This is a genomic window from Acinetobacter sp. YH12155 (assembly GCF_013418255.1).
In the GTDB taxonomy this organism is placed as follows: domain Bacteria; phylum Pseudomonadota; class Gammaproteobacteria; order Pseudomonadales; family Moraxellaceae; genus Acinetobacter; species Acinetobacter indicus.
This window is the reverse complement of record NZ_VPCK01000005.1, coordinates 1-230,686: the sequence shown is the minus strand read 5'-3', so window position 1 is coordinate 230,686 and position 230,686 is coordinate 1. Positions and strand designations below refer to the sequence as shown.

Below are 230,686 nucleotides of genomic sequence, written 5' to 3'. Positions count from 1 at the left end.
TTGACCTGTGGCCGAAGGATTTAACCCCCTCGACGGAACTGCGTAAATGGTTCCATGAAGATATTGAGCAGCACTGGCCGGAGTTTCAGCAACGTTATTGGCAAGAGTTGCAGCAGCATTTGGATGCGGTGGAGGAAATCCGGCAACTGGCGCAGAAGGGCCCAATTACCCTGTTAACCGCAGCCGAAAACGAACAGCATAATCATCTGCAGGTGTTTAAACAGCTGCTGGAACACCAAGGTAAATAACGCAAATACTGTTATTAATCCCTAAACCGGTTAGGGAATTTAACGTGATGAAAAATATAAATGTTATAGTAGACCTTTATATTTTTTATTTTGCTCGTTTCGAGGTTTTTATGTCTTTACCGAATTGCCCAAAATGCCAGTCCGAATATACCTATCAAGATGGTGACTTGCTGATTTGTCCTGAATGCGCACATGAATGGAAAGAAGGGGAGCAGGTAGAAGCTGAGGCCGGTACCATCATTAAAGATGCCAATGGTAATGTACTGGCTGATGGCGATACCGTGACTGTGATTAAAGACCTGAAAATTAAAGGGTCATCTTCTGTGGTGAAAGTGGGGACTAAGGTTAAAAATATCCGCCTATTGCCAGAAGCATCAGATGGTCATGATATTGACTGTAAAGTGGATGGTATTGGCGCAATTAAACTGAAATCGGAATATGTGAAAAAAGCATAATCGCACTGTTTCTCTTGGGTTTTATCTTGCTTTGAAGCAGGGTAAAACCCTGAATTTTTAAGATCACATCTGCACCATATCGGGAGAAGGCTGATGCCACATATCCATCTTGAATATTCAGATCACCTGCACGCGCTTGAAATGAAGCCTTTGCTCAGTCGTATCAACCGGACGCTGGTCGAGAATGGCCTGTTTGGTAATGCCTCTGATATTAAAAGTCGCGCCATCTGCCAGCAGGACTATGTGATTGGACTGGATGAAAGCGCACAGGCCTATGTGCATGCCAAAATCTCGATTTTAAAAGGCCGTAGTACCGCCCTAAAGCAGGAAATTTCCCGGACCGTGCTGGAGGTGTTGCAGGATTATCTGCCGACACAGAATGAATTGACGTTGCAACTGTGTGTCGAAATTCTGGAAATGGACCCGGATATTTACAGCAAAGCCATCATTCATCCTTAATATTTTCCCCTTGCAATGGCACAGTTGTGTATGTGGCATTTTGCTGCTTTCAATACTTTCCCATCTTCATCTTCTGTGCTGTTTCTTGCTGAAATTAGGCGTTTTTTTTACAGGAATCTATTTGAAATAAATAACCGAAGCTCGTACATAATAAATAAAGAGCAACAGGATGTGCCCAGCCATGCGAAAACAGAACAATAAACCGGGTCTGCTCCAGCCAGAAGCGCAGCCGCCGCGTCCCCATCACTGGAAGCCGGAAAAATCTGCCGCCAGTTGGGTCAAGCGGGATATTGAAACCCAGAATATTGTCCGGGTGATGGCCGGTTTTGTGATTAGCGCGGTGATTATTGCGGCGCTGTATTTCGGTCAGGATGTGCTGATTCCGCTGGCACTGGCTATTTTGCTGGCATTTTTGCTGGAACCGCTGGTGTCACAGCTAAAAAAATGGGGACTGCCACAGCTGCCGTCGATTGCCATTGTCATGATTTTCACCATTAGTGTGCTGGCTGGACTGGGCAGTTATCTGGGTTTTCAGCTCAAAGATTTAAGTCAAGAATTACCGCAATATCAGGACACCATTCAGCAAAAACTGAATACGGTGAAATCGCTAACCTCTGGCCCTAGTGCCTGGGATGGGGCCAAAACCACTTTCGATACGGTGGAAAGCTCGTTTGAAGGCATCAATCAGGTCGAGCAGGAAAAGGGTGTGCAGAATGTCAAGGTGGTCGGACTGGAGCAAAGTCCTTCCGATGCCGCCATGGAGTGGGGCAGCAAGATTTTAAGCCCGATTGCCACCATTGGTATCGTATTTTTATTTGTGGTGCTGATTTTAATTAGCCGTAAAGATCTGCATGACCGCTTGTTGCGTCTGCTTGGCGGTAATTTGAATATTGGTACCGATGTGCTGGATGAAGCCGGCCAGCGCATTGGTACCTATTTGCGCATGCAATTGCTGGTCAATGTCACCTATGGCATTCCGATGGCAGCCGGACTGTGGTTTATTGGCGTGCCTGCGGCCATCATGTGGGGCATGCTGGCGGTGGTGCTGCGCTTTGTGCCTTATGTCGGCCCGATCATTTCTGCGGCGTTCCCGTTAACGCTGGCTTTTGCGGTGGATCCAGGCTGGAATATGTTCCTCTGGACGCTGGGCCTGATTCTGCTGCTGGAGCTGATCAGTAATAACATCATTGAGCCGTGGTTATATGGCGAAAGTACCGGCCTGACTACCTTGTCAATTATTCTGGCTGCCACCTTCTGGACCTTAATCTGGGGACCAATTGGTCTGATTTTATCAACACCGTTAACGGCCTGTTTGCTGGTGCTGTCGCACTATATTCCGGCGTTGGGCTTTGTCAAAGTATTAATTGGCAGTGCCCCGGTACTGTCACCGCCCGAACGTTTTTATCAGCGTTTGGTGGCCGATGAAGTACATGATGCGCTGGATGTGGCTAATGCATATATCCAGCAGGAGCTGCCGAAAAAAACGAATGAAGAAGCGCTGGTCCGGAAAATCAATAATTTCTATGATGAAGTGGCGATTCCTGCGATTTGCCTGTTTTCGCAGGTCCATAATACCGAGGCCAGCGCCGAACACCGTTTGCGCATGCATCAGGGTTTAAAACGGTTTAATCATGAATTTCAGCAGCAATATCCGCTACAGACCGAACTGAACAACCCCAAAGTCATGTGTCTGGGGGCACGTTGGGAGGTGGATGTGCTGGCCTCTGCCATGCTGGCCCATGGCCTGAACCTGAAAAAGATTGCTGCCTGTAGCCATGCCGATGCCTTGATTCAATCGCGCTCGGATGTGTTGAGTGCCGTGCCGGAATCGACCGACATCATCTGTATCACTATTTTCCATCAGCAACCGATGGCGCAAATCCGCCTGTTGAATCACCGGATACGTACACTAAAACCGCAGATCAAACTGGTGTTTGCTTTGCTGGGCAATCAGTCGACGCATTTGCGTGATGAGATTGAGCGTCTGTTTCAGCCTGAAGCTGTGGTGAATAGTGTGAATGAACTGATGCTGAATATGGATATGCTGCTGATGGCACAAGGGGAAAACCCGGCGGCGGCACTGATGCATGACAATGAGGCTGAACGTTTACAAGCTTTGCATGAACTGGATTTATTGCAGTCGGAATTGCTGCCAATTTACAGCCAGTATATTGAAGAAGCGCGGCAGGCCTTTGATGTGAAATATGCCCAGATTTCGCTGGTCGATGCCGGGCAGGTGCATACTCCGGCCAGTCCGCTGGCAGAAGCGGTAGAGTCGCCGATCCACGCAGCGCAGCGCCGTGAGGAATCGATTTGCACCCATCTGGTTTATCAGAATGAAGCGCTGGTTATTGAAGATATTCAGCGTGATCCACGCTTCCGGCAGTATTCTCATCTGGCCAGACAGAAAATCCGTTTTTATGCCGGGGTGCCAATTCAAAGTAAACAGGGCTTGGCCATAGGCAGCTTATGTATTCTGGACAAGCAGGTGCGGCAGATGTCTGAAGAAGATCTGGATTTGCTGAAAGCACTGGCGCTGGATTTACAGGAGACCTTAAGCAGTGAGCGATTACGCAAACAGAAGCTGGAGGAAATCCAGCGTTTGGGCCAGGCCGATTTAAGTCAGGCCGTGGTGACAGATTCCTAATGATTGCATCCTTGTCCACATACGGCTGTTTGCATCTGGCCGTTAGGTTATCGTTTAAAACTAGGGGAGAGCAGTTCGTTGGCCTTTCATGATTTTTATCGCTTAAGTTCGCATGCGGTAATTTGTAATGCCCAGCAGCAGGTGCTGTTACTTAAAGCTACCTATGCCGATCAGGCCTGGGGCTTACCGGGTGGCGCGCTGGATATGGGGGAAACCATCCACGAGGCCTTAATTCGGGAATGTCAGGAAGAAATTGGCTGTCAGGTGCAGGTGGGGTATTTGTCGGGTGTGTATTTTCATGCAGCGGTGCAATCCCATGCTTTTATTTTTCGCTGTCATGTACCGGAAGATGCACAGATTCAGCTAAGCGATGAACATGCCGAATATCGCTGGTTTGATCTGGCGCAACTGGCGCCGGTTCAGCGGACTCGGGTAGAAGATTGTCTGAATTTTCAGGGCAATGTCATCAGCCGGAGTTTTTAAACTGCGGCTTGCAAGATGATTACACAAAAGTGATCAAACAGTTGTTAGACAAGCCCTGTAAACAGCCGCGACAATGTTTGGTTTAGAGTGCTGTGTGTTGCGAGGCTTGCAGGGTGGCAATAATTTCATCCAGCTTTTTGATGCGTTTAACCTCATCCCACAGCGCTTTGGCTTCCGGATAATGCTTTGACATCATGCCCAGCCATTGTTTATAACGCCCCAGCATACCAATTTCGGTTTTGGCCGGACCGTGAATAAAGCGGATTTGCAAATCAAGCAGATCTTGCCAGCTCAGTAAGGGTGCATCAGAGTTCTGGCGGATACATTGGGTGAGGTCAGGGGTGGTGACGGCACCACGACCAATCATTAAATCTTCACAGCCCGATTCTAACTGGCATTGTTTGGCATCGGCATTGGTCCAGATTTCCCCATTGGCAATCACATTAATCTTCAAGGCTTCACGAATCGGGGCCAGCTGATCCCAAAAGGCTGGTGGGGTATAACCATCGGCTTTGGTGCGCGCATGGACCGTGACCCAGGAGGCGCCTGCATCTTCAATGGCATGGGCATTGTCCAGCATGAAGTTGCGATCCATATAGCCTAAGCGCATTTTGGCAGAAACCGGAATATGTGCCGGCACGGCATCGCGCACGGCTTTGACCAGTTCATGTACCACTTCCGGTTCATCTAGCAGAACCGAACCGCCACGATGACGGTTTACGGTTTTGGCCGGACAACCAAAGTTCAGGTCAATCGCTGGTGCGCCCATGGCTGCAACTTTGACCGCATTGGCGGCCAGCATGTCCGGATTGTTGCCCAGAAACTGCACATGTACCGGAGTGCCAGCCACAGTTTTACCGCCGTGCAATAATTCCGGGCAATAGCTGTGATAGATATGATCGGGCAGGATTGAGTCGGTGACCCGAATAAACTCAGTCACACACCAGTCGAAGCTGCCGACAGACGTGAGGACATCACGCATGATCGGATCGGTTAAGCCTTCCATGGGTGCAAGCACAAGTTTCAACGCGTTCACCTGTTAATTTGAAAAACGGTGTTATACGTTTTTTTTACTAAGATGTCTAGGAAAAGGTCTTTGAAGTATTGTGGAGTGAGATAAAGCTTAGCCTTTATTGTTATATTGCGTATAAGAGATTTTATGTTAAAGAAAATATTAAATAATATAATAAATAAGTTATTGAATTTAATTAATTTTTAAAGAAAAAATATAGATTTTATAAGAAAAATTAATATTTATATCAAAAAAACTTGATTATTTTTATTTTTACTGTATATTTAACTTAACTAGAAAAAAGTCTTGTTTCGGTAAATCTTCCTTAAGTATCGCAGTTTTAGTCATAATCCTTCGTTTTTTAGATTTTAAGTCTCATTCTTTATTATTTTCAAAGTTATTAATCAGTCAATAAAATGACTAAAAAATTATTAAAAATTAGTAGGATATATTATGTCAAACTCAAATGTTGTTAAAGGTACTGTTAAGTGGTTTAACGAAACTAAAGGTTTTGGTTTCATTCAACAAGAATCAGGTCCAGACGTTTTTGCTCATTTCAGCGAAATCGCGAGTTCAGGTTTCAAGACCTTATTTGAAGGCCAGCAAGTTGAATTCAGTGTAGCTCAAGGTCAAAAAGGACCGAATGCTGTAAATATTGTTGCTATCTAAGTAATAATAAGCAGTAATAAAAAGCACTCATAAGTGCTTTTTTTATGCTTTAAAATGTTTTCAAAATTGAAAAAATCTCTAAAAAATAGGATATAAGTTGTTAAAAGTAAATGATTTAATTGCAAAATCTAAAAATGGTACTGAAATTATTGTTTCATTAATTCCTCTACATAAAATGCAAAATACACGTCAAGGTTTAAAACAAGTCGAAGTAGGTAAAAGAGTTCTACTGGAATCTGGAATAGAAGTTGATTTAAATTTGGATGGCCGTACATTTTACACTTCTCTAAATCAGCTATTTAAATTAAATCATAAAGTTGCTTAGCGATAAATTTTTAAACATCAATAATTTATGTGGGATTTCCACTGCAATTTTTTTAAGGAAATATATATGTTTAAACAGACTCTCAGCGTAAAAGACCAGTTTGGCGTTAAACACGCTATTCAAGCCACAGTGGATCATGAGTCTGCCAACACGCAATCTGATTTGAATATAAAACATATCACCGTTGATGGTGAAGATATTCGACCTAGTTTTGAAATGCTTTTTCAAAGTACCTTAAGTGGAAAAATATTTAAAATCATCTAGAAATATAGTTTTTATAAAATCTATAGTCTGAATGAAATATCAGGACCTACTCGCTATCATGCGGGTTTTTTATACCTAATATTTATATTTGTAAGCCTTTGCTTATGCGAAACGAGAGTTCACAGCTCTCGTTTTTTTATTCTAAAACTGCTAAAATTCTTATACGCCATTGACGTACTTAAACCTATGTTATTCATTGAAACCAGTATTTTTACTAAGCAAATCAAAGAGCTTGTGAGTGATGAAGAGTATCGTCAGCTCCAGCAAGATCTCTTGGTGCAGCCTGATAAGGGCGACTTAATCAAGAATGGTGGTGGAATTCGTAAAGTACGTTGTGCTTAGGGCAATAAAGGCAAAAGTGGCGGTATCCGTGTGATCTATTATTGGGTTACAGAAGATGATCAGATCTTTTTCCTGGTGGCTTATCCAAAGTCTGTGAAAGATAATCTGACAGACAAAGAAACCTCGATTCTACGTCAATTAGTAAAGGAGCAATTTCATGGATAACAACTTATTTGATGACCTGGTTGCTTCAATCAAAGAAGCTGGTGCCATAAAACGCAATGAAATAAAAGCAAGCCGAGTCACAGCGCTTGAATTACCAGATATTAAAGAAGTACGTGAGAAAACAGGCTTAACCCAGGCTGAATTTGCTGCACGTTTGCATATCAGCGCGAGAACCCTGCAAAACTGGGAACAAGGCCGTCGCTATCCGACTGGTCCTGCAGCGACTTTAATTCGTATTTTAGATGCTCATCCAACTTTAATTTAAGAAGTTTAGATAATAAAAAACCCCGGCATCCTGCCGGGGTTTTTCATCGTTGCTGATTGTGTTGTTGTACCCTCTGGTCCATGTGCAATAACTTATAATTTTTGTTTTATGTTATGGAACATCCTGTTCCTGATGACTTGATCATAGGAAAATTCCACTGTTCCAGGTAGTAGCAAAGGGCCGAGATTAATGTGCGCCAAAGCGTACAAAATAGCCTAAATTTCATCCACAGTAATTGGGGATAGTTTTCGCCCTGGAAGAGCTGAGAACATTGGGAAAATGCCAAAATTGATTACTTTTTAAACAAGATTATTGGCAAGAACTATCAAAAACGATCATAAAAAAGCCGACTTGTTTCAAAATCGGCTTTTCGGTCATTTTTAGATTTTTCTGGTTTTATTAAGTGTTTGATAATTATATTAATATACAAGTGTACTTCGTATAATCGCCATTATGTTAAATAGAGATAAGACATACTCTAATTTTAGAGTTTTCTTTTAGGTATGATATAAAAATATACAAGCCTAACAGTTTAGTTTAAAGGTTAAAAATTGAATAAATTAACAAATATTTTTATGGCTTTAGGAGTTTGCCTTTCAATGGAAACATTTGCAGAACCTGTTTTTTCTAATGATTTATTAGCGAAAGCAGAAAATGGAGATACTTCTGCTCAGTTGGAATTAGCCGAGATTTATCTATATGGTCATGGTGTTGATTCAGATGAAAATCAAGCTGAAGTTTGGGCTCTTAAATCAGCAGAAAATGGAAATGTAGCAGCAATGTTTTGGTTAGCTGATGGATATGTTACCTATGCTAGATTAATGGAAGATGATGACAAAAACGATTCTTTAGAACATTTCCAAAAAGCTTTTAAGTGGTTTCAGAAAGCCTCAGAAAATGGCCATTCTGAATCAATGGTTGAGTTAGCTGATCTATATACTCGTGCAGATAGCGGAATAGAAGTTAATATTAATAAAGCTTTTGAACTTCGTGAAAAGGCTGCAAAGTTAGGTAATAAGAAAGCAATGCGAAGTCTTTCCGTTATGTATCGTGATGGTATAGGTATTCCTAAAAATACTGATTTAGCTCAAAGTTGGTGGGATAAGTCTGAAAATTAGTTTTAATATTTCCTAAAATTAACATAATACACCTTATACGAAATACTATTTTTTATTCCATATAAATCATAATCTTATCGTGTGGTGAAAAGCTCAGGTACGGCTACTTGGGCTTTTTTAATAATTTATCATGTTCCACGCTTATTATTTAATCACTGTTCCACGCTTTTAATGTGGCAAACTGAACAAAAGCATCTTACTTGCCCAAAATCATCTGTAACACAAACTTGGAACCAATAAAGCCAAGCGCCAGCAAGAAGAAGCCAATAATGGTAAAGCGAATGGCTTTCTGGCCACGCCAGCCAAATTTATAACGGCCCAACAGCAGCGCGCCATAGATAAACCAGGAAATAATACTAAAGGCAGTCTTATGCGCTAAGTGCTGGGCAAAGAAGTTATCAATGGTTAGGAAACCAAAACCCAATGCCAGCGTCAGCAGGATAAAGCCGGCAATCAGCATATCAAACAGCAGCTCTTCCATGGCTTGAAACGGTGGCAGCAAATTCACCCAAATCCGGCGTTTCTGTTTGTTTTTCAGCTCCCGGTTCTGAAACCAGAGCAAGACCGCATGAATGGTGGCCATCAGCAAGACCGCATAGGCCGATAACGACAGTAGGATATGAATATCCAGACCTAAAGAATTGTTTTCGACAAACAGGTTTAAACCGCTAAAGGAATGCCCCAGAATCAGGCCGGTTGCGGCCACTGGAATCCCAATCAGGTTTAGCGCAATCACCGGCCGGTAAGTACTAAACAGCACACTTAATAACAGCATTAAGCCTGAGGTAAAGGACATCAGGTTAAACACGTTATAGTTAATGCCCATCGGCAGCAGCATGTCGTTATACAGCACAGCGGCGTGCAAACATAAACCCAAGCCCAGCACAATACCAATAAACCAATGGTTTGGAGCACGCTTGGACATTAAATGCATAAATAAATACCAGAACGAAGTGGTATAAGCGATTAATGCCAGAATCGTGTAAACCAAGGGGAGACTGCTCATGTCAAACCTTTTTCAGGATGATGAATATTCATTTATATAAATTCGATGCGAACTACAGTATCCTATAGCATCTTATGCATAAATTTTCTATTTTAAGAAACATTTTTTTGCTGATGGCTATTTTAAGCGGATTTTGCAATGTTTGATACCTTAACAGAACGACTCACGCAGAGTTTAAGAAATGTTACTGGCTCAGGGCAGCTAACCGAAGACAATATTAAAGATACGTTACGTGAAGTACGTATGGCACTTCTTGAAGCCGATGTGGCGTTACCTGTAACTCGTGAATTCATCGCGAAAGTTAAGGAAGAGGCATTAGGTCAGGAAGTGATGACACAGTTATCACCGGGTCAGGCATTCGTTAAAATCGTTTATGACGAATTAACCAAAATGATGGGCGAGGCCAACGAGAGCCTTGACCTTGCAGCAAAACCACCAGTAGTGGTGCTTCTGGCCGGTTTGCAGGGTGCGGGTAAAACCACCACGGCAGCCAAGCTGGCACGTTTCTTACAGGAACGTCAAAAGAAAAAAGTCGCCATGGTGTCTGCCGACGTTTATCGTCCAGCGGCAATTAAACAGCTGCAAACAGTGGCCGGGGATGTCGGTGCGATTTTCCTGGAATCGAATGCCAATGAACGCCCGATTGATATTGCCAATCGTGCCATTGAGCAGGCAAAAATCCAGTTTGCCGATGTGTTAATTGTCGATACCGCCGGTCGTCTGCATGTCGATGATGACATGATGGACGAAATTAAAGCGCTGCATGCAGCGATTAACCCGACTGAAACCCTGTTCGTGGTTGATGCCATGACCGGTCAGGATGCGGCCAATACTGCCAAAGCCTTTAATGATGCCTTGCCATTAACCGGTGTCATTCTCACCAAAACGGATGGTGATGCGCGTGGTGGTGCGGCGCTGTCGGTGCGTGCCATTACTGGCAAGCCAATCAAATTCCTGGGGATGGGTGAAAAACTCGATGCCCTCGAGCCATTCCATCCGGAACGTGTGGCACAGCGTATTCTGGGCATGGGTGATGTGCTTTCTCTGGTCGAAGAAGTTGAACGCAAAATCGACAAAGAAAAAGCCGAAAAAATGGCGAAAAAACTGCAAAAAGGCGGCAGCTTCAACTTTGAAGACATGCTGATGCAGTTTGAGCAAATGAATAAAATGGGCGGTATGATGGGCTTCCTGGACAAGCTGCCGGGCATGAGTAACTCTGGTATTCAGGATGCGATTGCACAGGCGAACCCAGAGAAGCAGGTGAAAAAGATGGAGGCCATCATCCAGTCGATGACCGTCAAAGAACGCCGTAATCCGGACCTGATGAACCCAAGCCGTAAAAAACGTATTGCGGCCGGTTGTGGTATGGATGTGTCTGAGGTGAATAAACTGATTAAACAGCATGCGCAAATGGCCAAAATGATGAAGAAATTTGCCAATCCATCGGGTATGGCAAAAATGATGAAATCATTGGGCAATCTGCAAAAGCAGTTTGGTGGTGGCGGCGGTATGGGCCCGCTGTTCGGTGGTAAAGAACCGAAAAAATAAGGGATTCAAAACAACAAGGCGCCGGGTGCGCCTTTTTGTTGCTCTCCATTTTTAAGCGATTCAAGCGAACGTGCTGCGGTGATCTTTAAGAAAACCCAACAGACGCTTACCCGAAAGCCGCGCTGTTTCGGGCACACTGATGTGCATCAGGAACGAACAGCGAGCACAACAATGGCACAAATTTATGTGGTACATGGTTATACCGCCAGTCCGGATGAAAACTGGTTTCCCTGGATTCAGGAATATGCCGACCAGCAAAAAGCCAGTCTGAAAGTGTTAAGACTCGATCCATCGCCAACGCCAACTCTGGAAGTGTGGAAGCGGCAAATGGATGAGCAGATCGATGAGATTGACGAAAATACCATTTTCATTGCCCATAGTCTGGGCTGTATTGCCACTTTGCACTTTCTGACCAAGAAACTGAAAACCCAGAAAATTAAACAGGTGGTGCTGGTGGCCGGCTTTAATGGCCGTTTGGGCCGGCTGGACGAGGTCAATCCTTTTATTGATGCCTGTAAAATTGATTTTGACTTGCTAAAACGCCAGATTGCGCATCGGGTGGTGATTTACTCAGCTGGCGATGACCGGGTGCTGCCAAAATTTAGTCTGGAGCAGGCGCGCAGTCTGGATGCCAAAGCCATTGAGGCACAGCATCAAGGCCATTTTATTGACTCTCAAGGCTGTACCGAACTGGTGGAAGTCTGGCAGGCGATACTGCCTCATATTATTGTGGAATAAGCGGTGTGGACTCATTGGCCGTGGAATAATGCTGGATATAGCGCTGCAAACCTTTCAGCAATAAGTCCTGCTCCACTAGTGGTTGGTAATTTTGCAGGAATTTGGCAAACAGCGGCGCATCACCCCCAGTCAGCACCAGTTGCCGCGGGGATTGCTGCATGACATATTCAATACTGCTGAGCAGTCCCAGTAAAATACCATGATGCACAGCATCCAAGGTATTGGTGCCGGGGCTTAGGTCATCAAAGGCCGCTTCTGGAATCCGGATGCCTTTGGTGTGCTGGATTAAAGAATCACGCTGCAAATATAGGTTGGGCAGAATATAACCCCCCAGATGCTGATGGCCTTGAGTCAGATCAATGGTCAGCGCGGTGCCGCAGCTAATCACACATAAATCTTTGTCGGCTTCAGCCACGGCCAGCACCTGCAACCAGCGGTCAATCCCCAGCTGCTGAATATCATAGCCGCAGCTCAGACCGGCATATTCGGCCTGTACCCGCGCAAAAATCACGGGAATATTCAGGAATTTTAAAATCTGCTGAATCCGTTCATTGTTTTTCTGGTCCTGTACCGAAGATACCCCGACATGGGTCAGGTTCAGGCTTTTAAAATGCTGGATCAGGCCCAGCAGTAAATCGGCCGGAGATTGCAGATGCAGTTCAGCGGCATGTTCTACAATCTGCTGATGTTCGGTAATCCAGTATTTGAGCCGGGTATTGCCAATATCTAACCATAAATTTTTCATGTGCTGCGCTCACTGTCCCGGCATCTGCGGGCGTAAACGGCCCTGATAAAACACTTCAACGCCAGAGGCGGTTTCAATCTGAATCGCACCATCATCCTGAATGCCTAAAAACAGCCCCTGGGCCACTCCGCCATGATGTTCAAATTCTACCGGCTGTTGCTGAAAAGCGGCATGATGATTAAAACGTGAGGCCAGTTGATAGCTGTTATGGTTAAACCATTCTTGCGCCTGCTGAATGGCCAGATACAGCTCGGCAATCAGCTGAATTCGGGAAATATCATTTAGGCCCAATTCGGCCAGGGAAGTGGCGTGCTGATCAATCTGCTCGGCCGGAATTGGCGCCAGATTAATCCCCACCCCGACAATGACCTGCTGGGTCGACAGGGGCTCAATCAGAATACCGCCCCATTTGCCTTGCGGGCTATATAAATCATTCGGCCACTTCACCTGCAGGTTCAGCTGGCGCAGGCTTGGCATCTGCAAAATATTTAAGGCAATTTCCAGGGCTAAACGGCCATCTACGGGTGTTCGTAAATTTAGCAATGTGCTTAAATAGACGTTTCCTTCTGGGGACACCCATTGCCGTTGGCGTTGTCCTCTGCCTTGTGTTTGTCGGGCGCTACAGACCAGAACGCTCTGTATTCCTTTTTGAGCAATCTCGCGTACATCATCATTGGTTGATGTAGTCACAGGTTTTAAAATGAGGACTTCAGGAAGCTGTCCGGCTTCGCTGAGCTGTTGTTGTAACTGTCGAGTCTCTACATCCATATGAATCTGAGAATAGTGGAATATAATTTATGGAGTTAATCATATATTTACTGATTGGCGCAATTGCCGGATTTGCTGCAGGTCTGTTCGGGGTGGGCGGTGGCTTAATTATTGTGCCAATTTTGTACATTGTATTTACCCAGCTGAATTATGATCCTAGCGTGATTATGCATATGGCGGTCGGGACTTCACTGGCGACCATTATCGTAACTTCCATCAGTTCGGTCATGGCGCACCATAAAAAAGGTGCGGTGATGTGGAATGTGTTTCGCAATTTGGCACCCGGCCTAATTCTGGGTGCATTTTTTGGCGCCGGGATTGCCGATTTAATGTCGGGGCAGGGCTTGCAGCTGGTAATCGGGTTCTTTGCGGTGTGGGTGGCCTATCGCATGTTCCGCGGTTCAAATACCCCGGTTGATCCTTCACGTCAGTTGCCTTCAACCGGTGCGCAAATGCTGGCCGGTGGCGGAATTGGGATTGCCTCGGCCATTTTCGGGATTGGCGGCGGCAGCTTAACCGTACCGTTCCTGAACCGTTGTGGTGTGGTGATGCAAAAAGCAGTTGCCACTTCGGCGGCCTGCGGTTTGCCGATTGCTATTGCTGGTGCATTAGGTTTTGTCTGGTTTGGCCAGCAGTCTGAGGTGAGCGTGCCGAATACCTGGGGCTATGTACATTTATATGCCTTTATTGGCATTAGCGTGATGAGCTTTATTACCGCCAAGCTTGGCGCAAAAGTTGCACATATTTTGTCACCGGCCATGCTAAAAAAATGTTTTTCAGGTTTGTTGACCACCGTCGGTCTGTATTTTATTTACCAGGGCTTTAGCGCTTATTTTTAAGCGCTTGATGGTGTGGTTGAAAATTGGCTATAGCGACAGAAAATTGTCGGACAATGTCATGGAAATTTGGTCGCTAAGCCAGTAAAAAAGACAATAAGAAAGACCCGCTGCAACTGCGCGCATGGTATAAAAATAACACAGGAACAGTATGCAACAACAAGAAACAGACAGTCTATCTGAACAGATTGCAAAACATATCGGCGAGCAGATTATTAGTGGCGAGCTGGTAGAGGGCGAGCGCATTCAGGAACTGCGTATTGCCAAAGAGCTGGATGTCAGTCGCGGTTCGGTGCGTGAGGCACTGCTGCTGTTGGAACGCACCCATCTGATTGAAATTTTTCCGCGGCGCGGCGCGATTGTGTCGGAAATGTCGGCCCAGCAGGTGCGTGCCCTGTTTGATACCTGCAGTCTGCTGCTGGGGCAGATTGTACAGCGCATTGCGGAAACCTGGCGTCATCATGAAATTGAACAGCTGCAAAAGCTGATGGAGCAGATTGAGGCCGAATACCGGCAGGGCCATACCGAAAAATTTTATGACCTGATTTTCCAGACTCTGGCCCGGCAGCAGGATATGGTGGCCAATCTGTATCTGATGAAATTTTATCAAGAGTTGCTGCCGTCGTTACGGCGCAGCTATTTTTTAACCCTGAATACGTCACGTCGGGAGTTACAGGAATCGTTTGATCTATTTAAACTGGTAATTGATGCAATTTTAATCCGAAAATCACAACAAGCCTCTTTATTTATGGATGATTTTTGTCGACACTTGCGCAATCTGGTGTTGGAATCTCTGACCCGTATGAAACAAATTGAACTGGCCTGGGCACGCCGCTCACGCCGTTGATCGGGACATTATGCGTTTAAGCAGCTTAAAACTTTCCGGCTTTAAATCTTTTGCCGATAGTACCACCTTACATTTTAAAGCCAACCGGACGGCCGTGGTCGGCCCCAATGGCTGTGGCAAGTCCAATGTGATTGATGCCATTCGCTGGGTCATGGGTGAATCCAGCGCGCGTCAGCTGCGTGGCGGCAGCATGCAGGATGTGATTTTTACCGGGACCGCCAAACGTAAACCGGTGGGCATGGCCAGTGTCGAACTGCGCTTTGACAATACCTATGGCAAGCTGGGTGGCGCGTATAACGCCTATACCGAACTGGCGGTGCGTCGTCAGGTCAACCGCGATGGCAAGTCGGAATATTTTTTAAATGGCACCAAATGCCGGCGCCGTGATATTACCGATATTTTCCTTGGCACCGGTCTGGGGCCGCGCTCCTATGCCATTATCGAACAGGGCATGATTAACCGTCTGGTCGATGCCAAACCGGAAGAGATGCGGGTATTTATTGAAGAAGCGGCCGGCGTGTCACGTTATCAGGCCCGTCGCCGTGAAACCATGCTGCATCTGGACCATACCAGCCAGAATTTATCGCGGCTGGAAGATATTGCCAGTGAACTGAAAGGCCAGCTCAAAACCCTAAAACGCCAGTCGGAAACTGCGCTGCAGTATAAGACTTTAGAAAGCCAGATTCGCAGCATCAAAATTGAAATTTTATCGTTCCAGTGCGAGCAGAGCAGCCGTTTGCAGCAGGAATATACTGTGCAGATGACCGAACTGGGCGAACAGTTCAAGCTGACCCGTTCCGAGCTAAGCACGCTGGAACATGATTTGGGCAATACCAGTGAGCTGTTCCAGCGTCTGATTCAGCAGTCGACACCATTACAGAATGAATGGCAGCAGGCTGAAAAGAAACTGGCTGAGCTGAAAATGACTCTGGAGCAGAAACAGTCGCTGGTCCAGCAAAACAGCAGTACGCTGGCTCAGTTGCAGGAACAGAAAGCCCAGACCAAAGAACGTCTGCAGCTGATTGATCTGCAGCTAGAAACAGTACTCAGCCAGCAGGAACAGTATACCGAGCAGCTGCAACAGGCCGAGCAAAGCACGCAAGAGCAGGCACAGGCTGTGCAGCAGCTCAAAGCCCAGCAGCAACAGGTGCAGCAGCAGTTTGAGCAGATTAAGGCGCAGGTGGAAAAACAGCAGCAGCAAAAACTGCAAATGCTGGCCCAGAGCGAACAGTTGCTAAAAAATATCAGCCGGATTGAACAGCAAAAAGACACCTTGCAGCAGCAGAGCAGCTCGCTGCAAAGTCAGGCCCAGCAAGATGAAGTCGAGCAGCTGAACCAGGACAAAGCCCAGTTAAGCCAGCAGCTGGCCGAACTGGAGCAGCAGATTCAGGTGCAACAACAGCAGTTGCAACAGGCGCACAGCCTGCTGAATCAGCATAAAAATAGCAGTACTGAGCTGAAATCGGAAATTCAGGTGCTCCAGGCCGAGCAGAAAAACCTGAATCAGCTACTGATTAAAAACAGCCCCAAACAGCAGTTACAGCACACCGCCTTAATGCAGGTGCTAACCCTGAACGATGCTGCCAAACCGCATGCGGCATTAATTGAGAAGTTTCTGGCCAAATGGCTGAATGCGCAAATGCTTGATGCAGATGACAACTTTCAGGACAGTCTGGCACGCCAGTTAAAACCTGCTGCCCAGCACGCACCGATTCAGCTGGCAAATTTAAGCTGTCTGGCGGACTGGATTGAATCGCCATCTTCTTCTTTATGGCAACAGGTGGCACTGGCTGAGGATTTGGCGCAGGCATTGCAATTACAGCCCAAGTTACAGGCCGGGCAGAGCATTCTAACCCTAGATGGCTATCAGGTCGGGCCGGACTGGGTCATTGGTTTACTGTTTGATGAAGCCTCACAATCGGCGCAAGGCGCTTTAAGCCATCGCATCCGTCTGGAAGAGATTGATGGGCTACTGAGCCAGAAACAGGCCGAGTTACAGCAGGCCGAACAGGACTTTAACATCAGCCAACAGCAGTGCCAGCAGCTGCAGCAACAGCTTCATGAACAACAGGCGCAGCTGAAACAGCAGCAGCAGGCATTGCAGGCACTGGATCTGCAGATTGCCAAAATCCAGAGCGCCGCGCAGGCCTTTGCCGTGCAGAAGCAGCAATTACAGCATCAGCTGCAGCAACTGGAGGAGCAGCTGGAAGAAGATGCCATGCAAAAAGATGATCTGGAAATTGATCTGCATGCGCTGAGTCTCAAGTTGGAACAGGCGCTGCCAAACTATAAAACCCTGCAATTCCAGCTGGAAGAATTAACGGCACAACTGGAGCAGGCGCAGCAGCTATATCAGCAACAGCAACAGGAACTGGAACTGTTAAGACGCCAGTCGGTGCAGGCCACACAGCAGCTGGAATTGCTGGAAAAAGATGGTGGTTTTTTAAAGACCCAGCATCAGCAGATTGCAGCACAAATGGAGCAGGCGAAAAAGTTTGTCGATCCGGTGCAGCTGGAATTGCCGGCACTAGCCAGCCAGTTTGCCGAGCAGCAGCAGCAGACGGAAAAACTGCAACAGACCTGGAATGAATGGCAGCTGGAACTGAACCAGATTCAGAGCAAACAGCAGCAGCTGACCGAGCAGCGCCATCAACAGCAGCAGCAGGATGAAAAACTGCGTAGCCAGCTGGAAGAAAAACGTCTGGCTTGGCAAGCGGCCAAATCTGACTTGCAGCATTATTCCGAACAGCTGAAAGCCTTAAACAGCGAGCTGATTCCGGGGCTGAACATTGATGTAACGGCCCATCAGCAGCAGCTAGAAAAAGCCCAGGCGCAGTTTGATAAATTGGGTGCGGTGAATCTGGCGGCTTCAGAAGAATATGAAGAAGTTTCAGCCCGTTATGCCGAACTGAGCCATCAGATTGAAGATCTGGAAAAAACCGTGGCCCAGTTACAGGCGGCCATGAAAAGTATTGATCAGGAAACGCGCAAGCTGTTTATGACCACCTTTGACCAGATTAATACCGAACTGCAGGCGCTGTTTCCCAAAGTGTTTAATGGTGGTGAAGCCAGTTTAAGTCTTGAAGATGACTGGCAATCGGGTGTAAAACTAATGGCAAGACCACCGGGTAAACGCAACAGCTCACTGGCGCTGTTGTCGGGTGGAGAAAAAGCACTGACCGCACTGGCACTGGTCTTTGCCATTTTCCGTTTAAATCCGGCACCGTTTTGTGTGCTGGATGAAGTCGATGCACCGCTGGATGATGCCAATGTCGGACGTTTCTGTAACCTGGTCCAGGAACTGTCCGAACAGGTGCAATTTATATATATCACACATAACAAGCTGGCAATGACGATGGCAACCGATTTATTAGGTGTTACTATGCCTGAACCGGGAACATCAAAATTAGTCAGCGTAAATCTAGAAGATGCTACAGAATACGGTCTAGTCGCGGAGGCATAACATGGAAATCACCACAATCATTGGGATTATTATCGCGCTCATTATTATGGGTTTCGGTTTAAGAATGATCCTGAAAAAACCGGCCGATGCAGCACCTTCGCTGGACTCCGAGCTGCAGGTCAATGCCGATAGCCAGCAGCCGATCATTCCGCGTCATGTCCGTCATCAGTTGCAGACTGAACCGGCCCAGCGCGTAGAACCGACTTTGGGCGATGCTGATCTTGCTGCCGCCGAGCCAAACAGCAAAATTGAGCCACAGGCCATGACTGAAACGCAGCTGACTGAGCCGAGCGAAACAGCGCAGGTGAAAACCGAAGCACAGGCCGCGACATCTGTAGATGCTGAACCTGCAGCCAAGACTGAGGTAGAAGCAAAGGCAGAAAATCTGGCAGAACAGGCCTCAACCGAAACTGCCCAAACTGAATCCGCTGCAGCTGCCGCGACTGCTGTAGCCCATGCTGCTGAATCTGCACCTGAATCAGCATTGACTGAACAGACTCAAGCTGTGGTAGATACCGAAAAAGCGGAAACTGTGCCAGCTGAATTTAGCCTCAACAGCCAGATTGAAAAAGCCGATATTCGTGAATTTGAAGAAGAAAGCAGTATTCTGGATGCGCATCTGCATGAACAGCAACTGGTAGATGATGAAAGCGCTTTGGCCACTGCAGAATCATTTATTGCCCTGAATATTTTCCCGGAACGCCGGATTTTATCAGGGGAGAAAACCCTGAAAGTGCTGCTTAAATATGGTCTGCGCTTTGGTGAAATGTCCTGCTTCCACCGTTATAACGAAGATGGTTCCAAACTGCTGTTCTCAGTGCTGCAAATTACCGACAACGGCGCCGACGGTTTTGATCTGGAAACCCTGTCGAATGAACAGGTCAAAGGTCTGGCCTTTTTCTTGGCCCTGCCACATAGCGATGTGCAAAATGCCTTTGATACCATGATCAGCATTTCCGGTCTGATTGCCCGTGAAATTGATGGCACCGTGTATGACCAGAACCATCTGGAATTAACCCCGCAATTACGCGAACACTGGCGTCATCAGGCGATTGATTATCGCGCAGGTCAGGCTTCGCTGGCATAACTGAATTGAAACCACAGCCTCCGGTTTCTATAATACGGCCAAGCGACAAAATTTTTTAAGGGCGGGATCACCGCCCTTTTTTATGGTGAACGTATGACTCAACATGCAGATGTGGTGGCGCAAATGCGCCAATTGATCCAGATTTTAGCCCAGCATAATCATGCCTATTATGTCTTGGATCAGCCTGTTATTGCAGACAGTGAGTATGATCAGCTGTTTCATCAACTTAAAGCCTTAGAACAACAATATCCCGATCTGATTCAGGCCGATACCCCAACCAATAAAGTCGGTGGACAGCCTTTAAGCAAATTTGAAAGCGTCACCCATGCGGTACCAATGCTGTCTCTGGGCAACGTATTTAACCAGGATGAACTGTTTGCCTTTGCCCGCCGCGCCGAAGAGCGTTTACCCAACCAGACCATTCAATATGATGTCGAGCTGAAATTTGATGGGCTGGCGATTTCCTTGTGGTATGCCAATGGCGTGCTGGTGCGCGGCGTGACCCGCGGCGATGGCGAAACCGGTGAAGATATTACTCACAATGTTAAAACCATTCGCAACCTGCCGAAAATCTTATCTTCAGCGGAGTACAGTATTCCGGAGTTTCTGGAAGTGCGCGGTGAAGTGCTGATGCCCAAATCGGGTTTTGAAAAACTCAATGCCGCTAATCTGGCCAAAGGCGAAAAGACCTTTGCCAATCCGCGTAATGCTGCGGCCGGCAGCTTGCGCCAGCTGGATCCGAAAATTGCGGCCTCACGTCCACTGGCGTTTTATGCCTATGGCATTGCCCAGTGCGTGCCGCATCATGGCCTGAACACCATGTCCGAAAGCCTGGACTGGTTACATCAGCTTGGTTTTGCTGTGGGTGAGCGTCATTTTGTTTGTGACAGCATTCAGGCCGTGCAAGAAGTCTATGAGCAGATCAATCAGGAACGCTCGCAGCTGAGTGTTGAAATTGACGGCATGGTAATTAAAGTCAATGACCTGAAACAGCAGCAGCAGCTTGGCTTTTTAAGCCGCGAACCGCGCTGGGCCACTGCTTATAAATTCCCGGCAGTCGCCGCGCTGACAACAGTTGAAAATATTCATTGGCAGGTGGGCCGTACCGGTACTTTGACCCCGGTGGCACGCCTGAATCCGGTGGCAGTGGGTGGGGTGACGGTATCTAATGTCACCTTGCACAATATTGGTGAAATCCATCGTCTAGATGTGCGGATTGGCGATACGGTCAGTGTCTATCGCAGCGGTGATGTGATTCCGAAAGTTGAAAAAGTCTGGCCGGAATTTCGTCCGGCGGAGGCTGAAACCGTACAGCTACCTGCCTGCTGTCCGGTGTGTGATTCGCCGGTGGTGATGCCGGAAGGCGAAGCGTTGGCACGCTGTTCCGGTGGTCTGTACTGTGCAGCGCAGCGGATTGAGGCCATCCGTCACTTTGTTTCGCGTAAGGCCATGGATATTGAAGGTCTGGGTGATCGCTGGGTAGAATCATTACTGCATCTGAATCTGCTCAAGGATGTTTCGGACATTTACCATCTGCATGAACATCGTGAGGCCTTGCTCAAGATTGAAAAAATGGGCGAAAAGTCGGTACAAAACCTGCTCGATGCAATTGAACGCAGTAAAAAAACCACGCTGGGCGCTTTTATTTATGCCTTGGGGATTCGTGGTGTCGGCGAAACCACCGCGCGGATGCTGGCCAATACCTTCCAGACGCTGGATGCCTTACGTGTTGCCAATCTGGAGGCACTCAAGAAAACTCCAGATGTTGGTGATATTACCGCAGAATGGATTCTGGACTTTTTCCAGGCACCGCATAACCTGGAAGTGCTGGACCGTTTACTGGCGGCCGGTATTCACTGGGATGCACCGCTGGCGCCGACCCGTCAGCCGTTAAATGGTGAAAGCTGGGTCATTACCGGTACTTTAAGCAAAATGGGCCGTGATGAAGCCACTCAAATGCTACAGGCGCTCGGCGCCCGGGTAAGTGGCAGTGTCTCCAGTAAAACCAAGTGTCTGGTGGCGGGTGAAAAAGCCGGTTCCAAACTGGAGAAGGCGGAGAAACTTGGTATTCCGGTCATGAATGAAGATCAGTTTCTGAGCCTGATGGCTGAATATGGCCAGACCCAGGGCTAACAGAACAGCAGGCAACCGCTCTCTAGATTGAGTGGTTGCTGCCTGAATCTGGTGATAGGTCAAAACAGAGAAAGCACAGCAGTAAAATCGTAAAAACCGCAGAAATAAGAACCGTTTTTGATAGTTACAAAATTCTAAATTTGCCGCTTTGTGTGTTTGGGTTGCAGAAAAATCAGACAAATGTGCGCAAGCAATTCTTTTTTATGTGGAAAAGTTTGAATCCAGAACTGTAAATGCACATGCTTCTCATTTTAATTATATAAAAATCATATATTTACACAAATTATCTTTTGCAACTTGGCTTGGCTTTCGCCATAATGAGCGTATTCGTAAGGGAGTAATGAAAATGCGTGGCAATCCAGAAGTCGTAGACTATTTAAATATGTTGATCGGTGGCGAACTGGCTGCTCGTGATCAATACCTGATTCACTCGCGTATGTATGAAGATTGGGGCCTGAGCAAGATTTATGAACGCATCGACCATGAGATGCAGGAAGAATCACAACATGCCGATGCCTTGATTCGCCGGGTTCTGTTCCTTGAAGGCACTCCGAATATGCAACGTGATGATATTGACGTTGGTACCGACGTGCTGTCCTGCTTAAAAGCCGATTTAAAGCTAGAGTATGAGGTACGTGAAAAACTGGCCCAAGGTGTTAAGCTGGCAGAAGACAAGGGCGATTACATCACCCGTGACATGCTGCGTCAGCAAATGTCAGATACCGAAGAAGACCATACTTACTGGCTGGAAAAACAGTTGCGTTTAATTGAACTCATTGGTTTGCAGAACTACATTCAATCGCAAATGTAAGCCCAACCCAACATTGACCCGGCACTGGCCGGGTTTTTTTATGGCCAAGATTTGGCGATTTTGATGCAGTGCAGGCGTCGCTATTTTTACTATACTGCGACTAGATGGAAACAAGGACAGCACAATGCAGCAGCGTATACTTTTGATCACCGGATGGGGCGGAGGAACCGGCCTGTTACAGCCTGTACAACATAGCCTAATGCAACACGGCATTCAGGTCGATGTCCTGAACATTTTTAATGCGGCGGATCCGGTACAGTTCCAGCAGCAGCTGGAACGGGCCAAAGGCTATAGCGTGCTGATGGGCTGGTCTCTGGGTGGGCAGCTGGCAACCTTACTGGCCGATGCACTGGCGCAATCCGGACAGGCGCCGCAAGCGCTCATTACTTTGGCTTCGAATCCGTGTTTTGTTGCGCAAGACGCGTGGCCCCACGGGATGGTTCCCGAGACTTTTCAGCAGTTTAAACAGGGCTTTGCCAAAGATGCGGCCGCGACCTTAAAACGTTTTGGTTATCTGGTCTGTCAGGGTAGTGCCCAGAGCCGGCAGGATTTACAGAAATTACAAAGTTTAATCCAGCCGCAATCTCTAACCTTGTTAAAACAGGGATTAGCTTTGCTGGAACAGCTTAATCTGGTGACCATCTTAAAAAATTATCCGGCTCCACAATATCATTTGCTGGCACATGAAGATCAGCTGGTTCCTTGCCAAGTTGCAGAAGATTTACAGAATTTAGCTGCAACAAATCTTCAGGTGGAAGTGATTTCTGGCTCGCATGGCATCCCGTTGTTTGAAACAGATGTGGTTACACAGAAAATTATTGACTATTTAAAGCAACTCTCCTGACCCTTCAGCGGAAATGATAATTCCCGCAATTTCTTTTTCTGTGTGGCGGGAGTAAGATCGAGCTCATGTAGATTTTAAACCAGACAGGGAGTCCGGGATGACCGATTTATTTGACCAGCAACATCTTTGGCATCCTTATACTTCCATGACCCAGCCGCTGCCGACCTTCAAGGTAAAGCGGGCTTATGGTGCGACCATTGAACTCGCAGATGGCCGCTGTCTGATTGATGGCATGTCATCGTGGTGGTGTGCTATTCATGGCTATAACCATCCTGAACTGAATCAGGCCGTGACCGACCAGTTACAGCAGATGTCGCATATCATGTTTGGCGGTCTGACCCATGATCCGGCCATTGAGCTGGGCAAATTACTGCTGCAAATTACTCCGCCGAGTCTGGATAAGATTTTCTATGCCGATTCCGGTTCCGTGGCGGTTGAAGTCGCGTTAAAAATGGCGGTGCAGTACTGGACTGCGCAAGGCCAGCCACAAAAAACCAATTTTATTACTCCACGTTCCGGCTACCATGGCGATACCTGGAATGCGATGTCGGTCTGCGATCCGGTCACTGGCATGCATCAGATTTTTGGTTCAAGTCTGCCGAATCGCTTATTTGTACAGGCACCACAAACCCGCTTTGATGAAGACTGGAACCCAGATGATATTGCCGATCTGGAGCAGGCTTTGGCCCAGCATCAGCATACACTGGCCGCACTGATTCTAGAGCCGATTGTACAGGGCGCGGGCGGTATGCGCTTTTATCATCCTGAATATTTGCGTCAGGCCAAGCGTTTATGCGAGCAGTATGGTCTGCTGCTGATTTTTGATGAAATTGCCACCGGCTTTGGTCGTACCGGCAAGTTATTTGCTTGGGAACATGCCGGAGTCGAGCCGGATATCATGTGTATTGGCAAAGGACTGACGGGTGGTTATATGACCCTGTCGGCAACTTTAACCAGCAAGCAGGTGGCAGACACCATCAGTCAGGGGGAAGCTGGCGTGTTTATGCATGGCCCAACTTTTATGGCCAATCCGCTGGCTTGTGCGGTGGCACTGAAAAGTACTCAAGTCTTGCTGGCACAGGACTGGCAGGCCAAGATTCAGCAGATTGAACAGCAATTGAAACAGGCTTTAACGCCACTGGCTCAGCTGAGCCATGTACAGGATGTGCGGGTGCTGGGCGCAATTGGGGTGGTTGAACTGACTACGCCAGTCGATATGCAAAGCCTGCAGCAGCAGTTTGTACAGCGGGGCATTTGGGTGAGGCCATTTGGCAAACTGGTTTATGTGATGCCGCCGTATGTGATTTCAGCAGATGAACTGCACTACTTGCTGACCCAGTTGACCGAGGTGGTCCGCCAGATGCAGGAGAATGCCGCATGAGTTTGCTCGACCATTATGCCCAGCAGCTGGAGCAGTTAAAAAGCACTGCCAATTTGCGTCAGTTTCAGTCCAATCTGCAACATGGCCGCACGATTCAGATTCACGGGCAGCGCATGCTGAATCTGTCCAGTAATGATTATCTGGGGCTGGCCAGCGATGTCAGCTTGCGTGAAGAATTTTTTGACTTAACCCCCGCAGCCGAGCGCCGTATGAGCGCCTCATCGTCGCGTTTGCTGACCGGGAACTTCCGGGAATATGAGCAGCTGGAAACGAGTCTGAGTCAGGCCTTTGGCCGTGCCGCCTTGCTGTTTAACAGTGGCTACCATATGAATATCGGGATTTTACCGGCACTGGCCGACAGTAAAACCCTGATTCTGGCCGACAAGCTGGTCCATGCTAGCATGATTGATGGTATCCGTTTATCTTCTGCCAAGGCGGTGCGCTACCGGCATAATGATCTGGCGCATCTGGCCCGGCTGCTGGAACAGTATCATGACGATGCGCAAATTGAACGGATTATAGTCGTGACCGAATCCATTTTTAGTATGGATGGTGATGAAACCGATCTGGCGGCACTGGTGCAGTTAAAGCAGCGTTATCCGAAAGTGATGCTGTATGTTGATGAAGCACATGCTATTGGTGTACGTGGAGAGCAGGGACTGGGCTGTGCGGAGCAGTATGCGGTGCTGGAGCAGGTTGATTTTCTGGTGGGGACCTTTGGTAAGGCCTTGGCCTCGGTCGGTGGATATCTGATTAGCCATCCGCTAATCCGTGACTATTTAATTAACCGCATGCGCCCGTTGATTTTCAGTACCGCGCAGCCACCGCTGAATATGGCCTGGACCCGGTTTATGTTCCAGAAGATGTTGCAGATGCAAGCTCAGCGCCAGCATTTACAGCAGATCAGCCAGGAATTAAAAGCGCAGGTTGAAGCCAAAGGCTATGCCTGTCCATCGACCTCGCAGATTGTGCCGGTAATTCTGGGCGAATCGGAAAAAGCCGTACAAAAGGCACAGCAGCTACAGCAGGCTGGGTTTTATATCATGCCGGTACGTCCGCCGACCGTACCGCAAAACAGTTCACGGCTGCGGATTTGCCTGACCGCGCAGATTCAGTCCAGTGAGCTGGCGCAATGCGTGGCGCTGTTATGATGGACAAGTCAGCGATGTCTGTAAATAAATCACAAGTGGCACGGCGTTTTGCCCAGGCGCATCACAGCTATTTGCAGCATGCGGTGATTCAGCAGCAGATTTGCCAGCAACTGGTTCGGCTGATGCAGTCACATCTAACCAGTCGAAAACTGGGACGGGTGTTTGAAATTGGCTGTGGTACGGGGGCTTTAACCCGTGCGCTGGAGCAGCACTTTCAGGTGCAGCAGTTGCTGCTCAATGATCTGTATCCGGAAGTCCAGCAGCAACTGTTTTCTACTTCCCGAACCGAATGGTGGATTGGCGATGCCGAGCAGATCGCTTTTCCAGAACAGCTGGATGTGCTGATCTCGAGTTCAGCCTTGCAATGGATGCAGAATCTGCAGCAGCTGTTTGCCAAAATCGCCCATGCTTTAAAGCCTTCGGGTTATTTATGTTTTTCTAGTTTTGGTCCGGACAATCTCAAGGAAATTAAAGCCCTGACCGGGCAGGGGCTGGATTATTTCAGCCTGCCGGAACTGCGCCGCTGTCTGGAGTCACAAGGCTTCGAAATTGTGTATTTGTCTGAAACTGTCAAAACCCTGGCTTTTGAACATCCTCGCCAGGTGTTGCAGCATTTAAAAGCCACCGGGGTCACGGGTACCGCTTCCGGGCACCGCTGGACCAAACACAGTTTGCAGCAGTTTTATCAGGCCTATCGGCAGTTTTCCCGGCTGAATGTGGCCGGCCAGCAGGAATATCTGCTCAGTTATCATCCGATTTATTGTATTGCACGGAGCACAGGCTAATGGCACAGATCTATTTTGTCAGTGGAATTGATACCGGAATTGGCAAAACCTATACCACCGGTTATCTGGCCAAGGTCTGGAGTGCTGAAGGACAGCGAACCATCACCCAAAAGCTGATTCAGACTGGCAATACTGATATTTCGGAAGATATCCAGCAACATCGGGAGATGATGGGCTGTGGCTGGTTGCCTGAAGATGACAGCAAACTGACCATGCCCGAAATTTTCACTTATCCGGCATCGCCGCATCTGGCCACCAAAATTGATGGCCGTGAGATTGATTTCAATAACATCCGCCAGGCGACAGAGCAACTGGCAGCGCGTTTTGATGTGGTACTACTGGAAGGCGCTGGTGGCCTGATGGTGCCGCTCACCACGGAAATGTTAACGATTGATTATATTGCCGAGCAGCACTATCCGGTGATTCTGGTCAGTTCAGGACGTCTGGGTAGCATTAACCATACCTTATTAAGTCTGGAAGCGTTGAAGGCACGAGGGCTATCGCTGTATGCGCTGGCCTATAACCTGCAAGATGAATCACAAGATCCGCTGATTTCTAAAGATACTGCTGAGTATTTAAAAACCTATTTGGCCCGGCATTTTCCAGAGGCAAAATGGATTGAGATTCCGGTTCTAGATTAAAACCGTGATAAAAAAAGCCACTCAATTGAGTGGCTTTTTGCTGGGCAGCTTAAAACTTTCTAAAGCTTTTGTTGCCAAATGGTTTGCGTGGCGCATGTTCATCACGCTCTTGACGGCCAAAGCTGTTGCCATTTGGGTTATCACGACGGGCAAAGTGTGTGCCATTCTGGTTTTCACGACGTTCGCGATTACCAAAGTTATCATCACGCGGGCCGCGGGTTGAAGACGTTGGCGCTGCTTCATTGTCACGGCGCTGCTGACGCAAGAAACCACCGCGACGTGCTGCCATCGGTTTTTCCTGCATACGTTCATTACGGCGTTTAGCCATACCGTACAGACCGGTTCCCTGACGTGGTTTCAGCTCAACCGCTTTGGTCAGGTTGTCGATGTCGTTCTTGTCCAGTTCCATCCAGCGGCCGGTACGCAGTTCACGTGGCAGAATTACGGTGCCATAACGGGTACGTAGCAGGCGGCTAACTTTTAAGCCCTGAGATTCGAAAATACGACGTACTTCGCGGTTACGACCTTCTTTTACCACCACCTGATACCAGCGGTTGATACCATCACCACCAATTTCAGAGAAGGATTCAAATTTGGCCGGGCCATCATCCAGTACCACGCCACGTAGCATGTTGTTACGGATTTGTGGTGTGACTTCACCCATTACACGGACCGCATATTCACGCTCAATTTCATTGGATGGGTGCATCAGGCGGTTTGCCAGTTCGCCATCATTGGTGAACAGTAACAGACCGGTCGAGTTGATATCCAGACGGCCGACCATCACCCAGCGATCATTGGCGATTGATGGTAAATGATCAAACACGGTCGGGCGTTGTTCCGGATCGTTACGTGAACAGATTTCACCTTCCGGTTTGTAGTAAATCAGCACACGGCGACGGATTTCATCTTCAATCTGGAAGCTGACTTTACGACCATCGATACGAAGCTCATCGCCTGGTTCAATACGCTCACCCACCTGGGCCACTTGGCCATTGACACTTACACGACCAGCGGCAATGACTTCTTCCATATAACGGCGAGAACCCAAACCAACGCGTGCCAGTACCTTTTGCAATTTTTCACTCATGACAGCATAACCTTAGAAATTATCATCAACAGTTCACCTATTCACGATCTCGGTGCCTGGGCATCGAGGTGCATGAAAGCTTCCTTGGCATCCTGCAGGGGAGGCAATTGACCGACAGAGGTCAGGCCAAATGCATTTAAAAATTGTGGCGTTGTGACTAACAACGCGGGTCTTCCAGGGAGTTCCCGGAAACCGGATTCCTTAATCCAGTTCCAGTCAAACAACGTTCTGAGAATCTGACTGTTGTTTGATACTCCGCGAATCTGTTCAATATCTGCTCGGGTCACCGGTTGATGGTAAGCAATCACAGCCAGTGTTTCGAGTAAAGACGGGGATAAACGGGTTGGTCGCTCCGGCCAGGCCTGTGCAATCAGGGGACGATATTTGGCCCGTACCTGAAAACGGAAACCTTGCGCAGTTTCAACCAGTTCAATAGACCGGCCATGTTGCAGCATGGCCAGTTGTTGTAAAAAGACTTTTAATTCTGCCTTGCTATAACGTGCCTGAAATGCTTCTTTCAGACGTGCCAGCGATACCGGTGCATCACTGGCAAAAATAATGGCTTCTAGCTGCATCAGCACTTCATGATGCTGTTCATCACTGGACATGTTAAGGGTTTGCTCTGACATTAGGCCTGTGCTCCCTGAATGGCCAGCGGTGCTTCGACACCACTGGCAACAATTGCCACTTTTTGCTGACGGGTCAGTTCCAGAATCGCCATAAAGGTCACGACCATGCCCATACGGCCCTGGCTCGGCTTGAGCAGCTCGGCAAACGCTAGCACTTCACCGCTTTGCAGCTTTGCTTCAATATAGGCAATCCGTTCTTCCAGTAACACCGGTTCCTGCTGAATCTGGTGAATCACCGGTTCAGGGCGATTAAATACACAAAATAGCGCATCACGTAACAGGCTGGCCTCATGGCCCTCATTACTATACGCCACTTGGCCCAGGCTGACATGGGTATTAAAGGTATCACGCTCTAACACCGGCATTTGCCCCAGACGTTCAGCCGCCTGTTTAATACGTAAATAATTTTCCAGCCGGTCAATCAGTTCCTGCTTCGGATCTTTTTCCAGCTCGCTGATGGCTTTGGGTTTCGGCAGCAGCAAACGCGATTTTAAATCGGCCAGCAGGGCAGCCATCACCATATAATCTGCGGTCAGCTCAATATTCAGGGATTTCATCGCATCCATATAAGCCAAATACTGAGAGGCAATCGGTGCGATATCAACCTGTAGCAGGTCAAAGCCGTTTTTTTGAATCAGGTAAATCAGAAAGTCGAGCGGGCCTTCGAAATGCTCTAACAGAATTTCAAATGCTGCAGGAGGAATATATAAATCCTCAGGAATCGTCTCTTGCCACTCATCCAAAACGCGGATGTGCGGGACTTGGTCCATAGCAGGATGCACAGATTGATTCATTACAGTTTTAGGCCACGCGAATTTTCAAAGGCATGAAAAGAGCTTTACATTCGATCTCACATCGAAAAGAAAGCATGGGGTTAATTGCGCGTAGTTTAATGGAAATTGACCATGAAATAAATTACCCAAATGACTAAAAGCGAAAAAAAGCAAAAGTAGATGGCAATTCTGCAGCGAAAAAGCAGGAAAAATCACGTTCAATACAGTAGAAGATATGGCCTAAAAGCGCATACAGATAAGGGTTTTAGCAAGAAAAACTCACCTCAGATCAAACACGTGATAAAGCGGACTGCTCAAGCTGTTCCAGCAGTTGCTGACACATTTCACGGCTGCACAGGTTCTGGTGGCCTAATCTTAAGGACAGGATATAGGCCTCTTCAACACTCGACAGCAGATGATACACCTGCTGTCCGATAGAGAGCACGGCAGCCGGGTTGGGTATTGCATCCAGCAGTAGAACCTCAGCTTCCAGAGACCAGGGCTGAGTCGCATAGATTAGCTGGCTTTTTGGAAACTCGCGCAGATTCAGCAACAGATAAAATAAATCCATACCGTTTCCTCCTGAGGTGGCGCTGAGCGCCGTTATTCAAACGAACTCACATCACCAATACCACGACGGATAATTTCCGGCTGATCACCAGATAAATCGACAATACTGGTGGTGGTTAAAGTCCCCAGGCCACTATCAATAAATACATCAATACGTTTACCAAGCTGCATTTCAATATCATAAGGATCATCCAGTGGATCATCCTGCCCCGGTAAAATCAGGGTGGAGGTCAAGAGCGGTTCATCCAGCTCTTTCAGTAACATTTGGCAAACCGGATTGCTCGGAATACGCAGGCCAATGGTTTTCTTTTTCGGGTGCATCAGACGGCGCGGCACTTCACTGGTGGCCGGTAAAATAAAAGTGGTTACTGCCGGGGTATTGTTTTTTAGCAGGCGATACATGGCATTATCGACCTTGGCATAAGTGGCAATATCGGACAGGTCACAACATAAAATTGCATATTGATGTTTAGGGCTAAGACCACGAATCTGGGCAATCCGTTCCATGGCTGCTTTATTCCCGATCTGGCAGCCAATGGCATAGGCTGCATCGGTAGGATAGACCACCACATCGCCGGCACGAATCCGTTCTACTGCCTGGCTAATTAAACGGGGCTGAGGATTTTCAGGATGAACTCTTAAATGCAGCATATTCTTTTCTCCTGATCTGATGATGATTCGCTTTTCAGACCATTGTACAAAGCTCTGTGTATCCAGAGCGTTGATTTATGTAATTTAATCAAGCATTTCTCTTGCAAATTCATCGCTATGTAAGCTTTTGCCATGCCGGGTACATAAACAGATACAGTCAATAAAGCGTTTGGCATCGCGTGGCAGTTTGGCTTCACCACGAAAATAACGCTGCACCTGGGCATAGACATTGTCTTTAAAGCAGGCACCATCGCCGCCTTCACCGGTCAGGTTATCTAAAGAAACCTGGAATTTGCGTCCAAATGCAGTGGCAAACATCCATTCAATGGCTTGCGGCTTGATTTCGACCTGCTCAAACAGGGCCTGCTGCTCAGCCGTGCGACCATCCGGGGCATACCAGTAGCCTAAATCGGGCTGTTTACGGCGTTCCTCACCGGCAATGGTCCAGTGACTGATTTCATGCAGGGCACTGTTAAAGAAACCATGCGCAAACTGGATGCGGGCAGGGGTGTCTGCGGTGGCGGGAAAATACTCCGGTTCAAAATCACCACGCACCAGGTTGACATTGTGGTGGGAAAACCAGTGATTAAAGTGTAAGATGAGCCAATCGACGTATTCTGATTCTGTCGATAATTTCAACCAGTCCGAGAGTTGCACTTGGTCAGGTGAAATGTCAGAATCGAGCGTTGAAAGTGTGCTAACGAGTGATGAAACATTCACTTCTGTTTGCGGCTGCAACAGATGCATGACTTAATTTACCCAATTGGTCTGTCTAAATAAGTACAAAATTGTATCTTAATCTTTGACAGAGTACTGATGAATTTGTAGAATTGCCGCCTTAATTATGTCAGCAAATACCTTTCCGGCACAGATTGAGCCGTTTAAATGGGCTGAACAGGGCTTTACATGGTCAGGTACCCTGCCATTGTCTCGCTTTGCTCGTATTGCTCGTGAAGCTGTTGGATCAATTGATGATCAATTGATTAACATAGACTGTAAGCTATCAATGGATGCCTATCATCGCATTGCATGGCTAGATGGTCACGTTGAAACACAAGTTCCAATGGAATGCCAGCGCTGTCTGGATACCGTGGAAATTGACCTTGTTTTAGACTTCCATTTAGCGCTTGTAGATGATGAGTCACTGATAGAGCGCTTGGATGAGGATGCTGATTTCATTGTTCTGGGTGAAAGTGAAGCAACTAGCAAAGGTGATTATGATTCACCGGCGACGGCTGATTTACTCGCACTTATAGAAGATGAACTGTTATTGTTGCTGCCTTTGTCGCCTAAGCATGACGCTTGCGAACACAAGCATCAACCTGCCGTTCAGAACGATGTCGAAGAAAAACGGGATAATCCGTTTGATGTTTTGGCAAGTTTGAAGGGTAAACTTAACTAAAAATTATGTTATAATTTTGCGTTAAGACAACTGAATTTGTTCTGATCCATTTTTTCGATCTTTGTAAGGAGCCATCATGGCCGTTCAGCAAAACCGTAAAAGTCGCTCTCGCCGTGACATGCGCCGTTCACATGACGCTTTAACCGAGAATGCATTAACTGTAGACCAAGCTACTGGTGAAACTCATCGTCGTCACCACGTATCTAAAGATGGTATCTACCGTGGTCGTCAATTATTCGCTAAAGCAGCTGATGCTGAATAATTGTTGACAAGCATTAAGCGTCAAGCTTAGTGGAAAAAATGGGAGCGTAAGCTCCCTTTTTTTGTTGTTTTTCGCAATTACTTCACCCGAAAAATAGTGTTAAATTTTCGCACCAACGATCAGCTTACATAAAAAAGAACTGTTGAAGGGGCGTACCCTGTTTAAAACAGCTCTACACGAAAGGATTTTTATATGTCTGCTACACGATTCGAGCAAGCGACAAAAACTGCATTTGTGTTTCCTGGACAAGGTTCACAAAAAGTCGGCATGCTGGCAGAACTTGCAGAACAGTTTGCTGGTGTGCGTGAAACTTTTGCGGAAGCATCGGCCGCAATCGGTTTTGATTTATGGCACATTGCGCAAAGTGGTGAGGGTTTAGATCAAACAGAATTTACCCAGCCGGTTTTATTAACCGCCAGTATTGCATTATGGCGTGTCTGGCTGGAGCTGGGTGGTGTAGCACCCAAATATCTGGCAGGCCACTCTCTGGGCGAATACAGCGCGCTGGTGGCGGCTGGTGCGTTATCACTGGGTGATGCCGTGAAGCTGGTGAATTTGCGTGGCAAACTCATGCAGTCAGCTGTGCCACAAGGCCAGGGCGCTATGGCGGCCATTTTGGGTCTGGAAGATGCCAAAGTGATTGAACTGTGTGCGCAAGCTACCGCACAAGGCACCGGTTCTGTTGAAGCAGCCAACTACAATGCCCAAGGTCAGGTGGTAGTTGCTGGTGATAAAGCAGCGGTAGATGCAGTCATCGCACTCGCCAAAGAAAATTCAGCCAAAGCTATTGCGCTTCCGGTGTCAGTGCCATCGCACTGTTCACTGATGAAACCGGCTGCAGAACAGTTCGCACAAGCTTTGGAACAAACTGCCATTGAGCTACCAAGCATTCCTGTAATACAAAATGTGGGCGCAGCTGTAGCAACTGATGTTGCTCAATTGCGTCAGGCTTTGACTGCTCAATTGTATCAGTCTGTGCAATGGACAAACACTATGCAGTACCTGCAAGACCAGGGCATTCAGTACATTGTTGAATGTGGTCCAGGGAATGTATTGGCGAACCTTGCAAAACGCTTACCTCACATAGAAAAAGCATTCCCGATTGACAGTAACAGTCGTCTGGAGGATGCCTTAAATGCCATTTTAGTGGCTGAAGGGAAAATTGCATGACACAAGAACGCAAAGTCGCATTGGTGACAGGTGCAAGCCGAGGGATTGGTGCAGCCATCGCTCAGCAGCTTATTCAAGACGGTTATTTTGTGGTTGGGACAGCAACTTCTGAAGCAGGTGCAGAAAAACTAAGCACAGGCTTTGGTGAACAGGGTGCGGGTAAAGTCCTGGATGTTCGTAATGGCGAGGCAATTGATGCGCTCATTTCGGACATCGAACAAAACTATGGTCCGGTATTGGTCTTGGTGAACAACGCTGGTATTACCAAAGATAATTTGTTACTGCGTATGTCTGAAGATGACTGGGATGATATCCTCAACATTCATCTGAAAGCCGTTTACCGTTTGTCTAAACGTGTACTGAAAGGCATGACCAAAGCGCGTTTCGGTCGCATTATTAATATTAGTTCAGTGGTGGCACACTTTGCCAATCCGGGACAGGCCAACTACTCTGCGGCCAAAGCAGGGATTGAGGCATTTAGCCGCAGCCTGGCCAAGGAAATGGGCAGCCGTCAAATTACGGTTAACTCTGTTGCACCCGGTTTTATTGCAACAGAAATGACCGAACAGTTAAGTGAAGAAATTCGCAAAAAAATGAGTGAGCAAGTGGCATTAAACCGTTTAGGTGATCCACAAGATATCGCCAATGCAGTGAGTTTCTTGGCTTCTGACAAAGCAAGTTACATCACTGGTACAGTGTTACATGTAAATGGTGGTTTATACATGAATTAAGCTCATGTATAAACTTTCAAAAACTTATAGATTCAATTAAACTAACGGCATTAAAAACGCCACAAGCAATGAGGAGAATTCCTGTGAGCGATATCGAACAACGCGTTAAACAAGCGGTTGCTGAACAACTTGGTCTTAAAGCTGAAGAGATTAAAAACGAAGCATCTTTCATGGATGACTTAGGTGCAGACTCTCTGGACCTGGTTGAACTTGTAATGTCTTTCGAAAATGATTTCGACATCACAATTCCTGATGAAGATTCAAACGAAATTACAACTGTTCAATCTGCAATTGACTATGTGACTAAAAAACTTGGTTAATTAAAGATTTTTAGCAGATGCTAAGAAAAGCCACCCTTTTGGGTGGTTTTTTTATGGCCGGCCGAAATTACATAAGCTTACTTTTATCTAACCAAGCGCAACGCTCTCCTGTGTATTTTTTCGTTATAAAAAGAAAGCACGCAATTCCAAATGATTGATAAAAATCAATTGTATCAAATAAAAGCTGGAGAATAACAATGGGACTTTTTGATTTTGTAAAAGGTATTGGTAAGAAAAACACTGCCCCGGCAGAGCAACAACCGGCTGCACCAGCAGCCCCAGCAGAACCGTCTGCACAGGAAATGGCCAATAAATTATTAGGACATATTAAATCTTTAGGCTTACCAATTACGGGCCTTTCTGTGAACTACAATGGCAAGACCGATTTAGCCACGATTAAAGGGCAGGTACAAAGCCAGGCTGATCGTGAAAAAATTGTACTGGCGGTGGGAAATATTGATCATGTCGCGCAAGTGGATGATCAGATGACTGTGGCAACGCCAGAACCAGAAAGTAAATTCTATACAGTTAAATCAGGCGATACCCTGTCTAAAATCTCAAAAGAATTTTATGGTGATGCCAATCAGTACAATAAAATCTTTGAAGCCAACCGTCCTTTGTTAAAAGATGCGGATGATATTTTCCCTGGACAGGTGTTACGTATTCCGGCTTAAAGATCCAGCATTTTTATAAAAAGACGCGTATCGCGTCTTTTTTGTATTCAAGAGGGTGCGAATTTATATTTTTTATTCGCAGATGAATTCAGCTTATTTATAGTGCTGAAAAAATTAAACCCTCTTCGGAGGGTTTAATCATAAACTTTTACCAGCTCAACGCGCCGCCCGTCTGATAATCCGTCACACGCGTCTCGAAGAAATTCTTCTCTTTACGCAGATCCATCATCTCAGACATCCAGGCAAACGGGTTGGTCACACCGCTAAACTGCTCAGGTAAGCCCAACTGGCTTAAACGGCGGTTACAGATGAACTTCAGATATTCTTCCATCATGCCAGCATTCATGCCCAATACGCCACGTGGCATGGTGTCACGCGCATATTCAATCTCAAGCATGGTGCCTTCAAGAATCATTTGAATCACTTCTTGCTGGAACTCAGCGGTCCACAAGTGCGGGTTCTCGATCTTGATCTGGTTGATCATGTCGATACCGAAGTTCAAGTGCATTGATTCATCACGCAGGATGTACTGGAACTGTTCCGCCACACCATTCATCTTGTTACGACGGCCCATTGACAGGATTTGCGTGAAACCGCAGTAGAAGAAGATGCCTTCAAGTACGCAGTAGAATGCAATCAGGTTACGCAGCAAAATCTGGTCGTTTTCAGGGGTACCGGTTTTGAAAGTCGGGTCGCTTAAAGATTGGGTGTATTTCAGGCCCCAAGCTGCTTTACGTGCGACTGATGGTACTTCACGGTACATGTTGAAGACTTCGCCTTCATCCATGCCTAAAGATTCGATACAGTACTGATAAGCATGCGTGTGAATCGCTTCTTCAAACGATTGACGCAAGATGTACTGACGGCATTCCGGGTTAGTGATGTGACGGTAGATCGCCAGAACCAGGTTATTGGCCACCAGTGAGTCAGCAGTTGAGAAGAAGCCCAGTGAACGCATCACGATGGTACGTTCATCTTCAGTCAAGCCATTTTCAGACTTCCACAACGCGATGTCGTGGTTCATGTTGATTTCTTGTGGCATCCAGTGGTTGGCACAACCATCCAGATATTTTTGCCAAGCCCATTCGTATTTGAACGGCACCAGCTGGTTTAAGTCAGCGCGGCAGTTGATCATACGTTTGTCATCAACCTGTACACGTCCTGCACCCATTTCCAGCTCTTCCAGGCCAGGCGCCACGTCAAGCTGTTCTAGGGAAGCAGATGCTCTTGCCAGCGAATCGGTTGAATTTGCTGATCCGCTTCGAGGGGTTGCAGCGGGTTGTGCAGCTGCCACATGCGTCTGTGGTTGCTCTGCAGCAGGTACCACTTGCGGATTAGCCGCTTTTTGCGGTTCGACGGGCGTAGGCTGGTGTTCAGGAGCAGCCGGTTTTTGCGAATCATCTTCGAAATCGTCCCAACTTAGGATAGACATATCAATTCTCTCTTCGTTGCTTTATATCTTTTATTGGACATCTCACGACGAAGGGGAGATGTCTTACTATACGCTTAATTTGTGAAAGCAAAATTAAGTTTTGCCGATGCTTGTTCTAAAAATGTACGTAGAACACGATCCTCAAGACTTATTTTGCTTTCGCTTCTGTTTGCGAATGGCCAAAAAGGCATAGACCATCGGCGTGTAAAAGAAAATAAAGGAAAAGACCAGAACCGCGAGTCCTAACATATAGTTATGAGTCATATGAGGCATGGTCTTTTCCTGTGTTATTTTCAAATACTTTGGAATCCGCCCCAAACCCCTCCTTTAATAAAGAACGGGCTTCCCGCATATCGAATCTGATTTTGGGAAGTCCCCCTTTGGAAAAGGGGGATTTAGGGGGACTTTTATCAAGCGAAGCTTACTGACAAGCCTCACAATCCGGGTTGTCAATTGAACATGCCATTGGCACGGGTGCCGCCTGTTCAAAACCTTCTTCCGCTGCTGGAGCTGCCGCAGGTGCAGTTTCCTGTGCCACTGCTGCAACCGGCGCCGCAACTGTGGTTGGTTTTACTGCATTCAGTGCGCCCGTGTTAATGGTTGATTTCTCAGCCGATGTTGCACCCAAAGCACGTAGATAATACGTCGTTTTCAGACCACGTAACCAAGCCATCTTATAAGTGATGTCCAGTTTCTTACCATTTGCACCAGAGATGTAAAGGTTCAGTGATTGTGCCTGATCAATCCATTTCTGACGACGTGACGCAGCATCCACAATCCAGCGTGGCTCAACTTCAAACGCAGTCGCGAAGATCGCTTTCAGCTCTTCAGGAATACGCGAAATCTTTTGTACTGAACCTTCGAAGTGTTTCAGGTCGTTGACCATTACCGCATCCCATAGGCCGCGTTCTTTCAAGGCACGTACCAGGTAAGGGTTGATCACAGTGAACTCACCAGACAGGTTCGATTTCACATACAGGTTCTGGAAGGTTGGCTCAATCGATTGAGACACGCCACAGATGTTAGAAATAGTTGCTGTTGGTGCAATGGCCATCACGTTCGAGTTACGCATACCGTCTTTTTGAACTTTGGCACGTAAAGTGTCCCAGTCCAGACGTTGGGTACGATCAACTTCAAACATGCGCTCAGGACGGGTTTTCGCTACCAGCTCTAAAGAGTCGATTGGTAAAATACCCTGATCCCATAATGAACCTTTGAAGGTTTCATAGGTACCACGTTCAACCGCCAGATCACTTGAGGTTTGAATTGCGTAGTAAGAAATCACTTCCATTGATTCATCAGCAAAATCAACTGCTGCATCAGAACCGTAGGCGATGCCCATTTCGTACAGTGCATCCTGGAAGCCCATGATCCCCATACCTACCGGACGGTGACGCAGGTTCGAGTTTTTCGCCTGTGGTACCGCGTAGTAGTTGATGTCGATCACGTTGTCGAGCATACGTACCGCAGTTTTGATGGTACGTGCCAGTTTTTCATGATCCAGCTTGCCACCTTGAACGTGCTGTACCAGGTTAATTGAACCCAGGTTACAGACCGCGATTTCATCTTTGCTGGTGTTCAGGGTGATTTCTGTACACAGGTTAGATGAGTGCACCACGCCCACGTGTTGTTGTGGTGAACGCAGGTTACATACGTCTTTGAATGTAATCCACGGGTGGCCGGTTTCGAACAGCATCGACAGCATTTTGCGCCATAAGTCTTTGGCACGTACTTTCTTGTGCAGCAGGTTCTGTTCTTTCGCTACCGCTTCGTAATGCGTATAGCGCTCAGTGAAGGCCTGTCCAGTCAGATCATGCAGGTCTGGTGTTTCAGATGGCGTGAACAGGGTCCATTCTGCATCTTCAAACACACGTTGCATGAATAAGTCAGGGACCCAGTTCGCTGTGTTCATGTCATGGGTACGACGACGGTCATCACCGGTGTTCTTACGCAGTTCCAGGAATTCTTCAATGTCTAAGTGCCAGGTTTCAAGATAGGCACAGACCGCACCTTTACGCTTACCACCCTGGTTCACCGCAACCGCAGTATCGTTCGCGACTTTCAGGAACGGTACCACACCTTGTGATTTACCGTTGGTCCCTTTGATGTAAGAGTTCAGGGCACGAACTGGAGTCCAGTCATTACCTAAACCGCCTGCCCATTTAGACAGCATTGCGTTATCACGCATTGCGCCATAAATATCGTACAGGTCATCACCAATGGTGGTGAGGTAACAGCTAGATAACTGCGGACGTAGCGTACCTGAGTTAAACAGGGTAGGCGTAGAAGCCATGTAGTCGAAGCTCGACAACAAGTTATAGAACTCAATTGCACGTTCTTCTTTGTTGTCTTCGTTCAGCGCCAGACCCATAGAAACGCGCATGAAGAACAATTGTGGCAATTCGAAACGGATACCATCTTTATGGATGAAGTAACGGTCGAATAACGTCTGTAAACCAAGATACGTAAACTGGTTAGAACGTTCTGGCTGAATGGCAGCGGCCAGTTTTGCCAGATCGAAGTTCAGCAGGTCTTCTGACAGCAGCTCCAGCTCGATACCTTTTTTCAGGAAGGTTTCCAGAGCTTCACCTTCAGGGGTTTCTACTGGTAGACCCAGGAACTCCAGGCCTGTTGCCACTAAGTCATTACACAGCAGGCGTGCAGTAACATAAGTATAGTTTGGTTCCTGTTCAATACGGGTACGCGTCGCCATCATCATGGTGGTTGAGATGTCTGACTCTTTTACGCCGTTGTACAGGTTTTTCACGGTTTCATCGACAATGGCCTGAACATCAATCCCTTCAAGACCTTCAGCTGCAGTGGTGACGGTTGCTGTCAATGCACTTAAATCCAGTGGCTTTAACTGGCCCTGGCTGTCAGTGATCTGTAAGGTCGGGTGATGGTTGGCACCCATCTGCTTACGTGCTTCAGAACGTTGTTCGCGATAGATGACATAAGCACGAGCAACTTTCTGTTCGCCTGTACGCATAAGCGCAAGCTCAACCTGGTCCTGAATTTCTTCAATGTGAATGGTGCCGCCTGATGGTAAACGACGCTTAAACGTGTTCAGAACCATTTCAGTCAGTTGTTCGATACGGTCATGAATACGGCTGGAATCGGCGCTTTGCTGACCTTCAACCGCCAGGAAAGCTTTACCAATCGCTACAGAGATTTTTTCTGCATCGAAAGGGGCCACTTCACCGGTGCGTTTAATCACCTGAAGTTGACCGGGTGTGGATGTGATTACGCTCATGTCAGCATAGCTCCATTGTCATCTATTGTTATGTTTATAGACCATTGAACCGGGCAAAAAATAGGCCACAGTGTTTGAGGAATAAACACAAGACTTAGTGGTTTAAAATTGAATTGAACACAAGATACGGGAAATTTTAGGGTAGATCAATATTGACTTTTCTTTAAATTTTTTGGCGTTTTTTGGATAAAATCTTTTGCAAAAAAATCCCCGATTTGTCCATTCGGCTATAAGCCTTATCGGACACGGGCATAGCATAACAAAGCCGGCATAATCTGCTTATAGATAAACTTGTGGATAACTAAAAATCTCTTTGAACAGTCAGTCACATTCTGATCAATGGCCAAAAGCTGCAAAAAAATTGTACATTTTAAAAAGATTTATGTTGTTGAATTCATGGAATTCAGTTAAAAAGAGAAAAGTATAAGGAATTCAATAATTAATAAAAATATAACAAAAAGCTACTTTGATGTATCAGTTTAGTGAATAGCATCTTGTTTACAATGTAAACGTGTGTATATTGCAGAATATATTTCGACGTATCTACCGGATTTTAAAAGGATAGAATACGTTTAATCAAATAAAGGGGCAGTTCATGAGCCAAGAAGAAAAGTTACCAAAAATTTTAATTGTTGAAGATGATGAGCGTCTGGCACGTTTAACCCAGGAATACCTGATCCGTAACGGACTGGAAGTGGGTGTTGAGCCAGATGGGAACCGTGCCATCCGCCGTATTATCGCGGAGCAGCCAGATTTAGTGGTGCTGGATGTAATGCTGCCGGGTGCAGACGGTTTGACCATTTGCCGCGAGGTTCGTCCACATTATCATCAACCGATTCTGATGCTCACTGCACGTACCGAAGATATGGACCAGGTTCTGGGTCTGGAAATGGGTGCAGATGACTATGTCGCCAAGCCGGTTCAGCCACGTGTTCTGCTGGCGCGTATTCGTGCCTTGCTGCGCCGTACTGACAAAGCCCCTGAAGATGAAGTGGCACAGCGTATCGAATTTGATGACCTGGTCATCGACAATGGTGGCCGCTCGGTAACCTTGAATGGTGAACTGGTCGATTTCACCAGCGCAGAATATGACCTGCTCTGGTTACTGGCTTCGAATGCTGGCCGTATCCTGTCGCGTGAAGATATTTTCGAGCGCCTGCGCGGGATTGAATATGACGGTCAGGACCGTTCAATTGACGTACGTATTTCGCGCATCCGTCCAAAAATTGGCGATGACCCGGAAAATCCAAAGCGTATTAAAACTGTACGCAGCAAAGGATACTTATTTGTCAAAGAAACGAATGGTATATAATCGTCGCGCGTATCTGAGATAGGACGGTTTTTCGTGTTCAAACACAGCATATTCTTGCGGATTTATGCAGGATTGGTGATTCTGGTGGCATTGGTGGCCGTGTTTGGCTATCTGCTGGTTCAGATCATTAACTATCAGCGCGCGCAAGAATATCGTGAATCCCTGACCGATGGTATGGCTTATATCATTAGTGAAGGGGTGGCGCGACAACCCAATGAGCAGCAAAAGCAGGACTGGATTTCAGATGCCTCAGATTTGCTGGAACTGCCTATCTATTATATTGCTGCCGATAAGGTCGAGCTGTCACGGGCCGAACTGAAACGGATTAAAGAGCGCAAGGCTGCGGTACGTTACGATGCAGAAACGACCACAGCCTATATTATTATGGGCCTGAAAAATGACCCGGAACATTATCTGTATATCAAGGCCGATGAAATTACCGAACGGCAAATGAAGGCATTGCCGATCTTTATTCTGGATTATCTGGTCTATTTCCCGGGACAGGAAAAAGAATATCTGGCCCGTATCCAGGATCAGTTCTCTTATCCTATCGACATTCAGAACATTGCCGATTTACCGCTCGACTCCGAGCAAATTGGCCGTTTAAGGCTGGACCACAGCATTATCCTGTATCGGGATAATGCCAGCGTACGTGGCACCACCATCTCCATTATTTCGCCAATGCCGAACTCACCGTCCGAGGTGCTGGTACTTGGTCCGGTACCGCTGTTTAACTGGATGCCATTCCAGCTGGCGGCCGGGATTACCTTGCTAAGTCTGTTTATTCTGAGTCTGGGCATTTATGGCCTGATTCTGCCGATGCAGCGCAAAATCCGTGAAGTAAATTTCGCCCTGAACCGCATGAAAACCGGCGATTTAAACCTGCGTTTACCCATTGACGGTTCAGATGAAATGGCCAGTCTGGCCTCCAGCTATAACAGCATGTCCGATCATATCCAGCGTCTGATTGAAGCCCAGCGCGAGCTGATGCGCGCGGTATCGCATGAACTGCGTACCCCGGTAGCGCGGATTCGTTTTGGGATGGAAATGCTGGCCGAAGAAGATGATTACGAATACCGGATTCAGCAGCTGGACATGATTGATAAAGACATTGAAGCACTGAATACCCTGATTGACGAGATCATGACCTATGCCAAACTGGAGCAGGGCATGCCATCCTTGGAAATTGAAAAAGTGGTGCTGTTTGATGTGCTGGATCAGGTGGTCAATGAAACCGATGCACTGAAAACCGGTAAGGACATTCAGCTGCAAACCATGTCGACCAGTCTGGAAGTCGATGCCGAGCGCCGTTATTTACACCGCGTGGTGCAGAACTTGGTCGGGAATGCGGTGCGTTATTGTGACCACAAGGTACTGGTCAGTGGTGGCGTGACTGCACAAGGCGTGGCTTATGTCTGTGTGGAAGATGATGGGCCGGGCATTCCTGAAGAAGACCGGAGCCGCGTATTTGAAGCCTTTGCCCGTTTAGATGACAGCCGGACCCGTGCCTCTGGGGGGTATGGTCTGGGCCTGTCGATTGTTAGCCGGATTGCCTACTGGTTTGGCGGCAAGATTGAGGTGGATCAGAGCACCACTTTGGGCGGTGCGCGTTTTATTATGTCTTGGCCGGCACAGCGCTTTAGCAAGTCGCGTAAGAAGCAGGGCAATAAAGAAGGACTGGAATCTTAAACAGTGCTTAAAAGATTCAGCTAAAGCGCAGCACACAAGGGTCGTTTGCTGTTCTTTGGTGGGAGAGTTGGGACGGAGGTTATCAGTCATCGTCACCATCCAAAACGAGCAGCGTACTCCCTTCCTGTTCAACCTTTGAGTTGATCAATTAAGTTGCTAAAAAAATAGCCAGTGATGTCACTGGCTATGTTGTTTTTGTATGGAGCAATTATTGAGTCTGTTCTTTGTACAAGCGGTCTGCTTCATCAAAACGCTCAGTAATGCTGCTGCTTGGCGCTTTGCCCAGCAAGCTCACCACAATAATGGCAATAAACGAGCAGACAAAGCCCGGAATAATTTCATAGATACCGGTATCGCCCCAGACATTTTTCCAGAGAATCACCATCACCGCACCCACGATCATGCCGGCGAGTGCGCCATTTAAAGTCATGCGTTTCCAGAATAAAGACAAAATAATCAGTGGACCAAAAGCGGCACCAAAACCAGCCCATGCATAAGCCACCAGGCCCAGCACTTTCGACTCAGGATTACCGGCCATCCAGATTGCCAGCAGGGCAATCAGTAATACCATTAAACGGCCAACCCAGACCAGCTCTTTTTGTGAGGCAGATTTTCGCAGGAACGATTTATAAAAGTCTTCAGTCAGAGTACTTGAACACACCAGCAGCTGACAGCTTAGGGTACTCATCACCGCAGCCAGAATTGCCGCCAGTACAATACCAGCCACCCACGGGTTAAACAGGATTTTGGTCAGTTCCATAAATACGGTTTCAGGGTTGGCATTCACCACCCCGGCCAGTTCCGGATGTTGCTGGAAGTAGGCAATACCAAAGAAACCGGCCGCCACCGCACCACCTAAACACAGGATCATCCAGGTCATGCCAATACGGCGTGCATTTGGAATCGACTTCACCGAATCTGCCGCCATGAAGCGCACCAGAATGTGGGGTTGACCAAAATAACCCAGACCCCAGGCCAGTAACGAGATAATCGCGACAATACTTAAATCACCGACCAGATTCATGGCTTGCGGACGCGCAGCTTCCAGTGCCAGCGTCACTTGAGATAAATCAGAAAAGGTCAGCAGGGTGACAATAGGCGTCAGGATTAAGGCAAAGATCATCAGGCCAGCCTGAATGGTGTCTGTCCAGGACACAGCCAAGAAGCCGCCAATAAAAACATAGCTGATGGTGGCAATGGCACTGATCCATAAGGCCGTGCTATACGACATTTCAAACATACTTTCGAACAAGCGCGCACCGGCCACCATGCCAGAGGCACAGTAAATCGCAAAGAAAATCAGAATCACAAAGGCCGATACAATACGCAGCACTTTTTTCTGGTCATTAAAGCGATTGGAGAAATAATCCGGTAAGGTCAGGGCATTGTGCTGCACTTCGGTATGTACCCGTAAGCGGCCCGCAACCAGTAACCAGTTCAGCCAGGCACCAATAATCAGACCAATGGCAATCCACACCTCAGATAAACCGGACAGATAAATTGCCCCCGGTAAACCCATCAATAACCAGCCACTCATATCCGATGCGCCAGCAGACAGGGCCGTGACAAAGCTGCCTAAACGGCGGCCACCCAGAATATAGTCTGAAAAGTTGGTGGTTGCGCGATAGGCCATCAGACCAATCGCGATCATGGCGACAATATAAAACAGAAAGGTGATTAAGGTCGGATTTAGGGAGCTCATACGGTATCCATATAGTATGTTGGACAGTAAAGGACTTATGGCCTCAATGCGTTCCATGCAAATTCTTGATGGATACTCACAAGTCCTGAAAGATTCAAAAAATGAAGGCGAAATTTAACCATAATTTTGCATGAAATACTGATTTTTCTTTCAGGCAATAAAAATAGACAGCATCCAGGCTGTCTATTTTTGGCTAAAAAGGTGCTTAGTTTTGTCGGCCCATGACCCCACGAATGGTATTCAGAATATCGGCCGGTAATACCACCGTCTTGGCATTTGGCGACTTCGACATATCCTGCATGGCTTTCACATATTGTTCACCAAGCAGATAGGCCACCGGAATTTCTTTATCGCCGACTGCTGTCGTGACCATTTCAATAGCACGTTGCGAAGCTTCGGCCAGCACCACTTGTGCTTCGGCATCACGGCGTGAAGCTTCAAGACGGCCTTCGGCTTCCAGAATGGCTGCCTGTTTTTCACCATCGGCTTTGGTTACGGTGGCACGACGCTGACGTTCTGCTGCCGCCTGTTCTTCCATTGCTGACTGCATTGTGTTGGATGGTTTAATATCTTGAATTTCAACGGTTTTAAGGGTACACACAACACCAAAAAAATAGAATTATTTTTATATCTATATGATAAATAATATTTTTAATACATTTTTTTAAATTCTATATGAAATTCTATATTTTTTTAGATATAAGTTATGAAATTCTATATTTTTAAATGATTCATTTTTCCCATACATTATCTTGAAGTGGGGGAAGTCGGTGGAGTAATTCTGAATAAAAATTTATCCCTTTAATAAAAATGTCCATGAAAAAATTTTCATGGACATAGTAATTGCTAGAAGCGTACTAACGGTTATGAATTTTCAATTACTCTAATTTCTTCTGAATTTAGCCCATAAAGCTCATAGACCATAGAATTGATTATTTGATTTACTTCCTCAATTCTTGCGTATAGTTCCTGAGCTTTTGTTTGTTCAGTCAAGAAGTAATCTTCCCATTCAGATTCTTCGGATAAGGAAAGCTTAACCTTCTTTTTGCGAAGCTGATCAATAAACTCATTAAACGTAAGAGAGTGCCAACTCTGCAAGTCTTTAGAAAAGTCAGTTAGGCTAAACTTTCTTTCTATTACTCGTAAGAATTTTAAGACCAAATCTTGTGCTTTTTTGTTCAACTCAAGGATTAGCTCTGTTTTTTCAATAAATGCCTGAGAGCTTGAAGGTGTTTCAGGCAAAGGAAATGGCTTAAGGTAATTTGTTTTAAAACGGAAAAAACCTCCACTGAGTTCAGTGCTCGTATTTTTTATGAAGAACCACATTAGTTCAGAGTTCAAAATTGCTAGATAGAATTTATCACTAACTGGAAACTTCTTATTTTTAATAAATGAGTAGATCGTTGTAGAGTGATAAAATTCGCCATTCGTGTCGTATGTCATGTTACAACCGAATGAAATTTCTTGAGTCATGATTTTTGGATGTTCGACATTTGAGATGCCTTGATTTCGACTGAATAAAAACCATTCTTTGTCGTTGTTAAACCGTCCTTTTTCTCTCCCTCGTAAGAACCCCTCATTTTCAATAAAATACTGAGCAGCTAGAGGATATACAGATTGAATCCTATCAAAGCTCATAGGCACAGCTTTTCCATTTTCTATATTGTATGGAAATAAGATGTAGTTAGTCACAATAAAAGGTTGATACTTTGCAATTTGATTACCCTTAATTAAAGGCTTCATGAAGGAAAATTCTAATTCAACTTCCTTTTCGAGCATATCTGAAAAAAATAGTCCTACTTCCTTACTAATAGGTTTTATTAGTTTGAGAACAAAGAATTTATCTCCACCACTTGCAATTCCTTGGAAGATTTTATCAAATACATCAGCAACAGTATAAGGTTGTGATTTTAACTTTTGCATTACTTTATAAACGCTTTCGGATTGCAAATCCCAATTATCTTGGCTCAATAGACTATAATCCATTTGATCAAAATCAAAGGGTTCAGAAATTTTGAGGGGGTTAATCTTTTTAAAATAAATTTTTTCTTTTGGTTTTTTGTCTAAATTGATAATACAAGTATAGGTCGATGCATCTTCAAATACCAACTCAGAACCAAAGTGTAAAAGGCTTTCTACCGCTCTATTTTCAGCAAAAAATTTGCGGATACCAACACCAAACTCTGCAATTAAAAATTTATGTGGCAAGATGAACGATACAATACCGTTATTTTTAATTAGTTCTAGTGATTTCTCCATAAATAGGACATAAATATCATAGCTTGAAGTGGCTGAAACGTATTGTTTATTATAATACTCAACCATGTGAGGGTAAGAGTTTTGTAACCCTTGCATTCTGACATAAGGTGGGTTTCCAATAACTACATCGAATCCACCATTAGCAAAAACTTTTGGAAAACTCTCTTCCCAATTAAAAGCTAATTCACCTGCAACATCCTTATTACTAATTAAAGAGTTCCCTTTAAGGATGTTGCTACTAAGATTATTTAGTTTACGTTTAGGTTTGGCGGTTCTAAGCCAAAGTGAAAGCCTAGCTATTTCAACTGCCTCTTCATTAATGTCAACGCCAAATAAGTTGTTTTCTAGAATACTATTTTCAATATCGGGGAATATGAAACTAGAATTAGACATTCGGCTAGTTAATTCATCAATATATTCATGTTCTGCGATTAGAAAGTTTAATGCTTCATTTAGAAATGCACCTGAGCCACATGCAGGGTCGCAGATAGTAATTGATAGCAGCCAAGCTCTATATGATTCTAGGGCTTTAAGTCGTTGAGACTGTTGCTCAAATATTTTGCTATAGTTTTTGGATGATTTGGCAGGTATTTTTACATAGTTGTAATTTTCTTCAACTATGCCCATTTCATTCTTTTTATCCCGACATAACTTTCCAATTGTGTTGTTAATAATATATTTAGTAATGTAGGGTGGTGTATAAAATACTCCATCCTTTTTTCTTTTTGTGGTGGTTTTATCTAATTTTTCACCATTTAACTTAGCTCTAATTTCTTCAATTTCATTTAAAGAGTTCTCAAATATATTGCCTAAGATATTAACATCAATCTCGCTTGCGAAATCATAATCTGAAATCTTCTTGATGTGTTTGCTAAGAACAGTATCATTTATGATTAAGTTGTCTAATAATGTGTCAGCTCTAAATAGCCCCCCATTATATGCAAATATCTCAGTGTTTTCGTCAATATAGCCTTTATCTAAGAAGTTAAAATATTGTTTGAACTTATCGTAGAGGGGCATAAAGATTTTTAATTTTTTTGCTTCTGACCATTCATTTAAAATGTTTATTGAGAAGTTTGGTGGTAGTAATCCACGATCTTCCGCAAAAAATATAAATAAGAATCTATCTAGAAGCTTTTGTGATTTTTGGAAAAGTTCTAGTTCATCTATATTAGTATTGTTGTTAATTAAATCATAAAATAATTCTTTTTTAAATAAACTATAGTCTTTATATAATTGTTTAGAAATAGCTTCTTCTTGGCTTAAAGACTCATTTTTTATTTTAATAGGTAAGTCCGCTATAATTGAATTATGATTCAATAGCAAATATAAATATGAGAACTCACTTTTAGTAAGCGTGAATAAATTAAACTCTACGAAATCTACAGCATTATCAATATAAAATCTTAACTTCTCAAAAGTAGAGGTGATTACATATCTACAATACGGTTGATTATTTTTATAATTAAAAGCCTGCTCAGTGATTTTATTCAAATCTTTTAATTTTGAACTTTTTAACTCAATTACACCAATGGCATGACCATTCTTTAAAATAGCCCCATCAGCTTTTTTTGAACCAATTTGGTTTTTAAACTCTGTTGTAAGGTTATAGTCTGATTGAGGGTTTAAAGTAAATCCAAAAACATTTACAAATAAGTCTTGTAAGAATCCATATTGATAGTTCTCTTCTTTGTTGCTTTTAATATTCTCTTGAATAGTTGGGTCTTGGAAGTGTTTTTTGAAATTATCCCAACTCATGTTAAGACTACGATCATCTAACGATTTTAGATATTTCTTTAGGATGATTGGTTGGTATAATGACATCTTCATTGCCCCGAATGATAACTATATTGTTAATTCAAAATTGAAAAATATTGCTTAAAATTATATATGTAATTTATAATTTGCTGAATTTAATTACATAAGCATTTAAAGCTTGTTTAGCTTCGTTCAATTGCTGTTGCAACAAATGGTTATGATAGATCAGAGAATTATTCTCTTGTAATTTAATCATATATAGATTTTCCAAAGTGGCAAGTTCCGCCTTTAACACTTGGATTTTCTCTTTTTCAGTCTTTTTTAGCACTTTTTTATTTGCACCAATCTCCTTTGCAGTAGCTTTGCCAGTACGAATTTGCTCTGCTTCTTTGATTTTGATAAGAAGACTAGCTAATTCAGGGCGTTGTTTATTTACAGAACCTCTTTTAAGTCCTGCTTCTAATGCTACAGCATCATTATTTATTCTATAAGGCGGTTGCACTATCAAGGTCTTACCATCTATAAGCCTTTGCAGTGCTGCTTCGAGTTTTTCAACTGCTTTAGACATTTTTTGTGACCTCAATCAATGTAATTCGTTTCTCTAGAACTTTATCTATAGATTCAATTTCTATCCGCAACTGATCATGGAAGTAGTTTCCTGACTCGTATTTAGATAGTTGTTTTGCTAAAGCATTTTTTACGATCTCAAGTTTTTTAACTGAGGAGTGATCAAATACAGCATTGTCACACGTTACACATGCTGTTGTATAAGCGAAACCTAGACGATCACAATTAGTATCGAGAGTGCATCCTCCAAGCGGAGTTTCTTTGTAGTGTAACTGACCTGCTTTAATTAATTTTTCAGTATTTTTTCTATCTGAATATAGATTCCTTAATTTGCCTTTTTGAGTTTCTAAACTTGTTCCTCTAATCCCAAATAAAACATCATCCTGTTCTAGAATATTTAAAAACAGATCAGTGGTGTGCTCTAATCTTTCGTTATTAAACTCATTAATTAAATCAGGCTCGAAGATATAATTGGTGCTATCAACCGCATTATTTCCATAATGTAGAGTCATGTCATAACTGATGTGTTGAAGTTGTTTCTTCAAGGTTGGTACTTTCACTAATCCACTCCTAATAGAATAGACTGTTAGCGTTCTTCTAAACTGGTGAGTTTTAAAACGCCATGATTTCCCAATTTGTAAATCCTCATAGTCATCCCAATCTTCTAAAGGATTAAATGCATATAATTCATCTAAGTCTTCCTGAGTAAATGGTTTTGGATTTAGTAGGCGCTCAACCCAATTATTCATTGCTTGATATACTTCTGATACAGGTATCCCATATCTAGGCTGTTCTTTGCCAGCAAATGAGAACGAGGGGAATAGTGGATAGTTTTCAAGTTCTAAAATATTAAGGTCTGGTCGTCTAAGTTTTGATGGAGCAATAAATTTTTTGTATTCATAGTAGCTTTTATGAATTTCACAAATTACACGTAAGCATTCAACAGCTTTCCCAATAGCACTACTTGTAATCCATGTTGTAGTTCTAAGTCCTGAAACTGTCTTTTTGCTTGTAAGCCCGTTTAGAACATGAATCTCTTGACCATTATAAGTGGTGGTTGTGTAAGCATTTATTGGAAGGTTCTGCATTTCACTGATACGCATACCACTGAAACACATAATCATCATCCCCGCTATGCACTGGAAATGTGAATACAGGGATTTAAAAAGAAATTGCTTTTCTATTCCAAGAGTCTTAAAAAGCTTTTCTAATTTATAACGTGATACTAGATTTTTGAATCCATCCGCATCAAATTCACCTTGAAAATACTCTAGGCTAAATTGTTTAATTTGTTCTATTTGAGAATGATATTGATCAATATAATCTAAGCTTTTGGTAATAATATCAGCATAGATTCTTGTTGGAATTAAAATGGTTTGTTTAGAGTCTGAATCTAAGTCATTCACTATTTTCTCTATTTTCTTAAGGTCTTTATCAGCAAGACCAAAGTTTTCAATTTTGTACTTGAGCTTCGTGTCATTGATTTTATGAAGCTCTTTCAGGTACGTCACTGCTGATCTTTTATTTAGAGCACAGAGATATGTAATCAACTCTTCTACGGCTTCTTTGCACAACCGCATATTGCTAAAATTACATTCATGTTTAAGACAGATATTGGCTATCTTTTTGAGTCTTTGACCTAATTTAATTAATACATTGATTAGTCGTGCAGAACTCCTTTGTTGTGCATCCATCATAACTGAGTAAAGTACCAGTTTAATCTGTTCGATTAAGATTTTTGCAGTTTCAGAATTATTATCTAGCTTAAATATAACTCTTGAGGATGATTGTTTTTTATAGGCATATCCCATTAAATCCCACTCACTGTCCTTATATCTAGACAATGGATTACCTTCATTATCAAATGAAATGATAAAGTCAGGCTGAGGAAGCGAGTTAAAATCACAGTCATTAACAACAGTTAAAAGATGATTTTCAAATTGCTGTTCAATCATGAGTAATCCATTAATTCAGTTATCAAGTCTATTTGTTCTTGCCAATATTCAGCATAATTACCGTCATCAATATCTTTCTGTGCAGATTTAATGATCTCGGCTGTTTCAGGGTATTTATCTACTGTTTGTTCTAAGATTTCATCAATTCTGTATCTGATATAAAGAACTTCATCTTCCTTATTTCTATTGATGGATAAGAAAGTCATTTCTTTAAGAGAAAGTAGCTTTTGAATATCAATATAATCTGCATGAAGAGTATATTTGTCACAGAAAAGGCATGATGTAGGATTGCTACAAGTTGGTTGACTGATATTCTTAAATCCAGTATCTAACTGAGGTTTCTGAACACTACTACATTGCCCTATAGGAGTCGCCTGAGTACCTTCTACTTCCTTAATACTGATCTTTACAGGTACAGGTTTGTTAGTAACCCTTATTCTTTGATAAGAAGCTTTATAGACCGCATTGAAGTATTCGTCCATTTGGTTGTAAAACTGCTCAGGAGTAGCTTCTGTATAAGCATGTTCCGTTGTTTTTGGGAGATTTCCTAGCTTTTCAGCAGTTACTACAGAGCTATTAGAATTTTCATTAAAGTAGTTAGATATAGATGCTCTTGTAGTTGATGCGGATAAAAATCTTATACTTGGGAACTTTGCTTTAAACCAAGTCTGATATGCACATCTGTAATGCTCAACTTTGTATGGAGAAACAAATCTAGTAACTTGATCTTCTGACTTTCTTTCCTGCTCGCTAATTGAAAATAACAGCAATGATGGTTCAAATTCAGAATCAGTAGGCAAGTTATTTAAAACCCATTCTCTAAACTCAAGAAATTCTTTGTTAATAGATTTAAAAGTCAGAGTAAAACTTACAGGGATTGGGTCGCCTTTCGCTGATCTAGGTTTAATTAAATATGTACGTTGTGTCTTGTTTGTTGCTATAGGGTTGTTGAAACTATCTGTTCTCAATTGAGAAACTAAAGTTGGATTTATAGAGCTATCGCAGAATATACAACCTGCAAAGGCATTTACTGCCTTATTAATTAACCTAATTCTAAAAAGGTTAAAGGCTTTATTTCTGTCCTCATAGACTGCTTTATATTTCTCATAGATTGGTATGAGTCTTTCATCTCTGAGAGGTTTTTTGATTACTACATATCTAGCTTTGGCTTGCTCATAATCAAGAAATTTACCATTTTCATCTACAAACATATCGTAGTAATCACTATTTCTATTAGTGTGTGATTCTACGCAACGAATACCTAATTTCTTATCTTCAATGATTAATGGGAAGACCTTGTTTTCCATTAGAAAGGCTTTAATCTTTCTAAAAGCTAAGAGGTTAGCCCTTGAGAAGTTTTTAAGATCATTTTTGCCTACTGGCGGTCTGTGATTATTCTTTTGAAGAGGTACTTGCCAAGCAAGTTTTCTAATTTTGGTCTTATCAATGTCTAGATTAAAACCAATTAGATCGGCAAGTAGAGATTGATTTGTATAAAAAACATTTGTTGTATTCTCATTCTTTAATTCGTGTTGGAAATCTAAATATAACTTCTCTGAATATTTTTTATATAGTTCAAGTTGTGATTGTTCATCACTCCAATTCTGCTCAATATTTAAACCATCTAGTTCTTTATATAATTTGACTAATTGGAATAAAACGCCCTTGATTGTTGAGTGAGTAGCACCTCCAACTAAACGGTATTTTATATAGCGTTGAGTTAAATCAAGATTAGACCTATCTCTTAATGTACTACTTAGAGGTGATACAATGTGCCTAGTACGATTATAGCCTTTTATCCCTTTGCTTTGATATTCTTTGTAGCTAAGTTTGGCACAGTCAAATTTCATGGTTTGATTGGAAATATTGAGCACCAATATAATATTTTGAAAGGGTACAGTTTTATTATCAAAAAACTCATTGAGAGTCATATATACCAACTCTCGTTTTTCATTAAACGCAACGATATTATTCAATTTCATCCCCCTCCTCATTATTGAGGTCTATATCTCCATACAGCATATTTTCAAACTTTTGGTTGGTACTTAGGCTCAGCTCTTCATAACCTGCAAACTGCATATATATGTGAGTGGTTTCAATATTCTTATGACCCATACGTTGTTTGAGATAGAGCATCGCTTGATCAGGTGGACAATTCTGTTTGAGTAATTTACGAAGTAGGTTTAAGCCAAATGTTGCCCTAAAATCATGGAATGAGAAATGTCGAATATCCTCATTATTGACCTTCATTTCATTTTGGAGCTTTCTTAATAATTCACGTACAGCACCACCTATTTGCAGAGAATATTTCTTATCCAAAGAGTGATCTTGTTTCCTTAGAATTTTCTCTACTCTAGAGGTATAGAAAGGATTTCCATATCTAGTTAGAAATACATAATTTTCATCCGATACCCCATAAAAACTCAATTCGGCTCTTTGCATCCACTCTTCTGAATGAACGTAATTCCATAAGCTTTCAACCATAGGCACAGGTATTCGTAATGAATATACAGCCCCATCTTTAGTGTCAATTGTTTTACCAACTTTTATGGAATAGGTGTTGTCGTTTGAATTGATTTTGCCGTTTCTTTTAAGGTCTAAGATATGGTGTTTTTTAATCGTGCATACTGTTTGTAGTCTAGCGCCAGTATGAAGAGCAAAAGCACACATCAAGTAAAGTTCCACTGGAGCTTTCTTTAAATATTTATCAAGAATCTTTTGTTCAGAAACAGCCAAGGGATGAAGGCGACCACCATCAATAATTTCATCAGAAGTAACGGTTCTACTTTTTACTTTAATAGCTAAATCTGTGGTTTCAACTTCTTTAGTATGTCGATCTCCAAATTGACTCTTTTGTGTAATACGTGTCAGTAAGGTTTTATAGGCACGATCTTTTATGTGGTCGCCAAATAACTTGTGATCAATGCAGAATTTATAAAGTTTAATAACATTTCTCATTGATTCACTGGCATAAGAACTTGAGTAAGCACCACTATCAATTTGCTCATGCAGATATTTAAAGTACAAATATGTAGGACGTTTTTCTTGTTCAAATGGAAAGACATCAAAAGGTAATGAGTTTTCTTCTAAAAATCGTAAGTAGTTTTTAAGGTGGTTTGCACGATTAACGATAGTTTCTGAATCTTTATTTTGGGTAATAAGTAGGTCTTGAAAGTAGATTGATGCTATCTGCCATGTTTCCCCATTGCTTTTAATAATTATTGGAAATCTATCAGCTTTGAAGTCATCTACAGTATAGAAGGATGCTGTTTTGTGATCATAGCGTTGAGGTCGGAAGTCTTTAATTAATTTAACTTCTGCTGTTGAAGTTTGAAAGCTAGATTGCATTGTACTTTCGACCCATTTAACCACATAAGTCTATTATACATTTCTATTCTATAAATTCTATATTTTGTTCTATATTTTTTGGTGTTGTGTGGATTTCTATATTATTGGTGTTGTGTGAGGGTAATACCCCAGTCCGCAATATCATCTGAAATCGAGGCTTTTAAACGTGCCTTAATATGGTCACGTGAGGACAGCGCATCATCCAGATCCATTTCACCGACAATAGAACGCAACGAGGTTTGTACCAGGTTCTGAATGGCCCAAGAATAGTTTTCAATCCCGTACACCGCTTTTTCTGGCGTGGTCAGGTTAATGTAGGCCACCGCGTTCATCAGCAGGACGGCGTTATCGCGGCTGATGACTTCCTGAGATGGAATGTCCAGCACAATGTCTTTGGTGGTGACTTTATAGGCCACTTCATCGACATAGGGAATTACGAAGTTCAGACCCGGACTTAGGGTGGTGTGGTATTTACCCAAACGTTGCACAATCCATTTATAGCCTTGTGGAACAATACGCACCCCTTTAAAAATGGTGATGGCCACAAAGGCCAGCAGGGCTAAAACAATAATGGAGCCAGCATTCATTTTATATTACTCACTGTTTTTCGTTGTCATTCTGCAGGCTATGCAACTGCACAACCAGATCATTGCCAAGAATATCGACCACACGCACACGATCACCGACCTGCACCGGACTTAGAGTGCGGCAGTTCCATTCATCAGAACCGAGCACCGGCATCGGAAAACGGACTTTGACTTCGTCATGCTCCAGATTGGTCTGGATGACCATACCAATCTGGCCGATGGTGGCTTCCCGTGACAGGCCGGCTTTGGTTTTATCAATCGACAGTGGTTTAATAAATTTAAACCAGAGCAGGGTACACAGCACCGATAAAATGATCCACATCACCAGCTGCGTGGTGGTGCCCATCATCGGGAACAGCAGATATAAAACGCCCACCATCAGCGCGCCCACGCCAAACCAGAGCGCAGCAAAAGCCGGCAGCAGCAGCTCGGAAAGAATCAGCAAAATGCCTAAAACAAACCAGTGCCAAGGTTCAAGAACAAATTCCATACATCGACTCGTCGCGAATGATTGTAAAAAGAATCATTGATATAGATCAATCTGTATGCTGTTCAATGTAGCAGATGAGAACCGACTTGGATATGAAAAAATCCCCGATGTTAAAATTTGGCTTTGGGTGGTGGTGCCAAAGCGGCCGGAGATTTTTTAAAATCGCTGATGGCTTTTTCAATGGCGCGGATTTTCAGCTGGGCAGCTTTTTCACCTTCTAAAATGGTCTGGTTGCTGGCTTTTAAATCCAGTGTACCAATATGACCAACTTTAGGCTGAATCACCACATTGGCCTGGCGCAGTTCTTCATGAATACTCTGCTGGCCCATAATGTTGATGGTCTGATCGAGCAGGCCCCACATATTCATAGGCGTATTGCCGGTTGGACGCGCGGAAATATCCACTGCAATGACCAGATCGGCGCCCATATCTTTGGCGGTTTTGACCGGAATCGGGCTGACCAGACCGCCATCGACATATTTGGTGCCGCCAATAGTCGCCGGCACAAACACATTCGGAATACTGCAGGAGGCACGTACCGCCTGACCGGCATTGCCTTTAATAAAGTCGGCTTTACGGCCATTGTCCAGACGGGTGGCGACCGCAGCAAAGCGGATCGGGAACTGCTGGATGGCTTTGTTACCGACCTGCTGATTGACATAGTCCTGTAGTTTCTGGCCCAGTACAAAGCCCTGACGGTTCAGGGTTAAATCGCGAATATCGGATTCTTTAAAGTTCAGGGCCAGTTGCTGTAACTGATACGGTGATTTACCGCTGGCATACAGACTGCCGACAAAACTGCCGGCACTGGTGCCGGTTACAATTTTCGGTTTAATGCCGTGTGATTCTAAAACTTTCAGTACGCCAATATGGGCAAAACCTTTGGCACCACCACCCCCTAAGGCAATGGCCACCACCGGTTCACGCGCCTGAATGGGCGTCGGAGTCACTGGGGTTTGTACCGCCCGATCACAGCCGGAAAGTGCCAGCAATAACAGGCCGGCGGTCGAAAATTGCAGTAATTTCATGATTCGATAGGAGATTAATTCAACAAAATATGCGCACATCTCAGCAAAAAAATACGGTTTTGGCTAGTCTTTGGGCCAGCGTTTTTGTAACGGCTTGGCCAGCCAGTGCGGATTTTTGGCAGAAAACTTGCCTTCATAATGCTGATAAATCGCGTCTAAATCCTGTTCATAATGCCCAGTCGGATGAAACACACCAAGAATATGAATGGTCTTATGCGCATAATCAAAAGAGAACATCACAATCGGAATTTGTGCGCCATAGGCAATATGATAAAAACCGCTGCGAATCTGCTCGGCCTGTTTGCGCGTGCCTTCCGGCGCCATCCCGACCCAGATCTGTTCACGTTGCCGGATAATTTCAATAATCTGCTGGGTATGGCCCTGCGGCGCATGGCGAATTACCGGCACCACCCCAATCCACTCCAGCAGCGGTTTTAACGGTGTATTAAACAGGGTATGTTTGCCAAAAATAGTGACTTTTAGCCCCAGTCCGAGCAAAGCAGCGAAGCCATGCCAGGCATCAATATTGGAGGTATGCGGGGATATAATTGCCACCGCTTTGGGAAGGTTGGGAAATTCGCCTTTCAGCTGCCAGCCTTGGGCCAAAAAGAGCGATTTAAAAAAGCCTCGACTCAGGGCGCTGCCGCGGCCAGGCACCTGATCAGGTAAAATAGGAAATTGCTTGGTCATTGTTTTTATGTATTATCCTACTGAAACTCAGCCAAGTTTTACAAAATATTGCGACTTTATTCAATGAGGAAGCAGAGCAAAAATACGCTTTTGTTTGAGCAGTTTTGCCTGGAGCCATCCGCTTGGCCTGAAATAAAAAGGAATGTCCGCTGCTATGCTGAATCTTTATCTGTTGCTGTTTTCCCTGTATTGGGCGCAAGGTCTGCCGGTGGGCTTTATGACCCATGCCTTGCCGGTGATCTTACGGGCGCAAGGGGTATCGCTGGCGCATATTGGCGGTTTTGGCCTGTTAATGTTGCCCTGGTCGATTAAAATTTTCTGGGCGCCGTGGGTGGATCGCTTTGGCCGCAGCGCTCAGGGCCATTACCGTTCCTGGATTATTCCGACTCAGTTGCTGAGTGTCGTGGTGTTAATCGGGCTGTCATTTATCCCGATTCAGGCCCTGAATGAACCGCTGTATTTGTTTGGCTTTTTTGTCGGGCTGTTGCTGATGAATCTGGTTGGGGCCACGCAGGATATCGCCACCGATGGACTGGCGGTGAATATTTTAACTGGCCAGCAGCAGCACTGGGGCAATACCTTTCAGGTGATTGGTTCACGGCTGGGCTTTATTGTTGGTGGGGGCGCCATGCTCTGGGCTTTGGACTGGCTGCACTGGCAGGCCACGTTTCTGATGCTGGCACTGCTGGTATTTTTAAATACCTTGCCAATTTTACTGTATCGAGAACCGCAACATGCAGCCAAAACAGCGCAGAAGACCACGCCTTTTTCCTGGCAGGTCGTGCGCCAGTATCTGGGTTATTTTCGCCAGAGCCGCAGCTTGGCACTGTGGTTATGGGTGCTGCTCAGTTTTAAAATTGCCGATGGTCTGTCTGGCCCATTACTCAAACCGTTAATGGTCGATTTGGGCCTGAGCTTTTCCCAGATTGGTATTTATGTGACCATGCTGGGGGCGTTTGCCGCGTTACTGGGTGCAGGTGTGGCCGGCTTATTGCTCAGGGTGATGTCACGTGCTCAGGCTTTAGTGCTGTTTTCAGTGTTGAAAGTACTGGCTTTAGCCGCCTATAGCTGGCTGGCCTATCAGTATGAACAGCAGCAGGCGGTAGCACTGTGGCTGATTTATCTGATTAATGCGCTGGAAGATGGTATTTCGGCGATGCTGCTGGTGGTGATGCTCACTTTGGTGATGCACTATAGCCGCAAACAGCTGGCCGGCACCGATTTTACCTTTCAGGTGGCACTGATGGCTACTGTCAGTGGTGGGCTGTATAGCCTCAGCGGCATACTGGGCGATCAGCTTGGTTATGCACGCTATTTAATGATGATTAGCGGGATTGCGCTGCTGTGTCTGCTTCCGATTCTGGTCTGGGCCAGAAGCCTGCCAAAAGATGAGGCGCTTCAGCACAAATAAACCCTTAAAAAAGAAAAAAAGCGATCCTGGAGGGAATCGCTGGAGTCGTAACTGGTTTATAAAAAATAATGGCCTTCCACCTTGACCCACAGCCGTTTGCTGGATGAATAGTGGCTGTGCTGATGTTATGCAGTGAGGAGGGCACTTTCTTGGAATTGACCCTGAATATGGGCAGGGAGTGGTGTGCGATCCCGATGACAAGCAGTGTAGTGGCTGTTTATGACATATTTAAGACAGATACAGGCGCTGACGTGCAGACTGTCGAATTCCTGTTCAATCAACTCATAGATCGACGCTCCTGATCAGAAAGACTGACTTTTGAATAAGCAAGATACTCATCAGCTGGTTTGATTGAGTCACTTCGTTCTATAAGGAATCCTGTGATCAACTCGCCAATGACAAGTGGCGTTGGCCAAATCACAGCATCAATCATGCTTCATGCTGGTGCAGCTAAAATTCAAGGCCAATCCATCCTGGTAGAAAACTTAACATACCTAGTAAGACCGCGAAAATTCCATGCTGAAGCTGAGCTAAAAAATTGGCCAGCGCCAGCAAAATTACTGATCTATTTCTTCAATGCCTCATGTTGTTGCCGGTTGATTCCAGCAGAGTGTCATCAGTTTTATAAGTCGCTGATCCAGCAGCCAGAAAACTGTTAGTACCGGACTTATAAAAAAGCATCACCATCGAACTGGAAACCAATGTAGGTTTGGGTGGCAACGCCGTGATTGATCAGTACAACTTGATAAGTCGGAGAATCGAACAAGTCATTATCAGGCCATCAGGCTGAATTATAACGCTCAAAAACCGCTTTAATCAGATACAAAAGCAATAAACAGTTGGAAGATTTGGTTTTGTCCTGCCGGCGCAGGTTACGGATGATCAAGGCTCTTTTGATGATGTGTTTTCAAGGTTGAAGAATGAAACGGAGTATTTTTGCAGCGACTGCACTTTTGAGTATGAATATGGCTTTTGCTGCCGAGGGCAGTCATTTTGACTGGAGCTATGCGGCACAGACTGCGCCGGATAAATGGAGCCAGTTAAAACCGGAATATCAGGCCTGCGCTGGCATGAATCAGGCGCCCATTAATATTGCCCAGACCACACCGGCGCAGTTGCCGCCGTTAAAACTGAACTATGCGGCCAAGGCTAAAACCATTGTGAATAACCAGCGCACGGTTCAGGTCAATTTTGAACAGGGGAATCATTTGGAACTGGACCAGAAAGTCTTTGAGCTCAAGCAGTTCCATTTGCATAGTCCAAGTGAAAACACCATTCAGGGGCAAAGTTTTGCGATGGAGATGCATCTGGTACATGCCACACCTGCGGGTGAACTGGCGGTGCTGGCAATTATGTTTCAGGAAGGTCAGGAAAATCCGAAGCTGAAACAGCTGTGGCAGGAATTACCGCAGCAACCCGGTGAGGCCATTATTTTAAACCATCAGGATGTAGCCGCGGCATTTTTACCGGAGCAACGGGATTATTATCGTTTTAACGGCTCTTTAACCACGCCGCCGTGTACCGAAGGCGTGCGCTGGATTGTCTTCAAACAGATTCAGCAGGCCTCGAGACAGCAGATTCAGGCTTTTTCACAGCTGATGGAACATCCGAATAACCGGCCGGTACAGCCGACCAATGCGCGTCTGGTGCTGGAGTAATCGAATACGAAAAAAAAGCAGATCATCTGATCTGCTTCTTAATTTGGGATGTTTGGTTGTATGGATTAATGCAGGATTTTATCTAGGAACTGCTGGGCACGTTCACCGCGCTGGGTATTAAAGAATTCATCTTTGGTGCAGTCTTCGACAATCTTGCCCTGATCCATAAAAATCACCCGGTTGGCGACCTGGCGGGCAAAGCCCATTTCATGGGTTACACACATCATGGTCATGCCTTCACGTGCCAGCTCGACCATCACGTCCAGTACTTCGGTAATCATTTCCGGGTCCAGCGCCGAGGTTGGTTCATCAAACAGCATGGCAATCGGGTCCATACTGAGGGCCCGGGCAATGGCAACCCGCTGCTGTTGCCCACCAGAGAGTTGCGCCGGAAATTTGTTCGCCTGCGAACTTAAACCAACCCGATCCAGATAGGCCAGCCCTTTCTGTTTGGCTTCAGCTTCCGAGCGGCCCAGTACCTTGACCTGGGCGATGGTCAGGTTTTCGGTAATGCTTAAATGCGGAAACAGCTCGAAATGCTGGAACACCATGCCAACACGGCTACGCAGTTGGTTCAGATCGGTTTTCGGGTCGCTAATCGAAATCCCATCGACCAGAATCTGGCCTTTTTGAAACGGTTCCAGACCATTTACGGTTTTAATCAAGGTCGATTTTCCCGAACCCGATGGTCCACATACCACCACCACTTCCCCCTGACGAATCTGGGTACTGCAATCGGTCAGGACCTGAAAATCCTTATACCATTTGCTGACATTCTGGAGGTCAATCATAATCTTGGGTTCGGTCATACCGTCAGCCTCCTTTGTAGTTTTTTCACTGCATAGGTGGCGATTAAACTCACGCTAAAATACACCAGCCCGGCAAATAGAATATATTGGGTCAGCAGCGCCATTAAATCGCCGCGGACATAATTGGTGCGGAAGAAATCCAGCAGGCCAATGGCATAAACCATGGTGGAGTCCTGAAACAGGATGATGGTCTGCTGTAACAGCAGCGGGGTCATTTTGCGAAAGGCCTGCGGTAAGATAATCAGCCGCATCGACTGGCCATAAGTCATGCCCAGCGCATAGGCAGCCGCAGTCTGGCCTTTGGGAATGGACTGAATCCCGGCACGGACAATTTCAGAAAAGTAGGCCGCCTCAAATAGCATAAAGGCCACGATACTCGACACCAGTGCAGTATCAATGGTCAGGTAATTCCCGGTGAGGGCGGTGTAGAAAAATGGTACCGCAAAATAGAACCACATTAGCACCAGCAGCAAGGGAATCGAGCGGAACAGATTGACATAGCCTTGTGCAAACAGATTCAGTACGCGAATAGAAGACAGGCGCATTAACGCCAGCAGGGTGCCAATTAGAATACCGCCAATGGTCGCCATGACCAGCACTTTTAAGGTAATGGTAAAACCATGCCAGAGCGCCGGCCCGGACAGTTGTAAATCATTTAAAAATGCAGTGAGCCATTCCATTATTTTTCTCCTGCAATCAGGCCGGGAACACGTAAACGTTTTTCCAGCAGGTTCATGCCCTGAATCAGGCAAATATTAATCACAATAAAAATAACGGTGACAATGGTATAAATTTCAATGGTGTTTTGCGTGTACTCACTGATGGTTTTCATTTGCGAGATAATTTCAGCCACCCCGACCAGAGAGGCGACCGAGGTGTTTTTAACGCAGTTGGTCAGCTCCGAGCTTAACGGCGGCAAAATGGTGCGAAATGACTGCGGCAAAATTACATAGCGATATAACTGCGCGGTACTAAAACCCATGGCATAGCCGGCATTGATCTGTCCACGTGGCAGGGCTTCAATACCGGTACGCACCTGTTCACAGACCCGTGCCGCGGTAAACAGTCCCAGCCCGATACTGGCTGAAATCAGTGCTGAGGTATGCGCGCCTAGATCATTCATCCACCAGCTTTTGATGGGTGCTGGCAGGAAATTGGGCACCACATAGAACCAGATAAACAGCTGGATCAGCAGCGGTACATTACGAAAAATGGTGACATAGGCGGTGCCAATCGTGCGGGCGGTTTTGCTGGGCAGGGTTCGCATAATCCCCAAAATGCTGCCCAGTAGCATGGCAATACTCCAGGCCACAATGGCAATCACCAGCAGCCAGCCCAGACCGGCGAGAATCCAGTGCAGATAGGTACTGTCGCCAATGCCGGTAGACTGAAACAGGACACCCCAGTTCCAACTATAATTCATACGTCCTCCTCAAAAACTCAGGTAAAGCATCCGTGTTTACCTGAGTCGGTTTATGTTGGAGTGTTACTGATCACGATCGTGCGGATTGGCAATCAGGTCTTTCAGCTGATCGGACATTTCAAAGTTCAAGTTGATGTTCTTTGGAGGAATTGGCTGTTGGAACCATTTGTTATACATCTGGTTAATTTCACCCGAGCTATAGGTGGCTTTAATGGCATCATCCACCACCTGTTTAAATTCAGCATCGCCTTTACGCAGCATACAGCCGTAAATTTCCTGAATTGGCGCCGTGCCGACAATTACCCATTTGTCTGGATCGGTGGCTTTGGATTTTTCACCGGCCAGCAGAATATCATCCATCATAAAGGCAGCGGCGCGGCCACTTTGTAGCATCAGGAAGGATTCGGCATGGTCTTTGGCTGAAATAATTTCGCCAATACCGAGTTCTTTTTCATGCTGGCGGATATAACGTTCAGAAGTGGTACCGGCGGTGGTGACCAGTTTTTTGCCTTTTAAGTCAGCAAAATCCTGAATGCCGGAATCTTTGGCCGTAAGTAAACGTGAACCTACCTGGAAGAAACCGACCGAGAAAGCCACTTGCTGCTGGCGTTCCTGATTGTTGGTGGTCGAGCCACACTCTAAATCGACCGTCCCGTTAGAGACCAGTGGAATCCGGTTCTGGCTGGTAACCAGGTTGTAGCGGATTTTCAGATCTGGCATCTCCAGTTTCTGTTTTAGCGCTTCCACCACTTTCAGTTGCAGGTCATGCGCATAACCGACCGGCTGATTTGGCGTATCGGCAATATAGGAGAAGGGAATGGATGAGTCACGATAACCCAGCACAATGGTGCCGGACTTTTTGATTTTCTCTAAGGTGCCCGAACTCGAGGCAGCGGCATTGGTGTTGCTATTGGCATCAGCTGGAGCTTTATTGTCACTACAAGCACTGAGGCCAAGCATGAATGCGCTGGCACAAAACAGTGAGGTGAGGGTGCGTTTAGAGGTCATGTACAAAACTCCTTTTGTATTGATTATTGGTCATTTGCTGTTATTCATGGCAATTCCAATCCTGGAACTGATTTATCAGGTAATGAAGCAAATGAGATTGTTTTAATTATCTCTGCACAACGGCATAGCTTCATCTTAAGCGAGATTTCCAGCATTGCTCAAGCGAAATTTTTAACCGTTTTGTTAATGATAAATCGTTATGAAATAACCACTTTTTAGATAAATAGCAGCAAAAAGCATGAATAAAATACAGCAGGAACTGTGCCAGTCTTGGGCCATTAAAGACCAAGATATGACCAAAGTTGAGATAAAACGGTTGGGCGAAGGTGGATGAACCGGCACAGAGATTTAAAACACGCGATTAATCTACCCGTAAGGTATTGATGGCTTCAGTCCAGTGACAGCTGTCACAACGCGGGCAGATCTGCTCGGCACTTTGCAAAAAATCGGTATAGCCACAGTATACGCAGGCGTAATGGGTATGCGGTTTAACGTCGGTGATTTCCTGACAGGCTTTGGGAAACAGGGGTAAACCGTACCGCACCTGATCATTGGAGAAAAACAGGATGCTGAACTTGCCATCATTTTCGAGTAAACCGACTCGTACCTGTCCCAGATGTTCGACCCCTTGCTGGCGCATTTCGGCAAAGAATTCATCGTGCGACATTTTACCGCGTTTAATCTTTTCTAAGACCAGCTCGCCATCTTCGACAATATACAGCGACTTGCCTTCCAGCAGATCTTCAAAGGGCTGGTATTTCATCATTAACCAGGTCACCAGACGATACAGGAAAATCACGATGCTCATGATTAGCAGGGCCTGAATCAGCGGCAGATCTTCGGTGAACATCGGGTCGCCGGCAATTGAACCCAGCGATAGAATAATCGCCAGTTCAAAAATTGACAGCTGGCGCACACCACGTTTTCCAGTCAGACGTAAAAAGATAATGATCATGCTGAACATGAGGATGGCACGCACGCTAATTTCAGCAGCAAAAGCCCAGGTGGTGTCATGAATAAAAATACTGGCCCAATCCATGTGAATGTCCTTTTTATAATCTGTTGGTCTTTGTTGATACTATGCATGAATTGCGGCGGCTGAATGTTTATAGTTGCGTAATAAACTGCAATGATTTGAGTGACTTGGTTAATTCAAAAAATTACCTGATCTGAAGCCATGTAATGTTAAGGCTTATTTGCTCAGGATTTTGCTTTGCTTCAGTTTTACTGAGATGAGTCAAAAAATACTTTCACATAAATCAGGTATAATTTCTCTTTTGCTTTTATCTTCCCTATGCCTTTTGCGCTGAAAACCACGCCAAACATGGTGCTTGAAGTCTCACCACAGCATCAAAAGCTTAATCGTTTAATTGATGAGATTGAACAGCAGAAGCGTTTGCTGGCTGCGTGGCAACATGCCCAAGATGACATTCGTGCCTATAGTCAAAAGGCACTCATGCCTGCGTATCGTGAGTTATATAGCACTTTGTATGAACAGATGAAGACACTTTGGAATGGTCTAAGTAGTTATAGTTTCACGAAATCAAATACAGCATTGGTGGAAGATAAAATCCAAACTTTAGCACGGTTACTACAAGGTTCACATTTGCTGAGTCAAAAGCAGTTAGATGAAGTGGAAAAAATGCATGTCTATTATCAGCAGGCAGATGAATACAGCAAGAAAAAAAACAAGAAGAAAAATATAGACACTTTTGATGAGCCTGAAACTGAAACAGTCCAAGCCGATGATGTATTTGAAGATTGGAATAATGATCAATACCAACAAGCACGTGAGCAAGCCAAGTTAAAACGTCAGCAAGAAAAACAAGCGCAAGCTGAAAAGATGGTGAATCAATCACTCAAAACTGTGTATCTCAAGATTGCTTCCATCATTCACCCTGATCGTGAGCCCGATGAAGCTAAAAAAGAGGAAAAGACCGAGCTTTTACAACGTACCAATGAAGCATACGAACAGGAAGATTTATTCTTTTTACTGAAACTTCAGCTTGAAGTTGAGCAAAGTAAAAACGGTTCAAACAAAGGTTTAAGCACAGAACAATTCAAGTTTTACCAACAGGCGTTAGAAGCACAAAGCCAGTCCTTAAAACAGCAGATGCAGGAATTGATTAACTCGCTTGTATGGTCAAATAAAGCCAAAATTGCGGTGCAAAAGTCCAAAGGGCAGCTCAATATTGAGCAGTTGTATAAACAGATTGATGCGGATGTGTCGAACGTGAAGCATCAGTTAAAAGCGGAGAAGCAACGGCTGAGTTTTATGGGGAAAGAGAGTGGGCTAGGGATGTTGTTGGAGCATGGGGTTTTGTAAAGAATATAGTTTTTTTGAACTAAGCAAAAAGTTTGTATGCTATTCATTATGCTAAAATATTACAGAAATTGAGATTAGCGTTGAAGTCAGTGAATGAGCAATTTAGATTTAAGCATTTATCAAACGAGTGAAAAATTATCGGCACAACAAAAAAAGTTTAATCGGTTGCTTGAAAAAATTGAGCAATTACAAATGGTATTGGCGGACTGGCAACAAACGCAAAAACAAGTTCAAGAGGATGCAAGAGATGAGCTATTACCTTTATATCGTCAGTGGCACCACGTTTTGTTCGCTCAATTAGAGACGCTTTGGCAATATAAAAATACGCATAAAATCGCAAAAACATATTTAGTGCGTTTAGATGAAAAAATTTCAATTTTAGCGAGTCAGCTGCTTAATAATCCGAATCTTTCTGAACAACAACATGAGTTGACGCTTATCATTGCTCAACATTATGAGCTGATAGAAGAAAGTGCTGATGCTGAAGAAGTCAGCTCTCATATAAATGATCATTTGCATCAAGCGCATGATGCTGATGAAATGATGCAAAAACAAGCCATAAAAGAAATGATAGCAGACCAAATCGGGGTACCCGTAGCTTGGCTTGACTTTGATTTGGATCTCAATAATCTCGACGCGTTTATGGAAAAAGTAAAAGATAAATTAGATCGAGAAGAAGCAAATTTTATTCAAAATCAGCTTAATGAAGATGAGCGTGATGAATATCAAAAGTTTGCTGAAAAGGAAAAAAAGAAAATTTTAAAGAAGCAAACACAGCTTGAAGAAGCGAAAAAAATGGCAGGGCAATCCCTAAAAAGCATTTATTCAAAAATTGCTGCCTTAATTCACCCTGATCGAGAGCAAGATGAACAAAAGCGCATTGAAAAAACCGAATTATTACAGCAAGCAAATGCTGCATTAGAGGAAAAAGATTTGCTTACTCTTTTGAAATTGCGTGTTTTTACAGCGCAAGGTGATCAGGAACAGGCAACAAAAATCGCGAATGAGCATTTGAAATCTTATAATTTATTGTTGGAAGAGCAAGTAGAGAAATTACAATTTGAAATAGATGATATTATTTATTCATTTGATTGGATCGGCTCTGGTTTTTACAAACAGCGTTTTAAACCTGTTGATTTGATAAAAAAATATCAACGCGATTTAGCAGATATTCAAGCAAAACTGTTAAGAGATGAAAAGCGTTTAAATGATTATAAGGATTTTGATTACTTAAAAATTTTACTGAAAAGCAGAGCATTTAGTTGGTCATTTGAGTAATTTTTAGCATTGATTGTCATTCAGAGCATCGTCATTTTGACGATGCTTTTTTATGCACTTTAACCCGCTGATTATTCGCCTTCGCCAAATCCATGCGTCATACCGCCACAGAACAACTCATGTGGCAAATACTTCGCGGCAAGCGATTTATGAATCTTAAATTCCCTCGTCAGCATGTGATCAAACCTTATATTGTAGATTTTTACTGCCATGAAATTGGTTTGGTGATTGAGTTGGATGGCAGTCAGCATGGGACAGATGATGGAAAAGAATATGATGCTGAACGAACCAAGTTTTTAGAGGCGTTGGGTTTAAAGGTTGTACGGTATTGGAATCATGATGTGTTGGGGCTGACGGATGCGGTATTGGACGATTTATGGCAGAGGTGTGCTGAGTTGGAAAATACCTCCCTATGGGAGAGAAAGTAAGTAGTACTATATTAAATTAATTTCTTCAATAAATTCGATATTTAATTCTGCTTCTCGATAAACGTCATGGAAATATTCATCGAATTCTTCTTCATCTAGTTGAGAAATTTCACTTAAATTTAGTGATGTAGTATTAATTTTTATTGAAACGATACCCGAAACATTTAGTAAACGAGTTTCTGAAGCTTTGAATACATGATCGTTCCAATCACTTACATATACAGACCATTCATCATCGAGACGGCTATAATATTCATGTTTATCTATAAAGTATTCAATTTCTGCTTCAACTTCTAAGTTAAAGTGGAAACCAAATTGATCTTCACCATAGTGGATGGGATTATTCAGATCTATATCAATATTATTGCCTGTGTAAGCTGAAGAAATAGTTCCTTCATTTTCATCATTTGAATAAGCAATATCATAGATTTTTTTATCCCAAATTTCCTCACTTATGCAATCTGCTAAAAAATCTTGAATAGTGGGATTTTTAATTTCTGAACGTTGGATGAAAGATAATACATTCCCTATTTGACTATCGATAATGTCTAACCCTTTTAATTTATCCTGTATATCAGTGCTTTGGATAAACATTTCTATGTTTGGAAAAATTATATAATTTGGCAATTTAGAAAAAGTGTTGACTACCTTTTTATCACTAGCAATAATGACCAATTCAGAGCATTTTTTCTTTATTTCTTCAATGCCACGGCAAATAAAACTATCGGGAATATCTTCTCTATTTTTAGGAGATGTTAGTGGAGATGTTCCTTTAAAGTAAGCCTCCAATGCCGAAATAGTTTGATTAGTATCTATCGGTTGTATATTTACATTTAAACCCTTCAACCAAGACTGTGAAAAAGAACTTGCATCTTTATTGATGCTATCTTCTGATTCTTCTATCTTTTTTTGAATATCATTAATAATTTCATGTACTAATGGAGATTTTGGAACTCTTAGAAACTTCCTGAGGCTTTCTTTAAGTTGATGATATTCTTTTAAATAATATTCTAATTCTTGTGTCTCTAATTCTCTTTGTACAACATACGGAGCATGGATAGATAAGAGATCAGCTTTTATTAACCTTTTAAGAGCCAAATAAGAAGCATCTTTTTGACTTTTATTTTTGCCAATACCACTAGTATCTAACGCGATATGAATCATAATTTAAAATAATAAAGGGCTGATTATTCAGCCCTTTATACTATAAATTAGATCGAAATAACAACACCTTAAAGCGCTGCAATTTGCTCCATATTCGCTTTAATCTTCGCTAACTGGTTAGCAAACTCAGCAAGTTTCACTTTCTCACCTTCAACCACAGCTGCAGGTGCTTTTGCCACAAAACCTTCATTGCTAAGTTTAGTGGCAATTTGGTCATGCTGTTTTTCTTTTATATGAGTTTTTTACGATCAGTTTTTAATTAAAAATTAATATATATTAGATAAATACAGTCTTTTCTATCAAATGATGTAGTTTCATCAACTATTATGAGATTATCCTTTAGTTCTTTTGATAGATTAATATAATGTTGGTTGGCTACTCTTACTGATTGATTTTCAAGAAAAACCATAAATTTAAAATATTCTGTAGTGTTGAATTTTGACTTAGTCTTACCATAAAGTAGGTTGTTTAAGTCTTTAGTTATACCATTTCGTTGAGCAGACCCATATTTTGTCCCACCATTAATTGGAATATTACACTTAACTTCTGCTATCAATTTTATAATTTCATTTGAAACAAGATCATAACCATTGGTACTAGGTTTTGTGGATAAAATTTCATCGGTTATTTTTTGTTTTGACTCTTGAGAAAGATGAAACTTTTTTGAAATCCAATTAACAAATGAAATTGTTATTTTCATGGTTAATAGGTTGTTGATATCAGAGAGAGCCATTTTCAAAGAAATTATTTTATCACTATCAAGACGACTATAATAATCATCTTCTGGAAGAGAAAATTGTGTGATAAAAAAATTATTTAATCTACTTTTAAGTTCTTCTTCACGATGATATTTCATAAAAATAAAGGGCTGAATAATCAGCCCTTTATAATACAGAGTAAATTGTAGCCTTTAAAGAATTAAAGCGCCGCAATCTGCTCCATATTCGCTTTAATCTTCGCTAATTGGTCAGCAAACTCAGCAAGTTTTACTTTCTCGCCTTCAACCACAGCGGCAGGTGCTTTTGCCACAAAACCTTCATTGCCTAGTTTAGTGGCAATTTGATCATGTTGCTTTTGAACTTTGTCTAAGTCTTTTTGTAGGCGACCAAGTTCCGCTTTCGGGTCAATTAAGCCCTTCATTGGAACGAATACAGACACATGTCCAACTACAGATGATGAAGACAATGGCGGTTGTTCAGCATCTGCAAGGAAAGTAATGCTTTCAACTTTCGCCAATGCTTTAAATAACGGTTCAATACGTGCGATTTGTGCTTTTTCCGCATCAGTCGTGTTTTGAAGAAGAACAGGCAACAAACGCGCATTACCTAGGCCCATTTCACCACGGATGTTACGTACCGCACCAATCAAACCTTGCAGCCATTGCATATCTGCTTCAGCTTGTTCATTCACTAATGCTTGGTCAGCAACAGGGTACTGTGCGAGCATAATCGTTTCGCCAGAAATGTTGAGTTTCGGCGCAAGTGTTTGCCAGATTTCTTCTGTTAAGTAAGGCATCAACGGGTGTGCCAAACGTAAAGAGGCTTCCATTACAGAAAGAAGCACACGACGCACTTCAGCTTTACGTTCAACCGATACGTTTTCGTCATTCAGAACCGGTTTCGTCAGCTCGACATACCAGTCACAGTATTCATTCCAAATGAACTCGTAAATCGCTTGTGCAGCCAAGTCTAAACGATAGGTCGCAAAGGCTTGATGAACAGCTTGCTCTGCCTTTTGTAAACGGCTTACGATCCATTGTTCAGGCAATTCCCAAAGGTCTTGACGAACGTCTTGACCAATTACTTGATCTTCGCAGTTCATCATCACGAAACGGGTTGCGTTCCAGATTTTGTTGGCGAAGTTACGGTAACCTTCAACACGCTTCATGTCGAACTTGATGTCACGACCGGTGTTGGCAAGCGCACAGAATGTGAAACGAACCGCATCTGTACCGTAAGACTGAATCCCTTCAGGGAATTCTTTACGGGTCGATTTTTCAATCTTCGCCGCTTGTTTCGGGTTCATCAAACCTGTGGTACGTTTTTGTACTAAAGTTTCAAGATCAACACCATCAATCAAATCTAATGGGTCAAGCACGTTACCTTTAGATTTAGACATCTTCTGACCTTCGCCATCACGTACCAAACCGTGTACATACACAGTTTTGAATGGTACTTGTGGCGTGCCATCTTCATTTTTCATGAAGTGCATCGTAAGCATGATCATACGAGCAACCCAGAAGAAGATGATGTCAAAACCTGTCACCAATACATCAGTCGGGTGGAAAGTATTTAAGAAATAGTTTTCTTTGTCTTTCGCTTCGTCACCTGTCCAACCTAAAGTTGAGAATGTCCAAAGACCAGAAGAGAACCATGTATCCAATACGTCTTCGTCTTGGTTCAATTCAACTTCAGGGGCAATACCGTTTTTCGCACGAACTTCTTCTTCGTTACGACCCACGTAAACATTACCTTCTGCATCGTACCAAGCAGGGATACGGTGACCCCACCACAATTGACGCGAGATACACCAGTCTTGAATATTATTCATCCACGCCATGTACATGTTGCTGTACTGCTCAGGCACGAATTTGATACGACCGTCTTGAACCGCTTCAATCGCAGGTTTCGCAAGCGGTGCAATTTTTACATACCATTGATCCGTCAATAACGGTTCAACGATGACACCTGAACGGTCACCGCGAGGTGGTTTCAAGGTGTATGGTTGAATTTGGTCTAACCAGCCTTCAGCTTCTGCTTGTTCGACTAACTTTTTACGTGCTTCAAAACGCTCTAAACCAATGTAGTCTGCAGGGGCAGGAATGGTTTTAGAAATTTGCTCGCCCGCTTTCGCGATGTATTCAAACTCGGCCAACACTTCAGCATTTTTGTTGAAGATGTTGATGATTGGCAATTCGCAGCGTTTACCGACTTCATAGTCATTGAAGTCATGCGCAGGGGTAATTTTTACACAGCCGGTACCGAATTCTTTGTCGACATATTCATCTTTAACGATTGGAACCGCACGACCAGTAATTGGCAGGATGATATTTTGACCGACCAAGTGCGCATAACGTTCATCATCAAGGGCAACCGCAACCGCTGTATCACCCAACAATGTTTCAGGACGCGTGGTTGCAACCACGATGTGATCTTTACCATCGTGCGTGCGAAGTGACTTATCTTCAAAGAAATATTTGAAGTGCCAAAGTGAACCTTGTTCTTCTTTATCAGACTCAACTTCTAAGTCAGAAAGGGCAGTTTGTAATTTAGGGTCCCAGTTCACCAGGCGTTTACCGCGGTAAATCAAGCCTTCTTCGTGAAGTTTTACAAACACTTCTTTCACTGCGTTTGATAAACCTTCATCCATGGTGAAGCGTTCACGTGACCAGTCCACAGAAGAACCTAAACGACGGATTTGACGGGTAATGTTACCGCCAGATTGTTCTTTCCATTCCCATACTTTTTCGATGAACTTTTCACGGCCCAAGTCATGACGGCTAATGCCTTGCGCACCGAGCTGACGCTCTACCACCATTTGCGTTGCAATACCGGCGTGGTCAGTCCCCGGTTGCCATAAGGTATTTTTACCTGACATACGGTTATAACGGGTTAAGGCATCCATGATGGCATTGTTAAAACCATGACCCATGTGCAAGCTACCGGTGACGTTTGGTGGCGGAATCATGATACAGAAAGACTCGCCTTTTTCAGACGGCTTGAAGTAACCGCGCTCTTCCCACGTTTGGTACCATTTTTTCTCGATCTCGGTCGGATCGTAAGTTGTAGCAATATTTTGCGCTGAATCAGTCATAGTTCGAACAGATCAAAAGTAGATAAAAAATTGCATCTATTGTAGCAAAAAAAATGGCGACTTAGGCAGCCTGAATCATTGGCTTGTTTAAGCAATTGGCATCTGCACTTACTCGTCGTATGATGTAGGCAAATAACAATGCGCAAAGTTCGCAGAACAACGACGAAAAAAGCGAGAACAACAATGACCTATTCAATCGCACTAAAATTAAGCCCAGCTACCTATCAGCGTTTTCAGCAGTTACATCAACAGTTTAACCAGGGTAATCCGCACAGTCTGGCCAAGCCTTTAGGCGAGGTGCTGTCACATATTTCCTGTGAAATTGTCGATCAGGTGTTTGGCGAAATTGCCCGGACCAGCAGCTCGCCCGACCGTGAATCGGAAAAAATTGTGCAGCAGGTGATGGACACCGTGCAAAAATATATGCCGTGGTCAGTGTCATTTTTTGGCAATGACCGTCTGGTGCCGATGGTGAATTATCTGCAACAGAAAACCTATGAAAAAGAGGGGCAGGCCTATGTGGCCTATCCGGTCGATAATGTGCTGATTAAAGAAACCTTGGGTTGTGTCGAACAAATCCGGCAGGGCAATAGTGCCTATATCCAGCCAGCCTTTCGGGCTTTTACCCAGATTGTCGATCAGGGCGTGACCAGTCTGGTCCGCGAGCCAAAGAAAATGCTGAAGTTTAATTTTATGGTCGATAAAACCCTGACCGGGGTGATTCAGCTGACTACCCAGCTTGGCTATAAGCGGCTGGAAAAACTCGGCACCCAGTTTGATACCCGCATAACGGAACAGTATTTCAATCATTTTCTGGGCTTTGTGGGCAATGACCCCCAGCCAGAGCGCGGTTACACTGATATTCATCACAACAAATGAACGTATAGAGGGACAGATTCATGGCCAAGCAGGATTTAACAGGAAAAGTGGTGTGGATTACCGGGGCATCTTCCGGATTGGGCAAAGCCTTGGCCAAAGAATGTGCCTTGCAAGGCGCCGACGTCATTCTGACCGCACGCCGTTATGAAGAACTGGAAAAGGTGCGCGTGACTTTACTGAACCCGGAACGCCATGTGTCAGTTTGTGCCGATATTACCGATGAATCACAGGTACGGCATGCTTATGCGCAGGTGTTAGCAGCCAAAGGCCGGATAGACTGGCTGATTAACAATGCCGGTCTTAGCCAGCGCGCGCTGATTCAGGACACCACCATGCAGACAGAACGTGCCATTATGGAAGTCGATTATTTCTCGCAGGTGTTCCTGACCAAAACCGTGTTACCGACCTTTATTGCCCAGAAATCGGGACGGATTGCCTTTGTCTCTAGTGTCGCCGGTTTGCTCGGCACCCAGTACCGTGCCTCTTATTCGGCGGCCAAAGCCGCAATTCATATGTGGGCCAACAGTTTGCGTGCGGAAGTGTCGCAAGAGGGTGTCAAAGTTTCGGTGATTTTCCCCGGCTTTGTCAAAACCAATGTGTCCTTTAATGCCTTAAATGGCGAAGGCAAACCGCAGGGCCATCAGGATGAAGCAATTGAAAATGGTCTGGAGCCGGACCTGTTTGCTCAGACCACGGTCAGTGCCTTGCTGGCGGGAGAGGAATATATTGTGGTTGGTGGCGCCAAGGAAAAACTGGGGGTTTGGGTGTCGCGTTTATCGCCAAGTACGCTGTATAAAATGATCCGTAAAATGAAGGTGAAGTAATACGTTCCAGAGCATTTGACGAGATGAAGACAGATCAGGCCATCAGCTTATTTCTTGATGGCCGTCCCATACGCAAACACTTCCACCATCCCACCTTGCATCCCCAGTTCGGTGGTGCTTAAACGCAGACCTAAAATCTGGGTGGCGCCCATTTTCTCGGCTTCCAGCTTTAAGCGTACAATTGCTTCGCGGCGCGCACGTTCCACCACACTTTCATAACTGGTCAGGCGGCCACCGAGTAAATTCTGCACATTGGCAATTGCATATTTAAAGTAATCATGTGAAATCACCACATTGCTGCTGACCAGTTGGCCGGGTAGGTCGGTGCTTTTAAAGCGGCTGCTGTCGAGCTGGATATAGGCCAGTCGCTGTTCCTGTTCAGCCAGATATTGAAAATGCTTGCGTTCGTTATAACGGCCAAAACTGAAGCCAACGGCAAACAGTACCGCAAAAATCAGCAGCTGCAGGAGCAATCCATCCATGACTTAGTCCTGCGCAGGGAAGGGATCAGGCAGTTTCGGCATGATCGGATCGACAATCACCGCCGTGCCATAAACGAACAGTTCAGATGCACCCTGGGCAATGTTGGAAGTAGAAAAACGGATTCCGACAATGGCATTGGCCCCCATGCTGCGCGCTTTGTCGATCATCCGGTTCATGGCTTCCTGACGCGATTCTTCCAGCAGTTCGGTATAGGCTGTCAGCTCACCACCGACAATATTTTTCAATCCGGCCAGCAGGTCACGGCCGACATGCTTGCTGCGTACCGTGCTGCCATATACCACATCAATTTGCTGGCGAATGGTGTGTCCGGGTACAGATTCCAAATTACTCAGTAACATGTGATGACCAATAACAATAGATTGCTGATGAAGATAGAAAAACTGCGGGTAAAATGCAATCAAAAACATCTCTTTTACAGTTTTATACGGGCAGATGTGCATCCAATCCTTTGGCGAGTCACTACAAGCAAAACATGATTTCTTTGCTCTAATCATCACTGTATTGAACTGCTTTGATCTCATGGATGATCCAGGCACATCATCAGGCAAAGAAAAAGCCAGTCAGCGCGGGGCTCACTGGCTTGATCATCAAGCGATGAGGATGAAATCACCCTGCTGCTTGAGGCTACAACTCAGACAATCTTATTGCTGAGCAGCGCGGCGTTGTTCTGCCACAGACGGCTGCTGGGTCACTTGATCTGAAGTGTTAGCTTTCAGGCCGCCACCTAAGGTTTTATACAGTTCCACCTGATTGTTCAAATTGGCCTGTTCCAGCAATAATAGCCCTTGCTCGGCCGCATAAGAGGCACGCTGTGCATCCAGTACGGTTAGATAGCTGTCAATGCCGGCACGGAAACGGGCTTCCGACAGACGATAGGTGGTATTGGTGGCTTCCACCAGACGGCGCTGTGCGGCAATCCGGTCACCAATATTTTCACGCACTGCCAAGGCATCATTCACTTCACGGAAAGCGGTCTGAATCGACTTTTCATAATCTGATAGCGCAATCTGCTGATCGGTTTCTGAAATGCGGATATTGGCCTGACGTGTGCCCCAGTCAAAGATTGGAATATCCAGACTTGGACCAATTGACCAGACAAAGTTGCCTGATTTGAACAGGTCACTTAAATCGGCCGAGGCATAACCGGCTGAACCGGTCAGGCTGATGGTCGGGAACAGACGGGCACGCGCTGCGGCAATATTGGCACCTGCGGCAGACAGACGGTATTCTGCTGCACGGACATCGGGACGGTTTACCAGCAGATCACTTGGTAAGCCCGCACCAATTGCCGTATTGGAGGTAATGCGGGTAATGCGCTGTGCCGGCAGCAGATTGGCCGGAACCGGTTGACCCACCAGCAGATTCAGCAGGTTTTGTGCCTGCGCCACCTGAGTCTTATAGTTAGCTACATCATTACGCGCGGTTTCGACTGAAATTTGCGCCTGACGTACCGGCAGTTCGCTGTCGATGCCAACGTCAAAACGTTTTTTGTTCAGGTTATACGATTCAAGCTGGGCCTTTAAAGTTTGCTCGGCCAGTTTCAGGTTGGCATTGGCAAAGGAATAGCTGAGCCAGGCCTGAGACACCTGACCAATCAGGGCAATTTGCGTGGCATCACGGGCGCTCTGGGTGGCCAGGAAATTATCCAGTGCATTGTCACGCAGGCTACGGACCCGACCCCAGAAATCCAGCTCATAGGCGGTGACCCCTAAACCTACGTTATAGGAGGTGCTTGGGCCACGACCCTGATTGCTCATGGTGTCCTGACGTAACACGCTGCCACTGGCGCCAATGGTCGGTAACTGGTTATTTTCAGTAATCTGGTACTGTTGCTGGGCACGCTGGATGTTCAGCGCCGCAGTACGTAAATCACGGTTATTGGTCAAGGCCAGATCCAGCACCTGTAGCAGGCGCTGATCGGCAAAGAAATCTTTATAACCCTGTTCTGCAACAGAGCTTCCGGAAGCATTGCTATAGCTGCTCGGAATATTCGCCTGAGCAACCGGCTCTGGCCCGCGCATACTCTGACAGGCTGTCAAAGCAAGCGCAAGGGCAGAAACCGCAATACCACGGCCTGTAAGAGACCATAAGTTTTGCATCACGATACATGCTCCTGATGATTTTGTTGTTTTGGTTTGTATTTAAAGATACTTCGAATCCACACGTAGAATACCGGGATAAAGAAGATACCCAACAAGGTCGAACTGATTACGCCGCCCAGAACACCATAACCGACCGAGTGCTGGCTACCTGCACCTGCACCTGAAGACAGGGCCAGCGGCAGTACACCAAAACCGAAGGCTAAAGTGGTCATGATAATTGGACGTAAACGCATTTTTGCCGCATGTAAAGTGGCTTCAAACAGGTCTTCACCTTTTTCCTGCAACTCTTTGGCGAATTCGACAATCAGGATCGCGTTTTTCGCAGACAGACCAATCACCGCAATAATCGCCACCTGGAAGTAGATGTTATTCGACAGGTTCGGGTTCTGGAACAGCACCATCCCGCTGAAGGTCAGGAACAGGGCACCGACAATACCTAATGGTACGACCAGTAATACCGAGAACGGAATTGACCAGCTTTCATACAGCGCTGCCAGACACAGGAAGACGATTAACAGCGACAGGGCATACAGGAATGGTGCCTGATCACCCGATTCACGTTCTTCCAGTGACAGACCGGTCCATTCATAGTCGAAACCTTGCAAGCCCATGTCTGGCAGCTTGGCAATAATTTCTTCCATGGCCACCATCGCATCACCCGAGCTGACGCCAGGCGCTGGTGTACCCTGAATGTTCATGGAGGATACGCCGTTATAACGCTCTAAACGTGGTGAACCATAAGTCCATTCACCGGTTGCAAAGGCCGAGAATGGTACCATTTCGCCGCGGTTATTACGTACATACCATTGATCGAGGTCTTCCGGCATCATACGTGAGCCTGCTTCACCCTGAACATAGACTTTCTTGACACGACCGCGGTCGATAAAGTCATTGATGTACGAACCACCCCAGGCCATGCCCATGGTGCTGTTAATTTCAGCAATACTCACGCCCAAGGCACCGGCCTGCGCATGGTCCACAATCACGCGGTACTGTGGTGTATCTTCCTGACCATTTGGACGAACCCCGGCCAGACGTGGATCTTTGGCTGCTTCACCTAAAATGATGTTACGTGCCATGGTCAGTTTTTCATGACCCTGACCGCTGGCATCTTTCAGCTGCAGGTTAAAGCCGGCACTCACGCCCAGTTCAGGCATGGCAGGCAATTGCAGTGGCATGATGTAAGAAGCATCTTTAACAATCATGTTCAGTGCCATACCACGCTGGATAATCGCACCGACCTGAGATTCTGGCGAAGTACGTTCTGACCAGTCTTTCAGCTTAATGAAGGCCAGACCTGCGTTTTGTCCAACCCCGGTGAAGGAGAAGCCGGCCACACTAAACACAGACTCGACATGCTCTTTCTCATTTTCCAGGAAGTAGTTGGTCATGGTGCTGACGACTTTGTCAGTCCGTTCCAGACTGGCATTTGGTGGCAATTGCACCAGTGTCATCACCACACCTTGGTCTTCATCCGGCAGGAATGAAGATGGCAGTTTCTGGAATAACAGCACAATCACAACCAGCACTGCACCGTAAATAATTCCGGAGAAAATCTTGCTGTGGGTCATACGGTTCACACCGCCCTGATATTTCACCGACAGCTTGTCAAAGCTGCGGTTAAACCAGCGGAAGAAACGCGCAAACAGACCGTTGCTTTCTGGCTTGTTCGGATCATGCTGTTTCAGCATGGTCGCACACAGGGCAGGGGTAAAGGTTAAGGCTACAATCAGCGACAGTACCATTGCCGTGACCAGGGTCACCGAGAACTGACGATAAATCACCCCGGTCGTACCACCGAAGAATGCCATTGGTACGAATACCGCAGACAGCACCGAGGTAATCCCGATTAACGCGCCAGAAATCTGTTTCATTGACTTTTCAGTGGCTGCCACAGGGTCGAGATGTTCTTCGACCATGACACGTTCCACGTTTTCCACCACGACAATCGCGTCATCGACCAGCAAACCAATCGCCAGAACCATCGCAAACATGGTCAGGGTGTTAATCGAGAAGCCGAACATATTGATGACGGCAAAGGTTCCCAAGACCACCACCGGTACAGCCATGGTTGGAATAATGGTAGCGCGCCAGTTCTGCAGGAACAGGAACATCACCAGGAATACCAGAATAATCGCTTCAATTAAGGTTTTAACAACACTCTTAATCGACAATTCAATAAATGGTGTGGTATCAAAGGCCAGCTGATCGACCATCCCTTGCGGGTAGTTTGGACGTAACAGCTTTAAGCGCTCTTCAACGGCTTGGGCGGTATCCAGCGCGTTGGCACCGGTTGCCAGTTTAATCGCAACACCACCGGCAGGTTTGCCGTTGAATTTGGAATCAAATTGATAGTTGTCTGCACCGAGTTCTACACGAGCTACATCACCCAGACGCACCTGTGCACCTGAAGCAGTATTTTTCAGGAAGATATTGCTGAACTGTCCTGGGGTTTGCAGCAGGCTTTGTGCCGTTACGGTTGCGTTGAGCACCTGACCTTCTATGGCGGGTGCACCACCTAACTGACCGACAGCGACCTGGGCATTCTGGGTACGAATGGCTGTGGCAATATCACTTGGGGTGACTTGCAGGCTGGCCATTTTGGCTGGGTCCAGCCAGATGCGCATTGCATAGGAACCACCAAACACCTGAACTTCACCGACCCCCGCCACACGGCTTAAGGGTTCAGAAATATTGGAGTTAACATAGTCTTTGATGTCATTTGCTGACATGCTGCCATCAGGCGAATAGAAGGCCAGAACTTGCAGGAAGCTGGCGCCTGATTTGGTGACCCTCACCCCTTGACGCTGGACATCTTCCGGCAGCAGGGCGGTGGCAGACTGTAATTTGTTCTGTACCTGAACCTGGGCGATGTCAGGATCGACGCCTTGTTCAAAGTTCAGCGCAATAGACGCAGAACCGTTACCGGCACTGTTCGATGAAATATAACGCAAGCCATCGAGACCATTCATCTGCTGTTCAATAATCTGGGTTACTGTGTTTTCAACAGTTTCAGCCGAAGCACCCGGATAGGTCGCAGAAATGGTGACCGTTGGCGGCGCAATGGTCGGATACTGGGCAATGGGCATATTGGATAGGGTTAGAATACCCGCCAACATGATCACCAGTGCAATCACCCATGCAAAAATCGGGCGATGAATAAAAAATTGAGCCATTGAAGTCTACCCCTTATGTATTTGAAGTAGCTTTTTGTTCAGCTTGAGCATCCGCCTGATCTGCTGGTTGTTTTGCCTTATCTGATGCAGCAGGTTGCTGGGCACCTTGTGGCGCGGCAGCTTGCGGTTGATATGGTTTGGCTACCACTTTCTGTTCCGGCTTGACTTTGGCAATGCCTTCTACAATAACTTTGTCACCGGTTTGCAGACCTTCAGTCACAATCCAGTCTTTGCCCTGAATGCCGGCAGTGGTTACTGGACGTGGTTCAACCACACCTTTGGCATTGACCAGCATCGCCATGGCCTGACCGGTTGGGGTGCGGGTAATGGCAGCTTGCGGAATCAGCACGGCATTTGGAATTACCCCTTGCACAATTTGTGCAGTGGCAAACATGCCTGGCAATAACAGATGGTTTGGATTCGGGAATACTGCACGTAAAGTCACGGTACCCGTATCCGGATTAACGCTGGCATCGGAGAATGCCAGACGGCCTTCAACCGGATAATAGCTACCATCTTCCAGTTTCAGCTTGACTGTGGTGTTGTTACTGCTGTTTAAATCACCTTTACTCAGCTGCTGGCGTAAACGTAGCAGTTCAGCACTCGACTGGTTGATATCCACATAAATCGGGTCCAGACGCTGAATGGTCACTAACGGTTCCTGCTGGCTGGCAGTCACTAATGCACCTGCCGTCACGGTAGAACGGTTGGTCTGACCTGAAATTGGTGCACGTACGGTTGAATAACCCAGGTTAATTTCTGCATTGCGCAGTTCGGCACGGGTGGCCGCGACATCTGCTTCAGCCAGTTTGACCTGTGCCACAATGTCATCATATTCCTGTTTGGAAATGGCATTGCTGCCCACCAATTGACGATAACGGCCTTCTTTGACACGTAAGACGTTCAGATTGGCCTGCTGACGTGCCAATGCTGCACGGGCACTATCTACCGATGCACGGTTGGTCCGTGAATCAATTTCATATAAGGCCTGACCTTCACGTACATAGCTGCCTTCGGTAAACAGACGTTTCTGCACCACACCGCTGGTTTGCGGGCGAACTTCAGAAATTTCAAAGGCAGTGGTACGGCCGGAAAGTTCAACAGACTGCTCGACACTTTGTGGCTGTACAACAATGACCCCAACTTCTGTTGGAGGCATTTGCTGCTGGGCTGCAGCTTGCTGCGCATCATTTGGATCTTTGCTACAACCCACAAGCGCGATGCTTGTGGCCAATGCGCAAGCAGTGAGGGCAGGGGCCCAAAGCTTTGCAGACATCATTCTTCCACCTCAATTAGATTTTTATCTATCTAAAAATTATTCATTGGTTTGCGCTGGCTGTACTTGATCAAGATCAGATAGAGCAGCGTGATCCAGATAAAACTTATGCTCCAGCCTGACAGGACATCTGAGGGAAAATGTACGCCAAGATACACTCTTGAAATTCCCATCAGCAACATCCACATAACAGCACATATTACAATGGCTTTATGTGCGGGATGTTGCATTGACACATAAATTGCAAGACAGCCCAGCGTTGCGGCATAAAAACTATGTGCGCTGGGAAATGAGGCACCATAGCTATTGACCAGATGATACATTTCTGGCGGGCGCTCTCTTGCAATCAGATACTTGAGTATCCAGGCAGTGGCAAAACTCCCCATCAGTCCAATGCTGACCAGCACGATATTTGCATATTCCTTCTGCCTGGCCAGATACAGACACCAAAGACTGGATAAAAATAATACAAATGGCATGCCACCAACGACAGATAATCCCGTCATTAGTGAATTCAACATCTCGTTACGGTGCTGGCTGAACCAGTCTACAATTGCCGAATCAAGGGCAGTGAGCGCTGGAACATAAAGCATTAACACGCTGAAAAAACACAACAAACCACCGAGATAAAGCAAAAAATTAGGCATGCCGAAATCCTGGTTAGTTTAGCTGATCCGAGCGCAGTCCGGTAATGGATTAAAGTGTACTCGCCAGTACACTTCATTTCAAGCCTGTATAAATTATGCTAATTTCTTTTTCAATTCTTTTTAACACATGACAAAATAAATTAACAAATTCCTTAATGATGACCCTTGGCCGGGCCAGATTGTTCTTCAACTTCAACAGGTTGCTTCGGTGGCCAGAAAAAGTCACTGGGCCGGGTCAGGAAATGGGTCATGACCAGTTTGGCCAATGGCTTCCACTGTTCAAAACGTACCCGACGTGCGCGCAGGGCCACAATAATGGTGAGGGTAAAGCTGACAAATAAGTTGGTCAGGCCAATTAACAGTACACCCAGGAAAGACACAATAATCAGGCCAATTTCCGGACTACCGTTGACGTTCATCAAACCCTGAATAAAGTTGGCCGAGGCAAAGGCAATATGCCGGATATCTAAAGGCAGACCCAGAATATAACCAATTGTGCCCATACTGCCGAGCATAACCCCGAACAGGAAATTACCGGCCAGTGCGCCCAAGTTCCGTTCAATATAGGCGGCAAAATGGTCCAGCCGTTCCTGACTCATCCATTTTTTCAGTTTGGCATGTGCCTGTAGCCGTGGCCCGACTTTGCGATACACCGCCATATTATCGAAGTAACCGGCAATCAGGCCCGATAAAAACAGACATACCCCGGCAATGGCTGCATGGGGAATTGCCAGAGAGGTAAACGGATTCAGGTCATGCAGCATTTTGCTGGCTTTGGCATGGTTCATTAAAGGCTCATGCAACGCCGCATCCCACATAAAGGCAATTAGGGCGGCCACCGGAATGGCAATCGAGATATTGCCCAGAATGGCAATAAACTGGGTCCGGATAATATTGATAATCAGCGCGGCCAGCTCGGCAATTTGCGCCATTTTCGAGCCTTTGCGATGCTGTACGGTCGAGGCCAGTGCGGCAGCGGTCATCGCCGGCTGTTTGGTGGCCACGGTAAAGTGCAGCACATGAATCAGCATAAAACCCAGCGAGTAGTTCATGCTGTTAATAAAGGCCTGCATCAGCGGCGCCAGGGTTAAACGTGCCGCCAGCACCTTGAGGGTGGCCATGGTGGCAATAATCACCCCGGCACCGGCAGCCGATTTATACATTTCCATAAAGCCGGCCTTGTCGGTACTTACATAATGTTCACCGGTTTTGCTTGCATTTTCAGTCACCTGCAAGGCCATCAATTCACTGTTGGTGGCCAGCAGGGAGCGGACACTGCGTTCGCTATACAGCGCGGTGGTAATATCGATCAGCAGCTCGCCCATGGCGCTATAACGCACATCATCCTCTTCAACAATCAGGTTTAGCAGTAGTTCAATCCGGTCCAAACACTGTTCCAGTAAAGACAGCAAATAGGTCAGGCTGACACTGACCCCAATCCGTTTGGTGGCCCGGCGAATTTTATGGCTGACGTTACGGCACTGGTCAATCATTACCAGCGCCTGTGAGGCATCCGGTGGAATTACCGCTTCAAATTTGTCGGCACTTTGATGCAGGTTTTTATATTGCACAATGAAATCGTTGATTTCACGGTTCTGCACTAAAAATGGTGATTCGTATTCGGTCAGTTCCGGATGGGCATTAATAAATTCCGGATATAAACCAATTCCGCTGACCCGATAGGACAGCACGGTAATGGCTTTAATGATTTCCTGACGAATCAGTTTTTTATCATCCTGATTACGATGGCCCTGATTCAGCAGGCGAAACAGCTGCTGCCACTGCTGATCTTCAATATCATCCAGCCAGTATTTATCACTGCGCTGATGGAAAATGCGGCGCAGCAAGTCCTGCAGCTGGCTCTGATCATTAATCAGCGGTAAAAAATGCGCCCCTAGGCGCTGGAACAGCTGGCTCCAGAAACCATCTAAAGACAGGATGCCGGTATCGGCATACAGGCTGGTCTGTTTGTACTGGCTGATTAAGCAGAGCACAAAACTTTGTAGGGTATTGGCGGCATTGGGCGTAATCAGCAGGGCATGTAAAAAGGCCTGAAACTTTTCTTGTATTTCTTCGCTATTTTCGGTGTTGGCTGGTCGAATGCGGTTGACCAGCTCAATGAGCAGTTGCTCGTCAAGATCAGCGGGCGTGGTTTCCAGCTGATCCTGCATGTTCAGGAATAGGTCATAAAATTTTATATGCATAGGCAAGGATGAAGCTATTTATTGAATTCGGTGCAGGGCCAGCTTGGCCAGATTGACCAGGGCCTGACGATAGATTGTATCTGGCAAGGCATTTAAGGCCGCAATTGCGGCTTCGGTTTCTTCCGTGGCACGTTGCTGGCAATAATCCAGTGCACCTGACGTCTGTACAATCTCGATAACCTGCGCCAATTCGGAGGTTCCACCCGTAGCAATACTGCGGCGGATAATTTCATGTTGCGCACCTGTGGTATTTTTCAGGGCGGCAATTAAAGGCAAGGTCGGTTTACCTTCCATCAGGTCATCGCCGATATTTTTACCCAGGGTTTCGGCATCTGAGGTGTAATCCAGAATATCGTCAATGATCTGGAAGGCATTGCCAAAATGGCCGGCAAAGACACGTAACGGTTCACGGTATTCCGGCTTGTTGGTTAAAATGGCGGCACCTTCGGTGGCCAGTTCAAACAGGCGCGAGGTTTTGCCGTGAATAATATCTAAATAAGTCTGTTCGGTGGTGTCCGGCTGATGCTGCGATTGCAATTGCAATACTTCACCTTCGGCAATTTCACAGGTGCCGGTCGAGAAATCTTTTAGCAAGGTCATGTTGTCTAAATCGACCAGCAGGTCAAAGGCGCGCGAAATCAGGAAGTCACCGACCAATACGGCGGTCTGGTTATTCCAGGTGGCATTGGCGGTTGGACGGCCACGACGCAAGCCAGATTCATCGACCACATCATCATGCACCAGGGTCGCGGTATGCAGCATTTCAATAATTGCCGCCAGTCTACGTGCCTGTTCCAGATCTTCTGCACCGCAGGCTTTGGCCGCCAGTAAGCACATAATCGGACGCATACGTTTGCCGCCGGCTTCCACCACATGCTTGCTGACCGCCATAACCAGTGCGACTTTTGAGGTAATGCCTTCATTAATAAACTGATCCATCGCGGCAAAATCGGAAGCAACAGGCGCGAGAATATCTTGCTTAAAGTCGATGGTCATGTGAAAGAGAACCTCAATTGTGTCAAGTAACAACGATAGTGTAACAATGAAAAACGTCTGGACAGGAAATCTGCAATCTGCGGTGCGGCCATTGTGGTTGTCGTTATGAAGTACGAGGCAATGGTCTGCTTTCCTGTTCGTGCTGGCGCTAATGGCCTCCCGGTGACAGGCAGCGGTGATAGCATCAGCATGCTGGCGTTTTCGATTCTAACAAGCAATTTGATTAGATCAATGAAAAATGTAGGGTTTTGACCATTTTTGTTGCTTTTCGTTGCATGTTTATAAAATAAACAGCGGGCTGATGCAATATTTTGGCTAAATCTCTTGTTGTTTGCAGCGTTATCCCTTAAAATCTCTGCCCTTGTATAACCCCAGTGGCGTTCGTTTTAAGATCGGTATATCCCTTTACCGGCACGACGACACGGGCATGTTTGGAGTACATTATGTACGCAGTAATCCAAAGCGGTGGTAAACAGCACCGTGTAGTTGAGGGTGAAACCCTTAAAGTTGAATTATTGAAAGCTGAAACTGGCGCAACCATTACGTTTGATGACGTATTAATGCTTGTAAACGGTGATAGCATTCAAATCGGTGCTCCAGTTGTAGCTGGCGCTAAAGTAACTGCAGAAGTGGTTGGCCATGGCCGTCACGACAAAATCCGCATCATCAAAATGCGTCGTCGTAAGCACTACCGTAAGCAACAAGGTCACCGTCAATGGTTCACCGAGTTGAAAATTACTGGTATTTCAGGCTAATCACTAGGAGTAATGAGACATGGCATCTAAAAAAGCCGGTGGTTCTACTAAGAACGGTCGTGATTCGAATCCTAAGATGTTAGGTGTTAAAGTTTACGGTGGTCAAACTGTAACTGCAGGTAACATCATCGTTCGTCAACGTGGTACAGAATTCCACGCTGGTGCAAATGTAGGTATGGGCCGTGACCATACTTTATTTGCTACTGCTGACGGCGTAGTAAAATTCGAAGTGAAAGGTCAATTTGGCCGTCGCTACGTATCTGTTGAATAAGATTCAATAGAACAAAAACCCACAGTTTTCTGTGGGTTTTTTTATGCATGTCGCATCGGGAAAGAGAGCAACCCTGATCTTCATGATGATGGATAAAAAAGAACATTTGATATTAATAAACATACAAAACTTCTTATTTTCTCTAAATTTAGGCACTTTATTTGGTTTAAGATGAGTCCATGAATACATTGCGATATGCAACAATAAAAGGTGAATCTATGAAAATGCTTCGTCAAACCATGTGTGCTATGGCATTGGGTGCTGCAACGCTGGCACCAGTGATGAGTACGACTGTGTATGCTGCGCCTGTGGCAGCATCGGAGCAGCAAGCCACTGCCAATCTGGTCAAACAATTGAGTCATATTAAAAGTATGACCGCCAACTTCGAGCAGACCACCAAAACCAGTGGCAAAGCGCCTAAAAACAAGGGCCTGACTGCCCAGCATATGAATCAGGAATTTAAAGGCGTAATGAAAGTGGCGCGCCCGGGTAAATTCTATTGGGAAACCACCAGTCCGGCCAAACAGACCATTGTGACCTCAGGGAAAACCGTCTGGATTTATGACCCGGACTTGCAGCAGGCCGTGCGTCAAAACCTGGATGAGCAGGTTGCCAATACGCCAGCACTGTTATTATCGGGCAATACCAACCAGATTATGCAGTCATACCGGGTGACCCAGCCAAACAAAGGCAAAACCTATTACACCCTGTATCCAAAAAGTGATGACGGTGCTTTCCAGAGTCTGACCATCAGTTTCGGTGCCAACAAAGCACCAAGCCTGATGATTCTAGAAGATTCCTTGGGTCAAACCACCTATGTGCGTTTTAACAATGTGAAGGTGAACCCGAACATTGCCAACTCGACCTTTAATTTCACCCCGCCAAAAGGCACGGATATTATTGATCAATAAGGGATGATGATCATTTCTTAAAAAGATTTTATCTGTGAAAGCAAAAACATAGAGGAGCCATTTTAATGGTTCCTTTATTTTTAGGTGAATAATCGTCCAATGGCAGGATTGAACGGAAAGTCAATTGAGCGAGTTAGGTCATGCAGATACGCACGAAATGAGAATAAAAATTCTTCTCCTTAAAAATGGTTAAAAATTAACCAAAAATAAGGGTTAATCAGAATCACGGCTGATCTGTCTGCTTTTGCCCTGTGAAAGAATCCACAATTTCTGTGGATAAATCTTGGGATAATTTATTTTTCCCGTTGCATAGGCCGCAGATGCACGATTAGGGTGCAGTCAGGATTTGATTTTATTTTAAAATTATCATCATGAATTTTAATGGAATATTATAAATTTTGGTATGTACTGCTGCGGGTGGTTTTTGGTTGATTTTTCATTTTTTATCGCAGGTTACAGAACTGCTCTAGGATCGAACAGCAGGAGTTTTATATAGTGGTAAATGGCTAAATTGTGTGTATACAACGCCTTAGCGGGGTAAAAACTGCTGAAAATTGCAGCATGAACATAGGGGAAATGCAATGCAACATCTGAAATCAAATCTGCTCACCACGACCATCGCACTGACCACGGTGTTAATGCTAAGCGCCTGTCAGCCGAAGCAGGATGCCGCACCTCAGGTGGAGGCCGAGCAAAGTCAGACTCAGGCAGCTGCCATTCCCGTGATTCAGGCCAAAGTGGTGCCGGTGGAACTGAAACAGCAGCAGCGCTGTGATGAAGAGGGCTGTACCGAATACGATATTCAGACGGTCAATACCAATGTGCCGTGGATCAATGCGTATTTTATGCAGCGGATTAAAAAGGCCGATCCGATTGCATTTAGTGAAGATGCTGCTTCTACTGTGTCAGCATCGTCAGCATCGTCAGCATCGTCAGCATCAGAAGCAAATAGCACAGAAGAACCGAACCGCCTTAGCCTGAGTTCTACCTATGTACGTTATATTGGCCAGCATGGCCGTCTGGCTACCTTTAGCATGCAAAGCTATAGTTATCCGGCCGGGGCGGCGCATGGTATGCATCATCAGGAATTTGTGACCTTTGATTTAAACAGCAAGAAACGTCTGGCCTTGCAGGATATTCTGCTGCCGAATAGTGAAGCCAAACTGGTACAAGAACTGTTTAACCATAATTACAACTGGCTGAATGAGCACGACATCCAGCGTGACAAACTGCGACTGAGTGACAATTTTTATTATGGCGCCAATGGGCTGGTGTTTGTCTATCCATTGTATGAGCTGGCTTCCTATGCAGAAGGCATGCCGGAACTGGAGCTGCCGTATTATGCGGTGGACAAACTGATTAAAGCTGAATATCTGCCAAGTTTGCCGAAGTATCCGGCCCAGTAAATTGTGAAAAAACTGCGCCAGATTGCTGTAATAAGCCCCAGCCGTGAAGCGGATTACTGTATTTTTTAACCCGAAGCGCTTACACTATAGCCAGTTTTTTTCTTTACAAAAGATTGGCTATGATCGACCCGAAATTACTCAGAAATAATATTGAGGCTGTAAATTTAGCCTTGGCAAAACGTGGTGTGCAACTCAATGTAGAAGAATGGGCATCATTGGAAGCTCGCCGTAAAGAAATCCAGTCCAAAACGGAAGCTCTACAGGCCGAACGTAATGCCGGTGCCAAACAGGTCGGTCAGATTAAAAAAGCCGGTGGTGATGCTTCAGAAATCATGGCACGTATGTCAGCCATTGGTGATGAAATTAAAGCAGCCGAAGTGGCTTTAAATGAATTACAGGCAGAAATTGAAACCAAATCACTGACCATTCCCAACCTGCCACATGAGTCTGTGCCGGAAGGTAAAGATGAAGCCGATAACGTGGAAATCCTGACTTGGGGTACACCACGCGAATTTGATTTTGAAATCAAAGATCATACCGACTTAGGCGAATGGATGGGCGGTCTGGAGTTTGAAACTGCCACCAAACTGACCGGTTCTCGCTTTAGCGTTTTAAAAGGGCCATTGGCGCGTCTGCAACGTGCTTTAACCCAGTTTATGCTGGATACGCATACCCTGAAAAATGGCTATACCGAAGCCTATGTGCCGTACCTGGTCAATGCCGATTCTTTACGTGGTACCGGTCAATTACCAAAATTTGAAGAAGACCTGTTTAAGCTGCAGGGCGAAAAAGAGTTCTATTTAATTCCAACCGCGGAAGTGCCAGTCACCAACTTTGTCCGTGACGAAATTATTGATGCCGACCGTTTACCGCTGAAATATGCTGCGCATACCCCATGTTTCCGCAGTGAAGCCGGTTCTTATGGCCGTGATACGCGTGGTTTAATCCGTCAGCACCAGTTTGATAAAGTAGAAATGGTGCAAATCGTTAAACCTGAAGATTCTATGCAGGCACTGGAAGAGTTGACCGGTCATGCAGAAGGCATTTTGCAGGCGCTGGGCTTGCCGTACCGTAAAATCATCCTGTGTGGTGGTGATATGGGCTTTGGTGCGACCAAAACCTATGACCTGGAAGTGTGGGTGCCAAGTCAGAATACCTATCGTGAAATTTCTTCGTGTTCCAACATGGGGGATTTCCAGGCGCGTCGTATGAAAGCGCGTTATCGTGCTGACCAGAAGAAAACTGAATTTGTCCATACCTTGAATGGTTCAGGTCTGGCGGTTGGACGCACCTTATTGGCCGTGATGGAAAACTATCAGCGCGCGGATGGCTCAATTGAAGTGCCTGAAGTGCTACGTCCGTACATGGGTGGTGCAGAATATATCGACTAAATTCAGGTCGATGTACAGGATGCACCAATTTGTGCATAAAATTTGCTTAAGACAATCAGAACTAAATTACTGAGGTAGTGTGTGGATATTTTTCCAATCTCGTTAAAGTTGCAACAGCAACGCTGTCTGATTGTCGGTGGCGGCCATATTGCCTACCGTAAAGCCGGTTTACTGCAAAAAGCAGGCGCTATTATTGATGTGGTGGCGCCGGACATTGATGCCGCTTTACTGGAACTGGTTCAGCAGAGCCAGGGGCATTATGAGGCTGCTGCCTTCAATACTGAAATTCCGCTGCGCCAGTATCGTCTGGTGATTGCCGCCACTGATGATGCAGCAATCAACCGTCAGGTGTTTGAGGCTTGTGAAGCTGAAAATGTGCTGGTTAACAGTGTCGATGATCCGCCACATTGCCGCTTTATGGTGCCGGCCATTGTCGACCGTTCGCCTTTGCTGATTGCAGTGGCCACGAATGGTGCATCGCCGGTGTTGTCGCGCCAGATTCGCACCCAATTGGAAACCAGTATTCCGCATGGCATGGGCAAACTGGCGAGTTTTTCCGGTCAATGGCGTGCTGCGGTTAAGGCCAAAATCCAGAATCCGGATGAACGCCGGATTTTCTGGGAAAACCTGTATGCCAGTCCGCTTAAAGAGCAGGTCTTTAATGACAATCTGCAAGAAGCCAATCGTTTGATTGAGCAGGCCTTGCAGGAATGGACCACGCCAAAAGGCGAAGTGTATCTGGTCGGTGCCGGTCCGGGTGATCCGGAGCTGTTGACCTTAAAAGCACTACGCTTGATGCAGCAGGCCGATGTGGTGATTTACGACCGTCTGGTGTCCGATCCGATTATGGAGCTGTGCCGCCGTGATGCTGAAAAGATCTATGTTGGGAAAGCACGTTCCAACCATGCTGTGCCACAAGAGGACATTAATGCCTTGCTGGTCAAGTATGCGCAGGAAGGTAAACGTGTCTGCCGTTTAAAAGGCGGTGATCCGTTTATTTTTGGCCGTGGCGGTGAAGAAATTGAAGAGCTGTTTGCTGCAGGCGTGGCTTTTCAGGTGGTGCCGGGCATTACCGCAGCATCGGGCTGTTCAGCTTATGCCGGTATTCCTTTAACCCATCGCAACTATGCGCAAAGCGTACGTTTCCTGACCGGGCATTTAAAAGAAGGTTCACCGGAACTGCCGTGGAGCGAGCTGGTCTATGAAAACCAGACTCTGGTGCTGTATATGGGACTGGTGGGACTGGAAAAAATCTGCCAGAAACTGATTGCCCATGGCCAGCGTCCGGATATGCCAGTGGCCTTGGTGTCTAAAGGCACCACACCGGAGCAGAAAGTGGTGGTCGGGACTTTGGCGGATATTGCATCTAAAGTTACTGAACATCAAATTCAGGCACCCACTCTGACCATTATTGGTGAAGTGGTGAAGCTGCGCGAACAACTGCAATGGCATGAGCGAGGATAAAGCAACACAACGTGTTGCCCGAGCGCAAGACGAAGGCTATGCCTGAGTAAAGAGGATAAAGCAACACAACGTGTTGCCCGAGCGCAAGACGAAGGCTATGCCTAAGTAAAGAGGATAAAGCAACGCACTGCGTTGCCCGAGAGCAAGACGAAGGCTGCGCCTGTCAAGTGGCAGCTATGATGAATCATGGTTGCCGGAGATGCAAAAGGGCAATACTGCGTAGCGCTTTAACCCTGACAGCATCCTTGTCCCATCAAGAAAGTTTAATTGCTTAAATCAACCAGATAGTGAGTAAAAAGTGATCCACGTTGTGTTATATGAGCCTGAAATTCCTGCCAATACCGGTAATATTATCCGGCTTTGTGCCAATACCGGTGCTCAGTTACATCTGGTCAAGCCCCTGGGTTTTGAGCTGGATGATAAAAAGCTGAAACGTGCCGGTCTGGATTACCACGAATGGGCACGGATGCAACTGTGGGATTCAATTGAAGACTGTCTGGCCAATTTGGCCAGCAAAGGCATAGGCGTGGATGCGGTGTATCCATTAACCACCAAGGGTACAGAAACCCCGCATACTTCGGATTTAAACCGTCCTGTGGCCTTGTTGATGGGACCAGAAACCCGCGGTTTGCCTGAGCATGTGCGTTTGATGTTCCCACAAGAGCACTGGATTCGCTTGCCGATGGCAGAAAACTCCCGCAGTCTGAACCTGTCAAATGCCACAGCAGTTATTGTTTATGAAGCCTGGCGTCAGCAGGGTTTTCAGCCTTTAAGCTAGGGCAGACCATCAAGATGAATAAAAAAATCAAGATCACTGATCTTGGTTTTTTTATGATGAATTATTTTTCAGTGAGCAGGATCAAGCCGTCAAAACCTGACCTGAAACGTAGAAACAAAAAAAGGTGCCGAAGCACCTTTTTAAATGACTTAAACTTAGAGTTTATCGTCAAATTCATTGTGTTGTGGCGCAGGGTGTTTAAAGCCTTTGGTTTTATAACCCAGGTATAAAATACCGGCCATTGCCCACCATAAACCATATTTCAATGATGTTTCATCAACCTCAAGCCACAGTGCAAACACCGCGATAAAACCACAAAGCGGCACCACCACAAAGTTCAGAATATCTTTAACGTTGCGGGTACGTCCATCACGCAGCGCATAGCGTGAAATGACTGACAGATTGACGAAACTGAATGCAGTCAGGGCACCAAAGCTGATCAGGGAAATCACGAAATCCAGATCCATAAAGCCTGCAGTTAAGGCCACCGCACCGACAATCAGAATGTTATAAGACGGTGTGAAGTTACGTGGGCTGATATGACCAAAGATTTTCTTGTTAATCACGCCATCACGGCCCATCACGTACATCAAACGGGATACACCGGCATGTGCAGAAATACCCGAAGCCATCACCGTTACAATTGCGAAGGTCAGTACATAGGACTGGAACAGTGAACCACCCACCAGCATCAGAATTTCTGGCTGAGTTTCAGCAATATTCTTGAAGTAGCTGCCCGGTTCATTCGGGAAGTAAATCTGCATGAAGTAGGTGCTGACAATAAAGATGATCCCGGCAATTAACGCAGTCAGGAAAATCGCTTTTGGCAGGGTCTTTTCGGTATCTTTTGTTTCTTCTGCCAGCGAGCTTAAGGAGTCAAAACCGGTGAAGGAGAAGCACAGTAAGGTAGCACCGGTAATCAGCGCACCGACTGAGGTCAGCTCATTCCAGAACGGTTCCAGGCTCCAGAGCTGATAACGCTGTTCGGCACTAATCGGGCCATCGGCATTAAAACCGGCCTGCAGTTTGGTAAATACCATCCAGGTAAAGATCGCGATGACCAGAAGCTGGATAAATACGATCAGACTGTTGAAGTTGGCGACAAAACGCGCACCACGCAGGTTGATGCCGGTCATAAACGCGGTCAGCACAATGACCCAGACCCAATGATTGACATCCGGGAACAGCGCTTCCAGATAAATCACGGCCAGAATAATATTCACCATTGGCGACAGCAGGTAGTCGAGCCAGGATGACCAGCCCACCATAAAGCCAACATTGGGGTGAATGGATTTCTGCGCATAAGTATAGGCAGAACCCGAAGATGGGTAGCGGCGAATCATGTGACCATAGCTTAACGAGGTCAGCAAGATTGCAACCAAGGCAAAAATATACGAGGTGGGTACATGAAAATGACTTTCTTCCGATACTAAACCGAAAGTGTCAAATAAGGTCATTGGCTGAATATATGCTAAACCAATAATAATGATGTGCCAGAGCCCTAGCGTTTTTTGCAGTTTAGCTGCCGATTGAGTCCCAGAGATATTTGTCAACGGCGTTATCCTCTTAATCGTTGATCAAGGATCAGTCATGTTCCTAAGGATCGTTTGAGACGAACGATCCCCCCTATCAATAAAACAAAAGTCCGCCAATCTACTCCAAAATGGTTGCTTTTGTCAGTAACTTTTTCAGAAATTTTTAGCAGAAAATATGCCAATCATCTGAATAAATAAGAACTTTTTCTTGGGTATAGTAAAAGCCTGATGCTTAAAAAAACATCAGGCTTCTAGAAATTTTGGCTATATTCGCCTATTTGCTGGAAATTACCAAGCCTTTTTTAAGATAGATTTCAAATCTTCCAGACTGGCTTCTTTCGGGTTGTAAATGATCGAGCCATCGTTTAGGGCTTTTTCGGCCACTTCATCCAGCTGTGCTTCTGTAACCTTGCTGGTTTCACTCAAGGTGCGTGGCAATTTGGTCATGGCATACAGACGGTCGCGCATGGTCAGCAGGGTAGCAATGGCTTTATCGGCACGCAGATGCGCCGGAGTCTGGGCATAAATATCCGGGCCGGCCAATGGCAGCAGCAGTTCGGCAATTTTGTCGCCATTGACATCTTTGTTGTATTCCAGCACATAGGGTAAGAACAGGTTCATGCACAGTCCATGCGGCAGATGAGCCACTGCACCTAAGGCATGCCCGAGGGAATGTACCAGACCCACCATCGAATTGGAGAAGGCAATACCAGCCATGGTCGAGGCCTGTGCCAGTTCCAGACGGCCATAGGCATCGCTTGGATTGTCCAGCACTTTAAACAGGTTATTGCTGATTTTCTTGATCGCGGCGGTGGCATAGGCATCCGAAATCGGATTCGAGGCCATGCAGCTATAGGCTTCAACCGCATGAGTCATGGCATCCATAGCTGTCATTGCCGTTAAATGCGGTGGCAGGGTCTGGGTCATGCGCGGGTCCAGAATCGCGGCATGCGGCATCAGGTAATAAGAGGCGAATGGCATTTTGACATTCTTTTCAGTATCTGACACCACCGCGACCATGGTGACTTCTGAACCGGTGCCTGAAGTGGTCGGAATCACGAAGAAGGGCTTTAATGGTTTTGGCAGATTGTGCGCACCGGAATATTTCAGCAGGTCATCGCCGCCTTCCGTCACCAGAATATTGGTAGCTTTAGAGGTGTCAATCACCGAACCGCCGCCGACAGCAATAATGGCATCACAGTTGTGGTCACGATACAGCTGCGCCGCTTTACGTACCGTGTCCAGACTTGAATCCTGTGGTACATCATCAAAAATATAGCCAATTTCAGCATCGGTTGATTCAAAAGCCGCCTCAACCGGGGCCAGCAGGTTATTACCACGGACGCCTTTGTCGGTAATGATCAGCGGGCGTTTCGCACCTAAAGTCACCAATTCAAACGGAATGTGTTCCAGTGCGGCATTGCCGGCAATGACTTTGACTGGACAAAAAAATTCGTAATAAGGCTTCGCCATGTTATGCACTCCGTTGGAAATAGGACTGAGCCACTTTCAGGTAAATATGGGCAGCTCCGCTGAGTTTTTCTTTTAAGTTAAGTTCGGATGGGTATTGTTTGACGGCCAGCTCTGCCAGCAGTTTAGGCAAAATCAGGGCTTCCATTTTGTTCAGGCAACGCACCAGACGAATGGCATAAGACAGGTCACCATCGGCAATCATGCGGTCATGGGCAAAGGCCTGTGCCGTACTTTCCTGAAACGAGAACACCAAAAAGGCATGGGTCAGATGCTTGAAGGTAATGACCAGATCGGGTTTGCCATCCAGTTCAGGCAGCAGTTCGAGCTGATGATCTTCAGTCACCCGGGCAATGAACGCAGGTCCATTGGGAAACACTTTCATGGACAGGATAAAATTTGCGGGAAACTTTGCAACTTCCTGTTTTATTTCTTGATCGACCTGGCTTGCCATCACCAGACCTCTGCCAATCACATCCATCATGAGTTTGACATAGGCCTGTTGCAAAGCGGGCTTCACGGTTTTGCTTGAAATCACTCGCTGAGTCCCTTTGTTAACATCTATTATTGGGTTTAGAGTAAATACTCTAATTTATTTCTTATTCAAAAGTAAAGTCATTTAGGCTTGAATGGTTTGAACCTCACTAAAGTAACCACTGTGCTCTAAAGTTTCAATGATATCTCGGCATAAAGTTTCAAACGATGGATAGTCTGGGACTAAATCCTGAATGCGCACCATTTCCAGACCGGCATACCCACAGGGGTTAATGGTTTGAAAACCGCTTAAATCGCAGTCAATATTCAGCGCCAAGCCATGGTAACTACGGCCTTTGCGGATTTTAAAGCCCAATGAGCCAATTTTACGCTCCGCGACATATACACCCGGCGCATCTGCTTTGGCATAAGCTTCAATGCCATATTTTTTGAGCAGCGCAATCATCAGGTTTTCGGCATACGATACCAGCGTGCGGACATTCCAGCCCAAACGGTTCAGGTCAAACAGGAAATACGCCACCAGCTGGCCCGGACCATGCCAGGTCACCTGTCCACCACGGTCGGTTTGTACCACCGGAATATGGCTGGGAATCAGAATATGTTCTGCCTTGCCGGCCTGACCTTGGGTCAGCACCTCATGATGCTGCAAAATCCAGAGCTCATCGGGGGTATTGGCATCACGCTGTTCAGTCAACTGCTTCATCTCTAAAAAGCGGTCTTGATACGGTGTTAATTGCGAATACTGACGGATAATGAGGGTCGGTTTTTGAAGCACATCGGTCACAGGCTGCGTCCTTAAAAATGAAATCTGCTGATGTGAATTATAATGATTCAGAATAGGAATAGGAGTGTGCCTGCTTTAAATTACTGCGCTTGCACGGCACGCCATAAAAAAACACGCATGAAGCGTGTTTTTTTGAAACTTAAAGCGCGGTTTTAATCAGCGGGCAGGCAGCTAAATCGGCATAGACCGCATGCACCTGTTCCAGCTCCTCGAAACGCAGCTGTGCGGTAATCGAGTGGTATTTACCGGTACGCGACGGGGTCACGGTCATTTTGTCGCCATCAAAGTCTGGGAAGTGTTTCACGAAAATATCGTTCACCGCTTGACGCAGCTCTGCACCGGCCAGACCAATCAGTTTAATCGGGTAATCCATCGGAAAAACCCAAAGATGCTCTTGTAATTCACGAGAGGGGGTGCGGTCAATCATAATTACCTCAAAAGATTGAAAAACGCCTGCAAGGCGCAGGCGTTTTGGCATTGCTACTTAAATGGGGATGGATTGATCCCAATTCAAGCCGCTGCTGACTTAGTCGTTTTCCAGGAATGAACGCAGGTGTTCAGAGCGGGAAGGGTGACGTAATTTACGTAAGGCTTTGGCTTCAATCTGACGGATCCGTTCACGGGTCACATCAAACTGCTTACCGACTTCTTCCAGAGTATGATCGGTTGGCATATCAATACCAAAACGCATTTTCAGGACTTTGGCTTCACGTTCAGTCAGGTTTTCCAGCACTTCGCGTGTTGCTTCTTTTAAGCCTTCTGAAGTCGCTGCATCGACCGGAGAGGTGATGTTACTGTCTTCAATGAAGTCACCCAAATGCGAATCTTCATCATCACCAATTGGTGTTTCCATGGAAATCGGTTCTTTGGCAATTTTCAGGACTTTACGTACCTTCACTTCGTCCATTTCCAGACGTTCACCGAGTTCTTCCGGTGTCGGTTCGCGGCCCATTTCCTGCAGCAACTGACGAGAAACACGGTTAATCTTGTTAATGGTTTCAATCATGTGTACCGGAATACGGATGGTACGTGCCTGATCGGCAATCGAACGTGTGATCGCCTGACGAATCCACCAAGTCGCATAAGTCGAGAACTTGTAACCACGACGGTATTCAAACTTGTCTACCGCTTTCATCAGACCGATGTTACCTTCCTGAATCAGATCCAGGAACTGCAAGCCGCGGTTGGTGTATTTCTTGGCAATCGAGATCACCAGACGCAAGTTGGCTTCGACCATTTCTTTCTTGGCGCGACGTGCTTTGGCTTCACCCACCGCCATACGTTTGGCAATGTCTTTAATGTCTTTAACATTCAGACCCAACTCTTTTTCGATGTCGGCAATTTTTTGCTGGAAGGCCAGTACGTCAGGACGCACTTTTTCCAGGTAGCCTTTCATCTCTGCAGGAGCTTTGGCAATCTGTTCGTCTAACCATGCCGGATTAGATTCCTGACCCGGGAAAGTCGTACGGAACTGGGTACGGTCCATACGGCCACGACGTACTGCATAACGCATTACTTCACGTTCTGCTGCACGAATCTGGTCATGCGTGCCACGAATCATTTCTGAAATAATATCAAACAGGCGCGGCGCAAATTTGAACATCATGAACACGCTGGCCAGAGCCTGTAACGCAGCTTCCGCTTCTTTGCTGTTACGGCCATGCTTTGTAATGACGTCTTTGGTGTTTTTCCAGGCTTCAGTCAGCTCGGCAAAACGTACTTTGGCAATTTCAGGGTCCGGACCAGAATCCGCTTCAGAATCATCATCCGATTCTGACTCTTCTTCTTCATCGTCGTCATCAAGTTTGACATCTTTGGTTTTGGTGCTCTTGCTGCTCGATTCTTCTTCATCGTCGAGCACGGCTTCATCTTCCAGCACTTCCGGAATTTCTTCATCGGTTTCAGGATCTAAGTAACCTGAAAGCAGATCGGCCAGGCGGCGTTCGCCATTTTCATAATCTTTGTATTCTTGTAGAACCACTTCAACGGCATTTGGCCAGTACGCAATTGAATGCAGCACATCACGGATGCCTTCTTCAATACGTTTCGCGATACTAATTTCGCCTTCTCGCGTTAACAGCTCAACGGTCCCCATTTCACGCATATACATACGCACAGGGTCCGTGGTACGGCCAGGCTCATTTTCTACAGAAGCCAGTACTGCCGCTGCTTCTTCTTCAGCGACTTCATCTGCAGCTTCTGTGGTGTCTTCGAACATCGCATCATCAGATTCAGGTGCACGTTCATGCACAGGAATGCCCACGTCCTGAAGCATCTGGATGATGTCTTCAATCTGTTCGCTTTCCGTGATTGAGTCTGGGAGATGATCGTTAACCTCGGCATAAGTTAGGTAACCTTGCTCTTTGCCTCGGCTAATCAGAGCCGCTACTTGCGAAGTAGGGGAAGTCATATCGCTCATCTTTGCTTACTCTTCGTTGAATCTGTGGCAGTGAAAAACCGTGCATGATAGCACAATTTGCTGTAAAAGTTTCTGATTTGATCAATCAAGCATGATTTTATAAAAATGTTTGAAAGCAAAACTGAATAGGAATATGGGGCATCTTGCCCGGTTTTCAAGTCTGGCATCCGTTTTGTCCGCGAAATATTCTTGTCATATGCTTTAAACTATACTTATTCAGATAAGGTCTTCATAAATACACAAATTTTAGCGCGAAATACAAGCCAAAAATAGTCGGGAAAAACAAAAAATATAAATAAAACTTGACAACTTTTTCAAAGGCAGATAAATAGCGGCTAAACCCATTCACATTTTTTCATTCTGAGGTAGTTTTAGTGTCTTCAACAGATTTTGAACTAGATGATAACTACGGTGATGATGATGTCAGCTTCGATGAAGCGGCAGGTAAAATCAGTGCGAAAGAATCGTTAGAAAAACGTCGCCTGATTGATGATCTGCTGGCACAGCGTCGACTGGAGCGTGATCTCAAGGATTTTGATTATGACTTCGACGAAGATGATTTTGACGACGAAGATGACTGAAATTTGGGTTCAGTAAAGTCTTCGGAAAATGCTATGCTATACCTTGTATAGACGATTTTTGGATTTAAGATGAGTGCTTTAGATTTAGACCTGTTGAGTGAATATCTAGATGGTGACCAGAACGAATACGGTCTAGATTTTGCTGCCACTCATGGTTTTTTGTGTGCCATTGCAGTCGGCCCGCAATTTGACCAATGGCTGGATGAACTATTTGAAGGCAACCAGAAAAAAGTGCCGGCAGAAATCGTAGCGCAGGTGAAAACCTGGCTCGAATCCATTCGTCAAAACCTGGCCAATGAAGAAGGCATCGAATTTCCATTCGAAATTGAAGAAGCAGATGTAGAATCGAGCTTGGGCGACTGGAGTGTGGGCTTTGTGGATGCCATGTTCCTGAATGAAGAAGCCTGGTTCACGCCAGAATTTGAAGAACAGCTGGTAGATCTGACTTTACCAATCATGGTGTTTAGCGGCATTGATGAAGAAGACCCGCAAATGGAAAGCTTCCGTCGTAATGGTCAGTTAATGGATGAGCTGGCGGAAGAAATTCCGGACAACCTTAATGAACTGTATTTGATGTATCACACTCCAAACTGATGCAAACCGAATAAATAAAAAAACACCTCCTCGGAGGTGTTTTTTTATAGCCGGATTACATTAGCGGGTCATACGGTTCCAGGCATCACGCACCGCATGTTTGGCATCTTCCCAGGCCAAACGGGTATCGCCTTTGGTGGACTCCCATTCGCTGCGTAAATCGGGTTCTACATCTTCAAAGCGTGTACCCGGTTCATAGCGTGAGCGCTGGGCATAACCGACCCGATAGGCGGCCTGATAATCGCGCTCATAGCTTAAGTCCGGATGTGTGTTTTGCAGGCTGGTATAGTAAGGCTGGCTCTGGCTGTGTTCACGCCAGTAAATATCTTCATCACCTTCGGTCGGGTTTTCGGCTTCTGCAGCGGTTTTACCAACCAGACCGCCCACCACGGCACCAATGGTACCTCCGACCACTGCGCCAATCGGGCCGGTGGTGGCCCCGACTGCGGCACCTGTAGCTGCACCGCCGACCGCACCGACACCGGTGCCTACCGGATGGGTGCCGGTTTCACCGGTTTTCGGGTTGGCATTCAGCTGTTGCTGCTGCTGTTTTGGCAGCTGTTTGACCTGTTCGCGTTTTTGTTCCTGCTGGCGCTGGGTTTCTATTTCTGGATTCGTCATGTCTGCATCCTCTTGGGTCTGATGATGATCTAAGTAAAATGAATCAAAAAATTAAGATCAAGCGGATCTCTTGAGGTTTAACTTAGATCAGACAGCACCTAGCGCGGGCAGGAGAATTGCACCTTTCACGTTAAGATAAATAACTTATGTCGGTTTCTGGTGACGAAAAGCAGGGCTTACTTACATACGGTTAAATTTTCTATGCAGATGCGCTGTCCGGAAGTCACCCATCTGCACGAAAGAATTTACTTCAGGATAATTTGATTTAACAGTGTCTGAAAATCGACTAACTATTACTGTTTGGCGCAATAAGCGGCATACCAGACGTAGGCGGCATAAAATACCGCACCATGGATGGCGACCATACATAGCATCAACACTGCCATGAGGGCCAGTCCCATTTTCTCAGCCGATTGAATAATCTGCTCTGCATAGGGGTTCATCAGCACCATAAAAAAGATAAACAGGCTGCCAATGATGATGGTCACGGCACTGCTGCCCCAAATCAGCTGAATTCTTTCATCTGAGGTCGGCAGGCGTTTTTCACGTTTTACAAAATGTTTGGCATTGATCAGCGCGACCACCACCAGTGTTGGAAAAAGGGTTAATACCCCAAGATTTAAACCATAAACTAGAACCATGGTCAGCAGGACCAGCGCAATGCTGTAGACCGCAGCCAAATGCAGCAAATAGTGTTTCATTGAATCCCCAAGTTTGGCCTGTAGCTCGGCCAATGCACATCACGAAGCGCGTTTACGCATATACCTACGGTATAGAATCCAGCCGATAATCGCAATCACAATTGCAATAATGACATAGCCGACCTGGCTAAAAATTTTCTGCATCAGCGCCTGATTTTCGCCAAAATAAAACCCCACCGCAGCCAGAAAAGTGGTCCAGATGATGGTGCCGAGGCTGCTGTAGAACATGAATTTCCAGAAGGGCATCCGGCTCATGCCGGCGGGAATACTAATTAAAGAGCGTACCGCCGGAATCATGCGTCCGGCAAAGACAATGCGATGCCCATACTGCTCGAACCAGTCCAGTGATTTTTTGACATCGGCCGATTTTAGGAACAGGTATTTTCCGTAGCGGTCGACAAAGCGGAAAATCGCATCATGTTCGAATTTATAGCCGACCAAGTACAGCAAGGCCGCGGCCAGTAGCGAACCGAAACAGCCGGCAACCACGACACCAACAAACAGTAATTCACCTTGTGAGGCCGAATAACCAGCAGAAGGCATAATAATTTCGGAAGGAATAGGGGGGAATACGTTGTCCAGAAACATAAGCAGGGCAATACCGAAGTAGCCCAGCTGTTCCATAATGGAAATAATCCATTCGGTCAGGTTCATAAAGTCAAGAAGGCCTAAAAATTAGACCTTCATGCTAAAGAGGATTGGTTTTTCAGTAAAGAGCTGAAACGTAACTAAAAATCTTCCTCAGCGGTATGCGACAGGGTGTGCACATAGACTTTTCGAAGCCCATACGCCACCAGCAGCGGCAAGACAGCGACAATCAGGTAACCACTCCAGATATTGGAAAGGTGATAGGCAATAAACATTGCCAGAATCGCGCCGAGCACGGTGCCAAACCCCACAATAAACAAGTGTGAACGCTGTTCAAGCTGCTGTTTCAGGTGGTGCAATTGCAGATCTTGCTGCTGATGCGCTCGTTGCAGTAAGGCAGTACGGAATTGGTGTTTATAGCGTGTTGTTATCGTTCTTTGCATAAGTCAATCCTTGTCCATGGGTGAGAATCTGTACGTCAAAATAAAACTGCATTGTTTTTGTTGTGATTTGGAGTTTAGCCTAAGCATGATTGGCTTCTGTTAGTACCAGAGGGTGCTTTGGTATTGAATTGATTCTGGTATGTGAATAGACGTAAAAAAAGCCCTATAAATAGGGCTTTTTGTAAAATTATTTGTACTGGTTTACATTATTACAGACGTTTGCGTTTTGCCGCTGCAATCTGAGATTGACGCATACGGAAGCCGGCTTTCTGTTTTTCTGTGGTTTTATCAATACAGTATTTACAAGATACGCCGTGTTCATAGCTTGGTTCTGCCACTTCTTCTGGCAGTAAAGGCCAACCACAGGCATGACACTTGGTATTTTGACCTTCTTCCACACCATGCGTAACCGCAGTACGACCATCAAATACGAAACATTCACCTTCCCACAGGCTTTCTTCTGCCGGGGTTTCTTCGAGGTATTTCAAAATACCGCCTTTCAGATGATAAACTTCCTGGAAGCCTTCTTGTAGCAATAACGAAGTGGATTTTTCACAGCGAATCCCACCGGTACAGAACATGGCAATTTTCTTGTCTTTGTGCTGTTCCAGTTCTTTTTTCACATAGTCTGGAAATTCACGGAAGGTTTCAGTTTGTGGATCAATCGCGCCTTTAAAAGTCCCGGCCTTGTATTCATAGTCATTGCGGGTATCAATTAAAATTACGTCATCACGTGCAATCAGTTCGTTCCATTCTTTCGGGTCCAGATAATGGCCGACCAGATCACGTGGTTTGACCTCTACACCCAAAGTCACAATTTCTTTTTTCAGCTTGATTTTCATTTTACGGAAAGGCTTGTCGGCGCTGTGCGACTCTTTATATTCCATCGCGCTAAAGCCTTCGTTTAAAAGAAACTGATGTACCTGATCAATGGCTTCGCGGTCGCCCGCCACCGTACCATTAATCCCTTCACCCGCCACAATGAGAGTACCGCACAGGTTGATGCTATTTACCAAGTCTAAAAGACGTTGTTGTAGATCCGCAGGATCTTGAACTTCTTTGAATTGATAAAGTGCGGCAACAACCCAACCAGAGGTCGCTTGCTGTTCTACAGGTGCAAGCTGTTCTACAGTAGCGTTCATGGAGTACTCCAATGTGATATAAAAAATTTGAGGGGCATATTTTAGCGTGAAAGTGCCCAGATAGCGAGAAATCCAGAACAGAAATATGGTTTTAAATCTGCGATAGAGTCGGCTATGATGCCTATCCTCGCCTATGATTTTACCAAAAGTAATACGGCCGCATTCAGGCCGGCATTACTGCGCTTTTCTGGAGTATATTTTGAGTACGGATCGTCGAATCGCCTCATTGACCCCGTGTGCAGGCCGCTGCTCTACGGTATTTGGTGATTCAGTGTGTCGTGGTTGTCGTCGTTTTAATCATGAAGTGATACGCTGGAATGGCTATACCTCCGAACAGCAAACGGCTGTCTGGCAGCGTCTGGATGCCCAGTTGGACCAGATTCTGGTACCAATGTTGCCATTTTCCCGTTTGCCGCAGGTAGAGCATTTTGTGCTGTCGAAGCGGGTGCGTTTACGTCCTGATGCCAGCGCAGGCCGCAAGTTATATCATGCGCTCAAGTTATGTGAAAAAAACAAGCATCTGGCCGATGACAGTGGCCTTGGCATTCAGGCCGCGCAGGTTAAACCACTGTGGCAGGAATTTGAGCGTCGGGTACTGGCACTGGCGACCGCGAGTTATGACCTGGCGTTTTTACGTGCCGATGGCATTAGCCAGCATTTATTAAAAGTCAGTCTGGAAGAGGATGACTAGTTTTTCATCCTAAGGTTTAAGCAAGAGTAGCGCAGGAGTACCACAGATGATCAATATGGCTGAATATCTGTTGTACTGTCTGGCGGTGGTGATCATGATTGCCACCCCGGGCCCGGTGATGATGCTGGTGATTGGTGCCGGACTCAAAGGGGGATACCGGCGGGCGTTTCAGACCATTGTCGGGACCAATTTAGCTTCTTTGCTGTTAATTGCCTGCTCGGTGCTGATTTTAAAAGGCATCTTCAATATTCAGGCCTTCTGGCTGGATTTAATTAAGCTGCTGGGCTGTGTCTATATTGCCTATTTGGGGGTGGACATTCTCAAGGAAAGCAGAGCTATTGCCGGACCGAAACTGGAGATGGCCAGCGCTGTAGGCGGATTTCGGCAGGGTTTTCTGGTCGGGATTTCCAATCCGAAAGATATTCTGTTTTTTAGTGCCTTTTTCCCGCAATTTATTCAGGTCACCAATCATTTTAATGACAGCTTAATCTTGCTGACCGCCAGCTGGATTGTGCTGGATTTTCTGACTTTATCCTTGTTGTATTTGGGTTTTTATCGTTTAACGCTATCACGCGGTTATCGGTCGGTGCTGGCGCTGTGCGGTGCTCTTTTAATTCTGATTGCGCTATATGGTCTGATTAGCACAGCAGGGCAGTATCTGTTTTAAATGATCCATGATCTAGATGCTATAAAAAAGCCCGCAATGTGCGGGCTTTTTCGTAGGATGATCTTAGGTCTTAAGCGACTTGTACCGGAATACAGTTGGCGGTGTGGCTCACGGTGTTGTCCGGGTTGGCATATACCAGACGTGGTTTATGCGCATTGGCTTCTGCTTCAGTGAAATCACCGAAAGTCGCAATAATGATGATATCGCCGACATCTGCCTGATGTGCTGCGCCACCATTGACTGAAATGATGCCTGAATTGTCTTCACCACGAATCGCATAAGTGGTAAAGCGTTTGCCGTTGGTCACGTTCCAGACGTGAATTTCTTCGTATTCGCGAATGCCAGCTAAATCCATAAGTTTGCCATCAATTGCACATGAACCTTCATAATGAAGTTCCGCATGTGTCACGAAAGCACGGTGAATTTTGCATTTTAATAAACGAGATAGCATGGCTAGCGTCTCCTTAGTGGACCTAAGATCTTTATCTTATGGTTGAATCAATCACTGCGACCGAATCAGCCGACGAGCGCATTTTGCGCCCAATTTTGCCAGATGGCAAGCAGGATTGTTCAACAATTATTAGGTTATTCGTTGGGTTTATAGGCATTAATCTGGTTCATGGCTTGCTGAATCTCACCATTGACCAGTAATTTCATGCGAGACAGCGCGTGGCTGAGGGCATCGTCCATCAAGCCTTGTTCCTGACTTGGGGCTTTGCTGAGCACATGACCGGAAACACGTTCTTTAGACCCCGGATGACCAATACCAATGCGTAAACGGTGGAAATTTGGACCGGTGTGTGGAACGATGTCACGTAAACCATTATGACCACCATGACCGCCGCCAGTTTTCAGGCGAATAATCCCCGGATTCATATCCAGTTCATCATGGGCAATCAGCATGGCTTCAGGTGCGATTTGATAGAATTTGGCGAAGGGCACAACACTTTGACCGGAACGGTTCATAAAGGTTGTTGGTAATAGCAGACGAACGTCCTGACCTTCAATATTACCGCGACCGCTGATGCCTTTGAATTTCGGATCAGCTTTTAAAGAGATGCCATATTGATCTGCAAGGCGTTCAACAAACCAGAAGCCTGCATTATGGCGGGTTTGGGCATACTCAGCACCTGGGTTGCCCAAACCAACAATCAGTGAAATATTTGACACTAATTTACACCATTAACACTTATGCGCGTTTGAAGTCAGCGTGCATTGGTGTGTTTTTAGCAGGGTGACGTTGTAACGCTTGGATTTTCACGTTTTCAACTTTGTCGCCTACTTTGATTTCTACAACTTCTTCAAAGAAAGCATTGCTTTCTAAAGCTTTTACAAGCTCACGAAGTTCTAAAGTTACTGCTACTGGCTCAGCGTCGCCACCATAAATGATAGCTGGAACTTGAGCAGCGTGACGAAGGCGGCGGCTCGCACCTTTCCCTTGGTTAGCTGCTTCACGCGCTTGAGCGTTTAATACGAAGTTTGCCATGATAGACATCCTATTTCAGGTTAAATAAACCAGACCTGCGACCGATCTGGTGATAGAAAGCCCTGCATAAAGCAGGGCTTTTGAAAATTTAGCGCACTATTATAGATAAGAATCGAACATTGCGCTAATAGATTCTTCGTTGTTAATACGACGAATTGTTTCAGCAACCATGCTTGCGACTGAAACCTGACGAATCTTGCCAAGGTTTTGAGCTTCTTCTGATAATGGAATGGTGTCAGTAACAACCAGTTCATCAATCACAGAATTCTTTAAGTTCTCAATCGCTTTACCAGACAGCACCGGGTGAGTAGCATAAGCAACCACTTTACGCGCACCAAAAGTTTTGAGTGCATCTGCTGCTTTACACAGGGTACCTGCGGTATCGACCATGTCATCCACGATGACGCAGTCACGATCTTTCACATCACCAATCAAATGCATCACTTGTGATTCATTGGCTTTTTGACGACGTTTATCAATGATCGCAAGGTCGATATCCCCCATTTGCTTGGCAACAGCACGGGCACGTACGACACCACCCACGTCAGGTGAAACCACCATCAGGTTGTCGTGTGACTGCTGGCGTAAGTCAGCAAGCAGCGCTGGCGTACCGTAAATGTTGTCTACAGGAATATCGAAGAAACCTTGAATCTGGTCAGCGTGCAGGTCAATCATCACCACGCGGTCAATACCGACAGTGGTCAACATATCTGCAACCACTTTTGCAGTAATTGGCACACGGCTTGAACGAGGACGACGATCTTGACGGGCATAACCGAAATAAGGAATCACGGCAGTGATACGGCCAGCACTTGCACGACGCAATGCATCTGCCATCACCAGGATTTCCATCAGGTTATCATTGGTTGGGGCACAAGTAGGCTGAACGATGAAAACGTCTTTACCACGTACATTCTCGGTAATTTCTACAGCAATTTCACCGTCAGAAAACTGACCGACTGAGGCAGCACCTAAAGGAATGTGAAGATGGCTTACGACTTTTTGGGCGAATTGTGGATGCGCAGTTCCACTAAAAACGACAAGATTGGGCATGAAGCACCCTTGGCGGTTGGAATGTATGGAAATAGATGGCAGGGGTAGCTGGATTCGAACCAACGAATGGCGGGATCAAAACCCGCTGCCTTACCACTTGGCGATACCCCTAATGCGGCAGAACTTTAATATTTTTGCTGGTCGATGTCAAGGTAAATTAACAGCAGAACAGCAAACCAATGCTCTGTCTTTTTCGAGAAAATGGCAGGGGTAGCTGGATTCGAACCAACGAATGGCGGGATCAAAACCCGCTGCCTTACCACTTGGCGATACCCCTAAATTTGATGACTGTAAGATGGCAGGGGTAGCTGGATTCGAACCAACGAATGGCGGGATCAAAACCCGCTGCCTTACCACTTGGCGATACCCCTAATACAGTACATCTACAGGTGAAAAATGGCAGGGGTAGCTGGATTCGAACCAACGGATGGCGGGATCAAAACCCGCTGCCTTACCACTTGGCGATACCCCTATTCAACTTTGAAATGAATTAATGGTGATTCGGCTAAACTGTGGACCAGGTAAGCTTTACATGGTGCCTGAGCCAGAATCTCATCAATCTTCATTTCTGAAGTCACTTCAATAAAAACACAGGCACCTGTACCTGTAAGCTTGGCAACTCCGAACTGATCCAGATATTGCATGGCTTCATCGACTTCAGGATATAAGGCTCTGGCCAGTGGCTCAAAGTTGTTTCCGAAATCAGATGGCTTCAACTGATAGGCGCAAAATTTAGATGGCTTCGTATCTCTTGTCAACGTTTTTTGTGAAAAAAGCAGTTGAGTGCTGATAAAACAGTCAGGTTTTAGCACTATGTACTGTTTTTGTTCTAAGTCTATGAATGTTAAGTGTTCACCAATACCTTCTGCCCAGGCATTGCGGCCATGGACAAAAATCGGCACATCGGCGCCCAGTTGCACCCCTAAATCGGCCAGCTGCTCAGAATTGAGTCCACATTGCCACAGTTGGTTCAGCACAATGAGGGTGGTGGCGGCATTGGATGAGCCACCACCAAGTCCGGCACCCATAGGAATCTGTTTGTCCAGCCGGATTTTTAAACCGGTCGGCGCTTGGGCAAAAGGTTTTAAGATCTGCGCCGCCCGATAAATCAGGTTCTGTTCCAGATCGACTGAATTTAAACCGTCGATCTGAATCTCGGCTGTATCCAATGGCTCAAATTCAAGCCAGTCGTAGAGATCGATCAGCTGGAAAATGCTTTGCAGTTCATGATAGCCATTTTCACGGCGGCCAGTAATATGCAAAAACAGGTTCAGTTTGGCAGGTGAGGGAACACGAATCATGACAGCACAAAATTAACGGTTTTGGATCACCATTGTAATACGGTTCTCCTGACCGGATTCAAATGTTTGCTTTAAAATTAAACGGTTTGGCAAACGCGCCTGTTCGTTATAGCTTAAATCAACGGTCCAGCCATCTTCTAGAAACTGGGTTGGACGACGCTGGCTATCGTAAGCGACTTTGGCCTGTGTGGTGGCCGGACGTGCCTGCACCCAGTCAATGATATGACTGATTGGCGCTTGCCAGCCGGTGGCCCGCTGCAGCAGTTCTTCGGCTGTTGCTGCCTGAATGGTGCCGGTTTTGGCGCTATTCAGTGTGACTTGTCCCGGCTGGCCGGAAATCTGTGTTTTACCGACGCCTAAAATGCCGCTTAGTTCAATATCAAACTGTTCCTGCTGTTGCAGCCAGTTAAAAAAGGCGCTGCCTGACTGCTGTGGTGTGCGTACCCCGATTTTTCCTTGCAGATGAAACTGATTTTCTGCCTCAACCATTGGGCTTGCGGGTGTTTGCGGTTGGGTGAACTGCTGACAACCACCCAGCACCAGGGTGCTGACCGTGACAAGACTAAGACTGAGTTTGGAAATAAGTTGCATGCGTATTAACTCTGAGGGCTGTGTTGCGGTAACAATAACGAATGAAGCTGTTCTAATTGCGGATCATTTGGATATTTTTGTTGGAGTTGTTGTAAAACTTGACTAAATTTTGTCAAATTGCCCTGCATATACAGCGCCTTGGCATAACGGACCCCAATTTTGACTGTTGCACTTAAGGCAAAAGCCTTTTCCAGCACCTGGGCAGAGGTGTCAAAATCATTTTGCAGATAGCTGATCAGGCCTAAAGTATCCAGAATTGAGGCCTGTTCCGGGGCGAATTCCAGTGCCTGTTCCACATACTGGCGTGCTTCATCCAGCCGGCGGTTTTGCAGCGCCAGGGTATAGGCATAGGCATTTAAATAAGTCGGACTGTTCGGCTCGACCTGTAACAGCTTTTTCAGCAAGCGGTCCAGTTTGTCTTTGTCCTGATAAGGGTCTAGCAGCAACACTTCTGAATACAGCAGTTCCGGATCATCGGGTAAATTGCGGATGGCTTCATCCAGCAGTCTTAAGGCGGCAGTCTTGTTGTTCATGCGCTTTAGAATTTCCGCCTGAGCCTGATATAAAAAACTGGCATGCTGCGGATAATTGACCCGTTCCTGGGTTAAAAAGCGTAAGGCTTCATGCTGGCGGCTTTGCTGGCTATAAATATTGATCATGCTGCGCCGCGAAACGGTATACAGGCTGCCATCGACCAGACGGTAATAGGCTTTGGCGGTTTCAAAATGCTGTTTACGCTCGGCATTGACCGCCAGATAGTAATAGGCTTCATTTTGATACTGGTTGGAATAGCGCAACTCGACCAGATATTTCTCGGCCTTTTCATACTGCTTCAAGTCAATACTGGTCAGACCAGCCAGAAACAGGGCTTCATCTTCCTTTGGCCATTTTTCCAGCATCGCTTCCAGTTTGGTCAGGGCCAATTCCGGCTGATTGGTTTTTAACAGATATTTGGCTTCAGCCAGACGTACTTCCAGATTGTTTTTATGTTTGCGGCTGGATTTGGCATACCATTCCTGGGCAGCTTTCGAGTCTTGCAGCGCACTTAGCAGGCTGGCTTTGAGCAGGATATAACCGGTCACTTTCGGACGTTTGCGTAGCACCCGGTTGACCGTTTCCAGCGCTTCTTCTAACTGGCCATTCTGGGCTTTTAAACCGGCAATCAGAATCAGAATTGAGGGATTATCTTTTTCTTTGCTGGTGCGTAGTGCCTGAATCAGAAACTCACGATCTTCTGGCGACTCCGGGGCAATACCGGCCAGAATCTGTTCTAAATCGGCAGTGGCATCAATGGCCAGAATCTTGTCCAGGGTTTCAGCGGCCAGGTCATATTCATGCGCTTTCAGGGCAATATGCGCCAGATAAAACAGGGCTGGAACATCTTCCGGTTCCTGAATCACCCAGTGGGTGGCAATGTCCAAAGCTGCATTTAAGTCATTGTGTTCCAGTGCAATATTCAGTGCGCGCTGTTTAATACTGGTTGAATTACTTTTAATTGCCAGTACAGTATAGTTATGTAAGGCGGTGGCCACGTCATTTGAGGCGAGGGCAAATTCCGCCACCATGCTTTGTTTTATGGCATTCAGATTTGTAGGTGCATGGAAAAAATCTCCAGATGCTCTAATATGAGCACTAGAAGCCATGCTACCCACGAGTAAGATTGTGGTAGAATATTGCTTAATTGTCGCGCCGCTAAGCCGGCTGGTTGTTTGACGCAATTTTTCTTGATCCAAGTAATGCTTTTTATGACACCGTTATTGCACAATAGCATAAATTTAGCGAAATGATGATCTGATATGTCTTTCTTTGCATTGGGTGTCAACCATCAAACCGCCTCTGTAGAATTGCGTGAGCAAATTGCTTTTAACCCTGAAAAGTTAACTCAATTACTTGCCGAACAAAGCCAGAGCCACCTGTTAAATGACATGGTGGTGGTTTCTACATGTAACCGAACTGAAGTGTACGCCATGTCTGACCATGCAGACACGGTGCTGGGCTGGCTCGCCCAGGTAAATGGTCTGGATGTCAAACAACTACAAAATCACGTTTATCGCTATGAAAATGCGCAGGCTGTCACCCACTTAATGCGCGTTGCCAGCGGCCTCGATTCCCTAATGCTCGGTGAACCGCAAATTCTGGGGCAGGTCAAATCGGCCTTATCTTTGGCCAAAGATGCCCACACGGTTTCGCAAGATTTAAACCATATTTTTGAATACGCCTTTTATGCGGCCAAACGGGTGCGTTCTGAAACGGCAGTCGGCAGTCATGCGGTGTCCATGGGCTATGCAGTAGCACAGTTGGCGCTACAGGTGTTTAGCCATCCGGACAAGCTGACCGTGCTGGTGGTGGCGGCAGGTGAAATGAACAGTCTGGTGGCCAAACATCTGGCGGAAATGGGCGTGGCCAAGGTCATGATCTGCAACCGCACCCGTGCCCGTGCTGAAAATCTGGCCCAGGAAATTGCCCATCGGGTAGAAGTTGAAATTATTGAATTTGAACAGCTGGCAGAACATTTGCATCGCGCCGATGTGATCTCCAGCTGTACCGGCAGCCTGCATCAGGTGATTGGCTATAAAGAAGTCAAAGCCGCGCTGAAAAAGCGTCGTTACCAGCAGATGTTGCTGGTCGATCTGGCTGTTCCGCGTGATATCGACCCGAAAGTCGAATCACTAGATGGTGTGTATTTATACGGTGTCGATGACCTGCAAAGCGTGATTGATGAGAATCTGGCACAGCGTCGTCAGGCCGCGGTAGAAGCCGAGGTGATGGTGAATCAGTTGGCGACCGAACTGGTAACCCAGCAAAAGGTCAAAAGTGCCGGCAGTACCATTCAGGCTTATCGTGAGCAGGGTGAAACGTTACGTCAGGAAGAACTGCAACTGGCGATGGCGCGAATTGCCAAAGGTGAAAATGCGGCACAGGTGTTACAGGAATTTTCTTACCGTTTGACCCAGAAATTACTGCATCCCACCTCGATTGTGCTGCGTCAGGCGGCCAAAGCCGAAGATCCGGAATACTTTGAAATGCTGCAAAGCGAACTGCAGCAGGTCAGTGCCAAGCGGCGTAAATCTAAACGCTAAGCCATTGTGATGGTTTAGCATTGTTTTAATGCCGCTTATTCTTCCAGTAAGGTCAGAGAACGTTTTTTGTCAATCTGATAAATCTGATGTTTCAGATTACGCATTTCTTCAATACTGCTAAATTTCTTCGAGCGGATTTTTTGCTGTAAGAAATGGTATTGCAGTTTAATGGAAAAGTCTTCGGCCAGCTTATCGGCTTTCTCCGGCGAAGTGGTGTAATCGCCGACATTGGCCTGCTGTAAAATGCGCTGTAATTCGTAGTGATAAGCCGCACAGGCGCCTAGCACATAGTATTTGGCCAGTTCTGGGTCATCCGGTAATTCATCAAAAATTCCGTTAAAGATTTGCAGGATTTTGGCCAGTAACTGATCGGCCGGAATCAGTGCGCGTAACGGTTCAAAATGAATATATAAATACGGATGGTTGATCAGAATCGCCACCACATATTCTTCGGCATCAACCTTGGTGCTAAAGCTGAGTGAGGCATCATTATTGGTATGTGGCTGCCATTTGCGGTTAAAGCCGAGCTTCTCGCGGAAAAACTGTTGCAGCAGATAACGGTAAGAGCCAGTTTTCGGTAACAGTTCGGTCAGCTGTTTTAACTCACCCATCACCTGACTTTTGCCTTCGGGCTTGCTGATATCATGGTTTTGACTTAAATGCGCAAACACAAAATCAGACAGTAGCGGTGCCTGATCGAGCAGGCGGCGGAAATTTTCAATACCTTCACGGCGGATCAGCGAGTCTGGGTCATGATCATCCGGCAGTACAAAAAACTTCAGTTCACGGCCATCATTCAGCAGGGGCAGGGCAATTTCCAGCGTACGTCGCGCTGCTTTCTGACCTGCGGCATCACCATCAAAGGCAATGGTAATGCGCGAGTTCTGCTTAAACAGAATATTCAGGTGTTCGGTATTACTGGCAGTCCCCAGCGTTGCCACGGCGCCATAAATGCCATATTGCTGCAGCGCAATCACATCCATATAGCCTTCCACCATCAGCCAGTCCTGGGCTTTCTGTTTGCGGCCTTCGTATAGGCCATATAACAGCTGGTTTTTGTGGAAGACTTCCGAATCGGGCGAGTTGATATATTTCGGCTTGATCTCGTCATTGAGCGCACGGCCACCAAAACCGACCACACGCCCTTTGTGATCGCGGATCGGGAAAATCACCCGGTCCCGCAGCAGGTCAAAATCACGGCCGGAATCGCTGGTACGAATCAGCCCCAGCAGTTTTAAACCTTCAATATCTTGCGGAAAGGCTTTTTCCAGATGCTGCCAGTCTTCCGGTGCATAGCCCAAACGCCAGAACTGGATGGTCTGTGCGCTTAAACCGCGCTGGCGAAAATATTGCTGTGCCGACTGGCTGTGCGGTAACTGCTGTTCATAAAACTGTGCCACATTTTCCAGCAGATCAAACAGGTTGCCTTCCTGCACCGCCTCCTGATCAAAATCCGGATACTGTTCAAAACCGGCAAAGGGATCATCTGCTGGCTGGAACTGCTCAAAAGGATCAAAATGTGCAGCAGGGACTTGATCAGTTTCGGTCGGTGTGGGTGTTGCTGGCGCGGGTGCAGTTTTGGCCGGTGGCTCCGGTTTTTTGGCCTCGCGTTTATAGACCAGTTTTTTGCTGTCCTGATTGTCTTTTGGCAGCTCGATACCGGTCTGACTGGCCAGATCTTTCATGACATCGACAAAGTTACGGCTGTCGATATCCATTAAAAAGCGAATTGCATTGCCGTTGGCCTGACAGCCAAAGCAGTGATAATACTGTTTGTCGCGATAAACGTGGAAAGACGGGGTTTTTTCCTGATGAAATGGACAACAGCCCGAATAGGTCCGCCCGGTTTTTTTCAGTTTCACGCGCTGACCAATCAGATCGACAATGTCGGTCCGATCCAGAATCTGATCAATCGTGTGTTGAGGAATAGCCATACTGTTTTTATCGGGTCGGTTAAGCGGTAGGTCGAACAGATCGACAGGGTATAGAGATTACAGTGTATTGTTTCCTTTCTATCCGGTTTTGCGTGTTCAGGCAAGTGGCCAAGATAAAAGGGCAAGTATAGTAACGTATGCTTTATATTTTGCAAAATTGAAAAACAGGTTAAAAGCTCTATCCTTACTCGCTATTTTTCAAAGCTGTACTTGTGTTAGGACAATAAAGGGAAGAAAAAAATTTTATTTTAAGTGTGTTGGGCCTCTATTTTCATTCGGCCTGTTAAGGGCTTTGTATGGAGAATTTCCTACTTTGGAAAGACCCAAAGTAGGCAAAAGTCTTTGTTCCCCATACACAACATCCTTGTTGTGATGGGGAACGTGTGGCATCCCTGCCACATCCGCGTATCCAATGGAATGTTTAAATCAAATTTAAGACAGTCATGGATGTTAATTATGTTTACTCGGCCGCTTCACTGTTTTCCTGTTTTTCAGGACGGTCCAGCAAACCAAAACTTAAACGGTTGGTCCAGCTACGTGGTTCTTCCTGCTGGTTGGCCAGTTTTTGCTGCTGTTCGGTGGTGGCCTGTGCTTCACGACCAAAAATACCCAAAGTCGCACGGTTTAGCCAGCTACCTTCATTCCGTGCAGCACGCAGGTTTACAGAGCCCTCGGCTTTAACCAGATTTGGATAGTTCAGTTTTAACAGGTCAATATACTGTTGTGCAGTGGCACGGTCACCCAGTTGGGTATAACCATAGGCTGCGGTGGCAATTGCTTCCGGAATCTGTGGGGTTTGCGGATAATGTTCGATTACCCAGAGTGAACGTTCCACCGCGGCGACCCAGGCCTTACGTTTAATATTAAAACGTGCCGCATTCATTTCCGCTTCTGCCAGCTCTTGCCCGATAAACTGCATACGTTGTGCAGCATCCACAGCATAGGTGCTTGATGGATAACGGCGAATGAAATCGACAAAGTTCTGATAAGCCACTTTTAAATAGCTGACATCACGATGCGCCTGTTTTAACGAGGTATAACGGATTAAACCATCATAGTTCTGTTCCATATTGGCCACGCCGCGCACATAGTAGGCATAGTCAGCATTTGGATGCTGCGGGTTCATCCGGATAAAACGGTCGGCCAGTGCGACTGCACCTTCATAATCTTTTTGCTGGAATTTTGCATACAGCAGCTCAAGTTGTGCCTGCTGGGCATATTCACCGGTAGGATAATAGGTTTCTAATGCTTCAAGATGCTGGATAGCATCGGTATATTGCCCGCGTTCCAGTGCTCGTTCTGCTTTTTGAATATAAACTTGTTCGCTAGATTGCGGACCTGTATCGACCACTTCTTTTTTTGGATTACTGCTACAGCCCACGATTGCAGATGCAACGCCAAGTGAAAGAGCTAGCATGGTAATTTTATAACGTGGTAGCGACATAAAAATTCCTCTGTTATTACGGGCAATGAGCTACAATTGCGCTATTAAACCACTTTTGTCTGAATGATCAAATGTCTCAAGCACAATCTTCCAATTCCAACATCCCTGAAACTGACTTCAATTTACTTGATGATTCTGAGGATGCAGATAATCATACTTCAGACCCAACTGCAACACGTTTATCGTTGCAATTTCAACTGGATGAAAGCTATCTGGGGCAACGTATCGACCAGGTTGCAGCTCTCATCTGGAGTGATTTTTCACGTGAAAAACTGAAACAGTGGCTAAAAGATGGCCATTTGTTGGTGAATGGTAACACTGTCAAACCAAAGTACAAGTGCGAAGGCAATGAACTGTTAAGTTTAAATGTTGAACTTGAAGCACAGACCAACAGTCAGCCTGAAAACATCCCTTTAGATATTGTCTATGAAGATGATGATATTTTAGTGATTAATAAACCGGTTGGCATGGTGGTGCATCCTGGTGCGGGCAATATTACCGGCACACTGGTCAATGCCTTGCTGTTCCATTATCCAAAATCGGCAGAATTGTCACGTGCCGGGCTGGTACATCGTATTGATAAAGACACCAGCGGTTTGCTGGTGGTGGCGAAAAATCTGGAAGCGCAGTTTGACCTGAGCAAGCAGCTGGCCAACAAGTCGGTGTACCGGATTTATGACGTGGTGGTATATGGCAATATCATTGCCGGCGGCACCATTGATGAACCGATCAAGCGCCATCCGGTCGACCGTGTCAAAATGACAGTGCTTCCGGGCGGGAAAGATGCCGTGACGCACTATAACGTGAAAGAGCGTTTCCAGCATTTCACCCGGGTTCAGGCGCGTCTGGAAACCGGCCGTACCCATCAGATCCGGGTTCATTTCAGCTATATTGGTCATGGTCTGATTGGCGATCCGGTGTATATGCCACGTGTGCGTGTGCCGGCTGGAGCCTCCGAGCTGCTGAATGAAACCTTGCGCGGTTTTAAACGTCAGGCACTGCACGCGGCCAAACTGGGGCTGGTGCATCCACGTACCAAACAGGACATGATGTTTGAAGCGCCGTGGCCGGAAGATTTCAGCCAGCTGGTGGATGTGTTGCGTAGCGAAAACGCTGCCTATTAAACCGTTCTGCGGCGTTGAGAAAGTATGATCTCAACGCCGCTTTTAAGTGAACACAGGAGCTGAGATGCAATTTATTCAGGGATTACCGGCACAGGTTTATGTGGCGCAAACGCGGATTCAGCATCAGCAGGCCTTGCCAGCGCAAGTACCGGAACTGGCCGGTTTTAACCTGGCCTTGCATGTGCAGGATGCAGCGGAACGGGTGCAGCAGCATCGTATGCTGTTACTGGAACAGCTGGCCGAATACGGTGTTAATACAATCAGCTGGATGAACCAGACCCACAGCACCTTGTGTCATGTGATAAATGATGAGCTGCATTTTAATGCACCGGAAGGCGATGGACTGGTCACGCAGCGCAAAGGCCATGCCTTAATGATGATGACCGCCGACTGCCTGCCCATTGTGCTGGGCAATCAGGATGGCACTGAAGTGGCCAATTTACATGCCGGCTGGAAAGGTCTGGCACAGGGTATTGTTGAAAATACCATTGCCGCCATGCAGCACCCACCGACCTGGGCCTGGTTAGGCGCGGCCATTAGCCAGCCGTGTTTTGAGGTAGGGGCCGAAGTAAAGCAGGTATTTTGTGAGAAATATCCCGCATTAAGCAGCGCCTTTCAGGCAGGGAAACAGGCCGGAAAATTCTATGCCGATTTATATGCGATTGCCCGCTATATCCTGACCGAGCAGGGGGTAACCACCATTTTAGGTGGTGATCAGTGTACCTATCGGCAGGCCGAGGAGTATTATTCGTATCGTCGTCAGGCCAAAACCGGACGCATGGCAACATTCGTTTTTATCGCTGATCAATGCTAAACTTGACTGAATTATTGGGTTTTTAAAGTTTCCATGTCTGTTACTGATCAAACATCTGTGTCGCAAGTAAAAGTCTGTGTTGTGTATCATAGTCCCTATGGCCATACCGCCAAGGTGGCACAGCATATTGTGCAGGGCGCCGAAAAAGCCGGAGCTGAGGTACATTTAATGGCAGTGAGCGAGGTCGATTGGGATGTGCTGGATCAGAGCGATATTCTGGTCATGGGCTGTCCGACCTATATGGGCAGTCTGACTTCGTCGCTGAAACAGTTTATGGAACAATCTTCAAAGCGCTGGCTGGCACGAAGCTGGCAGGGCAAAATTGCCGCAGGCTTTACCAATGGCGGCGGTTTAAGCGGTGACAAGCTGGCGGTGTTACAGCAGATCAATTTATTTGCCATGCAGCATGGCATGTTATGGTCGGGCTTGCCGTTTATGCCGACTGGCCGTAGCCCGCATGATATTAACCGGATGTCGAGCTTTCTGGGGCTGATGACCCAGTCTGACAATGCCAGCGTTGAGGTCACCCCACCAGAAGGTGACCTGGAAACAGCGGTGAAGTTTGGCGCTTATCTGGTGGGTTTAAAACAGAACTAAGCCTGATTCCCAATGACGCCATAAAAAATGCCTCCCATGTTGGAGGCATTTTTACATCAAGCACTTGTGTTCAGGCGTGCTTATTTATGCATTAAACGGGCTTTATCACGCTGCCAGTCGCGGTCTTTTTCAGTGGCACGTTTATCATGCAGCTGTTTCCCTTTCACCAGGGCAATTTCCAGTTTGGCCAGTGGACCTTTCCAGTAACAGACCAGCGGCACACAGGAATAACCTTTCTGATTCACCGCACCGAGCAGTTTGGCAATTTCTTTGCGGTTCAGTAACAGCTTGCGGGTACGGGTCGCTTCCGGCACCACGTGGGTCGAAGCAGACAGTAAAGGCTGAATCTGGGCGCCAAATAAGAAGGCTTCACCATTTTTAAAGGTGATATAGCTTTCGGTCAGGCTCATACGACCGGCACGCAAAGACTTGACTTCCCAGCCTTGCAGGGACAGTCCGGCTTCAAATTTTTCTTCAATAAAATAATCGTGGCGTGCACGTTTGTTCTGTGCAATCGTGCCACTGGTATTTTTTTTAACTACAGTTGCTTTCGCCATAATGAGTCACTTCCAACGTTAGGCCTATTGTGCCCCAAACACAGGCATGCTGACAATTCCAAAATCAGCGCTGAATTGCAGCACTATCGCAGGATTTTTGTGAAATTGGCCGAGTTTATTCACCAATAAATCAAGTTTTTGCTAAAATATGGCTCTACAAAACCAACTAGAGTAAAAATGGATGTCTAAAACTCGCGTGATTTATCCGGGGACCTTTGATCCAATCACCAATGGTCATATCGATTTAGTAACACGGGCGGCCAGAATGTTTGATGAAGTGGTGGTCGCAATTGCCATTGGTCATCATAAAAATCCGGTGTTTACTCTAGATGAGCGGGTAGAACTGGCCAAAACCTCACTCAGCCATTTACCCAATGTAGAATTTGTCGGCTTTGATGGCCTGCTGGTGAATTTCTTCCGCGAACAGCAGGCCACTGCCGTACTGCGTGGTTTACGTGCAGTGTCTGACTTTGAATACGAGTTTCAGCTGGCCAATATGAACCGTCAGCTGGATACCAATTTTGAAGCGGTATTTTTAACGCCGTCAGAGCAATATTCGTTTATTTCATCCACGCTGGTGCGTGAAATTGCGCGTTTAAAAGGCGATGTCACCAAGTTTGTGCCGCAAACCGTGGTCGAAGCCTTTGAACGCAAACATCAACAAGGTTGGTAGCGTGTCTTTATATATTACCGATGAATGCATTAACTGCGATGTCTGTGAACCTGTGTGCCCGAATGAGGCTATTTTCATGGGCGAGCTGATTTATGAAATCAACCCGGCGCTGTGTACCGAATGTGTCGGGCATCATGATAAACCGCAGTGTCAGTTATTCTGTCCGGTGGACTGTATTCCGCATGATCCCCATCATGTCGAAACCCAGGAACAATTGCTGGAAAAGTATCAAAAACTGATTGATCAAAAAAGCACGAGCAATTAGTGCATTTATTTGTTAAGATGCGCCCTCGAAGTGAACCAGACGATCGCTGCTGTGGAGGTCTCCGTGACTAAAGCAGGGGAGGAAAGTCCGGGCTTCATAGGGCAGGGTGCCAGGTAACGCCTGGGCGGCGTGAGCCGACGGAAAGTGCAGCAGAGAGTAGACCGCCTTCATTCAGGTTTCTTTTTCGGAAGAAATCGAAGGTAAGGGTGAAAGGGTGCGGTAAGAGCGCACCGCATGACTGGTAACAGTTCATGGCATGGTAAACCCCACCAGAAGCAAGACCAAATAGGAATCCTGAGGTACGGCCCGTACTGGATTCGGGTAGGTCGCTTGAGCGTATGAGTGATTGTACGCCTAGAGGAATGATCGTTCTCGACAGAACCCGGCTTATCGGTTCACTTCACCAAATTTTGTACAATTAGCCTGTAGAAGGGCTTGACGTTATAAACATTACAGCAGATAATGCGCGCACAGTTTACGGCTATGTAGCTCAGTTGGTTAGAGCACCGCACTCATAATGCGGGGGTCACAAGTTCAAGTCTCGTCATAGCCACCATTTTTAAAGATCACATCCTTATGTGATCTTTTTTTTGTCTTTAAAATCTGTGCTCGCAGTTGAGCTGCTGCACATCCAGCTTCAGCGTCTGCTGTAGCTGTTGAATCTGTTGCCAGCGTTGCTGCTGGTCGGCATAGACAAAAATTTTCTCATCGACCTGATCCAGTTTGGACACGGTAATTTTTTGTGCAGCACAATAACGGCCTTCATAGCGTTCCTGTGCAAGCGCCTGTTGTGCTTCAGGACTTAGGCGATCTGCGGTTAAAATCTTCTGCTGGCCTTTGGCATACTCGACCAGAATGCGTTTTTGCGGAATGGTGAACCAGAGATGACCATTAATAAATTCTGCGACATCGCGGCGTACCCCGTTATAGTCCACCATGAGTGGGGCAACCAGCTGACAGCCCGATAATGTCGCAACTAGCAGACTACTGATCCATATTTTTAACTGCATTGTGTTCAAATGATTGATCCTGGAAAGTTTCATCATAGTCAGCGAAAGGGTTTGACCCAAGTAAAAAATTGCAAATCCGGTTAAAAATTAATAAAAACGTCATGTTTTGCTTAAACAGTGTTCATTTGAGTAGATAAATATCTTGACGATAAAGTCCGAACTTTAGATAATGCGCACACAGTTTACGGCTATGTAGCTCAGTTGGTTAGAGCACCGCACTCATAATGCGGGGGTCACAGGTTCAAGTCCCGTCATAGCCACCATTTTAAAAGACCAAGCTCTCAGCTTGGTCTCTTTTTTTGTCTGTTCAAAAAGTCCAAAAAAATGTTGTGCAAACTCTCCGCGCAATTTAGATACCAGCGATGAGTAAAATGCTGGCTTAGGAATTCAGCTGTTGCTGTACCCAGCTTAAGAATTCCTGTTTATGCGCAAGGGCCGGCGCTTTAGAACCATCAATCACTTTAGGCTTGCCATTAAATATACCTTTAAACAGATAAGACTGCCCAGCTTCAAACTCGATACTGCCTGTATCATGGATTTCGGCGAAAAACGCGTTCAGGCGCTCATACTGGCTATAGCGATGAAAATGCGGACGTTCATTAAATAATGATAAATCTGTTCTAAAGTCTGCAGGGTATTTCTTAGTGTCATATGAAATCCATTGCATCCAATTTTAGCTCATGCATATCTTGAACATAGGGTTAAACATAGACCGTTGTCTATCTGTTTTTAGTCAACCTAGACGATTCATTGATATTGGTTTTTTTGAATGACGTAGAACTCAAAAATATAGGATCGGTTTAGATGGCAGGGGAAGATGCGTATTCTAAGTAGCCTCATTCCAGCAGACAATAAAAAACCCCAAGACTGGCTTGAGGTTTTTAGGATGGATCAGATCAGGAGCTTATAGGCCCGGTTTCCAGCCATTGACTAATGGATAACGGCGTTCACGGCTAAAAGAACGTGATGTAATGCGCGGACCAATTGCGCCCTGACGGCGTTTGTATTCATTGCGGTCAACCAGACGCACCACTTTTTCAACCACAGCCTGATCAAAGCCTTTGGCAATAATATCGTCCTGGCTCAGGTCTTCTTCAATATAGGCATACAGGATCGCATCTAGCACATCATACGGTGGCAAAGAGTCCTGATCTTTCTGGTCCGGGCTCAGTTCAGCTGATGGCGGACGGCTAATTACACGCTCCGGAATCACCGGCTGTTCGCTTATACTGTTCCGGTATTTGGCCAGTTCAAACACGATGGTTTTGTAGACATCTTTGAGAACTGCATAACCACCAACCATATCGCCATACAGGGTGCAGTAACCGACTGACAGTTCAGATTTGTTACCAGTCGACAGGACCAGGTTGCCAAATTTATTGGATAAGCCCATTAGCAACGTACCGCGGGCACGGGCCTGCAGGTTTTCTTCGGTGGTATCAACCGGGCTATTGCCAAAGAATGGATACAGGGTTTGCATAAAGCTGTTCACAATCGAGTGAATTTCGGCAATGCCAAAGGTCACACCCATGGTTTTGGCTTGCTGTGCAGCATCTTCTACACTAATTTGCGCGGTATAGGTATACGGCATCATCACCGCTTGTACTTTGTCTGCACCCAGGGCATCAACCGCAATGGCCAAGGTTAGTGCAGAGTCAATCCCGCCAGATAAACCCAGAATCACGCCTGGGAAACCTGAACGTTGTACATAGTCACGTGTTGCCAGCACCAGACCCTGATAAATTTCAGCCATGGTGTCGAGGGCTGCCGCCTGTTCGCCCGTTTTATAGCGCTGCTGTTCGGCTTCATACTCCACCACAAACAGGCCTTCCTGATAGGTTGGCGCACGTAAAGCCAGTTCACCGTCTTTGCTGATCAGGAAGCTGGTGCCATCAAAGATCAGATCATCCTGACCACCAACCTGATTGACATAGGCCAGGTTCAGATTCAGCTGTTTGGCCAGCGCAGTCATGGTATCAATACGGTGCTGTGGTTTACCAACTTCGTATGGCGATGAATTCAGCACCAGCACGGTTTCTACATTCAGCTGGGCCAGTTGCTGTACAGTGGCTAAAGACCAGACATCTTCACAAATCAGTACGCCAAATTTATGCCCCAAGTATTCAAAGACCAGATGTTGATGACCTTCGTTAAAATAACGTTTTTCATCAAACACGCCGTAGTTCGGTAAATTCTGCTTGTTATAAATACCCAGAATCTGGCCATCTTTCATTACCGCAGCCGAGTTATAACGCTGGCCATCTTCAGTTTCATTGACAAAACCAAATACCACGACGATGTCTTTAATCTGGCTGAGCTGTTCAAAGGCCTTTTGCGTGCGTTTTTTGAGGCTTGGGCGTAACAGCAAATCTTCTGCTGGATAACCAATCAGAGAAAGCTCTGGGAAAATGATCAGGTCAGCCTGTTGTTTTTTCGCTTCATTTGCTTGTTCAAGCATTTTTTGCGCATTTGCTTCGAGATTGCCAATGTATGGAGAGAACTGTGCAAGGGCAATTTTAAAAGATTTCATTAATTTACGTCCTATTCCTATAGGGTTTTGAATACACCGGCTGCCGCTTGTAATTATGGTGATCGGGCAGCGGTGCATTCTGATACTAAAAAGTACTGCCGACTGGCTCAAGTATAAAAAGTAATACGCATACGACTTGATAAAATCTTATTTTGCAATGCAAAAAATCAGACGGGTTTATTTTATCTTAAATTAATTCAGATGCTAGAGCATATTCAGGATAATTGCATAGTAGCGGCAATTCGCGCCGTGAGAGAAGGCGCATAATGCTTTATTTAGTAAGCTTGAGTAACAAAAGCATGGGTTTGGTGAATCAGGCCTGATGGCACAAAAAAACCGGCAGCTTGCAACATGAAAGCGCTATTGCAGCGCAGTTTAGGCCGGTGGATGCAGAATAATATTGTCAATCTTGTTTAAAAAAATATCGCGGGCAATATCGCCTTGCTGTTCAATGTTGTAGGCAAAAAACGGCTTACCGGGAATTAGCTGGTAACGGTAGGGATTATACCGCCCGGCAGACAGATAAAAAGCGGTTTGCAGCAGCGCACCTTTCAGCAGCACATTAATCTGCTGCTGATGCTGGTAAATATGTGTCATTTCATGAATCAGCACCGCCTGAAAGGCAAGCGGTGCCTGGCTATAATCTTCCCGGTACAATGGATCACGCACATGAATATAACCTTGCGGCGCCATCAGAATATGCGCCGGTTGCCAGGGCAAATAAGGATGATTCATGATGCTGACCCGGCTGTAATCAATCAGCTGCCCGAATACGCGCTGGCACAACGCAATTTCGCCCGGGGTTAAAGCCCGGCAGCGAAACTGCTCCAGTTTAAGCAGGCGCAGTAGCAGCGGTAACAGTTTCAATAACAGCATGGTGAAAGATCAGGTCGGGCCATTCAATTTTCCCAGTTATAACAAAACTGGCAGGCAGATATGTAGCAAAAATTTCATCTGCGGTGGCTTGCCGGTTTTTCTTCATTTCCGCAAACCGTTACAATGCAGTTTTTCGCGCAGGTTCAGGTATTCGATGAAAGCACGTATTCATACACTTATTTCGCAAATGTCTCAGCAGATGTATGAACGTGAACAGGTGATCGCACAAACCTTGCTGGCTGCTGTGGCTGGCAGTCATACCTTTTTATACGGCTTGCCGGGCACGGCCAAAAGCCTGATTTCCAGACGGGTTGCAGCCGCTTTTGAGGTCGATGCCTATTTTGAATATTTGATGAACCGCTTTAGTACACCCGAAGAAATTTTTGGCCCGGTGTCAATTAAAGCCTTAAAAGAAGATCACTATATTCGTAAAACCGAGCATTATCTGCCCTGTGCCGATTTTGCTTTTCTGGATGAAATCTGGAAGGCCAGCCCGGCCATTTTAAATACCTTGCTGACTTTGGTGAATGAAAAAGTCTTTAAAAATGGCGAGCAGCTGCAGCAGGTGCCCTTAAGTGTGCTGATTGGTGCATCCAATGAAATTCCTGAACCGAATCAGGGACTGGATGCGCTGTATGACCGTTTTATTTTGCGTCTGGTGGTCGAACCCATTCAGCAGGCCGGCAATTTTCATCAGCTGCTACAAGCCAAACCGGGCAGTGCTCATTTGCAGATGGATGAACCGCTTAAAATTACCCAGGCCGAACTGGCCGAATGGCGCGAACAGATTCATGAAATTGAGCTGCCGGCTTTGGTATTACAGGTGATTGATCTGATTCGCCAGTATTTACAGCAGCATGTCGATGGCTTGTCGGTCTATATTTCGGACCGGCGCTGGCAACGTGTGGCTTATCTGCTTAAAGCTGCGGCATTTTTAAATGGCCGCTCACAGGTCTTGGTCAGTGATTTGTATCTCCTGAAATCCTGCCTGTGGAATCAGCTGGAAGATATTCGGGAGATGCACAAGCTGATTGATCAGGCCATTCTGGAGATTGGCTTGCATGCCGATTTGCAATTGGAGTCACTAATTCAGCGCAAAGACGAGCTGGAACAGCAGATGCTGAACGCTTTTTACTATACCGATGATGTCTATGAAAGCTATCTGATTCAGGACAAGGAGTACTTAAGAGCAGTGACTCACCTGGATCATCATTATCAGGATAAAGTGCTGTATCTGTTATTAAATAAAATGGACAGCAAACAGGATTTCTTTGCTGTGGATGCTTCCGGTGAGGAAATTCGCGGCATCGTGTGTAACTTTAATGGCGGCCGGCTCTGTACCTTAAAAGGCGGCTATTATGGGCTGGAAGAAGTGGTCACACCGTATATTAAATACCCGAAAGGCAGCGCACGCCGTGTCATTGATGAAAAGTTGGTGCAGCAGTTGCGGGGAGAGCTTGCCCAGCTACAAAATGCACTGAGCAAAGATTTAGCCCTGTTACAGCAGCGTTTTAATGCCCAGTCAGCACATTTTGCTTCAGTCTTTGTTGCCGCCGCCGACAGTGCCCTGTTACAACAGCATGTGCAGCAGCAGTTACAGCGCTATCAGCTGCAACTGCAAGACTGCGCGCGGCTGGAACAGCTATGTCAAGGCTAGACCTGCAGCAGCATCAGCGTCAGCATACAGCGTTAGAGCAGTTGACCGGACAGCTGTATCAGGAGCTGGCCGATTCCTCCTTAAAACACTGGCTGGATGATCAGAAAGTCAGTCAGCATCTGGATGATAAAGTCCGGGCCTGGGCCTATCAGGCCAAATCCAGTCTCGATCAGCAGCATCCTTATAGGGAAGTGCAGCAGCAACTGGAACACTGGCTGGCGCAGCCCTCCATCAATAGCGCCGAGTTTCAGCAGATGCAGGTGCAATATCAGGATTTTCAGGCTCAGCTGGGGCTGCCTGATTTAAGCCCGTTTTGGACTCAAAGCGCTACTTTCTCTGCCGGACAGCGCGAGCTACAGGCACAGTTATTAACAGAAAAATGGCAACGTAAACTGACCGAAGCCATTGCTCATTGGGAATTTGAGCAGCTGGCCTTGCAGCGGGATGCTTTTCTGGATGAGATTCGCGATTTTCTCAGCCAGATGCAGCGACTGGCCAAATACAAAGATGCCACCGGCATCGAAACCGGTATTTTTATTGACTATTCCAGAGGCCAGTTACAACCACAGGATATCCAGCAGTTTGAGCAATGGGCCAGCTATTTGCAGGAGGATCGTGAGCTGCAAGCCTTGTGCCAGAAAATCGGTTCTGCCCAGCCTGCACATTATCCGCGCCAGGCCGTGCAGCAGCATCGGCCAGAGCAGGAGCTGGAATTGCTGGAGCAGCACTGGCATGAAGAAATTACCGGTATTCAGCTGGCGCAGGATTTGAATCTGGCGCTGCCGAGCGAGCTGGCCTTACTGGCCGATCCCGATCTGGCGCTTTTATTTGACCTGAAATATCTGGAATCCAACCTGATGAGCTTTAACCTGCAAGGTCAGCACAGCAGTCGGGTAATTCAGGATCAAACAGCACGGCACAAGCGTCTGGGGCAAAAAGGCCCGATGATTTTGTGTCTGGACACCAGCGGTTCCATGCACGGCCAGCCGGAGCTGATTGCCAAAGCCATGAGTCTGTATCTGGCAATTCAGGCCATGAAAGCCAAACGCCCGATGTATTTAATTAACTTCTCGACCCAGCTGACCAGCCTGAATTTACTCGAAGGCTATTCGCTGGATGATCTGATTCACTTTCTTAGCCAGTCTTTTCATGGCGGCACCGATGTTATTCCCGCCATCGAACATGCCCTGTCGATGCTGGCCCAGCCAAATTTTCACAATGCCGATGTGCTGGTGGTGTCCGATTTCATCATGGGGCAGTTACCGACAGAATTGATGGCCCAAGTCGAGCAGCAGAAACAGCAGGGCACCGGTTTTTATGCGGTCGCGATTGGTAACTTCCGTTTTGAACATCTGAATCAGGGCCTGTTCGATCATCAGTGGATTTATCAGTCCAAAGAACGCAAAGTGCGTTATCTGCCCAGTAACCGCAGTGACAGAGTGTCCAAATAGGCGCTGACCCCAATTGACAAGGAAATGAGCTCTGCGGAAAAAAGTGTGAGCAAATTGTCAGACAATATTTTTTAAAGTCACGATTTGCCAATTTTATGACGATTTTGGCAACTGGTTTCAATGCAGGGCTGGCTTAGTTTTGGTCTCATTCAGGTCGATGACCACGGTGTCTTGACCTGGCTCAAATGGACAAAACAAAGAGAATAGCCATGCAGATTGCTCAGTTTTTACCTCAGCCTGTTCGCCATTTTTTCAGCGCGACACCTTTTGATGCCGAGAAACAGTCGGCTGCCATCCCAATCCGGCATATGAAATTCGACTTTAAGGCCGAAGAAATAGATCCCAAATTTTACTTGAATGCCGAACTGGCCAGTGCCTATTTTGCCTCGCTGTCGATTTTCCTGACCTATGGCGAAGATCTGGTGATTGACACCGCGCGTTATCATCGTGAGCTGTTAAATGATCCCGTGCTAAAACAGCGGGTCACCTCCCTAATTGGCCAGGAGGCGCTACATTCCAGATTGCATGAAGAGCTGAATGATGCCTTTCGGGATGCCGATCTGCCGGTTGAGCTGTTCCGTTCCTGGGCCAGATTTGTCTTTGATCACGGCTTTAACCGTTTGCCACAGCCGATGAAACTGTCGCTGATGGCTGGCATTGAACATTTCACCGCGGTGCTGGCCGAGTACATGATGAATCATGAGGAAATTTTCTTCCAGTCGCATGATGAAAAGCAGCGTGCCATCTGGATGTGGCACATGCTGGAAGAATCGGAACACAAAGACATTGCCTATGATGTGTTCCAGTCTTTATCCAACAGTTATGGCTTGCGCATTGCCGGTTTCTTCCCGGCGCTCATCACCATCCTGGTGCTGATTTCCATTGCCTCGCTGCTGGTGCCGTTTTATCGCAAACCGTCTAATTTGTTTAGCCTGAGTTACTGGAAAGACCTGCCGCGTAGCATCAAGCTGATTTTTGGTCTGCAAGATGGCGTGTATGGCAGTAGCTGGGCGCATATTCTGGATTATCTGCGTCCCGGTTTTCATCAGAATGACCATGATACTTCGGCCTTTTTAGCCTATTACAAGGAACGTTTGCTGCATCCGGAAAGCGGGGTGTTAACGCCGTATTTCGTCAAGGAATTTACCCCGGCGCTCAAAGTGTAAGGATGAAGAAGGATGATGGGATTATTTGCAAAAAAAGTGCGACTGAGCCAGCAGGCCTATGCGGTGGTGACCGGTGCAGGCAGTGGGATTGGACGCAGTTTTGCGCTGGAACTGGCCAGGCGTGGTGGCAGCGTGATCTGTGCCGATCTCAATCTGGCGGCGGCTCAAGCAACCGCCAAGCAGATTGAACACCAGTTTGCGACTGCGGCCTTTGCGTTGCAATGTGATGTGGGTGTGGCCGAGCAGGTGCAGCAACTGGCTGAACAGTCTGAACAGCTGTTGGGCCATCCGGTGACTTTGCTGATCAATAATGCCGGTGTGGGGCTGGGTGGCAAGTTTGATGAAGTCAGCCTGGCCGACTGGCAATGGTGTATGCAGGTCAACTTATGGGGCGTGATCCACGGTTGTCATTATTTCGTACCGAAACTGAAACAGCAGGGTGGTGGTGCGATTATTAATGTCGCTTCGGCTGTTGGTTATACCGCAGCGCCGGAAATGACCGCCTATAACGTCAGCAAGTCCAGCGTACTGGCCTTGTCTGAAACCCTGTCTGCCGAGTTACGTGGCGCCAATATTCGCATCAATGTGTTATGCCCAACGCTGGTGCCGACCAATATCATGAAAAATGGCCGTTTGCCTGCGCATTATTCGGGACTGGCAGATCATTTGCTGACCCATCATGCCTTTGTCAGCTGTGAGCAGGTGGTAGCGCAGACCTTAAACAATTTAGACCGGGGCGAGCTGTATACCATTCCACAGCCAGATGCCAAACTGTTCTGGTGGTTCAAGCGTGCCGCGCCGCGTTTATATACCAAGCTGCTGGGTGTGGGTTATCCATTATTCAATAAATATGTACAAAAATCCTGAGTAGAAAAAAATGAAACAAGATGATCAAGTCACGTTGCAAACGGTCGCTGAGCCGGCCGATCTTGTGCTCAAAAAGCCTAGTCGAAAAGCCAAAAGTGCCAGTGCAGCATCAGCAAGGGCAGGGGCCAATCAGCCAAATTCTCAAACAACTGAGCAGCGCGGTAGATCAACTACTATGCCAAGCCGGGTCTATGACACCATTATTATTGGGGCGGGTATTTCCGGTCTGGCAGCGGCCTATAAACTGAATCAGGCTGGCTATCAGGATTATCTGGTGCTGGAAAAAGCCGGCCGGGTAGGAGGCACCTGGCGGGACAATACCTATCCGGGTTGTGGTTGTGATGTGCCCTCGGCCTTATATTCTTTTTCCTTTGCGCCAAGTCATGGCTGGAGTCATTTATTTGCCAAGCAGCCGGAAATCCTGCGTTATCTGGAAGATGTGGCGACCCGTTTTCAGCTATATGCCAAGATTGAATTTCATAATGAACTGCAAGATGCACGCTGGAATGAGACTGAACAGATGTGGGAGCTCAACACCAGCAAAGGGCGATATCGGGCCAGAACCGTGATTTTCTCTACCGGCCCGATTACCGAGCCGCAACTGCCGAAAATTAAAGGCATCGACAGTTTTAAGGGCGAAATGTTCCATTCGGCACGCTGGAACCATGCCTATGACCTGCGTGGTAAACGCATTGCGGTCATTGGCACCGGCGCCTCGGCCATTCAGTTTATTCCGAAAATTCAGCCTCTGGCCAAAGAGTTATATATTTTCCAGCGTACAGCGCCGTGGGTCCTGCCAAAGCCTGATCTGCCTCTGAATCAGGTGATGAAAAGTACACTGGCCAAGTTTCCGGTCATCCAGCAGCGTTGGCGCGGTGCGGTATCGCAATCTTTGAATCTGATTAATTTTGGCCTGCGTCATCCACCTTTGTTGGAGCCCGTGAATGTACTCAGCCGGCAGCTGTTAAAATTACAGGTCAAAGATCCGGCTTTACGTCAGGCGGTTACCCCCAATTTTTCGGTCGGCTGTAAGCGTTTACTGTTTGCCAATGATTATTATCCGGCCTTGCAGGCCCCGAATAGCACTTTAATTCCGCATGGCTTGGTGGAAATTGAAGGCAATACGGTGATTTCCGCCAATGGTGACCGGCATGAGGTCGATGTGATTATCTGGGGAACGGGCTTTGAGGTGTCACATCCACCGATTGGTCGCCGTGTGCAGAATGCCCAAGGCCAACGACTTTCCGAGCTGTGGCAGAGCAGTTCACCCGAAGCCTTTTTTGGCACCAGTATCCAGCATTTGCCCAATGCCTTTTTGGTGCTCGGGCCGAATATTCTGGTCTATGATTCCTTTATTGGTATTGCAGAAGCGCAACTGGACTATATTGTCAGTGGTTTATTGCAAATGAAAGCCAAGGGCTTAAAGCGTATTGAAATCAAGCCGGATGTGCTGAAATACCACAATGCCAAAGTACAGACTCATGTGCAGAAAACTGTGTTTAACCGTGGCGGCTGTCAAAGTTATTATCTGGACCAGAATGGTCGCAACTTTGCCGCCTGGCCGTGGTCACTGGCCGAGTTAAAGCGACGTTTACAGCGCCTAGATCTGGAGCATTATCAGGTAGCTTAACGTACTTTTGCGCTGAATATTGGCGTTGCCTCGGTCTGGTCGAAACGCGCATTTAGTTTGAATGTCCATAAAAAAACCACCCAAACGGGTGGTTTTTTCGTCGTTGAACGCGAACCGGATTAACGGTTGATGTCGCGTTGAACTTCGCCAGTGTAAAGCTGACGAGGACGACCGATCTTGTAAGGACCGCTGTGCATTTCTAACCAGTGGCTGATCCAACCAACTGTACGTGCAAGCGCGAAGATCACAGTAAACATTTCTGTCGGAATACCAATCGCTTTCAGGATGATACCAGAGTAGAAGTCTACGTTTGGATACAGGTTACGCTTGATGAAGTATTCGTCAGAAAGCGCGATACGCTCAAGTTCCATTGCTAACGCTAATTGTGGATCGTTGATACCTAATGCACCAAGAACTTCGTCGCAAGTCTCTTTCATTACTTTCGCGCGTGGGTCGAAGTTTTTGTAAACACGGTGACCGAAGCCCATCAGTTTAACTTCTTTAGTCTTCACTTTTTCCATGAAGCCAGCAACGTTTTCTACAGTGCCGATTTCATCCAGCATCTTAAGAACTGCTTCGTTCGCACCACCGTGCGCAGGACCCCAAAGTGCAGAGATACCCGCAGCGATACAAGCATAAGGGTTAGCACCGGTAGAACCCGCTAAACGTACTGTAGACGTAGACGCGTTTTGCTCGTGGTCAGCGTGAAGAGTGAAGATACGGTCCATTGCTTTGGCAAGAATCGGGTTCACTTTGTAGTCACGGTCTGCAGGCGTAGCAAACATCATGTACAGGAAGTTTTCAGCGTAGCTTAAGTCGTTACGTGGGTAAACGAATGGTTGACCCACAGTGTACTTGTAGCTCCAAGCCGCTAAAGTAGGAATCTTCGCGATTAAACGGATCGCAGTGATTTCACGGTGGTTAACATCTTCGATGTCCAGGTTGTTGTGATAGAACGCAGATAATGCACCCACAACACCAACCATGATCGCCATAGGATGCGCATCACGACGGAAACCGTTATAGAAGCGGCTAACTTGGTCGTGAACCATGGTGTGGTTACGAACTTTCGCGTCAAATTCTTCTTTTTGCTCAGCTGTTGGAAGCTCGCCGTTTAATAACAGGTAGCAAGTTTCCAGGTAATCAGCTTTAGTCGCCAATTGATCAATCGGGTAACCGCGGTGTAACAGAACACCTTTGTTACCGTCAATGAATGTGATCTTAGATTCACAAGAAGCTGTCGCCATAAAACCAGGATCAAAAGTAAAGTGACCTGCAGCCAACACATCCTTAACGTCAATTACATCTGGGCCCAATGTGCCGCTGTAAATTGGTAATTCAATTTCTTTGCCATCAAGCTGTAAAACGGCTTTCTTGCCAGTTGCTTCAGACATTCAATAGATCTCCTGTCCTGGTGAATGTTGATCTGACTCGTAGTATCAATCTTTTAATGCGCGAATCAGACGGATCGAAAATTTGCTATAAGATTAGTGTGTACTGAAATTTTGTCAATTATACTTATGGATAAAAAGTGACGCTGACACAGCAGCTTAGTCAAAAAATATTCGTATGAAAAACTGAGTAAAATCACAGCACCGACGCGCTATAATAAGTCAAATTCCCGGACAGGTGCAGAAAAAAATAATAGGAATGCTTTAATTGTAAGCAATTTTTTAGCGTTAAAAGCTCTTGAAAAGCCAGGCTGCTGGAATTTTAAGCTTTCCGAAATGTATCTGTTTTTCATAACTTAGCTGGGCTTTTCCGGTTCTGCTGCTGCTTTGTTATTCATAAATAAAAGCGCTAAGTCTGTCATTTTTTTAGGTTTAACTGGTTAAAAAATAGCTGATTAAATCAGCCATTCAGCCAGTTAACTTGTTCTGATGCGCTGAAATTGCAAGTAAAGTCAGAGCAATCTGTCAGCTTTTGCAAGACTCAAAATCCAAATGCCGGCCTGAAGCGGGAAGCACGGGCAGGGCGCTGAAAATATTTCATGTTGTTTGCCTGATAGCAAATATTCAAGGAAAAAATATTCAGGCACCCAAAGATAAAGTGAAAAGATTCAACAATATAGTGTCTAGACATTTACTGTGCTGCTTTAGTCTAAATATTTCAGTCCGGTGAAAATTGCAATTATAGCTAAAACCAATAGCAGAAATATAAAATAAATTAATAAAAAACAGTGAGATGATGCCTTAAAGATGTATCCGGTTGATGTGTTTCATAAATTACCTATTTGTTAATGATTCTTATTTAAGGATTTTTTGTTCAAAAAGCCCAGTGCGGTTGTTTGTATTTTAATAGTTGACGTTTTATAATTCAGTGTCGTTTTGAATATAGGCATTCGAATGCCTAGCAATGCCAGCTTTCCTTCGAATTAATTCCAACAAACTCCGGATGGAGTTTTTACTTACAGGATGCCCGCTGTGAAAAGCAACAGACCTGTCAATTTGTCCATGGGTCAAGTTTTATCAGTAAACTTAAAATCACCTGTGGCTATTGCATCAATTTTACACCGTCTTTCAGGTGTCATCGTATTTTTACTCGTACCGGTACTTCTTTGGTTATTAGACAAGTCTTTGTCTTCGCCAGAAGGTTTTGCAGAAGTACAGGAAATCTTTAACGGTTTCTTTGTCCGCTTTATCGTATGGGTATTTGTAGCCGGATTAATCTATCACTTCATCGCTGGTGTCAAGCATTTACTTGCTGACCTTGGTGTTGCAGAGGAACTGCAAAGTGGTCGTGTTGCAGCTACTATCGCATTAGTCTTGTCTGCGATTGGTATTCTCGCAGCCTTTGTATGGATTGTTCTCTAATGAAAAGTGCTACAGGTTTAACGGGTTCAGGTTCTCGCGACTGGTTTATCCAACGCGTAAGTGCTGTTGTTCTTGCTGTTTATACCGTTGTGGTATTTGGTTGGATTCTGCTGAATGGCGGATTTAACTTTGAACAGTGGTACGGCTTTATGATGACATTACCAATGAAGATTTTATCTTTATTGGCAGTCTTATCTCTTGTTGCACACGCATGGATTGGTATGTGGCAGGTATTCACAGATTACGTGACTACTCGTCAGATGGGTCCTTCAGCTTCAGGTTTACGCCTAGTGCTGACTTCAGCAGTGATTATTGCTGTTTTTGCATATGCAATCTGGGCAATCCAGATTTTCTGGGCGAATTGATAGGAAGATATCATGGGCGCGATTAACCCTAAAGAAGATTATTCAAACATTCCACACCAATTTTTTGACGCAGTCATCGTTGGTGGTGGTGGTTCAGGTATGCGTGCATCTTACCAACTTGCTCAAGCGGGTTTGAAAGTTGCAGTACTGACCAAAGTATTCCCAACACGTTCGCACACGGTTGCGGCGCAAGGTGGTATTGGTGCATCTCTTGGTAACATGCAAGAAGATAACTGGCACTACCACTTCTATGACACGGTTAAAGGTTCTGACTGGTTAGGCGACCAAGACGCGATCGAATTCATGACGCGTGAAGCGCCACAAGTGGTTTATGAATTAGAACACTTGGGTATGCCATTTGACCGTAACGCAGACGGTACAATTTACCAGCGTCCATTCGGTGGTCACTCTGCAAACTACGGTGAAAAAGCTGTGCCACGTGCATGTGCTGCTGCTGACCGTACAGGCCACGCGCTGCTTCACACGCTTTATCAAAGCAACGTGAAAATGGGTACTCAATTTTTCGTTGAATGGATTGCACTTGACTTAATCCGTAACGAAGCAGGCGACGTACTGGGTGTAACTGCAATTGACCAGGAAACAGGTAAAATTGCGGTATTCCAAGCCAAAGCGACGCTATTCGCTACTGGTGGTGCAGGTCGTGTTTACCGTGCATCTACTAACGCGTATATCAACACGGGTGACGGTCTTGGTATGGCTGCTCGTGCAGGTATTCCATTACAGGATATGGAATTCTGGCAATTCCACCCAACAGGTGTTGCGGGCGCAGGCGTATTGTTAACGGAAGGCTGTCGTGGTGAGGGTGGTATCCTTCGTAACGATTCTGGCGAACCGTTCATGGAGCGTTATGCTCCAACTTTAAAAGACTTGGCGCCACGTGACTTCGTATCACGTTCTATGGACCAGGAAATTAAAGAAGGCCGTGGTTGTGGTCCGAACAAAGACTACATCTTGCTGGATATGACGCACCTGGGTGCTGACACGATCATGAAACGTCTGCCATCTGTATTCGAGATTGGCAAGAAATTCGCGAACGTTGACTGTACTAAAGAGCCAATTCCGGTTGTACCAACAATCCATTACCAAATGGGTGGTATTCCGACCAACATTCATGGTCAGGTTGTTGTTCCAGAATCTCGTGAAACGACTCCACTGGTTGCCAACTACGACAAAGACACTGACACATATTCTACAAATGCGGAAGGTCGTGACTTTGCGAAACCTGTAAAAGGTTTCTATGCAATTGGTGAATGTTCATGTGTATCTGTACACGGTGCAAACCGTTTAGGTACTAACTCACTGCTTGACCTGGTGGTATTTGGTAAAGCGGCTGGTCAACATATCATTGAGTATGTAACTAAACAGCACGATGGCGAGTACGAACCACTACCTACAACTGTACTTGAAAACACGCTGAACCGTATTCGTAAACTTGACGAATCAACTTCAGGTGAAAACGCTCAAGAAGTTGCGGATGCAATTCGTAACATCGTTCAGGATCACGCAGGTGTATTCCGTACTTCAGCATTGCTTGAAGAAGGTGTGAAACAGATTCTTGCGCTTGAACCACGTGTTCGCAATATCCACCTGAAAGACAAATCTAAAGTCTTCAACACTGCACGTGTAGAAGCATTAGAAGTTGAAAACCTATACGAAGTCGCAAAAGCAACCTTGATTTCTGCTGCTGCGCGTAAAGAGTGTCGTGGTGCGCACACTGTTGTAGACTTTGAATTACCACCAGATCACCCGACTTATTCTTATGGTCGTCGTGATGATGAGTGGATGAAGCACACTCTGTGGTTCTCTGCAGACAACCGTCTTGAGTACAAACCAGTACGTTACAAGCCGCTTTCTGTTGCAGCTATTCCACCTAAACCACGTACATTCTAATCAGGAGAAACAAGATGAGTAGAGGTACTCGTACATTTCATATCTACCGCTATGATCCTGATAAGGATAAAGCACCGTACATGCAAACATTCAAGCTGGAATTGACTGATAAGCATCGTATGTTGCTTGACGCACTTTTGGCGTTGAAAGTACAAGACGAAACTTTAACGTTCCGTCGTTCTTGCCGCGAAGGTATTTGTGGTTCTGATGGTGTAAACATCAATGGTAAAAACGGTTTGGCGTGTCTTTGGAACCTGAACGATTTACCAAATGAAATCACCATTCGTCCATTACCAGGTCTGCCAGTGATCAAAGACCTAGTTGTTGATATGAATCAGTTCTACGACCAGTACAACAAGATTCAGCCATTCTTGATCAACAACCAGCCTGCGCCACCAAAAGAGCGTTTACAGTCTCAGGAAGACCGTGAGCACCTAGATGGCCTGTATGAATGTATTTTATGTGCATGCTGTTCAACTTCATGCCCATCATTCTGGTGGAACCCGGACAAATTCCTGGGTCCTTCAGCGCTGTTGAATGCTTACCGCTTCATCATCGATTCACGTGATACTGCAACTCAAGAGCGTCTGGCGCGTCTTGATGACCCGTTCTCGCTGTTCCGTTGTAAAGGCATCATGAACTGTGTGTCAGTTTGTCCGAAAGGTCTGAACCCAACCAAAGCAATCGGTCACATCCGTAACATGCTTCTGGATACTGCGGGTTAATCTGAACGCCAGTTTGGTGAATTCAAAAAGCACATCTCTGGATGTGCTTTTTTTATGCTGTTTTATTGAACACTTGAATGGGGTTGGTCTGATGAGATGCATTGCTGCATACAAACTGGGTATGAAAAGTGCAGGTGAATAGTTTTAAATCAATCTTCTAAAAAAGTGTAATAGAGTGATGGTATTTTGTTTTAATACGCCCAGAAATGGGGCATGAGACTGCAAAAAGTGGTGCAAGATGTTATTATATAACGCAAGTTGAAGAGGGCAGATTGAAAGATGTGCTCTCTTTTGTTTTATGAAATAAAGAAGCCGTTGGACTTTGGTCTTAATTGCTTCTAATTATTAAATAAAGCACCATATGTTAGAGCAAAATATGTTTCTTGTATTTCGCCAATTTATAGGAGGTATACGTCAAAAAAATCAATTGAGAGTTGGAGATCATGTTACGATTAATAAACTTCTATATTTAAAAATTGAGGTTGAATTTATGTACATTTTTTCAACATTTAAAGAGATGTAGAAAGCCAGAAATTAGAGTAAACCTATTTAGAAAAGCTAATTTGCCGAATTAATTTTTCTAAGTCGATTTGCAAAAAAATTGCTCGGTTTTGGCCGAGTATAAAATGAGTGATGATGCCAATCAGGGCGTTATGATTCATTATTCACATTGGGTAGTCCTAATGTAGTGATAACGCCTCATGACAGTTGTCGAATGGGGACGAATGTCATGTTACCAATTTGACATTATCAATCATGGGTTTTGCTTAAAAAGCATCCTGAAAAATGTTTTTGCAATAGGAAATGGGTCCACAAATGCAAGAAGTTGCTGACGCTCTGCGTCTTGACACTGAACTTTCCGCTGATAGTGCAGCGTATATTGAAGAACTTTATGAGCAGTATTTAACGTCTCCAGAGTCAGTTGGTGAAGACTGGAGAGTGTACTTCGATAAATTCCCAAAAGGTGATCAACCTCATAGCAATGTACGTGAGCAATTCCTTTTATTGGGTCGCAACTCAAATCGTATTCAGTCTGTGGCTCAAAGCGCGGTAAGCTCTGAGCATGAACGTCGTCAAATAGGCGTCCTGCAACTGATCGCAGCGTATCGTAATCGTGGTCACCAAAAAGCAAAATTAGATCCGCTAGGTTTGGCAAAACGCGAAGAAGTGCCAGATCTTGATCTTGCTGCGCACGGTTTAACCAAATCTGATTTAGATACCGTATTCAACACAGGCAACCTGGCGATTGGTAAAACAGATACCACGCTGGGCGAAATGGTTGAAGCGATGGAAGCAACTTACTGCGGTTCAATTGGTGCAGAGTACATGCACATTGTTGACACCAAAGAGAAACGCTGGATTCAACAGCGTCTTGAAAGTGCTCGTGGTCAGTATGGCTTCAATGCAGAACAGAAAAAACACTTCCTTGAGCGTTTAACTGCCGCTGAAGGTCTGGAAAAATATTTAGGTAATAAATACGTTGGTGCAAAACGCTTTGGTGTGGAAGGTGGTGAATCTTTCATTCCAATGGTTAACGAACTAATTCAACGTGCCGGTGCGGTTGGTTGTAAAGAAGTCGTGATTGGTATGCCACACCGTGGCCGTCTGAACTTGCTGGTTAACATCATGGGTAAAAACCCGGCTGACCTGTTTGGCGAGTTCGAAGGTAAATCTTTACACAAGAAAGGTTCGGGTGACGTTAAGTACCACCAAGGTTTCTCATCTAACGTAATGACCCCAGGTGGCGAAGTTCACTTGGCATTGGCGTTTAACCCGTCGCACCTTGAAATTGTTGGACCTGTGGTTGAAGGTTCGGTACGTGCCCGTCAAGTACGTCGTAAAGACATTGGTGGCGATGACGTATTGCCATTAATCGTACACGGTGATGCTGCATTTGCAGGTCAGGGCGTGAACCAGGAAACTTTCCAGATGTCACAAACACGCGGTTATACCGTGGGTGGTACTGTGCACATCGTAATTAACAACCAGGTTGGTTTCACTACCTCTGATCCACGTGATGCGCGTTCTACAGAATACTGTACCGACATCGCGAAAATGGTTCAGGCGCCAGTATTCCACGTGAATGGTGATGATCCTGAAGCGGTAATCTTCGTAACGCAATTGGCACACGACTTCCGTCATACTTTCCGTAAAGACGTAGTGATTGACCTGTTCTGTTACCGTCGTCGTGGTCACAACGAAGCGGATGAGCCATCTGCAACCCAGCCACTGATGTATCAGGTGATCAACAAGAAAGCCACTACACGTACTTTGTATGCAGACCAACTAGTACAACAGGGCGTATTAGATCGCGCTGCTGCAGACCAAATGGTTGAAGACTACCGTGCCGATCTTGAAGCAGGTAATCACGTTGCCAATGCGCTGGTTCTTGAACCGAACAAGAAAATGTTTGTGGACTGGACGCCGTACCTGGGCCATGAATACACTGACGAATGGGATACCACTTTCCCGGCTGAGCGCTTAAAAGAGCTTGGTGAAGGCATGCGTAAACTTCCAGAAGGTTTCGTGATGCAGCGTCAGGTGTCTAAAGTGATTGACGAACGTCTGAAAATGCAGACCGGCGAAATGCCGCTGAACTGGGGTGCTGCTGAAACTCTAGCCTATGCAACACTGCTAGATCAGGGTTACCTGGTACGTATTACTGGTGAAGACGTAGGTCGTGGTACCTTCTCGCACCGTCATGCCAAACTGCATAACCAGGTTGATGGCGAAACTTATATTCCATTGTGCCATGTGAAAGAAAACCAGCCGCGTTTTGCTTTATATGACTCGCTATTGTCTGAAATGGCGGTACTGGCATTTGAATATGGTTATGCGACCACGATTCCACACGGTCTGATCATTTGGGAAGCACAATTTGGTGACTTCGCTAACTGTGCGCAAGTGGTGATTGACCAGTTCATCGCCTCTGGTGAAACCAAGTGGGAACGTGTATGTGGTTTAACCATGTTGCTGCCACACGGCTTTGAAGGTCAAGGTCCGGAACACTCATCTGCACGTTTAGAACGTTTCTTACAGCTGTGTGCTGAAGATAACATGCAAGTGATTACTCCGACTACACCAGCACAGATTTTCCACGCTTTACGTCGTCAAGCGATTCGTCCAATCCGTAAGCCAATGATTGTGATGTCACCGAAATCATTACTGCGTCACAAGCTGGCAACTTCATCTCTTGATGAGCTAGCAACTGGTACTTTCCAGACTGTGATTGACGAAATCGACAGCAACATCAACAAGGCCGACGTGACCCGTCTGGTACTTTGTGGTGGTAAAGTGTATTACGACCTGCTTGAAAAACGTCGTGAAAAAGAATTGAACAACACGGCAATTGTTCGTATTGAACAGTTGTATCCATACCCAGAACAACGCATTGCGGAAATTCTTGAAGCTTATCCAAACGTGAAAGAACTGGTTTGGACTCAGGAAGAACCGAAGAACCAAGGTGCTTGGTTGTTCATCGCGCCGCGTCTATATGATGACGTGATGAAAGCTGGTAAACAGGTTCGTATCAGCTTTGCTGGTCGTGAGGCTTCTGCCGCTCCAGCGTGTGGTTCACCATATTTGCATGCAAAACAACAAGCTCAGCTCATCAATGACGCGCTTGCGATCGTAGCTGAATAACAGGAGATTCGAAGTAATGGCAACCGAAATTAAAGCACCGGTATTTCCAGAGTCAGTTGCAGATGGAACAATCGCGACTTGGCACAAACAACCAGGTGAAGCAGTATCACGTGATGAAGTGATCTGTGACATTGAAACTGACAAAGTTGTTCTGGAAGTTGTAGCTCCTGCAGACGGTACGATTGCTCAAATCATTAAAAATGAAGGCGATACTGTACTTTCAAATGAAGTGATTGCACAGTTTGAAGAAGGTGCTGTATCTGGCGCTGCGCAAACTCAAGCAGTTCAGTCTGAAGAGAAAGTTGAACAGGCCGCTGCGAAAACTGAAGCAGGTGCAGCACCTGTAGTTGAGCGTGCTCAACCAGTTGCGGACCAGGCACCAGCAGTGCGTAAAGCATTGACTGAAACAGGTATCAACGCTGCTGACGTACAAGGTACAGGCCGTGGCGGTCGCATCACCAAAGAAGATGTGGCAAACCATCAGGCGAAACCAGCGGCTGCGCCTTTAACTGCAGCAGTAGGCGAGCGTATCGAGAAACGTGTTCCTATGACGCGTTTACGTAAGCGTGTAGCTGAACGTTTACTTGCAGCGACTCAAGAAACTGCAATGTTGACGACGTTCAACGAAGTGAACATGAAACCAATCATGGAAATGCGTAAGCAATATAAAGACGCATTTGAAAAACGCCACGGTGCGCGTCTTGGCTTCATGTCATTCTTCGTAAAAGCTGCGACTGAAGCGCTAAAACGTTACCCAGCAGTCAACGCATCAATTGATGGCGATGATATTGTTTATCACGGTTACTATGACATCGGTGTAGCTGTATCTTCTGACCGTGGTCTGGTGGTTCCTGTATTACGTGATACAGACCGTATGAACTACGCTGAAGTTGAATCTGGCATTGGCGCTTATGCTGCGAAAGCGCGTGAAGGCAAACTTGCGATTGAAGACATGACTGGCGGTACATTCACCATTACTAACGGTGGTACTTTCGGTTCACTGCTGTCTACGCCAATTCTGAATACACCACAAACTGCTATTCTAGGTATGCACAAAATCCAGGAACGTCCTATGGCAGTCAATGGTCAGGTTGAAATCTTGCCAATGATGTATTTAGCGCTGTCTTATGACCACCGTTTAATCGATGGTAAAGAAGCGGTAGGTTTCCTTGTAACAATCAAAGAATTGTTAGAAGAGCCAGCTAAACTTATCCTTGACTTATAATTTATTAATTAAAAATCTCTCCTAACCCCTCTAAAAAAGAGGGGAAAGGTTCCCCCTTGAGTAAAAGGGGGGATTTAGAGAGATTGATTGGAGATAAAAATGTCTCAACAATTTGATTTAGTTGTTATTGGCGGTGGTCCAGGCGGTTATGAAGCAGCCATTCGTGCGGCTCAGCTTGGTTTTAAAGTGGCATGTATCGAAAAACGCATCCACAAAGGTAAACCATCTTTAGGTGGTACCTGCTTAAACGTGGGCTGTATCCCGTCTAAAGCGCTGCTTGATTCTTCACACCGTTATGAAGATACCGTTCATCACCTGGCTGATCATGGTATTACGACAGGTGAAGTAAACTTTGACCTGTCTAAATTACTGGCACGTAAAGACAAGATTGTTGACCAGTTGACTGGCGGTATTGACCAGTTGCTGAAAGGCAATGGTATCGAATGGTTAAAAGGTACTGGTAAATTACTGGCGGGTAAGAAAGTTGAGTTTGTTCCTCACGAAGGTGAAACTCAGATTCTAGAACCAAAATACGTAATTCTTGCGTCTGGTTCTGTACCTGTGAACATTCCGGTTGCTCCTGTTGATCAAGACATTATTGTTGATTCTACTGGCGCGCTTGAGTTCCCTGAAGTACCGAAGCGTTTAGGCGTGATTGGTGCCGGCGTGATCGGTCTGGAGCTTGGTTCAGTATGGCGTCGTCTAGGTGCTGAAGTTGTTGTATTTGAAGCAATGGATGCCTTCTTGCCAATGGCGGATAAAGCGCTGGCAAAAGACTACCAGAAACTGCTGACCAAACAGGGTCTGGATATTCGTGTAGGCGCGAAAGTGTCTGGCACTGAAGTCAACGGTCGTGAAGTGACTGTAAAATACACCCAAGGCGGCGAAGAGAAAGAACAGACTTTCGACAAGCTGATCGTGTGTGTGGGTCGTCGTGCGTATGCTGAAGGCTTACTGGCTGATGACTGCGGTATCAAACTGACTGAACGTGGTCTGGTTGAAGTGAACGACTGGTGTGCGACTTCTGTTGAAGGCGTATACGCAATTGGTGACTTGGTACGCGGTCCAATGCTGGCACACAAAGCCATGGAAGAAGGCGTAATGGCAGTTGAACGTATTCACGGTCATGCTGCTCAAGTGAACTATGACACCATCATCTCTGTCATCTATACACACCCTGAAGCGGCGTGGGTAGGTTTAACAGAAGAGCAGGCCAAAGAAAAAGGTCATGAAGTGAAAACCGGTCAATTCGGTTTCGCAGTCAACGGCCGGGCTTTAGCTGCCGGTGAAGGTGCTGGTTTCGTGAAGTTCGTTGCCGATGCTAAAACAGATCGTTTACTGGGTATGCACGTGATTGGACCTGCGGCGTCTGACATTGTTCACCAAGGTATGATCGCGCTTGAATTTGTATCTTCAGTTGAAGATTTACAATTAATGACATTCGGTCACCCAACCTTCTCTGAGGTGGTGCACGAAGCGGCACTGGCCGTCGATGGACGTGCCATCCACGCGATTCAGCGTAAGCGTAAATAAATAAAAAAAGAGCGGTTTCGACCGCTCTTTTTCATTTGGTGGTTGTTTTTGTTTGAATAATCATCTAAAACTAAAACGATAAAACTGTATAAATGTTAATACTCACGACGATGGATGTTGGAGTTTTAGCGAGTCATAAAAAAACGTGAAAAGTAGTAAAAGGTAAATAAATGAATCTACATGAGTACCAAGCCAAAGCGCTATTAAAAAAATATGGTATGCCGGTGCAGGAAGGTCTGCTTGCAACCAATGCAGATGAAGCAGTACAGGCATTTGAACAGCTCGGTGGCAAATTCGCTGTCATGAAAGCCCAGGTGCATGCGGGTGGCCGTGGTAAGGCGGGTGGTGTGAAAGTGGTGAAATCGGCTGAAGAAGCGGCAGAGTATGCTAATCAGCTGATCGGTACTCGACTGGTCACTTATCAGACCGATGCCAATGGCCAGCCGGTGAACAGTATTCTGGTGGCCCAGGATGTCTATCCGGTAGAGCGTGAATTATATTTAGGTGCCGTGGTGGATCGTTCTAGCCGTCGCGTGACCTTTATGGCCTCAACCGAAGGTGGGGTCGAAATTGAAAAAGTCGCAGAAGAAACCCCAGAAAAAATTATTAAAGTTGAAGTTGATCCTCTAGTCGGTTTATTACCATTTCAGGCACGTGAAGTTGCGTTTGCCCTGAACTTAAAAGATGGACAAATCAACCAGTTTGTTAAAATCATGACTGCGGCGTATCAGGCCTTTATTGAAAACGATTTTGCCCTGTTTGAAATTAACCCATTGTCTGTACGTGAAAACGGCGAAATTTTATGTGTCGATGCCAAAGTCGGCATTGATTCCAATGCGCTGTACCGTTTGCCGGAAGTGGCGGCACTGCGTGACAAGAGCCAGGAAAATGAGCGCGAGCTGAAAGCCTCTGAGTTCGATCTTAACTATGTAGCGCTAGAAGGCAATATTGGCTGTATGGTCAATGGTGCCGGTCTTGCCATGGCAACCATGGACATCATCAAATTGTATGGTGGTCAACCGGCCAACTTCCTCGATGTCGGTGGCGGCGCAACCAAAGAGCGCGTGATTGAAGCATTTAAAATTATTCTGGCTGACAATTCGGTTCAGGGAGTATTAATCAATATTTTTGGTGGAATTGTACGTTGTGACATGATTGCGGAGGCGATTATTGCAGCAGTTCAGGAAGTCAATGTCAGCGTGCCGGTGGTGGTACGTCTGGAAGGAAACAATGCTGAACTGGGGGCCAAATTACTGGATGAATCTGGCCTGACCTTAATTTCTGCAAATGGCCTGGCCGATGCTGCAGAAAAAATTGTTGCTGCAGTAAAAGCTTAAGGAGATGCATCATGAGCGTATTAGTAAATAAAGACACAAAAGTATTGGTTCAGGGTTTCACTGGTAAAAACGGAACCTTTCATTCGGCTCAGGCGCTGGATTATGGCACGCGTGTTGTCGGCGGTGTAACTCCAGGTAAAGGTGGTCAAACCCATTTAGACCTGCCAGTATTTAACACCATGAAGCAGGCTGTCCGTGAAACTCAGGCTGACGCTTCGGTGATTTATGTACCCGCACCTTTTGTACTGGACTCGATTGTTGAAGCAGTCGATGCCGGTATTGAACTGATTGTGGTAATTACTGAAGGTGTACCGACCCTAGATATGCTAAAAGCCAAACGCTATCTGGAAACCAATGGTAATGGTACACGCCTGATTGGCCCGAACTGTCCGGGTATTATCACCCCGGGCGAATGTAAGATCGGGATTATGCCAGGTCATATTCATCAGCCAGGGAAAATCGGGATTATCTCGCGTTCAGGAACGCTGACCTATGAAGCGGTTGCGCAAACCACCAAATTGGGTCTGGGCCAGTCGACCTGTATCGGCATCGGCGGTGATCCGATTCCGGGCATGAACCAGATTGACTGTCTGAAACTGTTTCAGGACGATCCTCAAACTGAAGCCATTATCATGATTGGTGAGATTGGCGGCACAGCCGAAGAAGAAGCAGCCGAATACATTCAGGCGCATGTGACCAAGCCTGTGGTGGGCTATATTGCCGGTGTAACCGCACCAAAAGGCAAACGCATGGGCCATGCTGGCGCGATTATTTCTGGCGGTAAAGGAACCGCAGAGGAGAAATTTGCTGCCTTTGAACGTGCCGGAATGGCTTATACCCGTAGCCCGGCCGAGCTCGGTTCAACCATGCTGAAAGTATTGCAGGCCAAAGGTTTGGTGTAAAACCTACCTGACTAAAAAACCCCAGTTCTTGGGGTTTTTTATGGCAAAGAACATAGATAATGATGACGCTTCTATTGAGGAAAAAGTAAAGCATACAAAACAAATAAAATGATTGTTTTAGTAATTGTGATTTACATCACACTTTAATAGAATATCGAGCAATAATTATCAGAAACTTGAGAATTTATATGATCAAAATAACAACGATCATGCCGATTCAGTGTCTGTCGCTTTGCTCTTTTTTATTTTTTTCTTCTGCTCATGCCAATACGCTTGATCAGCAACGTGAGCACGCGGTGGAGATGGTTCGGTCCGGGCAGGTGGTCTCTGGACTCAATCGCTTGCAGGCGTTATTAGCTCAATTTCCCACAGATCAAAAGTTAATTGCGGATTATCTAGTTTTGGCCTATGGTCAGCCTGTGGTACATCCACAGGATTTATACCGCCTAACGCAGCAGATTCAACCTAAAACCTTTCCTGCCTATGCCCAGGTCAGCGCTATCAAGGTGCTCCGTGATGCCAAGCAGTACGCTCAGGCCAAAGCGTATCTGGCCCGGTTTCAGCCTTTAAATACCCAGGCCAGCGGCAAAGTCTGGCACGCGGTACTGGAAGCCGAGTCGGGTCAGGCAGCAGCCGCTAAAACGTTGCTGAAAAACCTGCAATGGCAACAGCTTAGTGCCGATGACCTGAGTTTATTGTCTTATACCTATCGTATCCTGAATATGCCGGTACAAGCCTTGCAGGCAGCCGAAGCCGGATTAAAAAAGCAAAGCAGCATTGCAGGCCATGAACAATATGTACTGTCGCTGATGCTTAATGGCAAGCATCATGCAGCAGAGCACTATCTGCTGCAACAACAGTTAGCACAGAGCCATCCTCGTTTGTTACTGCAAGTTAAACAGCACCAGTTTTCTACCCGGATTCAGAATGCAGTACAGGCCTATAAAACGGCACAACTGCGCAGTGAATATGCAACAGCCTATACCGAGCTGGATGCGGTACTGGCCGATATGGCTGCACATGAACCACAGGTGGCAGCTGACACCGAACTGCAGCGCGCATTCTATGCCGATTATCTGTATGCCTTGGGACAGCGTAAGCGTCATCAGCAGGTCTTGAAAATTGTGCAACAGCAGCATCAGCCAATTGCAAACTGGCCGGCTTATGTACGCCATGCCATTGCCGATGCCTATCTGGCCACCCGACAACCGGAACTGGCTGAACCGGTGTATTTAAGCCTGTTTCAGGAAAAGAACTATGCAGACTATACGGTGTATGCCGGTTTGTATTATGCCTATATCGAACAGGAAAAATTCAAGCAGGCTGATCAGCTGATTCAGGACATGGACCGTCAGTTACCGCGTTATCGTTATAGCGAGGCCAAAGGCGTGGACCGCAGTACCCATGAAGACCGGGAGCAGTATCTGGCTTTAAAAGGGCTGAACTATGCCTACCGCAACGAACATGCCAAAGCCGAGCAGTATTTTGAAACCCTGGTTTCAATTGCACCGAATAATCTGGCCTATCAGAACAATCTGGCACAAATTCAGCGCTGGCGTGAAAAACCACTGACTTCCCAACAAACGCTGGAGCAGTGGAATGGCCTGGATCAGGTCAGTCAAATCACCCAGATTAACCAGATGCAAAATGCCCAAGCCCTGAATGATATTAGGGGCTGGCGTCAGCTGAATCAGGCCTTGTTACAGACGGCTGCAGATGATACCGGTGTGCAATTAAGCCGCAAAGAATTAAAGGATCGCGATCATTTCAGCATTCAGCATGAAAGTTATTTTTCTGAAAGTCGTTCCGATCAGGAACAGTTGCTGAACCGTTTAAAAGGTTCAGAAGAGCGTACCCATTGGACCCGTCTTAACAGCCCGTGGCTAAATGAGCATTATCAGGTTTTTATTGACCATCAGCATCGGCAGGGGCGTTATGAAGATGGCACCCTGGATGATCCGCGTTTAGGTCTGGGTGTGGCCTGGTCCAAAGATCGCAAGTATGCCAGCCTGTTGCTGTCTCAATCTTTAGATGAAGACCGTGTGGGCGCTGCACTGGACTGGTCACACTGGTTAAATGATCATTGGCAATATCATCTGGCGGTGAATACCCAGGCCGATATTCCGTTGCAGGCAATGGCCAAAGCACATGAAGGACAGTCGTATCGGGCGGGTTTTAACTGGCAGGCCAACGAGTCGCGTAAAGCCGGTGCACAATTTCAATTGACCGATATTGATGATGGCAACACCCGTCAGGAATATCAGGCCTATTTTAGCCAGCAGTTTTATCAGGCCCCGCATCATCTGAGTCGTGCCACGCTCAGCGGCTATTATGGAAAAAATAAGCCCGTCGCCGTGGATTATTTTAATCCTGAATCCAGCCATAGTTTAGAGCTGAAACTGGAACATGACTGGATGACCTGGCGTCGTTATGAGCAACATTTTAATCAGCATTTTGAACTGACGCTGGGCACATTTGGACAGAAAGACTATTCCAATGAGCCGATATATAACCTGTTTTATCGCCATGACTGGCGTGTGTCACGAACCTGGAAACTGCACTATGGCATTGGTTGGGGCAGCCATCCGTACGATGGCAAAACAGAAGAAAAAACCTATGCAGTATTCGGCTTTGAAGGACGATTCTAATGCAAATGAAACCCGCTTTACTCCTGAGTGCCTGTATCGCTGCATGTGTTTATTCTCCTTTGACCGTGCAGGCCGAGACCAGCACAGCGCCAGCAGCAACTACAGCGCCGCTTGATGCGCAGGCCTATGAATTTGTTACCTTAACTTTTCATGATGTGCGTGATGACGTTGCCAAACAGGGTGACCGTGATTTATACGCCATCAGTACCCATAACTTTGCCCAGTTCCTGCAATGGATTAAAGAACATGGCTGGCAGCCCATTCGGCTAGAAGATGTCTGGCGGGCCCGTCAGCACAAGACAGCCTTACCGGAAAAAGCAGTATTAATTACCATTGATGATGGCGCACTCAGCAGCTATAGCCATATTTTTCCCTTATTAAAGCTGCATCAGGTTCCGGCTGTTTTTGCCATTCCGACCAGCTGGATTAATGGCAATACCAAAGATGCCTATGAAGCCTATGGGGAGGGCAACCTGATGAACTGGCCGCAGATGCGTGAAATGCAGCAATCCGGTCTGGTCGAGTTTGCCTCACACAGTGATGACTTGCATCACGGGATTATTGCCAATCCGCAGCTAAACCAGCAGCCAGCCGCGATTACCCGTGAATATTTCCCGGCCCAGCAGCGTTATGAATCTGATCGCGCCTATGCGAAGCGAGTGGTAAAAGACTTGCGTCAATCAAAGCAGATTCTGGATCGTGAGTTGGGAATCAATACCCGTGCCATTTTCTGGCCGTATGGTGCGGTGACCAAGGAAACTGAAGCGCTGGCCCGTGAAGCCGGTCTACCAATGTCGTTTAGTCTGGGCAGCGTACTGACATTGGCTGATGCCGATACCACCTATCAGCGTGCCCTGATTACGGAAAACCCATCACCTGAAGAAGTGTTTGGTGAAATTAAAGACTTCTTAATGAATAGCCGGGCGCCGCATAAGCAGCGTAAAAGTTTATTACGCATTAACCTGGCAGATCTGGCGGGGAGCAATATCACCGCATCAGAAGCACATCTGAGCCAGCTGCTCAATCAGGTCAATGCCTTTCAATCCAATACGCTGGTCCTGAATGCGGTGGCCGATCAGAATGCCGATGGCAAAATTGATGTAGCTTATTTTCCGAATCGAAGCTTGCCAGTGGCTCAGGATTTGCTGAACCGGGTGGTATGGCAGGCCCGGACCCGGATTGCTAATCGGGTATATGCAGAAATGCCGCTGAGTCTGGAAACCCGGCAAGGTTATGATCTGGCAGAATTGACCGCAGATCTGGTGAAAAACAACAGCTCGATTGAAGGGCTGATGATTGAAACCGGCGATGCGTTACATTGCGCCGTATTTCAGGCCGAATGGAGTGCAAGCTGTCAGGCACAGCTGCAACAGGTGTTGAGCATCAAGAACCGGACCAAAAGCCAGGGTAAATACTATGCCAATATCAGTAATAACTATCAGACTGCATTAAAGCTGGAGATTCAGAATCAGCCACTTGACGGACTGAAAAAACTGCTGCAGCAACTGCCGGATCATGCCGATTTCCTGTATCTGGCTGTCGATCCGTTGGCATCCCCCCAAGCCATCAAACATCTGCATCAGGCTTTAAACCAGTTAAATGATCGTGAAAAGCAGCATTTGATGATTAACTTGCAGATCAATCCGGACAGCACTGCAACAGACTGGCGGTATTATCAGCAGATGTATCAGCAGCTGAGACGTCAGGGCATTCAAAAAATTGGTATTGATAATTATCAGCCGACCCATGGGCAGGCCGTGCATCAGCACCTGTACCGGGCGTTGAGCCTGAATGCAAGTCCGCTGAGTTATCGTGATCCCTATGTCCTGGAACAGGGAGAGCCGCAATGATGGAAGTGTTCTCGAAATTGAGTTTTAACGATTTTTATTTTGGTTTTGCATTTTTATATCCTCTGCTGATGGCCTGGCTGTGGATTGCGGGCGGGATCTGGTTTTATTTTAAACGGGAATACCGTCAGGATCATTTCCCTGAACCGAGCGATGAAGGCTGCAGTATTATCATTCCTTGCTTCAATGAAGAAGAGCAGGTCAGACGTACCATCAAGTTTGCCATGCAAAGCCAGTATCCGGAATTTGAAGTGATTGCAGTCAATGATGGCAGTCAGGACCGGACTGCAGCAATTCTGGATGAGCTGGCCACGCAATATCCAAAGCTACGGGTGGTCCATCTGGCCGAAAACCAGGGCAAAGCCTATGCCTTAAGAGCCGGGGCAATGGTTAGTCGCTATGAATTTCTGGTCTGTATTGATGGTGATGCGCTGCTGCATCCACACGCAGTATTCTGGATGATGCATCAGCTGACCAGCTTTCCGCGTGTCGGGGCGGTTACCGGTAATCCACGGATTATTAACCGTTCCAGCGTGCTCGGTAAAATTCAGGTCGGTGAATTCTCTTCAATTATTGGATTGATTAAACGCGCGCAGCGTACCTATGGCCGGATTTTTACCGTATCAGGTGCGATTGCCGGTTTTCGTAAAACCGCGCTGGACCGGATTGGCTACTGGCGTGATGACATGATTACTGAAGATATTGATGTTTCGTGGCGTTTGCAGTTCGACCACTGGGATTTGCAGTATGTGCCCAAAGCCCTGTGTTATATCTATATGCCGGAAACGTTTAAAGGTCTCTGGAAACAGCGCTTACGCTGGGCACAAGGCGGGATTGAAGTGCTAATTGCCTATGTGCCAAAACTGTTTAAATGGCGCCTTAGACGGATGTGGCCGATTGTGATTGAATCGATCATCAGCGTGCTATGGGCCTATGTGATTATGGGCATCTTTGTGCTGTATTTTTATGGGCTGTTTTTCCCCTTGCCGGGCGAGTGGGCAATTCAATCGATTCTGCCGCAGTGGTACGGGGTGATTTTGGGCCTGACCTGTTTGCTGCAGTTTCTGGTCAGCTTAATGATCGATCATCAATATGATAAAAACCGTACCTTGAGAACCTATTTCTGGGTAATCTGGTATCCGCTATTTTTCTGGCTGATTACCGCGCTGACCACGGTGGTGTCTGTGCCAAAAACTTTGCTGAAAAAGCAGAAACGTGCACGCTGGGTCAGCCCGGACCGTGGTTTTACCAAGGAGCACGAGCATGGCTAAATTTAAAATGATTGAGGATGAAGCTCAGCTGGAGCTACCAGAATATATTGATGAGCCGCGCTATGTACGTAACAAGGCCGCAGGCTATGGACTATTCTTTCTGGGCTGGCTGGCTGGCCTGGATCTGGTTATTCCTGCCTCTGATCACTATGTTGCTGTGGCTGTTTCAGGGCTATACCGTATATGAGCAGCTGTTTGTGATGTCGGCGCCGCAAAGCTCGTTCAGCCTGTTTTATCTGGGGCTGGCGATTATGGTGTTTATTCTGATTCTGCTGATCTGGGCTGTGTATAACTGGCTGCGTTTTCGTGATAATGAGCGCCGGGCTTTTCCGGAGCATATTCAGACTGAGCAGCTGGCGGAAAGTTTTCAGGTCGACACAACTGAAATGGCGTATTTGCAGCAGGCCAAAAATCTGACCTTACATTATGATCAAGATGGACAGCTGGAAAAATTTGAAGTTCATCAGCCACTGTCTTCATCATAGAACATTGAAAAACAGCCATAAAAAACGCAGCCTTAGCTGCGTTTTTTTATTCACCTCATTTAAGTTGATGAAGTTTCCTGATTGATTTTCGGCTGAGATTTCAGGCTTTGGGTCAGACCGTTAATATCACCGCCATGAATACCCAGTTCACTCATCAGGCTGTCAATTAACGGCGCTTGCGAACGATAGCGCAGGGCACTGTTCACCACCTGATCAGACAGGGCCACTTGACCATGACCGTGTTCGCTGCCATCGACATGTGCGCTGCCCATCCCATTTAAACCATTGACGTGCAGAATCTTGATGTCATCAATATTTTCCATTGGCTTGACGCTTTCACGGATAATTTCTGGCAGGTATTTCAGCATGGCCAGACGTACCTGCATTTCGACCTGTTCCGTCGACAGGATGTTATTGGCTTCGTTGACTGCACGGGTACCTTCAGCATCAACCTGATACTGTTTTTCCATCGCTTGTGCCAGCAGGACTTTGGCATCGGCTTCACCACGCGCTTTTAAACGCAGCTGTTCTGCATTGGCTTCTGCGGTAATCCGCACCGCTTCCGCTTCATCGACCGCCGCCTGTTTGCCGGCTTCAGCAGCAACGGTAATGGCAATCGCATCTTTTTCAGCGGCCTGCTTGGCAGCCACCAGCTCGACTGCCTTGGCACGTTCTGCGCGCTGGGTTTCACGTACGGTAATCACTTCTTCTTCTGCTTTTACCGCTTGAGCACGGGCTAAATCGGCCTGCGCTTTGGCTTCAGATTCGGCACGGGATTTTTCCGCAATGGCAATGGCGCGGTCCTGTTCGGCCAGCTCAATGGTTTTCTTCTGTTCCACTTGGGCTTTTTGGACTAGCTGTTCTTTTAAAATATTTTCATTGGCGACATCACGTGCTGAGCCAATCCGTTTCAGTTCAATTTCACGTTCAGCAGCAATGCGGGCTTCTTCCGCTTCACGTTTTTTGGCTGCTTCCTGGGCTGCAATTTCCGCCAGCTGTTCAGCACGGCGTACCGAAATTTCACGTTCTTGCTGTAACTTGGCATATTCTTCTTCACGAAGAATCTGCAGGCGCGCCTGTTCGGCTTCCAGGTTTTTGGCTTTAATGGCTAAGTCGGCATCCTGTTCAATGTCGTTACGTTTACGACGACGGTCTTCAATGGTTTCGGTTAATTTGGTCAGACCTTCGGCATCGAAAGCATTTTGCGGGTTAAAGTAGCGGAAACTGGTCTGATCCAGTCCGGTTAAAGATACAGTTTCCAGTTCCAGACCGTTTTTAAACAGATCTTCCGATACCACCTGCTGCACTTTCTGCACGAAGTCGACGCGTTTTTCATGTAGTTCTTCCATCGCCATTTCTGCGGCTACGGCACGTAAAGAATCGACAAATTTACCTTCGACCAGATTTTTTAATTCATTCGGGGACATGGTTTTTTGCCCCAGCGTTTGTGCTGCGGTGGCAATAGATTCAGCGGTCGGTTTAACCCGCACATAAAATTCGGCCATGACATCGACACGCATACGGTCGCGGGTAATCAGGGCCTGATCTTCAGCACGGCGCACTTCCAGACGCAGGGTATTCATATTGACCGGAATAATTTCATGCAGCACCGGTAACACAATCGCCCCCCCGCCGAGAATGACATGCTCACCGCCAAAACCGGTACGCACAAAGGAAATTTCCTTGCTAGAGCGGCGATACAGGCGGGCCAGGATTAAACCAATCACAAATAAGGCCAGGAAAATAATTCCGGCAATAATCAAGACGTTATACATATTTGAACTTAACATTGTTATCTCTTGTGTTTTTCAGTTGTTAATTTAAATGCATGGCATAAAAGCCAATTTTGGTTCTCCCCGTTAAAATTACGGATTGACCCTGTTGAAAACTTTCGTCCTGTTCCGGTTCTACCAGAATATAGTGGGTCAGACCATGCTGATCCTGCACTTTGGCTTCTGCCGGAGAATTGGGAGTAGCCACACCTAAAATAATGGTGGCTGTGCGGCCAATCAGCTCGTCACTATAAATGGCGGTGGTTTCATCTTGCGGTAAAATGCGGGCAATCAGCATGGCGCTATAACGCACCAGGGGCATGCTCAGAAACAGACAGGCCGGTGCCATTATCCAGGCGGTAATATATTGTCCAGTCCATTGAAACAGTACCGATTGTAAAATCAGGCCAGACAGACCATATAAGGTCAGGAAAATAATCAGCCAGATCAGCAGCGGTACCCGGCCAATGTACAGCCAGTCTAAAAACTGGACCAACAGGCCACTAGAACCATCAATATTCACTTCCACATCTTTATGCGGAATTAAGTCATCTGGCAGGAACTGGTCCAGAATGCCCTGACTGCCGCCACCGGCCAGTAACAGAAACACTTCCAGCAGGGCAAAGAAAAACAGCAGGCAGATACAGACACTAAAAATCAGATTGGAAGGGTGAGTGAGCAAATCCCACATAACTGAATACTCTATTGTTCTGTTGTGTTTAAATTATTGATATTCAAAATATATATTATTATTGAATGCGCCTAGCATAGCATTAGGCCGCGTTTTTGTCTAAAAAACCTGCATATTTTAGGCAAAAAAAATACGCAATGATTGGGGTGATCATTGCGTAGAACAACGAATCTGCTTGCACAGTTTCGGTAAAGGAGAAATGTTATGAATTAGGATTGCTCCTAGAACATATGACTAGAATACGCCGTCATGAGGCAGGGTTCAGCAGCGTTCAGGTAAATTCATGTTAAAGATTGTTGCTTCTATAAAAATTGTGTGACATTTCTCTCCATATTTTCTCCATCATTGTAAACGTAGCATAAAAAAGCCTTTCGCGAGGAAAGGCTTTTCAAGATCAGCATGGGGCTTAGAAGCGGAACACCCCTAAACCGGCTTTAACTTCATCTAAAGTGGCTTGAGTAATGTCACGGCACTTATCGGTACCGGTCTTTAAGATATCCATGATGTAATCCGGATCTTTGGCCAGTTCTAAACGGCGTTCACGGATTGGACCAATCAGCTCTTTTAAAATGCCTTCCAGACGTTTTTTCACGGTACCATCACCCAGACCACCACGGCGATAATGGGCTTTTAATTCTTCCAGTTCTTCTTTGTTCGGATCGAAAGCATCTAGGTAGGTAAATACCACGTTGCCTTCAACCTGACCCGGATCTTCAATGCGGAGGTGGTTCGGGTCGGTGTACATGGCATTTACTGCTTTTTTAATGTCTTTGTCAGTAGCATCGAGCACAATGGTGTTGCCCAATGATTTTGACATTTTGGCTTTACCATCAAAACCAGGTAAACGGCCAACATTCGACAGCAGTGCTTTACATTCAGGCAGCAGGTCCTGACCTACCTGACGGTTAATGCGGCGTACAATTTCGTTGGTCTGTTCGATCATAGGAATCTGATCTTCACCCACGGGCACTACAGTCGCTTTAAACGCGGTAATATCGGCCGCTTGGGCAACTGGATAGCACAGGAAACCAGCTGGAATATCACGTTCAAAACCACGCATCTGAATTTCAGATTTAATGGTCGGGTTGCGCTCTAAACGTGCCACAGTGACAAAGTTTAAATACAGCATGGTCAGTTCATTCAAGGCCGGCAGGCAAGACTGAACACAAATGGTGGTTTTGGTCGGGTCAATGCCCACGGCCAGGTAATCGGTCGCCACTTCAATAATATTACGACGTACTTTTTCAAAGTTGTCGGCGTTATCAGTCAGGGCTTGAGCATCGGCAAGTAAAAGATGTTGATGGTGAGAATCCTGTAAACCTACACGTGAACGTAAAGAACCTACAAAATGACCGAGGTGAAGTTGTCCGGTTGGACGGTCGCCAGTCAAAATAACAGGACGATTATCTTGATTACTCATTATCTCTTCCAAGTCGTTGTTACGACATTTCTATACCGATGATTGGGCTACATTGTACGGCATAATATTTTTGAATGTCACGGGATAAGCCGAACAGAATCAACAATTGTCTGGAAATTTTAAAGATTTATTAATGAAGTAAATACAAAGTTTTGGAAGATTTCTCCTTAGAATAAGCCTAGAACACGATAAGGATAAAAATTATGGCGAGTAGCTTATTACTATTATTAGATGATATTGCCACTGTTTTAGATGATGTGGCGGTCATGAGTAAAATGGCCGCAAAGAAAACGGCCGGTGTACTCGGTGATGATCTGGCCCTGAATGCCCAGCAGGTCAGCGGTGTACGTTCGGAGCGGGAACTGCCGGTGGTCTGGCGCGTGGCCAAAGGTTCTTTTGTCAATAAACTGATTCTGGTGCCTTTAGCTCTACTGATTAGCGTGGTGGCGCCGTGGCTGATTAACCCGTTACTGGTCGTGGGCGGTTTATTCTTATGTTATGAAGGGGTTGAAAAAGTCCTGCATTCCTTGCACAAGAAAAAAGCCAAAACTGCCGAAGAAGCGCAGCAGGAATTAATTAAAACCGAAACCGATCTGGCCACGTTTGAAAATGAAAAAATCAAAGGGGCAGTCCGGACCGACTTTATTCTCTCGGCAGAGATTATTGTCATTTCCTTGGGTACTGTAGCTACCGCGGCCTTTGGTGTAAAAGTCACAGTGCTGAGTATTATTGCCATCGCCATGACCATTGGGGTCTATGGGTTAGTGGCATTTATTGTCAAGATTGATGATATTGGGCTGCATCTCTCGGAACAGGCTTCTAATTCTAAACAGTCGGTCGGGCGCGGCTTGTTGGCCTTTGCGCCAATCTTGATGAAAATCCTGTCGATTGTCGGGACTCTGGCCATGTTCCTGGTGGGCGGCGGGATTATCAACCACGCTATTCCATTGGTACATCACTTTACCGAAGACAGTGTGGAATACGTGCAGGAAATTCCCAATATCGGCAGTATTTTTGGTGCGCTTACTCCAACCTTGATCAATTTCGCTGTGGGCTTTATTGCCGGTTTGATTGTGGTGGCGCTAATTGGTCTGGTGAAAAAGGTCTGGCCACGTTCCAAAGCCTCTTAAACTATGTAAAATTCTAGCCAAGAGATAAAGATAATAAGGAGATTGCTATGCGTTGGAAAGGTCGTCGCGTCAGTAGCAATGTAGAAGATCGTCGCGGTGGTGGCGGTGCCAAAGCCGGCGGGATCAGTATTCTGGGTCTGGTGGTGGCTTTTGTGGCCTGGAAGTTTTTTGGGGTCGATCCGCAAACAGCCTATCAGGCCACCAAACAGGTGACCAATCAGGGGCAGAGCGCGGAAACGCGTGGTCTGGAAAATCCGACGCCGGAGCAGCAGGAATCGATGGAGTTTATTGGTACCATTCTGGCCGATACCGAAGATACCTGGACGCAGGTGTTTGCCCAGCAGCTGAACCAGCAATATGTGCCACCCAAACTGGTGATGTTTAATGGTGCGGTCAGTTCCGCCTGTGGCAATGCCAGCGCTGCCATGGGGCCGTTTTATTGCCCGGCCGATCAGAAAGTCTATTTAGATACTGGTTTCTTTAAAGATATGCGCACCCAGATGGGAATTTCCGGCGAGCAGAACCAGACCGAATTATCGCGTCAGGATCAGGCTGGAGATTTTGCCCAGGCTTATGTGATTGCACATGAAGTCGGCCATCATATTCAGACCATTCTGGGGATTTCCGGACAGGTACAGCAGATGCGTCAGCGTGCCAGTCAGGTCGAAGGCAACCAGTTATCGGTTCGTCAGGAACTTCAGGCCGATTGTCTGGCCGGTGTCTGGGCGCATCATAACCATCAGCGTACTCAATTCCTGGAACAGGGCGATGTACAGGAAGCGATGGATGCCGCACATAAAATTGGTGATGACTATTTGCAGAAACGTTCGAGTGGACAAGTAGTGCCGGATAGCTTTACCCATGGTACCAGTGCCCAGCGCGTGCAATGGTTTAATACTGGTCTGAAGTCGGGCAATATGAATGATTGCGATACCTTTGGACAAGCCATCTAAAGCGTTGCATCCGCTTTTTAACTCAAGGTGAATACAGGAGGATGTGCAACTGCATGTCCTCTAGTTTTTTAAGCCCAGCTTTTCTAACCAGCACAGCTTTTCATCCCAATAGATTTCAACACTCTAAGATTCTTTTTATGTCTATTCCAGCACGTCCCAGTCAGGAGTTGGCCGCTTATATCACCGCGGTGATTGCCCAGATTCCACCTGGTAAAGTTGCCACCTATGGTCAGATTGCAAAACTGGCCGGTTTGCCGAAACATGCGCGTCTGGTGGGTTATGTACTGAAACATCTGGCACCGGGGCATGTGTTGCCATGGCATCGGGTGCTAAATGCGCAAGGGAAAATTAGCCTAAGCAAAATCAATGCGCAGGGTGAAAATATACAGGCGTTAAAACTGATACAGGAGGGTGTAGTGGTCCTGAATAACAAGGTGAGCTTAAAGCAGTATCAATGGCAGCCCTAAAAATAAAAAATTCCCCATACCCGCAGGTACAGGGAATTTTCTGGAGGAAAGATTAACGTACGATGAGTACAGGAACATTACCTTCGCCCAGTACGCTTTGCGCGACGCTACCGAGGAATAACTTTTTCAAACCGGTACGGCCATGAGAACCCATCACAATCAGGTCTGCATTCATTTCAGTTGCAGCACGTGCAATTTCACGATGAATCACTTGACCTTCAAGCAGACGAGACTCAACTGCTACACCTTGTTCCTGGAATTTTGCTTTGGCTTCATCCAGTGTTTTGAGAATAGACACACGCGCACGTTCAATCAGGTCATTGGTCTGGCCTGCTGAAATGTATTCTGATGCAATATATGGATCGAGTGTTAACACCTGTGCAACGGTTACTTTACTGCCGAAAGCTTTGGCAAGCTCGACTGCTTTGGCAACTGCTGCGTAAGAAGTTTCAGAACCGTCCACTGGAACTAAAATGTGTTGAAATGCCATCGTTATTTCTCCTTATTGTGTCATTCAACAATAAAAAATTGAGGGAACACTTTCTATTGCCTTAATGTTATCTTAGCGCTTATTTTTAAATAATAAAACCCAGTAATTTCATAGGGATAATTATTTTTTTAAGAAAGTTTAAGCCTTTCTAATTTAACATGTTTTTGAGTAATTAATCAGCAGTTTACACTAAAGTTGAAGGCTTATTTCATTAAGTCTGGCTTTAGAATGTGTTTAGCTCAGGTTTTTTGAGTTTTAATATCGATTAGATGAAAGTTTTGACCTGATGCTTGGCCTAAGCAAAAGTCCAAGGGAATAATCAGCAGTCTTTGAAATAATCAACCAAAGCAGCAACATCCTCTGTCTGCAACTGTTCCCGCATCTTTAAAAACTGCTTTTCATCCATCTCGTAAATTTTAAGGGAAAGCAGTTTTTCTATATCTTCTTGTGGAAAGCGATATTTAATAATTTTGGCAGGAACTCCTCCCACCACGGCATAAGGTGGAACGTCTTTTGTTACGACCGCACCAGTTGCCACAATTGCACCTTCACCCAGCGTCACGCCTTGCATAATCATGGCACGTGAGCCAATCCAGCAACCATCACCAATAACAGTATCGCCAGCAGGTACAAAACTGCGCGTATCAAACGGAAAGGCAGAAATCCAGTCAGTTCGGTGTAACTGATTACCGCCCATCATAATCACGCATTCCGCCCCAAAACACACGAAATTGCCAATATAAAGCTGATCAATTGGCTTCTCAGGCGTAGAAGGCTTGTCATGCAAATAACGCACAACACAACGCTCAAAACCCTGATCCCAATAAGCAGAATAATAAGAATAGTTTCCCTTAATGTGAATATTAGGGTTTTTCATAGTTTTAGAAATAAATTCGAATTCACACCAATGCTTAACAGGGGAATTAATTAAGGGTTCAGCCATAAGAGCAATCAAAGAACAAGCGTAACGCCATTATAGCCGAAGTTAACTCAAATGCTTAAAGGCCTCAATTGCACGAACACGACTGCTTTTTAAATCTACAATCGGCTTTGGATAATCCAATTTTAGTTGTGGATTTTTCGCATAAGGTTCGTGAATTTGTTTCGCATTTAAATGTGAAATTTCAGGTACCCATTGACGAATATAATCGCCATTTGCATCAAACTTTTGCGACTGACTTACAGGGTTGAAAATACGGAAATACGGTGCAGCATCTGTTCCTGTAGATGCACACCACTGCCATCCACCGTTATTGGCAGCCAAATCACTATCAATTAAATGCTGCATAAACCATGATTCGCCTAAACGCCAATCTATCAGTAAATTTTTGCTTAAAAACATCGCGCAAATCATACGAACACGGTTATGCATCCAACCCGTTGCAAGTAACTGTCGCATGCCAGCATCTACAATTGGGATACCTGTTTGCCCATGCTGCCAAGCCTGTAAATCTTCAGGAGCATTGCGCCATACAATGCGTTGAGTGTCTAATTTAAATGGTAAGTTTTTCGATACGCGAGGGTAGTCGAATAAAATATGCTGATAAAACTCACGCCAAAGGAGTTCATTTAACCAAATTTGTTGCCCATTGTTTTCAAATTCCATACAGCCGTGACTGTGGCGAAACAAAGCTTGTAAACATTGGCGAATAGAAAGAATGCCAATATTTAAATAAGCTGCAAGTTTACTCGTGCTATTCAAATTCGGGAAATCACGTTCAATATGATAATACTCAACTTGATTTTCAATAAACTCATCTAAAAGTTCCCAAGCATGATGCTCACCAATTTGCCAAAGATTTTGTAGGTTTTCGCTGATTACTTTTTCTTCTGAATCTGAGTAAATATCACTTAATTGTGGAACTTCTCTTGTAAAGTCATTGTGCTGTGGAATTGGTTTTTGAACCTCAATAGTTGGGTAGCATTGTGGCAAGCTTATGCTGAGTTTCTCATAGCATTGCTTTTTAAATGCACCAAATACTTGATATGGATGACCAGTTTTATTACGAATGCTTCCAACAGGGAAAATAGTTCGGTCATGATACAACTCAAAACGAATATTATTCTTTTCTAATAGCTGTTGAGTTTGAGCATCGCGTTTTAATTCATTTACACCCAATTCTATATCGGCATGAACAGCTTGAATATTATGATTTTGGCATAAGCTTAATAATTGATTTGGCAGGTCTTTCCATAATGGAATAGTTAAAATAACAAGTGGAATATTTAACGTGGCAAGTTCATTTTTTAGATGATTCAGTTGTCTTAAATAGAAGTCAATTTTAATTAGCGCATCATTGTGCACTTGCCATTGTTTTGGCGATAGCACGACTAAGGCAATGCAAGGGCCAGCTTCGCGAGTATGCCAAAGAGCTGCATGATCATGAATTCTTAAATCTTGACGGAACCAAATAAGCTGCATTTTAAAATTTATAGAAAAATATTGACTATTAAAGCATATACATTTGCTGTAATTTTTTCGTGAACTTTTGTTTGAAAGATAATAAAAAAACCCCTCAGAAGAGGGGCTTTGGGATGTCAAACCATCTAAGGATTAGATGTATTCAACGCTGACGATTTCGTACTCAACTTCACCTTGTGGTGTTACAATTTTTGCTTCATCGCCTTCATTTTTACCTAAAAGACCACGAGCAATAGGAGAGTTCACAGAGATTTTATTAATTTTAAAATCTGCTTCATCATCACCTACAATTTTGTAAGTTTTACGTTCTTCTGTGTCAAGGTTTTCAATGGTTACTGTTACCCCAAATACAACACGACCATTTTGCTCAAGTTCTTTTACATCAATGACTTGGCAAGCACCGAGTTTACCTTCGATGTCTTGAATACGCCCCTCACAGAAACCTTGCTGCTCACGTGCTGCATGATACTCTGCATTTTCTTTTAGGTCGCCGTGTTCACGTGCTTCTGCAATCGCAGCAGTAATACGTGGGCGTTCAACAGTTTTTAACTGGTGTAATTCTTTCTCTAAGGCGACTTTGCCTTCAGGAGTCATAGGATAACGTTGCATTGTTGTCCCTCAAGTTGAATATTAGAAAAATACAGCTCTATAAATGAAAAAAAGCCCGCCACCGAGAGGTGACGGGACTTCTCGGTAGACAATTAACCTTTGCTTAAATCTTGCAAACGATAAACATCCATCGGCAATTTAATGGCTAACGCTTGGCATACCGCATCGGCACCATTCAGGGTAGTCGTATGATAGACCTTACCTTGCAGGGCAGAACGGCGGATTGAGAATGAATCCTGCTGCGCTTGTTTGCCTTCAGTGGTATTGATAATGAGGTGAATTTCGCCATTTTTCAAGCGGTCCACAATATTCGGACGACCTTCGGTTACTTTATTCACACGTTCACATTCAATTCCTGCGGCTTTGATCACATCATAAGTACCGCCGGTAGCGATAATTTTGAAGCCAAAGTCTGCAAGCTGTTTGGCAATGCCTGCGGCACGTGGTTTATCAGAATCACGTACCGAAATGAAAGCATGCTTGATTTCGCCTTCGGTTGGCAGACCTGGTAAGCGTTCATTCGAGCCTAACACAGCTTTGTAGAATGCTTCACCAAAAGTTTTACCCACACCCATCACTTCGCCTGTCGATTTCATTTCAGGGCCAAGGATTGGGTCAACACCCGGGAACTTGTTGAATGGGAACACCGCTTCTTTAACAGAGAAGTGTTCAGGAATAATCTCGGTCGTGAAGCCTTGCGACTCCAGAGATTGACCCGCCATACAACGTGCAGCAATTTTCGCTAATGATTCACCGATACACTTAGATACGAACGGCACGGTACGAGATGCACGTGGGTTCACTTCTAAGATGTAAACGTCATCGCCTTTTACCGCGAACTGTACGTTCATTAAACCGATAACACCCAGCTCTTTGGCCATCGCTACGGTTTGACGACGCATTTCGTCCTGTACTTCGTTTGATAACGAGTAAGGTGGAATCGAACATGCAGAGTCACCTGAGTGAATACCCGCTTGTTCAATGTGCTGCATGATCCCGCCGATCACCACATCCTTACCGTCAGATACGCAGTCTACGTCAACTTCAATCGCATCATCCAGGAAGCGGTCAAGAAGAACAGGGGCATCATTAGACGCTTGAACGGCATCACGTAAGTAACGCTTTAACTCTTCTTCGTTGTACACGATTTCCATCGCACGGCCACCTAGTACGTATGATGGACGTACCACCAGTGGATAGCCCACTTTCGCCGCTTCAGCAATACCTTCTTCAGCAGATTTTACGATGCTGTTGTTTGGTTGACGCAGTTGCAGACGTTGAATCATTTGCTGGAAACGTTCACGGTCTTCGGCACGGTCAATCGCATCTGGAGATGTACCAATGATTGGTGCACCAGCCTCTTCTAACGCACGCGCCAGTTTCAGCGGTGTTTGACCACCGTACTGTACGATAATGCCTTTAGGCTTCTCGGTACGCACGATTTCAAGCACATCTTCCAAAGTAATTGGTTCGAAGTACAGACGATCTGAGGTGTCATAGTCAGTAGAAACCGTTTCAGGGTTACAGTTCACCATGATGGTTTCATAACCGTCTTCACGCATCGCAAGCGCCGCGTGTACACAGCAGTAATCGAATTCGATACCCTGACCAATACGGTTAGGACCACCACCGATGACCATGATCTTGTCTTTCGCAGATGGATTCGATTCACATTCTTCATCGTAAGTTGAATACATATAAGCGGTATCAGATTCGAATTCTGCCGCACATGTATCCACACGTTTGTAAACCGGAGTCACGCCCAGGTTCCAGCGGTGTTTACGGAATTGTTTTTGTGAAATACCCATCAGGTTGGCGATACGCAGATCCGATAAACCTTTGCGTTTGAACGCACGGATATTGTCTGCGTTTAAGTCGCCGAAACCTAAAGTTTTGATCTGGTTTTCAGTATTGATGATGTCTTCAATCTGAATCAGGAACCAGCGGTCAATTTTGGTCGCTTCAAATACTTCGTCTAAAGTGAAGCCATGACGGAAGGCATCGGCCACGTACCAGATACGCTCTGGGCCTGGAACTTTAAGTTCTTGCAGGATTTTCTCGCGCGCACCTTCAGTACCCACTTCGATTTTTTCATCAAAACCAGAAGCACCGACTTCTAGACCACGAAGGGCTTTGTTGACAGACTCCTGGAAGTTACGGCCAATTGCCATTACTTCACCCACAGATTTCATCTGAGTCGTCAGTGTTGCATCTGCTTGCGGGAATTTTTCGAAGTTGAAACGTGGAACCTTGGTTACAACGTAGTCAATTGATGGCTCGAACGATGCAGGAGTTGTACCGCCAGTGATGTCGTTTTTCAGCTCATCCAGGGTATAACCCACTGCCAGTTTCGCTGCGATTTTCGCAATCGGGAAACCTGTTGCTTTAGACGCAAGGGCAGATGAACGCGATACACGCGGGTTCATTTCAATGATAACCATACGGCCATCTTTCGGGTTAATACCGAACTGAACGTTAGAACCACCGGTTTCTACACCAATTTCACGCAGTACCGCTAAAGACGCGTTACGCATGAGTTGATATTCTTTGTCGGTCAATGTTTGTGCCGGAGCAACTGTGATGGAGTCACCAGTATGCACGCCCATTGGGTCAAAGTTTTCGATTGAACAGACGATAATACAGTTGTCGTTTTTGTCACGAACAACTTCCATCTCGTATTCTTTCCAGCCAATGAGTGATTCATCAATCAATAACTGGTGAGTCGGAGACAGGTCGAAACCACGTTCACAGATTTCAAGGAATTCTTCGCGGTTGTACGCGATACCGCCACCAGAACCACCCATGGTGAATGATGGACGAATAATCACAGGGAAACCGAAGCGCGCCTGAATGTCCAGCGCTTCTTCCATAGATTCCGCAATCGCAGCTTTTGGACATTCCAGACCAATTTTACGCATTGCTTCGTCAAACAGTTTACGGTCTTCTGCTTTTTCAATCGCTTCTTTAGTCGCGCCAATCAGCTCAACATTGTATTTTTCTAAAATACCGTTGGCATCCAGAGCAAGGGCACAGTTCAGTGCAGTCTGGCCGCCCATGGTTGGTAAAACTGCATCTGGACGTTCTTTTTCAATGATCGCTGCAACGGTTTGCCAAGTGATTGGCTCGATATAGGTTGCATCCGCCATTGCCGGGTCAGTCATAATCGTCGCCGGGTTCGAGTTCACCAGAATGACGCGGTAACCTTCTTCACGCAGCGCTTTGCAGGCTTGAGCACCCGAGTAGTCAAACTCACAGGCCTGACCGATAACAATAGGACCAGCACCAATAATTAAGATGCTTTTAATATCCGTACGCTTTGGCATTATTTGCTCCTTAATTACTTCTTAGCTGCTTCAAGAAGTTCGATGAAATGATCGAACAGTGGGGCACAGTCGTGTGGACCTGGGCTGGCTTCAGGGTGACCTTGGAAGCTAAATGCCGGCTTATCTGTACGGTGGATACCCTGGTTGGTACCATCGAACAGTGAACGGTGGGTAACACGCAAGACTGCTGGCAGGTTGCTTTCATCCACTGCGAAGCCGTGGTTTTGCGAGGTAATCATCACTGTACCATCTTCGATGTTTTGTACAGGATGGTTGGCACCGTGGTGACCGTGCGCCATTTTCATGGTTTTTGCGCCAGAAGCCAGAGCAAGAATCTGGTGACCTAAACAGATACCAAACACAGGGAGATTGGTGGTTTCAACAATAGTTTTTACAGCTTCAATTGCATAATCACAAGCAGCTGGGTCGCCAGGGCCGTTCGACAGGAACACGCCATCTGGATTTAACGCAAGTACGTCAGCAGCAGGGGTTTGTGCAGGCACAACGGTCAGTTTACAGCCGCGGTCTGCCAGCATACGCAGGATGTTGGTTTTGACACCGTAGTCGTATGCAACCACATGGAATTTAAGTTCAGGTTGAGTAAAGCCTTTGCCAAGTTCCCATGAGCCTTCGGTCCATTCAAAACCGTTCGGGTCACAGCATTCTTTTGCAAGGTCTAAACCGTTTAAGCCGCCAAATGCACGTGCTTTTGCAATTGCTTCTTCTTCAGTGATATTTTCACCAGCCAGAATACAACCGTTTTGCGCACCTTTTGCACGTAAAATACGAGTCAGTTTACGCGTGTCGATATCGGCAATGGCAACCACATTGTGTTGCTTCAGGTAATCCGCTAAAGACTGTGTAGAACGGAAGTTGCTATGCAATAAAGGCAAATCACGAATGATTAATCCGTTGGCCCATACTTTATGAATACGACCAGATTCTGCGTCTTCTTCATTACAACCTGTGTTACCAATATGCGGGTAAGTTAAAGTCACAAGTTGCTGTGCATAACTCGGGTCAGTCAAAATTTCTTGATAGCCAGTCATGGCAGTGTTAAAAACGACTTCACCAGTCGTACTACCCGATGCACCGATTGACGTTCCTTTGAAGATCGTACCGTCGGCAAGGGCTAAAATGGCGGGGGTGCTCAAACCAAAGCTCCTGAAATTTAGGCTGTAAAAAAGCGAGTAGACGAAAAAAAAGGAAGGCTACTATACAACCTACCCTCCTCACATCTGCTCGCTTGAACTTAACAGCGCATTATACGCACCAACTCTGAAAAAGTCCACGTTATTGAAGCGGAATATCCAATAAAAAAGTATTCTTTTGGTGCAAAAGCATGTTTGTCACGCAATGTCACAGAAATGTAAGCATTTAATAATTGTCTAACAAATCAAAACTTAAATTTTATCTGTTTCTACTATGCTGTGGTCTTTCATAATAACAGGCGGGTGAACGGCAATGACAGCAGAACAAAAACAGCCAGCGGCTAAAAACTCCTTAAAAGACGTGGTGGCAGAAGGCACTGAAAAGCTTGAACAGGCAGCGCAAGAGGCCAAGCAGCAGGTTACTGAAGCAGTCGGGGAGACCCAGGAAAAACTGCAGACCGAAGCGAAAAAATTTAATGGCAGCGTGCAGGAGCAGCTCAGTCAGCTCAAGAAGGAGCTACTGCAGAAAATTGAATCGCTCAAGGGGCATTTTGGCAGCTCACAAAAAGATCTTGGTGAACTGAAAGAGTTTGTGAAAACCGAGTTTAATGCGGTGATTGAAGATTTGAATAAAATTGGCAAAGAGCTTAAAGCCGATGTCAGCCAGATTTCAGTCAAGCATAAAGACCAGTTAACCGAAACCTTCAAGCGCTCCAAAGAACATACCTTGGAAACCTGGAAAAAAGTTGTACCAGCAAAAGAGGCGGCACCTGCTTCTGAAACCGACACCACCCTTAAAAGCTAAGGCGTGTTGTAGCGGGTGCGTGCGATGCAGGCAATAAAAAAGTGAGGTCATGTGCCTCACTTTTTTTATACTGCGTTTTAGTTCAGACATAATGCCTAGAACTGATGCAGCCAATCGCGCTTGTTATGAAAATCGGCCTGTGGGCTGCTGTGCTGCATGGCGTAATAGTGTTCACCTTCAGAAGTGTTTAACACGGCAGTTAAACCAATGAACAGATCCGACCACTTTAATTTATGCTTGGCCATGAATTCGCCCAAGTCCAGACTGACATTCAGTCCATAATGGGTGCGTTTCAGCTGGTTGAGCTCAATATCATAGGCGGCTTGCGGCGGCATATCTTCCGGATAGCGATATTCCTCAAACTGATAGGCCTGCCAGGCTTGAGATGGAGAAAGATTAATTTCACGATAAAAATCTTCCCCATGAACCCCAATAAACACTTCAAAACAGGTGTTCTGCCAGAGAAAATCCTGACGCGGATGCGCAGACACCAGATCGGGCCACTGCACATACTGGTTCGGATCACGCAGCCAGTAACCAATATTCAGGTTAAACGGGCTTTGCTGCTCAATCGCCCCGACCAGGGAGATGGCCTGAAAACGGCGATCAAAAGCACTCAGTTCATAACTTGCCATAAGGAAAAATTATTTTGCCAGATGCGCGTGACGAACCAGGTTCGATAATTTTGGATTTTGCGGTTTGGCTTTTTTATACAGCAAGGCAATTTTACCAATGGTCTGTACCACTTCTGCACCAGTCGCTTCTGCAATTGCCTCAATTACAGCTGCACGTGCTTCACGGTCTTCACCGCCAATTTTCACTTTAATCAGTTCGTGGTCGTTTAACGCACGCGTGGTTTCTTCAATGACATTTTCAGTAAGCCCTTGTCCGCCAATCATAACAACCGGATTGAGTGCATGACCGATTTGACGTAAACGCTTGCGTTCCTGAATAGATAAAGCCGCCATAAAAATAACCTGATTTTAAAAACGGCTTAGTATAGCAAATCCCAATTTGAAACGCTGTAAAATCTGCGCAAATAATCGATGCAAATAATAGAAAAAATCACACCCTCTACGTCCATTTAACTACACATCTGTACTGCAAGCGCGGCAATTTTCACGTACAATTATAAATTAGAAGGTTTTTAATATTTAGAGAGTTATGGCAACACGCATTACCAACCAGAAATTATCCAAAAGTAGTCGTGCGTGGATGAGAGAGCACCTGGATGACCCTTTCGTGAAAAAAGCCCAGAAGGAAGGTTATCGTGCGCGTGCTGCGTATAAACTGCTAGAGATTCAGGAAAAATATAAAATTATCAAACCCGGCATGACGGTGGTCGATCTGGGTGCTGCGCCCGGCAGCTGGTCGCAAATTGCCGGCAAACTGGTCGGTGACAAAGGGCTGGTGATTGCATCGGATATTTTGCCTATGGATGCCTTACCAGATGTGACCTTCCTGCAAGGTGACTTCCGTGAGGAAGAAGTTTTTGAAAAATTGTTAAATATTTTAAATGGCCGGACTGTAGACGTTGTAATTTCCGATATGGCCCCCAATACATCAGGTAATAGAGCAGTAGATCAGCCACGACAAATCTATTTATGTGAACTGGCTTTGGACTTTGCGCAAAAAGTGCTGGGGCCAAACGGACAGTTTGTTGTGAAGGTGTTCCAGGGTTCTGGCTTCGATGAATTTCGCAAACAGGTCGTCGACAGCTTCGATGTATTAAAGACTGCAAAACCGGCAGCTTCTCGTGCACGTTCGAAAGAAGTGTTTTTGATCGGACAGGGCCGGAAGAAGGCATTCAAATAAAGTTTACTTGCCAAGCCGTTAAAAATTGTGCATTTTGTACGTTTTTAAGAGTTTTGTAGGCTGATCTTCAGCTTTAACATTAAGGTCACCCTGTAAAGGGCATGATCAAATTAGATTGATATGGGAATAAAGCTTTGAGCGATCTCTTCAAGAATGCCGTATTGTGGCTAATTATACTTGGTGTACTGATTCTGATTTTCAGTAACATCAATGGCAGTGATAAGCCAACGTCAATGAACTATTCCGAGTTCGTTGCGGCGGTGGATGCTGGTCAAATTAAAAAAGTTACAATTGATGGCGAAAGAATTAGTGGTGAAAAAGCCAATGGCTCACCATTTGAAAGTATTCGTCCGGCGGTTCAAGATCCTGAACTCATGCCGAGCCTCATTGAAAACAACGTTGTTGTTGAAGGTACTGCACCTCAACGTCAAGGTTTGTTGATGCAACTACTCATTGCTAGTTTCCCTGTACTTTTAATCATTTTGTTATTCATGTTCTTTATGCGCAACATGGGTGGCGGTGCAGGTGGTAAAAACGGCCCAATGAGCTTTGGTAAGTCCAAAGCGAAAATGCTGTCTGAAGACCAGATTAAAGTAACCTTTGCCGATGTTGCAGGTTGTGATGAAGCCAAACAGGAAGTAGTAGAAATTGTCGACTTCCTGAAAGATCCGGCCAAATTTAAACGTTTGGGTGCAACCATTCCGAAAGGCGTGTTAATGGTTGGTCCTCCGGGTACCGGTAAAACTTTGCTGGCAAAAGCCATTGCTGGCGAAGCTAAAGTGCCATTCTTCAGTATTTCAGGTTCTGACTTCGTAGAAATGTTCGTGGGTGTGGGCGCCTCTCGTGTCCGTGACATGTTCGAGCAGGCGAAACGCCACGCGCCATGTATTATCTTTATTGATGAGATTGATGCGGTCGGTCGTCACCGTGGTTCAGGTACCGGTGGTGGTCACGATGAGCGTGAGCAGACCTTAAACCAGATGCTGGTCGAAATGGACGGTTTTGAAGGCAACGAAGGTATTATCGTCATTGCCGCAACCAACCGTGCCGATGTACTGGATAAAGCTTTATTACGTCCAGGTCGTTTTGACCGTCAGGTGATGGTGGGCTTACCCGATATTAAAGGTCGTGAGCAAATCTTGAATGTTCACCTGAAAAAATTGCCTTCAACCACAGGTGTGGATGTAAAAGTCCTTGCACGTGGTACACCGGGCTTCTCGGGTGCACAGTTGGCCAACTTGGTGAACGAAGCAGCGCTATTTGCTGCACGTCGTAACAAGAACACGGTCGACATGCATGACTTTGAAGACGCCAAAGACAAGCTGTACATGGGTCCTGAACGTAAATCGATGGTGATTCGTGAAGAAGAACGTCGTGCGACGGCTTATCATGAAGCAGGCCATGCCATTGTGGCAGAAATGCTGCCGGGTACGGATCCTGTGCATAAAGTCACGATTATGCCGCGCGGTTGGGCGCTGGGTGTAACCTGGCAGTTGCCTGAGTTTGACCAGACCAGCCATTACAAAGACAAGATGCTGAAAGAAATTTCAATCCTGTTTGGTGGTCGTATTGCTGAAGAAATTTTCATTAATCAGCAATCTACCGGTGCATCGAACGACTTTGAGCGTGCAACCAAAATGGCACGTGCCATGGTGACCAAATACGGTATGTCGGACAAACTAGGTGTGATGGTTTATGAAGATGATTCACAGCAATCCTTCATGGGCAGCCTGGGTAGCCGGACCATTTCTGAAGCGACGCAGCTGGAAGTGGATCGTGAAGTGCGCCGCATTCTGGATGAGCAATATAAAGTGGCCTGGGATATCCTGGAAAACAACAAAGATATTGCCCATGCTATGGTAAAAGCGCTGATGGATTGGGAAACCATTGATCGTGAGCAGATTCGTGACATTATGGAAGGTCGTGAACCACAGCCACCAAAAGTATATGTTGCAGAAAATCCGGTGATTGATGTAACTCCAAGCAATGGTCCAAGCACACCGCCACCATTGCCAGCCAACTAAGAATATTTTAAGAAAACCACCTTCGGGTGGTTTTTTTATGCATGAAATTTGCATGTATTTATCGGTACCTGACCCAATTGGTTAGATGAAAGGTCTATGCAAGCCATAAACCCGGACAGGAGAAAAGACAACAATTAAAGATTGTAGAAATTTTTATCCTTTGTCATATTAAAAACGCAATAAAAATACCACGTGCCACAAGCACACACATGCCATTCACCACAGACCATAAGTACAGGGTGAACAGGGGATTCTCAACATGAATAACCAATCTAATCCAAGCGCGCTAAAAGCTGCACCTCTACCATCGATGCATCCGCTTAAACATAGTTATATGGATGACAGTCTGGCCCTGTTTTCGGGAACGCTGTTTGTCGGAATTACCCTGATTCTGTATGAACAGGCAGGTCTGCTGACCGGGAGTACCGCAGGGATTGCTTTTGTGCTGCACTATGCAACTGGCTGGTCGTTTAGTTTGCTGTATTTTCTGATTAATCTGCCGTTTTACTGGTTTGCGTGGCGCAGACTGGGCAAAAGCTTCACGCTGAAAACCTTTATTTGTGTGGCCTTACTTTCTTTATTGACCTATATTGTGCCGCAATATTTGGACATTCATTATTTGCATCCACTTTTTGCCGCCATTGCCGGTGGCTTAATGCTGGGAACTGGTATTCTGTTTTTGGCCCGGCATCAATCGAGTTTGGGCGGCGCCACCATCTTGTCGCTGTATTTGCAAGACAAAGCTGGCATCAGTGCCGGTAAAGTACAAATGGCCATTGATTGTGTGGTCGTTGCATTGGCCTTTGGGGTAATGCCGTATCAGCAGGTGTTGTGGTCTATCTTGGCAGCGGTGATTATGGGTATCTTTTTGGCCCTCAATCATCGGCCGGGGCGTTATCAAGGTCAGTCATAATCTCCTGTCTTTAATAGGGGATCTATCAGCTGTTTTGTCGGACGAAAAAAATGATCCCTTTTGTGAAATTAAGCCGACTGTCCAAGCTGTTGCAATATGCAAATAAGCCGCAGTTTGACATCTAAGGCTTTACTTTACTGAATTATCCATAAGACAATATTTGCCTTATTGTGAATGAGGAGAAAAACATGCAGCTGATGCCATTACCGCAGCGTCAATGGAGCTTTGGAGCTTTAACTTTGGATCTGTCTCAGCCGCATGTGATGGGAATCTTGAATGTAACCCCGGACTCGTTTAGTGACGGGGGGCAGCACAATGAAAAAGAGCAGGCGATTGCCCGTGCCAAACAGATGATTGCTGAAGGTGCTACCGTCATTGATGTGGGGGGGGAATCGACCCGTCCCGGCGCAGCGGTGGTGGAAATTGAGGAAGAAATCCGCCGGGTGGTGCCTGTGGTCGAGGAGCTGGCCAAACTGGATGTGGTGATTTCAATTGATACTTCACAGCCGGAAGTGATTCGTGCGGCAGTAGCGGCCGGTGCACATATCTGGAATGATGTGCGGGCTTTAACCCGTCCTCAGGCGCTGGAAACCGCAGCTGAATTAAATATTCCGGTGATCATCATGCATATGCGCGGTGAGCCAACCACCATGAATAATCTGGATCAATATGAAGATGTCACTACAGATGTTATTCGTGAACTCTCGCAACGGGTTCAGGATGCACTGGATGCCGGGGTCAAGGCTGAAAACATTATGATTGATCCGGGCTTTGGTTTTGCCAAAAATGCCCAGCAAAATCTGCAATTGCTAAATGAGTTCCATAAACTGACTGACATGGGTTATCCAATTTTATCTGCCTTGTCGCGTAAACGTTTTATTGGCAGTGTGCTGGATGCCGCAGAGCCACAGCAACGTGCAGTTGGTTCAGCTACTGCGCATTTGCTGAGTATTCAGCAGGGTGCCTGTATGGTGCGCGCGCATGATGTGAAAGCTACCGCCGATGCCATTAAAATCTGGCAGGCGATGCAATTGGCTTAAGGGCTGCTCTATACCAGCCTGCTTTATATCATATAGGTATTCAAATCTCGCTCAGTTTGGCTTTTCAGGGGCTTTGTGCTATATAGCCTGTCTTGAATTTGACCTTTTGTAGTTTTGAGTGCCTGTATGTTTACAGATTTACTTCTCCCCATGTTTGACGATGACTATTATCCCGATATTCTGGTCGCTGAAATCAAACAGTCCATTGAACAGTTTGCGAAAAAAGTCGCCAAGCCGAATTTATCCGAGGCTGATATTTATCACTTCGCACATGAAACGGTAAACGTTATCAACAAGATGAAACCACAATTTGAAGATCTGGATTCCTCACTGGATGATACTGCGGCGGACTATATTGCCGAAGCGATGATGATGGTGCTGCAAGATGCTGGCTATTTTGAGCTGGAAATGGAAGAGCTGGTATCGAATCGAGAGTGGTAAGCCGCTCTCTTTTTTTATGATGGAATGATCTGGGTTTGAGATGATTCCATCGCTCAATCTTACAGGGTGTCCAGTAAATAGCAGCTCTGTTTCGGATATGCTTTAGTCCTCTCATCTACCTGCACGACCTACTCAGCAGGTTACTCTGCTGTACGGGCGTTTCTTGATCATATTAAATGCTTGATTCATCGGCGGCATAAATGCTTGAAAAACAGCTTGGCAAGGTGAGTAGGGTGACCTGATATTTTATTCTTCTTTTTATATTTCTTCTCTTTCTATTCAATCTGTTTTTATTAAATTTCGGGCATAAAAAAACCAGCTTGACGCTGGGTAATTTATTGCACCATTTTAAGATCTATTAAAATGGTGCCCGAGGCCAGACTCGAACTGGCACGCTTTGAGGGCGGGGGATTTTAAATCCCCTGTGTCTACCGATTTCACCACTCGGGCATGTGCGCAATAATAGAGGAGGATGGAAAACTTGGCAAGTAAATTTGCTTACAATTGCTTTCTTTTCAAGCAAATCATTGTATTAGCCTAAACTCGAAGCAGGCTGGATGTCGACTGTCATCATTTTTTCATCAAAATGAGATCAAAGCTAAACCTCGGTTTTCTAAGGTAGTGCAAATAAAAACAACAGGAAAACCGTATGACAACGCACATGAACCGTCGCGAACTGATTCAAAAAACCATTGCAGGTTTTGGGGCACTGTCTTTGCCACTCAGCTTAACTGCCTGTGGCGATGATGATCCAGAGCATTCATCTCCTGATGCGTCACAAATACAATTTTTACATGGTGTGGCCAGTGGTGACCCATTGGCAGACCGGGTGATTCTATGGACCCGTCTTAGCCCCGAAGATACGGCCATGCGTCTGGAAGTACAATGGGAAATCGCGACCGATCAGGCGTTTCAGCACATTGTAAATACGGGCAAAGTGCTGACCACACAGGCGCAGGACTTTACCGTCAAAGTTGATGCAGACGGTTTGCAAGCCAATCAGACCTATTTCTACCGTTTCCGCTATGGCGCGCAAAGCTCACCGGTAGGCCAAACCAAAACCTTGCCGCTTGATACTGCTGCTGTAAAGTTTGCGGTCTGTTCCTGCTCCAACTATCCGGCCGGTTATTTCCATGTCTATAAGGAAATGGCCAAGGAAAATCTGGATGTGGTCATCCATCTGGGTGATTATATTTATGAATATGGCGCCGATGGTTATGCCACTGAAGATGCGGAAAAACTGGGACGTACCTTGGCCGCAGATAACAATCAGGAAATTATCCGTTTAGATGATTATCGCAAGCGTTATGCCTTATATCGTGGAGATGCCGATTTGCAGGCAGTGCACCAGCGTCATCCGTTTATTGTAATCTGGGATGACCACGAGCTAACCAATGACACTTGGATGGAAGGGGCGGAGAATCATCAGGACAACGAAGGTGATTTCTTTGCACGCAAGTTGGCTGCATTGCAGGCCTATTTTGAGTGGATGCCAATTCGTCCGGTCTCTGAAAATGACCATCTGAATATTTATCGCCAGTTTAATTTCGGTCAGCTGGTGCAGTTAAATATGCTGGATACGCGGGTATTGGCGCGTCACAAGCAGCTGGATTATGCCAATTATTTAACCGCGACCGGTCTGGATGCCGCCCGATTTAGCGCAGATTTAACCGACAGTAACCGTACCTTGCTTGGCCGTACTCAGTTTACCTGGTTGGCGCAGCAGCTGACTCAATCTCAAGCCACCTGGAATGTGCTGGGGCAACAGGTGCTGATGGCGAAAATGCTGATTCCGGCGGAAATCTTGCAGGTGCTCGGGCAAATCACCAGTGGTCAGGCAACCGTAGAGACCTTGGCCAATGTCGAGCGGATGCTGGTAGAACTGGTCACATTGAAAAGCCGTTATTTACAGGGCGATCCCACTTTAACCGCACAGGAAAAGGCCCGTATTTTGACCGTGGTGCCGTATAATCTGGATGCCTGGGATGGCTATGCTTATGAGCGTGAAGCACTGTATAGCGTATTGGGTCAACTGGGTAAAAAAGTGGTGGTGCTGGCGGGCGATACTCATAATGCCTGGTCTGCACAGCTGTATGATGCCCAGCAGAACTTTGTCGGGGTGGAGCTGGCCACCAGTTCGGTGTCCTCTCCGGGGATGGAGAAATATCTGCAGATTCCGGCGGCCAAGCTATACGAATTTGAATTTGCCTTTAATACCCTGATTGATGAGCTGAGTTATTGCAACCTGAATCAGCGAGGTTATCTGACCGTCAGCTTTACGGCAGATGAGATGCTGGCCGAGTGGAAATTCGTGAACACGGTCAAAGCAGCAGATTATCAACTGGATGATGCGCGTTATCATCGTCTGCAATACACGCCGGCTCTGGTGGAAATTAAAGACCTGCCGGCCAGTGCTTAAACCCTGTTTCTATAAAAAACCGGGATTGTCCCGGTTTTTTTATTGGCTGATTTCGTTGAGATAACTGTCCAGATCAATAAATTTAATCTGCTGCGCAAACTTGTGTTCAAACTTCATGATTTGCTGATGCAGATTGGCGTATTTCATCCGCTGTAGTGCCAGGTCTGCATAGCGTGCCGAACTTTTGGGATAAAAGTACATTTTTAGGTGGGTATTACGAAGCTGACGATGTGACCAGTACGCTGCACGGCGAATCTGCTGCAAACAGTATTGCTGTTCTGGTGTAGCCTCATGACGAAACAGGTTTTCTTTATAAAAACGTACAAAGCCAAAACTCAGGGCAAAAAAGAACAGTACGCCTTGCAAGAATACGCTTTGCCAGTAATAGACATTCAGCGCCTGCACTAAAATCACGATCGCCAGTTTGATTGGGGTATGGCGGAGCATGCGATATAAGGCCGCTGCACTGTGTTTGAGTTGGTAAATCACATAGGGTGTCGTGAGCATCAACAGCAACATGAGCGCTAAAATTGCCATACTTTTGCTTTGTGCGGCATCAAACTGTGGCAAGTGCTGCTGAATCGCATCTGCAAAGACCATCGACAGCGGAATAAAAATCAGCAGGGCCAGCACCCAGGGGAGGATTTCTTTCCACTCATCCAGCATGCCTTTGATTTTTATTGCGCCATACAGCAGAAAATTGCGTTTAAATGCAGCCGGATGGTGTTGTTGTAGCTGTTGTAGAAAAAGCAGGGGCTGTTGTGGGGGCATGGGCAGGATCAACGCAGAAGCTAAATTGCAGGCATAAAAAAACCAGCTTGACGCTGGATTCTTTACTGCACCATTTTAAGATCTGTTAAAATGGTGCCCGAGGCCAGACTCGAACTGGCACGCTTTGAGGGCGGGGGATTTTAAATCCCCTGTGTCTACCGATTTCACCACTCGGGCATTTTTACCAAGATTGGAGGCGGAGGTCGGAATCGAACCGGCGTCCACGGAGTTGCAGTCCGCTGCATGACCACTCTGCCACCCCGCCACGTCTTGGTGATGCACATATTAGCAAGCTCTGGAAAAAAAACAATACTATAAATCGCGCATATGCACATAAATTCGGCATATGAAAGAAAATTGCCTAAATTATCATGTATTATTTGCAAAATTGATTCCTATCAACATTTGGAGATGTGCCGTGGCATTAGTTTTGGATGGTCGTGCATTAGCAAAGCAAATTGAAGCTGACTTGTTAACACGCGTAGAAGCATTAAAGGCGAAAACAGGTCGTACCCCAATTCTGGCGACTATTTTGGTAGGTGACGACGGTGCATCTGCAACTTATGTACGTATGAAAGGGAATGCCTGCCGCCGTGTCGGTATGGACTCTTTAAAAATCGAGCTTCCACAGGAAACCACCACTGAGCAGTTATTGGCTGAAATTGAAAAGCTCAATGCCAATCCTGATGTACACGGTATCCTGTTACAGCATCCGGTACCGGCACAAATTGATGAGCGTGCCTGCTTCGATGCCATTTCACTTGAAAAAGATGTCGATGGTGTAACCTGCTTGGGTTATGGTCGTATGGCGATGGGTGAAGCGGCCTATGGTTCGGCAACGCCAGCGGGCATTATGACCATTCTGAAAGAAAACAACATCGAAATCGCGGGTAAACATGCGGTGGTGGTTGGTCGTTCGGCTATTCTGGGTAAACCAATGTCGGCGATGCTGCTAGAAGCCAATGCAACCGTAACTACCTGCCACTCACGCACACAAAATCTGGCTGAATTCGTGAAGCAGGCAGATATTATTGTGGGCGCAGTTGGTAAAGCTGAATTGATTCAGAAAGACTGGATTAAACCGGGTGCAGTGGTTGTTGATGCGGGCTTCCACCCACGTGAAGGCGGCGGTGTTGGTGATATCCAACTCGTTGGTATCGAAGACATCGCTTCTGCTTACACACCAGTGCCAGGTGGTGTTGGTCCGATGACGATTACAACCCTGATTCGTCAAACGGTTGAAGCGGCTGAGAAAGCGCTGGGTTAATCAAATCCTCCCTAACCCTCCACTTGCGCTAGATTTAAAAGCAGTGCTTTAAATTTAGCTCAGGAGGGAACTTTGATATCTATTCTTTTTTAGATGAAAGTTCCCCTCTTTTTTAAAGAGGGGTTAGGGAGATTCTTTAAAGATATAAATACCAATTAAAAGAAACCCAATGAGCTGCACCTTTCAATTTCCTAAAGCCCCTGAACATCTATTAAACGCTTTGCATGATGTGATTCCACATTGTGAACTGCAGGCACAGCAATTGCCGGATACACCCATCTCGTTGTGGCTGATTCCACCAGTATTTCCCACCGATAAACTCGATGATGAAGTCATCCGCCGGATCTGGAATGATACGCCGTACTGGATTTTCTGCTGGGCCTCAGGATTGGCCATGGCGCAGTGGTTGCTGGCTGAACCACATCATGTGAAAAATAAAGTGGTGCTGGATTTTGGCGCAGGTTCAGGTGTGGTGGCGATTGCTGCCAAAATGGCAGGTGCCAAGCGGGTGATCTGCTGTGATATTGATCAGGTCAGTCTGGATGCCTGTCGAGTCAATGCCGAACTCAATGATGTCGAACTGGAATATCTTGATGATCTCTACAAAGCCGAGCAGGTTGATGTACTACTCGCAGCGGATGTGCTATACGATCAATGCAACCGTTTTTTCCTGGATGAGTTTTTAAAATTTGCCCCAGAAGTGTGGGTGGCGGACAGCCGGGTGAAAAACTTTAGCCATCCCAAATATGAAAAGCTGGATGAGCGTAGTGCCACCACTTGGCCCGATTTAGATGAGTCGCCCGAATTTCGTAATGTCAGTTTTTATAAGACGCTGTAAACAGCGTCTTTTTTATTGGCTTGCAGAAGCTTAAGAGCAGGTATAGCGCACCACAGTTAAAGTGCTTGGGCGGGCAGTGAGGGCATCACGTGTGGCCGGATTTTCACTGCTGTGCAGGCTAGGGGTATTCGACAGGCTGAAGGTGGCACGGGTATCGCCAATTTGACGTCCTGGAGCAGTAAGATTATTACCGGCCGCCGGGTTGGCAATTTCATTGACGCTGAGAATATTTAATTTAAAGACTTTATTGCTGGCCAGCACTTTCTGGCAGGCACGTTGTAGGCGCTGTTCATCTAATTGCTGATTGTTGCGTGTTGCAAGGGTGTAAGCCAAGGTGGCTGTGCTGTCAGTGCGGCTTTCGATCTGATAACCGACATTGCCATTAAATTCGCGTGGCCCACTCTGGCAGGCAGTGAGCAGGGTAACCGTACAGGCAAGTCCTAAAAGTTTATAAGTATTGTTCATCGCTATTATGGCTCATGATCTCTAATTTATACTTTCAAGTATGCCATAAAAGCCTGACCTGGGGACGACTGCTTTCCTCAATGATGTGTTGAAATTTATTGCCGGTAAAATGTAGCGTGTATAGGCAGGCAATAAAAAAGGCCGCTTTCGCGACCTCTTTCATGTTAATCAGCAATTAAGCAGATTTAACCGCTTCTAAAAGCTCAGCTTGACGTTTTTTCAATGCTTCTGGTAAACGATCACCCAGTTTATTGAATAACTCAGTGTGGCTTTCCAGTTCTTTGATCCATTGATCTTTGTCTTGTGCAGTCACAGTTTCAAATTGCTCTTTAGAGAAATCTAAACCAGTCCAGTTCAGCTGTTCGTAAGTTGGAACGCGGCCAATTGGAGTGTCTACAGCATCTGCACGACCTTCACAACGGTCAATGATCCACTCAAGTACACGCATGTTTTGACCGAAACCAGGCCATACGAAGTTGCCTTCAGCATCACGACGGAACCAGTTCACGTTGTAGATACCAGGCAGTTTGTTACCTGCAGCTTCAGCTTTCGCACCCACTTTCTCACCCATTTCTAACCAGTGAGAGAAGTAGTCCGCCATGTTGTAACCTGCGAATGGCAGCATTGCGAATGGGTCACGACGAACGATACCTTGTTGACCAACCGCAGCAGCAGTGGTTTCAGAACCCATGGTTGCCGCTTTATACACGCCATCAACCCAGTCAAATGCTTCTGAAATTAGAGGCACTGTGTCTGCACGGCGACCACCAAAGATGAATGCAGAGATTGGAACACCTGCTGGATTTTCCCAGTCAGCATCAATTGAAGGACATTGACCTGCAGATACGGTGAAACGCGCGTTTGGATGCGCTGCTTTTTCTTCACCAGTATGTGGTTGACCTTTCCAGTTGGTCAGGTTGGCAGGTGCTTCTTTAGAAAGACCTTCCCACCATACTTCGCCATTGTCAGTCACAGCAACGTTGGTATAGATCACGTCTTTGTGCAGCGTCGCCATACAGTTCGGGTTAGTTTTGGTGTTTGTACCAGGTGCTACACCGAAGAAACCAGCTTCAGGGTTGATTGCGTATAGACGACCATCTTCACCTGGTTTGATCCAGGCAATATCGTCACCTACAGTTTCAATCTTCCAGCCTTCATAACCAGCTGGTGGAATCAGCATCGCGAAGTTGGTTTTACCACATGCAGATGGGAATGCCGCTGCGATGTAGTGTTTTTCGCCTTGAGGATTGGTCACGCCAAGAATTAGCATGTGTTCAGCTAACCAGCCTTGTTGACGACCCATGAACGATGCAATACGTAACGCCAGGCATTTTTTACCTAACAATGCGTTACCGCCGTAACCTGAACCGTAAGACCAGATTTCACGTGTTTCTGGATAGTGCACGATGTATTTTTCTTTGTTGCAAGGCCATGCAACATCTTTTTCACCTTCGGCAAGCGGAGCGCCTACAGTGTGTACACATGGAACGAATTCGCCATCTGTACCTAATACGTCATAAACAGCTTTACCCATACGAGCCATTTTAGACATGCTGACTGCAACATAAGGAGAGTCAGTTAACTCGATCCCGATGTGTGCAATGTGTGAACCGAGTGGACCCATTGAGAATGGAACCACATACAGCGTACGACCTGCCATTGAACCGTCAAATAAACCGTTCAATTTTTCGCGCATTACTGCAGGCGCTTCCCAGTTGTTGGTCGCACCGGCATCTTCCTGGTTTTCAGAGCAGATGTAAGTACGGTCTTCAACACGAGCTACGTCAGAAGGATCAGAGTTTGCAAGATAAGAACCAGGGTGAGTTTCTTGGTTAAGCGCTTGCATTGTGCCGTTAGCGATCATCAAGTCGATATAACGTTGATATTCTTCTGCGCTACCGTCACACCATTCAATTTTTGCTGGTTTTGTTAATTTAGCAATCTCTTCCACCCAAGCAATAAGCTTAGGGTGACGAACGAATTCTGGTGCGTTCACTTGGGTCATGGTGAGGCCTATCTAAAATGTGTACAAACTGTTGTACAAAGTACAATCTGAGAGATGAAATGAACCGCTCAGATGAAATATGAAAAAAAAGTGGCTGTATTAAAGCACAAAATGACGAAAAAAATAAGACTAAAGGACTAAAGGAATTATTTTGGTAGTTAATGCAATCTAAATGATAAGTTTATAAAAAACAAAAAGATAATGTTTAAATAAGGGGGTATCTTATTTATTTTTTATATTTATGTATATTATTTAATTTATTTATTTCTTTTTAAAACAATAATTTATATCTAAATTTTTTCTGAGAATCATTATTGATTAAATAAATGGTGGTAATTCGATTTTTACATAAAGGTGCTTTAAATTTCCACTTAATTGGCTGAAATTAGAACAAATGCTTTAAAAATGTGGACAAAATGTCTGAACAATTCAAGCCATTGTCTATTGTGTATAACAAAAAATCAGGCTTTCATGCGACCCATAAAACCGAGGTGTATGAAGAGCTGATCCAGATTTTTTCCCAATACGGTTTTGAAATCCAGTCCTTTGATATTGAACAGTATGCCAGTTTTGATGAATTAATGGCGCAGGTATTTTTACGTCATCAGGACCCGGACAATTATGGCGTGGTGGTGGCCGCAGGGGGCGATGGCACCTTGAATGCTGTGGCGGCCAAACTAATTCATACCGATATTCCCATGGGCATTTTACCTTTAGGTACCTTTAACTATGTGGCCCGCGTATTTGATATTCCGGTGGATATTATTCAGGCAGCGCATGTGATTGCAACCGGCCGGCCACGCAAGGCGCATATCGCGCGGATCAATGAACACATCTATTTAAACAATGCCAGCCTGGGGCTATATCCTTTATTTATCCAGAAACGGGAGCTGTATAACCGCTATTTGGGTCGCTTTCCTTTACATGCCTATACCTCCGGTCTGGATGTAATGATTCGTCATCGCAAGGAACTGAAATTAAAAGTTGAAGTCGATGGCAAGCTGTTTCCGGTGAAAACTCCGTTGGTATTTTTTGGCAATAACCAGCTGCAATTGTCGGAGATGAATTTGCGTATTGCTGCAGCGGTGGCACAGGGCAAGGTGGCCGGCATTGTGGTGGCGAAAAGCGATAAGTTGACCTTGTTTAAAATTTTATGGCAGCTGGTGAAAGGGGAAATTGAACAAGCGCCCGATGTATATACTTTTGCTGCAGATCAGGTGGTGATTCATGCACAACTAAAAACCATGCAGGTGGCCATTGATGGTGAAATTGTCCGGATGCGACCACCGCTAATAGTCACAGTGGAAAAAAATGCCTTAAATATGATGGTGCCTTATGATTCTGCATCTGTCTGATTTGCATTTTGGCACCGAAAAGCCGGCCTGCATGGCAGCCATCCGGCAATTTTGCCTGGAGCATCAGCCTGAAGCGATAGTGGTCAGTGGTGATTTAACCCAGCGTGCGCGTTTTAAACAGTTTTATGACTGTAAGCAGTTTCTCGACAGCCTGGAGCGGCCGTATCTGGTGGTGCCGGGCAATCATGATATTCCGCTATTCGATTTATGGACCCGTTTTGTTAATCCATTTGCGCGTTATCAGCTGTTTTTTGGCAAGATGGAAACTGTGCTGGAAACCGAGCATTTTTTTCTGATTGGTTTAAACAGTATCCGGCGGCGTTACCATACCCGCGGGCATATTTCGCTGGCGCAAATCCAGCTGGTCGATCAGATTCTGGCCGCGGCGCCGGCGCATAAAATCAAGCTGATTGCTGCGCATCAACCGTTTTATACCCCGCCGGATGATCCGCATGGGGTAAAAGACTGTCCAATGCTTGGCAAAATGGCGCTGGAAAGCTGGAGTCAGCATGGCCTGTTCGGGCTGTTGCATGGTCATCTGCATCAGTCCGCAGTCTATGATTTAAACCAGATTTATCATTTGCAGGCCAGTCATCCTGTGCTGGATATTCATGCCGGCACGGCGCTGTCTTATCGTCTGCATCATCGTTTTAATAACAGCTTTAATGTGATTCATGACAGCGGTGAAATTCAGGCCTATTTTTTTAATGAACGCACACAAAAATTTGAACCGTATTAAAAATATGGGGAATAAAGCGACAGTGGTCTGATGGCTGGCGAAAAAAAAGACAAAAAACAGATTTTTTTTCATTTTTCCCCTTGAAGCGTTTTTTTCCATCCCCACAAAAGTGACATCTAAAATTCATTTTGATGATGACCAAAGGAATAAATAAGTCGTCATCAGTTATCTAACGAAGACTTAGTCTGATGGAGTTATTTATGAGCAACATTCGTCCATTACATGACCGTGTAGTAATTCGTCGTGTCGAAGAAGAAACAAAAACTGCTGGCGGCATTTTATTGCCAGGTTCTGCTGCTGAAAAACCTGCTCAGGGTGAAATCATTGCAGTTGGTAATGGTCAAATCACAGACAATGGCGTACGTGCATTAGATGTGAAAGTTGGCGATAAAGTATTGTTTGGTACCTATGCCGGCACCACTGTAAAAGTAGACGGTGAAGAACTGCTTATTATGAAAGAGTCTGACATTTTAGCTGTTTTAGAAGGCTAATTTCTCACTAACTCAATGGTTATCAGATTTAGTTAAGATTTAAAATTGGAGTAAATCATGTCAGCTAAAGACGTAAAATTTGGTGATTCAGCTCGTAGCAAAATGATTGCGGGTGTCAACATTCTTGCAGATGCAGTGAAAGTAACGTTAGGTCCTAAAGGCCGTAACGTGGTGATCGACCGTTCTTTCGGCGCACCGCACATCACTAAAGATGGTGTTTCTGTTGCGAAAGAAATCACGTTAAAAGACAAGTTCGAGAACATGGGTGCACAACTGGTTCGTGAAGTGTCTTCTAAAACCAATGACATTGCAGGTGACGGTACCACAACTGCAACTGTATTGGCGCAAGCTATCCTGAACGAAGGCATCAAGTCAGTGACTGCGGGTATGAACCCAATGGACTTGAAACGTGGTATCGACATCGCGGTGAAAACTCTAGTTGCTGAAATCAAATCAACTGCACAACCTGCATCTGATTCGAAAGCAATTGAGCAAGTGGGTTCGATCTCTGCAAACTCTGACACCACTGTAGGTGCTTTAATTGCGCAAGCAATGGAAAAAGTGGGCAAAGAAGGCGTCATTACTGTTGAAGAAGGTTCAGGCTTCGAAGATGCGCTTGACGTTGTAGAAGGTATGCAGTTTGACCGTGGTTATATCTCGCCATACTTCGCCAACAAACAAGACACGCTCACTGCTGAACTTGAAAACCCGTTCATCCTGCTGGTAGACAAGAAAGTCAGCAACATCCGTGAACTGATTACGGTTCTTGAAGCAGTTGCAAAAACCGGTAAGCCACTATTAATTATCGCTGAAGATGTTGAAGGTGAAGCGCTTGCAACGCTTGTTGTGAACAACATGCGCGGCATCATCAAAGTATGTGCGGTGAAAGCACCTGGCTTCGGTGACCGTCGTAAAGCAATGCTGCAAGACATCGCGATCTTGACTGGTGGTACTGTGATTTCTGAAGAAATCGGTATGCAGTTAGACCAAACAACGCTTGAACACTTAGGTACTGCACACAAAGTAACTGTATCTAAAGAAAACACCGTGATTGTGGATGGTGCGGGTAACGCAGGCCAAATCGCTGAGCGTGTTCAACAAATCCGTGCGCAAATCGAAGAATCGACTTCTGAATACGATAAAGAAAAACTTCAAGAACGCGTTGCTAAATTGGCAGGCGGTGTAGCAGTGATCAAGATCGGTGCTGCAACTGAAGTTGAAATGAAAGAGAAAAAAGACCGCGTAGACGACGCGCTTCATGCAACTCGCGCTGCAGTTGAAGAAGGTGTGGTTGCTGGTGGTGGTGTTGCACTGGTACGTGCTGCCAAAGCACTTGACGGTGTAACAGGTGCCAACGATGACCAAAACGTAGGAATCAACATCCTGCGCCGTGCAATCGAAGCGCCGCTTCGTCAAATCGTGGCAAACGCAGGTGATGAACCATCTGTTGTGATCAACGCTGTGAAAAATGGTGAAGGTAACTTCGGTTATAACGCTGCAACTGGTGAATACGGCGACATGCTTGAAATGGGTATTCTTGACCCAGCGAAAGTAACCCGTTCTGCACTTGAGCATGCTGCATCTGTTGCGGGCTTAATGCTCACAACTGAGTGCATGATCACTGAAATCCCGGAAGAAAAACCAGCAATGCCTGACATGGGCGGCATGGGTGGTATGGGCGGCATGATGTAATACATCTGCTGGTCATTCGATCATAAAAATCCCCGCAATTGCGGGGATTTTTTTATATGCAGGTCAATAAAAAACACAATGCAGTAAAACTAAACTTAATGCATAAAAAAGTAAGAAATAGATAAATGGTTCAAAAATAATTAAATGTATGATGAGCTTTTGTATTAAATTGGTAGGGCTTAATGATTAAGCTGGGGGTGAGATGAAAGAACAAGAACACCAGATCATTGGGTTAATTTATGATGCCGCGATGGATACGCGTTTATGGCCGCAAGTAATTGAAGCCATTGTGCACTACACCAACAGTAAAACCGCGATTTTTACCGCTTTGGACCAATTGAGTCCAAGTTATGACTTTGTGCATACTTATAATATTCCGCAAGCCTGTATTGATGCCTATCAGGACGAACGGATTAAAGTCATTGATATGAAACTGCATGCGCCGTTATGGCAGCAAATCGGGGTGGGGGATACTATTGAACAAAACTTGCAGTCCTATGGCCAGATGCCAGGCACAGATGAATATATCTTTTATGAGCGCTGTCTGGAACCAACCGGGATTTGTCATATCGCAGCTGTTTTACTTGATCAGGGGCAACATCGTTGGGCGGTCTTGGGTATTCACCGGGCGCCCGATGCTCAGCCTTATAGTCCGGAAGAGCATGAATTTCTTAAGCGGATCGGTAAGCATTTACGCCGGGCACTACAAATTCATCGGCAGCTTTGTCAGGCCAAGCAGCAGAAACTGGCTTTAGGTCATATTCTAGATCACTTAAAAACAGGCGTGCTGCTACTCGATCAGCAGTCCTGTTTAATTTATGCCAACAGTAAAGCTCAGGAAACACTCAATCGCTCCAGTCTGATTGAGCTGGACCGTTATAATCGTTTAAAGGTAGGACGCGGTTTTCAGGCCAAACTCGATCAGCTCATTGAGGGGGCTGGTTCGGACTTAAGTCAATGGAATAAAGAACCAGGCGGGGTGATTGAGCTGACAGCAGCTGATCAGAGTACCTTAATGCTAACGGTGATTCCTTTTAATTTAAGCCAGCTAAAAAATACTGAAGGACTACCAGAACAGGCCTATGTCGCGGTTTTTGTGACTGAAACCGGGCAGAAATATTATTTAGCCAAAGATTATTTAAAGCAGCAGTATCACTTGTCGAATCGGGAAGTTGAGTTATGTGAGGTGCTGATTAATGGTTATAAACTTGAAGAGATTGCAGAGCATTGCAAGCTGACGTTAAGCTCGGTGCGTACCTATTTTAAGAATATTTATGAAAAAACCGGGTGTACATCGCAGATTGAATTGATGCATTTATTAATGGGCTGTACCATTCATTTTGAGCATATTGGTTAAAGCTGCCTAAGTCTAGCTTAGACAGCTTCTAAGAGTTTTTAGTTACTACGTTGTAGTGTAACAGGGTCTTCGCCTTGCGGATGCAAGGTCAGGCTTGTTCCTGAGATGCTATAAGTTGCATTAACTTTACTGCCATCCCAAGAGTCTTGTAATCCACTACATTCGTTGGTGTCATATAAGACTTCTGTTGGTGTAAGCGTATTTGCTGTAATGGATAACTTACCATATTCAATTCCAGCCCAACCGCAATCGTCACCACCTTCTCCATCTAGGAAGAAGTAGTAGTTATTGTCAAAGAAAGCAAAGATTTGAGTTTCTGAGAACTTCCAAGTGCCGACTAAACCTGATGATTGTTTTACACGTGTCAGCTTATATGTACTATTTGCACCAGGTTCATGCAGAATTAAATAAGTGCCATCCGAGCTTAGAGTGTAGGGTTTACCATCACTAGCATGAGACAGACCTGCTGTACCATTTGTATCGTGAGTAATAGTTGGCTCAAAGCTGTTGTTTAAAGGGTTCCATAGAAGCGAGCCTAATTCAATCCCTGCTTGACTTTCAGCATCTTTTGGAGAAGCTTGTCCGAGTATATAATTACCATTCGTTAATATGTGTATCACTGCTACACTATTATTTTCATGCAATTGCCATGTGCCTGCGATATCTTTATAAAAAACTTGTTGTTGTTTAATAACGATTTCATCAGGGCTTACTAAGACTTGATCATTTAAGAGGTTAGTTTCTGAAATTTGAGTAGAGAAATTCTCAAAGGGTTGATCGAAAGTAATGCTAGGAATGTTTTTTAACTTCTCAAGTATTTCATCACTAATTTGCACTCCATCAGTATCAGGGTCTGAATCTAAAGCATCAATAAAGCTGAGTAGATTCTTTTGGGCAGTTTCATCTGTGAATAAATCTGCAGGAGAAATATTATCCTGAGCTGTAACTAGTCCACCAATTTGTACACCACTAATACTGAATTGAACTTTATCTCCAGATTGGTATTTAAAAGTTTTATTCTCTTCTGTAAGTGTGCCACTTATACCAGAACTGGTTTCATAGCTTACATTATCGACAGAACTATTTAAAAAAGTACCGTAATTCTCAGTGGTTTGATTTGATGGTGGTGGATTCTGATTGCTACCAGAATCATTGTCTGAACCGCCACATGCACTGAGTAAGCCTGCTAAAGTTAAGCATAATATAGTTTTTTTCATCACGAATTCCTTGTTATTCAAATTGTCATGTCTGCAGTATAGAAATTAGATGAGTTTAGGTGCTATCCCAAAATTGGGAGGGTATAAGCCAAATATGTGAGGAATGATGGAGAAACAAGCATATTTTTGTGACAAAACTGCATTTTTTGATAGGTCGTCATAGAAGATCTATTTAGCTGTGGTAATTTGAGAAACCCTTTTAAGCTTTCTGATTTTGCTGATAAATTTGATGCTCTAGCAAGACTTAAATAACAACGCTGCCACCGAAAAGTGATCCTGTTTTATGCTGTCAAAATTTTTTATTGAACGTCCTATTTTTGCTGGAGTCCTGGCCATTATTGTCATGGCGTTTGGTATTTTTTCCACTTTAGGTTTACCGGTCGAGCGTTATCCGGATATTGCCCCGCCCCGCATTACCGTGAGTGCCACTTATACTGGAGCTTCGGCAGAAACAGTGGAGGAGAGCGTGACCCAGGTGCTGGAGCAGCAGATTCGAGGGCTGGATCATCTGCTGTATTTTAGCTCGAGCAGTGATTCTTCGGGGCGCAGCCGTATCAGTATCAGTTTTGAAAATGGCACAGACCCAGATACCGCACAGGTGCAGGTGCAAAATGCGATTAACAGCGCCATTAACCGTTTGCCTGAAGATGTACAGCGCCAAGGCGTGAATGTGTTCAAATCTCTGGGTGATACCCATATGGTCATCGGGTTGTATGACAGCGCTGGTCACAGTTCCAATATTGAACTGTCCGATTATATGATGACCCATCTGGAACAGGATCTGGCGCGTATTGAAGGCGTGGGTGAGGTGGATGTCTTCGGTTCGCAATATGCCATGCGAATCTGGTTGAATCCTTTAAAACTGAAACAGTATGCCTTGATGCCAAGCGATATTCGGGCCGCTGTTGAAGCCCAGAATACCCAGGTGGCAGCCGGCAGTATTGGCGATTTACCCACCGCAACCGATCAGTATTTAAATGCCAAAGTCACCTCCGGTTCACGTTTAAAAACTGTCGAAGAATTTGAAAATGTAATTTTAAAGTCGGCCCAGGACGGCAGTTTTGTTTATTTAAAAGATGTGGCGCGGGTCGAGCTGGGGGCAGAAAATTATCAGTCCTTTAATACGATTAACGGCTATCCTTCAGCTGCGCTGGGCATCTCCCTGGCCTCTGGCGCCAATGCACTGGCGACCTCGGCTTTAATCCAGCAGGAAATTGATCATCTCTCCAAACAGTTGCCTGAAGGCTACAAGATAGTCTATCCACGCGATAATACGCCGTTTGTGAAGGAGTCGATGAAAGAGGTGGTAAAAACCCTCATTGAAGCGATTATTCTGGTGGTGATCGTGATGTTCCTGTTTTTACAGAACTGGCGCGCTACCTTAATTCCGACCATCACCGTACCGGTGGTGATTTTATGTACCCTGACAGTGCTGTATGTGCTGGGCATGACCATCAATACCTTAACCCTGTTTGCGCTGGTACTGGCGATTGGCCTGCTGGTCGATGATGCGATTGTGGTCGTAGAAAATGTTGAGCGTTTGATGCATGAGCAGCAGCTTTCAGCCAAACAGGCGGCAATCCAGTCGATGCAGGAAATTAGCGGGGCACTGGTCGGGATTACCTTGGTGCTGACCGCGGTGTTTATTCCGATGGCATTTTTTGGTGGCTCGACCGGGGTCATCTACCGTCAGTTTTCCATCACCCTGGTGGCCGCGATGTCCTTATCTTTGCTGGTGGCACTGATTTTAACCCCGGCCTTATGTGCCTTAATTTTAAAGCCAAAGCAGAAAACCGCCCGATGGGCCGCCTGGTTTAATCAGAAACTGGAAAATCTGAAACAGCATTATCTGCGTTCTTCAAGCTGGACCCTGCAACATCGCACCATCTGTCTGGTGATTTTTGTGGCTTTAATCGGGGTATTTGCCTTGTTCTATCGAGCCTTGCCGACCAGCTTTATTCCAAGTGAAGATCAGGGCATGCTCACGGTGCAATTTAAGTTGCAAGAAGGCGCGCCCCTGTCAAAAAGCCGTGAAGTTGGTGAAACGATTCGTGCCTATTTTATTGAACAGGAACAGGCCAATGTTGATCTGGTGATGATTCGCTATGGCCGTAACTTCTCCGGCACTGGCCAGAACTTGGGGCAGGGCTTTATTGCGCTGAAACACTGGGATGATCGTTCGGGCAGTGACAATGCTGCGCAGGCAATTCGTGAGCGGGCCATGCAGCATTTCCAGCGTCATCCAGATGCGCAGATTATGATTGGGATGCCGGCCTCGGTGCGCGGTTTAGGCCAGACCGATGGCCTGCAGTTTTGGCTGCGAGATTTAAATGGGCAGGGCCGTGATTATCTGGAGCAGCAATTCCAGAGCCTGCGCAGTCAGGCCGACCGTTATTCCAGCTTTGCCAATCTGGATAAAAAATCCAATCCGGAAAAAGCCGAGCTGAATGTCAATATTCATCAGAAACAGGCCATGGCCAATGGCCTGAGCCAAGGCGCGATTAACAGCACCTTGTCGGCGGCATGGGGCGGCAGTTATATCAATGACTTTATTGATCGTGGCCGGATTAAACGGGTGATTATGCAGGGTGATGCCGAGTTCCGTGCCACCCCGGAAGATTTGCAGGCCTGGTCGGTCCGTAATGCCAACGGGCAGATGGTGCCGTTTGGTAATTTCTCTACCCTGAGCTGGGGCGGCGGACCAGAAGTGGTGAACCGGTTTATGGGCTATACCGCACTGGAAATGGAAGCCGATACCGCAGCCGGTGCCAGCTCTGGTCAGGCCATGCAGGATATTCAGCAGCTGGTTGACCAGCAGGACGGTGTCGATCTGGCCTGGAGTGGATTGTCTTATGAAGAAAATCAGTCCAGCGCTCAAGCCTTAATTTTATATTTGGTTTCAATTGGTTTTATTTTTCTGTGTTTGGCTGCCTTGTATGAAAGCTGGAGCATTCCAACCGCAGTAATGACTGCAATTCCATTGGGTATAGGTGGCAATATTCTATTTAGTTATTTTGCCGGCTTTCCTAACGACATTTATTTTCAAATTGCCTTACTGACCACCATTGGTTTGTCTTGTAAAAATGCAATATTAATTGTGGAATTTGCCTCTGTGGCGCAGCAGCAGGGAAAACAAGTGGTGCAAGCTGCTTTAGAAGGTGCGAGTTTACGGCTTAGACCAATTTTAATGACTTCATTGGCATTTGGCGCAGGTATTTTACCGTTAGTCTTCGCTTTTGGTGCAGGTGCTGCAAGCCGTCAGGAAATTGGCGTGAGTGTGTTGGGTGGGGTAGTGTTTGGCACAATTCTAGTCTTAATTTTTATTCCGTTTATGTATGTATTGATACGTACTCTATTTAAGCCCAAGTCCGTTAAAAGAAACATAAGTGATTAAATTGTTTAGGTTTCGTTGTAAAGGTTGAGAAATGTAACAGTTTTTCGTAGTATTGCTGCGCCGTATAAGCGGTTTGATGAGGATTAAATCCCTAAATGGACAGGCACAGTTGTCAGATACACCAAATTTCAAACATTTATATTTACCAACATTATTATGTGGGTTCATTCGGCAAATAAAATAAGAGCCGTTGCGGCCCTATTACATAGGTTGGATAATAGGGGGCGAGCATGAGCTACAACAACTTTTTATATCTTTTAAATGATGCATTAAGCAAGCAAGATATTGCATTGGCATTAGACTCTGTTAAAACGTTTAAAGCCGCAGATTTGGCTGATATTTTGGCACAATTACCTTTAGAGAATAGTCAAAAGCTGCTACTGCATCTTCCTGCACGCGCCTATGTATTTTCATATCTCAAACCCGAAGAACAAGTAAAATTTGCACACGGTTTAACGCGAACAGACTTGGCTGAAATTATGGGCGAAATGCCTTCAGACAAGCGTGTCGATTTATTTAAATGTTTAGATCACGAGCAGCAAAATACTTTATTGCCTGCATTGGCACAGGCCGAGCGTGAAGATATTCGGCAGCTCTCTTCTTATGTAGAAGGTACGGCAGGGGCCATCATGAGCTCCGAATATGCCACCTTAAAACCGAATATGTCGGTAAAAGATGCCATTAAAATGTTGCGTTATGAGGCACCCGATTCGGAAACCATTTATTTGGCCTATGTACTTGATGAAGCAAGAAAGCTGCTGGGTGTTTTATCGCTCAAACAATTAATACTTGCCGAAGAACAAAGCAATATTAGTGATTTAATGGCGACCGATATTATTTTTGCATATTTTGACAGCGATCAGAATGAAGTAGCCAAAACCATTGCTCGTTATGACTTACTGGCATTACCCATTATAGATCATGCCGGTGTGATGGTGGGTATTGTGACACATGATGATGCAATGGATGTGGCCAGAGAAGAGGCAACAGAAGATTTTTTAAAATCTGGTGCTGTCGATGCATCATCTAAATTGAGTCTTAAATCTGCCCCAATATTGCAACTCTATCAAAAACGGGTGTATTGGCTGGTATTTCTTGTTTTTGGCAGTTTGTTATCCGGGATTGGCATTGCACATTTTGAAGACATTATTGCCGCAAATATTGTATTGGTTTTCTTTTTGCCCTTATTGGTTGGCAGTGGTGGAAATGCCGGCTCTCAATCTGCAACGCTGATGGTGCGTGCATTGGCAACGGGCGATATACATTTTAGGGACTGGTTTTACTTGCTGGGACGTGAAAGTTTGGTTGCCCTGTGTCTGGGCGGAACCATGGCACTTGCAGTTTCACTTTTGGGATATTACCGCGGTGATGAAATGGTCGCTTTAGTGCTTGCTCTGAGTATGATGGGTATTGTGCTTTTGGGCTGTTTAATTGGAATGAGTTTGCCTTTTATGCTAAATCGTTTTGGATTTGATCCTGCAAGCGCCTCTGCGCCATTGGTGACCTCTATTTGTGATGCGACAGGTGTTCTGGTTTATTTATTTATCGCTTCACAGCTATTGCTATAAAAGTATAGACAATAAATACATATACATATTTTCAATTTATACTTTATTCTCAGGGCTATAACAGAAATGTTTGAATAAGGCTAAAGCATGGTTGCGGTTGAAAAAGAAAAAAAATTAACACGGCAAGAAGTCGTACGTTTGGAGCGCGATTTAGCCAAATTCGCCAATATGATGGATTCAGTGGTACGGATTCCATTTACCAAGCAGGGTGTCGGGGCTGATGCTGCTCTGGGTACACTGCCCGTGGCAGGAGATGTTGCTGGTTTTGCCTTGACCTGCTATGCCATTTATAAAGCCAAACAAATTGGTGTGCCGCAAAGTAAACTTACGCCAGTCATTAAACTGGCTGTGGTAGATGCAGTGGTCGGTTTTGTGCCAATTGTCGGAACAGTCTTTGATGTATTTATTCGTCCGAGTCGTAAAGCTTTAGATGTGGTGCATAGCCATATACGTGAAGAATATCAAATTCAGAGTGAACACCATGTCACGCATCCTTTTTTACATGAGCAATTAGAACGTAAACAGCAACAGTCGGCATTTTGGCGTAATCCTGTTGTGGCATGGCTTTGGATTCATTTACCCGATTTATTGGGAGTACTGTTTTTAATCTTGCTCGTTTGGGCTATGTGGTTGGGCGCAAACTGGTTGTGGCAGTGGTCACAAACTTTTGCAGTATAAAATAAGTAAAGTTTGGCTTTTGGCTTGTATGCAGTTATAAAAAAAGCTTCCCGAAGGAAGCTTTTTTGTTGTGAAAGCACAATGTGTTGAACAGTCTTAAGGCAAGTTTAATTGTTTTAATGCCGCAACACGTTGTTCAATGCTCGGGTGAGTTTGGAACAATGCAGCCAAACTAAAACCTTGTTCTTTACCTGCAGAAATTGCAAAAGCTTTCATTTCTTTTGGCATAGCATCTGGCATTTCAGACTCTGCTTGTAAACGTAATAACGCAGAAATCATAGCTTGTTTACCTGCCAAACGTGCACCTGCTTCATCTGCACGGTATTCACGTTGACGCGAGAACCACATCACAATTGAAGACGCCAAAATACCAAAGACAATATCTAATACAATGGTAATTGCAAAGTAAGCCAAGCCTGGGGCTTCGCCATCTTCACGACCAAAGACATTACGGTCAATAAAGTCACCTGCAATACGAGCAAAGAACATAACAAATGCGTTCACAACACCTTGAATCAGTGCCAGTGTAACCATGTCACCATTGGCCACGTGACCAATTTCGTGCGCCAGTACGGCACGTAATTCATCTTTGTTCATACGCTCCAGCAGACCGGTTGAAACCGCCACCAAAGCATCATTCTTGTTCCAGCCGGTTGCAAAGGCATTCGACTGATAAGAAGGGAAGATACCCACTTCTGGCATTTTAATGCCAGCACGTTGCGACAATTGTGCAACTTCATTTAATAACCACGCTTCAGCCTGGTTACGTGGGGCATTCGGGTCAATCAGCTCTGTACCGGTGGTTTTTTTCGCCATCCATTTAGACATGAACAGGGAAATTAAAGAACCGACCATACCGAAGACAAAACAGATGACCAACAGGTTGCCTAGATTTAAGCCACCCGCGCCATGGTAACTACCGACACCGAAGAGTGACAAAATAATGCCAGCTACAACCAGTACCGCGAGGTTGGTTAGCAAGAACAAACCAATCCGCATCATTGAGTAAATCCTCTTAAAATGAAAATGTAATCTGATTCATAAATCATGCAAGTAAATATGCGGTGAATGTATTAAAAATTCAAGAAAAAATCGTGAAAATCAACAAAAAATCGTCTTAGTCCGAAATGGTGATTCGGGCTGCAGCAGAGGCATGTGCCGTAGCATAGGAGCGGACCGGTGCATCGGTAAAGCTGCCATCTGCGGCAACAATAATTTCACGCGATGGGCGTGCAGGCTGGGCTGCAGTTAAATGCGAACCAGAAGAAAGCGTATTGGATTGGGCCAGTAACGGTCCCTGATCGCTACTGCTGACACCACCGGCATACAGATTGTGATAACGGCTGGTCACGCGGCGCACATAGTCCTGAGTTTCACGGAAGGGCGGAATGCCACCGTATTTGGCGACATTGCCTTCACCGGCATTATAACCGGCCAATGCTAAGGATGTATTACCGTTAAAACGTTTTAGTAACCAGGCCAGATATTTGGCCCCGGCCATAATATTTTCATAAGGATCGTAGGCATTAGAAACCTGAAAACGTTTGGCAGTGGCCGGCATCAGCTGCATTAAGCCTTGGGCCCCGACCGGAGAGCGAGCATTGACATTAAAGCCGGACTCGGTGTGCATGACGGCTTTAATCAGCCCAGACGAAATACCGTGGCGCTGCGCGGCCTGCTGGATAATATGGTCAAAGGCATTTTTATTGCGGCTATAGCTTGGTAAGACCGATGCTTCAGAGCTGCCCCAGTTGCTATAACGATGAATATTGCTGTCGGGATAATACGTCACTTTGACTTTTTTCAGGGACTGGTCTGAACTTTTACGATTGGTCAGCAGGGTAGAGCCATTATTGTCTTTATAGACATAAATCTGTCCGGCATGACTGTGCGATGCAACCGCAAGCAGCGTCACACATCCCCAAAAAGCCAGTTGTTTAAAATGTAATCTTTTATACATTATCGTATTCATTATGGTAACGAAGTTCATACTGTCCCCAAACAGGTGGTTTGAGTTTAACAAAAAAAACATTGATGAAAAGAGTCTTTACATTTATTTCCCCGTTTACTTTGTAAAAATCAAGCCCTGTTTGCTGACAGAACAATCAAAAAAAATATTTATTTTTTTTTTATTCTGGTCTGCTTGACACACTTAAACCATTGATTTTAATTATAAATAAAATTGATTAAAAAATGATCAATTTAAATAGAAGCCTTCAATTGCAGGCAAGTGACCTTGTCAAGTTGTTTTAAATCCACAAATTTATCCACAGCTTTTGTGGAAAACTGTGGAAAAGTCCAAAAGATAAGCATCTTGCTTAAAAGATGAACGCAAACGTTCAAATTAGCATAAAAATAAAGACAGCGAGATGACAAAAAAATGACAAGCAGGAAATTACATTCTTTTGATGCGTGCCGGGACTGAATCGGCTAAAATTGCGCGGTATTTTTTTTATGGGTAAATCTCGTCTATGTTCTCGCCAGTTGAGTCCGATCAAGGATTTAATTTTAAACCAGAACTGCCAACCAGCTCTGCGTATTACCGTTTGCTGAAAAAGCTGCGTCGCCAGGTGGGTCATGCCATTCGTGATTACAAGATGATCGAAGACGGTGACAAGGTCATGGTGTGTATTTCGGGTGGTAAAGACAGTTATACCTTACTGGATATTCTGTTGCAGTTTAAACGTATTGCCCCGATTCATTTTGATGTGGTGGCGGTGAATCTGGACCAGAAACAGCCGGGCTTCCCTGAAGATGTGCTGCCGCGTTATCTGGAAGAAAATAATATCCCGTATTATATTCTGGAAAAAGATACCTACAGTATTACCAAGCGTCTGACCCCGGAAGGCAAAACCTACTGTGCAGTGTGTTCGCGTCTGCGTCGTGGTTCACTGTACGGCTTTGCCCAGGAAATTGGGGCAACCAAGGTGGCACTGGGGCATCATCGTGATGATATTCTGGCGACTTTCTTCCTGAACCTGTTCCATGGCGGCAGCTTAAAGGCAATGCCACCGAAGCTGTTATCTTCCGACAAGAAGAATATGCTGATTCGTCCACTAGCTTATGTGGAAGAAAAAGACATCATCAAATACGCGCAAATGCGCCAGTTCCCGATTATTCCATGTAACCTGTGTGGTTCGCAGGAAAATCTGCAACGTGCGATTATCAATGACATGCTGCGTGAATGGGACAATGCCCATCCAAAACGTCTGCACAGTATTTTTGGTGCATTGCAAAATGTATCACCATCGCAACTGGCAGACCGCGAGCTGTTTGACTTTGAAGCACTCGATAGCGAGCGCGAGTTTGACTTTAAAGGCAGTTATTCGCACGAGAATGAAGATGGTCAGTCCAACCGCATCAACATGGTCAATTTAGGCTATGCAGCTGACTAAATAGTCAAAAAAAGCATTGAACTTCAGTTCAGTGCTTTTTTTATATATTTGAATTATTTCAATATTGTATTAAAAATATAAAATTTGAACGCATCGTACAAAAAATCTTAGCCATCTTTTATGATTACATGCTATAACAGGTCACAAGCATCATTGCTTCACAAAAATGTTGTCTGGACAGGCGACACAAATGAACAAATAAATTGAGGAATAATCATGCCTGCTTTTTTATCTGATGATTGGTTTGCAACCGTAGAGAACCTGACGGCTCAAGCTGGTGACTTAAATTTACCACCTGCGCTTGCGAATCTTGCAATTAATTTGGTTGTTACGGATGCTTCAGGCAATACAGAATTAGCTTTAGACGGTGGCAAAATCCAGAAAGGATTGTCTGCAAATGCAAAAACAACCCTGAATATGGATGCTGAGACCTTACGTAAAGTGTTCCTGGAGTTTGATATGGCTGCAGCCATGCAAGCCTTCATGACCGGTAAAATCAAAGTACAAGGCGATATGTCTCAATTAATGGCATTGCAAACTGCAAAACCAAGCCAAGAGCAAAAAGACCTGTTCAAAAACGTTTTGGCGCAAACCACCTGATTGTGACCCGACACAAAAAAGCTTACCCGAAGGTAAGCTTTTTTTTGCCTTGAAGATCAACGGTGAAGCATTTAAATATTCACCAGCTGCGGCGTGGTCTTGATGTGTTCCAGATAGGCACGGATACGGGTCACGTATTGTAAGGCCTGACGATAACGTCCGTTCTTGGCTTTATTGCCGTCTAAGTAAGCATACAGGTTGACCCAGTTGTTCGGGTTTTTACCGGTGGCCTGAATACGCTTCTGAATCTGGCTCACGGCACCCGGACCCATGTTATAGGCCACCAGTGCATACCAGTTACGGTCTGGAAACGGAATATGCTTATAACGGTTCAGCATCAGGTTGTAATACTTGGCACCGCCCTGAATGCTCTGGGTTGGATCGGTACGGTTACTGACGCCCATGGCTTTGGCTGTGCTGTTGGTCAGCATCATCAAACCACGAACACCGGTTGGTGAAACAGAGTTCGGCTTTAAGTACGATTCCTGATAACCAATGGCCGCCAGTAAATGCCAGTCCAGATCATACTGCTGCGCAGTGCGCTGGAAGCTGGCCTTATATAAAGGCATGCGATTGCTTAAGTCACGCTGGATAGTATTCCAGGATTCCTGCTTAACCACATTCTGGTTATAGAACGAGGCCAGCTGGTTGATGGCACCGCTTTGTTTGCCACGGCAGACAAAGGCACTGGCGGTCTGGCTCAGCGGATCATCGGCATGTTTAAATACCCAGTTTAAATTGCTGTTTAGGCCATTTTTCTGCAAGGTGTTTAAATCGCCACAGGTGGCCGAAAAACCGGTCAGATGCTTGTTTTCAATGCTCTGAATACTGGCAGTGGTCATGGCAAAGTTGGCTTTACCTGACGCCACCCATTGCAACGCTGTCGCATTGTCCGGTACGGTTTTAAACTCGAGTTTGACATTCAGGCTATGCGCATAGTTGCGCACCAGGTCATAACCAAAGCCATGCAGATGCTGACTGTTCTGAAACACGGTGGTCGGATTCGAAACAGAAACCACGGTCAATTTATTGTGATTGACCACGCGATCAAACTGATACGCTGCTTTACTTGCATTAATACTATGAAACGGAATTAACGCACTGCTTAATACTAAGACTTTTAAAGGGAGAGAGTTGAAAAAAGAGTGAAGGCCAAGCCTCGACCCAGAAGTTGAACTACTGTGCATGTTGTCTCCGCTACAAGTAATTTATGCCCTACAAAGCAGGAGGCAAAAGGCCTCAGACTTTTTCAAGTTTGATAAATTCAATAAGAGGGTGGGCACTCATGACGTCATTCAAAATGACATGGGATGAAAGATAAAAAATGTGGCTACGCCACACAGGTTAAAAAATGATCACAATTAAAAGATGTGCGCATAATAAAGACCAAAATTTGAGTTGTCAAATTTTGTCCATAAAAAAATAAAAAACTGTTTCATAAGTAAATGATTCTATTTGGGAAAAACATTTTATAAACTTTAAAAGTGGAGTAATTGGGGAGAAGGCAGCAGTTTTTGGTAAGCTACAGGCATATTTTTCTGCTGTTAAAGGCCATGAAATCGAGCTTAATTACCCGTGGTGGACATGACAAACTGGTCGCGGAACTTCAGCATTTGTGGCATGAAGAACGCCCTGAAATTACCAAAAAAGTGAACTGGGCGGCCAGTCTCGGCGATCGTTCGGAGAACGCTGATTACCAATATAACAAGCAGCTGCTGCGCAAGATTGACCGCCGGGTGCGTTACCTTGGCAAGCGACTGGAAGAGCTGCGAATTATTGATTTTTCACCTGAACAGGAAGGCAAGGTCTATTTTGGCGCCTGGGTCGATATTGAAAATGATGACGGCGAGCAGAAAACCCTAAGAATTGTCGGGGTTGATGAAATTTATGATCATCATCCACAACATATTTCAATTGACTCGCCAATGGCGCGCGCCTTGCTGGGCAAAAGTGTGGATGATGAAGCAGTAGTGCAGACGCCATCAGGTGCAAAACACTGGTATATTGTCGATATTCGCTATGAAAAGTTTGAAAATTCAGCAAATTAAACGATTTTGATTTTATTTTGTACAGTCGGTTGCGAAAACCTGGAAAAATATTTGCCAAGTTAAAAATTTCTTTATATGATAGCCGCCATTGGAAGCGTGGCAGAGCGGTTTAATGCACCGGTCTTGAAAACCGACGAGGGTGTGAGTCCTCCGTGAGTTCGAATCTCACCGCTTCCGCCAAATTCAAAAAGCCCTGACATTGTCAGGGCTTTTTTTATTGCGCTCCGTTTTATTTTTATATTCTTTATATGGAGCTGATTTATTTTAAAGAGGAGAGCTAAACATATTTTATAGGTATTATATAAATACCTTTAAGATATATTATTTTGCTTCGAATATCTAAAAATAAAAATCCATAAAATATGAAAAACGAATATTTATATAGATTGCTTTTCTATAAAATAATCATCGATAATCTTTCACCTGTCGCAATGTATATGCGACAGATGAAGATTAAAATCAATTATTTAAATTTTATAGGTTGACAGTAATATATTGGTTTCACTGTTATAAATCCCTGAAATACTTCTGATCCGACTTAAAATTAAATCAAAATTCACCAAATTGTCGGACTGGATTTCTACCAGTAAATCCCATTTGCCATTCGTCGTATGTAAGGTCTGAATAGCCGGATCGAGACGTAGCTCCTTGATGACGGCCTGTGCCTTGTTGCCTTCCACCATAATACTCATCCAGGCCTGAATAAGCTGCGGATTCCGGTTCGGTTTAATGCGTACCGTATAGCCGGTAATGATGCTAGTCGCTTCCATATACTCGATTCGCTTTTGAACCGTGGCCCGGGAATTTCGGGTTTTCTGCGCAATTTCTGTAATTGAGATACGTGCATTTTCTCTTAACAATCCAAGTATTTTATTGTCCGTTTTATTTTTTTAAACGGATGAATAATTGGTTTTTAATTCTTGATTCTTAGTTATTATTGAATAATAAAAAAATAATTGGATTTAAGGATAATATTCTAAGCACTATCTGCCTAAACTATTTCTGAATAAAATTCTTTATCCCAAGCTTATTGAAAATCAAAAGTGTATCTCTATTTTATAAGGCTATTCTCTTTAAACGATTTTCACTATAAAAAGAGAGAAGGCTAAACTTGCACTCAATGTTGAAGCAGAGTTTAGCCAGTTCATCTAGTTCAGATTAACGTACAGTTTTCCCCAACCGTGCCAGTAAAATCACTGGAATCAGTCCGACCAGAACAATCAATAAGGCTGCAATTGCGCCTTCTTCATAGGTACCACGTGAGGCTTCGGCATATAACTGCGTGGCCAGGGTTTCCATATTCAGCGGACGTAGCAACAATGTGGCCGGCAGCTCTTTCATACAATCCACAAAAATCAGTAAGGCTGCTGAAATCAGTGCAGGACGTAATAAAGGCAAATGGATACGGGTCAGAATCCCGCCTTTGCTCTGGCCCAGATTACGTGCGGCATCATCAAAAACGCCATGAATCCGGTTATACCCCGATTCAATCCCGCCAATTGAAATGGCTAGAAAGCGTACCGCATAGGCGTAAATTAAGGTGAAACTGGTGCCTAAAAACAGCAGGCCGGTATCCAGACCAAGCTGGAATTCCAGAAAATCCGCTACGGCGTGATCAATCGCGCCCAAAGACAGCATCAGGCCAATGGCCAGTACGGTGCCCGGAATGGCATAGCCCAAACTGGCAACCCGGCTTAGCCAGCTGCTTCGGCTAAACCGTGCGGTACTCACAATCATAAAGCCAATCAGCATGGTCACAAAAGTGGCAATACTGGCTAAGGTAAGCGTATTGATTGAGGCTTGCAGCAGATATTCAGAGAAACCGGCATATTGTAAACGCTGATAAGATTCGACCAGTAAATGACTGATCGGAATTAGAAAACCAATAATCACCGGAATCAGCCCTAGACCGAATAGCAGCCAGGCTTTGGCGCCGGTCACTGGCTGGGCGGGCATCAGCCGGCTACGCTGGGCCGAGTTCATATAGCGCTGTTTGCGTCGCCCCAGCCGTTCTACCAGTACCAGCAGGCTAATGATCAGCAACATAAAAATTGCAATCTGGGCGGCACTGGCCAGATCGGACTGGTTGGTCCAGGTCGAATAAATTGACAGGGTCAGGGTTTTAATGCCCAGAAATTCGGTGGCACCAATATCATTGATGGTTTCCATCAGGGCCAGACTGGCACCAACCGCAATGGCCGGGCGAGCCAGCGGAATCGCAACCCGGAAAAATACCTGTTCCGGTTTTAATCCCAGACTGCGCGCTACTTCAATCAGGCTGGCTGACTGCATCAGGAACATGGCACGGGTGCTTAAATAGACATAGGGATACAGCACAAAACTAAGCAGAAAAATCGCGCCCCAGAGCGAGCGGATATTCGGAAACCAGAGCTGCTGCATTTCTAGCTGAAGCCAGTCCCGCAGCAGGGTCTGCACAGGACCAATCGGATGCAAAATATCAATATAGCTATAGGCAATAATATAGGTCGGTACGGCCAAGGGCAGTAACAATGCCCAGTCCAGAAAACCACGGCCACGGAATTGATAGGCCGTGACCAGCCAGGCACTGCCGGTACCAATCAGAATCGTCAGAATCCCGACACCAAGCAGCAACAGGCCGGTTTCAATCAGGGTGGGAGGAATCACATATTGCAGCAGATGGTCCCAAATCTCGCTATTGCCCTGTAAGGCCGTCCAGAGCAAAGCCAGCACAGGCAGACAGGCCAGCAGGGTAAACAGGCCACTGAGTGAAAAAAGTGCAGTTACAGGAGATTTTTTCTGGGTCATCGGGGGATCAACAGGCTGGACATGGACACAAGACTGATAGCACGAGCAGCAGTCTGCCCGCGCTATCTGATGATTCAGGTTTAGTGATTAAACTGGACTTTATCAACCAGCAGATTGGCTGCCTTACGATGGCGAGCAATCTCACTTAAACGCAGTGAATCAATATCTAACTTGCCGAAACTGGCGATAATCGGATCAATCTTCACGCCTGGTTTGACCGGATATTCATAACCACTTTGTGCATACATGGCCTGAGCCTGATCTGAGGCCAGGAACTCCAGTAACTGTACCGCTTCTTTGCGGTTTGGCGCATGTTTGGCTACAACTGCACCTGAGACATTGACATGGGTGCCGCCATTTTTAAAGCGCGGTAACACCACATTAATGGCATTGCCCCAGCGCTGCTGTTCAGCATTGCCATTGCGCATGGTGCCCACATAATAGGTATTGGCCACACCAATATCACAGATTTTACCCAGAATATCGCGCGCCACATCGCGGTCACCGCCACTGGCCGGACGTGCCAGATTGGCTTTAACCCCACGTAACCAGGTTTCTGCCGCTTTTTCACCATGATGGGCAATATAGGCGGCAATTAACGCGGTATTGTAGGGATGGCTGCCCGAACGGATATAGATTTTGCCTTTCCATTGCGGATTGGCCAGATCTTCATAATGAATGGCGTTCAGTGGGGTACGTTCTTTGGAGGCATAGACTGCACGGGCACGCATTGACAGGGCATACCAGTGGCCATTGGCTGCACGTAAATTGGCCGGAATGGCATTATTTAATACTTTGGAATTCACGCGCTGGGTGAGATCTGCTTCGACCAGATCCACCAGATTGCCAAAATCGACGGTCAGCATCACATCGGCCGGTGAACGGCGTCCTTCAGCTTTCACTCGCTCCAGCAGGCCATCTTTAATAAACACGGTATTGACCTTAATGCCGCTGCTTTCGGTAAATTCTTTTAATAAGGGCTGAATCAGCACCGGTTCACGCGTGGTATACAGGTTTACCTGCGCGGCTTGCGCCAGACCGCTCAGCGCCAGCAGGCCGCTGGCCAGCAGTGGAATTTTGATTGTTACTTTCATCATTTTTCATTCCTTATTGTCAATTTAAAAAGTATTGGCCACTTCAGTCGTGGTGGTGGCTGCCGGCTGTGAATCTTGGACGAAGAAAAAACACTGCTGCAGATCGAGGCTCACATAGACCTGTTCCTGATAAGCGGTGTGTGCCGGGCTGACCTGCGCCAGAATAATGTTTTCGGGGTCCAGTTGCAGGCGTAACTGTTCGGCATGGCCCATAAAGCTGGAGGACAGCACCGTCGCCGGGATTGCGCCGGCTGTCGGCTGGCTAAACACCTGCACCTGATGTGGACGGAAACAGCAGCGGATTGGCTCTTGGTGCTGCACCAGCGCTTCACTGATGGGATGTGTGCCAAAACAGGTCTGTAACTGCTGCGCGACACGCTGCGCCGGAATTTCATTCAGGGCAGAAAAATAACGGGCGGCAAATAAGGTGGCTGGCTGTCGGTATAGGGCTTTCGGCGTACCGATCTGAATAATTTCGCCCTGATGCATCAAAATAATCTGATCGGCAATTTGCAGCGCCTCTTCCGGATCATGGGTGACAATGACTGTAGTGGTGCCAGTCTGCTTCAGAATCTCGATGGTATTTTGCCGGATCTGGTCGCGCAGGCGATGATCGAGATTGGAAAAAGGTTCATCCATCAAAAGCACCTGCGGTTTAGGTGCCAGGGCACGGGCCAGGGCCACGCGCTGCTGCTCGCCACCAGACAGGGTATAAGGATAGCTGTGCAGATGATGCTGCATCGAAACATGCTGTAGCGCCTGCTCAGCCACCGCCTGACGCTGTGCTTTGGGCAGTTTTTTCAGGCCAAACATGACATTGTCCAGTACGCTTAAATGCGGAAACAGGGCATAGTCCTGAAACACCAGACCAATATTGCGCGCTTCGGCTGGAATCTGTTGCTGTTCATTCCACAGGATTTGCTGTTCAAGCTGGATTGAGCCACTGCTTGGGGTTTCTAATCCGGCAATCAGACGAAGCATGGTGGTTTTGCCACAGCCAGAATGGCCCAGCAGGCAGAGAATCTGTCCGCGCTGTGCAGACCAGCTGGCCTGATGCACCGCAAAACGAGAGCCGAATTGTTTGCTCAGTTGCCGAATGGTCAAGACATTGGCCTGAGCTGCAGTATAAGCATTCATGGTCAATTCACAGGATGATTTTTATGCAGTTATCATAACTGAGAATTTTTCTCATGTAGAGTGTTTTTACCAATGAGAATGTAAATAGTTTCAGTTTTGAGAGTTTTATCGGGTTACAGGCAATCGGCCGATTTTATTCAGTTTATTTTCATAAATGGTATTTGAGTTGCTGCAAAGGGTGCAGCTTAAACAGACTGTTCACACTCAGGTAAAAGTCAATCAAGGCCGGCTTTAAGACATAAAAATAGCCGCTCAATGGAGCGGCTATTGGGCCAAAATCATCATGGCCCTTGGGAGAGAAGGACGGGTTTATTTGCCCGGTAAGTCAAACCAGATCATCTGGCTTTCTTCGGTTGCCTGAATATCCGCATGTTCCGCGAATAACAGTGCATCACCAGCTTTAACCGTATGTTCACCAATCTGCACTTCACCACGAATCACATGCACATAGTTGAGCTGCTGGGTCGCCTGTACGTTTAGGCTTTGGCCGGCTTCAAGTACCGCGGTTTTCACTTCAGCCTGCTGGCGAATATGCATTGGAGCCTGTTCGTTCGGGCCAACAATCAGGTGCCATTGGTTCGGCTGTTCACGTGGGTCGAGTTTAATTTGCTGATAATTTGGCTCTGCATCACGCACATTTGGATGAATCCAGATTTGCAGCATATGCACTGGTACATCGCCCTGGTTGATTTCACTGTGCTGAACCCCGGTTCCGGCGCTCATCAGCTGCCATTCACCCGCACTGATATGCCGTTCATTGCCCATGCTGTCTTTATGTGAAATGGTGCCATCCAGTACACAGGTTAAAATTTCCATGTTGTCATGCGGATGGGTACCAAAACCATTGTGGGCAGCAATCCGGTCATCATTAATCACACGAAGCACACTCACACCCATGTATTTCGGGTTGTACCAGCTGCCAAATGAAAAGCTGTGTTTGGTGTCTAACCAGCCGGCTTTAACATGACCACGTTCTTCACTACGATGTAAGTAGGCGTTCATCAGATAATCCTCTAATTCTTTTTGAGCTTGAGGCTATCTTAGTGTTTTACCTGGTGCCTGTTCTAGGCATGGAATGCAACATATCGTTCCAGATTCGCAACGTCATAGATTCAAACCTCCGTAATCAAAAAAGCCTGCATCGGCAGGCTTTTTATGGGGTATAAGCAGATTATTCGAGGAATTTAACCGTAACCCCTGAACGGACTTTACGGCCCAGGTCGTTGGCATCCCAGTTGGTCAGACGGATACAGCCATGCGAATAGGATTTAGAAATCATCGACGGGTTTGGCGTACCGTGAATACCAAAGGATTTTTTGCTCAGACCAATCCAGATATTCCCCACTGGACCGTTTGGACCTGGTGGTAAGGACAGCGGCTTCATGTTTTTGCCCTGGATAAAGTTACTTGGTGAGTAGCTGTACCACGGGTTTGGTGCCACGCCAGTCACTTTATAAGTCCCGGTTGGTGAAGGGGTGTTGGTATTACCAATACTGGCCGGGAATGATGCGATCATCTGGTTGCGGCTGTTAAATAGATACAGCTGTTTAGCACCTTTATGCGCCACAATCAGATGGATATCTTCCGGCAGGTCATTACGTACATTGGCCACAATCAGTTTCTGACCGGCTTTGTTAAAGTTGGCATTTGGATTGAGCTTTTTCAGGAAGTTCTCATCCATATGGAACTTTTCACCCAGCATTTCAGTGACGCTGGTGTAGTGCAGGCCTTTCATTTTGGCTTGCAGTGCATAGTCGCCCGGAATTGATTTGACATACGGACCTTTCAGGTCATCTTCAGTAATGGTGTATTCCACGAAAGCCGGTTTTGAACCCTGACGGGCAATTAAAGCATCCCAGGTTTCCTGCGTCAGCACACCAGTCGGTTTAATGCCGTTCATCTGCTGGAAAGAGGCAATCGCTTTCAGGGTATTTTTACCGCTGGTTCCATCAATTGCGCCCGGAGAAGCATGGGCATTATTGAGCATCACATGCGCGCGCGCATAGACCGGGAACTGGCCTTTGCCAATATTTTCATACCAGCTGGCATTGTTCAGGCCATCTAAAGTCCAGGAGGCTTTGGCTGGCGCTGTGCTGACTGAAGTTGTTGCAGGCGCAGCAGTTGTCGGTGCGCTGCCAATATCAGCCTGGGTATCTTCGGCATTTTGCAGGTCTTCTAGGGTCGCTGAAGCCTTGTTTAAATCTTGTTCTTCTTGTTGCGTAATCTGCGTTTCAACTTCTGAAGGTACGACTGCCGCTGATGCGTCTGTTGCAAGCGGATCAATCGGATCTTCAACCGCTGTATCGCTAATCAATTGAGGATTCAACGGCTGTTCAGCAGTGGTTGCAGCCAGGGCTGTACCAGCAAACATGCAACTTAAACTCATTGCGAGTACTGTGCGAACGAACATGTAAGTCAACCTTAAGAATTATTCATTTACATTTTAAAAACTACACAAGTATTACAGAAAAAATGAGGAGATGCAGTATCTGTTTTGTGTAAATATCACTTTTATCTTTTACAGTCCGGCATTTTTAAAGGACTAAAGAAGTTATTAAAATTTCTGCCTTTTTGATATGATGGATGCAAGATTCAGTCGAAGTTAGGAAAGTAAATGACGGCCTTAAAAAATGATCGTTTTCTACGTGCCTTGTTGCGTGAACCCGTAGATACCACGCCGGTATGGATGATGCGTCAAGCAGGACGTTATCTGCCTGAGTATCGTGAAACCCGTGCCAAGGCCGGAGATTTTCTTTCCTTGTGCAAAAATACCGAATTTGCCTGTGAAGTGACCTTACAGCCTTTGCGCCGTTATGAGCTGGATGCAGCCATTCTATTCTCCGATATTTTAACCGTACCGGATGCTTTGGGCTTAGGTTTGTACTTTGAAGCTGGTGAAGGTCCGAAGTTTCATAAAACCGTGCGTACCGAGCAGGATGTCGCCAATCTGCCGAATTTTAATGCCAAGTCAGATCTGGACTATGTCATGAATGCGGTGTCGACCATTCGTTCGGCTCTGGGCGGACAGGTGCCGTTAATTGGTTTTTCTGGCAGTCCGTGGACGCTGGCGACTTATATGGTTGAAGGTGGTTCAAGCAAGGATTTCCGCTTTACCAAGCAGATGATGTATGCCCAGCCGGAAGTGCTGCATGCCTTGCTCGACCGTCTGGCAGTCGCTGTGATTGACTATTTGAATGCGCAAATTGATGCTGGTGCACAAGCGGTGCAGATTTTTGACAGCTGGGGCGGGGCACTGGCGCATCGTGAATATATCGAGTTCTCGCTGAACTATATGCAAAAAATTGTAGCGGGTCTGCAACGCGAAAAAGATGGCCGTAAAATTCCGGTCATTCTATTTACCAAAGGCGGCGGTCAATGGCTGGAGCCAATGGTGGCCACCGGTGCCGATGCCTTTGGTCTGGACTGGACCACGCCATTAAATGTGGCGCGCCAAACCGTGAATGGCCGTGCTGCCTTACAGGGCAACCTCGATCCAGCCACGTTATATGGAAGCCCGGACTCAATCGCCAAGGCGACTAAAGCCATGCTGGATGATGCCTATGCGCATGGTGAAAAAACCGGCTATATTGCCAACCTGGGACATGGTATTACCCAATGGGTTGATCCGGCCAATCCGAAAGTCTTTATTGATACGGTACATGAATACAGTGCCAAGTACCTTTAAGAAGATGCAACAATATTAGGATTCAGCCTTGATCACAATTTTAAAATCAGGTTTTGAATTCACTTATAAGGCAGCTTCGGCTGCCTTATTTGGAATTTTATTGCTGATTGCTTTTGCTTTTACCGCCAGTCTGGGTAGCCAGGACTATTACGGTTTTTTCCGTTATGACTATTTGCTGTTTTATGCGGTCCTCATCCAGATTTTACTGCTGTATCTCAAGCTGGAATCCTGGGCCGAGGCCAAAGTCATTGCGCTGTTTCATCTGCTGGCGATGATTATGGAAATTTTTCTGACCCATCCGGCGATTGCGTCCTGGCAGTATCCGCAGCCGGCCGTATTTAAAATTATGACCGTGCCGCTGTTTGCCGGGTTTATGTATTCGGCTGTCGGCAGTTTCTTTGCCCGGTCCTTGCGTTTGTATCGGGTATCTTTTACTCGCTTGCCGGGTTTTGCCAATATGCTGAGTCTGGCGGTGCTGTCTTATATTAATTTTATGAGCAAGTTTTTTGTGCCGGATATCCGCTATGTGCTGTTTGCCTGGAGCGTACTGATATTCTGGAAAACCCGTATCGAGTTTGAATTGCAGCATCACCGGATGCAGCTGCCGATGTTACCGGTCTTGTTGTTACTGGCCTTTATTATCTGGATTGCAGAAAATATCAGCACCTTTTACCAGATCTGGCTGTATCCAAGTCAGGTCGACAGCTGGCATATGGTTGGCTGGGGCAAGTTGGGGTCCTGGTATCTGCTGTTATTGCTGAGTCTGGTGCTGGTCTTGAAAATTCTGGGTGATCGTCAGCCAAATGGCATCTGGCAACTGAAACCTGCGCACTTAAAGGATACAGAAAAATAATTTTTCCACTTTGGTATAAAGTGTTTTGTGTTCGCTGGCGGATGCGTTATCTTTAAACAGTGTAATAAAAATTACACATTGTGAAACAATAACAAACTCAGATAATAAATTCTGGAGACTTTTATGTTAAAAAAATTAGCTTTGGCAGCAGTATTGGCAGCAGGTTCAACAGCAGCATTTGCAGACGCTGATGCCGGCTGTGGTATTGGTTCTCAAGTTTGGGCAGGTCAGTCTGGTAAAGTGCCTAAAATTTTAGCTGCTACAACCAATGGTATTTTTGCAAACCAGTTGTTCGGTATTACCTTCGGTACTTTAGGCTGTAGCGGTACTGGTACTGTAACTGCGCAAGTGGTGACATTTACCAATGAAAATGCCGAAACGCTGGCGCGTGATATGGCTGTAGGCGAGGGTGAAAGCCTGAACGTACTGGCTGAATTACTGAGCATTAAAGCAGAAGACAAAGCACGTTTCTTTGCAGTGACCAAACAAAACTTCTCTGAAATTTATTCAGCTGACAACCAGACTTCTGTTGAAGTGCTGGCTTCTTTACAGTCAGTGATGGCACAAGACGACATCTTAAAAGCCTACGTCTAATTAAGCATCCCATAAAACCCTGTCTTCTGGCAGGGTTTTTCTCTATATAAGAACCGAATAAGAATTGATCTGCTGAATGAAACCTCTTGCTTTTGTATTTGCTGCTTTGTTATTTCCTGTGGCGTATGCCGCGACGTCTTCTGCTGAATCTTCAACGCCGGCACAGTTGTATATCCAGCGTGCTGAACAGCAGCAACTGGCACAGCAAAATACCTGGCAACGCTTAATGTATGCCAATGCCACGGGGCAGAGTACTGTCAGCTATGCCGGCTATTTTTTAACAGAAGCCAAAACACCCGATTTAAATCAGGAATTGCAGGCGCATATTGCAGCGCTGTTTCAGCAGGCCGAGCCAAATCAATCAGTACAATGCCGTTTTCCGGCCCGTAGCCGCTGGCTGGTGCAACAACTGAATATTCCACAGACGGAACTGGCTGCCGTGGCCTGTCCGGAACTGGATGAATGGATTGGCCAGATTCGTCCGTACAAAACCACTTTAATTTATGCTACCGATTTTATGGGCAACCCCAGCTCCATGTTCGGGCATACCTTGCTGCGACTGGACCCGAAAGATCAGCAGGAACTGAACCTGATTTCCTATGCGGTAAATTATGCGGCCACCGTCCCGGGAGAGCAAAGCTGGTCCTATGCCTGGAAAGGTCTGACCGGACAGTATCCGGGTGAATATTCCCTCATGCCGTATTACCGCAAGGTCAAGGAATATGGTGATCTGGAAAGCCGCGATTTATGGGAATACGAACTGGATTTAAGCCCGGATGAAACCCGTTTTCTGGTGGAACATATCTGGGAAATGAAGCACGTCAGCTTTCCCTATTATTTTGTCAGTGATAACTGTGCCTATCGTTTATTGGGCCTGATTGATCTGGTCCGTCCAGAGCTGAATTTACAGCAACAGTTTAAAGTGGCGTCGATTCCGGTTGAAACCATCAAGGCGCTGGCAGATTCAGATCTGGTTAAAGACACGGTCTATCGCCCGGCACTAGAAACCCAGTTACTGGCTCAAGCCCGCCAGCATGGTACAGACCTGGCGCAAGCGGCACATCAGCTGGCTTTTGCCGAATCTGCCGATTTAAATACGTTATTACAGTCTTATACCGCATTAGAGCAGGCCAAAATACTGGAAATGGCCTACGATGATCTGTACCTGCAGTTTTTAGCCCGCAAGGTCGAAACCGGTTTTGCCCAGCCACGTTTACGCCAATTACTCAGCTTGCGCAGCCAGCTTCAGGTCGACAAGCAGCGCCGCGCGCCGGACGTCCCAAACGTTGATCCAAGCCAGGGCCATCATGCGCGTAACCTGACGCTAAGTACCGGTGAAGTACAGGGACAGTCCTTTATCGAACTGGGGCATCGGCAGGCTTATCATGATCTGCTCGATCCGCAAGGTGGTTTTCGTACCGGGACTCAATTGCTATTTTTACAGGGTGCGCTGCAATATCGGGATGAAACCCTAAAACTGAGTCAGCTTGATGTGCTGGCGGTGAACTCCTATAACCCGATTACGCCGTTTAAAACACCATTGTCCTGGGGTTTTAATCTGGGCTGGACCCAGGAAGCGCTCAATCAGCATGGTCAGTTCAGCACTCAGGAACAGCATGGTGTAGCCAATTTACAGGTCCAGATGGGCTATAGCTGGGCCAGTGCCGACCGCGAGCATATTTGCTATGCCCAGTTACAAAACCATCTACAGGCCGGTAAAGCACTGGAGCGTGGCTGGCGCGTGGGTGTTGGGCCAACAGTAGGCTGCCAGAATATCTGGAGTCCGCAGCTGAATAGCGTGCTGCAAGTGGAATTACCGTATTGGGAAGATACCCAGCAATGGAATTTGAGACTGCACAGCCAGCTGCAATATGTGCTGAATCCGCAACATGCAATTCGTCTGGGCTGGGAATATCAGCAGCAGGATCAACAGGACTGGCATCAGACCAGTCTTGGTTATGCCTGGTTCTTTTAAGCTGAAGTCGTGAAGTCAGGCTTGAAAATCCAGATTGTTATTAAGTGAATATTCATTTAATTCACAAAAGAATTGTCTTATGTGACAGCTGCGTTAAAATCTGCGCTGTAATTCATCTGTGTGAGCCGGTTGTATGAACCAAGAGCGTATAGAGGAACTTGCAGCGCAGTGGCAGGCGATTTGCGGGCAATTTTCTGAAACTGATTTAAGCTATAGCTTCGAGTTCATTCAACAGCATGTCACGGTGCTGGTGGCCGAATTTTATCGACAGATGATGCAGGAGCAGGAAGCCTCTTATTTCCTGTCCGATGAACTGGTGCGTAGCCGCCTGAAAAATGCTCTGCAGCAATGGCTGCTGGACAGTTTTGCGGTTCCGTTCAAGCAGGATTTTAAAGCCATTGTCGCCAAGCAGCTGAAAGTTGGGGAAGTGCATGCGCGTATTGGCGTTCCCTCCTGGCTGATTATTCGCGGCATCCGCGAAATCCAGCGCAAAAGTTTTGCCTTTTTTCTGCAAACCCCGCAGGCCGATGTACTGGCTGCTGCCGATTATATGATCCAGGTGCTGAGCCTGGCCGCGGAAATTATGTGCCGCACTTATGAGGCCAAGGTGGAAATTCATAATGATATGAAACACACCTACCGCCTGTTTTCTGCCATGCAGGATGTGGCCGTGCAAAAAGACCGCCAGCGCGGTTGTCTGCTGGACTGGGAAAATGAGCTGATGTTTAAAGCCTTTTCTGACCAGTCACAGCTGTTTCATCCGCCACTCTCCAAATCTGAATTTGGCCTGTGGTTCATTCATAAAGCAGCCTATGCTTTTGCCAGCGCCGAGCAGGTCGAGTTTATTATCCAGCGGATTTATCAGGTGGATCAGTTGAACCAGCAGCTGCTGGACACTTCCAATCAGCAGCAGAAGCTATTACTGATTCAGCAGATTCGCTGTAAAAACCGCGAAATCCAGCATCTGGTCGATCAGCTGTTTCAGGTGGCGGAATATATCGGCACGGGCAATGATTCGCTGACCCAGCTGTTAAACCGGCGTTATTTAAATACCATCCTGATTCGTGAAATCCAGTTCTCGCGCAAAAACCGCTCACCTTTAAGTCTACTGGCGATTGATGCCGATTTCTTTAAAGAGATTAATGACCGCTATGGCCATGCCGCCGGTGATCTGGCCTTGCAGTTTATGGCCGAAGTGCTGCTGGAATCGAGCAAGGGCAGTGATTATGCTTTCCGGGTTGGTGGGGAAGAGTTTTTATTGCTGCTGGTCGATAGTGACTGGAACCGGGCCCAGATGATTGCCGAAACCATCCGTCGCCGGGTTGAAGATACCCCAATCCGTTCTGCTGAAGGTGAGAGTTTTAAATTTACCGTGAGTATTGGCGCAGTGCAGTATGATGGCCATCCGGATTATCAGCGTTTTCTGGATGCCGCAGATGCAGCCTTATATAGCGCCAAAAATGCCGGACGTAATCAGGTCTATCTGGCCAAATAAGCCTTTTAAGTCTCATCCCGGCATGAAAAAACGCCCAAAACTGTCGGGCGTTTTTTATATCAAAGCAGCAAGATAAAACCAGCCAAAACATCAAAAAGCTCAAGCGGTATTTTAGGCCTCAACCACCACATAATATTTTTTCACTGCTGCAACCACTTCAAAGGTACCGACAAAACCCGGTGGAATAATTCCGGCCTGACCGGCGGTAACTTCAATATATTGTCCGTGCTGGTCATGAATACGCACCACGCCTTCAATCACATTAAAGAATTCCTGTTTATTGTCAGCAAAGACAATATTCCAGGCGCCGACTTCGCACTGCCAGATGCCACAGCTCATATTGGGATGTTCATAGGCACTATAGGTATCACGTTTGGGATTGCCTTTGACCAAACGATCCGGACGCGGGAAGTCGACACTGCATTCACTTTGGGTCAGGCCCTGACCGGCTAAATAAATTGAAGACATTTGCATTCCTTAAAATAATAGGGAAACCAGCGGTAGTATAAGAAACAGGATATAAAAAAGCCCCAACAGATGTCGAGGCTCCAGCATTATTTAGGTTTAGTAACTTTCAGGTACGGCACTTAAAAATTCACGGCGTGCATCTTTATCAGTTTTAAAGTCACCAATAAATGACACGGTACGTGTGGTCGATTCCTGCTTGCCAACACCACGCATCATCATGCACATGTGTGCAGAGTCAATCACTACCGCAACACCGCGGGCTTTGGTCACTTCAGCCACGGCTTCTGCAATCTGCTGGGTCAGGTTTTCCTGAATCTGTAAACGGCGCGCAAACATTTCAGTAATACGGGCAAATTTAGACAGTCCCAAAACATTGCCTTCCGGTAAATAGGCAATATGCACACGGCCATAAAATGGCAGCAGGTGATGCTCGCATAGCGAATAGAATTCGATATTTTTGACCAGCACCATTTCACGGTTATCAGACGGGAACACGGCGTTGTTGGTCACTTCAGCCAACGTCTGGCTATAACCCGAGGTTAAATACGAAAATGCTTTAGCAGCACGCATAGGCGTATCTTTGAGACCAGGGCGATTTAAATCTTCACCAACGGCAGTAAGAATGTTTGCGTAGGATTGCTGCATAGACATAAGACGTGTTCACTTACACTGATATTGAACAAGGACGGCATTGTAGCAGAAAACCGCAACAATGCCTGCTTTTGAGGAAAAATCCGCTTATTGTTTAAACTTTGGATTCTTTTCTGCACGTTTTAGCAGAACCAGCACCGCACCGGTGCCGCCCTGTTTTTCCGGCGCACTGACAAAGGCCAGAACATCGCGATGCTGACGTAACCAGCCATTGACATAGGTTTTTAAAATGGCTTCCGGGCCTTTACCATGCACAATTTTAATCACGTTCTGGTTTTCATCTTTGGCCATCTGGATAATTTGCAGCACCGCCACCCGGGCTTCTTCCACGGTACAGCCATGCAGGTCGACCGCTTCAAACCAGCGCAAATTGCCGGCTTTTAAATCTTCAAATACCTTATGCTGCAAGGTGGCAATGCGGTAGCTTAAACTGGCCTGACTGCCCACCGGATTAAGCATGGCTTGCGTGTCCGACAAAATGGTCTCATCAGTTTGCATGGGGCCTTCGGCGGCTGCGCGTTTAGCCAGCGTCTGGGCATCCAGCTTTTTCTTGGCCAGTTGGGCCACTGGCGCGATATTGCCATGATCCATTTTCTGGACCCCACGCATTTCTTTTTGAAACAGCTCAAAATCTTCGGCCTGTTCCTGTTCAGCCGTTTTGATGGCCGGCGCTGCTGGCTCTACGCGCGGATGCGGATTACTGATCTGCTTTTTAAAGTCTTTGAGTAATTTAAACTGTTCTTTCGATAGCGAAGAATCGTGTTTGCTCATAATCGAAAATAGGAGGATAAAATTTCAATCCAGTATAGTCTGAATTACGCCTGATTTGAACTGAAACGGATTCAGCTTGGCGCTGCATCTGGCTTGAAATGAGAGATGTTAAGATGGGGCGATATAGGAAGATGACCGCCCTATGAAAGTAGGGCAGTGCAATTGCACAGTTCAGGATAAACCTGCCTCCTGAACTGCACCAAGACTTAGACCTTTTGCGGCGTACCAAACAGCTCGCTAAAGGCCTGATCCGGACACGGTTGTTTCATAAAGCTTTCACCGACCAGGAAGGCATGAATGTCATGCTCCTGCATCATCTTGACATCTGCCGGGGTGGCAATACCGCTTTCGGTTACCAGTAAACGTGCTGGATCGAGTAATTTTTTCAGACGCAATGAGGTGTTTAAATCCACATCAAAGGTTTTTAAATTACGGTTGTTCACGCCAAGCAGACAGCGATCACTTAAACGCAAAGCGCGTTCCAGCTCTTCTTCGTCATGCACCTCAACCAGTACATCCAGATTGTGTTCAAATGCGGTTTTCGACATTTCTTCCAGTTGCTGGTCTGACAGGCAGGCTACAATCAGCAAGATACAGTCGGCATGTAGCGCACGAGCTTCAACCACACCATAAGGATCAATCAGGAAGTCTTTCCGCAGTGCAGGCAGGCTGCAATGGTTACGGGCCAGCGCGATATTTTCATCAGCGCCCTGGAAAAAATCGACATCGGTCAGTACAGACAGACAGGCAGCACCGGCAGCTTCATATTGCTGGGCAATTTCAGCCGGATTAAAGTTTTCACGAATAATCCCTTTAGATGGCGAGGCCTTTTTTATTTCTGCAATCACGCCCGGACGTTTGCTTTTCAAGCTTTGGGCAAAACCGCGCACCGGTGTGGCGGCCTGGGCCAGTTGTTCCAGATCATTCAGACTGCGCTGTTTCAGACGTGCAGCAAACTCTTCCTGTTTGCGATCAACAATTTTACCTAAAATGGTATTTGCGATATCCACCATGATTTTATCCTGCCGTCTTAAGCTTCGTACTGTTTTAAGGTTTTGGTAAATTCGGCCAGTACGCCCATTTTTTCCAGTGCCTGACCGCCATAAATAATGTCATGCGCCAGTGCCACACCCTGTTGATAGGTTTTGGTCAGACCAGACACATAAATCCCGGCGCCGGCATTCAGGGCAATCATGTTGGCCGCTTTTTCACCGCGTTCAGATTTATTTTTGCCAAGTGCATCTTTAATCAGGGCCAGACTTTCTGCCGAGTTTTCCACCACCAGACCGGTGAGGGTTTGCGATTCAATGCCCACTTCTTCTGGAGTAATGGTCCATTCGGTGATTTCCCCATCTTTCAGTTCTGCTACGGTCGTGGCAGATGCCAGACTGATTTCATCCAGACCATCACGTGAATGCACCACCAGCACGTGTTCAGCACCCAGCTGGTTCATCACTTCAGCAATCGGGCGGCAGAGTTCGCTGGAGAATACGCCAATCACAAAACGTTTAACTCCGGCCGGATTCGTAAGCGGGCCGAGCAGGTTAAAAATACTGCGAATACCCAGTTCTTTACGTGGGCCAACTGCATATTTCATGGCTTTATGATGGTTCGGCGCAAACAGGAAACCTACGCCCATATCGCGGATACAGCGTTCAGTTTGCTGCATGTTTAAGTCTAGGTTAATTCCAGCCTGTTCCAGCAGGTCAGAGGAACCAGATTTGGTCGATACGCCGCGGTTACCATGTTTGGCAATGGTGGCGCCAGCGGCTGCAATCACAAAGCTGGATGCCGTCGATACGTTAAACAGGTTCTGGCCATCACCGCCGGTACCGACAATATCGACCAGATACGGAATATCGCTAACGTCAATTTTAATCGCGAACTCGCGCATCACGCGCGCGGCTGCGGTAATTTCATCAATACTTTCACCTTTCAGGCGCAGACCCATCATCAGGGCGCCAATTTGCGCATCGGTGGCTTCGCCCGACATGATGGCACGCATCACATCTTCCATTTGTGGCTGAGTCAGGTGAATCTGTTTTGTAATATGATTTAAAGCTTGTTGAATATTCATGGTGTTCACTTTGTGCAAATTAGGCATAAATTTCTAAAAAGTTCTGGAAGATTTTGTGGCCATGCTGGCTCAAAATGGATTCCGGGTGGAACTGCACGCCTTCAACCGGCAATGTCTTATGTTTCACGCCCATAATTTCTTCCATGGAACCATCGGCTTCATTGGTCCAGCAGGTGACTTCCAGACATTCTGGTAAGGTCGCCTGATCAATCACCAGCGAGTGGTAACGGGTCGCAGAAAACGGGCAGGGCAAATTGCTGAAAATTCCCTGATCGCTGTGATACATATCCGATAAACGGCCGTGCATCACTTTTTTGGCCCGTACAATGTTGCCGCCAAAGGCCTGACCAATACTCTGATGGCCCAGACATACGCCCAATAACGGGATTTTGCCGGCAAAATGCTGAATCGCTGGAATGGAAATGCCGGCTTCAGATGGCGAGCACGGACCGGGACCAATCACCAAATACTTCGGTTGCCATCGCTCAATATCTTCTAATGTGACGCTGTCATTGCGAACGACTTTAACTTCTTGATTTAACTCGCCAAAATACTGGACGATGTTGTAAGTAAAGCTGTCGTAATTATCGATCATCAAAAGCATGAGCTTAACCTGTCAAAATTTATGCACCTGACTGTGCTTGAAGAATTCCCTGAAATGCCTGGTTTTCCAAAGTGGAGGGAGGTCACAACACGGCTATTTTTCGAGCGAAAAAATGCGGGGAAAACGCAGTGCAAATCATCATAGCAAAAAATAAACATGTGCGGCTGAACATTTTCAAGCAGAATAGCTTTTATACAGATGAAATCTTTTAAGTTTATGGCTGAGCTGCATTCAGCTTGTGGCTTTTACGTGTCCGCTGTGATGTTGACCCCTCTTGCTGCCAAACCCCTAAAATGATGCATAATGACGCAGATTCACCAAAATGGCGCATTTTAAAATGGGCATAAAAATTTAGCTGAGCACGACTTGCGAAAAGCGCACAGAAAAGCACTTGAAGAAAAAATAAGCAGAAATAAATGAAAATCTGATTTTTACTGGAAAAAAGAGTTTTTATCTATAAATCACTCAATTAATCCAGTCTGAAATTCATTAGAAAAATTGCATGAAGCGCGAAATTGGCGAAATAAACAGCAGTATTATTAAGCTGTGTTAAAATGAAACCTGATTATTTGCACTATTTTGATACACACGAGAAATCTTTTGCAGGAAAAATCGCAAAGAGTGCTTGAATATGGTGCATTTCAGTATAGCCCTAGTATAATAGGCACAAAGCAAAATCCCTAAATCTTAATTTCTCATAAGAAATTCAATATTTTAACTTTGCTTTTAAAAGTTGGTACGGTAATTGCTTAATAACTGCCAACTACTAACACGCACTTGGGTGTGCAACAAAATATCATTGGAGCAAAATGAGCATGGCGAACAAGGTCCTTCAACTCATACAAGAAAGTGGTGCAAAATGGGTCGATTTCCGCTTTACTGATACTAAGGGTAAAGAGCAGCACGTAACTTACCCTGCAGACAGTATCGATGAAGATACCTTCGAAGACGGTAAAATGTTTGATGGTTCTTCAATTGCTGGTTGGAAAGGCATTGAAGCATCTGACATGATTTTACGTCCAGACGCTGAAACTGGTTTCATCGACCCATTCTTTGCGGAACCAACAGTTGTCGTGACTTGTGATGTCATCGAACCATCTACAGGTCAGGGTTATGAACGTGACCCACGCTCGATTGCTCGCCGTGCAGAAGATTACTTAAAGTCTACCGGTATTGGTGATACTGCATTCTTTGGCCCAGAACCAGAATTCTTCGTATTTGACGAAGTGAAATGGGACATCGATATGTCTGGCGCACGCCACACTTTAATTGCTGAAGAAGCGGCTTGGTCTACAGGTAAAGACTACGAGTCTGGTAACTCTGGCCACCGTCCACGCGTTAAAGGCGGTTACTTCCCGGTTCCTCCAGTTGATTCTCACCACGATATGCGTGCAGATATGTGTGCAAAAATCGAAGAGATCATGGGCCCAGGTCGTGTAGAAGTACATCACCACGAAGTTGCATCTTGCCAGTTAGAGATTGGTGTGAGCTTCAACACCATGGTGCGTAAAGCTGACGAAGTGCAACAGTTCAAATATGCGGTGTGGAACGTAGCGCACCAATACGCGAAAACTGCGACGTTTATGCCTAAACCAATGGTAGGCGATAACGGTTCAGGTATGCACGTGCATATGTCGATTTCTAAAGACGGCAAAAACCTGTTCGCGGGTGATGAATACGCTGGTCTGTCTGAAATGGCACTGTACTTCATTGGCGGTATCATCAAGCATGCCCGTTCATTGAATGCGATTACTAACCCTTCGACTAACTCGTACAAGCGTCTGGTTCCGCACTTCGAAGCACCAATTATGCTGGCTTACTCAGCGCGTAACCGTTCTGCTTCTATCCGTATTCCTTACGTGTCTAGCCCGAAAGGCAAACGTATTGAAGCACGTTTCCCAGATCCAATGATGAACCCGTACTTAGGTTTCGCGGCACTGTTAATGGCGGGTATTGACGGTATCCAGAACAAGATTCACCCAGGTGAAGCTGCGGACAAGAACCTGTACGATCTTCCACCGGAAGAAGAAGCAAAAATTCCAACCGTTGCTCACAGCCTTGAAATGGCGCTGGAAGCACTGGCCGCTGACCATGACTACCTGTTAAAAGGTAGCGTGTTTACAAAAGAAATGCTCGATGCTTATATCGAGCTGAAAACTGAAGAAGTTCGTCGTCTGAACACGACTACTCACCCAGTTGAATTAGACATGTACTACAGCCTGTAATTTGACCTCAGATTCATGCTCAGAAAATCCGCGCTTGTCGCGGATTTTTTTATGGCCTTCATATTCATTTAGGTGAGGTAGATTGATAGTGAATATGACATTTGCGCTTTTTGGCTGAAAAGCCCATGGTTTAGTAACAGATTTCAGTTACACTAGGCCAAGCGATAAAAGGGGAATAAGTGATGCGCGGCCAGCAGACCTGTCAATTTCAGGATCAGACCATTCCTGCAGGATTGAAGACATGGCTGTATGCACCGGGCTCTCTGACACAACAATTAACCGATCTGGCCGGTGGCCAGTTTCAGGTACAGCCACTGCGCGAAAGTTTCCAGCGCCTGAGCTTTGAAGATGCCAAATGGCTGGGCATGCCGCATCAGCATACCTCCTGGGTGCGGGAAAGCTATTTATATGGCTGTGAAGAGCAGCCCTGGGTTCAAGCCAAAAGTATTTTTCCGATTTTAAGCCTGCAAAAAAAAGCACGCCTGTTCAAGCATATTGGTAAAAAGCCGATTGGCCGGTTTTTGTTTCAACGTACCAATCCGGCCTGTGAGCGCCGGGTGATTTTATTGCCCGAAGGCTGGACCAGACAGAGCTGCTATACTTGGCATGGCTGTAAATTTATTGTGCAAGAAAGTTTCTTGCCCAGCTTTGAGCAATTTCTACATTCTTCTTTTCAACAGCAACGTGGTTAAGGACAGTCATGGCAACTGCACATTCAATTACCTGGCGTGAGCGCTTGGAAGCCTATTACTATTTATGCCGTTTTGATAAGCCGATTGGCACCGAACTGGTGTTCTGGCCAACCATGTGGGCCTTATGGATTGCTGCTCAGGGAACACCGACCATAGGTGTGCTGATTCCAATGATTCTGGGTGTGATCTTTATGCGTGCGGCAGGCTGTGCCATTAATGACTTTGCCGACCGTAAAGTCGATGCCCATGTTGAGCGCACCAAAACCCGTCCTTTGGCCACCGGCATCATTAGCGCTAAAGAAGCGGTGATGGTGTTTCTGGTGCTGGTTGCTGCCAGTGCCTGCCTGTTGTTGTTCTTGCCGCTTGAAACCTTTTACTGGTCGTTTGGGGCGTTATTTCTGGCTTTTATCTACCCGTTTATGAAACGCTATACTCATTTACCGCAGGTATTTCTGGGCGCCGCATTTTCATGGTCTATTCCTATGGCCTATACCGCGGTGGGTGCAACCCCGGATTTAACCTGCTGGTTATTGTACTTTGGCAACCTGGCCTGGACTGTGGCCTATGACACTCAATATGCGATTACTGACCGCGAATATGATCTCAAAATTGGGGTGAAATCGACCGCCATTTTATTTGGCCGTTATGATATTGAGATTATTTCTGCCTTGCAGCTGATCAGTCTGCTCCTGATTGGCGCGGCGTTGTGGATCGAAAATCTGTTCATGCCATTTGGTCTGGTGGCACTGGCTGTGGTGGCACTGGATTTTATCTATCAATGGCACAAAACCAAAGACCGCAATCCGCAGCAATGTTTCTGGGCTTTTCGGCATAACCGTTGGGTTGGGCTGATGATTTTTGCCGGAATTTTTCTTGCACTTCTCTAGGTTTATGCATTTGGTCTGATCTTGCAAAAAGCCAACAAAGCATCCGAGCAGGATGCTTTTTTTATGCTTAATTCAAAGAACTCAGGCTGAGTACTTAACAACAAGAAGATAAAGAGGAATTCAAGATGACAACGACATTTAAAAAACTGTTATTGGCGGTAACCTGCTCCTCGGCGCTGTTATTTACAGCATGTGGTGGCGATGATAATGACTTTAACTTTATCCGTGACAAAACTTTTGTATCTGATGCTGCCTATACCCAAGATGGTATTGAAGGTGCGATCATCCGGGTCATGACCTATAAAATGCCAAATGTACGTGACCAGAAAACAGAAGCTACCGCCATGGTATTTTATCCGTCCGCACCTCGTCCGGTAGATGGCTGGCGTGTGGTGGTCTGGGAACATGGAACAGTGGGCATTGCTGATCATTGTGCACCGAGTCGCAACAGTTTAAATCCGCGTTTTAAGGCCATGGCGGAAAGTTTACTGGCCGCAGGCTATGTGATTGTCGCGCCAGATTATGAAGGGCTGGGCACGCCGGGTATTCATCCGTATTTACATTTAGAAAGTGCGGCCCAGTCTGCTATTTATTCAGTACGCGCCTTAAAAGAAGATCTGGGTGCACACATGCATGGTGCCTGGATGTCGGTGGGGCAGTCACAGGGTGGTCATGCCTCTTTAGGTACTGCGGAATTTGCCAATCAGGATGCCAATTATAAAGGTGCAGTGGCAGCAGCACCGGCTTCGAGTCTGGGTTATATCATTGCGGAAGTCGCGCCGGCGGCCATTCGTGATCTGGAACTGGCAGAGAGTGTTGGTCTGTATCCGGTTGGAACGGCCCGTAATGTCTATGCAGAACTGATGGCCTATGCTGCCTATGTCGCGGTCGGCATTAAAGCCTATGAACCGGACTTTAATTACCTCAGCATCTTCCAGCCGGAATCGCAGGATATTGTGCCAGAAGCCGAAGGCAACAATGGTGAAAATGGCCAATGTCTGGACGAGCTGATGCAGTCCTTTAGAGAAGATATAGATGCCTTTACTGAAAATAGTGGTCTTGCTGTGGCTGATTATCCGGGACTGACGGCAAATTTCCAGGACAATGCAACCATTAAGCGCTTCCTGGCCATTAACCAGCCGGCCACCAAAAAGCTGGATACACCGATTATGGTGATTCAGGGTGAGGCAGATACTGCTGTACCGGCAGCTGTCACCACGGCACTGGTAGATAACTTAAGAGAAATGGGGGACGACGGTTGAATATGAATTGGTCCCGGGTGCCTCGCATACCCAGGCCATTGTGCAGAGAAATGCCGAGCTGGTGCGCTTTATTCAAACCCACATGCCTGCGCAATAATGTCCTCCTGAAAAACTCGCTGATCAGTCCGGAAGATCGGGGCTGATCAGCTCTCAGTGACCGAGATTTCGAGTTTGGCCAGTTCCTGAGTAATGAGCTGCAGTGCCAGATTATGGTTATTTTTACGGTAATTGGCATATAGATGGAGCGGCTGAACTTCAAAATCGGTTTCAATGATCGCCACATGCTCATTCAGAAAGCGCAGCAGATATTCCGGCACAAAACTGTAGCCCATCCCCAGATTAATCAGATTAATATGCTGCAATACATTGGTGACCCAGAGTAACTGCTCGGCCGGCATCTGTTCAATCGGCACCTGCCGGGTGACCTGTTCATAAAACACCGGAGAAGCGGTTTGCTCGCACATAATCAGCCGCTGTTGCAGCAAGGCTTCAGCACTCATCCGCGACTTGGTCGGTGCAGATTTTTGCCCTGACACCAGATAGATTTTCTCTGACAAAATGGGAAGATCGACAAAATCATCCTGCTGAATGGCATAGCGGGTCAGGCTTAAATCCAGCTCAGCATTTTTCAGGCGCTGAATCTGCTCCAGACAGGTCAGGCTCTGGATATGAATCTGCAGATTGGGAATGGCCTGTTTCAAGCGTTCTAGCATCAGCGGCAGCACTTTCAGCTCGGCCACGTTCAATAAGCCAATATGAATCTGGTTGTTTTTCTGATGCGCCACCTGACGCGCTGCGGCAATTGCAAGTTTGGCGTTTTCAATCGCTTGCAAGGCATAAGGTAAAAAGGCCCGGCCTTCATCGGTTAGTTGAATCTGCCGCGCGGAGCGATCCAGCAAACGAACCCCGACTTCTTCTTCTAAATCCTTAATCTGCTGGCTTAAAGAGGGCTGGGCGGTAAAGAGTTTATCGGCTGCTTTGGTAAAACTCTGTTCTTCTGCCACCGCTGCAAAATAGCGTAAATGCCGTAATTCCATGACTTTCATCCACCGTGCAGATCATCGTCCTAGTGTAACCCAACACAGTCTGAACTGCATTTCACATCAGCCGATGTGTTTTATCCAGCAGCTGACTAGAGCTAAAACCAATAGCACTATCGTTTATACGCATAGAAATAGGCGGGCTGGATGGAGCGGATTACACTGCATACAAATATTCTGCAACAGATACAGCGGTGAAAGGAGTCCGGAATGTCTACACACTATGATACTGATGTGCTGGTGATTGGTACGGGGCCGGCGGGTTCTACTTTAGGGCTGGCCTTGGCCAGTTATGGCATCAGGGTACAGCTGTTTACCCAGTTTAACTGGCTGGCCAACAGTCCGCGTGCGCATATTACCAATCAGCGTGCGATGGAAGTTCTGCGTGACTTGGGCATTGAAGAGCAGGTCAAAGCCATTGCCACGCCGTGGCAGCAGATGGGCGAAAGTTTACTCACCACCAGTCTGGTCGGGGAAGAAATTGCCCGGATGAGCTGCTGGGGCACGGGCGATGAACGTCATGGCGATTACATCAAAGGCAGTCCATGTCCCTTTGTCGATCTGATCCAGCCGAAAATGGAAGCACTGCTGGTCAAGAATGCGGCCGAACGCGGTGCGATTTATAACTTCAATACCGAATATTTATCACATACTCAGGATGAGCACGGCGTAACCGCGACCTTCCTGAATCGGGTGACCCAAACTGAATTTAGCCTGCGAGCCAAATATTTAATTGGTATGGATGGGGCGCGTTCGAAAATTGTCGAAGAGTTGAAGCTGCCCTTAGAAGGAGTGATGGCGCGTGCCGGAACCGTGTACGTCACTTTTAAAGCCGACCTGTCCAAATACGTGGCGCATCGTCCGGCCATTTTACAATGGATTGTGAATCCGGAAGCCAGTTTTGGTGACTTGGGCATGGGATTGCTACGTGCCATTCAGCCCTGGAATGAATGGATTATGGGCTGGGGCTTTGATATCAGCAAAGGCGAGCCGCAAGTCACCGAAGCCCAGGTTCGGGCGCGACTGAACACCTTTGTGGGTGAAGAGGTGCAGCAGGTCGAAATTGAAAAAGTATCTTACTGGTATGTCAATCAGACCTGGGCCACCCAGTATTCGGTGGGGCGTGTGTTCTGTGGTGGCGATGCGGTACATCGTCATCCGCCATCGAGTGGTTTAGGTTCCAACACCTGTATGCAGGATGCGTTTAACCTGGGCTGGAAGCTGGCTTATGTGCTTAAAGGCTGGGCCAAGCCAGCGCTACTGGACTCTTATAGTGATGAACGGGCGCCGGTGGGCAAGCAGATTGTGGCGCGTGCCAACCAGTCCCGTTTTGACTATAAGCACTTAAAAGCAGTATTTGGTTTTGATCAGGGCGTGCAGACCCAGGCCGAGATGTTGCAGCGGATTTTTGCGGAAACACCGGAAGCGGCCGAGATTCGGGAAAAGCTGTATCAGGCGCTGGCGATTAAACATTATGAGTTTAATGCTCAAGGGGTGGAGCTAAACCAGCGTTATCTGTCCAATGCCGTGCTGGCAGAAACAGATGAAGAAATCTTTGTACAGGATCCGCAGCTGTATTTGCAAGCCACCACACGTCCGGGTGCCAAACTACCGCATACCTGGCTGATTGATGCGCAGGGCTATAAACATTCCACCCTGGATATTGTCGGTAAAGGGCGCTTTACGCTACTGACCGGTTTATCGGGTGCAGCATGGAAAGCGGCAGCGGCCCGGTTAAAGCTGGACTATCTGGATGTGATTCAGATTGGTTCACGTGAACATCGCGATGTCTATGCCACCTGGCAGCAAAAATCGGAAATTGCCGATGCCGGTGCCGTGCTGGTACGTCCGGATGGCTATGTGGCTTGGCGGATGCAGGACACACCAGAACAAGGCTTTGATCATCTGGCCTGTTTAACTCAGGTTTTTGGCGAGATTCAGCTGAACCTCTAATCGGGTAGATGAGCAGTCTGACGTGATCTGTAACGCAGCCGTCTGTAGCCGTACAGGCGGCTGTGTTGTATCTTCAGGTTCAAGCAAACATCAACAGAGGCTTTGTCCTCGAAAATGATTTTGTTATATTGAGCGTCATTTTGATGCATCTGACAGAGGACTCTCTCATGACCGCGCCTGAACAGCAACGACCGAATCAGCCACCCAATACCAAAAAGATTATTCTGTTGGCCAGTTTAGGTCTGCTGATTCCTGTTTTTCTGGTCAGTATGGCGTTTCTGGCTGTCAACAGCGATGCGAAAAATCAGGAAAAATACAAACAGCAGCAGGCAGAGATGATTGCGCGGATTAAAGCGCGTGAAGCGGCTGAACAGCAGCAGGCGCAGCAACAAGCTCAACAACAGGCCAATGCGAAACCAGCAGCTTCTGAAGCTGTAGCGCCTTAATTAAAGAATATCCTGCTGCAATTGTCTGATACTCGGAATCTCCGTGTATCGGATCACCTGATAGCCCGCCTCAAGCAACATGGCATCCCGCTCGGCATCTTCACTTTCTTTGCCAATATGAGTGGGATCATCCAGTTCAATAATAATCACCACATTCATCTGCTGATCCAGCAAAACAAAATCGGTGACCTTGCGATTAAAGCGGGAACGGATCTTGTAGTTACTATTGGTAATTAACGCACTAAAAGCAACTTGAGCCAGAATATGATGTTCGGGAAAAGCCTGCTTTAAACGGGCAAACATCTTGGCTTCAAACGGGGTAATGACTTTTTTCGGAAAATATTTCTGTTTGGGGCGCAAATAGGAAGCTACCACCAGCAGCATCAGCACCAGTGTGGCCAGGCAGCCAATAAAGAAGAAAGTCGACTGAGCGCTATTGAACACAACACATACTTGTATAAAGAAAAAACCCACTCAACTGGAGTGGGTTTTTAGAATCTTGGCTCTCCCACCTGGGCTCGAACCAGGGACCTGCGGATTAACAGTCCGTCGCTCTACCGACTGAGCTATGGGAGAATCTGAAACGCATTCTAGGCGGCAAAGGGCAGGTGGTCAAGTCCGCGGCCTGAAAAAATGTAGTTTTTCAGTTTAACTGAATTAAAAATAAACGAATGAAGGCGTTTGGAAGCAGAAAGCTTGGTGTGTGGCTTTTACTGGTCTATGACGGGCAGGGTGCCGTGGTACAGGTAGGGGCTATTTTAGGATGATGATTCTCATTGAATCCCCCAATCTAAACGCCATAAAAAAACCCACTCAACTGGAGTGGGTTTTTAGAATCTTGGCTCTCCCACCTGGGCTCGAACCAGGGACCTGCGGATTAACAGTCCGTCGCTCTACCGACTGAGCTATGGGAGATTAGATGGCTCTCCAACCTGGGCTCGAACCAGGGACCTGCGGATTAACAGTCCGTCGCTCTACCGACTGAGCTATTGGAGAATCTGATGCGCATTTTAGGGAGGAATGCGCCGGTCGTCAACCAGATTATTTAAACAAATGAATCATTTGCCTTAGATTTATGCAGTTATTCCCTAAAAATAAAAAAATCACCCTTAAAGGGTGATTTTTTACACAGAAAAATAAAATTATTTTTCTACGCCAGCTGGTTGGCCTGCAAGTTTCGCGTTGGCATAATCCCAGTTCACCAGGCTTTCAAGGAAAGTCGAGATGTACTTAGGACGTGCGTTACGGAAGTCGATGTAGTAAGCGTGTTCCCAAACGTCAATCGTTAATACTGCAATTTTGCCGTGCGCCATTGGCGTATCTGCATTTGAAGTTTTCATGATTGACAGTTTGCCGTTTACGTCGTCAGCCACTAACCATGCCCAACCTGAACCGAATTGAGTTGCAGCAGCAGTTGCAAATTCTTCAGCAAATTTTTCGTATGAACCAAAAGCTTCATCAATTTTCGCTGCAATTGCACCAGTAGGTTTACCACCACCGTTTTTCGCCATACAGTTCCAGTAGAATGTGTGGTTCCATACTTGTGCAGCATTGTTGAAAATACCTGCTTTAGAAGCATCGCCAGCACTTGCCTTGATGATTTCTTCTAAAGTTTTACCTTCAAGCTCAGTACCTGCGATCAGGTTGTTCAGGTTCACAACATAGGTGTTGTGGTGCTTGTCATGGTGAAATTCTAAAGTCTCTTTGCTGATGTGCGGCGCAAGATCTTCGTAACCATATGGTAATGCTGGTAAAGTAATCGTTGTCATGTTTTCAATTCCTTGCTTATGCTGGGTTTTGAGTTTAAGTCGGCTTATTGTAATAGATTATTCAACAAAATTGCGCATTGCTTATAAATAACATTACACAATAAATCCTTAATTTATACGTATAAGCCAGCCTCAATTCATCTCCCAAGTTTTAAATCGGATTATTCAATTCGAAATAGACATATTCGAGATTAAATTCGCGTGCCAGCGCCTGCCCCAAACGCTGTACACCGTAGCGTTCAGTCGCGTGATGGCCACAGGCATAATAATGGACGCCCAGTTCTTTGGCTTCATAAAAGGTACGTTCTGACACTTCGCCAGAAATATAGGCATCACAGTCTTGCGCTGCGGCTTTATGAATATAATCCTGCGCGCCGCCGGTACAGAAACCGACTTTGCGGATTTCGGTTGGATTGGCCGGTAAATGAATGGTATCAAACCCCAGTTTTTCACTTAACAGGGCTTTAAACGCTTCTGGTGACATGGCCTGTTTTAAATAGCCAATATTGCCAATCGGATGACGTTCACTCGGGTCCAGTGCTTCCAGTTGCTCCAGTCCCAAAATATCAGCAATGGCCGCATTATTGCCCAGTTCAGGATGTGAATCGAGCGGTAAATGATAACCTACCAGTGAAATATCATGCTGGATTAGGCTTTTAATGCGTTTACCGCGCATTCCGGTAATCGGGTAGGGTTCACCTTTCCAGAAATAGCCATGATGCACCAGCAGCACATCGGCTTGCTCGGCAATGGCGGCTTCAATTGCATCTTGTGATGCAGTTACCGCACACAGAATTTTTTTGACTTCCGGTTTGCCTTCAATTTGCAAGCCGTTTGGGGCATAGTCTTTAAACTCGGCTGATTTTAAGGTTTGATCACACCAGCGGATCAGGTCATGCAGCTTAGCCATAAATCTCTCAAAAGCCTTAAATTTTGTTGTCATCAAAACATATTTTGAATTGTAACTAAAGCAGCACAAAACTCTTTAGTGATTTTTATGTTTCCTTATGTATTTCGCTTTACAATAGGTCATAAATTACTTAGTCATCAATGAATTAAAAAATTTTAGAGGATAGAGCTGTGCGCCGGACCTTTACATGGTTACCTTGGGTGTTACTTATTATTGTGGTTATTGGCTTTTTGGGCTGGCAACAGTTTCAAAAACCGAAAGCTCCCGTTGCCCCGGATGGGGTGAAAATGCCTGCTGAAAAAGTAGAACCGCTGATTGATACCACCCGTACTGGCGGGGTGGTGTCTTATAGTGCTGCCGTAAAAGTAGCAGCACCGGCCGTGGTCAATATTTTTACCACCCAGAAAATCAAGCAGCCTAATCATCCTTTGTTTAATGATCCGGCATTCCGTGAATTTTTTGGTGATCAGTTACCGGAACAATATCGCCAGGGACCTAATGAAAACAGCCTCGGTTCTGGGGTGATTGTACGTGCCGATGGTTACATTTTGACGAATAACCACGTGATTGCCCAGGCTGATCAGATTGTGGTGGCTCTGCATGATGGCCGCCGTGCCGAGGCAAAAGTGGTCGGCACCGATCCGGATACCGACTTGGCGGTAATTAAAATTGAGCTGGATCAGTTACCGGTTTTACCATTTAAACTCAGTGGCAATGAAGTCGGTGATGTGGTGCTGGCGATTGGTAACCCGTTTGGGGTGGGTCAAACCGTCACCCAGGGGATTATTTCCGCGACCGGCCGTTCGGATTTAGGCATTAATACCTATGAAGACTTTATTCAGACTGATGCTGCCATTAACCCGGGGAACTCCGGTGGTGCGCTAATTGATGTGGCCGGGAACTTAATTGGGGTCAATACCGCAATTTTCTCGCAATCGGGCGGTTCTTTAGGGATTGGCTTTGCTATTCCGGCACAGGTCTGTCAGCAGGTACTGAACTCGATTTTAAAAGATGGTCGCGTGGTACGTGGCTGGTTAGGTATTAGCTTATTGCCGGTACAGCAACAGAATATTCTGGAGCCAAAACAAAGTGGCGTGGTGGTGGCAGATGTCTTGGCCAATGGTCCTGCGGCCAAAGCCGGTATTCGCCGTGGCGATAAAATCCTGAAAGTGAATGATGAAGAGATTAGCTCAACATCACACCTGATTAATTATGTGGCGCTGCAGCAACCGAACCAGCCGGTGAATATCCTGATTGAACGTGAAGAACAGTCTTTAGAGCTGCAAGTGGTGGTTGGTGAGCGTAAAGTGCAAAACAGTGATAAACAGTTTATTCCATTACCAGAATAAGCTCGCAGTACGCGCTGTAAATTAAACATGAAAAAGCTCCGCAGGTCGGTAATGCCAGTCAGTTAAGAGATTGACTGGCTTTTTCTTGGGTATTTTTGAGGTTTTCCTTTTACAACCCTTGGGTAACTCCTCATCCGTCTCTCAGGTATAACATACCGATTAGATTTCTCCATTAA

205 protein-coding genes, 13 tRNA genes, 1 other RNA gene and 6 pseudogenes (1 of these 225 cut by a window edge) are annotated in these 230,686 nt (G+C 45.9%); 114 read left to right on the top strand and 111 right to left on the bottom strand.

All coding sequences use genetic code 11. The features are described from left to right. The 5 genes from FTU86_RS05255 to FTU86_RS05235 all read left to right on the top strand — a co-directional run. A protein-coding gene (locus FTU86_RS05255) for a DUF488 domain-containing protein (protein WP_160241565.1) crosses the window boundary here: on the top strand, positions 1-248 show its 3' portion. Its footprint begins 109 nt before the window's first position; 248 of the gene's 357 nt are visible here — the last part of the coding sequence; the start codon falls outside the window, past its left edge; its stop codon occupies positions 246-248. Positions 249-358: 110 nt separating this feature from the next. Beyond that, on the top strand, positions 359-703 hold the full coding sequence (locus FTU86_RS05250) for a zinc ribbon domain-containing protein YjdM (protein WP_160241564.1): 345 nt from the start codon (positions 359-361) through the stop codon (positions 701-703). Positions 704-796: 93 nt separating this feature from the next. Further along, on the top strand, positions 797-1,162 hold the full coding sequence (locus FTU86_RS05245) for a 5-carboxymethyl-2-hydroxymuconate Delta-isomerase (protein ID WP_160241563.1): 366 nt from the start codon (positions 797-799) through the stop codon (positions 1,160-1,162). 181 nt (positions 1,163-1,343) lie between these two features. Then, entirely contained in the window at positions 1,344-3,809 is a 2,466-nt protein-coding gene (locus FTU86_RS05240; RefSeq protein ID WP_160241562.1) for an AI-2E family transporter, read from the top strand. Between the two features lie 78 nt (positions 3,810-3,887). After that, on the top strand, positions 3,888-4,292 hold the full coding sequence (locus FTU86_RS05235) for an NUDIX hydrolase (protein WP_005175886.1): 405 nt from the start codon (positions 3,888-3,890) through the stop codon (positions 4,290-4,292). 82 nt (positions 4,293-4,374) lie between these two features. On the opposite strand, the gene FTU86_RS05230 is transcribed toward FTU86_RS05235, so the two are convergent. Beyond that, positions 4,375-5,319, bottom strand: coding sequence for a tRNA-dihydrouridine synthase (locus tag FTU86_RS05230; protein ID WP_180036863.1), 945 nt, complete (start codon positions 5,317-5,319; stop codon positions 4,375-4,377). 438 nt (positions 5,320-5,757) lie between these two features. Here FTU86_RS05230 and FTU86_RS05225 point away from each other — a divergent pair, with 438 nt between their 5' ends. The 6 genes and pseudogenes from FTU86_RS05225 (at position 5,758) to FTU86_RS05200 (ending at position 8,452) form a co-directional block, all read left to right on the top strand. After that, on the top strand, positions 5,758-5,973 hold the full coding sequence (locus FTU86_RS05225; protein WP_000071892.1) for a cold-shock protein: 216 nt from the start codon (positions 5,758-5,760) through the stop codon (positions 5,971-5,973). A gap of 97 nt (positions 5,974-6,070) precedes the next feature. Then, positions 6,071-6,298, top strand: a complete 228-nt coding sequence (locus FTU86_RS05220) for a hypothetical protein (RefSeq protein ID WP_004745640.1) — start codon at positions 6,071-6,073, stop codon at positions 6,296-6,298. A gap of 66 nt (positions 6,299-6,364) precedes the next feature. After that, positions 6,365-6,562 (top strand): hypothetical protein, encoded by a 198-nt coding sequence (locus FTU86_RS05215; protein WP_160241561.1) that lies wholly within the window; start codon positions 6,365-6,367, stop codon positions 6,560-6,562. 186 nt (positions 6,563-6,748) lie between these two features. Then, positions 6,749-7,069: pseudogene (locus FTU86_RS05210) on the top strand (type II toxin-antitoxin system RelE/ParE family toxin). Further along, positions 7,062-7,334: a NadS family protein gene (nadS, locus tag FTU86_RS05205; protein ID WP_005108769.1), complete on the top strand. Its 273-nt coding sequence runs from the start codon at positions 7,062-7,064 to the stop codon at positions 7,332-7,334. The pseudogene FTU86_RS05210 and the gene nadS overlap by 8 nt, the downstream one beginning before the upstream one ends. A 599-nt stretch (positions 7,335-7,933) precedes the next feature. After that, a complete protein-coding gene (locus FTU86_RS05200; protein WP_000447193.1) occupies positions 7,934-8,452 on the top strand; it encodes a tetratricopeptide repeat protein in 519 nt (172 codons plus the stop codon). A 196-nt stretch (positions 8,453-8,648) separates the two neighbouring features. Here FTU86_RS05200 and FTU86_RS05195 read toward each other — a convergent pair whose 3' ends face one another. After that, a complete protein-coding gene (locus tag FTU86_RS05195; RefSeq protein ID WP_016659852.1) occupies positions 8,649-9,458 on the bottom strand; it encodes an inner membrane protein YpjD in 810 nt (269 codons plus the stop codon). Positions 9,459-9,596: 138 nt separating this feature from the next. Here FTU86_RS05195 and ffh point away from each other — a divergent pair, with 138 nt between their 5' ends. Continuing rightward, positions 9,597-11,006 (top strand): signal recognition particle protein, encoded by a 1,410-nt coding sequence (gene ffh / locus FTU86_RS05190; RefSeq protein WP_005175901.1) that lies wholly within the window; start codon positions 9,597-9,599, stop codon positions 11,004-11,006. A 171-nt stretch (positions 11,007-11,177) separates the two neighbouring features. Beyond that, entirely contained in the window at positions 11,178-11,744 is a 567-nt protein-coding gene (locus tag FTU86_RS05185) for an alpha/beta hydrolase (protein WP_005175903.1), read from the top strand. Here FTU86_RS05185 and FTU86_RS05180 read toward each other — a convergent pair. Then, entirely contained in the window at positions 11,731-12,489 is a 759-nt protein-coding gene (locus FTU86_RS05180; protein WP_180048256.1) for a type III pantothenate kinase, read from the bottom strand. The two genes, FTU86_RS05185 and FTU86_RS05180, sit on opposite strands and share 14 nt — an antisense overlap. Before the next feature lie 9 nt (positions 12,490-12,498). Then, positions 12,499-13,257: a biotin--[acetyl-CoA-carboxylase] ligase gene (locus FTU86_RS05175; RefSeq protein ID WP_104489319.1), complete on the bottom strand. Its 759-nt coding sequence runs from the start codon at positions 13,255-13,257 to the stop codon at positions 12,499-12,501. 29 nt (positions 13,258-13,286) lie between these two features. Here FTU86_RS05175 and FTU86_RS05170 point away from each other — a divergent pair, with 29 nt between their 5' ends. From FTU86_RS05170 to bioD, 11 genes are all read left to right on the top strand, one after another. Continuing rightward, complete coding sequence (locus FTU86_RS05170) at positions 13,287-14,096, top strand: sulfite exporter TauE/SafE family protein (RefSeq protein ID WP_180048257.1); 810 nt, start codon at positions 13,287-13,289, stop codon at positions 14,094-14,096. A gap of 148 nt (positions 14,097-14,244) precedes the next feature. After that, positions 14,245-14,940 (top strand): GntR family transcriptional regulator, encoded by a 696-nt coding sequence (locus tag FTU86_RS05165; protein ID WP_016659857.1) that lies wholly within the window; start codon positions 14,245-14,247, stop codon positions 14,938-14,940. A gap of 10 nt (positions 14,941-14,950) precedes the next feature. After that, complete coding sequence (smc, locus tag FTU86_RS05160) at positions 14,951-18,403, top strand: chromosome segregation protein SMC (protein WP_180048258.1); 3,453 nt, start codon at positions 14,951-14,953, stop codon at positions 18,401-18,403. A gap of 1 nt (position 18,404) precedes the next feature. After that, positions 18,405-19,490, top strand: coding sequence for a cell division protein ZipA C-terminal FtsZ-binding domain-containing protein (locus tag FTU86_RS05155; RefSeq protein ID WP_180048259.1), 1,086 nt, complete (start codon positions 18,405-18,407; stop codon positions 19,488-19,490). 93 nt (positions 19,491-19,583) lie between these two features. Continuing rightward, positions 19,584-21,623 carry an NAD-dependent DNA ligase LigA gene (gene ligA, locus FTU86_RS05150; RefSeq protein ID WP_104495122.1) on the top strand — a complete coding sequence of 680 codons (2,040 nt, stop codon included), beginning with the start codon at positions 19,584-19,586 and terminating at the stop codon, positions 21,621-21,623. A 346-nt stretch (positions 21,624-21,969) separates the two neighbouring features. Then, complete coding sequence (gene bfr / locus FTU86_RS05145) at positions 21,970-22,434, top strand: bacterioferritin (RefSeq protein WP_005175934.1); 465 nt, start codon at positions 21,970-21,972, stop codon at positions 22,432-22,434. A gap of 124 nt (positions 22,435-22,558) precedes the next feature. Beyond that, positions 22,559-23,278: an alpha/beta fold hydrolase gene (locus FTU86_RS05140; protein ID WP_016659861.1), complete on the top strand. Its 720-nt coding sequence runs from the start codon at positions 22,559-22,561 to the stop codon at positions 23,276-23,278. 97 nt (positions 23,279-23,375) lie between these two features. Further along, a complete protein-coding gene (gene bioA, locus FTU86_RS05135) occupies positions 23,376-24,659 on the top strand; it encodes an adenosylmethionine--8-amino-7-oxononanoate transaminase (RefSeq protein WP_016659862.1) in 1,284 nt (427 codons plus the stop codon). Further along, positions 24,656-25,810 carry an 8-amino-7-oxononanoate synthase gene (locus FTU86_RS05130; protein ID WP_160241557.1) on the top strand — a complete coding sequence of 385 codons (1,155 nt, stop codon included), beginning with the start codon at positions 24,656-24,658 and terminating at the stop codon, positions 25,808-25,810. The genes bioA and FTU86_RS05130 overlap by 4 nt, the downstream gene beginning before the upstream one ends. After that, positions 25,792-26,595 (top strand): malonyl-ACP O-methyltransferase BioC, encoded by an 804-nt coding sequence (gene bioC / locus FTU86_RS05125; RefSeq protein ID WP_228278819.1) that lies wholly within the window; start codon positions 25,792-25,794, stop codon positions 26,593-26,595. The genes FTU86_RS05130 and bioC overlap by 19 nt, the downstream gene beginning before the upstream one ends. Then, entirely contained in the window at positions 26,595-27,236 is a 642-nt protein-coding gene (bioD, locus tag FTU86_RS05120; RefSeq protein WP_160241556.1) for a dethiobiotin synthase, read from the top strand. Before bioC ends, bioD begins: the two co-directional genes overlap by 1 nt. A gap of 49 nt (positions 27,237-27,285) precedes the next feature. Here the strand turns inward: bioD and rluB are convergent, their stop codons facing one another. The 6 genes from rluB to FTU86_RS05090 form a co-directional block, all read right to left on the bottom strand. Beyond that, the gene (rluB, locus tag FTU86_RS05115; protein ID WP_005175954.1) at positions 27,286-28,326 is read right to left on the bottom strand and encodes a 23S rRNA pseudouridine(2605) synthase RluB; all 1,041 of its coding nucleotides are present in this window, start codon (positions 28,324-28,326) and stop codon (positions 27,286-27,288) included. A gap of 41 nt (positions 28,327-28,367) precedes the next feature. Then, positions 28,368-28,934, bottom strand: coding sequence for an SMC-Scp complex subunit ScpB (scpB, locus tag FTU86_RS05110; RefSeq protein WP_373683643.1), 567 nt, complete (start codon positions 28,932-28,934; stop codon positions 28,368-28,370). Between the two features lie 20 nt (positions 28,935-28,954). Then, a complete protein-coding gene (locus FTU86_RS05105) occupies positions 28,955-29,749 on the bottom strand; it encodes a ScpA family protein (RefSeq protein WP_016659867.1) in 795 nt (264 codons plus the stop codon). Positions 29,750-30,017: 268 nt separating this feature from the next. Next, positions 30,018-30,299, bottom strand: coding sequence for a hypothetical protein (locus FTU86_RS05100; RefSeq protein WP_160241554.1), 282 nt, complete (start codon positions 30,297-30,299; stop codon positions 30,018-30,020). 32 nt (positions 30,300-30,331) lie between these two features. Further along, positions 30,332-30,949: an L-threonylcarbamoyladenylate synthase gene (locus FTU86_RS05095; protein WP_160241553.1), complete on the bottom strand. Its 618-nt coding sequence runs from the start codon at positions 30,947-30,949 to the stop codon at positions 30,332-30,334. An 84-nt stretch (positions 30,950-31,033) separates the two neighbouring features. Then, positions 31,034-31,696, bottom strand: coding sequence for an elongation factor P hydroxylase (locus tag FTU86_RS05090; protein ID WP_160241552.1), 663 nt, complete (start codon positions 31,694-31,696; stop codon positions 31,034-31,036). 97 nt (positions 31,697-31,793) lie between these two features. On the opposite strand from FTU86_RS05090, the gene FTU86_RS05085 reads away from it, so the two are divergent. The 6 genes from FTU86_RS05085 to lysM all read left to right on the top strand — a co-directional run bounded on the left by FTU86_RS05085 (position 31,794) and on the right by lysM (position 35,508). Further along, a complete protein-coding gene (locus tag FTU86_RS05085) occupies positions 31,794-32,351 on the top strand; it encodes a DUF177 domain-containing protein (protein ID WP_005175975.1) in 558 nt (185 codons plus the stop codon). A 76-nt stretch (positions 32,352-32,427) separates the two neighbouring features. Next, positions 32,428-32,613, top strand: a complete 186-nt coding sequence (gene rpmF, locus FTU86_RS05080; RefSeq protein WP_005175977.1) for a 50S ribosomal protein L32 — start codon at positions 32,428-32,430, stop codon at positions 32,611-32,613. A gap of 192 nt (positions 32,614-32,805) precedes the next feature. Continuing rightward, positions 32,806-33,783, top strand: a complete 978-nt coding sequence (gene fabD, locus FTU86_RS05075; protein ID WP_075167567.1) for an ACP S-malonyltransferase — start codon at positions 32,806-32,808, stop codon at positions 33,781-33,783. Beyond that, complete coding sequence (fabG, locus tag FTU86_RS05070) at positions 33,780-34,514, top strand: 3-oxoacyl-ACP reductase FabG (RefSeq protein ID WP_045796367.1); 735 nt, start codon at positions 33,780-33,782, stop codon at positions 34,512-34,514. Before fabD ends, fabG begins: the two co-directional genes overlap by 4 nt. 83 nt (positions 34,515-34,597) lie before the next feature. Next, positions 34,598-34,834: an acyl carrier protein gene (acpP, locus tag FTU86_RS05065; protein WP_001279871.1), complete on the top strand. Its 237-nt coding sequence runs from the start codon at positions 34,598-34,600 to the stop codon at positions 34,832-34,834. A 197-nt stretch (positions 34,835-35,031) separates the two neighbouring features. Then, positions 35,032-35,508, top strand: a complete 477-nt coding sequence (lysM, locus tag FTU86_RS05060) for a peptidoglycan-binding protein LysM (RefSeq protein WP_005175989.1) — start codon at positions 35,032-35,034, stop codon at positions 35,506-35,508. 148 nt (positions 35,509-35,656) lie between these two features. On the opposite strand, the gene FTU86_RS05055 is transcribed toward lysM, so the two are convergent. The 3 genes from FTU86_RS05055 to FTU86_RS05050 form a co-directional block, all read right to left on the bottom strand. Then, positions 35,657-36,940, bottom strand: a complete 1,284-nt coding sequence (locus FTU86_RS05055; RefSeq protein ID WP_005175999.1) for a ribonucleotide-diphosphate reductase subunit beta — start codon at positions 36,938-36,940, stop codon at positions 35,657-35,659. A gap of 141 nt (positions 36,941-37,081) precedes the next feature. Then, entirely contained in the window at positions 37,082-37,213 is a 132-nt protein-coding gene (locus FTU86_RS13810) for a preprotein translocase subunit YajC (RefSeq protein WP_081407111.1), read from the bottom strand. A gap of 148 nt (positions 37,214-37,361) precedes the next feature. Continuing rightward, the gene (locus FTU86_RS05050) at positions 37,362-40,193 is read right to left on the bottom strand and encodes a ribonucleoside-diphosphate reductase subunit alpha (protein ID WP_075167565.1); all 2,832 of its coding nucleotides are present in this window, start codon (positions 40,191-40,193) and stop codon (positions 37,362-37,364) included. 595 nt (positions 40,194-40,788) lie between these two features. On the opposite strand from FTU86_RS05050, the gene bfmR reads away from it, so the two are divergent. Both bfmR and bfmS read left to right on the top strand, forming a co-directional pair. Beyond that, the gene (gene bfmR, locus FTU86_RS05045; protein WP_005176018.1) at positions 40,789-41,505 is read left to right on the top strand and encodes a response regulator transcription factor BfmR; all 717 of its coding nucleotides are present in this window, start codon (positions 40,789-40,791) and stop codon (positions 41,503-41,505) included. Between the two features lie 33 nt (positions 41,506-41,538). After that, positions 41,539-43,194, top strand: coding sequence for a sensor histidine kinase BfmS (gene bfmS, locus FTU86_RS05040; protein ID WP_045795835.1), 1,656 nt, complete (start codon positions 41,539-41,541; stop codon positions 43,192-43,194). A 208-nt stretch (positions 43,195-43,402) separates the two neighbouring features. Here bfmS and putP read toward each other — a convergent pair whose 3' ends face one another. The 11 genes and pseudogenes from putP to FTU86_RS04985 all read right to left on the bottom strand — a co-directional run bounded on the left by putP (position 43,403) and on the right by FTU86_RS04985 (position 57,578). Beyond that, positions 43,403-44,896 (bottom strand): sodium/proline symporter PutP, encoded by a 1,494-nt coding sequence (putP, locus tag FTU86_RS05035; RefSeq protein WP_016659877.1) that lies wholly within the window; start codon positions 44,894-44,896, stop codon positions 43,403-43,405. Between the two features lie 205 nt (positions 44,897-45,101). Continuing rightward, positions 45,102-45,491: pseudogene (locus tag FTU86_RS05030) on the bottom strand (SPFH domain-containing protein); the annotation flags it as partial. A 269-nt stretch (positions 45,492-45,760) separates the two neighbouring features. Next, on the bottom strand, positions 45,761-48,913 hold the full coding sequence (locus FTU86_RS05025) for an Eco57I restriction-modification methylase domain-containing protein (protein WP_216076614.1): 3,153 nt from the start codon (positions 48,911-48,913) through the stop codon (positions 45,761-45,763). 139 nt (positions 48,914-49,052) lie between these two features. Further along, positions 49,053-49,481 carry a hypothetical protein gene (locus tag FTU86_RS05020; protein WP_168398063.1) on the bottom strand — a complete coding sequence of 143 codons (429 nt, stop codon included), beginning with the start codon at positions 49,479-49,481 and terminating at the stop codon, positions 49,053-49,055. Next, a complete protein-coding gene (locus tag FTU86_RS05015) occupies positions 49,474-51,435 on the bottom strand; it encodes a hypothetical protein (protein WP_180048260.1) in 1,962 nt (653 codons plus the stop codon). Before FTU86_RS05015 ends, FTU86_RS05020 begins: the two co-directional genes overlap by 8 nt. Then, the gene (locus FTU86_RS05010; RefSeq protein WP_168398065.1) at positions 51,432-53,417 is read right to left on the bottom strand and encodes a hypothetical protein; all 1,986 of its coding nucleotides are present in this window, start codon (positions 53,415-53,417) and stop codon (positions 51,432-51,434) included. Before FTU86_RS05010 ends, FTU86_RS05015 begins: the two co-directional genes overlap by 4 nt. Beyond that, positions 53,404-54,783 (bottom strand): site-specific integrase, encoded by a 1,380-nt coding sequence (locus FTU86_RS05005; RefSeq protein ID WP_168398066.1) that lies wholly within the window; start codon positions 54,781-54,783, stop codon positions 53,404-53,406. The genes FTU86_RS05010 and FTU86_RS05005 overlap by 14 nt, the downstream gene beginning before the upstream one ends. Before the next feature lie 116 nt (positions 54,784-54,899). Then, positions 54,900-55,370 (bottom strand): annotated as a pseudogene (locus tag FTU86_RS05000) (SPFH domain-containing protein); the annotation flags it as partial. 10 nt (positions 55,371-55,380) lie between these two features. Next, the gene (locus FTU86_RS04995) at positions 55,381-55,860 is read right to left on the bottom strand and encodes an NfeD family protein (RefSeq protein WP_005176030.1); all 480 of its coding nucleotides are present in this window, start codon (positions 55,858-55,860) and stop codon (positions 55,381-55,383) included. Between the two features lie 110 nt (positions 55,861-55,970). Further along, positions 55,971-56,888, bottom strand: a complete 918-nt coding sequence (locus FTU86_RS04990; RefSeq protein WP_005176032.1) for a patatin-like phospholipase family protein — start codon at positions 56,886-56,888, stop codon at positions 55,971-55,973. Positions 56,889-56,951: 63 nt separating this feature from the next. Beyond that, the gene (locus FTU86_RS04985) at positions 56,952-57,578 is read right to left on the bottom strand and encodes a 1-acyl-sn-glycerol-3-phosphate acyltransferase (RefSeq protein ID WP_168391039.1); all 627 of its coding nucleotides are present in this window, start codon (positions 57,576-57,578) and stop codon (positions 56,952-56,954) included. A gap of 154 nt (positions 57,579-57,732) precedes the next feature. Between FTU86_RS04985 and FTU86_RS04980 the strand changes: the two genes are divergently transcribed. Together FTU86_RS04980 and FTU86_RS04975 are read left to right on the top strand one after the other, a co-directional pair. Then, positions 57,733-58,989 (top strand): MFS transporter, encoded by a 1,257-nt coding sequence (locus FTU86_RS04980; protein ID WP_180036402.1) that lies wholly within the window; start codon positions 57,733-57,735, stop codon positions 58,987-58,989. 920 nt (positions 58,990-59,909) lie between these two features. Next, on the top strand, positions 59,910-60,647 hold the full coding sequence (locus FTU86_RS04975; RefSeq protein ID WP_168384059.1) for a carbonic anhydrase: 738 nt from the start codon (positions 59,910-59,912) through the stop codon (positions 60,645-60,647). Between the two features lie 65 nt (positions 60,648-60,712). On the opposite strand, the gene FTU86_RS04970 is transcribed toward FTU86_RS04975, so the two are convergent. The 5 genes from FTU86_RS04970 to FTU86_RS04950 all read right to left on the bottom strand — a co-directional run bounded on the left by FTU86_RS04970 (position 60,713) and on the right by FTU86_RS04950 (position 64,926). After that, on the bottom strand, positions 60,713-61,438 hold the full coding sequence (locus FTU86_RS04970; protein ID WP_180036451.1) for an amino acid ABC transporter ATP-binding protein: 726 nt from the start codon (positions 61,436-61,438) through the stop codon (positions 60,713-60,715). Positions 61,439-61,452: 14 nt separating this feature from the next. Then, entirely contained in the window at positions 61,453-62,136 is a 684-nt protein-coding gene (locus FTU86_RS04965) for an ABC transporter permease subunit (RefSeq protein ID WP_005176046.1), read from the bottom strand. Beyond that, positions 62,136-62,879, bottom strand: coding sequence for an amino acid ABC transporter permease (locus FTU86_RS04960; RefSeq protein WP_005176049.1), 744 nt, complete (start codon positions 62,877-62,879; stop codon positions 62,136-62,138). The genes FTU86_RS04965 and FTU86_RS04960 overlap by 1 nt, the downstream gene beginning before the upstream one ends. A 63-nt stretch (positions 62,880-62,942) precedes the next feature. After that, complete coding sequence (locus FTU86_RS04955; RefSeq protein ID WP_005176051.1) at positions 62,943-63,887, bottom strand: transporter substrate-binding domain-containing protein; 945 nt, start codon at positions 63,885-63,887, stop codon at positions 62,943-62,945. A 361-nt stretch (positions 63,888-64,248) separates the two neighbouring features. Continuing rightward, on the bottom strand, positions 64,249-64,926 hold the full coding sequence (locus FTU86_RS04950) for a DUF421 domain-containing protein (protein ID WP_005176055.1): 678 nt from the start codon (positions 64,924-64,926) through the stop codon (positions 64,249-64,251). Positions 64,927-65,181: 255 nt separating this feature from the next. Here FTU86_RS04950 and FTU86_RS04945 point away from each other — a divergent pair, with 255 nt between their 5' ends. The 3 genes from FTU86_RS04945 to FTU86_RS04935 all read left to right on the top strand — a co-directional run bounded on the left by FTU86_RS04945 (position 65,182) and on the right by FTU86_RS04935 (position 67,919). Next, entirely contained in the window at positions 65,182-66,213 is a 1,032-nt protein-coding gene (locus FTU86_RS04945) for a molecular chaperone DnaJ (protein ID WP_180036403.1), read from the top strand. A gap of 93 nt (positions 66,214-66,306) precedes the next feature. Next, on the top strand, positions 66,307-67,491 hold the full coding sequence (locus tag FTU86_RS04940) for a molecular chaperone DnaJ (RefSeq protein ID WP_180036404.1): 1,185 nt from the start codon (positions 66,307-66,309) through the stop codon (positions 67,489-67,491). Positions 67,492-67,583: 92 nt separating this feature from the next. Further along, complete coding sequence (locus tag FTU86_RS04935; protein WP_180036405.1) at positions 67,584-67,919, top strand: endonuclease domain-containing protein; 336 nt, start codon at positions 67,584-67,586, stop codon at positions 67,917-67,919. 6 nt (positions 67,920-67,925) lie between these two features. Here the strand turns inward: FTU86_RS04935 and FTU86_RS04930 are convergent, their stop codons facing one another. The 4 genes and pseudogenes from FTU86_RS04930 to FTU86_RS04915 all read right to left on the bottom strand — a co-directional run bounded on the left by FTU86_RS04930 (position 67,926) and on the right by FTU86_RS04915 (position 72,896). Next, positions 67,926-69,083, bottom strand: coding sequence for a PIN domain-containing protein (locus tag FTU86_RS04930; RefSeq protein ID WP_180036406.1), 1,158 nt, complete (start codon positions 69,081-69,083; stop codon positions 67,926-67,928). 68 nt (positions 69,084-69,151) lie between these two features. Then, positions 69,152-69,310 (bottom strand): annotated as a pseudogene (locus tag FTU86_RS04925) (hypothetical protein); the annotation flags it as partial. A 32-nt stretch (positions 69,311-69,342) separates the two neighbouring features. After that, positions 69,343-69,939 (bottom strand): hypothetical protein, encoded by a 597-nt coding sequence (locus tag FTU86_RS04920; RefSeq protein ID WP_160232575.1) that lies wholly within the window; start codon positions 69,937-69,939, stop codon positions 69,343-69,345. A gap of 62 nt (positions 69,940-70,001) precedes the next feature. Further along, on the bottom strand, positions 70,002-72,896 hold the full coding sequence (locus FTU86_RS04915; RefSeq protein WP_180036407.1) for a valine--tRNA ligase: 2,895 nt from the start codon (positions 72,894-72,896) through the stop codon (positions 70,002-70,004). A 183-nt stretch (positions 72,897-73,079) separates the two neighbouring features. On the opposite strand from FTU86_RS04915, the gene FTU86_RS04910 reads away from it, so the two are divergent. Together FTU86_RS04910 and FTU86_RS04905 are read left to right on the top strand one after the other, a co-directional pair. After that, the gene (locus tag FTU86_RS04910; RefSeq protein ID WP_005176074.1) at positions 73,080-73,775 is read left to right on the top strand and encodes a hypothetical protein; all 696 of its coding nucleotides are present in this window, start codon (positions 73,080-73,082) and stop codon (positions 73,773-73,775) included. 20 nt (positions 73,776-73,795) lie between these two features. After that, the gene (locus FTU86_RS04905; RefSeq protein WP_104492254.1) at positions 73,796-74,599 is read left to right on the top strand and encodes an SDR family NAD(P)-dependent oxidoreductase; all 804 of its coding nucleotides are present in this window, start codon (positions 73,796-73,798) and stop codon (positions 74,597-74,599) included. A gap of 47 nt (positions 74,600-74,646) precedes the next feature. Here the strand turns inward: FTU86_RS04905 and FTU86_RS04900 are convergent, their stop codons facing one another. From FTU86_RS04900 to sdsA, 8 genes are all read right to left on the bottom strand, one after another. Next, entirely contained in the window at positions 74,647-75,081 is a 435-nt protein-coding gene (locus FTU86_RS04900) for a YbjQ family protein (protein ID WP_180036408.1), read from the bottom strand. A gap of 3 nt (positions 75,082-75,084) precedes the next feature. Then, positions 75,085-75,441 carry a YbjQ family protein gene (locus FTU86_RS04895; protein ID WP_005176080.1) on the bottom strand — a complete coding sequence of 119 codons (357 nt, stop codon included), beginning with the start codon at positions 75,439-75,441 and terminating at the stop codon, positions 75,085-75,087. Between the two features lie 303 nt (positions 75,442-75,744). Continuing rightward, positions 75,745-77,202, bottom strand: a complete 1,458-nt coding sequence (adeK, locus tag FTU86_RS04890; protein ID WP_005176082.1) for a multidrug efflux RND transporter AdeIJK outer membrane channel subunit AdeK — start codon at positions 77,200-77,202, stop codon at positions 75,745-75,747. Further along, complete coding sequence (locus FTU86_RS04885) at positions 77,202-80,381, bottom strand: efflux RND transporter permease subunit (protein WP_180036409.1); 3,180 nt, start codon at positions 80,379-80,381, stop codon at positions 77,202-77,204. The genes adeK and FTU86_RS04885 overlap by 1 nt, the downstream gene beginning before the upstream one ends. A gap of 13 nt (positions 80,382-80,394) precedes the next feature. After that, a complete protein-coding gene (locus FTU86_RS04880) occupies positions 80,395-81,660 on the bottom strand; it encodes an efflux RND transporter periplasmic adaptor subunit (protein ID WP_005176086.1) in 1,266 nt (421 codons plus the stop codon). Positions 81,661-81,689: 29 nt separating this feature from the next. Then, complete coding sequence (locus FTU86_RS04875) at positions 81,690-82,304, bottom strand: phosphatase PAP2 family protein (protein ID WP_005176089.1); 615 nt, start codon at positions 82,302-82,304, stop codon at positions 81,690-81,692. A 152-nt stretch (positions 82,305-82,456) separates the two neighbouring features. Continuing rightward, a complete protein-coding gene (locus FTU86_RS04870; RefSeq protein ID WP_180036410.1) occupies positions 82,457-84,508 on the bottom strand; it encodes a site-specific recombinase in 2,052 nt (683 codons plus the stop codon). Positions 84,509-84,526: 18 nt separating this feature from the next. After that, positions 84,527-85,504 (bottom strand): All-trans-nonaprenyl-diphosphate synthase, encoded by a 978-nt coding sequence (sdsA, locus tag FTU86_RS04865; protein WP_168406974.1) that lies wholly within the window; start codon positions 85,502-85,504, stop codon positions 84,527-84,529. A gap of 443 nt (positions 85,505-85,947) precedes the next feature. Between sdsA and rplU the strand changes: the two genes are divergently transcribed. The 7 genes from rplU (at position 85,948) to FTU86_RS04830 (ending at position 92,480) form a co-directional block, all read left to right on the top strand. Further along, the gene (rplU, locus tag FTU86_RS04860; RefSeq protein WP_005176105.1) at positions 85,948-86,259 is read left to right on the top strand and encodes a 50S ribosomal protein L21; all 312 of its coding nucleotides are present in this window, start codon (positions 85,948-85,950) and stop codon (positions 86,257-86,259) included. A 19-nt stretch (positions 86,260-86,278) separates the two neighbouring features. Continuing rightward, on the top strand, positions 86,279-86,530 hold the full coding sequence (gene rpmA, locus FTU86_RS04855; protein WP_005176106.1) for a 50S ribosomal protein L27: 252 nt from the start codon (positions 86,279-86,281) through the stop codon (positions 86,528-86,530). Between the two features lie 218 nt (positions 86,531-86,748). Beyond that, a complete protein-coding gene (gene lolA, locus FTU86_RS04850; protein WP_016659894.1) occupies positions 86,749-87,441 on the top strand; it encodes an outer membrane lipoprotein chaperone LolA in 693 nt (230 codons plus the stop codon). Positions 87,442-88,022: 581 nt separating this feature from the next. Then, the gene (locus FTU86_RS04845; RefSeq protein WP_180048262.1) at positions 88,023-88,847 is read left to right on the top strand and encodes an RsiV family protein; all 825 of its coding nucleotides are present in this window, start codon (positions 88,023-88,025) and stop codon (positions 88,845-88,847) included. Positions 88,848-88,966: 119 nt separating this feature from the next. Next, on the top strand, positions 88,967-90,238 hold the full coding sequence (gene serS / locus FTU86_RS04840; RefSeq protein WP_016659896.1) for a serine--tRNA ligase: 1,272 nt from the start codon (positions 88,967-88,969) through the stop codon (positions 90,236-90,238). Between the two features lie 81 nt (positions 90,239-90,319). Continuing rightward, positions 90,320-91,702 carry a siroheme synthase CysG gene (gene cysG / locus FTU86_RS04835; RefSeq protein ID WP_177155398.1) on the top strand — a complete coding sequence of 461 codons (1,383 nt, stop codon included), beginning with the start codon at positions 90,320-90,322 and terminating at the stop codon, positions 91,700-91,702. A 298-nt stretch (positions 91,703-92,000) separates the two neighbouring features. Beyond that, positions 92,001-92,480, top strand: a complete 480-nt coding sequence (locus tag FTU86_RS04830; RefSeq protein WP_005176117.1) for a tRNA (cytidine(34)-2'-O)-methyltransferase — start codon at positions 92,001-92,003, stop codon at positions 92,478-92,480. A 155-nt stretch (positions 92,481-92,635) separates the two neighbouring features. Here the strand turns inward: FTU86_RS04830 and FTU86_RS04825 are convergent, their stop codons facing one another. The 6 genes from FTU86_RS04825 to rpoD form a co-directional block, all read right to left on the bottom strand. Beyond that, complete coding sequence (locus FTU86_RS04825) at positions 92,636-94,033, bottom strand: APC family permease (protein ID WP_005176119.1); 1,398 nt, start codon at positions 94,031-94,033, stop codon at positions 92,636-92,638. A 270-nt stretch (positions 94,034-94,303) separates the two neighbouring features. Next, positions 94,304-95,488 (bottom strand): iron-containing alcohol dehydrogenase, encoded by a 1,185-nt coding sequence (locus FTU86_RS04820; RefSeq protein WP_104470406.1) that lies wholly within the window; start codon positions 95,486-95,488, stop codon positions 94,304-94,306. A gap of 1 nt (position 95,489) precedes the next feature. Further along, positions 95,490-96,023 (bottom strand): hypothetical protein, encoded by a 534-nt coding sequence (locus tag FTU86_RS04815; RefSeq protein WP_160241544.1) that lies wholly within the window; start codon positions 96,021-96,023, stop codon positions 95,490-95,492. An 81-nt stretch (positions 96,024-96,104) separates the two neighbouring features. Then, positions 96,105-96,764 (bottom strand): lipoyl(octanoyl) transferase LipB, encoded by a 660-nt coding sequence (gene lipB / locus FTU86_RS04810; protein ID WP_180036412.1) that lies wholly within the window; start codon positions 96,762-96,764, stop codon positions 96,105-96,107. 139 nt (positions 96,765-96,903) lie between these two features. Then, a complete protein-coding gene (locus FTU86_RS04805) occupies positions 96,904-97,191 on the bottom strand; it encodes a YbeD family protein (RefSeq protein WP_005176130.1) in 288 nt (95 codons plus the stop codon). A 99-nt stretch (positions 97,192-97,290) separates the two neighbouring features. Then, positions 97,291-99,183, bottom strand: coding sequence for an RNA polymerase sigma factor RpoD (gene rpoD / locus FTU86_RS04800; protein ID WP_180036413.1), 1,893 nt, complete (start codon positions 99,181-99,183; stop codon positions 97,291-97,293). Positions 99,184-99,557: 374 nt separating this feature from the next. Here rpoD and FTU86_RS04795 point away from each other — a divergent pair, with 374 nt between their 5' ends. Together FTU86_RS04795 and FTU86_RS04790 are read left to right on the top strand one after the other, a co-directional pair. After that, entirely contained in the window at positions 99,558-99,764 is a 207-nt protein-coding gene (locus FTU86_RS04795) for a PA3496 family putative envelope integrity protein (protein WP_005176134.1), read from the top strand. Between the two features lie 69 nt (positions 99,765-99,833). Then, positions 99,834-100,358: a YecA family protein gene (locus FTU86_RS04790; RefSeq protein WP_005176137.1), complete on the top strand. Its 525-nt coding sequence runs from the start codon at positions 99,834-99,836 to the stop codon at positions 100,356-100,358. A gap of 60 nt (positions 100,359-100,418) precedes the next feature. Here the strand turns inward: FTU86_RS04790 and FTU86_RS04785 are convergent, their stop codons facing one another. From FTU86_RS04785 to FTU86_RS04765, 5 genes are all read right to left on the bottom strand, one after another. Then, positions 100,419-100,979 (bottom strand): glycine zipper domain-containing protein, encoded by a 561-nt coding sequence (locus FTU86_RS04785; RefSeq protein WP_016659900.1) that lies wholly within the window; start codon positions 100,977-100,979, stop codon positions 100,419-100,421. A gap of 293 nt (positions 100,980-101,272) precedes the next feature. After that, positions 101,273-101,680: an ABZJ_00895 family protein gene (locus FTU86_RS04780; protein WP_160241543.1), complete on the bottom strand. Its 408-nt coding sequence runs from the start codon at positions 101,678-101,680 to the stop codon at positions 101,273-101,275. A gap of 39 nt (positions 101,681-101,719) precedes the next feature. Further along, positions 101,720-102,334: a DedA family protein gene (locus FTU86_RS04775; RefSeq protein ID WP_160241542.1), complete on the bottom strand. Its 615-nt coding sequence runs from the start codon at positions 102,332-102,334 to the stop codon at positions 101,720-101,722. A 74-nt stretch (positions 102,335-102,408) separates the two neighbouring features. Then, the gene (locus tag FTU86_RS04770; protein ID WP_005176151.1) at positions 102,409-102,711 is read right to left on the bottom strand and encodes a hypothetical protein; all 303 of its coding nucleotides are present in this window, start codon (positions 102,709-102,711) and stop codon (positions 102,409-102,411) included. Between the two features lie 209 nt (positions 102,712-102,920). Further along, positions 102,921-103,853 carry a rhodanese-related sulfurtransferase gene (locus FTU86_RS04765; protein WP_005176153.1) on the bottom strand — a complete coding sequence of 311 codons (933 nt, stop codon included), beginning with the start codon at positions 103,851-103,853 and terminating at the stop codon, positions 102,921-102,923. A gap of 199 nt (positions 103,854-104,052) precedes the next feature. On the opposite strand from FTU86_RS04765, the gene FTU86_RS04760 reads away from it, so the two are divergent. Then, on the top strand, positions 104,053-104,544 hold the full coding sequence (locus FTU86_RS04760) for a DUF1289 domain-containing protein (RefSeq protein WP_160241541.1): 492 nt from the start codon (positions 104,053-104,055) through the stop codon (positions 104,542-104,544). Between the two features lie 49 nt (positions 104,545-104,593). Continuing rightward, entirely contained in the window at positions 104,594-105,211 is a 618-nt protein-coding gene (locus FTU86_RS04755; protein WP_171261342.1) for a LysE family translocator, read from the top strand. A gap of 70 nt (positions 105,212-105,281) precedes the next feature. Here the strand turns inward: FTU86_RS04755 and panD are convergent, their stop codons facing one another. The 11 genes from panD to FTU86_RS04700 form a co-directional block, all read right to left on the bottom strand. Continuing rightward, the gene (gene panD, locus FTU86_RS04750) at positions 105,282-105,662 is read right to left on the bottom strand and encodes an aspartate 1-decarboxylase (RefSeq protein ID WP_075167216.1); all 381 of its coding nucleotides are present in this window, start codon (positions 105,660-105,662) and stop codon (positions 105,282-105,284) included. Positions 105,663-105,796: 134 nt separating this feature from the next. Further along, on the bottom strand, positions 105,797-106,381 hold the full coding sequence (gene pth / locus FTU86_RS04745; protein WP_016659905.1) for an aminoacyl-tRNA hydrolase: 585 nt from the start codon (positions 106,379-106,381) through the stop codon (positions 105,797-105,799). Positions 106,382-106,400: 19 nt separating this feature from the next. Continuing rightward, positions 106,401-106,697, bottom strand: a complete 297-nt coding sequence (gene rplY / locus FTU86_RS04740; RefSeq protein ID WP_005176167.1) for a 50S ribosomal protein L25 — start codon at positions 106,695-106,697, stop codon at positions 106,401-106,403. Positions 106,698-106,796: 99 nt separating this feature from the next. Continuing rightward, complete coding sequence (locus tag FTU86_RS04735; protein ID WP_005176171.1) at positions 106,797-107,750, bottom strand: ribose-phosphate pyrophosphokinase; 954 nt, start codon at positions 107,748-107,750, stop codon at positions 106,797-106,799. Positions 107,751-107,786: 36 nt separating this feature from the next. Next, positions 107,787-107,861, bottom strand: a tRNA-Gln gene (locus FTU86_RS04730). Positions 107,862-107,952: 91 nt separating this feature from the next. Continuing rightward, positions 107,953-108,027, bottom strand: a tRNA-Gln gene (locus FTU86_RS04725). Positions 108,028-108,046: 19 nt separating this feature from the next. Then, positions 108,047-108,121: transfer RNA gene (locus FTU86_RS04720), tRNA-Gln, on the bottom strand. 26 nt (positions 108,122-108,147) lie between these two features. Beyond that, positions 108,148-108,222, bottom strand: a tRNA-Gln gene (locus tag FTU86_RS04715). After that, complete coding sequence (ispE, locus tag FTU86_RS04710) at positions 108,221-109,051, bottom strand: 4-(cytidine 5'-diphospho)-2-C-methyl-D-erythritol kinase (RefSeq protein ID WP_005176175.1); 831 nt, start codon at positions 109,049-109,051, stop codon at positions 108,221-108,223. Before ispE ends, FTU86_RS04715 begins: the two co-directional genes overlap by 2 nt. A gap of 12 nt (positions 109,052-109,063) precedes the next feature. After that, positions 109,064-109,642 carry a lipoprotein insertase outer membrane protein LolB gene (gene lolB / locus FTU86_RS04705; protein ID WP_016659907.1) on the bottom strand — a complete coding sequence of 193 codons (579 nt, stop codon included), beginning with the start codon at positions 109,640-109,642 and terminating at the stop codon, positions 109,064-109,066. A gap of 5 nt (positions 109,643-109,647) precedes the next feature. Further along, positions 109,648-111,360 (bottom strand): tetratricopeptide repeat protein, encoded by a 1,713-nt coding sequence (locus FTU86_RS04700; protein WP_035363052.1) that lies wholly within the window; start codon positions 111,358-111,360, stop codon positions 109,648-109,650. A 78-nt stretch (positions 111,361-111,438) separates the two neighbouring features. Here FTU86_RS04700 and hemA point away from each other — a divergent pair, with 78 nt between their 5' ends. Then, positions 111,439-112,722, top strand: coding sequence for a glutamyl-tRNA reductase (hemA, locus tag FTU86_RS04695; RefSeq protein WP_016659909.1), 1,284 nt, complete (start codon positions 111,439-111,441; stop codon positions 112,720-112,722). A 35-nt stretch (positions 112,723-112,757) separates the two neighbouring features. On the opposite strand, the gene FTU86_RS04690 is transcribed toward hemA, so the two are convergent. Further along, positions 112,758-114,656 (bottom strand): DNA primase, encoded by a 1,899-nt coding sequence (locus tag FTU86_RS04690; RefSeq protein WP_160241540.1) that lies wholly within the window; start codon positions 114,654-114,656, stop codon positions 112,758-112,760. Between the two features lie 460 nt (positions 114,657-115,116). Further along, the gene (locus tag FTU86_RS04685; RefSeq protein WP_160241539.1) at positions 115,117-116,100 is read right to left on the bottom strand and encodes an outer membrane protein assembly factor BamD; all 984 of its coding nucleotides are present in this window, start codon (positions 116,098-116,100) and stop codon (positions 115,117-115,119) included. A gap of 71 nt (positions 116,101-116,171) precedes the next feature. On the opposite strand from FTU86_RS04685, the gene rluD reads away from it, so the two are divergent. The 3 genes from rluD to FTU86_RS04670 all read left to right on the top strand — a co-directional run bounded on the left by rluD (position 116,172) and on the right by FTU86_RS04670 (position 118,635). Beyond that, positions 116,172-117,224 carry a 23S rRNA pseudouridine(1911/1915/1917) synthase RluD gene (gene rluD / locus FTU86_RS04680; protein ID WP_104470400.1) on the top strand — a complete coding sequence of 351 codons (1,053 nt, stop codon included), beginning with the start codon at positions 116,172-116,174 and terminating at the stop codon, positions 117,222-117,224. Positions 117,225-117,288: 64 nt separating this feature from the next. Next, a complete protein-coding gene (gene pgeF / locus FTU86_RS04675; RefSeq protein WP_005176194.1) occupies positions 117,289-118,038 on the top strand; it encodes a peptidoglycan editing factor PgeF in 750 nt (249 codons plus the stop codon). A 33-nt stretch (positions 118,039-118,071) separates the two neighbouring features. After that, entirely contained in the window at positions 118,072-118,635 is a 564-nt protein-coding gene (locus FTU86_RS04670) for a flavodoxin family protein (RefSeq protein WP_160241538.1), read from the top strand. An 80-nt stretch (positions 118,636-118,715) separates the two neighbouring features. On the opposite strand, the gene smpB is transcribed toward FTU86_RS04670, so the two are convergent. Next, complete coding sequence (gene smpB, locus FTU86_RS04665; protein WP_005176206.1) at positions 118,716-119,192, bottom strand: SsrA-binding protein SmpB; 477 nt, start codon at positions 119,190-119,192, stop codon at positions 118,716-118,718. Between the two features lie 181 nt (positions 119,193-119,373). Between smpB and coaD the strand changes: the two genes are divergently transcribed. From coaD to FTU86_RS04645, 4 genes are all read left to right on the top strand, one after another. Continuing rightward, positions 119,374-119,865 (top strand): pantetheine-phosphate adenylyltransferase, encoded by a 492-nt coding sequence (gene coaD / locus FTU86_RS04660; RefSeq protein ID WP_005176208.1) that lies wholly within the window; start codon positions 119,374-119,376, stop codon positions 119,863-119,865. Position 119,866: 1 nt separating this feature from the next. Further along, entirely contained in the window at positions 119,867-120,130 is a 264-nt protein-coding gene (locus FTU86_RS04655) for a YfhL family 4Fe-4S dicluster ferredoxin (protein ID WP_034597403.1), read from the top strand. A gap of 27 nt (positions 120,131-120,157) precedes the next feature. Further along, an RNA gene (gene rnpB / locus FTU86_RS04650) (RNase P RNA component class A) lies at positions 120,158-120,536 on the top strand. 73 nt (positions 120,537-120,609) lie between these two features. Beyond that, positions 120,610-120,686 (top strand) — tRNA-Met (locus FTU86_RS04645). Positions 120,687-120,726: 40 nt separating this feature from the next. Here FTU86_RS04645 and FTU86_RS04640 read toward each other — a convergent pair. Further along, entirely contained in the window at positions 120,727-121,140 is a 414-nt protein-coding gene (locus FTU86_RS04640; protein ID WP_225876425.1) for a hypothetical protein, read from the bottom strand. 186 nt (positions 121,141-121,326) lie between these two features. On the opposite strand from FTU86_RS04640, the gene FTU86_RS04635 reads away from it, so the two are divergent. Further along, positions 121,327-121,403 (top strand) — tRNA-Met (locus FTU86_RS04635). Positions 121,404-121,519: 116 nt separating this feature from the next. Here the strand turns inward: FTU86_RS04635 and FTU86_RS04630 are convergent. The 3 genes from FTU86_RS04630 to FTU86_RS04620 form a co-directional block, all read right to left on the bottom strand. Continuing rightward, positions 121,520-121,807 (bottom strand): hypothetical protein, encoded by a 288-nt coding sequence (locus FTU86_RS04630; RefSeq protein ID WP_087662151.1) that lies wholly within the window; start codon positions 121,805-121,807, stop codon positions 121,520-121,522. A gap of 237 nt (positions 121,808-122,044) precedes the next feature. After that, on the bottom strand, positions 122,045-123,670 hold the full coding sequence (locus FTU86_RS04625) for an NAD+ synthase (RefSeq protein ID WP_005176221.1): 1,626 nt from the start codon (positions 123,668-123,670) through the stop codon (positions 122,045-122,047). 375 nt (positions 123,671-124,045) lie between these two features. Further along, on the bottom strand, positions 124,046-124,546 hold the full coding sequence (locus FTU86_RS04620; RefSeq protein ID WP_016659914.1) for a hypothetical protein: 501 nt from the start codon (positions 124,544-124,546) through the stop codon (positions 124,046-124,048). Between the two features lie 154 nt (positions 124,547-124,700). On the opposite strand from FTU86_RS04620, the gene FTU86_RS04615 reads away from it, so the two are divergent. From FTU86_RS04615 to FTU86_RS04595, 5 genes are all read left to right on the top strand, one after another. Next, positions 124,701-126,203 (top strand): AAA family ATPase, encoded by a 1,503-nt coding sequence (locus FTU86_RS04615; RefSeq protein WP_180036414.1) that lies wholly within the window; start codon positions 124,701-124,703, stop codon positions 126,201-126,203. Beyond that, entirely contained in the window at positions 126,191-127,654 is a 1,464-nt protein-coding gene (locus FTU86_RS04610) for a VWA domain-containing protein (protein ID WP_005176227.1), read from the top strand. Before FTU86_RS04615 ends, FTU86_RS04610 begins: the two co-directional genes overlap by 13 nt. A gap of 209 nt (positions 127,655-127,863) precedes the next feature. After that, positions 127,864-128,820: a metal-dependent hydrolase gene (locus tag FTU86_RS04605; protein WP_180036415.1), complete on the top strand. Its 957-nt coding sequence runs from the start codon at positions 127,864-127,866 to the stop codon at positions 128,818-128,820. 15 nt (positions 128,821-128,835) lie between these two features. Then, positions 128,836-129,687 carry an SDR family oxidoreductase gene (locus FTU86_RS04600; protein WP_180036452.1) on the top strand — a complete coding sequence of 284 codons (852 nt, stop codon included), beginning with the start codon at positions 128,836-128,838 and terminating at the stop codon, positions 129,685-129,687. A 175-nt stretch (positions 129,688-129,862) separates the two neighbouring features. Further along, positions 129,863-131,317 (top strand): NAD(P)/FAD-dependent oxidoreductase, encoded by a 1,455-nt coding sequence (locus FTU86_RS04595; protein WP_180048278.1) that lies wholly within the window; start codon positions 129,863-129,865, stop codon positions 131,315-131,317. A gap of 119 nt (positions 131,318-131,436) precedes the next feature. Here the strand turns inward: FTU86_RS04595 and gltA are convergent, their stop codons facing one another. Then, positions 131,437-132,711 carry a citrate synthase gene (gene gltA / locus FTU86_RS04590; protein WP_005176240.1) on the bottom strand — a complete coding sequence of 425 codons (1,275 nt, stop codon included), beginning with the start codon at positions 132,709-132,711 and terminating at the stop codon, positions 131,437-131,439. Between the two features lie 1,020 nt (positions 132,712-133,731). Here gltA and sdhC point away from each other — a divergent pair. The 14 genes from sdhC to pgaD all read left to right on the top strand — a co-directional run bounded on the left by sdhC (position 133,732) and on the right by pgaD (position 152,021). Further along, positions 133,732-134,130, top strand: coding sequence for a succinate dehydrogenase, cytochrome b556 subunit (sdhC, locus tag FTU86_RS04585; protein WP_005176242.1), 399 nt, complete (start codon positions 133,732-133,734; stop codon positions 134,128-134,130). Then, a complete protein-coding gene (gene sdhD / locus FTU86_RS04580; protein WP_005176252.1) occupies positions 134,130-134,495 on the top strand; it encodes a succinate dehydrogenase, hydrophobic membrane anchor protein in 366 nt (121 codons plus the stop codon). The genes sdhC and sdhD overlap by 1 nt, the downstream gene beginning before the upstream one ends. Positions 134,496-134,507: 12 nt before the next feature. Next, positions 134,508-136,406 carry an FAD-binding protein gene (locus FTU86_RS04575; RefSeq protein WP_005176254.1) on the top strand — a complete coding sequence of 633 codons (1,899 nt, stop codon included), beginning with the start codon at positions 134,508-134,510 and terminating at the stop codon, positions 136,404-136,406. A 14-nt stretch (positions 136,407-136,420) separates the two neighbouring features. After that, positions 136,421-137,131 (top strand): succinate dehydrogenase iron-sulfur subunit, encoded by a 711-nt coding sequence (locus FTU86_RS04570; protein ID WP_005176256.1) that lies wholly within the window; start codon positions 136,421-136,423, stop codon positions 137,129-137,131. Between the two features lie 816 nt (positions 137,132-137,947). Next, the gene (locus tag FTU86_RS04565; protein ID WP_005176258.1) at positions 137,948-140,773 is read left to right on the top strand and encodes a 2-oxoglutarate dehydrogenase E1 component; all 2,826 of its coding nucleotides are present in this window, start codon (positions 137,948-137,950) and stop codon (positions 140,771-140,773) included. 16 nt (positions 140,774-140,789) lie between these two features. After that, positions 140,790-141,998 carry a 2-oxoglutarate dehydrogenase complex dihydrolipoyllysine-residue succinyltransferase gene (gene odhB, locus FTU86_RS04560; RefSeq protein ID WP_104471741.1) on the top strand — a complete coding sequence of 403 codons (1,209 nt, stop codon included), beginning with the start codon at positions 140,790-140,792 and terminating at the stop codon, positions 141,996-141,998. A 99-nt stretch (positions 141,999-142,097) separates the two neighbouring features. Beyond that, on the top strand, positions 142,098-143,531 hold the full coding sequence (gene lpdA, locus FTU86_RS04555) for a dihydrolipoyl dehydrogenase (protein ID WP_005176261.1): 1,434 nt from the start codon (positions 142,098-142,100) through the stop codon (positions 143,529-143,531). A 170-nt stretch (positions 143,532-143,701) separates the two neighbouring features. Continuing rightward, on the top strand, positions 143,702-144,868 hold the full coding sequence (gene sucC / locus FTU86_RS04550; RefSeq protein WP_005176263.1) for an ADP-forming succinate--CoA ligase subunit beta: 1,167 nt from the start codon (positions 143,702-143,704) through the stop codon (positions 144,866-144,868). A gap of 11 nt (positions 144,869-144,879) precedes the next feature. Continuing rightward, positions 144,880-145,770: a succinate--CoA ligase subunit alpha gene (sucD, locus tag FTU86_RS04545; RefSeq protein WP_104471739.1), complete on the top strand. Its 891-nt coding sequence runs from the start codon at positions 144,880-144,882 to the stop codon at positions 145,768-145,770. A gap of 188 nt (positions 145,771-145,958) precedes the next feature. Continuing rightward, positions 145,959-148,418 carry a poly-beta-1,6 N-acetyl-D-glucosamine export porin PgaA gene (gene pgaA, locus FTU86_RS04540; RefSeq protein ID WP_160241532.1) on the top strand — a complete coding sequence of 820 codons (2,460 nt, stop codon included), beginning with the start codon at positions 145,959-145,961 and terminating at the stop codon, positions 148,416-148,418. Beyond that, on the top strand, positions 148,418-150,268 hold the full coding sequence (pgaB, locus tag FTU86_RS04535) for a poly-beta-1,6-N-acetyl-D-glucosamine N-deacetylase PgaB (protein WP_160241531.1): 1,851 nt from the start codon (positions 148,418-148,420) through the stop codon (positions 150,266-150,268). The genes pgaA and pgaB overlap by 1 nt, the downstream gene beginning before the upstream one ends. After that, complete coding sequence (pgaC, locus tag FTU86_RS04530) at positions 150,268-151,536, top strand: poly-beta-1,6-N-acetyl-D-glucosamine synthase (protein ID WP_171260915.1); 1,269 nt, start codon at positions 150,268-150,270, stop codon at positions 151,534-151,536. The genes pgaB and pgaC overlap by 1 nt, the downstream gene beginning before the upstream one ends. Continuing rightward, positions 151,529-151,723: a hypothetical protein gene (locus tag FTU86_RS13800; protein WP_257219683.1), complete on the top strand. Its 195-nt coding sequence runs from the start codon at positions 151,529-151,531 to the stop codon at positions 151,721-151,723. Before pgaC ends, FTU86_RS13800 begins: the two co-directional genes overlap by 8 nt. Further along, positions 151,686-152,021, top strand: coding sequence for a poly-beta-1,6-N-acetyl-D-glucosamine biosynthesis protein PgaD (gene pgaD, locus FTU86_RS04525; RefSeq protein WP_257219682.1), 336 nt, complete (start codon positions 151,686-151,688; stop codon positions 152,019-152,021). Before FTU86_RS13800 ends, pgaD begins: the two co-directional genes overlap by 38 nt. A gap of 59 nt (positions 152,022-152,080) precedes the next feature. Here the strand turns inward: pgaD and FTU86_RS04520 are convergent, their stop codons facing one another. The 3 genes from FTU86_RS04520 to trpS all read right to left on the bottom strand — a co-directional run bounded on the left by FTU86_RS04520 (position 152,081) and on the right by trpS (position 155,904). Further along, positions 152,081-153,811, bottom strand: coding sequence for a flotillin family protein (locus FTU86_RS04520; protein WP_127798958.1), 1,731 nt, complete (start codon positions 153,809-153,811; stop codon positions 152,081-152,083). Between the two features lie 25 nt (positions 153,812-153,836). After that, complete coding sequence (locus FTU86_RS04515) at positions 153,837-154,484, bottom strand: YqiJ family protein (RefSeq protein ID WP_045796468.1); 648 nt, start codon at positions 154,482-154,484, stop codon at positions 153,837-153,839. A gap of 406 nt (positions 154,485-154,890) precedes the next feature. Then, positions 154,891-155,904 carry a tryptophan--tRNA ligase gene (gene trpS, locus FTU86_RS04510; RefSeq protein ID WP_005176282.1) on the bottom strand — a complete coding sequence of 338 codons (1,014 nt, stop codon included), beginning with the start codon at positions 155,902-155,904 and terminating at the stop codon, positions 154,891-154,893. A gap of 203 nt (positions 155,905-156,107) precedes the next feature. Here trpS and FTU86_RS04505 point away from each other — a divergent pair, with 203 nt between their 5' ends. The 3 genes from FTU86_RS04505 (at position 156,108) to FTU86_RS04495 (ending at position 158,454) form a co-directional block, all read left to right on the top strand. Then, positions 156,108-157,034, top strand: coding sequence for a DUF808 domain-containing protein (locus tag FTU86_RS04505; protein ID WP_180036416.1), 927 nt, complete (start codon positions 156,108-156,110; stop codon positions 157,032-157,034). Positions 157,035-157,081: 47 nt separating this feature from the next. Further along, complete coding sequence (locus FTU86_RS04500; RefSeq protein ID WP_005176288.1) at positions 157,082-157,987, top strand: neutral zinc metallopeptidase; 906 nt, start codon at positions 157,082-157,084, stop codon at positions 157,985-157,987. 137 nt (positions 157,988-158,124) lie between these two features. Then, positions 158,125-158,454 carry an MGMT family protein gene (locus FTU86_RS04495; protein WP_168390664.1) on the top strand — a complete coding sequence of 110 codons (330 nt, stop codon included), beginning with the start codon at positions 158,125-158,127 and terminating at the stop codon, positions 158,452-158,454. Positions 158,455-158,506: 52 nt separating this feature from the next. Here FTU86_RS04495 and FTU86_RS04490 read toward each other — a convergent pair whose 3' ends face one another. From FTU86_RS04490 to carA, 6 genes are all read right to left on the bottom strand, one after another. After that, the gene (locus FTU86_RS04490) at positions 158,507-158,944 is read right to left on the bottom strand and encodes a universal stress protein (protein WP_005176293.1); all 438 of its coding nucleotides are present in this window, start codon (positions 158,942-158,944) and stop codon (positions 158,507-158,509) included. Between the two features lie 319 nt (positions 158,945-159,263). Beyond that, a complete protein-coding gene (locus FTU86_RS04485; RefSeq protein WP_005176296.1) occupies positions 159,264-159,887 on the bottom strand; it encodes a CatB-related O-acetyltransferase in 624 nt (207 codons plus the stop codon). A 42-nt stretch (positions 159,888-159,929) separates the two neighbouring features. Then, positions 159,930-161,366: a deoxyribodipyrimidine photo-lyase gene (locus FTU86_RS04480; RefSeq protein ID WP_016659939.1), complete on the bottom strand. Its 1,437-nt coding sequence runs from the start codon at positions 161,364-161,366 to the stop codon at positions 159,930-159,932. A 132-nt stretch (positions 161,367-161,498) separates the two neighbouring features. After that, positions 161,499-161,975, bottom strand: a complete 477-nt coding sequence (gene greA / locus FTU86_RS04475) for a transcription elongation factor GreA (protein WP_016659940.1) — start codon at positions 161,973-161,975, stop codon at positions 161,499-161,501. Between the two features lie 92 nt (positions 161,976-162,067). Further along, positions 162,068-165,298 (bottom strand): carbamoyl-phosphate synthase large subunit, encoded by a 3,231-nt coding sequence (carB, locus tag FTU86_RS04470; protein WP_016659941.1) that lies wholly within the window; start codon positions 165,296-165,298, stop codon positions 162,068-162,070. Between the two features lie 14 nt (positions 165,299-165,312). Then, complete coding sequence (carA, locus tag FTU86_RS04465; RefSeq protein ID WP_005176309.1) at positions 165,313-166,452, bottom strand: glutamine-hydrolyzing carbamoyl-phosphate synthase small subunit; 1,140 nt, start codon at positions 166,450-166,452, stop codon at positions 165,313-165,315. 310 nt (positions 166,453-166,762) lie between these two features. On the opposite strand from carA, the gene FTU86_RS04460 reads away from it, so the two are divergent. Beyond that, complete coding sequence (locus tag FTU86_RS04460; RefSeq protein ID WP_160243447.1) at positions 166,763-167,254, top strand: hypothetical protein; 492 nt, start codon at positions 166,763-166,765, stop codon at positions 167,252-167,254. A 95-nt stretch (positions 167,255-167,349) separates the two neighbouring features. On the opposite strand, the gene FTU86_RS04455 is transcribed toward FTU86_RS04460, so the two are convergent. Then, positions 167,350-167,889: a DOMON-like domain-containing protein gene (locus tag FTU86_RS04455; RefSeq protein ID WP_075167187.1), complete on the bottom strand. Its 540-nt coding sequence runs from the start codon at positions 167,887-167,889 to the stop codon at positions 167,350-167,352. 9 nt (positions 167,890-167,898) lie between these two features. Continuing rightward, a complete protein-coding gene (gene yhbY / locus FTU86_RS04450) occupies positions 167,899-168,222 on the bottom strand; it encodes a ribosome assembly RNA-binding protein YhbY (RefSeq protein ID WP_005176314.1) in 324 nt (107 codons plus the stop codon). Positions 168,223-168,418: 196 nt separating this feature from the next. On the opposite strand from yhbY, the gene rlmE reads away from it, so the two are divergent. The 5 genes from rlmE (at position 168,419) to FTU86_RS04425 (ending at position 173,487) form a co-directional block, all read left to right on the top strand. Further along, a complete protein-coding gene (gene rlmE, locus FTU86_RS04445) occupies positions 168,419-169,069 on the top strand; it encodes a 23S rRNA (uridine(2552)-2'-O)-methyltransferase RlmE (RefSeq protein WP_005176316.1) in 651 nt (216 codons plus the stop codon). Between the two features lie 134 nt (positions 169,070-169,203). Then, positions 169,204-171,093 (top strand): ATP-dependent zinc metalloprotease FtsH, encoded by a 1,890-nt coding sequence (ftsH, locus tag FTU86_RS04440; RefSeq protein ID WP_005176319.1) that lies wholly within the window; start codon positions 169,204-169,206, stop codon positions 171,091-171,093. Positions 171,094-171,352: 259 nt separating this feature from the next. Continuing rightward, positions 171,353-172,006, top strand: a complete 654-nt coding sequence (locus FTU86_RS04435; protein WP_016659947.1) for a YitT family protein — start codon at positions 171,353-171,355, stop codon at positions 172,004-172,006. A 188-nt stretch (positions 172,007-172,194) separates the two neighbouring features. Continuing rightward, positions 172,195-173,046 carry a dihydropteroate synthase gene (folP, locus tag FTU86_RS04430; protein ID WP_104471725.1) on the top strand — a complete coding sequence of 284 codons (852 nt, stop codon included), beginning with the start codon at positions 172,195-172,197 and terminating at the stop codon, positions 173,044-173,046. Between the two features lie 126 nt (positions 173,047-173,172). After that, entirely contained in the window at positions 173,173-173,487 is a 315-nt protein-coding gene (locus FTU86_RS04425; RefSeq protein WP_045796482.1) for a DUF5713 family protein, read from the top strand. A 364-nt stretch (positions 173,488-173,851) separates the two neighbouring features. On the opposite strand, the gene FTU86_RS04420 is transcribed toward FTU86_RS04425, so the two are convergent. Beyond that, positions 173,852-173,937: transfer RNA gene (locus tag FTU86_RS04420), tRNA-Leu, on the bottom strand. 199 nt (positions 173,938-174,136) lie between these two features. On the opposite strand from FTU86_RS04420, the gene FTU86_RS04415 reads away from it, so the two are divergent. Continuing rightward, positions 174,137-175,906 carry an alkaline phosphatase gene (locus FTU86_RS04415; protein WP_180048263.1) on the top strand — a complete coding sequence of 590 codons (1,770 nt, stop codon included), beginning with the start codon at positions 174,137-174,139 and terminating at the stop codon, positions 175,904-175,906. 39 nt (positions 175,907-175,945) lie between these two features. On the opposite strand, the gene FTU86_RS04410 is transcribed toward FTU86_RS04415, so the two are convergent. The 3 genes from FTU86_RS04410 to FTU86_RS04400 all read right to left on the bottom strand — a co-directional run bounded on the left by FTU86_RS04410 (position 175,946) and on the right by FTU86_RS04400 (position 176,942). Beyond that, positions 175,946-176,677, bottom strand: coding sequence for a hypothetical protein (locus FTU86_RS04410; RefSeq protein WP_180048264.1), 732 nt, complete (start codon positions 176,675-176,677; stop codon positions 175,946-175,948). Positions 176,678-176,768: 91 nt separating this feature from the next. Next, a tRNA-Leu gene (locus tag FTU86_RS04405) sits at positions 176,769-176,854 on the bottom strand. Between the two features lie 14 nt (positions 176,855-176,868). Beyond that, positions 176,869-176,942 (bottom strand) — tRNA-Cys (locus FTU86_RS04400). A 153-nt stretch (positions 176,943-177,095) separates the two neighbouring features. On the opposite strand from FTU86_RS04400, the gene folD reads away from it, so the two are divergent. Next, positions 177,096-177,944 (top strand): bifunctional methylenetetrahydrofolate dehydrogenase/methenyltetrahydrofolate cyclohydrolase FolD, encoded by an 849-nt coding sequence (folD, locus tag FTU86_RS04395; RefSeq protein WP_005176331.1) that lies wholly within the window; start codon positions 177,096-177,098, stop codon positions 177,942-177,944. Between the two features lie 169 nt (positions 177,945-178,113). Further along, on the top strand, positions 178,114-178,782 hold the full coding sequence (locus FTU86_RS04390) for a methyltransferase (RefSeq protein ID WP_180048265.1): 669 nt from the start codon (positions 178,114-178,116) through the stop codon (positions 178,780-178,782). A 30-nt stretch (positions 178,783-178,812) separates the two neighbouring features. Here the strand turns inward: FTU86_RS04390 and FTU86_RS04385 are convergent, their stop codons facing one another. Then, entirely contained in the window at positions 178,813-179,247 is a 435-nt protein-coding gene (locus FTU86_RS04385; RefSeq protein WP_160241520.1) for a hypothetical protein, read from the bottom strand. 175 nt (positions 179,248-179,422) lie between these two features. Next, positions 179,423-181,252, bottom strand: coding sequence for a phosphoenolpyruvate carboxykinase (GTP) (locus FTU86_RS04380; protein WP_104470892.1), 1,830 nt, complete (start codon positions 181,250-181,252; stop codon positions 179,423-179,425). 416 nt (positions 181,253-181,668) lie between these two features. On the opposite strand from FTU86_RS04380, the gene FTU86_RS04375 reads away from it, so the two are divergent. The 5 genes from FTU86_RS04375 (at position 181,669) to FTU86_RS04355 (ending at position 186,886) form a co-directional block, all read left to right on the top strand. Then, positions 181,669-182,607 carry a diacylglycerol kinase family protein gene (locus FTU86_RS04375; RefSeq protein ID WP_005176341.1) on the top strand — a complete coding sequence of 313 codons (939 nt, stop codon included), beginning with the start codon at positions 181,669-181,671 and terminating at the stop codon, positions 182,605-182,607. Further along, complete coding sequence (locus FTU86_RS04370) at positions 182,588-183,346, top strand: metallophosphoesterase (RefSeq protein WP_160241518.1); 759 nt, start codon at positions 182,588-182,590, stop codon at positions 183,344-183,346. The genes FTU86_RS04375 and FTU86_RS04370 overlap by 20 nt, the downstream gene beginning before the upstream one ends. 200 nt (positions 183,347-183,546) lie before the next feature. After that, positions 183,547-183,837, top strand: coding sequence for a co-chaperone GroES (gene groES, locus FTU86_RS04365; protein ID WP_004810787.1), 291 nt, complete (start codon positions 183,547-183,549; stop codon positions 183,835-183,837). A gap of 57 nt (positions 183,838-183,894) precedes the next feature. Next, on the top strand, positions 183,895-185,529 hold the full coding sequence (gene groL, locus FTU86_RS04360) for a chaperonin GroEL (protein WP_127798938.1): 1,635 nt from the start codon (positions 183,895-183,897) through the stop codon (positions 185,527-185,529). A 202-nt stretch (positions 185,530-185,731) separates the two neighbouring features. Further along, positions 185,732-186,886: a LuxR C-terminal-related transcriptional regulator gene (locus FTU86_RS04355; protein ID WP_075167176.1), complete on the top strand. Its 1,155-nt coding sequence runs from the start codon at positions 185,732-185,734 to the stop codon at positions 186,884-186,886. 38 nt (positions 186,887-186,924) lie between these two features. On the opposite strand, the gene FTU86_RS04350 is transcribed toward FTU86_RS04355, so the two are convergent. Next, positions 186,925-188,103, bottom strand: coding sequence for a hypothetical protein (locus tag FTU86_RS04350; protein ID WP_180048266.1), 1,179 nt, complete (start codon positions 188,101-188,103; stop codon positions 186,925-186,927). 283 nt (positions 188,104-188,386) lie between these two features. Here FTU86_RS04350 and FTU86_RS04345 point away from each other — a divergent pair, with 283 nt between their 5' ends. The 3 genes from FTU86_RS04345 to FTU86_RS04335 all read left to right on the top strand — a co-directional run bounded on the left by FTU86_RS04345 (position 188,387) and on the right by FTU86_RS04335 (position 193,743). Then, positions 188,387-191,497: a multidrug efflux RND transporter permease subunit gene (locus tag FTU86_RS04345; protein WP_180048267.1), complete on the top strand. Its 3,111-nt coding sequence runs from the start codon at positions 188,387-188,389 to the stop codon at positions 191,495-191,497. Positions 191,498-191,727: 230 nt separating this feature from the next. Next, positions 191,728-193,065, top strand: coding sequence for a magnesium transporter (mgtE, locus tag FTU86_RS04340; protein ID WP_180048268.1), 1,338 nt, complete (start codon positions 191,728-191,730; stop codon positions 193,063-193,065). Between the two features lie 87 nt (positions 193,066-193,152). Further along, a complete protein-coding gene (locus tag FTU86_RS04335) occupies positions 193,153-193,743 on the top strand; it encodes a DUF4112 domain-containing protein (protein ID WP_180048269.1) in 591 nt (196 codons plus the stop codon). 96 nt (positions 193,744-193,839) lie between these two features. Here the strand turns inward: FTU86_RS04335 and htpX are convergent, their stop codons facing one another. Both htpX and FTU86_RS04325 read right to left on the bottom strand, forming a co-directional pair. After that, positions 193,840-194,745 carry a protease HtpX gene (gene htpX / locus FTU86_RS04330; RefSeq protein WP_180048270.1) on the bottom strand — a complete coding sequence of 302 codons (906 nt, stop codon included), beginning with the start codon at positions 194,743-194,745 and terminating at the stop codon, positions 193,840-193,842. A gap of 115 nt (positions 194,746-194,860) precedes the next feature. Continuing rightward, complete coding sequence (locus FTU86_RS04325; RefSeq protein WP_034597413.1) at positions 194,861-195,703, bottom strand: lytic transglycosylase domain-containing protein; 843 nt, start codon at positions 195,701-195,703, stop codon at positions 194,861-194,863. Positions 195,704-196,214: 511 nt separating this feature from the next. Here FTU86_RS04325 and ttcA point away from each other — a divergent pair. Both ttcA and FTU86_RS04315 read left to right on the top strand, forming a co-directional pair. Continuing rightward, positions 196,215-197,138 carry a tRNA 2-thiocytidine(32) synthetase TtcA gene (ttcA, locus tag FTU86_RS04320; protein WP_005176370.1) on the top strand — a complete coding sequence of 308 codons (924 nt, stop codon included), beginning with the start codon at positions 196,215-196,217 and terminating at the stop codon, positions 197,136-197,138. 216 nt (positions 197,139-197,354) lie between these two features. Continuing rightward, a complete protein-coding gene (locus tag FTU86_RS04315; RefSeq protein ID WP_016659963.1) occupies positions 197,355-197,738 on the top strand; it encodes an SCP2 sterol-binding domain-containing protein in 384 nt (127 codons plus the stop codon). A 71-nt stretch (positions 197,739-197,809) separates the two neighbouring features. Here FTU86_RS04315 and FTU86_RS04310 read toward each other — a convergent pair whose 3' ends face one another. Next, complete coding sequence (locus FTU86_RS04310) at positions 197,810-198,925, bottom strand: transglycosylase SLT domain-containing protein (RefSeq protein WP_005176374.1); 1,116 nt, start codon at positions 198,923-198,925, stop codon at positions 197,810-197,812. Between the two features lie 366 nt (positions 198,926-199,291). Between FTU86_RS04310 and greB the strand changes: the two genes are divergently transcribed. After that, the gene (greB, locus tag FTU86_RS04305) at positions 199,292-199,786 is read left to right on the top strand and encodes a transcription elongation factor GreB (RefSeq protein WP_005176376.1); all 495 of its coding nucleotides are present in this window, start codon (positions 199,292-199,294) and stop codon (positions 199,784-199,786) included. A gap of 90 nt (positions 199,787-199,876) precedes the next feature. Next, positions 199,877-199,966: transfer RNA gene (locus FTU86_RS04300), tRNA-Ser, on the top strand. A 287-nt stretch (positions 199,967-200,253) separates the two neighbouring features. Here FTU86_RS04300 and FTU86_RS04295 read toward each other — a convergent pair. The 6 genes and pseudogenes from FTU86_RS04295 to FTU86_RS04270 form a co-directional block, all read right to left on the bottom strand. After that, positions 200,254-200,673 (bottom strand): annotated as a pseudogene (locus FTU86_RS04295) (Lrp/AsnC family transcriptional regulator); the annotation flags it as partial. A gap of 271 nt (positions 200,674-200,944) precedes the next feature. Then, on the bottom strand, positions 200,945-202,573 hold the full coding sequence (locus FTU86_RS04290) for an iron ABC transporter permease (protein ID WP_180048271.1): 1,629 nt from the start codon (positions 202,571-202,573) through the stop codon (positions 200,945-200,947). 80 nt (positions 202,574-202,653) lie between these two features. Beyond that, positions 202,654-203,667 carry an extracellular solute-binding protein gene (locus FTU86_RS04285; protein ID WP_180048280.1) on the bottom strand — a complete coding sequence of 338 codons (1,014 nt, stop codon included), beginning with the start codon at positions 203,665-203,667 and terminating at the stop codon, positions 202,654-202,656. Between the two features lie 24 nt (positions 203,668-203,691). Next, positions 203,692-204,804 carry an ABC transporter ATP-binding protein gene (locus FTU86_RS04280; protein WP_163142489.1) on the bottom strand — a complete coding sequence of 371 codons (1,113 nt, stop codon included), beginning with the start codon at positions 204,802-204,804 and terminating at the stop codon, positions 203,692-203,694. Between the two features lie 309 nt (positions 204,805-205,113). Next, positions 205,114-205,806, bottom strand: coding sequence for a pirin-like bicupin family protein (locus FTU86_RS04275; RefSeq protein WP_005176460.1), 693 nt, complete (start codon positions 205,804-205,806; stop codon positions 205,114-205,116). 169 nt (positions 205,807-205,975) lie between these two features. Beyond that, complete coding sequence (locus FTU86_RS04270) at positions 205,976-207,214, bottom strand: L,D-transpeptidase (RefSeq protein WP_180048272.1); 1,239 nt, start codon at positions 207,212-207,214, stop codon at positions 205,976-205,978. A 204-nt stretch (positions 207,215-207,418) separates the two neighbouring features. Here FTU86_RS04270 and hemE point away from each other — a divergent pair, with 204 nt between their 5' ends. The 5 genes from hemE (at position 207,419) to FTU86_RS04245 (ending at position 213,406) form a co-directional block, all read left to right on the top strand. Next, the gene (gene hemE / locus FTU86_RS04265) at positions 207,419-208,489 is read left to right on the top strand and encodes a uroporphyrinogen decarboxylase (RefSeq protein WP_005176463.1); all 1,071 of its coding nucleotides are present in this window, start codon (positions 207,419-207,421) and stop codon (positions 208,487-208,489) included. Positions 208,490-208,517: 28 nt separating this feature from the next. Then, positions 208,518-209,342: a DUF817 family protein gene (locus FTU86_RS04260; protein ID WP_180048273.1), complete on the top strand. Its 825-nt coding sequence runs from the start codon at positions 208,518-208,520 to the stop codon at positions 209,340-209,342. Between the two features lie 123 nt (positions 209,343-209,465). Continuing rightward, entirely contained in the window at positions 209,466-209,936 is a 471-nt protein-coding gene (locus FTU86_RS04255) for a DUF3015 family protein (RefSeq protein WP_005176467.1), read from the top strand. 76 nt (positions 209,937-210,012) lie between these two features. Then, positions 210,013-211,911 (top strand): DUF4105 domain-containing protein, encoded by a 1,899-nt coding sequence (locus FTU86_RS04250; protein WP_180048274.1) that lies wholly within the window; start codon positions 210,013-210,015, stop codon positions 211,909-211,911. A 133-nt stretch (positions 211,912-212,044) separates the two neighbouring features. Next, entirely contained in the window at positions 212,045-213,406 is a 1,362-nt protein-coding gene (locus FTU86_RS04245; protein ID WP_180048275.1) for a diguanylate cyclase, read from the top strand. Positions 213,407-213,517: 111 nt separating this feature from the next. On the opposite strand, the gene FTU86_RS04240 is transcribed toward FTU86_RS04245, so the two are convergent. From FTU86_RS04240 to FTU86_RS04215, 6 genes are all read right to left on the bottom strand, one after another. Continuing rightward, positions 213,518-213,874: a cupin domain-containing protein gene (locus FTU86_RS04240; RefSeq protein WP_005176472.1), complete on the bottom strand. Its 357-nt coding sequence runs from the start codon at positions 213,872-213,874 to the stop codon at positions 213,518-213,520. A gap of 96 nt (positions 213,875-213,970) precedes the next feature. Beyond that, a complete protein-coding gene (gene folE / locus FTU86_RS04235) occupies positions 213,971-214,519 on the bottom strand; it encodes a GTP cyclohydrolase I FolE (RefSeq protein ID WP_005176473.1) in 549 nt (182 codons plus the stop codon). Positions 214,520-214,612: 93 nt separating this feature from the next. Then, entirely contained in the window at positions 214,613-215,296 is a 684-nt protein-coding gene (locus tag FTU86_RS04230) for a Smr/MutS family protein (RefSeq protein ID WP_180048276.1), read from the bottom strand. 206 nt (positions 215,297-215,502) lie between these two features. Beyond that, complete coding sequence (gene trpC / locus FTU86_RS04225) at positions 215,503-216,309, bottom strand: indole-3-glycerol phosphate synthase TrpC (protein ID WP_005176475.1); 807 nt, start codon at positions 216,307-216,309, stop codon at positions 215,503-215,505. Positions 216,310-216,326: 17 nt separating this feature from the next. Further along, positions 216,327-217,373: an anthranilate phosphoribosyltransferase gene (gene trpD / locus FTU86_RS04220; RefSeq protein ID WP_016659977.1), complete on the bottom strand. Its 1,047-nt coding sequence runs from the start codon at positions 217,371-217,373 to the stop codon at positions 216,327-216,329. Positions 217,374-217,392: 19 nt separating this feature from the next. After that, a complete protein-coding gene (locus tag FTU86_RS04215; RefSeq protein WP_005176479.1) occupies positions 217,393-217,977 on the bottom strand; it encodes an aminodeoxychorismate/anthranilate synthase component II in 585 nt (194 codons plus the stop codon). A gap of 809 nt (positions 217,978-218,786) precedes the next feature. Between FTU86_RS04215 and glnA the strand changes: the two genes are divergently transcribed. From glnA to FTU86_RS04195, 4 genes and pseudogenes are all read left to right on the top strand, one after another. Next, a complete protein-coding gene (glnA, locus tag FTU86_RS04210) occupies positions 218,787-220,202 on the top strand; it encodes a type I glutamate--ammonia ligase (protein WP_171301053.1) in 1,416 nt (471 codons plus the stop codon). A 182-nt stretch (positions 220,203-220,384) separates the two neighbouring features. Beyond that, a complete protein-coding gene (locus FTU86_RS04205; protein WP_016659978.1) occupies positions 220,385-220,894 on the top strand; it encodes a chorismate lyase in 510 nt (169 codons plus the stop codon). 8 nt (positions 220,895-220,902) lie between these two features. Then, positions 220,903-221,781 carry a 4-hydroxybenzoate octaprenyltransferase gene (gene ubiA / locus FTU86_RS04200; RefSeq protein WP_005176488.1) on the top strand — a complete coding sequence of 293 codons (879 nt, stop codon included), beginning with the start codon at positions 220,903-220,905 and terminating at the stop codon, positions 221,779-221,781. Between the two features lie 125 nt (positions 221,782-221,906). Beyond that, a pseudogene (locus tag FTU86_RS04195) lies at positions 221,907-223,140 on the top strand (alpha/beta hydrolase family protein). A 46-nt stretch (positions 223,141-223,186) separates the two neighbouring features. On the opposite strand, the gene FTU86_RS04190 reads toward FTU86_RS04195, so the two are convergent. After that, on the bottom strand, positions 223,187-224,080 hold the full coding sequence (locus FTU86_RS04190) for a LysR family transcriptional regulator (protein WP_016659982.1): 894 nt from the start codon (positions 224,078-224,080) through the stop codon (positions 223,187-223,189). A gap of 213 nt (positions 224,081-224,293) precedes the next feature. Between FTU86_RS04190 and FTU86_RS04185 the strand changes: the two genes are divergently transcribed. Next, positions 224,294-226,036: an FAD-dependent monooxygenase gene (locus tag FTU86_RS04185; RefSeq protein WP_075167159.1), complete on the top strand. Its 1,743-nt coding sequence runs from the start codon at positions 224,294-224,296 to the stop codon at positions 226,034-226,036. A gap of 167 nt (positions 226,037-226,203) precedes the next feature. Further along, positions 226,204-226,482, top strand: a complete 279-nt coding sequence (locus FTU86_RS04180; RefSeq protein WP_127800411.1) for a hypothetical protein — start codon at positions 226,204-226,206, stop codon at positions 226,480-226,482. On the opposite strand, the gene FTU86_RS04175 is transcribed toward FTU86_RS04180, so the two are convergent. The 6 genes from FTU86_RS04175 to FTU86_RS04150 all read right to left on the bottom strand — a co-directional run bounded on the left by FTU86_RS04175 (position 226,483) and on the right by FTU86_RS04150 (position 229,161). Beyond that, positions 226,483-226,926, bottom strand: a complete 444-nt coding sequence (locus FTU86_RS04175) for a DUF2726 domain-containing protein (RefSeq protein WP_160243433.1) — start codon at positions 226,924-226,926, stop codon at positions 226,483-226,485. It abuts the gene before it with no gap. A gap of 56 nt (positions 226,927-226,982) precedes the next feature. Continuing rightward, a tRNA-Asn gene (locus FTU86_RS04170) sits at positions 226,983-227,058 on the bottom strand. Between the two features lie 263 nt (positions 227,059-227,321). Next, positions 227,322-227,397 (bottom strand) — tRNA-Asn (locus FTU86_RS04165). 5 nt (positions 227,398-227,402) lie between these two features. Beyond that, positions 227,403-227,478: transfer RNA gene (locus FTU86_RS04160), tRNA-Asn, on the bottom strand. 146 nt (positions 227,479-227,624) lie between these two features. After that, positions 227,625-228,251 carry a superoxide dismutase gene (locus tag FTU86_RS04155; protein ID WP_005176500.1) on the bottom strand — a complete coding sequence of 209 codons (627 nt, stop codon included), beginning with the start codon at positions 228,249-228,251 and terminating at the stop codon, positions 227,625-227,627. Positions 228,252-228,402: 151 nt separating this feature from the next. Then, a complete protein-coding gene (locus tag FTU86_RS04150; RefSeq protein WP_005176501.1) occupies positions 228,403-229,161 on the bottom strand; it encodes a Nif3-like dinuclear metal center hexameric protein in 759 nt (252 codons plus the stop codon). A gap of 170 nt (positions 229,162-229,331) precedes the next feature. On the opposite strand from FTU86_RS04150, the gene FTU86_RS04145 reads away from it, so the two are divergent. Then, entirely contained in the window at positions 229,332-230,510 is a 1,179-nt protein-coding gene (locus FTU86_RS04145; RefSeq protein ID WP_180048277.1) for a trypsin-like peptidase domain-containing protein, read from the top strand. The last annotated feature ends 176 nt before the right edge of the window (positions 230,511-230,686 follow it).

What these genes read in the sequence shown, in the direction of transcription:
- carB (WP_016659941.1), bottom strand. Translation starts at nt 165,298, where the DNA reads ATGCCAAAGCGTACGGATATTAAAAGCATCTTAATTATTGGTGCTGGT.
- FTU86_RS04805 (WP_005176130.1), bottom strand. Translation starts at nt 97,191, where the DNA reads ATGATTGACCGCACCCCCTCTCGTGAATTACAAGAGCATCTTTGGGTT.
- pgaD (WP_257219682.1), top strand. Translation starts at nt 151,686, where the DNA reads ATGTTGCTGTGGCTGTTTCAGGGCTATACCGTATATGAGCAGCTGTTT.
- FTU86_RS05170 (WP_180048257.1), top strand. Translation starts at nt 13,287, where the DNA reads ATGGAGTTAATCATATATTTACTGATTGGCGCAATTGCCGGATTTGCT.
- FTU86_RS04985 (WP_168391039.1), bottom strand. Translation starts at nt 57,578, where the DNA reads ATGACCAAGCAATTTCCTATTTTACCTGATCAGGTGCCTGGCCGCGGC.
- FTU86_RS04410 (WP_180048264.1), bottom strand. Translation starts at nt 176,677, where the DNA reads ATGCCCCCACAACAGCCCCTGCTTTTTCTACAACAGCTACAACAACAC.
- FTU86_RS05025 (WP_216076614.1), bottom strand. Translation starts at nt 48,913, where the DNA reads ATGAGTTGGGATAATTTCAAAAAACACTTCCAAGACCCAACTATTCAA.
- FTU86_RS04375 (WP_005176341.1), top strand. Translation starts at nt 181,669, where the DNA reads ATGTCTGAACAATTCAAGCCATTGTCTATTGTGTATAACAAAAAATCA.
- FTU86_RS04205 (WP_016659978.1), top strand. Translation starts at nt 220,385, where the DNA reads ATGCGCGGCCAGCAGACCTGTCAATTTCAGGATCAGACCATTCCTGCA.
- FTU86_RS04495 (WP_168390664.1), top strand. Translation starts at nt 158,125, where the DNA reads ATGTCTATTCCAGCACGTCCCAGTCAGGAGTTGGCCGCTTATATCACC.
- FTU86_RS04490 (WP_005176293.1), bottom strand. Translation starts at nt 158,944, where the DNA reads ATGGCATTTCAACACATTTTAGTTCCAGTGGACGGTTCTGAAACTTCT.
- FTU86_RS04990 (WP_005176032.1), bottom strand. Translation starts at nt 56,888, where the DNA reads ATGAAATTACTGCAATTTTCGACCGCCGGCCTGTTATTGCTGGCACTT.
- FTU86_RS04415 (WP_180048263.1), top strand. Translation starts at nt 174,137, where the DNA reads ATGACAACGCACATGAACCGTCGCGAACTGATTCAAAAAACCATTGCA.
- FTU86_RS04975 (WP_168384059.1), top strand. Translation starts at nt 59,910, where the DNA reads ATGAAACGGAGTATTTTTGCAGCGACTGCACTTTTGAGTATGAATATG.
- FTU86_RS04190 (WP_016659982.1), bottom strand. Translation starts at nt 224,080, where the DNA reads ATGGAATTACGGCATTTACGCTATTTTGCAGCGGTGGCAGAAGAACAG.
- FTU86_RS04600 (WP_180036452.1), top strand. Translation starts at nt 128,836, where the DNA reads ATGGGATTATTTGCAAAAAAAGTGCGACTGAGCCAGCAGGCCTATGCG.
- FTU86_RS04250 (WP_180048274.1), top strand. Translation starts at nt 210,013, where the DNA reads ATGAAACCTCTTGCTTTTGTATTTGCTGCTTTGTTATTTCCTGTGGCG.
- FTU86_RS05005 (WP_168398066.1), bottom strand. Translation starts at nt 54,783, where the DNA reads ATGCAATCTAGCTTTCAAACTTCAACAGCAGAAGTTAAATTAATTAAA.
- FTU86_RS04565 (WP_005176258.1), top strand. Translation starts at nt 137,948, where the DNA reads ATGCAAGAAGTTGCTGACGCTCTGCGTCTTGACACTGAACTTTCCGCT.
- FTU86_RS05155 (WP_180048259.1), top strand. Translation starts at nt 18,405, where the DNA reads ATGGAAATCACCACAATCATTGGGATTATTATCGCGCTCATTATTATG.
- FTU86_RS04945 (WP_180036403.1), top strand. Translation starts at nt 65,182, where the DNA reads ATGCCTTTTGCGCTGAAAACCACGCCAAACATGGTGCTTGAAGTCTCA.
- rlmE (WP_005176316.1), top strand. Translation starts at nt 168,419, where the DNA reads ATGGCAACACGCATTACCAACCAGAAATTATCCAAAAGTAGTCGTGCG.
- FTU86_RS04880 (WP_005176086.1), bottom strand. Translation starts at nt 81,660, where the DNA reads ATGATGTCTGCAAAGCTTTGGGCCCCTGCCCTCACTGCTTGCGCATTG.
- FTU86_RS05165 (WP_016659857.1), top strand. Translation starts at nt 14,245, where the DNA reads ATGCAACAACAAGAAACAGACAGTCTATCTGAACAGATTGCAAAACAT.
- FTU86_RS04335 (WP_180048269.1), top strand. Translation starts at nt 193,153, where the DNA reads ATGGTTGCGGTTGAAAAAGAAAAAAAATTAACACGGCAAGAAGTCGTA.
- htpX (WP_180048270.1), bottom strand. Translation starts at nt 194,745, where the DNA reads ATGATGCGGATTGGTTTGTTCTTGCTAACCAACCTCGCGGTACTGGTT.
- FTU86_RS04670 (WP_160241538.1), top strand. Translation starts at nt 118,072, where the DNA reads ATGTCTGTTACTGATCAAACATCTGTGTCGCAAGTAAAAGTCTGTGTT.
- sdsA (WP_168406974.1), bottom strand. Translation starts at nt 85,504, where the DNA reads ATGACCATCGACTTTAAGCAAGATATTCTCGCGCCTGTTGCTTCCGAT.
- FTU86_RS04765 (WP_005176153.1), bottom strand. Translation starts at nt 103,853, where the DNA reads ATGAACGCTACTGTAGAACAGCTTGCACCTGTAGAACAGCAAGCGACC.
- FTU86_RS04435 (WP_016659947.1), top strand. Translation starts at nt 171,353, where the DNA reads ATGAATAACCAATCTAATCCAAGCGCGCTAAAAGCTGCACCTCTACCA.
- FTU86_RS04270 (WP_180048272.1), bottom strand. Translation starts at nt 207,214, where the DNA reads ATGTTCGTTCGCACAGTACTCGCAATGAGTTTAAGTTGCATGTTTGCT.
- FTU86_RS05240 (WP_160241562.1), top strand. Translation starts at nt 1,344, where the DNA reads ATGCGAAAACAGAACAATAAACCGGGTCTGCTCCAGCCAGAAGCGCAG.
- rluB (WP_005175954.1), bottom strand. Translation starts at nt 28,326, where the DNA reads ATGAGTGAAAAATTGCAAAAGGTACTGGCACGCGTTGGTTTGGGTTCT.
- FTU86_RS04875 (WP_005176089.1), bottom strand. Translation starts at nt 82,304, where the DNA reads ATGCCTAATTTTTTGCTTTATCTCGGTGGTTTGTTGTGTTTTTTCAGC.
- FTU86_RS05055 (WP_005175999.1), bottom strand. Translation starts at nt 36,940, where the DNA reads ATGTCTATCCTAAGTTGGGACGATTTCGAAGATGATTCGCAAAAACCG.
- FTU86_RS04385 (WP_160241520.1), bottom strand. Translation starts at nt 179,247, where the DNA reads ATGAACAATACTTATAAACTTTTAGGACTTGCCTGTACGGTTACCCTG.
- FTU86_RS13810 (WP_081407111.1), bottom strand. Translation starts at nt 37,213, where the DNA reads ATGCCTCATATGACTCATAACTATATGTTAGGACTCGCGGTTCTGGTC.
- fabD (WP_075167567.1), top strand. Translation starts at nt 32,806, where the DNA reads ATGTCTGCTACACGATTCGAGCAAGCGACAAAAACTGCATTTGTGTTT.
- FTU86_RS05050 (WP_075167565.1), bottom strand. Translation starts at nt 40,193, where the DNA reads ATGAGCGTAATCACATCCACACCCGGTCAACTTCAGGTGATTAAACGC.
- bioA (WP_016659862.1), top strand. Translation starts at nt 23,376, where the DNA reads ATGACCGATTTATTTGACCAGCAACATCTTTGGCATCCTTATACTTCC.
- FTU86_RS04615 (WP_180036414.1), top strand. Translation starts at nt 124,701, where the DNA reads ATGAAAGCACGTATTCATACACTTATTTCGCAAATGTCTCAGCAGATG.
- scpB (WP_373683643.1), bottom strand. Translation starts at nt 28,934, where the DNA reads ATGTCCAGTGATGAACAGCATCATGAAGTGCTGATGCAGCTAGAAGCC.
- FTU86_RS05195 (WP_016659852.1), bottom strand. Translation starts at nt 9,458, where the DNA reads ATGAGCAGTCTCCCCTTGGTTTACACGATTCTGGCATTAATCGCTTAT.
- panD (WP_075167216.1), bottom strand. Translation starts at nt 105,662, where the DNA reads ATGCTATCTCGTTTATTAAAATGCAAAATTCACCGTGCTTTCGTGACA.
- FTU86_RS04980 (WP_180036402.1), top strand. Translation starts at nt 57,733, where the DNA reads ATGCTGAATCTTTATCTGTTGCTGTTTTCCCTGTATTGGGCGCAAGGT.
- rluD (WP_104470400.1), top strand. Translation starts at nt 116,172, where the DNA reads ATGTCTCAAGCACAATCTTCCAATTCCAACATCCCTGAAACTGACTTC.
- FTU86_RS04685 (WP_160241539.1), bottom strand. Translation starts at nt 116,100, where the DNA reads ATGTCGCTACCACGTTATAAAATTACCATGCTAGCTCTTTCACTTGGC.
- FTU86_RS04780 (WP_160241543.1), bottom strand. Translation starts at nt 101,680, where the DNA reads ATGAAACACTATTTGCTGCATTTGGCTGCGGTCTACAGCATTGCGCTG.
- FTU86_RS04930 (WP_180036406.1), bottom strand. Translation starts at nt 69,083, where the DNA reads ATGATTCATATCGCGTTAGATACTAGTGGTATTGGCAAAAATAAAAGT.
- lolB (WP_016659907.1), bottom strand. Translation starts at nt 109,642, where the DNA reads ATGCAACTTATTTCCAAACTCAGTCTTAGTCTTGTCACGGTCAGCACC.
- FTU86_RS04900 (WP_180036408.1), bottom strand. Translation starts at nt 75,081, where the DNA reads ATGGATGGATTGCTCCTGCAGCTGCTGATTTTTGCGGTACTGTTTGCC.
- FTU86_RS05225 (WP_000071892.1), top strand. Translation starts at nt 5,758, where the DNA reads ATGTCAAACTCAAATGTTGTTAAAGGTACTGTTAAGTGGTTTAACGAA.
- groES (WP_004810787.1), top strand. Translation starts at nt 183,547, where the DNA reads ATGAGCAACATTCGTCCATTACATGACCGTGTAGTAATTCGTCGTGTC.
- FTU86_RS04515 (WP_045796468.1), bottom strand. Translation starts at nt 154,484, where the DNA reads ATGTGGGATTTGCTCACTCACCCTTCCAATCTGATTTTTAGTGTCTGT.
- FTU86_RS04960 (WP_005176049.1), bottom strand. Translation starts at nt 62,879, where the DNA reads ATGAATTATAGTTGGAACTGGGGTGTCCTGTTTCAGTCTACCGGCATT.
- FTU86_RS04255 (WP_005176467.1), top strand. Translation starts at nt 209,466, where the DNA reads ATGTTAAAAAAATTAGCTTTGGCAGCAGTATTGGCAGCAGGTTCAACA.
- FTU86_RS04215 (WP_005176479.1), bottom strand. Translation starts at nt 217,977, where the DNA reads ATGCTTTTGATGATCGATAATTACGACAGCTTTACTTACAACATCGTC.
- trpS (WP_005176282.1), bottom strand. Translation starts at nt 155,904, where the DNA reads ATGAGTAATCAAGATAATCGTCCTGTTATTTTGACTGGCGACCGTCCA.
- FTU86_RS04390 (WP_180048265.1), top strand. Translation starts at nt 178,114, where the DNA reads ATGAGCTGCACCTTTCAATTTCCTAAAGCCCCTGAACATCTATTAAAC.
- folE (WP_005176473.1), bottom strand. Translation starts at nt 214,519, where the DNA reads ATGCAGCAATCCTACGCAAACATTCTTACTGCCGTTGGTGAAGATTTA.
- FTU86_RS04285 (WP_180048280.1), bottom strand. Translation starts at nt 203,667, where the DNA reads ATGAAAGTAACAATCAAAATTCCACTGCTGGCCAGCGGCCTGCTGGCG.
- FTU86_RS04370 (WP_160241518.1), top strand. Translation starts at nt 182,588, where the DNA reads ATGATTCTGCATCTGTCTGATTTGCATTTTGGCACCGAAAAGCCGGCC.
- FTU86_RS04155 (WP_005176500.1), bottom strand. Translation starts at nt 228,251, where the DNA reads ATGACAACGATTACTTTACCAGCATTACCATATGGTTACGAAGATCTT.
- FTU86_RS05200 (WP_000447193.1), top strand. Translation starts at nt 7,934, where the DNA reads ATGGAAACATTTGCAGAACCTGTTTTTTCTAATGATTTATTAGCGAAA.
- FTU86_RS04230 (WP_180048276.1), bottom strand. Translation starts at nt 215,296, where the DNA reads ATGAGCAAACACGATTCTTCGCTATCGAAAGAACAGTTTAAATTACTC.
- FTU86_RS04905 (WP_104492254.1), top strand. Translation starts at nt 73,796, where the DNA reads ATGGCCAAGCAGGATTTAACAGGAAAAGTGGTGTGGATTACCGGGGCA.
- FTU86_RS04735 (WP_005176171.1), bottom strand. Translation starts at nt 107,750, where the DNA reads ATGCCCAATCTTGTCGTTTTTAGTGGAACTGCGCATCCACAATTCGCC.
- FTU86_RS05180 (WP_180048256.1), bottom strand. Translation starts at nt 12,489, where the DNA reads ATGAAAAATTTATGGTTAGATATTGGCAATACCCGGCTCAAATACTGG.
- FTU86_RS04380 (WP_104470892.1), bottom strand. Translation starts at nt 181,252, where the DNA reads ATGACCCAAGTGAACGCACCAGAATTCGTTCGTCACCCTAAGCTTATT.
- FTU86_RS04290 (WP_180048271.1), bottom strand. Translation starts at nt 202,573, where the DNA reads ATGACCCAGAAAAAATCTCCTGTAACTGCACTTTTTTCACTCAGTGGC.
- lolA (WP_016659894.1), top strand. Translation starts at nt 86,749, where the DNA reads ATGAAAATGCTTCGTCAAACCATGTGTGCTATGGCATTGGGTGCTGCA.
- FTU86_RS05020 (WP_168398063.1), bottom strand. Translation starts at nt 49,481, where the DNA reads ATGTCTAAAGCAGTTGAAAAACTCGAAGCAGCACTGCAAAGGCTTATA.
- trpC (WP_005176475.1), bottom strand. Translation starts at nt 216,309, where the DNA reads ATGGTGGATATCGCAAATACCATTTTAGGTAAAATTGTTGATCGCAAA.
- FTU86_RS04910 (WP_005176074.1), top strand. Translation starts at nt 73,080, where the DNA reads ATGACCTATTCAATCGCACTAAAATTAAGCCCAGCTACCTATCAGCGT.
- FTU86_RS04280 (WP_163142489.1), bottom strand. Translation starts at nt 204,804, where the DNA reads ATGAATGCTTATACTGCAGCTCAGGCCAATGTCTTGACCATTCGGCAA.
- FTU86_RS04625 (WP_005176221.1), bottom strand. Translation starts at nt 123,670, where the DNA reads ATGAAATCTTTTAAAATTGCCCTTGCACAGTTCTCTCCATACATTGGC.
- FTU86_RS04885 (WP_180036409.1), bottom strand. Translation starts at nt 80,381, where the DNA reads ATGGCTCAATTTTTTATTCATCGCCCGATTTTTGCATGGGTGATTGCA.
- glnA (WP_171301053.1), top strand. Translation starts at nt 218,787, where the DNA reads ATGAGCATGGCGAACAAGGTCCTTCAACTCATACAAGAAAGTGGTGCA.
- FTU86_RS04935 (WP_180036405.1), top strand. Translation starts at nt 67,584, where the DNA reads ATGCGTCATACCGCCACAGAACAACTCATGTGGCAAATACTTCGCGGC.
- FTU86_RS04955 (WP_005176051.1), bottom strand. Translation starts at nt 63,887, where the DNA reads ATGACCTCTAAACGCACCCTCACCTCACTGTTTTGTGCCAGCGCATTC.
- FTU86_RS04790 (WP_005176137.1), top strand. Translation starts at nt 99,834, where the DNA reads ATGAGTGCTTTAGATTTAGACCTGTTGAGTGAATATCTAGATGGTGAC.
- rpoD (WP_180036413.1), bottom strand. Translation starts at nt 99,183, where the DNA reads ATGAGCGATATGACTTCCCCTACTTCGCAAGTAGCGGCTCTGATTAGC.
- FTU86_RS04150 (WP_005176501.1), bottom strand. Translation starts at nt 229,161, where the DNA reads ATGGCTAAGCTGCATGACCTGATCCGCTGGTGTGATCAAACCTTAAAA.
- FTU86_RS13800 (WP_257219683.1), top strand. Translation starts at nt 151,529, where the DNA reads ATGGCTAAATTTAAAATGATTGAGGATGAAGCTCAGCTGGAGCTACCA.
- adeK (WP_005176082.1), bottom strand. Translation starts at nt 77,202, where the DNA reads ATGCAAAACTTATGGTCTCTTACAGGCCGTGGTATTGCGGTTTCTGCC.
- FTU86_RS04690 (WP_160241540.1), bottom strand. Translation starts at nt 114,656, where the DNA reads ATGGCTATTCCTCAACACACGATTGATCAGATTCTGGATCGGACCGAC.
- FTU86_RS04970 (WP_180036451.1), bottom strand. Translation starts at nt 61,438, where the DNA reads ATGATTGACCTCCAGAATGTCAGCAAATGGTATAAGGATTTTCAGGTC.
- FTU86_RS04575 (WP_005176254.1), top strand. Translation starts at nt 134,508, where the DNA reads ATGGGCGCGATTAACCCTAAAGAAGATTATTCAAACATTCCACACCAA.
- FTU86_RS04460 (WP_160243447.1), top strand. Translation starts at nt 166,763, where the DNA reads ATGACAGCAGAACAAAAACAGCCAGCGGCTAAAAACTCCTTAAAAGAC.
- bfr (WP_005175934.1), top strand. Translation starts at nt 21,970, where the DNA reads ATGCGTGGCAATCCAGAAGTCGTAGACTATTTAAATATGTTGATCGGT.
- FTU86_RS05015 (WP_180048260.1), bottom strand. Translation starts at nt 51,435, where the DNA reads ATGATTGAACAGCAATTTGAAAATCATCTTTTAACTGTTGTTAATGAC.
- pgaC (WP_171260915.1), top strand. Translation starts at nt 150,268, where the DNA reads ATGGAAGTGTTCTCGAAATTGAGTTTTAACGATTTTTATTTTGGTTTT.
- FTU86_RS04595 (WP_180048278.1), top strand. Translation starts at nt 129,863, where the DNA reads ATGCCAAGCCGGGTCTATGACACCATTATTATTGGGGCGGGTATTTCC.
- mgtE (WP_180048268.1), top strand. Translation starts at nt 191,728, where the DNA reads ATGAGCTACAACAACTTTTTATATCTTTTAAATGATGCATTAAGCAAG.
- gltA (WP_005176240.1), bottom strand. Translation starts at nt 132,711, where the DNA reads ATGTCTGAAGCAACTGGCAAGAAAGCCGTTTTACAGCTTGATGGCAAA.
- FTU86_RS05185 (WP_005175903.1), top strand. Translation starts at nt 11,178, where the DNA reads ATGGCACAAATTTATGTGGTACATGGTTATACCGCCAGTCCGGATGAA.
- coaD (WP_005176208.1), top strand. Translation starts at nt 119,374, where the DNA reads ATGTCTAAAACTCGCGTGATTTATCCGGGGACCTTTGATCCAATCACC.
- FTU86_RS05175 (WP_104489319.1), bottom strand. Translation starts at nt 13,257, where the DNA reads ATGGATGTAGAGACTCGACAGTTACAACAACAGCTCAGCGAAGCCGGA.
- ffh (WP_005175901.1), top strand. Translation starts at nt 9,597, where the DNA reads ATGTTTGATACCTTAACAGAACGACTCACGCAGAGTTTAAGAAATGTT.
- groL (WP_127798938.1), top strand. Translation starts at nt 183,895, where the DNA reads ATGTCAGCTAAAGACGTAAAATTTGGTGATTCAGCTCGTAGCAAAATG.
- FTU86_RS04915 (WP_180036407.1), bottom strand. Translation starts at nt 72,896, where the DNA reads ATGACTGATTCAGCGCAAAATATTGCTACAACTTACGATCCGACCGAG.
- trpD (WP_016659977.1), bottom strand. Translation starts at nt 217,373, where the DNA reads ATGAATATTCAACAAGCTTTAAATCATATTACAAAACAGATTCACCTG.
- ispE (WP_005176175.1), bottom strand. Translation starts at nt 109,051, where the DNA reads ATGATTCGTGTTCCCTCACCTGCCAAACTGAACCTGTTTTTGCATATT.
- FTU86_RS04950 (WP_005176055.1), bottom strand. Translation starts at nt 64,926, where the DNA reads ATGGATTGGGCCAGTATTTTTATTCATGACACCACCTGGGCTTTTGCT.
- rpmA (WP_005176106.1), top strand. Translation starts at nt 86,279, where the DNA reads ATGGCATCTAAAAAAGCCGGTGGTTCTACTAAGAACGGTCGTGATTCG.
- FTU86_RS05090 (WP_160241552.1), bottom strand. Translation starts at nt 31,696, where the DNA reads ATGCATCTGTTGCAGCCGCAAACAGAAGTGAATGTTTCATCACTCGTT.
- bioD (WP_160241556.1), top strand. Translation starts at nt 26,595, where the DNA reads ATGGCACAGATCTATTTTGTCAGTGGAATTGATACCGGAATTGGCAAA.
- nadS (WP_005108769.1), top strand. Translation starts at nt 7,062, where the DNA reads ATGGATAACAACTTATTTGATGACCTGGTTGCTTCAATCAAAGAAGCT.
- greA (WP_016659940.1), bottom strand. Translation starts at nt 161,975, where the DNA reads ATGCAACGTTATCCTATGACTCCTGAAGGCAAAGTCGCCTTAGAGAAA.
- serS (WP_016659896.1), top strand. Translation starts at nt 88,967, where the DNA reads ATGATCGACCCGAAATTACTCAGAAATAATATTGAGGCTGTAAATTTA.
- sucD (WP_104471739.1), top strand. Translation starts at nt 144,880, where the DNA reads ATGAGCGTATTAGTAAATAAAGACACAAAAGTATTGGTTCAGGGTTTC.
- FTU86_RS04775 (WP_160241542.1), bottom strand. Translation starts at nt 102,334, where the DNA reads ATGAACCTGACCGAATGGATTATTTCCATTATGGAACAGCTGGGCTAC.
- FTU86_RS04185 (WP_075167159.1), top strand. Translation starts at nt 224,294, where the DNA reads ATGTCTACACACTATGATACTGATGTGCTGGTGATTGGTACGGGGCCG.
- rplY (WP_005176167.1), bottom strand. Translation starts at nt 106,697, where the DNA reads ATGGCAAACTTCGTATTAAACGCTCAAGCGCGTGAAGCAGCTAACCAA.
- FTU86_RS04505 (WP_180036416.1), top strand. Translation starts at nt 156,108, where the DNA reads ATGGCGAGTAGCTTATTACTATTATTAGATGATATTGCCACTGTTTTA.
- rpmF (WP_005175977.1), top strand. Translation starts at nt 32,428, where the DNA reads ATGGCCGTTCAGCAAAACCGTAAAAGTCGCTCTCGCCGTGACATGCGC.
- sucC (WP_005176263.1), top strand. Translation starts at nt 143,702, where the DNA reads ATGAATCTACATGAGTACCAAGCCAAAGCGCTATTAAAAAAATATGGT.
- FTU86_RS04345 (WP_180048267.1), top strand. Translation starts at nt 188,387, where the DNA reads ATGCTGTCAAAATTTTTTATTGAACGTCCTATTTTTGCTGGAGTCCTG.
- greB (WP_005176376.1), top strand. Translation starts at nt 199,292, where the DNA reads ATGAAATCGAGCTTAATTACCCGTGGTGGACATGACAAACTGGTCGCG.
- sdhC (WP_005176242.1), top strand. Translation starts at nt 133,732, where the DNA reads ATGCCCGCTGTGAAAAGCAACAGACCTGTCAATTTGTCCATGGGTCAA.
- FTU86_RS04605 (WP_180036415.1), top strand. Translation starts at nt 127,864, where the DNA reads ATGCAGATTGCTCAGTTTTTACCTCAGCCTGTTCGCCATTTTTTCAGC.
- FTU86_RS04770 (WP_005176151.1), bottom strand. Translation starts at nt 102,711, where the DNA reads ATGCAAAGAACGATAACAACACGCTATAAACACCAATTCCGTACTGCC.
- FTU86_RS04965 (WP_005176046.1), bottom strand. Translation starts at nt 62,136, where the DNA reads ATGGAATGGCTCACTGCATTTTTAAATGATTTACAACTGTCCGGGCCG.
- FTU86_RS05105 (WP_016659867.1), bottom strand. Translation starts at nt 29,749, where the DNA reads ATGAATCAATCTGTGCATCCTGCTATGGACCAAGTCCCGCACATCCGC.
- FTU86_RS04570 (WP_005176256.1), top strand. Translation starts at nt 136,421, where the DNA reads ATGAGTAGAGGTACTCGTACATTTCATATCTACCGCTATGATCCTGAT.
- FTU86_RS04500 (WP_005176288.1), top strand. Translation starts at nt 157,082, where the DNA reads ATGCGTTGGAAAGGTCGTCGCGTCAGTAGCAATGTAGAAGATCGTCGC.
- FTU86_RS04920 (WP_160232575.1), bottom strand. Translation starts at nt 69,939, where the DNA reads ATGAAATATCATCGTGAAGAAGAACTTAAAAGTAGATTAAATAATTTT.
- FTU86_RS04245 (WP_180048275.1), top strand. Translation starts at nt 212,045, where the DNA reads ATGAACCAAGAGCGTATAGAGGAACTTGCAGCGCAGTGGCAGGCGATT.
- lpdA (WP_005176261.1), top strand. Translation starts at nt 142,098, where the DNA reads ATGTCTCAACAATTTGATTTAGTTGTTATTGGCGGTGGTCCAGGCGGT.
- FTU86_RS04455 (WP_075167187.1), bottom strand. Translation starts at nt 167,889, where the DNA reads ATGGCAAGTTATGAACTGAGTGCTTTTGATCGCCGTTTTCAGGCCATC.
- odhB (WP_104471741.1), top strand. Translation starts at nt 140,790, where the DNA reads ATGGCAACCGAAATTAAAGCACCGGTATTTCCAGAGTCAGTTGCAGAT.
- FTU86_RS05130 (WP_160241557.1), top strand. Translation starts at nt 24,656, where the DNA reads ATGAGTTTGCTCGACCATTATGCCCAGCAGCTGGAGCAGTTAAAAAGC.
- FTU86_RS05215 (WP_160241561.1), top strand. Translation starts at nt 6,365, where the DNA reads ATGTTTAAACAGACTCTCAGCGTAAAAGACCAGTTTGGCGTTAAACAC.
- rplU (WP_005176105.1), top strand. Translation starts at nt 85,948, where the DNA reads ATGTACGCAGTAATCCAAAGCGGTGGTAAACAGCACCGTGTAGTTGAG.
- FTU86_RS04940 (WP_180036404.1), top strand. Translation starts at nt 66,307, where the DNA reads ATGAGCAATTTAGATTTAAGCATTTATCAAACGAGTGAAAAATTATCG.
- FTU86_RS04785 (WP_016659900.1), bottom strand. Translation starts at nt 100,979, where the DNA reads ATGACGAATCCAGAAATAGAAACCCAGCGCCAGCAGGAACAAAAACGC.
- sdhD (WP_005176252.1), top strand. Translation starts at nt 134,130, where the DNA reads ATGAAAAGTGCTACAGGTTTAACGGGTTCAGGTTCTCGCGACTGGTTT.
- ligA (WP_104495122.1), top strand. Translation starts at nt 19,584, where the DNA reads ATGACTCAACATGCAGATGTGGTGGCGCAAATGCGCCAATTGATCCAG.
- FTU86_RS05085 (WP_005175975.1), top strand. Translation starts at nt 31,794, where the DNA reads ATGTCAGCAAATACCTTTCCGGCACAGATTGAGCCGTTTAAATGGGCT.
- FTU86_RS04520 (WP_127798958.1), bottom strand. Translation starts at nt 153,811, where the DNA reads ATGTTAAGTTCAAATATGTATAACGTCTTGATTATTGCCGGAATTATT.
- FTU86_RS04640 (WP_225876425.1), bottom strand. Translation starts at nt 121,140, where the DNA reads ATGCAGTTAAAAATATGGATCAGTAGTCTGCTAGTTGCGACATTATCG.
- FTU86_RS04240 (WP_005176472.1), bottom strand. Translation starts at nt 213,874, where the DNA reads ATGTCTTCAATTTATTTAGCCGGTCAGGGCCTGACCCAAAGTGAATGC.
- FTU86_RS04315 (WP_016659963.1), top strand. Translation starts at nt 197,355, where the DNA reads ATGCCTGCTTTTTTATCTGATGATTGGTTTGCAACCGTAGAGAACCTG.
- ubiA (WP_005176488.1), top strand. Translation starts at nt 220,903, where the DNA reads ATGGCAACTGCACATTCAATTACCTGGCGTGAGCGCTTGGAAGCCTAT.
- FTU86_RS04275 (WP_005176460.1), bottom strand. Translation starts at nt 205,806, where the DNA reads ATGAACGCCTACTTACATCGTAGTGAAGAACGTGGTCATGTTAAAGCC.
- FTU86_RS05095 (WP_160241553.1), bottom strand. Translation starts at nt 30,949, where the DNA reads ATGCTGCATTTAAGAGTTCATCCTGAAAATCCTCAGCCCCGTTTAATT.
- FTU86_RS04350 (WP_180048266.1), bottom strand. Translation starts at nt 188,103, where the DNA reads ATGAAAAAAACTATATTATGCTTAACTTTAGCAGGCTTACTCAGTGCA.
- bioC (WP_228278819.1), top strand. Translation starts at nt 25,792, where the DNA reads ATGCGTGGCGCTGTTATGATGGACAAGTCAGCGATGTCTGTAAATAAA.
- FTU86_RS04325 (WP_034597413.1), bottom strand. Translation starts at nt 195,703, where the DNA reads ATGTATAAAAGATTACATTTTAAACAACTGGCTTTTTGGGGATGTGTG.
- FTU86_RS04870 (WP_180036410.1), bottom strand. Translation starts at nt 84,508, where the DNA reads ATGCATATAAAATTTTATGACCTATTCCTGAACATGCAGGATCAGCTG.
- FTU86_RS04630 (WP_087662151.1), bottom strand. Translation starts at nt 121,807, where the DNA reads ATGCAATGGATTTCATATGACACTAAGAAATACCCTGCAGACTTTAGA.
- FTU86_RS04355 (WP_075167176.1), top strand. Translation starts at nt 185,732, where the DNA reads ATGAAAGAACAAGAACACCAGATCATTGGGTTAATTTATGATGCCGCG.
- lysM (WP_005175989.1), top strand. Translation starts at nt 35,032, where the DNA reads ATGGGACTTTTTGATTTTGTAAAAGGTATTGGTAAGAAAAACACTGCC.
- pgaB (WP_160241531.1), top strand. Translation starts at nt 148,418, where the DNA reads ATGCAAATGAAACCCGCTTTACTCCTGAGTGCCTGTATCGCTGCATGT.
- FTU86_RS05140 (WP_016659861.1), top strand. Translation starts at nt 22,559, where the DNA reads ATGCAGCAGCGTATACTTTTGATCACCGGATGGGGCGGAGGAACCGGC.
- pgaA (WP_160241532.1), top strand. Translation starts at nt 145,959, where the DNA reads ATGATCAAAATAACAACGATCATGCCGATTCAGTGTCTGTCGCTTTGC.
- FTU86_RS04620 (WP_016659914.1), bottom strand. Translation starts at nt 124,546, where the DNA reads ATGCTGTTATTGAAACTGTTACCGCTGCTACTGCGCCTGCTTAAACTG.
- hemA (WP_016659909.1), top strand. Translation starts at nt 111,439, where the DNA reads ATGTCTTTCTTTGCATTGGGTGTCAACCATCAAACCGCCTCTGTAGAA.
- smpB (WP_005176206.1), bottom strand. Translation starts at nt 119,192, where the DNA reads ATGGCGAAAGCAACTGTAGTTAAAAAAAATACCAGTGGCACGATTGCA.
- FTU86_RS04995 (WP_005176030.1), bottom strand. Translation starts at nt 55,860, where the DNA reads ATGGAATTTGTTCTTGAACCTTGGCACTGGTTTGTTTTAGGCATTTTG.
- FTU86_RS04820 (WP_104470406.1), bottom strand. Translation starts at nt 95,488, where the DNA reads ATGGCGAAGCCTTATTACGAATTTTTTTGTCCAGTCAAAGTCATTGCC.
- fabG (WP_045796367.1), top strand. Translation starts at nt 33,780, where the DNA reads ATGACACAAGAACGCAAAGTCGCATTGGTGACAGGTGCAAGCCGAGGG.
- hemE (WP_005176463.1), top strand. Translation starts at nt 207,419, where the DNA reads ATGACGGCCTTAAAAAATGATCGTTTTCTACGTGCCTTGTTGCGTGAA.
- ttcA (WP_005176370.1), top strand. Translation starts at nt 196,215, where the DNA reads ATGTTCTCGCCAGTTGAGTCCGATCAAGGATTTAATTTTAAACCAGAA.
- pgeF (WP_005176194.1), top strand. Translation starts at nt 117,289, where the DNA reads ATGCAATTTATTCAGGGATTACCGGCACAGGTTTATGTGGCGCAAACG.
- FTU86_RS04425 (WP_045796482.1), top strand. Translation starts at nt 173,173, where the DNA reads ATGTTTACAGATTTACTTCTCCCCATGTTTGACGATGACTATTATCCC.
- FTU86_RS04310 (WP_005176374.1), bottom strand. Translation starts at nt 198,925, where the DNA reads ATGCACAGTAGTTCAACTTCTGGGTCGAGGCTTGGCCTTCACTCTTTT.
- FTU86_RS04845 (WP_180048262.1), top strand. Translation starts at nt 88,023, where the DNA reads ATGCAACATCTGAAATCAAATCTGCTCACCACGACCATCGCACTGACC.
- FTU86_RS05245 (WP_160241563.1), top strand. Translation starts at nt 797, where the DNA reads ATGCCACATATCCATCTTGAATATTCAGATCACCTGCACGCGCTTGAA.
- putP (WP_016659877.1), bottom strand. Translation starts at nt 44,896, where the DNA reads ATGAGCTCCCTAAATCCGACCTTAATCACCTTTCTGTTTTATATTGTC.
- FTU86_RS05250 (WP_160241564.1), top strand. Translation starts at nt 359, where the DNA reads ATGTCTTTACCGAATTGCCCAAAATGCCAGTCCGAATATACCTATCAA.
- FTU86_RS05010 (WP_168398065.1), bottom strand. Translation starts at nt 53,417, where the DNA reads ATGAAATTGAATAATATCGTTGCGTTTAATGAAAAACGAGAGTTGGTA.
- folP (WP_104471725.1), top strand. Translation starts at nt 172,195, where the DNA reads ATGCAGCTGATGCCATTACCGCAGCGTCAATGGAGCTTTGGAGCTTTA.
- FTU86_RS04480 (WP_016659939.1), bottom strand. Translation starts at nt 161,366, where the DNA reads ATGCAGCTTATTTGGTTCCGTCAAGATTTAAGAATTCATGATCATGCA.
- smc (WP_180048258.1), top strand. Translation starts at nt 14,951, where the DNA reads ATGCGTTTAAGCAGCTTAAAACTTTCCGGCTTTAAATCTTTTGCCGAT.
- FTU86_RS04610 (WP_005176227.1), top strand. Translation starts at nt 126,191, where the DNA reads ATGTCAAGGCTAGACCTGCAGCAGCATCAGCGTCAGCATACAGCGTTA.
- bfmR (WP_005176018.1), top strand. Translation starts at nt 40,789, where the DNA reads ATGAGCCAAGAAGAAAAGTTACCAAAAATTTTAATTGTTGAAGATGAT.
- FTU86_RS04895 (WP_005176080.1), bottom strand. Translation starts at nt 75,441, where the DNA reads ATGTTACTGAGTAATTTGGAATCTGTACCCGGACACACCATTCGCCAG.
- FTU86_RS04180 (WP_127800411.1), top strand. Translation starts at nt 226,204, where the DNA reads ATGACCGCGCCTGAACAGCAACGACCGAATCAGCCACCCAATACCAAA.
- yhbY (WP_005176314.1), bottom strand. Translation starts at nt 168,222, where the DNA reads ATGGCGGCTTTATCTATTCAGGAACGCAAGCGTTTACGTCAAATCGGT.
- FTU86_RS04485 (WP_005176296.1), bottom strand. Translation starts at nt 159,887, where the DNA reads ATGGCTGAACCCTTAATTAATTCCCCTGTTAAGCATTGGTGTGAATTC.
- FTU86_RS05100 (WP_160241554.1), bottom strand. Translation starts at nt 30,299, where the DNA reads ATGGATTTATTTTATCTGTTGCTGAATCTGCGCGAGTTTCCAAAAAGC.